We start from the raw sequence: 230,686 nt of genomic DNA on the forward strand, positions 1-230,686 counted from the left end.
CAGGCCGAGAACAGTTCTTCGCAGATCTTCACGTGCGCATCCATCGATCCGCCGATGTCGAACAGCAGCAACAGCTTCACCGTGTTGCGCCGTTCCGGGCGCATCTGGATATTCAGCAGGCCGGCGTCCTTGGCGGTGTGGTCGATAGTGCCATCGATATCGAGTTCTTCCGCCGCACCCTGGCGGGCGAACTTGCGCAATCGACGCAGCGCGACCTTGATGTTGCGCGTGCCCAGCTCCACCGAGTCGTCGAGGTTCTTGTACTCGCGTTGATCCCAGACCTTGACCGCTTTGCCCTGACGCTTGCCGGCGTCGCCAACCCGGATGCCTTCAGGGTTGGAAACCGCCGGAGCCAAACGGGCTGGTGCCGCCGGTGCCGATCCATTTGTTGCCGCCGGCGTGGCGTTCCTTCTGTTCTTCCAGACGCTTCTTGAATTCCTCGATGAGCTTGTCCAGCCCGCCAAGGGACTGGATCTGCGCGCGTTCTTCGTCGCTCAGCGAGCGCTCGAATTCCTTGCGCAGCCAGTCTTCGGGAATCAGCGCCTGCAAGTGATCGTCGAGTTTCTCCAGGCCATTGAAGTAGGCGCCGAACGCCCGGTCGAATTTGTCGAAATGGCGTTCGTCCTTCACCAGGATCGCCCGCGACAAGTAATAAAACTCGTCCATGTCGGCGAAGGTCACACGCTGTTTCAGCGCGTTGATCAGGTCGAGCAGCTCGCGCACCGACACTGGCACCTTGGCAGCACGCATTTCGTTGAACAGGTTGAGCAACATGGCAGCAGCCTCTTAGCGGGTGCCGCGCCGGCTCATGAACGCCAGGCGCTCAAGCAGTTGCACGTCTTGTTCGTTTTTCACCAGTGCGCCAGCCAGTGGCGGAATGGCTTTGGTCGGATCGCGCTCGCGCAGCACCGCTTCGCCGATATTGTCGGCCATCAGCAGTTTCAGCCAGTCGACCAGCTCGGACGTCGAAGGCTTTTTCTTCAGGCCCGGTACCTTGCGCACGTCGAAAAACACGTCGAGCGCTTCGCTGACCAGATCTTTCTTGATATCCGGGTAGTGCACGTCGACGATTTTCTGCAGGGTAGTGCGATCAGGGAAGGCGATGTAGTGAAAGAAGCAACGGCGCAGAAAGGCGTCCGGCAGCTCCTTTTCGTTGTTGGAGGTAATGATGATGATCGGGCGTTTCTTGGCCTTGATGGTCTCGTCGATTTCGTAAACGTAGAACTCCATCTTGTCGAGTTCTTGCAACAGGTCGTTGGGGAACTCGATGTCGGCCTTGTCGATTTCGTCGATCAGCAGAATCACCCGCTCCTCGGCCTCGAAGGCTTCCCAGAGCTTGCCTTTCTTCAGGTAGTTGCGCACGTCGTGGACTTTTTCATTGCCCAGCTGCGAGTCGCGCAAACGGCTGACCGCGTCGTACTCGTACAAGCCCTGATGGGCCTTGGTGGTGGATTTGATGTGCCAGGTGATCAGCTTGGCACCGAACGACTCGGCCAGTTGCTCGGCGAGCATGGTCTTGCCGGTGCCCGGCTCACCCTTGACCAGCAGCGGCCGCTCCAGGGTGATGGCGGCGTTGACCGCCAGCTTCAGGTCATCGGTGGCGACGTAAGCCTGGGTGCCTTCGAACTTCATCTGCAAATCCTCGAACGGTAACGCCGACCTGACGGGCAGGGCGGGGGCGAAAAATCGGATGCCCGACTATAACGCGCACGCCGGTCGACTGTGAACGCAGACGGCTTATTCAGTCTCTGAATGGAGCGTCACATGTTGACTCAGTCTCGGCGGATGGCCAGTATTCCGGTATCGCCGATTTGGCGATAGCTTGTAATCCATGTCTACTAAATACCGGTTTCGCGATAAATACCGCATCCAGCTGCGTGAGAAAGATCACCCACCGCCCCATGTCCACCTGACCGGTGGCGGCGTCGACGTGATGCTCAGCCTGGAAACGATTGAAGTCATGATGGGCAAGGCCCCGCCGCTGATCGTCAAAGAAGCGTTGGCTTGGGTGGGCGCACATCAGGCGCAACTACTGAAGGAGTGGAAACGATGTTACCCATGAAACGGCCGCGTCTGCGATCTGCGCACGTCCTGTCGGATTTCAGGTTGGCGCTGACATTTATCAATGGTCAGGAACTGACAGTTGATTTGGGGACGGATATTCATACTTATCCAGGTCTGCGGCCACTGCTTGATCGCGAAGTCTTTGCGACTGCCGCAGTCGGGGACGAGGGTTGGATCGTTGAATGGATTGAACCCGACGTACAGATGGGTGCAGACACCTTGTATATGGATGCGCTAGCGCAAAATGCCCAGGATGAGAACACGCGCATTTTTATCGATTGGCGCGCCCGTACCGGACTTTCTCTCAATGATGCGGCCGAAGCGCTCGGTGTGAGCGCTCGCAGCATCAGCCGTTACAGCAATGGGCGTGAAGCAGTGCCACGTTCTTTGGCGTTGGCCTGTCTGGGCTGGGATTCGCTGCAACAGCGTTCATCGATAGCGGCCGAAGACACAGGTCGATATGTCGTCAACCGCAAAACTTAATCCTCATCTGGCTTCGGCCGTTCGTACCGCGCATTGAATGCCTGGATGAAGCCATTGCGCAAAATCTGCAGAAACGCTTCAAAGGCGTTGACGTTCTGCTGGTGAACATTGCCGCTGAGTTCAACGCGGGTGGCGAACTGGTTTTTGTTCTGGTTCTTCAGCACGGTCTCGGTGCCGCCGACCAGCGCTTCCCAGATTGAGCGGAACAGGCCTTTGTTCTTGTTTTCGACGTCTTGCTGCCAGTTGAATACATCGACGTCGCGCAGCAGGGGTTTGATGTAGCCGGTGAGTCGGGCTTTCTCTGCCTTGGCTTCGATAACCACGTCGCCGTGGCCGGCGTTGAAGTCGAATTTGCCGTAGGCGGCGGCGAAGTCGTTCATGCGTTTGAGCTCGATGTCACGGGCGCGCAGGCGGAATTCGAAGTCTTCGAAGTTGCTCAGTGGATCGAAGGTGGCGGTGGTTTCCAATGGCGCGTGGCCCAGCAGCAACGCCTTGCCTTCAAAGCGCGCGTCGCGTTTGCCTTCCTTGTCGACCACATTGGTCAGGTTGTAGATACTGGCGTTGACGTTGCTGGCGTTCATGTTCACCGGCGGCTTGGAATTGAAGTTGCGGAAGGTGATACGGCCGTCGTTGATCTGCACTTCATCGAGGGTGATTGGCAGCAGCTTGCCCAACTGCTCACGCCAGTCGGTGCCCTGACCGGTCTGCGAGTTCTGTTTGTTGGGGCCGCCGTCGACAAAGTTGATTTCGGGGTTGAGAAATTGCACCTGCGCGACCACGGCATGGTCGTACCACAGTGAATGCCAGCTTACCGACAGGTCGATCATCGGCGCATCGACGAACGGCACCGGTACTTTGCCGTCGACCTTGACGATCTTCAGGCCGTTGATTTTGTAGGCGCCGCGCCACAGCGCGAGGTCGACATCGGTGATCTGGCCACGGTAATCGCCCATGTCCGCAAGTTTGTCATTGAGGTAGTCGCGTACCAGATAGGGCAGGGCGAAATGCAGGGCGACCAGCAGCACCACGACACCCGTCAGGGTCCAGAGCGGCCAGCTGTAACGACGTTTCATGCCATTGTTCCTTCAAGAGTGTGGCTTGACGATTCAAAGCGATTGACTCCGCGCGTTTGCAGACGTTCGACCCGACTGGACTGTGATCGGCAACGGGCTTACCTTGGAAGGCTGAATTCAACGCTGCATAAGGACCCAGCCATGAGCCGTATTTACGCTGACAATGCCCATTCCATCGGTAATACGCCGCTGGTCCAGATCAACCGCATCGCGCCGCGCGGCGTCACGATCCTGGCCAAGATCGAGGGGCGCAACCCCGGTTATTCGGTCAAATGCCGGATTGGCGCCAACATGATCTGGGACGCCGAAAGCAGCGGCAAACTCAAGCCGGGCATGACCATTGTCGAGCCGACTTCGGGTAATACCGGTATTGGCCTGGCCTTCGTCGCTGCCGCGCGCGGCTACAAACTGATGCTGACCATGCCGGCGTCGATGAGCATCGAGCGCCGCAAGGTCCTCAAAGCCCTGGGTGCGGAGCTGGTATTGACCGAGCCGGCCAAGGGCATGAAGGGCGCCATCGAGAAAGCCGCGGAAATCGTCTCCAGTGATGCCGAGAAATATTTCATGCCGGCGCAATTCGATAACCCGGCCAACCCGGCGATTCACGAAAAGACCACCGGTCCTGAGATCTGGAACGACACCGACGGCGCCGTGGATGTGCTGGTGGCTGGGGTCGGCACCGGCGGAACCATTACCGGCGTGTCGCGGTATATCAAGAACACCGCCGGCAAACCGATTCTGTCGGTTGCCGTCGAGCCGGCGTCTTCGCCCGTCATCACGCAAGCATTGGCCGGTGACGAGATCAAGCCCAGCCTGCACAAGATTCAGGGTATCGGTGCCGGTTTTGTGCCGAAAAACCTTGATCTGTCGATGGTCGATCGCGTCGAGCAGGTGACGGACGAAGAGTCCAAGGCCATGGCTTTGCGCCTGATGCAAGAAGAAGGAATTTTGTGCGGCATCTCCTGCGGTGCCGCCATGGCGGTGGCGGTGCGTCTGGCGGAGAAACCAGAGATGCAAGGCAAAACCATCGTCGTGGTGCTGCCGGATTCGGGTGAGCGTTATCTGTCGAGCATGTTGTTCAGTGACTTGTTCACCGAGCAGGAGAACCAGCAGTAATCCTGTTGATTCAGGTCAGCCGAGGTTCAGGCGCTGTATGTTAATAAAGGCTTTGTTGCGCAATGCTTAACACTGAATCTTGTGTCAGGCGGGTTTTTCCCGGAGCCGGTAGTGTTTATCATGGCCGGCTGCCATGCCGGGAAAAGGGCATTGCGCAGCGTTGTCTTTATCCAAGGAGTCGTTGATGACCGTTTCATTTGCCGCCAAGGCGTTTGTGCTGTTGCTGTTCCTGGGCAGCACGCTCTATGTGCATTTGCGCGGCAAGGCGCGTTTGCCGGTATTGCGCCAGTTCGTCAACCACTCGGCGCTGTTCGCCCCGTACAACGCTTTGATGTACCTGTTCTCCGCAGTGCCGTCCAGACCGTATCTGGATCGCAGCAAGTTTCCGGAACTGGATGTGCTGCGCGATAACTGGGAAACCATCCGCGACGAAGCCATGCATCTGTTTGACGAGGGCTATATTCGCGCCGCCGAAAAGAACAACGACGCCGGTTTTGGCTCGTTCTTCAAGAAGGGCTGGAAGCGCTTCTATCTGAAGTGGTACGACAAACCGCTGCCATCAGCCGAAGCCCTGTGCCCGAAAACCGTGGCACTGGTCAGCGCCATACCGAACGTCAAGGGCGCAATGTTCGCGCTGCTGCCGGGCGGCAGCCACCTCAACCCGCACCGCGACCCGTTCGCCGGCTCCCTGCGTTATCACCTCGGTCTGTCGACACCCAACTCTGACGATTGCCGGATCTTCGTCGACGGTCAGGTTTACGCCTGGCGCGACGGCGATGACGTGATGTTCGACGAGACTTACGTGCACTGGGTCAAGAATGAAACCGATCAGACTCGCGTCATTCTGTTCTGTGACATCGAACGCCCGCTGAGCAACCGCTTGATGACCCGGATCAACCGCTTCATCAGCGGCTGGCTGGAGCGCGCCACCGCGCCGCAGAACCTTGATGATGAGCGCGTCGGCGGGATCAACCAGGCCTATGCCTGGAGCAAGAACTTCAGCGACCGTTTCAGCGGCGTGGTCAAACAGTGGAAACGCCGCCATCCGAAGGCCTACAGGGTAATGCGCCCGGTGCTGGCGGTGCTGGTGCTGACATTGCTGGGGTATTGGTTGTTCGGTTAACGTTTGGCCAGAATTAAAAAAACCGCTCCGTAGGAGCGGTTTTCACAATCGGCCAGCGGCAAGCACTGAGGGCTCATCTTCGATGCCGGTGATCAGCAGTTGTAAGAGACGCCGTTGATTAGCGGTCAATTCATGATCAGCCAATCTTCTGGTTTTCAGCGATCTGACCAATGCTTCGGGAGGTCTCTGTTTCGCTTTTTCATGTCGCCTCCCGGTTTGATCAGTAATTGATTGGCTTTCACAGTACTGGATTCTCCAAGGTTTTGACAAGGCGGCCTTCGATGTCGAAGCTGAACCCCAGCTTCTGATAAACGGGTATCGCCCCGTCCAGCGGCTCTTGTATTTCGATAACATCGCAGCCAACGAAATGCGCGTATTGCTCAATTACCATCATCGCTAGTAGTCCTATCCGATTTTTCAAAGGATGTGTTCCGCCAGGGCGTCCTTCCAATCTCACAACTCGTAATCTTCGTCGACTATTGTTCGGGTTCGCAAAACACAGGCCGCAGAGCTGCCCGTCGAACCAGATAGAGATGTCCAATGCGCGTGGTTCACGTGATTTCCACGCGATGACTTCTTGCCAGAAAAAGCAGGGTTCTTCCCATGTTTCAAAAGCATTCAGCGCATGCCTGTTTATCGGTTCGAACCGAATCAGAGATAAATCCATAATCGAAGCGTCGGCCGCCTTGAGTTGGCCCTGTAAGCCGCCAATCTGCGAAGCAGCCCGCTTCCTCGCCTCCGACCGATAAACCTGATACCGCAAATACGTCCGTTCCCTTGGCATATGATCTCTTGCATTCCGTGTCTCCTGACAATCCATTGCCACCGCCATTTACCCTAATCACCCGACGCCAGACTGTCGCTACCGGCCCTTTGCCCAAGTCATTGCAATCTGTGTCGCGAGCTGGTTATAGTCAGCTCGCCCGAGCCGCCCGGCTCGCGCTTTCATTTCTTCAATGTGGATCTGTATCCATGCCTGCATCCCTCATCAGCGCGGTAGTCGATTCAGCGGTCAACGCTGCCGTCGTGCCGTGCGGGAATCAGCAGCCTGTGCAGATCAGTCATTACCCTCCACCTGTCAGTAGCACGCCGGTGTGCGCAGTCGTATCGCCGCCGGGCATTGGTGTTCGGGGCTGATCGGCAGTTTCTGCTGACCCCTGCGCCCGCCAGAAAAAGCTACTGGATTTCAGCTTCGGCTGAGTTGGCTTCTTGCCTGACTACAGGTGGTATTCATGTTTGTCCTTTCGAAACAGTCCGCGCTCGCGGCGACGTCCACGAGCCTGTTCGTTCTGCTGTGGAGCAGCGGGGCGATTTTCTCCAAATGGGGGCTGGCCCATGCTTCGCCCTTTGCCTTTCTGCTGATTCGCTTCGCCATCGCCCTGTGCGGGCTGGTCTTGCTGGCGCCGCTGCTGAGATTGAGGCTCCCCAAGGGTAGCAAGGCGATGCTGTTTGCAATTGCCACGGGACTGGTGTTGCTCGGGGCCTATCAGATCTTTTATCTGCTGGCGCTCGATTGCAAAGTCACGCCGGGGGTGATGGCGACGATCATGGGCGTTCAACCGATCCTCACCGTGGTACTGATGGAGCGCCAGCGTTCGGCGAGCCGCCTGTTCGGCCTGGCGCTGGGCCTGGCCGGGCTGATCATGGTGGTCTATCAGGGTATCGGTCTGGCCGGGATGTCCTGGGCTGGGATGCTGTTCGGTTTGCTGGCGCTGGCGAGCATGACGCTCGGTTCGATCATGCAAAAACGCATCACCGACAACCCGCTCGGTACGCTGCCAGTGCAGTACTTGGCCGGCCTGTTGCTCTGCGCGATCTTCGTACCGTTCCAGCCGTTTCACTTCGAGCACAGCGCAGGCTTCATCGTCCCGGTGTTATGGATGGGCCTGGTGGTGTCGGTGCTGGCGACGCTGTTGCTGTATCGACTGATCGCGCGGGGCAATCTGGTGAACGTCACCAGCCTGTTCTATCTGGTGCCGGCGGTGACGGCGGTGATGGATTACCTGATTTTCGGCAATCGGCTGGCGGCGTTGAGCGTGTTGGGAATGCTGCTGATTATTGTTGGATTGGTATTTGTGTTCCGTAAAACCGGATAGCCGATAGGCAGGTGGCGCTTGTTGCGCCGCCTTTCGCGAGCAGGCTCGCTCCCACATTGGAATGTATTTTTCTGTGGGAGCGAGCCTGCTCGCGAATATCTGCGGCAGAAAATCTAACGGACTGACATCTTTGCAGGCTTCACCACCGCCGGCTTCAACACCAGCCACAACGCCGCCGCAATCAGCACGCCGCCATAAATGTGCGCCATCGACAACGGCTCATCCAGCAACAACGCCCCCACAGCACGCCGAACGGCGGGATCATGAAGGTCACGGTCATCGACTTCACCGGGCCGATTGAGCTGAGCAGGCGGAAATAGATGATGTAGGCGAACGCCGTGCAACCCAGGCCCAGGCCGAGCAGCGACAGCCAGACCTGCCAGCCGCCCCAGCTGACCGGCGGCGCAGTGATGGTGCTATAGGCGAACAGCGGCAGCAAAAACAACGTCGCCCCGAGCATGCTGCCCAGTGCCGACAAACGGCTGTCCAGCCCACCGGCCTGATCCAGCCAGCGCCGTGCGAGGAATCCGGCAAAGCCGTAACAAGTGGTTGCCAGCAGGCATGCAACTGCGCCCATCAGCAGTTGCAGATCGAAGGCTACGGGACCGGCGCGCGTCAGCACGCCGACGCCGAACAGGCCGAGGAACACACCGCTGAGCTTGGCCGCCGTGAGCTTTTCGCTGAAGAACAAACCGCCAATCAACACGCCCATCAATGGCGTGGTGGCGTTGAAGATCGCCGAATAGCCGGCAGGCAATACCTGGGCGGCAACCGAATACAGCGTCGCCGGAATCCCCGAGTTGATCACGCCGAGCAGCATCACGGTCTTCAGCTTGCCCTTGAAATCCCAGCTGATGCGCATCAGCCCAAGGATCACCAGCAGCCCGGCAGCCGCGATCGACACGCGAAAGAAACCGGTCGGGATCGTGCCGATCACCGGGGCAATGATGCGCATGAACAGAAAACTCGCGCCCCAGATAGCGGCCAGCGACAACATGCGGAAAATATCGACAGGGCTCACGGCGGGCTCCTTCCTTGATCGGGACGAGAGTGTTGCCGAGCGTCCGGATCATGGCAACCGCTATTCGGGCTTTTAATTCTGCTTGCCGATGCATCGGCACGAGAAACCCCGTCAACGGTCAACCCCGTATCGGTTTTGGCAGAAATTGCGCTTTTCCTGCGAGCGCTTCCGTGACTAAGCTCAGACCAACCGAATTCCCGCCGAGGTTTCATTTATGTCGCAGCAATGGCCAGCCACCGAGATCGCGCGGATGATCCTCGCCGGCTTCGACGATTACCGCGAACATTTCCGCCGCATCACCGATGGCGCTCGCGAGCGCTTCGAACAGGCGCGCTGGCAGGAGGCGCAGGCCGCGTCGGCGGCGCGGATCAGTCTGTATGAGGAAAAGGTTGGCGAAACCGTCGCTCGCCTGCGCGAGTATTTCGACGAAGAAACCCTGATGAACGTCAGCTGCTGGCCGCTGGTGAAAAGCGCCTACATCAGTGTGATCGACCTGCGCTTTGACGATGAGCTGTCCGAAACCTGGTACAACTCGATTTTCTGCGGGCTGTTCAGCCACGACTTGATCAGCGACGGCTGCATGTTCATCCACACCACGCGCCCGAGCCTGCGCCGGGCCCGCGCTGCGCAAACCCGCACCTATAAGCCGCAGGGCCAGTTGTCCGCCATGCTCGCCAGTATCTTCGCCGACTACCGCTTCAGCGAAGATTACGCCGATTTGCCTGGCGACCTGCTGCGGCTCGAAGCGCAATTACGCGAGAACCTGCCGGACTGGGTGTGCAAGGACCCGGAGCTAAGCGTCGAGCTGTTTTCTTCGGTGCTCTATCGCAACAAAGGCGCGTATCTGGTCGGGCGCATCTACACCCGCGACGAGCAATGGCCGCTGGTGATTCCGCTGTTGCACCGCGAAGGGCGGGGCATTCAGATCGACGCGTTGATTACCGACGAAGCCGATGTGTCGATCATCTTCTCTTTCACCCGTTCGTATTTCATGGTCGATGTACCGGTGCCGGCGGAGTTCATCGGTTTTCTGCGACGCATTCTGCCGGGCAAGCACATCGCCGAGCTGTACACCTCGATCGGCTTCTACAAGCACGGCAAGTCGGAGTTCTACCGCGCGCTGATCAATCACCTGGCCAACACTGACGATCAGTTCATCATGGCCCCGGGCGTGCGCGGCATGGTCATGAGCGTGTTCACCCTGCCGGGTTTCAACACCGTATTCAAAATCATCAAGGACCGTTTCTCACCGTCGAAGAACGTCGATCGCGCCACGGTGATCGAAAAGTATCGTCTGGTGAAAAGCGTCGATCGGGTCGGACGTATGGCCGATACCCAGGAATTTGCCGATTTTCGTTTTCCGCTGAGCAAATTCGATCCGGCGTGTCTGGAGGAATTGCTTGAGGTGGCGCCGTCTACGGTTTCGGTTGAGGGCGAAACCGTGCTGATCCGCCACTGCTGGACCGAACGCCGGATGACCCCGCTCAACCTTTATCTGGAAAATGCCAACGACGCCCAGGTGCGTGAAGCGCTGGAGGATTATGGTCTGGCGATCAAGCAATTGGCGGCGGCAAATATCTTTCCCGGCGACATGCTGCTGAAAAACTTCGGCGTCACCCGCCACGGGCGAGTGGTCTTCTACGACTACGACGAAATCTGCTTCCTGACCGAAGCCAACTTCCGCCACATCCCGGCACCACGCACACCGGAGGACGAAATGGCCTCTGAGCCGTGGTACTCGATCGGACCGCTGGACGTGTTCCCCGAAGAGTTTCCGCCGTTCCTGTTTGCCGATGCCGGACAGCGCAAGTTGTTCGATCAGTTGCACGGCGAGTTGTATAACGCCGATTACTGGAAGGGCTTGCAGGCGGCGATTCGGGCGGGGAAGGTGATTGACGTCTTCCCATATCGGCGCAAAGGGCGGGATAACGAATAACAGCAGCTGCAAGCGGCAAGCTACAAGCTGCAAGTTCCCCGATCGTTCCCATGCTCCGCGTGGGAATGCCTCACCGGACGCTCCGCGTCCGCTTCTGGGACGCGGAGCGTCCCGGCTGCGTTCCCACGCTGAGCGTGGGAACGATCACAACAAGGAGCAGCTGCAAGCGGCAAGCTACAAGCTGCAAGTTAAAAGCCTCAGTGACTTGCGGCTTGTAGCTTGGCGCTTGCAGCTGCTTTTCTGCGACAATCCGCCCCCTGCATAAACAGACGACCGAATTGCCTACCCGATGACCGACGAATCGCCCTCCATCGACAAACTGCTGAAAAACCTCGATCACGCCATGCTCGCTGACCGTCACCGGCTGCGGCGGCAGTTGCTTGAGCTGCGCAAGAAACCCGACGAGGCCAAATTGGCCCAATGGATAGCGCGGATGCAGGCGTCCTGTGATCAGGTGCTGGCGCGCCGTGCCAGCCTGCCGGTGATTCGTTACGACGACAGTTTGCCGATCGCGGCCAAGCGCGACGAGATCAAAAAGGCCCTGGAGCAACATCAGGTGCTGATCATCGCCGGCGAAACCGGCTCGGGTAAAACCACCCAGTTGCCGAAGATCTGTCTGGAAATCGGTCGTGGGCAGCACGGTCTGATCGGCCATACCCAGCCGCGCCGGATTGCCGCGCGCAGCGTTGCCAGCCGTGTCGCCGAAGAACTCGGCACGCCGCTCGGAGCGCTGGTCGGCTATCAGGTGCGTTTCGAAGATCAAAGCGATTCCAACACCCTGATCAAACTGATGACCGACGGCATTCTGCTGGCGGAAACCCAGAACGACCGTTATCTGGAACGCTACGACACGATCATCGTCGACGAAGCCCACGAACGCAGCCTAAACATCGATTTCCTCCTCGGCTACCTGAAAACCCTGCTGCCACGCCGTCCCGACCTCAAGGTCATCATTACTTCGGCGACCATCGATCTGGAGCGATTCTCCAAGCACTTCGATGACGCGCCGATCGTCGAAGTGTCGGGCCGTACTTTTCCTGTGGAAACCTGGTACCGGCCGCTGACCCTGGAGCAGGACGAAGAGGGCAACCGGGTCGAGGATGACCTGACCGTCGATCAGGCGATTCTCGCCACTCTCGACGAAATCGCCGCCTACGAGCGCAGCGAACGACGCAGCCCCGGCGATGTGCTGGTGTTCCTGCCCGGCGAGCGCGAGATTCGCGACGCCGCCGACATGTTGCGCAAGGCCCAGCTCAAACACACCGAAATCCTGCCGCTGTACGCGCGCCTGTCGCCGGCTGAACAGCAGCGGATTTTCCAATCGCACCCGGGCCGCCGCGTGGTGCTGGCGACCAACGTCGCCGAAACCTCGCTGACCGTACCGGGCATTCGCTATGTGATCGACAGCGGCACCGCGCGCATCAGCCGCTACAGCTACCGCGCCAAGGTGCAGCGCTTGCCGATCGAAGCGATTTCCCAGGCCAGCGCCAATCAGCGTAAAGGTCGTTGCGGCCGGGTCGAGCCGGGTATCTGCGTGCGTTTGTACAGCGAAGAGGACTTCCTTGGGCGGCCGGAATTTACCGATCCGGAAATTCTGCGCACCAACCTCGCCGCCGTGATCCTGCAGATGCTCCATCTGCGCCTCGGCGAAATCACCGCGTTCCCGTTTATCGAGCCGCCGGACGGCAAGGCGATCAGCGACGGTTTCAACCTGCTGCAAGAGCTATCGGCGGTGGATCGCAACAGTCAGCTGACACCACTCGGTCGCCAGTTGGCGCGCTTGCCGGTCGACCCGCGCATGGGCCGCATGCTGCTGGAAGCGGCCAAGCTCGGCAGCTTGCAGGAAGTGCTGATTGTCGCCAGCGCCATGTCGATTCAGGACCCGCGCGAGCGTCCGCCGGAGCGTCAGCAAGCGGCGGATCAGGCCCATGCGCAATGGAAGGATCCGGATTCCGACTTCGCCGGGCTGGTCAACTTGTGGCGTGGTTTTGAAGAACAGCGCCAGGCGCTGACCGCCAATCCGCTGCGTAACTGGTGCCGGAAGAACTTCCTCAATTACCTGCGTTTGCGCGAGTGGCGTGATTCTCATCGTCAGTTGAGCCTGATCTGCCGCGACATGCAGTTGAGCCTGAACAAGGAGCCGGCGGATTATCCGAAGCTGCACAAAGCGGTGCTGGTCGGCTTGCTCAGCCAGATCGGTCAGAAAACCGAAGACGGCGATTACCTCGGGGCGCGGCAGCGGCGCTTCTGGATTCATCCGTCGTCGGGCATCGGCAAGAAGCGTCCGCAGTGGCTGATGACTGCTGAGCTGGTCGAAACCACCAAACTCTACGCGCGCATGGTCGCCAAGATCGATGCCGACTGGATCGAGCCGCTGGCCGGGCACCTGATCAAGAAAAACCATTTCGAGCCGCATTGGGAGAAGAAGCGCGGCCAGGTCGTAGCCTATGAGCAGATCACCCTGTTCGGCCTGATCGTGGTCGGTCGCCGCCCGGTGCATTACGGCCCGGTCGATCCGGTGGTGTCGCGTGAGCTGTTTATCCGCGAAGGTCTGGTGCGTGGCGAGATTCAGTCGCGGGCCAAATGCCTGAGCGCCAATCAGAAACTGCTCGAGCAGCTCGACGAACTGGAGGCCAAGGCGCGCCGGCGCGACATTCTCGCCGACGAAGAAACCTTGTACGCCTTCTACGATGCGCGTCTGCCGGCGGAGATCCACCAGACCGCGACCTTCGACAGTTGGTACAAGGTCAACAGCCAGAAAGACCCGCAACTACTGATCATGCGCGAAGAAGACGTGTTGGCCCGCGAGGCCAGTGAAGTCACCGCCCGTGATTACCCGGACACGTTGCACATTGGCGATCTGGAACTGGCGCTGACCTACCATTTCGAACCCAATCACCCGCGCGACGGCGTGACCTTGCGCGTGCCGGCGCCGCTGCTGCCGATGCTGCCGCCGGAGCGTCTGGAATGGCTGGTGCCGGGCTTGATTGAGGCCAAATGCATAGCCCTGGTGCGCAACCTTCCGAAAGCCCTGCGCAAGAACTTCGTGCCAGTGCCGGACTTCATCAAGGCCGCGTTGCAGCGCATGACTTTCGCCGAAGGTTCGCTGCCGCAAGCGCTCGGTCGCGAGCTGCTGCGCATGACCGGCGCGCGGGTCAGCGATGAAGCGTGGGCGGAAGCGGCGCAGCAGGTTGAGAGCCATCTGCGCATGAACCTGGAAATCGTCGATGGCCAGGGCAAGTTCCTTGGCGAAGGCCGCGATTTGGCTGAGTTGACCGCACGCTTCGCCGAAGCCAGCCAGGCCGCGCTGGCGGTGCCGCAGAGTGCGAAAAGTCAGCAGCCGGTCGAGGCAAAAGTCTTCGCGCCGGTAGCAGAAAAGACCCAGCAGAAGATCGCCGGGCTGTCGATGACGGTGTACCCGGCGCTGGTGGAAGAGGGCGGCACGGTCAAGGAGGGGCGTTTCTCCACCCCGGCCGAAGCCGAGTTCCAGCACCGTCGCGCCTTGCAGCGCTTGCTGATGCAGCAACTGGCCGAGCCGGCGAAATTCCTCCGGGGCAAGTTGCCTGGACAGACTGAACTGGGCCTGCTGTACCGCGAACTGGGCCGCGTCGATGCGCTGGTCGAAGACATTCTGTTGGCCAGCCTCGACAGCTGCATTCTCGAAGGCGAAGACCCGTTGCCCCGGGATGGCGCCGGATTGGCGGCATTGGCCGAGCGCAAACGCGGCGACTGGACCGAGCACGCGGAGCGCGTCGCGCGGCTGACGCTGGAAATCCTCAAGATCTGGCACGGTCTGCAAAAACGCTTCAAGGGCAAGATCGATCTGGCGCAAGCGGTGGCACTCAACGACATCAAGCAGCAGATCGGCAATCTGGTCTATCCGGGTTTCGTTCGCGAAACGCCGATGCAGTGGCTCAAGGAGTTGCCGCGATATCTGAAAGCGGTCGAGCAGCGTTTCGAGAAACTTGGCGCACAGGTGCAGAAAGATCGGGTCTGGAGCGGCGAACTTGCTGGCCTGTGGGCGCAATATCAGGCCCGCGCGGCCAAGCATGCGCAGGAAGGCAAGCGTGATCCACAGCTGGAGTTGTACCGCTGGTGGCTGGAGGAATACCGCGTGTCGCTGTTCGCCCAGCAGTTGGGCACCAAAGTGCCGATTTCGGACAAGCGCCTGAGCAAACAGTGGAGCCAGGTCGAGCCTTGACCTGCAGCCATACACAATCCCCCTGTGGAAGTGGTCTTTGTGGCGAGGGGATTTATCCCCGTTGGGTGGCGAAGCCGCCCCAAAATCTACGCCTCGGTTCATCAGATACCGAGCGTGGTGGGTTAGCGACTGCTTCGCAGTCGAACGGGGATAAATCCCTCGCCACAGAGTTGAGTTCATAGAGTGAATGGCAGTTGTGCTTGAGAACGGCGCCAAAACCTCGGGTTTATGGCAAACTTCGCCACCATAACCCGCCGTTTCGCGACCCAGAGCCTTCGCCGTGTCGCGCTGCGCAATAAAACGATGCCAGGTTTGCGTCCCCCGGATGGGAATAGACCCTTTGCGTGTTGGTACGACGGTTCCAGCACTTTCTGCCTGAACAGATTAGAGAAACGACCATGCATAACGTCGTCATCAGCGGCACCGGCCTGTACACACCGGCCAACAGCATCTCCAACGAAGAGCTGGTGCAGTCTTTCAATACCTATGTCGCCCAGTTCAACGCCGATAACGCCGAGGCCATTGCCAGCGGCGAAGTCCAGGCCCTGACCGAATCCAGCGCTGCGTTCATCGAAAAAGCCTCGGGCATCAAGAGTCGCTTTGTCATGGACAAGGACGGCATTCTCGATCCGCTGCGCATGGCCCCGCGCCTGCCCGAGCGTTCCAATGATGAATGGTCGGTGCTGTGCCAAATGGCTGTCGGCGCTGCCGAACAAGCCCTGCAACGTGCCGGCAAAACCGCCGCCGATATCGACGGTGTGATCGTTGCTTGCTCCAACCTGCAACGTGCCTACCCGGCCATCGCCATCGAAGTCCAGGAAGCACTGGGCATTCAGGGTTTCGGCTTCGACATGAACGTGGCGTGTTCTTCGGCCACTTTCGGCATCCAGGCCGCCGCCAACAGCGTGCAACTGGGCCAGGCGCGGGCGATCCTGATGGTCAATCCGGAAGTCTGCACCGGGCACCTGAACTTCCGTGATCGCGACAGCCATTTCATCTTCGGCGATGCCGCGACTGCGGTGATCATCGAGCGCGCGGATCTGGCGACCTCCGAGTTTCAGTTCGACGTGGTCAGCACCAAACTGCTGACCAAGTTCTCCAACAACATCCGCAACAACTTCGGCTTCCTCAACCGCGCGGCAGAAGAGGGCATCGGTGCCCGCGACAAGCTGTTCGTACAGGAAGGCCGCAAGGTGTTCAAGGATGTCTGCCCGATGGTCGCCGAGCTGATTGGCGAGCACCTGGAAGAGAACCAGCTCAACGTTGGCGACGTGAAGCGTTTCTGGCTGCACCAGGCCAACCTGAGCATGAACCACCTGATCGTGCGCAAGCTGCTCGGCCGCGAAGCCACTGAAGAAGAAGCGCCGGTGATTCTCGACAGCTACGCCAACACCAGCTCGGCCGGTTCGGTCATCGCCTTTCACAAATATCAGGATGATCTGGCCTCAGGATCGCTGGCGGTACTCAGTTCGTTCGGCGCCGGTTACTCGATTGGTAGCGTGTTGCTGCGCAAACGCTGAAACAGGTTAATTTCCCCTTAATCGCGTCGATCTTTCCTACATTCGAAGCGGCTGAAACGCTGTAATTTTCGGACATCGCGGCAGGTGCACACCTGCCGCGTTCATTTTCGAAGTCCGGACAAGGGGATTGATGGATGGCGGCTGACGACAACCAACTGCTCACGCGCCTGCTGGCGGGGAGCAAAAGGCTTTCAAGGAACTGGTCACCACGTATCAGAGCGCGATGCGCGCCGTGGCTTACGCGATTGTCGGCCAGCGTCATGTCGAAGAAGTGGTGCAAGATGCCTGGCTGTCGGTGGTGCGCCATCTGGCCAGTTTCGAAGGCCGCTCCAGCCTCAAGACCTGGTTGCTGACCATCACCGCCAATTCGGCCAAGAGCCGCTACAAACTCAATCGCCGGGAAGTCCTGCTCGACGACCTGCCATCGCCCCACGGCACCATCGGTGACGATCGCTTCTCATCCAGCGATGGTCACTGGCTGGTCGCGCCGTTCGCCTGGCACCAGGACACCCCCGAAGCGCTGCTCACCGAAAACGAACTGCGCGAATGCCTCGAACACACGTTGCTGAGTCTGTCCGAGTTGCAGAGCAGTGTCCTGCTGTTGCGCGAACGCCAGGGGCTGGAGCTGGAAGATATCTGTAATCTTCTGGAGATCTCGCTCTCCAATGTCCGCGTGCTGCTGCACCGGGCACGCTTGAAGGTTTTTGCGACCGTGGAACATTTTGAGGAGACAGGAGAATGCTGACCTGCAAGGAGCAAGTGGCACGATCCAGCGATTATCTCGATGGCCGACTGAGCTTTCGCGAGACGCTGATGGTGCGTCATCACCTGTTGTTCTGCCCCAACTGCCGGCGCTTCATGCGGCAGATGCGCGTGATGCAGGCAACCCTGAAGGCGATGCCGGACAAACCGGAAGAGGGAGTGGATGCTTTGGCTGAACGCCTGGCGGCGCAGAGGCGCGACGACAGTCCTTGAAAGAGTCAGCCCGGGGCAGCGTCAGCGAACGGATGATGGGGATCGCTGGCATTGCACCGGGCTGCAGGACATCAGCTTCGAACGACAAGTCGCAAGGGGAGCGGTGACTTGCAGCTTGTCGCTCGAAGCTTGTAGCTGTTTTCTTAGAACTTCGCTTCAGCGTCCAGCTGCAGGGTGTTGGCGTCGGCATCGCGCTGGCCACGGCTGGCGAAGTCGGCCTTGGTCAGGAAGTACGTGGCGCCGACGGCGAAGTTCTTGTCGATGTCGTAACCGACCTTGAACTTGTGCCCGCGCGAGCCAGTGGTGCCGTTGGCAAAGTCGGAGTCGGTGAAGGCGCCGACCACGGCGTTGCGCTGCACGTCGCGATAGTTGTAGTCGAGGTTGAAACCGAACACTTTCGACTTGGCACCGAGCAACCATGCAGTGTCCTGATCGGTCACGGCATCGTTGTTCTTCACGTACTGGCCGTAGAACGACAGTGGCATTGGCAGGCCGCCGATGTCGATCTGGCTGAACCCTTCATACAGACGGAATTCGTTGTTCGCCGAGTTGCCGTTGACCGCCAGGGCGCACGGCGTTGAGGTGCCGGTGCAGCGGCTGTCTTCGTCGTTCTGGTAGGCGTAGACGCTGCCGCCCAAGGTCATTTTTAGGTTGTCGGTGATGTTGAAGCGGCTGCCCAACTGGCCAGCGGTCAGGCGCAGGTCGTGGCGGAATTGCACGCCGTCGCCGTCAACGTTGTCCTTGAGGTTGTAGTTACCCAGGCTGCCGAACAGTTCGGCGCTACCGCCCAGTGGATACTTGTAGGTAACGGCCAGACCTTCCGGGTTGATGTCGCTGTCCCAGATCACGTCGCCCATGCTGACCCACGGTTGCAGCATCTTGCCGCCGATCACGTGCAGGTTCTTGATCTGATCCGGGTGGTAGTCGATGTAGCCGAGGTCGAGCCAGATCTGCTTCTTGTCGAAGTAGTTGTCCTGATCCTGGTTGGTCGAGCGCGCGTCGTCGCCACCGCCAGTGGCGATACGGATGCCGGTGTCTACTTGCGGGTTGATCTCGGTGTAGGCGCCCAGACGCGCACGGATGCGCTGGCGATCCTTGTCGCGGCCGCCGTTGTTCGGCTCGCCGTCGATCTTGATGGTTTCCTGACGGATACGTACGTCGCCCTTGAACTGGGTCTTGGCCGCCCAGGCCAGTTTCTGGTCGAACAGGCTCTGTTCGTTGGTCTTCTTCGCGACCGCAGCCACTTGTTCGTTGGTTTCCTGCTGCGCCTGTTGGGCGATTTGCTGAGCCTTCTGATCCTTGGCCAGTTCTGTTTGCAGCTCGATGTACTGCGCCTGGGAAATCGACCCGTTGGCCTTGAGCATGTCGAGCAGTTTGGCGTCGACTGCAGCACTGGCCGGAACGCTCATGGCCAGCAACAAGCCGCCGCACAGGGCCGCTGCAGTTTTCGTGGAAGCAAGACGCATAGCAATCTCCGAAGATGAAGGGGATGGCTGAACCATCCTGGGCACAACCGGCCTGAAGGCCGGAAAACTGTGTCCGGGTTAGAACCCGGCGCTCTAAAAACAGGCGCCAGTATCGCGATGGTTTATGACAGAGCGGTGGCACAGTGATGGCAGGTTGATGACGATGCGTATCGAGCGTGAACTATCGACCTAGAGCGCTGTCGGCCGATTGAGCGTGTGCAACCGGGTCGCGATCAGCGATACTCGCCGGGCTTTGTCGCCAAGCTGTGGAGTGCCAGTGAATGCCGTTGCAACGCCTGCAAGACCTGTCAGAAATCGCCCCGGCAAGCTGGGATGCGCTGGTGCCGGACAACCAGCCGTTCCTGCGTCACGCCTTCCTCAGCGCGCTGGAGGACAGCGGCAGTGTCGGCCCGCATTCAGGCTGGCAGCCCGAACATTTACTGCATATCGAAGATGATCGACTGATCGCCGCGCTGCCCAGTTACCGCAAATGGCACTCCTACGGCGAGTACGTCTTCGATCACGGCTGGGCCGACGCTTGCGCCCGTGCCGGCATCGATTACTACCCCAAACTGTTGACCGCCGTGCCGTTCAGTCCGGTCAGCGGGCCGCGCTTGCTGGCGGCAAAAGTGGAGGACGGTTTCGAGTTGCTGAAAAGCCTGCCGGGCTATTTGCAGATCGAAGAGCTCTCCAGCGCGCACATCAACTTCACCGATCCGTTTACCGACGCGGCGATGGCGGAACAGCCGGGCTGGCTGCAGCGCATCGGCTGTCAGTATCACTGGCAGAGCCGTGGTTACCGCGACTTTCAGGATTTCCTCGACGCCCTCAGCTCACGCAAGCGCAAACAGATGCGCAAGGAACGCGAGCAAGTGGCGGGGCAGGGCTTTGAGTTCGAGTGGTTGCAGGGGCGTGAGCTGGACGAGGCACAGTGGGACTTTGTTTACGCCTGCTATGCCAACACCTACGCGGTGCGGCGGCAGGCGCCGTATCTGACGCGGGAGTTCTTCAGTCTACTGGCTGAACGCATGCCCGAAGCGATTCGCGTGGTCCTGGCCAAACAGGGCCTCACGGCCGGTGGCGATGGCGTTCAGTCTGGTCGGTGGCGACAGTTTCTACGGACGGTATTGGGGCTGCCTGGCCGAGTTTGATCGGCTGCATTTCGAAACGTGTTTCTATCAGGGCATGGATTACGCGATTGCCCATGGCATCCAGCGTTTCGATGCCGGGGCGCAGGGCGAGCACAAGTTGATTCGCGGCTTTGAACCGGTGATCACCCATTCCTGGCACTACCTGCGCCATCCGGGGTTGAAAGCGGAGGTAAAGGATTTCCTTCAGCAAGAGCGCGCCGGCGTGCTGGCGTATGCCGAAGAGGCCCGGACAGCGTTGCCTTATCGCCAAACCTAGTTCCAGATCCCCTGTGGGAGCGAGCCTGCTCGCGAAGGCGGTGTGTCAGTTAACGCTGATCGTTCCCACGCAGAGCGTGGGAACGATCGTGGAAAGCGGGTAACTCAATCGATGCCGACAAACCCGCCGGTCTGGTGCGCCCACAACCGCGCATACAAGCCGCGATGGGCGAGCAGTTCGGCGTGGGTGCCGCTTTCGGCGATCTTGCCGTCTCTCCAGCACCACCAGGCGGTCCATGCGCGCGATGGTCGAGAGACGGTGGGCGATGGCGATCACGGTTTTGCCCTGCATCAAGGTCTCGAGGCTTTCCTGAATCGCCGCTTCGACTTCCGAATCCAGCGCCGAGGTGGCTTCGTCCATGATCAGGATCGGCGCGTCCTTGAGCAGCACCCGCGCAATCGCGATGCGCTGGCGCTGACCGCCGGACAGTTTCACCCCGCGCTCGCCGACATGCGCATCGAAACCGGTACGGCCTTCAGCGTCGGACAGCAGCGGGATGAACTCATCGGCGCGAGCCTTGTGCACCGCCTCCCACAGTTCGGCGTCGGTGGCGTCGGGTTTGCCGTAGAGCAAGTTGTCGCGGATCGAGCGATGCAGCAGCGAGGTGTCCTGAGTGATCATGCCGATCCGTGCGCGCAGGCTTTCCTGGCCGACTTCGGCGATGTTCTGCCCATCGATCAGGATGCGTCCGCCCTCGACGTCGTACAGGCGCAGGAGAAGGTTGACCAGGGTTGATTTGCCGGCGCCGGACGGGCCGATCAAACCGATTTTTTCCCCGGTTTGATGTTCAGGTTGAGGTCGCCGATGATCCCGCGCTTCTTCCCGTAGTGAAAATCCACGTGCTCGAAACGCACTTCGCCCGAGGCGACAGCCAGCGGTTGGGCCTGCTCGCGGTCGGTGACGCTGACCGGTTGCGAAATCGTCCGCAGACCGTCCTGCACCATGCCGATGTTTTCGAAGATTCCGGTGACCACCCACATGATCCAGCCGGACATGTTGACGATGCGAATCACCAGGCCGGTGGCCAGGGCAATCGCGCCGACGGTGATCAGCGACTGCGTCCACAGCCACAAGGCCAGGGCGGTGGTGCCGACAATCAGCAGGCCGTTCATGGTGGTGATCGCCACGTCCATGCTGGTCACCACGCGACCGGCCATTTGCGCTTTGACGGTCTGTTCTTCGATCGCTTCCTTGGCGTAGTGCTGTTCGAAGTTGGTGTGGGCGAACAGTTTCAGCGTGGCGATATTGGTGTAGCCGTCGACGATACGGCCCATCAGTTTCGAGCGTGCGTCAGAAGCCTCTACCGAGCGCTCTTTCACGCGCGGCACGAAGTAATACAGCGCGCCGATGTAAGCGACGATCCAGGTCAGCAACGGGATCATCAGGCGCCAGTCGGCTTCGGCGAACAGCACCAGCGAGCTGATCGCGTAGATCACCACGTGCCACAGCGCATCGACTGCCTGCACGGCGGAGTCGCGCAGCGAGTTGCCGGTCTGCATGATGCGCTGGGCGATGCGCCCGGCGAAGTCGTTCTGGAAGAAGTTCAGGCTCTGCTTGAGCACGTAACTGTGGTTCTGCCAGCGGATCATGCTGGTCATGCCGGGGCTCAGGGTCTGATGCACCAGCAGGTCGTGCAGGGCAAAGAAGATCGGTCGCAGCACCAGAGCGACCACCAGCATCCAGGTCAATTCGAGGGCGTGGTCGCTGAAGAAATTCGGGTTGGGCGTGCCTTGGGCCAGATCGATGATGCGGCTCAGGTAGCTGAACAGCGCTACTTCGATCAACGAGGCAAACAGGCCGATGACGAGCAGGGCAGCGAAACTCGGCCAGACCTGCTTCAGGTAATAGACGTAGAAGGGCCAGACGCGGTCCGGCGGGGACGCCGTCGGGGCGTCGCGGAAGATATCGATCAGTTGTTCGAAACGGCGATAGAGCATCAGATAACCGCCCGGAATCCGGGCTCTCCTTTATCAGTGCGAGCGGCGCAGGCTCAGCCCCACGCCGCTCGATATGCCCGGTGAAACTCAGTCGATGCGCTTGGCCGACTTGATGATCACAGGGTCGACAGGCACGTCTCTGCATGCCTTGTTTGGTGGTGGTCGGCGAGTTGACGATGATGTCCACGACATCCATGCCCTTGACCACTTTGGCGAACACCGCGTAACCGGCGTCACGACCCGGATCGAGGAAGGCGTTGTCGGCAACGTTGATGAAGAACTGGCTGGTCGCCGAATCAGGGTTGGAAGTACGCGCCATCGACAGGGTACCGCGAACGTTGTGCAGGCCATTGCTGGCTTCGTTCTTGATCGGCGCCTTGGTCTCTTTCTGTTGCATTTGCTGGGTGAAGCCGCCGCCCTGAGCCATGAAGCCCGGGATCACGCGGTGGAAAATGGTGTTGTTGTAGAAGCCGCTGTCGACGTATTCAAGGAAGTTCTTCGTGCTGATCGGTGCCTTGACCGGGTCCAGTTCGATTTCGATCTGGCCGTTGGTGGTGTCCAGCAGCACGTGGGGCGCCTTGGCCGGGGTAGCAGCCATCAGGTTGGCGGCAAACAGTACGGAGCCGGCGGCGAGGGCGAGTTTTTTCAGCATGGGTCAGTGATCCTGAGAGTGAAGGTCGGCTGTGGCGAGAAAATCCAGCAGCGTGTGATTGAAGCGTTCGGGTTGATCGAGCGGGGTGGCATGGCGCGAATCGGCGATGACCACCAGCCGCGCATCCGGCAGCAGTTTTACATAGGTTTCCTTTAACGCCACCGGTGTGTAGTCACGGTCGGCGCTGATGACGAGCGTTGGACAGGACACCCGGGAAAGTCGTTCCTGGACGCCCCAGCCCACGATCGCATCGAAGCTGGCGAGATAAGCACGTTTGTCGTTTTTTGCCCAGCGTTCGGCCATTTTCCGCCGCAGATCGGCCTGTTCCGACTTGGGAAAAAGTTTGCTGCCGAGGGCTTTGCCGATGGTTTCCAGGCTGAGCAGGCGCATCAGGCTCCAGCGTTTGAACCACTGCCAGTAGTCATCGCGCGTGCGCAATTTGACCTGAGGTGCGCTGTTGACGATGGTCAGGCTCTTGAGTGCCTGCGGCTGATCGACGGCGAGTTGAAAGCCGATCATCCCGCCCATCGACAGCCCGACGTAATGTACCGGGCCGAGGCGCAGGTGCTCGATCAACGCCAGCAGGTCGGCGCTGAACCCGGCGATGCTGTAGCGCTCGCGGGGTTTGTCCGAGCGCCCGTGGCCGCGAATGTCCGGGACGATCACCCGGTAGTGCGCAGCTAGCGCCGGGATCTGCATTTCCCAGTCCAGGGTGCTCGAGCCGAGCCCGTGAACCAGCAGCAACGGCGCACCGTGGCCATATTCCTCGTAGTGCAGGTTGCAACCTTCGTGCTCGAAATACGCCATCGGTGAACTCCGTGTCAGGCTTGTTCTGGTGCGGCAAACGGTGCGTCCAGCGGCAAGGTGTCGAAGGTGCGCAACAATTCGATTAGGATTTGTGTGGCCGGGCCCAGGGGCTTGTCCTTGTTCGAATACAGATAGAAGCTCGAATTGCGGCTGCCGCCCCGATCCAACGGTAGCAGCTTGAGCGAGCCATCCTTGAGTTCGCGGTCGATCATGTGTCGCGGCAGCCAGGCAAAGCCCAGGCCGCTGCTGACGAAGGTCGCGGCGGTGGCGAGGCTGCCGACGGTCCAGCGCTGCTCGGCGCCGAGCCAGCCGACATCGCGCGGCTGCTGGCGGCCGGAGTCGCGGATCACCACTTGCATCTGGGTTTCCAGATCCTGAAAGCTCAGCTCGCGGTTGAGCCGGTGCAGCGGGTGGTCAGGATGGGCAACGGCGACGAACTCGACATCGCTCAACTCCGCACCCAGGTAGCCCGGAATGCTCAGGCCGGTGATGGCCAGATCCGCCACGCCTTCGAGCAGCACTTCCTCGACGCCCGACAACACTTCCTCACGCAGACGCACGCGGCAGCCGCGACTCTGCGGCATGAACGCGGTCAGGGCGCGGACGATCCGCGCGCTTGGGTAGGCCGCATCCACCACCAGCCGCACTTCCGCTTCCCAGCCTTGCTCCATGTGATGCGCGAGGTCTTCGAGTTGGCTGGCCTGTTTCACCAGTTGCCGGGAACGGCGCAGCAATACGCCGCCGGCTTCGGTGAGCACAGCTTTGCGCCCATCGATGCGCAGCAACGGCACGCCGAGCTGATCCTGCATGCGGGCGACGGTGTAGCTCACCGATGATTGCGAACGGTGCAGGGCCTCGGCGGCCTGGGCGAATCCGCCGTGGTCGACCACGGCCTGCAACGTTCGCCATTGATCAAGGGTCACGCGGGGCGCTTTCATCAATAGCTCCTCTTGTCCTAAGCTGGCCGTCCCTCATGGAGACTGCCGAATGAAAAAATTCTGTTGTGTGGTGCTGGCGCTGCTGCCGCTGACCGCGTTTGCCTATCCGATTGATGTGCAGAAAGATCTCAACGGCATGAAGATCGACTTCGAGACGTTCGATACCGACAACGACATCGGCTCGATCCGCGTGGCCAACTACGGTGATGTCGACGCGACCTGCCGTGCGGTGTTCAGCAACGGCCCGGAAGCACCACGCACGCGCAGCATCGATGTGCCGGCCGGCAAGCATAAAAACGCCACGGCCAAGTTCACCCGCGAAATCATCAAGCTGCGCATCAAACTGACCTGCACCCCGAAATAAGCTCGGTCTTGTGAACACCGTGGATCCATTGTGGGAGCGAGCCTGCTCGCGAAGACGGAGTGTCATCCAGAGATGATGTGACTGACATTCCGCTTTCGCGAGCAGGCTCGCTCCCGCATGGGTATTTGGGTTTAGCTTATAAACGAATTTATCGATGGGTTACAGCGGATATTTGCGCTTTTTCATCGATTCGACTCTGTTTAACCTTCACTCCATCGACTTACAACATATTCGGATGGAGGCTACACACCATGTCCCGCGTTCTGATCATCGAAAGCAGTGCCCGCCAGCAAGACTCGGTTTCCCGTCAATTGACCCAGACCTTCATCGCTCAGTGGAAAGCCGCGCACCCTGCCGATCAGATCACCGTGCGTGACCTCGCCGCGAACCCGGTGCCGCATCTGGACGCCAACTTGCTGGGTGGCTGGATGAAGCCTGCCGAACAGCGCAATGCCAGCGAACAGGCGTCCCTGGACCGCTCCAACCAATTGACTGATGAGCTGCTTGCCGCCGACGTGCTGGTGATGGCTGCACCGATGTACAACTTTGCGATCCCGAGCACGCTCAAGGCCTGGCTCGATCATGTGCTGCGCGCCGGGGTGACCTTCAAATATACCGAGACTGGCCCGCAAGGTCTGCTCAGCGGCAAGCGTGCCTTTGTCCTGACCGCTCGCGGCGGTGTGTATGCCGGTGGTCCGGCGGATCATCAGGAACCGTACCTGCGGCAGGTGATGGGTTTCATCGGCATCAACGACGTGACCTTTATCCATGCCGAGGGCATGAACCTGGGCGGTGACTTCCAGGAGAAGGGCCTGAATCAGGCCAACGCCAAATTGTCTCAGGTCGCTTGATCGGTTAATCGCCAGATAATCGCTGGATGGTCTAGTGACCTGGCGCAACCCCTTCAAGGTTCCACGCGCATCGAACCTCCCTTTGCACTTTTGCTCCTGAGTGCTGTAGCCCGATTGAACGCTTTAGCGAGATCGGGCTTTTTTTGTCTGCGATTTTTCTGAACACTGCACATCCGAATTTCACATAAGTCCCTGTGGGAGCGGGCTTGCCCGCGATGGCGGAGTGTCAGTCGACAAATACTTGCCTGACACTCCTCATCGCGGGCAAGCCCGCTCCCACAGGGATTTGTGTTGTTCGAGGGTTCGCGGTCTGGCGCAAAACCCGCTATCGTCGCCGCCATTCGATTTTCGAGGCGAGCATGGGCTATCTACTTTTTGTGACGCTGATCCAGGCGTTTTCCTTCAGTCTGATCGGCGAATACCTGGCCGGGCATGTCGACAGTTACTTTGCGGTGCTGGTGCGTGTGGTGCTGGCGGGGCTGGTGTTTATTCCGTTGACGCGCTGGCGCTCGGTAGAGCCGGCGTTCATGCGTGGCATGTTGCTGATCGGTGCGCTGCAGTTTGGTGTGACTTACGTCTGCCTGTACCTGAGCTTCCGTGTGCTGACGGTGCCGGAGGTGTTGCTATTCACCATCCTCACGCCGCTGCATGTGACGTTGATCGAAGACGCGCTGAACCGCCGCTTCAATCCGTGGGCATTGGTTGCCGCGCTGGTCGCTGTGGGCGGTGCAGCGGTGATTCGCTTCGACAGCATCAGTCCGGACTTCTTCATGGGCTTCCTGCTGCTACAACTGGCCAACTTCACCTACGCCGCCGGGCAAGTTTTGTACAAGCATCTGGTGGCGAAGCATCCGAGCGATCTGCCACATTACCGGCGCTTCGGTTACTTCTACCTCGGCGCGTTAATGGTGGTGCTGCCTGCGTTCCTGTTGTTCGGCAAGTCGAACTTCCTGCCGGAAGCGCCGCTGCAATGGGCGGTGTTGCTGTTCCTCGGTTTGGTGTCGACGGCGTTGGGCCTGTATTGGTGGAACAAAGGCGCGTGCATGGTCAACGGCGGCACGCTGGCGGTGATGAACAACCTGCATGTGCCGGTGGGGCTGCTGTTGAATCTGCTGATCTGGAATCAGCATGAGGAACTGGGGCGGTTGTTCCTCGGCGGGGGTGTGATTCTGGCAGCGGTGTGGATCAGCAGACTGGGCGTACGAAAAAACCGGTCACTGCATAACCCCTGTGGGAGCGAGCCTGCTCGCGAAGGCGTTGGGTCAGATAAGTATGGATCGACTGACACATTGCATTCGCGAGCAGGCTCGCTCCCACATTGGATCTTTGGGTTACATCAGGTGTTTTTCCGGCTGCGGAATACTCGCCGAGCCCAACACCGCTGGCAGCAAGCCTGCGCGCAAATCCCCGCCGCTCGGCTGCTGATACAGGCTCAGCCCAAACTCCGGCAACACCGCCAGCAGGTAGTCAAAAATATCCCCCTGAATCCGCTCGTAATCGGCCCACACCGTGGTGCGGGTGAAGCAGTAGATTTCCAGCGGAATGCCCTGCGCGGTGGTCTGCATCTGCCGGACCATGCAGGTCATGTTCGGCTGAATCTCCGGATGACTCTTCAGATACGCCAGCGCATAGGCGCGGAAGGTGCCGATGTTGGTCATGCGGCGGCGGTTGGCCGACATGGCTGCGACATTGCCCTGGGCTTCGTTCCAGGCCTTGAGCTCGGCTTTCTTTCGGCCCATGTAGTCGGTCAGCAGGTGCACCTGCGAGAGCTTTTCTTCCTCGTCGTCGCGGATGAAGCGCACGCCGCTGGCATCGATGAACAGGCTGCGTTTGATCCGCCGACCGCCCGATTGCTGCATGCCACGCCAGTTCTTGAACGACTCGGACATCAGCCGCCAGGTCGGGATCGAGACGATCGTCTTGTCGAAATTCTGCACCTTGACCGTGTGCAGCGTGATGTCGACCACGTCGCCATCGGCGCCGACTTGCGGCATCTCGATCCAGTCGCCGACCCGCAGCATGTCGTTGCTGGTCAGCTGCACGCTGGCGACGAACGACAGCAGCGTGTCCTTGTAGACCAACAGAATCACCGCCGACATCGCACCCAGACCGGACAATAGCAACAGCGGCGAGCGGTCGATCAGGGTGGCGACGATAATGATCGCGCCGAACACGTACAAGACCATTTTCGTCAACTGCACATAGCCTTTGATCGAGCGGGTGCGAGCGTGTTCGGTGCGTGCGTAGATGTCGAGCAGGGCGTTGAGCAGGGCGCTGACCGCCAGCAGCAGGAAGAGGATGGTGAAGGCCAGGGCGACGTTGCCGAGAAAATTCATCGCGTTTTTGCTCAGCTCCGGCACCAGGTGCAGGCCGAACTGGATCACCAGCGACGGCGTCATCTGCGCCAGCCGTTGAAACACCTTGTTGTGGCGAAAATCGTTGATCCAGTGCAGCGCCGGTTGGCGGCCGAGCATGCGGCTGGCGTGCAGGATCAGATAACGGGCCACTCGTCCGAGCACCAGCGCGATGACCAGCAGCACCAACAGCGCCAGTCCCGATTGCAGAAGTGGGTGCTCTTCGAGCGTGCCCCAGAGGCCTTGGGCTTTGAGCCAGAGCTGTTTGATATCCATGAGCGAAACGTTTCTTCTGTAAGACGCGAGGGCCGATTAGAGCATTTAAAACGCTGTGTATTGCAGCGAGTGACAAATCGGGCAACAAAAAAACCACTGATTGTCGCCGTTTGCACAAAGAAACTCGGCCTGAGCGCTCGAAACCGGTAACCTATGCAGCTGTTTTTTTGCATATCTTCGAGGTAGCACCCGTGTTTTCCCAATTCGCCCTGCACGAACGCCTGCTCAAAGCCGTGGCCGAGCTGAAATTTGTCGAGCCAACGCCAGTGCAAGCCGCGGCCATCCCGCTGGCGCTCCAAGGGCGTGATCTGCGGGTGACGGCGCAAACCGGTAGCGGCAAAACCGCCGCTTTCGTCCTGCCGATTCTCAATCGCCTGATCGGCCCGGCGAAGATCCGCGTCAGCATCAAGACGCTGATCCTGCTGCCAACCCGTGAACTGGCCCAGCAGACTTTGAAGGAAGTCGAACGCTTCTCGCAGTTCACCTTCATCAAGTCCGGCCTGATCACTGGCGGCGAAGACTTTAAAGTCCAGGCCGCAATGCTGCGCAAAGTGCCGGACATCCTCATCGGCACTCCGGGGCGGATGATCGAGCAGCTCAACGCTGGCAACCTCGACCTGAAAGAAGTCGAAGTGCTGGTGCTCGACGAGGCCGACCGCATGCTCGACATGGGATTCGCCGAGGACGTGCAGCGTCTGGTCGATGAGTGCCCGAACCGTCAGCAGACCATGCTGTTCTCCGCCACCACCGGCGGTTCCGGCCTGCGCGAGATGATCGCCAAGGTCCTGAACAACCCGGAGCACCTGCAGCTCAACGCGGTCAGCCAGCTCAACTCGACGACTCGTCAGCAAATCATCACCGCCGACCACAATCAGCACAAAGAGCAGATTGTGAACTGGCTGCTGGCCAACGAGACCTACCAGAAGGCCATCGTCTTCACCAACACCCGCGCCATGGCCGACCGCATCTACGGCCGTCTGGTGGCTCAGGAATACAAAGCGTTCGTGCTGCACGGCGAGAAAGACCAGAAGGATCGCAAACTGGCGATCGATCGTTTGAAGCAGGGCGGCGTGAAGATCCTCGTCGCCACTGACGTTGCGGCCCGTGGTCTGGACGTCGACGGTCTGGATCTGGTGATCAACTTCGACATGCCACGCAGCGGCGACGAATACGTGCACCGCATCGGTCGTACCGGCCGTGCCGGCAACGATGGCCTGGCGATCTCGCTGATCTGCCACGGCGACTGGAACCTGATGTCGAGCATCGAGCGCTACCTGAAGCAGAGCTTCGAGCGCCGCACCATCAAGGAAGTCAAAGGCACCTACGGCGGGCCGAAAAAGGTCAAGGCTTCGGGCAAAGCCGTCGGCGTGAAGAAGAAAAAGACCGACGCCAAGGGCGACAAGAAGAAAACCGCCGCCAAGACGCCGACCAAGCGCAAGAGCGTCAACCGTCCAAAGCCGGATTCTCTGGTCAGCAGCGACGGCATGGCCCCGCTCAAGCGTCGTAAGCCAGCCGAGCCTGCGGCTGAGTAAGCTTTAGCAGCGCATATAAAAAACCGGACATTGTCCGGTTTTTTCGCCTCAACTGTCGGCTTTTTCTCTGCCGACCCCAGTTCCTTCAGACGCTGATCGATCAACTGGCATTTGTCTGGGAGATCCGCACTGGCCGTGCCCAGATCCATTTTCTGCAGCTCGGCGTTAATCTCCTTGGCTTTTTCCGGATTCTGCTCGGTGAGCTTGGAGACTTCCTTGGCCAGTTGTTCGCGTTTGATCGTCGCCTCTTCCGGCGTGCAGGCCCAGACGGGCAGGGCGCAGGCAAGGGTGGCGGCGAGAGACAGCTTGATCAGGGTTTTCATGGGCAGGCCTCAGTTCCGGTTAAGGCGGGTTAACCGGTTGAGGGCTGAAGCCTGTTAAAAGTTCAGAAACTGTGGAGGCAGCGTTGCGCTCAATCGGCATGACAGCAGCCCGACTTCGTCGCACCGTTATACCGATCATGATGCCGCACCCATTCCATGATCTCGCCTTCATTCCTGCCCTTGGGCGTCAGATCCAGATAGTGGTAAGCGCCAACCAGCATGTCCAGTCCTCGGGCATAAGTGGAATAGGTGTGGAATACGTCGCCATCCGCGTTGCGATAAAACACGCTCAGCCCCGGCATTTCTTCCTCGGCGCTGTCGGTCTTTTCGTAGTTGTAGGTAGCCTTGCCCTCGGCGACGTCTTCAGCCCGGGCGCAGACGCCGAAGTCGTAATTGAAATCGCAACCTTCTGACGAGACCCAGTCGAACTTCCAGCCCATCCGCTTTTTGAAGTCCTGAAACTCGTTGAATGGCGCATGGGAAACTGCAACCACCGCGACGTCGTGATGGGCCAGGTGCTGGTTGGCGCCATCAATGTGGTCACTGAGGAACGAGCAGCCCTGGCAGCCCTGCTCCCAGCCTTTGGCAAACATGAAATGGTAGATGATCAACTGGCTGTTGTTGCCAAACAGGTCGTTGAGCTTGAGCTCGCCGTTCGGCCCTTGAAAATGATAGTCCTTGTCGACTTTCACCCACGGCAGGGCGCGGCGCTCGGCGCTGAGGCGATCGCGTTCCCGGGTGAAGGCTTTTTCGTGGGCCAGATGCTGCTGGCGGGCGGCGAGCCATTCTTCGCGTGATACCACCGGATGGTTTGTAACGTTCATGACGATGTCTCCTGCGGGTTGAACCGGCTGTTTCAGCCTAGTCGTTCATCGTGCGAGGGAATCGACAGCCGCCGGTCGGTCGGGTCCGGAAATACTGCTGAACGGCTGCGCAGCGCTTCGGTCACAACCTTGAAAGCGGCACAAAATCACCCGCACCGGAGGTTGGATCAGGATGACGACTTATAACTGGGATTTGATTGAACGTTTGCTGCATGAAGTGCAGAACAGCGCTGGCCACAGCTTCGCTCCCCGCGCTTATGCCGAAGACCATGCGGCCGAGAAAGCCAGCGCCGGCGAGCCGATCGACAATCTCGATCACTTGAAATCCCTGGCCTGTGATTATGAAAAGCTCTTGCTGGAGCGCGGATTCATCGAGCCGCGGCCGGATCACGAGGGTAGTACTGGCAACAACTTCATTCTGACCCCGCGCGGCTCCAGCCTGCTGAGCCTGATCGACAGCAGCATCCCCGGCAACGACCATCCGCGTCAGGTGCTGGATGAGCAGGAGGATGCGCTGAATGAGGTGACGTTTGATGAAGTCGCCTCAAAGGCTCAAATCGCCTGAGCCAGTGAAATCCGCCCTGTGGGAGCGAGCCTGCTCGCGAAAACGGTCTGTCAGTGACATTTGAACTGTCTGACACTCCGCCTTCGCGAGCAGGCTCGCTCCCACAATGGGCCATTGGTTTATTCAAAGTTTCTGCGCGGCCTTCAGGCACTTCAGGTCATTGAAGTCCTTGCGCACGCCCTCGATTTTCTTCAACAAGCGCTCACGCTGTTGCGGCGTGCTCTCGGCCATCAAGTCGACAAACAGCGAGCGCGCCTGGGCTTCGGTGTTGGCGTAGGCCTTGCGGTAATCCGCTGTCCACAACCGCTCGCGATTGACCAGAAGTGTCTCGATGCGTTGTGGGAATTCCGCGCTTTGGCGTTGCGCAACGGCGGCGCTGAACTGTTGCTGCCAGTGCGCGCGGTTGGCGATCCATTGAGTGTTCTGGTCGCCCAAGGCGTTGGTCCAGGCCGCGACGCGTTGTTTCTGCGTGTCACTGAGCGGGCCTAGCCAATCGTTCAGGCGTTTTTCCATGCGCTCGCCGCGTTCCTTGATCTGCTGGGCCAGCGGCGGTTTCACGTATTCCTGCTGGCGTTTGCGCAAATCCTTGGCAAACGCGTCGTTCATTTCTGCCACCTGTTTATCGTCCAGGCCTTGCAGCAGCACGATGGCCGAAGGGGTGATTTCCCGGGCGGTGTCGGCGATGGCCTGCTTGGCTTCGGCGGTGCGTTCCTGCAAGGCGGCGTCGGTGACCTGATTGCTTTCGACCATGGCCTGTAAACGGTCCAGCCAGTCGAGGTAGCCCGGTAATTGCGTGGTGCAGTGCCAGCTCAGGTGTTCCTTGAGGCGTTCGTTGAACCAGTCTTTCTGCTCGCCGTTCATGTCCACGTAATCGCTCAGCGACCACGGGATAATCACGTCGAGGTTGCGGTAGGCCAGGCCAACGCGGCTGCAAGCGCCGAGGGCGAGGGTGAAGATCAGCAGGGCGGCAATCTGTTTGAACCAGCGAGACATGGGCAAATCCTTGCGAGAGCCTGGCGTCGGAAATCTGATTCTTATGTGATGCAGGATGCGCGCGGCAGTTCAGCCGATCAATAGAACGTGCGTACAGCCTTGAGGGTGACGAGGCCGTCGCACTCGCTGTTGTGCCCGGAATAGGCCGAGCAATCACTGCCGCTGAGGCTGGAGTCGCTGTAGATCAGATCAAGATCGACGCCCATGAACGGCCGCGACAGTTTCACCGACCAATCAGTGAAACTGCTGATATAGCCACCGTCCACCGCCGCCGGTGTATTCAACTGGTGCGTGGTGTATTTCATGCTCACGCCGATGCCGAACGGCTGATTGCCAGTGAGGTCGGCAAACAAGGTGTTGTTCTGTTTATCCGGGTCGTTGCTCAGGGCAATGCCGAAGCGACTGCCGAGCAGAGTCAGGCCACCAAACAGCTCCTGGCTGTCGAGGGTGTCCACGCGGGGATAGCTGTAATGGATCATCCCGACTTCATAGCCGAGCACCTGATCGAACGGCTGCTTGAAGCCGACGTAGGAATCGATCTCGAGGTTCTTGCCCGGGCTGATGCCCATGCTCGGCGCGTATTGGCCGAAATACACGCCGCTGTCGTGGCTCAGATCAAGGCCACCGTGGAACGAGCCGACCGCCGCCGGTTTGACCAGACCCTGGGCCATGCTGCGGCTGGGCGTGGTGCCAAGCTTGAGATCGAAGTCGCCCAGTTCACCCTGAAAAACCTGCGCGTGCGCGGTCGTGCCTGACAGCAGGCTGACGAACAATAAACAGGGAAATGGGCGCATGCGTCACTCCATGAACCGCGAGCGCAGGGCGAAGGCCTGCTGAAACGCTTGATCTAGACGCGTGCAAGGATACCGGCGAATGCCCGGCATTGATGGCCGTTCGTCGATTTTCGGGAATTTTAGTTTAAGGCGAAGGGGTGTTGCGCGGTGCCAGTCCAGGCGCTTCGAAGCTCAAAGCGCCTCTGGACGGGGTGAAACTGGTATTACTTCTTGCCCAGGCTGATCTGCTTGGACGGGCCGAATGTCTGGCCACTGACGCCTTTGGCAATTTGCTGAATCTCGCCGCCGGACTTGAGGAATGCTGCGATCTGATCGTTGATCGATTCGCTGGTTTCAACGGCTGGAGCTGGCTTTGCTTTGCTGGTGGATGCTTTTACACGCATGGCGGCCATTAACCTTTAGAAAAGTAACTCGGCCAGGCATCGTACAGGAATAACTTGACAATAGCTTGGTAAATATCCCCGGAATAACCAACCCCAGCGCTGCATTATTGCCGGTTCGATACTTTAAATATGCCGCTAAGCTGCTGTTTTAAATAAGAACATGTGCGCGCGACGAGGCGATCGGGCGCAGCCGCAAGCCGCTTGGGCGGACTGACGAGCGGCACCTCGTCGGGCAGTGCTCAAGCAAATCAACAGGTTGACGCAGATTTTCCGCTGCGAGGATCTGTCGCCCGACGTTGGCGGCAAAAACGGGTAGAATGCCGCCCACGTATTGAGGGTTTCGGAAATGGCTTTAGTCGGGCGTTACAACAGTTTGCAAGTGGTCAAACACACTAACTTCGGTTTATATCTGGACGGCGGTGCCGATGGCGAAATTCTTTTGCCCAACCGTTATATCCCTAAAGATATTCCCAGCGAAGATGAAGACTGGCTCAACGTATTCATCTATCTGGACAGTGAAGACAAACTTCTCGCCACCACGGAAAAACCGAAAGTTCAGGTCGGCGAATTTGCCAGCCTGAAAGTGGTTGAAGTCAACAGCATCGGCGTGTTCCTCGACTGGGGCCTGCCCAAAGATCTGTTGCTGCCCTACTCGGAAGAAAAGCGCCAGATGACCGCTGGCGAATATTGCGTGGTGCACGTCTACCTCGACAAACACACGCGCCGCATCACCGCCACAGCACGCCTCGATCGTTATCTGGACAAAACCCCGGCTACTTACAGCCCGGGCCAGGAAGTTGATCTGCTGGTAGCCGAAGCCACCGACATGGGCTTCAAGGCGATCATCAACAACAAGCACTGGGGCCTGATTCACAAGAATGAAATCTTCAAGTTCATGCGTTCGGGCATGCGCGAGAAAGGCTTCATCAAGGAAGTGCGCGCCGACGGCAAGATCAGCCTGAGCCTGCAACCGGTTGGCCAGGAAGCGGCCAGCAGCCTGAGTTCGAAGATTCTCGGCAAGTTGCGCGAAAACGACGGCACCCTGGCGGTCAGTGACAAGAGCGATCCGGCATTGATCAGCAGCCTGTTCGGCGTCAGCAAGGGCAACTTCAAGAAAGCCATCGGCTCGCTGTACAAGGAAGGCAAGATCGTCATTCACGCCGATCGCATTGAACTAACCTGAGCCTTGAGTGGCCCATGTTGCAGGCCACACAAGAGGTTGGATCGATGAAAAAGGCGCTGATCGCTTACGTCGCAACGCTACTGACGTTTCTGCTGCTCGATGGCATCTGGCTCGGGCTGCTGATGGCGCCGACCTATCGCGAACTGCTCGGTTCGCTGATGCTGGAAAAACCGCTGCTGTTGCCCGCAGCGGTTTTTTATTGCCTGTACGTTATTGGCTGCGTGGTGTTCGTGGTGTTGCCGGCGCTGAGCTGGCAGAGGGCGGCGAAGCTGGGTGCGCTGTTGGGGCTGGTGGCCTACGGCACTTATGACTTGACCAATTGGGCGACCTTGCGCGACTGGTCGGTGCAGGTGAGTTTGATGGATTGGGCGTGGGGGATAGTGGCGACTGCAGTTGCTTGCACGGTAGGTTATTTGGTGGCGAAGCGGTTTGCGTGAGCTGATCTTTCAGTTGCGTTGGCAATGCTGGCCTCTTCGCGAGCAGGCTCGCTCCCACAATGAATTCCCGTCGTTCACAAATTCCACTTCCACCACAAATCCCCTGTGGGAGCGGGCTTGCCCGCGAATGACGGCGCAGCCGTCAACCATTCAGCGCTGACGCCACTGACCAAATAAAGGTCTTTTTCAGACGCCTTTCTCTGCGCATCTGATTGATAATCCCCGACACTGTTTTCTGACCAATGGATGGCCTGCCATGTTGTGTGTGTTCGAGGTGATGCGGTGAGTGCCGAACGGCGCAATGCCGACGGTTTTGCCCTGCAAGTGATGATCGGCCTGTGCCTGATCTGGGGTGTGCAGCAAGTCCTGATCAAGTGGGCGGCAACGGACATCGCGCCGGTGATGCAAGCGGCGGGGCGCTCGGGGATTTCTGCGTTGCTGGTCGGTTTGCTGATCTGCTGGAAGGGCGGTTGGGATCAGGTCGGCAGCACCTGGCGCGGCGGCTTGCTGGCCGGTGCGCTGTTTGGTCTGGAGTTCCTGTTCATCGCCGAAGGCCTGCAACTGACCACCGCCGCGCATATGTCGGTGTTCCTCTATACCGCACCGATCTTCACTGCACTCGGCGTGCATTTCCTGCTGGCCAGCGAGCGTTTGCGCCCGTTGCAATGGCTGGGGATTCTGCTGGCGTTCATCGGCATCGCGATTGCCTTCGCCGGCGGTGTGTCGTGGGACAACCTTGATCGGCGCATGCTGCTGGGCGATGCCTTCGGCGTATTGGCCGGCGCCTGTTGGGGCGCGACCACCGTGGTGGTGCGCGCCTCGCGACTGTCGGAAGCGCCGGTGACATTGACCCTGTTTTATCAGCTGATGGTCGGTTTCATCGGTCTGCTGTTGATAGCGTTGTTCAGCGGCCAGATCACCCACGTCAGCCTGACCAGCGTGGCGGTGGCCAGTGTGCTGTTCCAAGGGCTGGTGGTGTCGTTCTTCAGTTACCTGGTGTGGTTCTGGCTGCTGCGCCGTTATCTGGCGGCGAACCTTGCGGTGTTCTCGTTCATGACGCCGTTGTTCGGCGTGACCTTCGGCGTACTCCTGCTGGGTGAAGCGTTGAGCGTGAACTTCGTCATCGGCGCCGTACTGGTGCTGCTCGGCATCACTTTCGTCAGCGCCGAACAGTGGCTGCGTCGGCGTTTGCGCAAGGCGCTGGGCCAGTAGCCTTAGCCTGCCTCGCCAGCGCGCCGGCCAGCAACAGGCCGGCGCCGGCGATCAGCAGCGCCGGTTGCAAACCGCCGCTGAAATGGCTGCTCAGCGCCGCCAGCAACGGGCCACTCAGCTGGCCGACGGCGAAGCATGCCGTGAGCATCCCGGCGTTGCGCTGGGTGGCGTGGGGCGCCAGCTCTCGCGAACGCTGTATGACCAGTTGCATGCAGGCCAGAAACGGCGTGCCGCAGAGGATTACTCCCAACGCCAGGCCGAGGCCGCTGCCCAGCAGACAGGCGAATACTCCGGCCGCTTGCAGCCACAGCGTCGCCATCAGCCAATGCCGAGTGGTTTCGGGATCATGCCGACGCAGACTCACCAGACACACGCCGATCGCCGCGCCGAGGCCAAAGCACGGCCAGAACAGATCCGCCTGCCACTGGCCATCAAATTGCGCATTGGCCATCTGCGACAGGAACGTTGCCGGAATGATGTAGCCGATGCCGTACAGCGCGTACACCAGCGCCAGCCGGCCAATGCCTCGGTTCGCTGAAGTCGCCGGGGCGATCGTCGTCTTCATTACCGTTGCGGGCTGCGGCAACAACCGCCAGACGCCGAGCATCATCAGCAACGCGGCGGCCGCATAAATCAGCCACAGGGTTGCCGATGTCTGCTGCAAACGGTGTGAGATCAGCGCCAGCAGCCCTGTGAGAAAAATCCCCAGACCCGGCCCGGCAAAAACCAGAGCACCCCAGCGCGGACGACCCGTGGCCGCCGCCAGCGGCTGACTGAGTGAAGTGATCATCACCAGCACCCAGGCACTTGCCACGCCGGTGCCAAAACGCAACAGCAAGTGCGACCAGAAACCGTTGGCCCAGAACGAAGCCAGGGTCAGCAGCACGCACAGCCACAGCCCGCCATGCAATCGTCGCTGCACCTGCTGCGACCGCTGGGCGAACATCGCATCCACCGCACCCAGCAGATAGCCGAGGTAGTTGGCCGCCGCGATCAGACCGGCAGCGGTGAGGTCGATCTGCCCTTCGCTGAGCAGATGCGGCATTTGCGGCGTCAGGGCGAATCGGCCGATGCCCATGGCCAACATCAGGGCAACAAAGCAAGCAGACAAGCGAATCAGCGGCGACATGGTCGGGCTTCCTTCAAGGATCAATGACCGTCAGGCTAAGATCGATTGACTTTCTTTAAAATTGAATAATAGTGAGTAACTTGTTCTGTTCAGGAGAAAGCAGGTGGAATTCAGCCAACTGCGGATATTTCAGGCGGTCGCCGAGGAAGGTTCGATCACCCGCGCCGCCGAGCGTCTGCATCGCGTGCCATCGAATCTGTCGACGCGCCTGAAACAGCTCGAGGAGCAACTGGGCGTTGAGCTGTTCGTCCGCGAACGGCAGCGCTTGCAGTTGTCGCCGGCGGGCAAGGTCCTGCTCGACTACACCGGCAAGCTCTTCGCTCTGCGCGATCAGGCCAGTGCGGCGGTGATGGGCGGGCAACCGGCCGGCGACTTCGTGCTGGGCACCATGTACAGCACGGCGGCGATCCATCTGCCGGCGTTGCTGGCGCGCTATCACAAGCAGTACCCGATGGTGAATTTGCAGGTGCAATCGGCGCCGACCGGGGAATTGCTCGAAGGGTTGCTCACCGGCCGCCTCGACGCGGCATTGGTCGACGGACCGCTGGAACTGGCCGGGCTCGATGGCGTGCCGCTGTGCGAGGAGCGGCTGGTGCTGATCACTGAAATCGATCATCCACCGGTACGCAGCGCGCGGGACGTGGAAGGGCGTGCGGTGTTCACCTTTCGCCAAGGCTGTTCCTATCGCATGCGCCTGGAAGCGTGGTTCTCTCATTACCATGCGGCGATGGGCCGGCCGATGGAGATCGAGTCGTATCAGGGCATGCTCGCCTGTGTGATCGCCGGCAGCGGTGTGGCGTTGATGGCCGAGTCGATGCTCGCCAGTTTGCCGGGTCGAGAGAGCGTCGGGGTGCATCCGTTGGCCGAGCCGTTCGCGGCTGCGACAACATGGCTCATGTGGCGCAAGGGTATGGCCGGGGCCAACCTGAATGCCTGGATCGACGTGCAGCAAGCGGTCTATCCCGTGGCTTTGCATGAAGTGCGTGAAACAGCGTGAACCAATCGCAACAGTTTCTGTTCAATTCAGTAACAGATCATTGCGGATTTGGCCGAGCATTGCGTAGGACTTCGGACTATTATCAGTGCGAAGCGGCCTCAGAATTCCGGCCGCTCAGCACCACCCTGAAGGGGCATGACGATGAAAGAGAAAATCCAGAACTGGCTGCACGATTTGGGAGTTGCCCTCGGTTTGATCGAACCGCCTCTGCAACCGGTACCGATTCGCACGGACGACGAACAGCGTCGGCGCCAGCCACGTCGGCGTTAATAGCTCCGATCAGAGAATTCAAGATCGCAGCCGTCGACAGTTTCTACAGTTTGTAGAAGCTGCCGGAGGCTGCGATCTTTGCTTTCGCCAAGCGAAAAAACGGGTGTGGCCTCCGACGCCACACCCGCTGAAGAAAACATCAAGTCGTTACAGCCGATTCACACCGCCGTTGCCACGGTCGCCGGGCGTGGCGAGAACAGGCTGACCAGTACAAAGCTCACCAGACTGACACCCAGGCTGTAATAGATCGGCGTGTTCGCGTCCATGCCGTCCTTGACCATGAACACCAGCGCCGTGATAAAGCCCAGCGTCATCGCGCTGATCGCCCCGGCGGTAGTCGCACGCTTCCAGAAAATCGCGCCCATCAGCGGAATCAGCATGCCGCCGACTAAGAGGTTGTAAGCCAGGGTCAGGGCGCTGATCACGTCGTTGACGACCAGAGCAATCCCCAACACCGCGATCCCTGTCAGCAGCGTAAACAGACGGCTGACCGCGACGTTGGACTGTTTGCCGCCGCGCAGTTTCGGCAGCAGGTCTTCGGTCAGGGTGGTGGACGCGGCGAGCAGGCCGGCGCTGGCGGTGGACATCATCGCCGCCAGTGCGGCAGCGATCACCAGGCCACGGATGCCGTCAGGCAGCGAGACTTTGACGATGGCGGCAAAGGCGTTGTTGACGTTGTCCAGATCCGGAATCAGCACATGCGCAGCCATGCCGATCAAGGCGCAGACCAGACCGTAGATAATGCAGTAGATCCCCGCTGAAGTGCCGGCGTACTTGGCGACTTTTTCGCTTTTGGCGGTGAACACCCGCTGCCAGATGTCCTGGCCGATCAGGATGCCGAAGAAGTAGATCATGAAGTAGGTGATGATCGTGTCCCAGCCGATGCTGGTGAAGTTGAAGCTGGCCGCCGGCAGCTGCGCGACCAGTTGATCCCAGCCACCGACGCGGTACAGGCAGATCGGCAACAGCAGGAACATCAGGCCGACGGTCTGGATACCGAACTGGACGATGTCAGTCAGGGTCAGCGACCACATGCCGCCGATCGTTGAATAAATCACCACGATACCGCCGCCCAGCAATACGGAGATCCAGAAGGGCAAACCGAACAACACTTGCAGCACAGTGCCGATCGCCAGAATCGAGGTCACGCCGATCATCAGCGCGTAAGCGAGCATGATCGTCGCACTGGCGGTGCGTGCCATTGGGTTGTAGCGCTTCTCCAGAACCTGAGTAACGGTGAATACCTTGAGCTTCAGCAGCGGCTTGGCGAGGAACAGGTTCAGCGCGACGATGCCGCAGCCCAGTGCCGCACACAGCCAGAAACCGGAAATGCCATGAACATAGCCCAGACGCACCGTACCGACGGTGGACGCGCCACCGAGGACGGTTGCTGCCATGGTGCCCATGTACAGCGACGGCCCCAGGTTACGCCCGGCCACCAGATAGTCTTCGTGGGTCTTGGCCTTGCGCATGCCGTAGTAGCCGAGAATCAGCATCGCAGCGGCATAAATGAGTACGACGAATAAATCCAAAGCCATGATGGCGTGTCTCCGATTGTCTTTTTTATGGTGAGGCAAATGGGTTCTGCAGGGCTTTCCTGTGGGAGCGAGCCTGCTCGCGAAGACGCACGCACATTCAACAAAGATGTGACTGACAGATCGCTTTCGCGAGCAGGCTCACTCCTACAGGGTCTTGTGTTTAATCAGGCGGCCTGACGCAGTTGAGGTTTTATGGCGGCTTCACTGCGCACATCGCTCGGCCCAAACACTTCCCGAGGCTCGGGAAACAAGCGCAGCAGCGTCAGATACACCACCGACGCCAGGCCCAATGTCACCGGCAAGCTGATGTCGATGCCACCGGCCAGTTCGCCCAGCGGGCCGACGAACTGCCCCGGCAGGTTGACGAAGCACAGGCCGACCAGCGCACTCGGAATCCACGCCCCCAGACCGCGCCAGTTCCAGCCGTGGCTGAACCAGTAGCGTCCGCCCTGTTCGCCGCGGGTGAACACTTGCAGGTCATCCGGGCAGTAGAAGCCGCGCCGCACCAGCAGGCCAATGATCATGATCACCATCCACGGGGTGGTGCAGGTGATGATCAGCACGGCGAAGGTCGCCACGCTTTGAACCAGGTTCGCCGCAAAACGGCCGATGAAGATGAAGGCGATCGACAGCACGCCGATCAGCAAGGTCGCCTTGACCCGGGACAGCACGCGCGGGAACACGCTGGACATGTCCAGGCCGGTGCCATACAGCGACGTGGTGCCGGTGGACATGCCACCAATCACCGCAATCAGGCACACCGGCAGGAAGAACCAGCTCGGCGACACGGCCAGCAAGCCGCCGACATAGTTGTTCGCGGCGATGTAGTCCGGCGCCTTGATCGCGACGATGGTGGCGGTGGCGAGGCCGAACAGGAATGGAATCAACGTTGCCAGTTGCGCGGCGATCACCGCCAGCATGATTCGGCCTTTCGGCGTTTCACGCGGGATGTAGCGCGACCAGTCGCCGAGGAACGCACCGAAGGAAATCGGGTTGCTCATCGCCACCAGTGCCGCGCCGATGAATGCCGCCCAGAACCCGGCCTGACCCAGCGCCACGCTGCCGGCGTACTGGCTGTCAAATGCAGGGGCGAAGGCGAAGATGCCGAGCAGGAACAACAGGCTTGCGGCCCACACGGCGATGCGGTTGACCCACAGCATGATGCGGAAACCGTAGATGCACACGGTCAGCACCAGCAGCGCGAACAGACCGTAGGCCAGGCCCAGGGTCAGGTCGGTTTCCGGCAAATCGACCAGGCGTTTGGCGCCGCCGACCAGCGCATCACCCGAGCTCCACACTGACAGTGAGAAGAACGCGATCGCGGTCAACAACGACAGGAACGAACCGACGATCCGCCCGTGCACGCCGAAGTGCGCACCGGAAGACACGGCGTTGTTGGTGCCGTTGAGCGGACCGAACAGGCCCATCGGCGCGAGGATCAGCGCACCGACCACCACGCCCAGAACGATTGCCCAGACACCGGCCTGAAACGACAGGCCGAACAGCACCGGGAAACTACCGAGCACAGCGGTGGCAAACGTATTGGCGCCGCCGAAGATCAAGCGAAACAAGTCGCTGGGTCGGGCGTCGCGCTCATGATCCGGGATCTGTTCGACCCCGTTTGTTTCGATGCTGCTAAGGCTTTTTTCGTTGTTGTTGTTATTCATGATCTGCTCCGATCATCAGGCGCGCTCATCGTGCGTGAGCGTCACCATTGGCTAAGGGGTGGCAGCCCTTCCGGCATTGCGGACAAATGTTCGTGACAGGCCAGCCATAGGCCTTGTTGTTCTAGGCTCGACGCTTGTCTTCGGAAAACAATCGTCTCGCGCTCCTGGCTGAAGTGTTGCTCCCCTTGCATGCGCAGCTCGGTGGCCACGTCATGGATGAAAACCGCCACGTCACCCTGCAGGCTGACAAAGGCGTTGCTCGAGGTGCACGACAGCACCTCGAAACCCTCCTCGGCACGCCAGCGGTCCCACAATGCCTGATAGGCATCGCGCGACAGCAACGGCTGGTCGAGGGTGTAGAAAACGAAGCTGGCATCGGCGCTGAAAGCCCCGAAATAAGCTTCGCGATCGTTACGCGCAAACGCGGCGACCAACTCGGCGGCCGCGTGCAAAACCTGATCATGTGCGTGCATGACCCGACCCTCAGCGATGAACCACGCCAGGCAGTACGCAGAGCATTTCGTACAGCAGGTTGGCGGCCAGCAGCGAGGTGTTGCCGGTGGTGTCGTAAGCGGGCGAGACTTCTACCAGATCGCAGCCGATCAGGTCGAGGCCCTGACAGCCACGGACGATTTCGATCGCCTGAATGGTGGTCAGGCCGCCGATTTCCGGGGTGCCGGTGCCGGGCGCCCAGGCCGGGTCGATGCCGTCGATGTCGAAACTCAGATACACCGGACCGCCGCCGACTTTCTCGCGTACTTCAGCCATCAGCGGCGCCAGCGATTTATGCCAGCACTCTTCGGCCTGGACCACGCGGAAGCCCTGATCGCGGCTCCAGTTGAAATCGTCGGCGGTGTAACCCTGGGCACGCAAACCGATCTGCACCACGCGATCGCAATCGAGCAGACCTTCTTCGACGGCACGACGGAACGTGGTGCCGTGGGCGATCTTCTCGCCGAACATGTGATCGTTGACGTCAGCGTGGGCATCGATGTGCACCAGGCCTACCTTGCCGTGCTTCTTATGAATCGCGCGCAGGATCGGCAGGGTGATGGTGTGGTCGCCACCCAGGGTCATCGGGATGACGTTGTGCTCGAGAATATTGTCGTAGGCCTCTTCGATGATGCGCACGGCGTCGAGCAGGTTGAAGGTGTTGATCGCCACGTCACCAATGTCGGCAACCGACAGCGAGTCGAACGGCGCGGCGCCGGTGGCCATGTTGTACGGGCGGATCATCACCGATTCGGTGCGGATGTCGCGCGGCCCGAAGCGGGTGCCGGGGCGCAGCGAAGTGCCGATGTCCAGCGGCACGCCAACGAAGGCAGCGTCCAGACCGGCAGCGGTCGGTACATGGGGAAGTCGGAGCATGGTGGCGATGCCGCCGAAGCGCGGCATTTCGTTGCCGCCCAGTGGTTGGTGAAGAATCTTGTCCACGGGTAGGGCCTCATCGTCTTTGTTTTATTTATGCCGGCGCGCCGTTGAGCACAGGTTCGGACGCCGCTGTGGGGCCGATGATGCGAAATGTAGTGGCGGGGAAGAATCGCTACGGGCAAAAACTTAGTTCAGATTTTTCTAAACTAATGCCAAGCCCCGGGATAGACTCCGCCTCAGGTGTTGACCCCCTGTGGCGAGGGATTTATCCCCGAAGGGTGGCGAAGCCGCCCCAATTCCTGCGGCTCGGTTCATCAGGCACCCCGCGTGCATCGAATTACGACTGCTTCGCAGCCGGTCGGGGATGAATCCCCTCACCACAAAGTCATCAGTGTTCGACAGATGTTTGGAGAGCCGCATGGCCAACGCTTTACCCGACCTGAAACTCTTGCGCATCTTCGTCAGCGTCGTGCGTCATCAGGGTTTTGCCAATGCGCAGCAGGAACTCAACCTGTCGACCTCGGCGATCAGCACCTACATGAGCCAGCTCGAAGCCGCGCTCGGTCTGGTGCTGTGCCATCGCGGGCGCGGCGGGTTCAGCCTGACCAGCAAGGGCGAGCTGTTCCATCAGGAAACCCTGCGCCTGCTCGCCGAGCTTGAAGGCTTCGAGCAATACGCCGCCGCGCTCAAGGGCGAACTGCGCGGCACGCTCAACCTCGGGGTGATCGATTCCACGGTCAGCGACAAGGCTCTGCCGTTTGCCGAAGCCATCGGCGCCTACAGTCAGGAACACCCGGCGGTGCATTTGCACCTGTCGGTGATGAGCCCTTATGAGTTGCAACTCGGCGTGCAGGACAATCGCCTCGATCTGGCGATCGGTGCGTTTTCCACGCGCATGAGCGGTCTGGTCTACATGCCGCTGTACCGCGAGCAGCACTGGCTGTATTGCAGCAGTCGCCATCCACTGTTCAACGAGCGGCGCATTCCCGAGCAGGTCATCACTCAGCAACGGATGGTCGGGCGCGGTTACTGGAGTCAGGCGGAACTGGCCCGGCACGGTTTCAAACACAGCGCCGCCACCGTGGAAAGCATGGAGGCGCAGCTGATTCTGGTGCTCTCCGGCGCCTACATCGGTTATCTGCCGGAACACTACGCGCAGGCCTGGGCCGACAAGGGTGATTTGCGTGTTCTGCTGCCGGCGACCTTCGGTTATCAGGCACCGTTTTCGATGATCATGCGCAGGGCCGCAGTCGCGAACCATTGATCCAGACCTTCCGCGATTTGCTCAAAGCGCAACTCAATCAGGCTTGAGAAAAAATGTCCCGACCACAATGCCCGCGCTGCCTGCGCCCCCAATCCCATTGCCTGTGCCCGCTGATCCCTCGCCTCGACAGCCGCACGCGGGTATTGCTGCTGCAGCATCCGAGCGAGGTCAATCATGCGCTTAACACCGCGCGGCTGGCGGCTCTGGGTTTGACCAATGCCGAGCTGATTGTCGGCGAGGTGTTCGAGGATATGCCGACGCTGTTGAACCGGCCGGGTTATCAGGCGCGCTTGTTGTTCCCGGCTGAGGATGCGCAGCCGTTGCAGGTTTACGCGCCAAATGATCAGCCAATGTTGCTGGTCGTCCCGGACGGCACCTGGCGCAAAGCGCGCAAGATGCTGCACCTCAATCCGCTGCTGGCAGCACTGCCACGGGTGACCCTGGCCGAGGGTGGCGTGTCGCGTTATCGCTTGCGCAAGGCACCGGGGCCTGGGGCGTTGTCGACTATCGAGGCCATTGTGCAGGCGCTGGAAATCCTCGAAGCACCGACGACGTTTGCGCCGTTGCTCAAGCCGTTTGAAGCGCTGATCGAAGGGCAGATTGCGGCGATGGGGAGGAGACTTTCCAGCGTAATCATGCTGAAAAATAGTCGTTGTTGTTGCTGACCCCATCGCTGGCAAGCCAGCTCCCACAGGTTCTGAGGTGTCCACAGGTTTTGTGGTCGACACGGACTCTGTGGGAGCTGGCTTGCCAGCGATAGGGCCAGTCAAATCACCACAAAATCCGGAGGTGACTAGCGCTCGCGCATCGCCTCAGTCCGCGCTTTCAACACCGGTTTGAGCAGGTAATCCAAGACGCTTTTCTCACCGGTAATAATGTCCACCGTCGCCACCATCCCCGGGATGATCAGCAGCGGTTTCACGTCGCCGCCCAGGTGATTCTTGTCGGTGCGCACCTGAATCAGATAGAAGCTGTTGCCCTTGTCGTCGGTAATCGTATCGGCGCCGATCAGCTCCAGTTTGGCGCTCAGCCCGCCGTAAATCGTGTAGTCGTAGGCGCTGAACTTGACCATGGCTTTCTGGCCCGGATGCAGGAACGCGACGTCTTGCGGGCGGACCTTGGCTTCGATCAGCAGGTTGTCTTCCAGCGGCACGATTTCGACCATGTCGCTGCCCGGCTGGACCACGCCGCCGATGGTGTTGACCTTCATCTGCTTGATCACGCCACGCACCGGCGACGTCACTGTAGTGCGACTGACGCGGTCGTCGATGGCGATGCTCGAAGCGGTGATTTTTGACAGGTCGGTGCGTTTCTCATTCAGCTCTTTGGCCGCTTCCGAACGGAAGGTCTGCTCGGATTCGTCGATCTTGCTGCGGATCTCGGCAATGGCCGATTCGGCGCGGGGAATCGCCAGCGTGGTGGCGTTGAGCGAACCACGAATTTCCACGGCACTGCGTCTGAGGCGGAGGATTTCCACCGGTGACACAGCGCCGGTTTTCACCAGCGGTTCGGACATGTTCATCTCTTGTTGCAGCAACGCGAGGCTGGAGCTGAACTGGCCTTGCTTGGAACGAAACTCCGCCAGTTCCTGGGTTTTCTGCCGCAGTTGTTCACTGAGGGTGCGCTGTTCGCTGGCCAGGCGCCGTTGACGTTGCTCGTACAACGAGCGCTCGTCCTCGGCGACTTGCGGGGCCTTGGCAATCACTTCAGCGGAGAGCTTGAAGGGACGTCCCTCGGCCTCCGCTGACAGCCGTTCGACCTGCGCGGTCAGCGCGTAACGGTCGGCCTCGCTTTCGCCCTTGTTCGAGCGAAAGCGCGTGTCATCCAGACGCAGCAGGGTGTCACCCTTGCCGACCATCTGGCCTTCGCGAACGAAAATCTCGGTGACGATGCCGCCCTCGAGGTTCTGGATCACCTGAACCTTGCTTGACGGAATCGCCTTGCCTTCGCCCATGGTGACTTCTTCGAGCACGGCAAATTTCGCCCAGACCAGGGCGGCGATCAGCAGCGCTGCCGCCAGCCACACGGTGATCCGCGATTTGCGCGGCGAATCCTGCAATGCTGCGCCGGCGGTTTCCGGCATGAACTCGGCTTCGGCGCTTTTGCCGAAACTGTCGAAGTAACCGCGCTTGTTGCTATCGGAGGAAGCAGGCATGGCGTAACTCCTAGACCGCCGCCGAGCCGACACGGCCCTTGCGCAGTGCATCGATGACCGCTTCTTTCGGGCCGTCAGCGACGACCCGGCCGTTGTCCAGCACCAGCAACCGGTCCACCAGGCTCAGCATCGAGGTGCGGTGGGTGACCAGCAGCAGGGTTTTGCCTTGCACCCAGCCATGCAGTTTCTGCCGCAGCGCATCTTCACTGCTGTTGTCCATGGCGCTGGTGGGTTCGTCGAGCAGCATGATCGGCGGATCAAGCAGTAGCGCGCGCGCCAGCAACACCGCCTGGCGTTGGCCGCCGGATAGCAGTTGTCCGCGTTCGCCCACCGGTCGGTCGAAGCCTTGCGGGTGTTGCCGCGCCAGTTCGGTGACGCCAGTCAGTTCGGCGACTTCGAGCATGCGTGAATCGCTGATGTAGCGCGCGCCAAGGGTCAGGTTGTCGCGCAGACTGCCGGCCAGCAGCGGCAGATCGTGGGCGACATAACCGATCTGCTGGCGCAGGTCGGCCACGTCCAGTTGGCGCAGATCGAGGCCGTCGAGCAGCAACTGGCCTTCCTCCGCTTCGTAGAAGCCCATCACCAATCGCGCCAAAGTACTTTTGCCGGAACCGCTGCGGCCGATGATGCCGACCCGCTCGCCGGGTTTCAGGCTGAAGCTGACCTCGCTCAGCGCCGGTGCGTTCTGGCCGTTGTAGTGGAAGGTCACGCCGCTGACGTCCAGTGCGCCTTGCAGCTGCGTGCGTTCCAGTGGCCGTTGTTTGCCGTCGCGTTCCTGCGGCAGCGCCATGAGCGCGTCGGTGCTTTTCATGGTCAGTTGCGCTTGCTGGTAGCGGGTGATCAGCCCGGCGATCTGGCCGAGCGGGGCGAGCACGCGGCTGCCGAGCATGTAAGTGGCGACCAGCGCGCCGACACTGAGGTTGCCAGCGATGATGCTGTAGACCCCGGCAACAATCGTCGCCATCCCGGAAAACTGCTGGATGAACAACGTGCCGTTGGTGGCCAGCGCCGACAGGTTGCGCGCATGGCTGTCGAGGCGGGTGAGGGCGCCGTGGGTGCTTTCCCATTTGTGCTGGCGCTCGCTTTCGGCGCCGCAGGCCTCGAGGGTTTCCAGACCGCCGAGGGTTTCGATCAGCACCGCCTGACGCTCGGCGCCGAGGCTCAGGCTTTTCTGCACGGTGTCACGCAGGCGCACCTGAATCGCCATGGCGAAGACGATCGTGATCGGAAACGCCAGCAGCGGAATCACCACCAGCCAGCCGCCGAGCAGGCCGATCACTACCAGCATCAACACCACGAAGGGCAAGTCGATCAGACTGGTCAGGGTCACGGCAGTGAGAAATTCACGCAGGCCCTGGAAATCGTGAATGCTCTGGGCAAAGCCGCCAATGGTTGCTGGCCGCGCTTTCATCGACATGCCGGTGATGCGCTCGAACAACGTTGCCGAGAGGATCACATCGGTTTTCTTGCCGGCGGTGTCGAGCAGGTGCGCACGCACCACGCGCAGCACCAATTCAAAACCGGTGCCGATCAGCAAACCGATCGACAGCACCCACAGCGTCGAGGTCGCCTGATTGGGCACCACGCGATCGTAGGTCTGCATGACGAACAGCGGCACCATCAGGCCCAGCAGGTTGATCAGGAAACTGGCGAGGATCGCATCGCTGTACAGCCATTTCGACAGCTTCAGTGTGTCGCGAAACCATGCGTTTACTCGTGGCACCAGCGGCGCGCGCAGGTCTTCGAGTTCGTGGCGCGGACGGGCGAACAAGGCCTGGCCGTTGTAGTGCTCGTTGAGTTCTTCGCGGCTGACCCATTGCTCGCCGCCGTCGGCTTCGCTGGGCAGCAGCAGGGCTTTGCCATCCTCGCCAAAACGCCGCAGCACCGCTGTTCGGCCGTCGTTGAGCAGCAGCAGGATCGGCAGGTTCAGCGGCGAAATGTCTTTCAGGTCACGGCGCAACAACCGCGCCTGTAATCCGGCCCGCGCTGCTGCACGGGGCAGCAGATCAAGGCTCAGACGTTGTTTGTTCAGGGGCAGCCCGGCACTCAGGCTGGCACGACTGACCGTGGCGCCATGCAGTTTGCAGAGGATCAGCAGACCGTCGAGTAACGGATCGTCGAAGCTCAGGCGCGGATCGACCCCGGTGGCGCCGGGTTCCATGCTGGTCATAGTGATTGCCTCTGTTGAACGGGCTCGGTTATCGGATCGTTCCCACGCTCTGCGGGGAATGCCTCCAGGGACGCTCTGCGTCCAGTGACGCGGAGCGTCACGGGCTGCATTCCTTTGCTGCGCGTGGGAACGATCAGAGATCGCAGCCTTCGGCAGGTCCCGGAGGGGCTATTTCAACTCGGGCAGGCGCGCCTGGTTTTTCACTTCGGTCGTGGCAATCGCATCGGCCGGCAGCACCACGCGTTGTTTGCTCAGCAACTGGCCCATGTTCGCCAGCACGCGGTACATCGAGTATTCCTCGGTGTAGCGGATTTCGGTGTAGCGACGGTTGGCGTTGTACAGCTCGTTTTCGCTGTCGAGCAGGTCGAGCAGGGTGCGTTGGCCGAGGCCGAACTGGTCCTGATAAGCGGCGCGTACGCGTTTGGTGGTTTCGGCATATTCGCGAGCGGTAGGCGTCTGCTTCTTGGCGTTTTCCATGGCGTTCCAGGCCAGACGAATGTTCTCGTTGAGCTGACGCAGCGCGTTGTTGCGAATGTCCATCGCCTGGTTGATGTCGTGGGCATTGGCCGCCAGGCGTGCCTTGTCGCTGCCGCCACGGAACAGGTTGTAGTTCATCACTACACCGACACGCCATTCGTTGTCGTGGCCTTCATCGCCCTGCACGTTGTTGTTGGCGCCGACTGCCGCTTCCGCGTCAAAGCGTGGATAGAACGGCGACTTGGCCACTTCGTACTGGCTCTCGGCGGACTGCACGTCAGCCTGGGCGGATTTCAGGTACGGGTTGTTGTCGACCATGCTCTGCTGCGCTTCACGCAGGTCCGGCGGCAGTTCGCCACGGGTGGAGGCCGGGGTTTCCAGCTCATCGGGCATGCGTCCGACCACGCTATAGAAATTCGATTCGGCGTCGGCCAGATCGACTTCGGCGGTGTCGAGGTTGTTCTGCGCCAGCGCACGACGGGCGACCGATTGATCGGAGTCGGCGGTACTGCCGATGCCGCGCTCGGTGCGCAGGCCGATCTGATCGTTGACGCGCAAGTGCGCCTGCAAATTGTTCTTCGCCAGCGTCACCAGTTCACGCCGCTTGAGCACTTCGAGGTAGACCTCGATGGTGCGCAGGGCCAGATCCTGCGCGGTGCCTTGCGCGTAGTAGGCACGCGAGTTGGACACGCCCTTGGTGCGCTCGACCTCGTTGGCGGTGTTGAAGCCGTCGAAGATCATCTGCCGCAAGCGCAGCTCCGACTGGGTGTAATTGAGGATTTCGGTGTTGTGATTACCGAAGGCGCGGGTGTTGGTGTTGTCGCTGTAGCCGCGCCCGTAAGCAGCGTTCAAATCGACCGACGGATAGAACCCGCCCTTGGCCACTTTTACCTGTTCGTCCGCAGACAGGCGGGCGTCCACGCGCGAAGCGAGTTCCGGGTGAGTGGCGATGGTGCTTTGAATCGCCTCGGTGAGGTTCATCGCCTGGGCTTGGGAAGTGCAAGCCATGGCCAGCAAAACCGCGCTGCAGAGGGGGTTAAAACGCGCATGGGTGCATCTCCCTGGATCTCAATGTTGTGTTACCGTCGCCAATTATTTGACGTAATTTTAGGGTGTAAGCGTTTCACTCTTGTAACAACAGAGCTAAGAACATCCTAGAGAGTAGCTAAGAAAAAATTTTCATAAGGCTTATGCCAAAAAAACTTATGCGGTTTTTCAAAAGCAGCACATTGTTCAGCTCGAAAGCCTTTGTTTTATGCGCTTTAGGGAGCTCGAAAAGGCTTGAGGAAAGTTCCATTCACTTTGCGAGACACTGCGAAGTACTGCTGAAGGGAGGGACGCGTAACGGCGAATGAGCGACAGATTTTTGTCACTCGGGTGATTCACCACTGTTACGTAGCGCTAGTGGGTCGATGGATTGAACAGGGTTGGCAAGTGCTTGATAGCGCTGACAATTCGTTTCAAACCAAGCCTGCGAAACGAACTGTCGAGGGTGCGAGCGTCGCCCCCGGCAACCCGATTGAGCCATGGGCTGCTTCGCGAACTTGTGCCGACGGTGGTCGGCAGCGGAGGATTTCACATGGCAGCGCTCATCGGTACGGTCACAAAAGTCATTGGTCAGGTGTTCGCCCAGACGGGCGACGGCATCAAACGCCCGCTGTTCGAAGGCGATCGTTTGTACGCCGGCGATCAACTGATCACTGGCGCGGAGGGCGCGGTGGCGGTGAAACTGCAAAACGGCGAGGAATTGACCCTCGGCCGCGGCAGCAGCATCACCATGACCGGCCAACTGCTGGCCGACCAGGCGGTGCCGGTGAACGTCGACGAAGCGCAGACCCCGAGCCAGGCACAACTGACCGATGTCGAGCAGATCCAGAAAGCCATCGCCGCCGGTGAAGACCCGAGCAAAACCGCCGAAGCCACCGCTGCCGGCCCCAACGCACCCACCGGCAATACCGGTGAACTGGGCGGCGGACACAGCTTCGTTCTGTTGACCGAAGTCGGCGGCCGAGTTGATCCGATCATCGGTTTCCCCACCGCCGGCTTCAACGGCATTCCCGAATTTCCCGAGTATCGTCGTGACGCGGACATCGACAATGGCGACGACACCCCGGCGCCAATCGTGGTGCCACCGCCACCGGTGAACAATCCGGTTATCCTCAACGGCCTGGACGCAGCGGGCGGCGAGCTGAATCTCAATGAAGCCAATCTGCCTGACGGTACAGCGGCCAATCCGGGCGCTCTGACCCAGAGCGGCAGCTTCACCGTCTCGGCAGCGGACGGCTTGAGCAGTCTGAGCATCGGCGGCATCAACGTGATTGTTGGCGGCGTGCCGATCGGCTTTCCCCAGTCGATCACCACGCAACTGGGCAACACCCTGACCATCACTGGCTACAACGCAGCAACCGGCACGGTCAGCTACAGCTACACCCTCAACGGCAACGAAACCCACGCGGCCGGCGACGGCGTGAACAATCTCAGCGAACAATTCACCGTGATCGCCACCGACAGCAATGGCGACAGCGCCACTGGCACGCTGGACGTGAATATCACCGACGACGTGCCCAAAGCGTTTGACGACGCCAACGGCATTGCCTCGGAAACCTTGCTGACCCTGACCGGAAACGTCCTCACCAACGACATCCAAGGCGCTGACCGTGTACCCACCGGACCGGTCACGCCGGGTACTTTCACCGGTACTTACGGCACGTTGGTGCTGAACGCCGACGGCACCTACACCTACACGCTCAATACCAGCGATGCCGATTTCAAAGCCTTGACCGGCGGAGGCAACGGAACCGAAACCTTCGCCTACACGATCACCGATGCCGACGGCGATAGCAGCAGCGCCAATCTGGTTCTGCAGATCCACAACAACGACGATCCAGTCACCATCGATGGCCTGAACGTCGCCGGTGGCGAGCTCACGGTTTACGAAAAAACCTCAGCGACGGCAGCGCCCCGGACACTGGCGCACTGACGCAAAACGGCACGTTCACCATCACCGCGCTGGACGGCGTCACAACGCTGACAGTCGGCGGCATCGCCGTGGTGACCAATGGCGTCGCCGCAGGTTTCCCGCAATCGATCACCACGCCGCTGGGCAGCACGCTGACGATTACTGGTTTTAACGCTGCAACCGGTGTGGTCAGTTACAGCTACACCCTGGCCGACAACGAAGCACATCCGAACGCCAATGGCGCGAACAATCTGCCTGAGCAGTTCGCGGTCACGGTTGTGGATGACAACGGCACCACCGCCACTGGCACGCTGGACGTCAACATCGTCGACGACCTGCCGAAAGCCAACGATGACAGCAACGGCACTGCGTCCGAATCCCAACTGACTCTGACCGGCAATGTCCTGACGAACGACGTGCAAGGCGCCGACCGTGTGCCAACAGGTCCAGTCACGCCGGGCACTTTCACTGGTACTTTCGGTACGTTGGTCCTCAATGCCGACGGCACCTACACCTATACGCTGAACACCAGCGATGCGGATTTCAAAGCCTTGACTGGTGGCGGCAACGGCACAGAGATCTTCGCCTACACCATCACTGATGCCGACGGCGATTCCAGCACTGCCAATCTGGTTTTGCAGATTCACAACAACGATGATCCAGTAATCATCGACGGCCTGAACGTCGCCGGTGGCGAGCTGACGGTTTATGAGAAAAATCTCAGCGACGGCAGCGCACCGGATGCTGGCGCGCTGACGCAAAACGGCACCTTCACCATCACCGCTCTCGACGGCGTGACCACGCTGACCGTCGGTGGAATTGCCGTGGTGACCAATGGCGTGGCCGCAGGCTTCCCGCAATCGATCACCACGCCGCTGGGCAGCACGCTGACCATCACCGGTTTCAACGCTGCAACCGGCGTGGTCAGTTACAGCTACACCCTGGCCGACAACGAGGCGCATGCGAACGCCAATGGCGCGAACAATCTGCCTGAGCAGTTCGCGGTCACGGTTGTGGATGACAACGGCACCACCGCCACTGGCACGCTGGACGTCAACATCGTCGACGACCTGCCGAAAGCCAACGATGACAGCAACGGCACTGCGTCCGAATCCCAACTGACCCTGGCCGGCAATGTCCTGACCAACGACGTGCAAGGCGCCGACCGTGTGCCAACAGGTCCAGTCACGCCGGGCACTTTCACTGGTACTTTCGGTACGTTGGTCCTCAATGCCGACGGCACCTACACCTATACGCTGAACACCAGCGATGCGGATTTCAAAGCCTTGACTGGTGGCGGCAACGGCACAGAGACCTTCGCCTACACCATCACTGACGCCGACGGCGATACCAGCACCGCGAACCTCGTTCTGCAGATTCACAACAACGACGATCCAGTAATCATCGACGGCTTGAACGTCGCCGGCGGCGAGCTCACGGTTTACGAAAAAACCTCAGCGACGGCAGCGCACCGGATGCTGGCGCGCTGACGCAAAACGGCACCTTCACCATCACCGCTCTCGACGGCGTGACCACGCTGACCGTCGGTGGAATTGCCGTGGTGACCAATGGCGTGGCCGCAGGCTTCCCGCAATCGATCACCACGCCGCTCGGCAGCACGCTGACCATCACCGGTTTCAACGCTGCAACCGGCGTGGTCAGTTACAGCTACACCCTGGCCGACAACGAGGCGCATGCGAACGCCAATGGCGCGAACAATCTGCCTGAGCAGTTCGCGGTCACGGTTGTGGATGACAACGGCACCACCGCCACTGGCACGCTGGACGTCAACATCGTCGACGACCTGCCGAAAGCCAACGATGACAGCAACGGCACTGCGTCCGAATCCCAACTGACTCTGACCGGCAATGTCCTGACCAACGACGTGCAAGGCGCCGACCGTGTGCCAACAGGTCCAGTCACGCCGGGCACTTTCACTGGTACTTTCGGTACGTTGGTCCTCAATGCCGACGGCACCTACACCTATACGCTGAACACCAGCGATGCGGATTTCAAAAACCTGCACGGCGGTGGCAACGGCACCGAAACCTTCGCCTACACGATCACCGATGCCGACGGCGATACCAGCACTGCCAATCTGGTTTTGCAGATTCACAACAACGATGATCCGGTGCTGCTCAATGGTCTCGACGTCAACGGTGGCGAACTCACGGTCTACGAAAAAATCTCAGCGACGGCACCAGCCCCAACACGCCCGCGCTGACCCAGAACGGCACTTTCACCGTCAGCGCTCTCGATGGTCTGCAGACCCTCACAGTCGGCGGCATCGCCGTGATCACCAATGGCGTGGCCGCAGGTTTCCCGCAATCAATCGTCACCCCGCTGGGCAGCACCTTGACCATCAGCGGTTATGACCCTGCAACCGGCGTGGTCAGCTACAGCTACACCCTGGCCGACAACGAAGCCCACCCGACTGCCAACGGCGCCAACAGCCTCACCGAGAACTTCGATGTGGTCGCGACCGACACAGATGGCAGCACCGCCAGCGGCCAGATCAACGTCAATATCGTCGATGATTTGCCGACTGCGCATGCGGACGCGGCTTCGGTGGCGGAGGGCGGCACCGTCAGTGGCAATGTGCTGGATAACGATATCGGCGGTGCGGATGGCCCGGCGGTCACCGGTGCCGTGGTCGGCGTGCGCGCTGGTGCCGACACTTCGACCTCGGCCATCGGCGGGCTCAATTCGCAGATCAACGGCACCTACGGTTACCTCACGCTCGATGCCAACGGCAACGCCGTTTATCACAGTAACCCCAACGTGGTGAACGGCCCAGGCGCGGTCGACGTGTTCACCTACACCGTGCGCGATTCCGACGGTGATGAAAGCACCACGACGGTCACCATTGACGTCTACAACAGCTGCCTGAAAGCGGTCAGCGACAGCGATGTCACCGTTTACGAAAAAGCCCTCGACCTGAACAAGGACGGCCAGGATCTGGCAGCGGGCAGTGTGGTCGGCAGCGATCCGAACAGCACTGGCGAAACCGCGTCCGGCACGCTGGTCGGTTCGGTCACCGGCGCGGTTGGTGCGATCAGTTATGCGCTGGTCGGCAGCGCGACCGGCAATTACGGGCAGATCGTCCTCAACGCCAATGGCACTTACACCTACACGCTCACTTCGCCAGCGACCACCACGCCGCACGCTGACGACGGCGCCAACAGCCTGAGCGAAACCTTCACCTATCAGGCGACCGACTCTCTCGGCAACGTCGTCACCAGCACAATCGTTGTGAACATCGTCGATGACGTGCCGAAAGCGCTGAATGACAGCAACGCGACCAACGCAACGGAAGAGCAGTTGACCCTGACCGGCAACGTTCTCGATAACGATGTGCAAGGCGCCGACCGCGTCGCCGTTGGGCCGGTCACCGCCGGTACGTTCACCGGCACTTACGGCACGCTGGTGCTCAATGCCAACGGCACTTACACCTACACGCTGGACGCCAATGACGCCGACTTCAAAAACCTTCACGGTGGCGGCAACGGCACTGAAACCTTTGCCTACACCATTACCGATGCCGACGGCGACACCAGCACCGCCAACCTGGTGCTGAACGTCCATAACAACGACGATCCGGTGTGCCTCGACGGCCTCGATGTGAAGGGCGGCGAACTGACGGTTTACGAGAAAAACCTCAGCGACGGCAGCAACCCCAATACTGCAGCCCTGACCCAGAGCGGCAGCTTCACCGTGACCGCCCTCGATGGCCTGCAAACCCTGACCGTCGGCGGCATTGCCGTGATCAGCAATGGCGCCGCCGCCGGTTTGCCGCAATCGGTGGTCTCGCCGCTGGGCAGCACCTTTACCATCACCGGTTACGACCCGGCCACCGGCATGGTCAGTTACAGCTACACCTTGGTCGACAACGAAGCCCATCCGAACGCCAACGGTGCCAACAGCCTCAGCGAGAGCTTCGACGTGGTTGCCACTGATACCGATGGCAGTACCGCCAGCGGTCAGATCAACGTCACCATCGTCGACGATCTGCCGACTGCCAACGCCGATACCGGCTCGGTAGCGGAGGGCGGTACGGTCAATGTCAGTGTGCTCGGCAATGACAGCAGCGGCGCCGATGGTGCCGCAACGGTGGTCGGCGTGCGTGCGGGCAGTAACACCGCGACGTCGGCCAGCGGCGGCCTGAACAGCAACATCAACGGCAACTACGGCTACCTGACCCTCGACGCGGCGGGCAACGCGGTTTACCACAGCAACCCGAACTCGGTGAGCCCGCCGGGCGCGACCGACACGTTCACCTACACCATCCGTGACAGCGATGGCGACGAAAGCACCACAACGCTGACCATCAACGTCGCCGACAGCAAACTGGTCGCCTCGGTGGATCAGGATGTCACGGTCTACGAAAAAGCCCTCGACCTGAACAAGGATGGCCAGGATCTCGCGGCCGGCACAGTCACCGGCAGCGAGCCGGGCAATACCGGCGAAACCGCCAGCGGCACGCTGGTCGGTTCGGTCAGTGGCGGCAGCGGCGCGATCACGTACACCCTGGTCGGCAACGCCACCGGCAGCTACGGGCAACTGCAGCTCAACGCTGACGGCACCTACACCTACACGCTGACTTCAGCGCCGAAAACCGCACCGAATGCCAACGACGGGCCGAACACCCTCAGCGAAACGTTCACCTACCAAGCCACCGATGCGCTGGGCAACAGCACCACCAGCACCCTCGTGGTCAACATCGTCGACGACGTGCCGAAAGCCGTTGCCTCGGATCGTTCGGTCACTGCGGTGGAGATCGATTCCAACGTGCTCATCGTCCTCGACATCTCGGGCAGCATGGCCGATGCCTCTGGCGTGCCCGGCCTGTCGCGGCTGGCACTGGCCAAACAAGCCATCGGTGCGTTGCTCGACAAGTACGATGATCTGGGCGATGTGAAAGTGCAGTTGGTGACGTTCAGCAGCAATGCCGCCGATCGCACCACCGTGTGGGTCGATGTCGCCACCGCCAAGACCCTGCTCGCCGGCCTCAACGCCGGCGGCGGCACCAACTACGACGCCGCCGTGGCGGTGATGCAGACCGCGTTCAACACCTCGGGCAAACTCACCGGGGCGCAAAACGTCGGCTACTTCTTCTCTGACGGCAAGCCCAACGAGGGCGACATCGGCACGGCTGACGAAGCCGCGCTGAAAAACTTCCTCGACGCCAACAACATCAAGAACTACGCCATTGGTCTGGGCAGTGGTGTGAGCAACGCCAACCTCGATCCCCTGGCCTACGACGGCATCAACCACACCAATACCAATGCGGTGGTGGTCACCGATCTCAATCAGCTCAACTCGGTGCTGTCCGGCACCGTGCAGGGCGCGCCGGTTACCGGTTCGCTGCTGGGCGAGGGCGGTTCGTTCGGCGCCGATGGCGGTTTCATCAAGTCGATCGTGGTCGACGGCACCACCTACACCTACGACCCGAAAGCCCTCAGCGGCCAGGGCTCGTTGACCGCGAGCGGCGGCGCCAACCACGGCACCTTCAACACGGCCAACAACAGTGTCAGCATCGCCACCAACAACAGCGGCACGCTGGTGGTCAACCTCGATACCGGCGAATACAGCTACACCTCGCAGAAAACCACCGCCGTGGTCATCACCGAAAACATCGGCTTCACCGTCAGCGACAACGACGGCGATCTGGCCAGCTCAACGTTGACCGTGAAAGTGATTCCCAACGCGCCACCGGTGGCGATGGACGATCACGTCATCACCAACGTGCTCTCGGGCAACATCGTGGTGCCGGGTGAGCTGCTGTTGGCCAATGACAGCGATCCGAACGGCGATGCGCTCAACGCCACACCCACCAGTTTCAACACCGGTTGGGCGTCGAAAGCGGCAGACTTCACCGGCACCGGTCTGATCGGCTTCACCGGGCAGAGCAACAGCGCCGCCAACCAGAACCTGGCCAACGTGCGCAGCGCCTTCAGCGCCAATGCCGCGACCATGACCGCCGTGCTGGTAGTCAGCGGTTACCTCGGCGCTGTCAGCAACAGCAATGCCAATGACGAGGACCGCATCACCGTCAATCTGCGCCAGGGCGAAACTCTCAATCTGGATCACAACCTCGCTGCCGGGCAGATCGGCATGGAGTACTCGCTCAACGGAGGGAGCTGGATCGCGCTGGCGGACGGGCAAACGCTTACCGCATCAGCCGATGGCGTCTATCAGATCCACATCACCAACATCGCCAACGCTACGGGTAACGGCAACCCGAACGCGGCGGAAAACTACCAACTGACCATGACCCTCAACTACGCCGGGGCGCACGACATCACGCCGGATTACCACGGCACTTACACTGCCAACGACAACCACGGCGGCAGTGACACGGCCAACGTCAGCATCAGCTATCAGGACGGCCACACCCTGACCGGCACCGCTGGCGACGATGTGCTGGTGGCGGGTAGCGGCAACAACGTGATCAACGCCGGCGACGGCAATGACGTGCTCACTGCAGGCTCCGGCAACAACGAAATGCACGGCGGCGCCGGCAACGATTTGCTCTACAGCGGCGCGGGCAATGACTTGCTCGACGGCGGCACTGGCAGCGATACCGCCAGCTATGCCCACGCCACAGCCGGCGTCACCGTCAACCTCGGCCTGCTCGGTGCGCAGAACACCTTGGGCGCCGGTACTGACACGCTGACTGGCATCGAAAATCTGCTCGGCTCGAACTTCAACGACAGCCTCACCGGCGACGGCAACAACAACGTGATCAACGGTGGCCTCGGCAACGACTTCCTCAATGGCGGCGCTGGCGATGACTTGCTGATCGGTGGCATGGGCAACAACACGCTGACGGGCGGGGCAGGGGCTGACACCTTCCAGTGGCTCAAGGGCAACAGCGGCCACGACCTGATCACCGACTTCACCCCCGGCACCGACAAGCTCGACCTGTCGCAACTGCTGCAAGGCGAAAACGCCAGCACCGCGTCGCTGGACGACTATCTGCACTTCACCGTCAGCGGCAGCGGCGCCTCGGTGATGACCAGCATCGACGTCAGCGCCATGGCCGGCGCCCCGCCGAACCAGACCATCGACCTCGCCGGCGTCAACCTCGCCAGCCACTACGGCGTAACCCCGGGCGCAGGCGGCATGATTGCCAGCGGCCACGACACGGCGACGATCATCAGCGGCATGCTCAATGATCATTCGTTGAAGGTGGATACGGTTTGACCTGAGGTCTGAAAAGACAAAACCCGCCGCCCCGGTTGATTCGGGACGGCGGGTTTTGTCTGTCTGTACAGATGTGTTGGCTGTGAGTCCGCCTTCGCGGGCAAGCCCGCTCCCACAGGGTTCTTCAGTGGATGCAGAATATGTGTCCGACCAGGATCAATTTTGGGAGCGAGCTTGCTCGCGAAGAGGCCGGGTTGATCACCAAGTAACTCAGCAGACCAACATCACCCCGGCAACTCCAGATTATCCAGCACCCGACTCACTGCCAGTTCGCCAAGCATGATCAACTGGGAGGTATCAAGTTTTACGCAACGTCTTCTGCCGCAAAATATAGACCGTCACCAGCACCGCACTGGTCAGCATGAACCCACGCGCCCAAACCAGCGGCACCAGATAGCAGGAGAACAGAATGCTCACCCACATCAGGCCGATCGCGTAGACCTTGCCTTTGAGCGGGATGCCGTTGCCGTCGAGATAATCGCGGATCCATGGCCCGAGTCGTGGGTGCTCGACCAGCCAGCGATAGAAGCGCGGAGAGCTGCGCGCGAAGCAGGCCGCGGCGAGCAGGAGGAAGGGGGTGGTGGGCAGAACCGGCAGGAAGATGCCGATCACCCCCAATGCGACGCTGAGCCAGCCGATGGCCAGCAGCACGTAGCGCAACATCAGGGGCGGTTGCCTATGGGGTTGTCCATAGGCCGGGTCTTAGTGGTGGCGTGGCTTGAGGATCGCCGGTTTTTCGTCGGGCGCCTGGCATAGCAGGTACAGCGCGGTCAGGGCTTCCGGGATCTGCACGATCATGTCGTCCATCAGATTGGCGTCCTTGGCGATGTCTTCGAACTCCGGTTGTTCGTCGAACAGGCCGGAACCGACCATGATCGGCAGGAGCATTTCGCTGACTTCTTCTTCGGCGGTTTCGAACCATGCCGCTTCGCGCAGGAACACACCTTCCATGAAGCCGATGCACCAGCCGCGCAGTTCGGAATCGTCCGGCTCTTCGCCCAGATCCAGTTCGCACGGCAGTTCGAATTCTTCATCCGAGGCCAGTTGGCGAGCGATGTGCGCTTTGAGGCCGATCAGCGTGGCTTCGATTTCGGCACGCTGGGCTTCGTCGCTGTAGTGCGGCTCTTCGGCAAACAGCGCGTCGATCCACTCGCGCTCCGGAACGTCTTCCGAGCAGATCGACAGCGCGGTCAGGTAACCGTGGGCGGCGACGTAATCCAGCGCCTCGTCGTGCAGCTCGTCGGCGTCGAGGAAGACTTGCAGGCGGGTCAGTTGCTCAGCGAAGGACATTACGGGGCTACCTTGGGGAATAAACAATGCGGGAATTCTAGGCCTTCTTGCGCGCTCTAGCCAGCCGCTTGGCAGATTTGCCCGCACGGACGCACGCAAATGCCGGGTCGGACGCAAAACCTGTGGGAGCGGGCTTGCCCGCGATGGCGGTGTGTCAGTCGATGAAGAAGTTGTCAGTGCCGGCCTCTTCGCGGGCAAGCCCGCTCCCACAGGGTTCGGTGTGATGTCAATTGCAGAGTGAGTCTTCTCAGCGGCACCCTCTGCGGCGAAGGCCTCGGGTATACTGCCGCGTTTTGCGATCCCTGCCGGCGCTGCGCTGGTCATGCAATGTGTTCTTACGTTTTGTTTAAGCAGCTGAGGCTGCTCTGAACCAGCCTGAGCAGGGATGTATCGGTAGATTTTTGGAGTTTTTATGCTCGAACAGGCTCAACGCGTCCTCAAGGACATCTTCGGCTACGACAGTTTCCGTGGCCGTCAGGGTTCGATCATTGAGCGCGTGGCCAGCGGCGGTGATGCGCTGGTGCTGATGCCTACCGGTGGCGGCAAGTCGTTGTGCTTTCAGGTGCCGGCGCTATTGCGCGAAGGCCTGGCCGTGGTGGTGTCGCCGTTGATCGCGCTGATGGACGATCAGGTCGCCACCCTTGAAGAACTCGGCGTGGCCGCGGCTGCGCTGAACTCCACGCTGAGCGCCGAGCAACAACGCGACCTCGCCGTGCGGATCAAGCGCGGCGAAGTGAAGATGCTCTATCTGGCGCCCGAGCGCTTGGTGCAGCCGCGCATGCTGGCGTTTCTGCAAAGCCTGGAAATCGCTTTGTTCGCCATCGACGAAGCGCATTGCGTGTCGCAATGGGGCCACGACTTCCGCCGCGAATACCTGCAACTCGGCCAACTGGCAGAGCTGTTCCCGAACGTTCCGCGCATTGCCCTCACCGCGACCGCCGACAAGCGCACCCGTGAAGAAATCGTCGATCGCCTGCACCTGCAGAACGCTGAGCGCTTCCTGTCGAGCTTCGACCGTCCGAATATTTTCTACCGCATCGTCCCGAAAGAGCAGCCGCGCAAGCAGTTACTGGCATTCCTCGCCGAGCGGCGCAGCGACGCCGGCATCGTTTATTGCCTGTCGCGCAAGAAAGTTGAAGAAGTCGCGGCGTTCCTCAGTGAGCAAGGCTTCCCGGCGCTGCCGTATCACGCCGGTCTGCCCAACGATCTGCGCGCCTATCACCAGAAGCGCTTCCTCAACGAGGAAGGCCTGATCATGGTTGCCACGGTGGCGTTCGGCATGGGCATCGACAAGCCCAACGTGCGCTTTGTCGCGCACTTGGATCTGCCGAAATCCCTTGAGGCGTATTACCAGGAAACCGGGCGCGGCGGTCGTGACGGTCTGCCGGCAGATGCGTGGATGGCCTACGGTCTGCAAGACGTGGTGATGCTCAAGCAGATGCTGCAGAACTCCGAAGGCGACGAACGGCACAAACGTCTGGAGCAGCACAAGCTCGATGCCATGCTCTCGCTTTGCGAAGAAACCCGCTGCCGCCGGCAGGCGTTGCTGGCCTATTTCGATGAAGACATGCCTGAGCCTTGCGGGCACTGCGACAACTGTGTCGATGGCGTGCAGACCTGGGACGCCACCGAGCCTGCACGTCAGGCCTTGTCGGCGATTTTCCGCACCGGTCAGCGTTACGGCGTTGGTCATCTGGTCGACGTATTGCTGGGCAAGGACAACGAAAAGGTGCGCAGCTTCGGCCATCAGCATTTGTCGGTGTTTGGCGTTGGCAAGGCGCTGAGCGAGAGCGAGTGGCGCTCGCTGTTCCGTCAGTTGGTGGCGCGTGGGTTGGCCGACGTCGATCACGAGGGGTATGGCGGTCTGCGCTTGAATGACAGTTGCCGGCCTTTGCTCAAAGGCGAAGTGAAGCTGGAGCTGCGCCGCGACCTGAAACCGCAAGTCACCGCCAAAACCGGCAGCAAGAGCCAGGCCAGCCAACTGGTGCGCGGCGAAGAACGCGAACAGTGGGAAGCCTTGCGCGCATTACGACGCAAGCTCGCCGAAGAACATGGCGTGCCGCCGTACGTCATCTTCCCCGACTCGACGTTGTTGGAAATGCTCCGCAGCCAACCGACCTCGCTGGCGGAAATGGCCCGGGTCAGCGGCGTCGGTGCGCGCAAACTGGAGCGCTATGGTGAAGCCTTCCTGGAAGTGCTCGGCGGCGAGGCGGAGGCGCCGAAGGTGGTCGCCGATGTCCGTCACGAGCTGATCACCCTGGCCCGCGCCGGCATGACCCCGCTGCAGATCGCCGGGCAGTTGCAATGCTCGGAGAAGAACGTCTACGCCATGCTCGCCGAAGCCATCGGCAAGCAGCAATTGTCGCTGGAGCAGGCGCTGGATTTGCCTGAGGAATTGATGGGCGAAGTGCAGGACGCGTTCCTCGATGGTGAGGGCGAGCTGCCGTCGGTCGCTGAAGTGGCTGAGCTGTTTGCCGGGCGTGTGCCGGAAGGCGTGCTGTATTGCGTGCGGGCGGCTTTGCAGTCTGAATTCGAGATGTGAAACGACGTATGCGCCAAGCCCCGTGCAGTTGTAACGATTCAGTACAGAGCGACTCTTGCCTATAACTGCCGCCCATGCTTAGCTGACTAATAATTAGATTTTCCGTATTTTCAGTCTAACCGTGAGTGTTTTATGCCGTTAACCGATCAACATCGCTTTGGTATGCAACTGGCCCAGATGTCTCGTGGCTGGCGTGCCGAACTGGATCGTCGTCTCGCCGGGCTGGGCCTGTCGCAGGCGCGCTGGCTGGTGCTGCTGCATCTGGCGCGTTTTGAAGAGGCGCCGACCCAACGCGAACTGGCGCAGAGTGTCGGCGTCGAAGGCCCGACCCTGGCGCGCTTGCTCGATAGTCTGGAGAACCAGGGACTGGTGCAACGCCAGTCCGTAATGGAAGACCGCCGGGCGAAAAAATCGTGCTCTGCGCACCTGCCTTGCCGTTGATCGAACAGATCGAAACCATTGCCACGCAACTGCGCCACGAATTGTTCGAAGGCGTCGACGAGGCGGATTTGAAGGTGTGCATGCGCGTACACGGTCACATTCTGGCCAACCTGGAAAAATCTTGAGGCACATCCCGCCATTGATTTTTGAGAGATCGCGCTGAGCCGACTATAAGAACTACTGGGCAATATCGTGTTCGTACCGGATGTGCGAACGCATAGAAACCGGTTTTGCTTATTTAAGGGATGCTCATGCTCGCAAGTCGGCACGTGCTGCGCGGGGGCGCCAAATGGCTGCTGTTCGCTGGCGTATTCAGCTATTCGACCTGGTCGATGGCGTTGGGGTTGGGCGAAATCACTGTTCACTCAGCCCTCAATCAGCCGTTCAAGGCCGACATCGCGTTGGTCGATGTCGGCACGTTGACGCAAAACGATCTCTCGGCCAGCCTGGCTTCGGCGGATGAATTCGGCCGGGCGGGCGTCGAGCGGGTGTTCTTTCTCAATGACCTCAAGTTCACCCCGATCCTGCGCGGCAACCGCCAGATGCTCCGGGTGACGTCCGGCAAACCGGTCAACGAACCTTTCCTGAATTTCCTCGTGCAGCTCGATCAGCCCAATGGCCGTCTGCTGCGCGAGTACACGGTGCTGATCGACCCGCCGGGTTCGCCGGGCATCGTACCCGCCACCGACGAGCCGGATCCGCGTCCACAATCCTCTGAATTTCCAACCGTCGAACCGGTTTCCGCACCGCCCCAGGCGGCCCAAGGCAAACGCACGGCGGCGCCTGTGCCGCCAACACCGGCGGTACCTGCCAACGATGCGCAGGCCGAGCAATTGGCGGCCAGTGTGCTGCTCACCCAGCAACTGCAAAAGACCCTCGACGAACAGAACCTCAGGCTGCAAGAGCAGCAAGTGCAGATAGCCGACGGCAAGAAGCAGATCGAAGACTTGCAAACACGTCTGGCCGAAATGCAGAAAGCACCACCACCGCCCGTGGTCGCGCCGGCTCCGGCCGCTATTTCGCCCCCAGTCGAGACGACAGAAGATGGTTTGAACTGGCCTCTGCTTGGCGGACTGATAGTGCTGCTGGGCGTTTTGGCAGCGTTGTTCATACGCCGCCGACAGCAACGTTCGACAGCTGACGGCAAGCCGCTGCCGCTATTGCCGGTTGGCGCCGAAGACGATGTCGATGAGCCCGAGCTTCAACAATCTGTCGGTGCGCACGCGGCTGCCGATCATCGCGACGAACCCGGTGCCGGCGACGTGCTGGAGGCTGTAGGCATCTATCTCGCCTACGGCCGACTCAGCGAAGCCGCCGGGCTGCTGCGCGATGCCTTGCACAAGGAGCCCGAGCGCACCGATCTCGGTTTGCAGCTTTTGGAAGTCCTGGGGCGCCAGGGTGACAGCGGCGCTTTTGACCAGCAGGAAACCCGCCTGCGTGCGCTTGGCGTTGATGAGCGCGAACTGATTGAAACCCGCGCTCGCCATCCAAAACTGGCAGGCGCCGCACCGGCGGCATTTGCAGCAACGCCAATCGCCCCCGAACTGCCAGTGGCCACGGCAGCGGCAGTGGCCGCGCCGCTCGCATCGTCGCCCAGCGCTCTCGAAGATGATTTCGAATTGAATCTGGGCGAGCTGTCGATGGATTCAAATTGGGATCTGAACGACAGCCGCAGCGATCACGCCGCAGCGCCGATCGATGATCCGGCACTGGGAACCAGTTTGTCAGTGGACGCCGATTTCGAATTGCCACAGGCTGAATCTGCCGAAGAAGCCGAACTTGAATGGATCCCTGAACCCGACGCCCAGCCCCTCGACGATGACTTTCTCAATGAGTTCGGCGATCCCGAGCCGTCGCTGGTGCTCGAACCTCTGGATCTGCCATTACCCGAGTCCACTGAGGTCGACACCGAGGCCGCCGGCAAGCTCGAGCAGGCACAAACCTGCATCGACGACGGTGACATCGACAGTGCGATCGCACTGCTCAACGAATTGCTCAGGGAAGGGGATGAGCCGTTGAAGCAGACGGCAAGGACGTTGTTGGCGGGGATTCGCTGAGCGCCAACGGATTTCGGGTTCACCCGAGACCGCCTTCGCGAGCAGGCTCGCTCCCACAATGGAATGCGCTCTACCCTGTGGGAGCGAGCCTGCTCGCGAGGGCGTCAGAACGTCTGCCCCAGATTCAGATAAACCGCCTGTTCGTCCGCATCATTCAACCCATACGTGAAGTTCAACGGCCCCAGCGGCGTGTCGAAGCCGATAAACACGCTCGCGGCGTTGATGTAGCCGCTGTCGAATTCGTTGTCGTTGTTCCACGCTCGACCACGTTCCAGTGAGGCGCCGGCGTACAGCGGAAAGTCCAGCGGTAAATATGAGCGCGGCGTCAGGCGCCGGTAATACACAGCGCGCATCAGGCTGACGTTCTGCCCGGACAGCGCATCCTCACGGAACCCCGACAACTGCCGCGCGCCGCCGAGCAGGAAGCTCGAAGTCACCACATTGGCATCGTCCAGCGTGCGGCCGTAGCGTCCGCCCAGAATCAGGGTGTCGGGCCCGTGGCTCATCGCCTTGTCGAATTTCGCTTCCCATTGGCGATAGCGATTGTCTGAACCCAGGCCCGGCTCGAACTGGGCAAACGTCAGGCTGACGTCTTTGCCCTCGTGCGGAAAATAGACGTTGTCCAGCGAGTCGTAGGAATACTTCACGGTATAGAAGCCTTCGTTGAAGCTCTCGCTCGGCAGATCCTGATCGCCAATGCGCACGTCCGCCTTGCCCCAGGCCTGGCCGACGCCGAGCCGGACTTCACCGTTGTTGCCGATCTGCCGGCCAAGGTTGAGGCCGAAGCCGTACCGCTCGACGCGATACTGGGCGATCGGATCGTTATCCAGCACCGAGTCAACGTTCTGCGCCTCGAACGACGCATAGGGCGCGACGAAGTAACGCGAGCCGACGTCCAGCGGCTGATAAAACTCGCTGTACAGTTCCTGCTTGTCGCCGATCTGCGCGCGGGTCAGCCATTCCGCGCCGAGGCGGTTGATGCCGTTGACGCGATAACTGGCGCCGAGGTTGAAAGCACTGTCGCCGCGCATGTCGTCCGACAGATTCAAGCCGACGCGCAAATAATCGGTGCCGCTGCGCTTGCCGCTGGCACTGATGACCAAGGTGTGATCGTGGCCTTTGTGCACCACGCGGTAGCGCACTTGATCGAAGTAATCGAGGCCGTACAGCGTGCCCATGTCCGAATGCAGGCGGCCCAGGTCGAGCGGCGCGCCGATCGGCTGGCGGATGTAATAGCGAATCACGTCATCGTCGACTTTCGAATCGTTTTCGACGCGGATGGCGGTAATGATCGGCGTTCGCTGTCCCGGTTGGCGGGCGGCGTTGAGCTCGGCGTCCTGGGTTTCGGTCGGCTTGAGTTGCGCCAGACGCGCATCGAGGATCCGCGTGGCGCGATAACCGGCATCGATCATCTCCTGCGCCTTGCCGAAATCAGTCACGCCGAACGCAGCCAGCGCAGGCTGAATCAGCACGTCATCGGCATGCAGACTCGCCAGTTGTTCTTCGGAGTTGCGCCGGGTCATCAGGGTGATCGACTGATTGAGCACATCCACCACGGTGGTCAACTGCTTGCGATTGCGCAGCGGCGTGCCGATGTCGACGACGATGGCGATGTCGACGCCCATTTCCCGCGCGACATCCAGTGGAATGTTGTCGGTCATGCCGCCGTCCACCAACAACCGGCCATCAAGCTCGACCGGGGCGAACACTGCGGGGATCGACATGCTCGCGCGAATCACTTGAGGCAGGTGGCCTTTGCGAAACACCACTTTTTCGCCATTGGCGATGTCGGTGGTCACCGCGCGGAACGGGATTGGCAGCTTGTCGAAGTCGCGGGTGTCGCTGGTGTGGGCCAACAGGCTTTCCAGCAGCAGCGCGAGATTCTGGCCCTGGATCACCCCCAGCGGCAGGCCGAGACTGCCGTCGTCGCGAAAGCTCAGTTTCTGTTTGACCAGAAAATCGCGGTCGTCCTGCTTGCGTCGAAATGGCACGTCCTCACGCGGCGGGGCGTCGGACAGTGCAGCCTGCCAGTCGATGCTCAGGGCGAGTTTTTCCAGTTCATCGATCTTGTAGCCCGAGGCATACAGGCCGCCGACCACCGCGCCCATGCTGGTGCCGGCAATCGCATCGATCTTGATGCCTTGTTCTTCCAGCGCCTTGAGCACGCCGATGTGTGCCAGCCCGCGCGCGGCACCACCGGACAGCACCAGGCCGACTTTCGGTCGTGGCGCTTCGCTGGCGTGAACCAGCAGGGGAAGGAAACCAAGTAACAGGCAAAACAGCAAACGGCGCATGGTGAGTCTCGGGGCAAGCGGTAAAGCCGGCTATTATAGCGGCGCCCTCTGTCTCAGGAGTTTCAGCGATCATGACCGTCGCCAAAGCCGAAGTTGTCATCACTTACTGCACCCAATGCCAGTGGCTGCTGCGCGCCGCATGGCTGGCCCAGGAGCTGCTCAGCACCTTCGCTGATGACCTGGGCAAAGTGTCATTGGTGCCGGGCACCGGCGGGGTGTTTCACATCACCTGTGCAGGCGTGCAGATCTGGGAGCGCAAGGCTGACGGTGGTTTCCCGAGGCCAAGGTATTGAAGCAGCGAGTGCGCGATCAGATCGATCCGGACCGCGACCTCGGTCACAACGACCGCACTCAGTGAGAGGCGGCCTCGGCGGCGACGGTTTTCTTGTCGCCGCCGCCTGACATCCGCGCCGACACCACGATCGCGATGATGATCAGCGCGCCACCGATGAGCATGCGCAGGGTCGGGGTTTCGCTGAACAGCAGCCAGGCGAGGGTGATGCCGTAAACCGGCTCCATGGCGAACACCACCGCCGCCGTGCGCGCCTTGATCACCGCCAGACTGGCGACGAACAGGCTGTGCGCCACGCCCGTGCAGAACACCCCCAGCAGGGCGATCCACAACCAGTCCAGCGCTCGCACCTGACTCAACTGCGGCGCCGCCACCGGCAACAGACACAACGCCACGACGACGTTCTGGCACAAAGCCGCCTGCACCGCCGGGATGCGTCCGGAACTGGCGCGGTTGGTCAGCGACAGCAAAGAAAACAGCAGGCCGGACAACACTGCCCAAAGCAAGCCGACGGTCGCGCCGCTGCCCAGATCGAATGCTGGCGTCACCAGCACCAGACCGATGCTGACCAATACCACCAGGACGATTTCATTGGCGCGGATGCGTTCGCGGAAGATCAGTCCTTCGAGAATCACCGTGAACGCCGGGAAACTGGCAAAGCCCAACGTGGCGATGGCCACCCCGGCGATCTTCACCGATACGAAAAAACTCACCCAGTGCCCGGCCAGCAACACGCCGCTCAGCGCCAGACGCCGCCAGTCCACTGCTTGCAGCTTTTGCCAGCCGCTCTGACTGGCGAATCGCGCAAAGAAGGCCAGGGCAAGCACGGCGAAGGCCGCGCGGCCGAAAACGATGACCGCTGGTGATGCGGCAGCAAGTTTGCCGAACACCCCCGTCAGGCCGAACATCAAAGCGCCGATATGCAGGGCGCCGAGGGCGGTACGCGGAGTCATTGCATTCCTTGAAAGACAGAACAATTGCGCGCCAGTCTAAAGCGCTGTCGCCGCCGCGTCTGTCATCCGAATCCTCAATTTGTCTGCGATGTGCGCAGTCACACAACTGACTCGCGCCTGTCATGGGCAATTAACCCGGCGCGCGCAAGCTGGCGAAAACATCGCAGAGGGTTGCCCATGACCAGCGCCGAGCTCGCCAGACCCAGTCGCAAACAACGGGTGCGAACCCTGTGGATCTCCGATGTGCACCTGGGCACCCGGGATTGCCAGGCCGAGCACTTGTCGCAATTTCTCAAGGGCTACCACGCCGACAAGGTCTATCTGGTCGGTGACATCATCGACGGCTGGAAACTGCGCAGCGGCATGTACTGGCCGCAAGCGCACACCAACGTCATCCGCCGATTGCTGACCATGAGCAAGCGCGGCACCGAGGTGATCTACGTCACCGGCAACCATGACGAATTCCTGCGGCGCTATTCGAAGCTGATTCTGGGCAATATCCAGTTGGTCGATGAGGCGGTGCACGTTACCGCGGATGGCCGGCATTTGCTGGTGATCCACGGCGATCAGTTCGATGTGATCACCCGCTATCACCGCTGGCTGGCGTTTCTCGGCGACTCCGCCTACGAATTCACCCTGACCCTCAACCGCTGGCTCAATCACTGGCGCGCCCGGTATGGCTACGGTTACTGGTCGCTGTCGGCCTACCTGAAACACAAGGTCAAGACCGCGGTAAGTTTCATCAGCGACTTTGAAGAAGCCATCGCCCACGAATGCGTGAAGCGCGAACTGCATGGCGTGGTTTGCGGGCATATTCACCATGCCGAGATTCGCAAGGTGGGGAGGTGGACTACCTCAATTGCGGCGATTGGGTCGAATCGTGCACGGCGCTGATAGAGCATTGGGACGGCACGATCGAGTTGTATCGATTGGCGGATGCCCAGGCGCGAGAGGCGCAATTGAAAGCTGCCAAAGTTGCCGAGCTCGCCTGAGCGAAAAAGCACCCTGTGGGAGCGAGCCTGCTCGCGAAGGCGTAGCGTCAGACGAAACTTCTGTGCCTGATACAGCGCTTTCGCGAGCAGGCTCGCTCCCACATGTGGTCTTAGGCCGGGCTGTGTTCTTGCATCGCAGCCTTGTAAATCGAGTTCTTCGGCTGCGCAAACAGCCGCTCCATCATTGGCTCGAAGAAACTCAGCGGCAGCGTGTCATACGCCGGATCAAACGCCGCCGCATCGTATTTGGCACAGAACTCGGCAGTGGCGTGGAACTGCGGATGGTCCTTGAATTGCTCGCGCAAATGCCGATCCATGCCCAGGTGATGAAAGAAGTAATAGCCCTGAAAGATGCCGTGCTTCTCCACCATCCACAGATTTTCCGCACTCACGAACGGCTTGAGAATCGCTGCGGCGATGTCCGGATGGTTGTAGGAACCGAGGGTGTCGCCAATATCGTGCAACAGTGCGCAGACCACGTATTCCTCGTCACGCCCGTCGCGAAAGGCGCGGGTCGCGGTTTGCAACGAGTGGGTCAGGCGATCCACGGGGAAACCGCCGAAGTCGCCTTCAAGCAGCTTCAAATGCGCGAGGACCCGCGATGGCAGCTGTCTGGCATAGGCACTGAAGTCGGCGGCGATAATCGCCCAGTCTTCCTCGGTGCCGTCCTTCATATGGGTGAAGCGAGCATGGGCATTCATTGGTAGACCCTCATTCAGAACGCCACGCGACCGAGAATCATGTCGCGGTACATGACGAAATCGCCGAGCAGGCTGTACAGCGGATGCTGAAACGTCGCCGGGCGGTTTTTCTCGAAAAAGAAATGGCCGATCCAGGCAAAGCTGTAACCGGCCAGAGGTAGCGCGAGCAACAGCAGCCAGGCGCCTTTGGCGATGCTCAGGGCGAGAATGAAGATGACCAGAGAAGTGCCGATGAAATGCAAACGACGGCAGGTGCTGTTGCTGTGTTCGGCGAGGTAATACGGATAGAACTCGGCGAAGCTGTTGAACTGCTTGATGTTTTCCACGAGCGCGCTCTCTGTGGTGATTGTTCTGGCGACAAGTTGTTCGGCGGGGAGCTTATTTGAGTCTAGAGTGATCATTGGCGTGGGCCAGTGACAATCGGCGCCACTTTAGTATCCTTCGCAAATAGGGCGGTTATCTGCAGCCCGTCATGTAAAAGAATAACAACCATGAGCGAACGAACGACTTCTGCAAGCTGGGCGATGGGGATTGTCAAAGCACTGGAGATGGACGGCCTGGATTGCCGGGTTCTGTTCAGGCAGCTGGGGCTGGATTTCAGCGCCCTTGAAGATCCGGATGCGCGTTTCCCGCAGGACTCCATGACCCGGCTCTGGCAGCGCGCGGTCGAGGTGTCCGGCAACCCGGCGATCGGCCTGAACATGGGCAAAGTGGTGCGCCCGGCCTCGTTTCATGTCGCCGGCTACGCGCTGATGTCGAGCAATACCCTGGCTGAAGGCTTCCAGCGTCTGGTGCGCTATCAACGCATCATTGCCGAAAGCGCTGACTTGAGCTTTCGCCTGCTCGAGGAAGGTTATGCGCTGATTCTCACCGTGCATGGCGATCATCTACCGCCGACCCGGCAGAGCGCCGAAGCGTCACTGGCCTGTGCACTGGCGCTGTGCGGCTGGCTGACCGGGCGCCCGCTGCACCCGGTCAAAGTGTTGGTTCAGGGCGATCAGCCGACAAACCTGCAACCTTATAAAGAAGCCTTTCACGCACCGCTGGTGTTCAACGCGCCTTACGATGCGTTGATCTTCGAACGGGCCGACATGGAGGCGCCGCTGCCGACCGCCAATGAAGCCATGGCGCTGTTGCATGATCGCTTTGCCGGGGAATATCTGGCGCGGTTTTCCGAGAGTCGCGTGACGCACCGGGCACGCCAGGTGCTGTGTCGTTTGCTGCCCCAAGGCGAGCCCAAGCGCGACACCGTGGCGCAGACGCTGCACCTGTCGCAACGCACTTTGCAGCGGCGCTTGCAGGAGGAGGGCACCAGTTTCCAGCAATTGCTCGACGACACCCGGCGTGAACTGGCCGAACAATATCTGGCGCAACCGAGCATGACCTTGCTGGAAATCGCCTACCTGCTGGGCTTTGCCGATCCGAGCAACTTCTTCCGCGCGTTCCGCCGCTGGTTCGACACCACGCCCGGCGAGTACCGCTTGCGCCTGACGCAGGTGCCGGATGCGGTCAATGACGCCAGAACGCCGGAATACACAGCACAAACACCGTAATGATCTCCAGTCGGCCGAGCAGCATGCCGAACGACAGAATCCACTTCGCCGCATCCGGCAGCGTTGCGAAGTTGCCGGCCGGACCGATGGTTTCGCCCAGACCCGGGCCGACGCCGGACACGGTGCTGGCGGCGCCGGTCAGCGCGGTCATCCAGTCGACCCCGAGCAGCGACAGCAGCAGCGCGATCACGCAGATGGTGATGGCGAAGAAGAACGAGAAGGTCAGGATCGAACGGACAATTTCTTCGTCGAGGCGGTGACCGTTGTACTTCTGCTTGATCACCGCGCGCGGGTGGATCAGCTGATTAAGGTTGGCCTTGAGCAGGATATAGGCGACCTGGAAACGGAAAATCTTGATCCCGCCCGCCGTCGATCCTGAGCAGCCGCCGACAAAGCCCAGATAGAAAAACAGCATCAGCGAGAAGTTGCCCCACAGGCTGTAGTCACCGAGGGCGAAGCCGGTGGTGGTGACCACCGAGGTCACGTTCAGCGCCACATGCCGCAGCGCTTCCAGCCAATGCAGCTTGGTGGTCCACCAGTACCAGGTGCCGAGCACCAGCCAGGTCACCAGCAGCATTGCCAGCAAACCCTGCACCTGTTGATCCCTGATCAACGCACGGCGGTCGCCGCGCAGCGTCGCCACGTACAGGGTGAACGGCAGGCTGCCGAGGATCATGATGACGATCGCCACCCAGTGCACCGCCGGTTGCGTCCACTTGGCCAGCGACTGGTCGGAGGTCGAGAAACCACCGGTGGAAATCGCCGACATCGCGTGGTTGATCGCATCGAACGGGCTCATTCCGGCCCACCAGAACGCCAGGCTGCCGAGAATGGTGATACCGACGTAGGCCGCCACAATCAACCGCGCCACCATGTGCGAACGCGGCATGACCTTCTCCGAGCGGTCCGAGGATTCGGTCTGGAACAGACGCATGCCACCGATGCGCAGCAGCGGCAGAATCGCCACCGCCATGCCGATGAAGCCGATGCCGCCGATCCAGTGCAGCAGCGACCGCCACATCAGAATCCCCGGCGACATGTTGTCCAGGCCGTTGAGCACGGTGGAGCCGGTGGCGGTGATGCCGGACATGCTTTCGAAGAACGAGTCGGTGTAGCTGATGTGCTGGGTCAGCAGAAACGGCAGCGCGGCGAAAATGCACACCACCAGCCAGCTGCTGACCGTCAGCAGATACATATCGCGCGGGCGCAGGTGAATGTGTTCCGGTCTGCCGGGTATCACCAGAGCGAGGCCGGCGACGAAGGTGATCATGCTCGCCCAGAGGAACGACGGCAGGTCGCTGGTGCGCTCGAAAATCACCAGCGTGGCCATCGGCACGACCATGGCCACAGCCAGGGTTATCAGGAAGATGCCGATGATAAAACCAATGATCCGTAAGGTCGGCAACGCCATGAAATCCGCTCGGGCTGGTGGAAGAAGGGCGCCATTCTACCTGCGGGGCAAGGCATGTAAACCGGCAGGCGCTGCACAGTTGCAGCTAGAATAGCCGCACATTTTTCAAAGGAGGTGGCCGATGCAGGCTCTCGACGCTTTGCTCAACCGTGTTTCCGTTCCCCGACTGGTCGAACCGGCCCCCACTGCCGAGCAGCGCGAAGCCCTGTTCGCCGCGGCCTTGCGTGCCCCGGATCACGGGCACTTGCAGCCGTACCGCTTTTTGACCGTCGAAGGCGCAGCGCGTGAGCAAATGGGCGAGTTGCTGGCCGAGGCAGCCCGCCAGCAGAGCGGCGAAGTCACCGAAGCGATGATCGACAAGGCCCGCAACGGCCCACTGCGCGCGCCGCTGGTGGTTGTGGTCATCGCGAAATTGCAGGAACACGTGAAATATCCGAAGGCCGAGCAACTGCTCACGGCCGGCTGTGCGGCTCACGGGATTCTGCTGGCGGCGTATGCGCAGGGGATTGGCGCAGTGTGGCGCACCGGGGATCTGGCGTACTCAAAGCATGTGGCCGAAGGCTTGGGGCTGGTGGAAGGCGAGGAGGTGATCGCGTTTCTCTATCTCGGCACGCCGCAGAAAGAGCCGCGCGTGGCGGAGAAGGTTGATCTGGCTGAGTTCGTCAGCGCCTGGCCCGCTAAAGCCTGACCCCGATTTCAAACTGTGGGAGCGAGCCTGCTCGCGAAGACGCAGTGTCAGTAGTCATATTGGTTGACTGACACACCGCTCTCGCGAGCAGGCTCGCTCCCACATTTCTTGCTTCAGGGCTGGACCACGACTCCCGGCACCAGCGGCAATTCCAGACTCGCCACAAAGCCGCCCTGCGGATGATTGGCCAGCGTCAGCGTGCCGCCATGCCGTTCCGCCGCGCGTTTGGCGATCGCCAGTCCTAATCCATGCCCGGCAGCCGTTTGTCCCGGCGCCCGGTAAAACGGTTCGCCCAACTGACTCAGATGTTCGGTCTGCACCCCGGGCCCATGGTCGCGCACGCTGATGACAATCCGCTCTCCCTGCCGCGTAGCGTGCAATTCGATCGGCTGATCGCTCGGGTTGAAGCGCTGGGCGTTGCGCAGCAGATTATCCACGGCGCGCTCGATCATCGTCGGCCAGCCTTTGAGATTCAGTTGTGGCTCAGCTTGCAGGCGCACGGTCTGCTCGGGGAGCCGAGCTGCGCATCCTTTTGCAGCGTGGCGAGCAACGCATTCAGGTCCACTTCTTCAGCGCTGGCGTTGTCGGCGTCGACTCGCGCCAGCACCAGAATTTCACTGATCAACGCCTCCAGCCGGTCGCATTCGCGGGTCAGGCGTGGCCACAGTTTTTCGCGCTCTTGCGGGTTGGCACGCTCGGCCAAAGCCAACGCAATGCGCAGGCGCGCCAGTGGTGAGCGCAGTTCGTGGGAGACATCGCGCAGTAGCTGGCGCTGACTGCCGATCAGACTTTGCAGGCGCGCGCCCATGCGGTTGAAATCGGTGGCCAGCACGCCGAATTCGTCACGGCGGTTGGCCAGTTTCGCCAGACTGTTCTGCTGATAAGTCGTCTGCCCCAGATCATGCACCGCGCCGCGCAAGCGACTCAGTGGGCGGGTGATAGAGAAAGTCACGAGCAAACTGAACAGGGTCAGCACCACCAGCGCGATGCCCAGCGCACTCAGCGGCCAGAGCAGGCTTTCGCGGTGCCAGGCGTCGAGTTCCGGGTGCGGGATGCGGTAGATGAACAGGTAGGTATCACCGGTTTTTTCACTGGTGATCTCGTCGGTCAGACGCCGCCACGGCAGACGACGGTCATCGTTGTTCTGCCGCGCTTCGAATGCTGCGGCGCGGCGCGGAAAGGTGCCACGCACCACCGGATCGCCGGTTTCGTTGAGTACTTGAACGTCGATGTGATACTGGCGTTTGCGTTGTTCGAGAATGTCCTGCGCGGCTTCTTCGCCCTGGGTTTCGTAGGTCTGCGTCCATTCTGCCGCCAGCGTGTTGAGGCCGGGATGGCGGCTGAGAATCCACGCGTCCTGATTGAGCATGTGCCCGAGCAGGATCGACAGCCCGGCTACCAGAGCGATGGCCAGCCAGAAGCTCGCAAGAATCCGCCAGAACAGTGAACGCACAGAAACTCCTCAAAAAACACAAAACCCTGTGGGAGCGAGCTTGCTCGCGAATGCGGTATGTCAGTCAACATTTCTGCGTCTGATACACCGCTTTCGCGAGCAAGCTCGCTCCCACAGTAAATGATGAAAACAGGCCGACGGAGTGAACCGTCGAGCCTGACGTCAGAACATTATTGCGCCTTTTGTGCCTGCTGCGCTTTCCAGGCCTTGAACTCGGCCCATTCGGCGCGGCGTTCGGCGCGTTTCTTCTGGATCTCGTCGAACTGCTTCTGTTGCTCGGGCTTAAGCAGTGCGCGGACATCGGACTCGGCTTTCTTGTGGTTGGCCGCGATCTCGTCCTTCATGGCTTTCTGGTCGGCCGGCGAGAGTTTTTCCAGGTACTTGTCGACCACCTGCTTACGCTCGTGCATCTGCTCGCCCATGATCTTGCGAATCTGCTCGCGCTGTTCGCGGGTCAGATCGAGCTGGCTGTACGGGCCTTTGCCGTGCATGCCGCCGTGCATCTGACCGCCGTGGCGCGGGCCATCCAGCGGACCACCCAGCGGACCGCCATCCTGCGGCATGGCCATGGCCACGGTTGGCAGAGCGGCAGCGAACATCAGAGCGATAAGAGTCTTGCGCATGGTGTATCTCCTTGTCTCGTTCCCGGTACGTTCCGGATGAGTGCAGATTACGCAGATCAAGGTCAGCGGCGGTCAGCGCAGCGTAAAGCTTCGGTAAAGACGCTTCGTGCCCGGCCTTACACAAATTCTGTGTAAAAGCTGCCGAAGGCTGCGATCTTCAGGCTGTGGGACGCGGAGCGTCCCGGCTGCATTCCCACGTAGAGCGTGGGAACGATCAGTACAGGGAGGGCTCTTCAGAGGCTGTAGTAGTAACCCCGGCTACGCAGCGCGACGATGCGCGGGCGGCCGTCGGGGTGGGGGCCGATTTTTTTGCGCAGGTTGCTGACGTGCATGTCGAGGCTGCGGTCGTACAGGGTCAGCTTGCGGCCGAGGGCCAGTTGCGCCAGTTCTTGTTTGTCCAGCGGCTCGCCGGGTTGCTTGAGCAGGGCTTCGAGCAGGCGGCTTTCAGAGACGGTCAGCGTCAGTTCTTTTTCGTCGATGCTGACCACGCCGCGCACCGGGCTGAAACTTAGATCACCCAGCTCAAGTTGCGTCGATACGGCGGCCGGGTGGCTGCGGCGCAACACGGCGCGCAGGCGCGCGGTCAGTTCGCGGGGATCGCAGGGTTTGGCCAGGTAATCGTCGGCGCCCAGTTCGAGGCCGAGGATGCGGTCCAGCGGTTCGCCACGCGCTGACAGCATCAGCACCGGCAGGTCGGCGTGGTCGTTGCGCAGTTGCTTGAGCAGTTCCAGACCGCTGCCGTCGGGCAGCATCACGTCCAGCACTACCGCCGCCGGGGCGGTTTCGGCCAACGCCTTGCGCGCGCTCTGGCCGTCGTGGCAGGCGCGTACCTGGAAGCCTTCCTGGCTCAACCAGCTACTCAGGAGTTCGCACAACTCCTGGTCATCATCAATCAGTAACAGCTCGCTCATGACTCACTCAATTTAGCCATTGCCGACGTTTTCGGCTTGCACCACTGGCAAAGATACCGCAGAGCAGCGCCAATAGCGCTACCCCGGCGCCAGTGACGAACCACTGCTGTTGATCGGTCAGCAAACGCGGCAACGGGCTGGCCTGGGCTTCCTTGAGTTGCAGCTTCAGACGCTGGTTCTCCTGGCGCAGCCGGGCGAGCTGGGCGCTTTCGCGGGTGTTGTCGGCATTCTGCAGTTGTTTGTTCAGTTCTTCGCGCTGCTGTTCACTGGCCTTGAGCCGCTGTTGCAGCTCGGTGATCTGGCTGCCGGCGCTCAATGACAATGGCGTGGAGCTGCCGCCTTCGGTGGTTTCCTCACCATGGGCGGGCGCCATGATCGACAACGTGAGCAACATCAGACACAACGGACCCTTGCGCATCGCGACACCTGTTTCCAAATGGATATTGGGCAGGTTGTCGGCAGGCACACGAGAATAATGAGCGATTGAGATGGGTGAGAAGCGAGAAGGTTCAGTGCGCAGGACGTGATGTTGGTGGCTGACAAATAATTCGTGGCTGATGAATATTCTGTGGCGAGGGGATTTAGCGAAACGTCGCACTGCCCCGTTGGGCTGCGTAGCAGTCCTGAAATGGGAGCATGCGGTGTGTCAGACACACCGCGTTGGATGGGTATTGGGGCGGCTTCGCCACCCAGCGGGGATGAATCCCTCGCCACATAAAACCCGTCGGCATTTCAATAGCGGGATTACGGCAGGACTTGCTTGAACGGCTTGACGATCACATTGGCGTAAACGCCAGCGGCGATGTACGGATCGGCATCGGCCCAGGCCTGTGCGGCGCTGAGGGAGTCGAACTCGGCGACGATCAGGCTGCCGGTGAAACCCGCTGCGCCCGGATCATTGCTGTCGACGGCCGGGTGCGGGCCGGCCAGCACGATGCGGCCTTCGCCCTTGAGCGCTTGCAGGCGTTCCAGATGTGCCGGACGCACGGACAGGCGGGCTTCGAGCGAGTTGGCAACGTCGGTGGCAATGATGGCGTAGAGCATGTCAGTCCTCGGTTTTTGGCGTTGTGGTATCGGTGTCATGCAGGTGGCGCGACAGGTAGATGCCCTGTACAACCAGGAACAGCACGGTCATGCCCAGGCTGCCGAACACCTTGAAGTCGACCCAGATGCTCTGGAAAGTGAAGGCGACGAACAGGTTGGCCGCGCCGCAAAACAGGAAGAAGCCGATCCAGGCGATGTTCAGGCGCGTCCAGACCGGGTCCGGCAGGGTCAGCGCGTGGCCCATTATGCGTTTGATCAGCAGGCGATCGCCGATGAAATGGCTGCCGATGAACGCCGCAGCGAACAGCCAGTTGACCACCGGCGCTTTCCATTTCAGGAAGGTTTCGCTGTGGAAGGCTAGCGTCAGGCTGCCGAATACCAGGCAGGCGATCAGCGTCAGCCATTGGCTCTTTTCCAGCTTGCGCTGCTTGATGAACAGCGCGCCGTACACCACCAGGGAACTGATGATCAGCATCGCCGTGGCGCTGTAGATACCGCCTACGGTCACTTGCTGGCCGGCAATGTCTACGACCCGTGGATCAAGTTTGTAAACGATGAAAAACAGCAGAAGCGGGATGAAATCGATGAATTGTTTCACAGTGAGAGCCAGAAGCTGGATGTGGCGGCATAATAACAAACATATGGGCGCGCGATAGCGCCAGCTGATTTGAGGTTACAACTCCCCGTGAATGTTGATTTGCACTGCCACAGCACGGCCTCCGACGGCGCCCTGGCGCCTGCGGTTCTGGTTGCGCGAGCGTTCGAAAACGGCGTGCGAGTCCTGGCGTTGACCGACCACGACACTCTTGAGGGGCTCGCCGAGGCGCGTACTGCCGCCACCGAGTTGGGCATGCAACTGGTCAATGGCGTCGAATTGTCCTGCACCTGGGGCGGGGCGACCATTCACGTATTGGGCTACGGTTTCGACGTCAACGCTGCGCCGCTGGTTGAAGCGATCGCCAAATTGCACGATGGCCGCTGGCTGCGGTCGGAAGAAATAAGCCGCAAGCTCGCCCTCAAGGGCATGCCCGGTGCCCTCGACGGCGCCCGGCAGATCCAGCAGGAGCTGGGCGACAGCGGCAACGCGCCGGCCCGGCCGCATTTCGCCGACTGGATGGTGCGTGAAGGTTATGTAAAGGATCGCGCCGAGGCGTTTCGCAAATGGCTCGGCGCCGGCAAGCTCGGCGACGTCAAGCTGCACTGGCCGACCCTGGAAGACACCGTCGCCACCCTGCGCGCCGCCGGTGCCTGGGTCAGCCTGGCACATCCCTGGCACTACGATTTCACCCGTAGCAAGCGCCGAAAGCTGATTGCCGACTATATTCAAGCAGGCGGGCATGCTATCGAGGTGGTCAATGGCCATCAGCCCGCAGAGCAGGTGGGCAGCCTGGCGATCCTTGCCCGTGAGTTCGGTCTGCTGGTCAGCGCCGGCAGTGACTTCCATGGCCCTGGCGGCTGGTCCGAGATCGGCCAGTACCGGCCGGTTCCCGAGGACCTTCCACCCCTGTGGTGTCGGTTCAAACATGACACAGATATTGCCGCCGTCTGAACAGGTAGAGAACGTGAGTCAATTTTTCCAGATACATCCGGAAAACCCGCAAGCGCGCCTGATCAAACAGGCGGTCGAGATCATCCGCAAGGGCGGGGTGGTGATTTATCCCACGGACTCGTCCTACGCCATCGGTTGCCAGATCGGCGACAAGACCGCCATCGAGCGCGTGCGACGTCTGCGTCAGCTCGATGAAAAACACAACTTCGCGCTGATCTGCAGCGACCTGTCGCAGCTGGGCAATTACGCCAAGATCGACACCGGCACCTTCCGCATTCTCAAGGCGCACCTGCCAGGGCCGTACACCTTTATTCTCAATGCCACCCGCGAAGTGCCGCGCCTGTTGCTGCATCCGAAGAAGCGCACCATCGGCCTGCGCGTGCCCAGCCATCCGATCGCCTTGGCCCTGCTGGCCGAACTCGGCGAGCCGCTGATGAGCGTGACGCTGATCATGCCCGGCGACGAAGACCCACTCAGCGATCCCTACGAAATGCGCCAGTTGCTTGAGCATCAGGTCGATCTGATCATCGACGGCGGCTTTGGCGGTATCAAGGCCTCGACGGTGATTGACCTGACCGGCGACGACCCGGAAGTGGTCCGCGTCGGTTGCGGCGATCCGACGCCGTTCATGGTCGAGGCCTGAATGTCCGCAGTGGAAACCGTGGTCGATCCTCAGGCCGGCGCCCAGCAGGAGCTGCCGTTCGCGATGGTCTATGGCCAAGCGGTCATGGAAATGCCGCTGGACTTGTATATTCCGCCGGATGCGCTGGAAGTCTTCCTTGAAGCCTTTGAAGGCCCGCTCGACCTGCTGCTGTACCTGATCCGCAAACAGAACATCAACATCCTCGACATCCCGGTGGCGGAAATCACTCGCCAGTACATGGGCTACGTCGAGTTGATGCAGTCGGTGCGTCTGGAGCTGGCCGCCGAATACCTGGTGATGGCGGCGATGCTCGCCGAGATCAAATCGCGCATGCTTCTGCCGCGCGCCGAAACCGTCGAAGATGAAGAAGACGATCCACGCGCCGAACTGATCCGCCGCTTGCAGGAATACGAGCGTTTCAAGGCTGCTGCCGAAGGTATCGATGGGCTGAGTCGGGTCGGCCGGGATGTGATCGTGCCCAAGCTCGACGCCCCGGAAGCGCGGGCGCGCAAGCTGTTGCCCGACGTCGCGCTGGAAGAGATTCTGATGTGCATGGCCGAAGTCCTGCGCCGTGGCGACATGTTCGAAAGCCACCAGGTCAGCCGTGAAGCGCTGTCCACCCGCGAGCGCATGAGTGATGTGCTGGAAAGGCTCAAGGGCGGCGGCTTCGTGCCGTTTGTCGAGCTGTTCACCGCCGAAGAAGGCCGCCTCGGTGTGGTGGTGACCTTTATGGCGATCCTTGAACTGGTCAAGGAATCCTTGGTCGAGCTGGTGCAGAATGAGCCGTTCGCTGCGATCCACGTGCGAGCCCGAGCCGAATAACGAGTCCCTGTATGAACCTGACTGAACCCCGCGAGCTGGCGCCCCTGCTTGAAGCCTTTCTGTTGGCCTCGGGAAAGCCGCAATCCCTTGAGCGCCTGTTTGAACTGTTCGAAGAAGGCGAGCGGCCGGAGCCGGCGGTCTTCAAGAAAGCCCTGACCCTGCTCGGCAAGTCCTGCGAGGGCCGCGCCTTTGAGCTCAAGGAAGTCTCGTCGGGCTATCGCTTGCAGATCCGCGAGAAGTTCTCGCCGTGGGTCGGCCGTCTCTGGGAAGAGCGCCCGCAGCGCTATTCCCGCGCCTTGCTGGAAACCATCGCGTTGATCGCCTATCGCCAGCCGATCACCCGCGGCGAAATCGAAGATGTGCGGGGCGTGGCGGTCAACAGCAACATCGTCAAGACCTTGCTCGAGCGTGAGTGGATTCGCGTCGTCGGCTATCGCGACGTGCCGGGCAAACCGGCGATGTTCGCCACGACCAAGGCGTTTCTCGACCACTTCAACCTGAAAAACCTCGAAGACCTGCCGCCGCTGGCCGAACTGCGCGAGATGGAAGCCGAACCGGTGCTCGACTTCGACGACGCGCCGGTGCCGCAGAGTCTGCAAGAGCTGGCCGACGCCAGCGCCGAGCCGGAGGAGGAGAAGGAAGAAACCAGTTTCCATTCCCTGCTGCTGGAGCTGGACAGCATGGAGGAGGGGATCAAGACCGACTTCGACGACTTGCTGCGTGATGCGGTGGATGGCGAAGCGCCGGTCTCTGAGTCCGAGATTATCGAACCGGTTGTTGAGCTTGCAGTTGAACTTGAAGCCACGCCTGACGCCGAACCGGAAGAGGACGTCCTGGGTGTCGCCGAGGCCCGCGAGAAACTCTTGGCCGCTGTCGCCGCCCTCGAACAGCCGGAACCGGAACTCAGCGAAGAAGAAGCCGAAGCCCGTGCACTGGCTGAGGCAATCGAAGCCGAACGGCGCGAGTTCCACGATTGATCCGGATCCTTGTGGGAGCGGGCTTGCCCGCGATTGCGGTGGGTCAGATCCAATGATGTTGACTGACACACCGCTATCGCGGGCAAGCCCGCTCCCACAGGGTTTGATGTGTTTCTGGAGAGGATGATGAGTTCCACCAAAGACCCCTGCATCAGCCTCTGCAAATTTTCCGACGACATCTGCCTCGGTTGCGGTCGCAGCAAGCGCGAGATCAAGGCCTGGAAGAAGCTCGACAAGGACGATAAACGCACGGTGCTGGCCGAAGCCGCGCTGCGCCTGATCAAACTCGGCGGTGCCGGTCGGCGGAAAAGAAATAACCGGCCATCGATCAGCTAGTCTCTGATGCGCGATGGCGCACATCCGCGTATGATTCGCGACCCTTCGCCGATCCCTTCGGCCGAACACCAGTTTCCAATGCTTCAGGCGCCGCCTGAACAGACCACACCGGGAGGTGCCCAGATGAGTGACATCAATCAGAAAGACGACCAGGAAATCGGCCCAGCAGGCGAAAAGTTGCAGAAGGTCCTCGCCCGTATCGGCGTCGGCTCGCGCCGTGACGTCGAAGCCTGGATCAGCCAGGGCCGGATCAAGGTCAATGGCAAAGACGCCACCCTCGGCCTGCGCGTCGACATGCACGACGCCATTACCATCGATGGCAAGGTGATCAAACGCGAAGAGGCCGCCGAATCGGTGCGCCGCGTGATCATGTACAACAAGCCTGACGGCGAGATCTGCACCCGTGACGACCCGGAAGGCCGTCCAACCGTGTTCGACAAGCTGCCGCGTCCGAAAGAAGGCCGCTGGATCAACATCGGCCGTCTCGACATCAACACCACCGGTCTGCTGATGTTCACCACTGACGGTGAACTGGCCAACCGTTTGATGCACCCGTCCTACGAGATGGACCGCGAGTACGCCGTGCGTGTACGCGGTGAAGTCGATGACGAGATGATCGAACGCCTGAAGGCCGGCGTGGTGCTGGAAGATGGTCCGGCGCGTTTTACCGATATTCAACAGGCGCCGGGCGGTGAAGGCTTCAACCACTGGTACCACTGCGTGGTCATGGAAGGGCGCAACCGTGAAGTGCGTCGTCTGTGGGAATCGCAGGGTCTGGTGGTCAGCCGTCTGAAGCGTGTGCGTTTCGGTCCGGTGTTCCTCAACTCCGATCTGCCGATGGGCCGCTGGCGCGAAATGAGCCAGTACGAAGTCGACGTGCTCAGCGCCGAAGTCGGCCTGACCCCGGTGGCAATGCCGCAGCTGAACGCCAAGAGCAAGGACAAGCTCGAACGCATGCAGCGTAAATCGTCGCGGCCGATGGCCAAGACCGAGCGCGTACGCACCCTGCGTCCAGCCGCTGGCGCACCGACCGGGCCACGCCCGGGCCGCGAGCCGCAGATTGAAGGCGAGCGTCCTGGCCGCAAACCGGTTGCCCGTGATGGCGAGCGTGCACCGCGTCCGGCCAATGGTCGTACCGAGCGTGGCGAACGCGGCGCGCCTGCCGGTCGCGGTACGCCGGTCGCGGATCGTCCAGCCGACACCACCAACAAGCGCCCGGCCAAACCGGCGCCGAAGCGTCCAGGGATCAAACTGGTCGACGGCGACAAGCCCTCGGGCAAACGCCGCGGCGCACCGGCCGGTTCCGGTCAGCGCCCGGGTTTCGGTCGCAAGAAGCCTGAGTGAGGCAGCTGTGAGTTTCTAGCTGCAAGCTGCAAGTTGAAGCGGAAACGCCAACCGTAGGGTTGGCGTTTTTTTCGTCTGGCGAAACTCATCTGGCGTCTGACAAGGCGCTTTCGCGAGCAGGCTCGCTCCCACAGAGGATTTGTACGCCGCAGATCCAATGTGGGAGCGAGCCTGCTCACGAAGGAGCCAGTCGCTTAGAACATGAATCGTCCGTCGCAAACCGGCTTGTCATCCAGCGCCAACACCCCGCCGGAAAAGATCAGGTCCAGGTGATGGTTGCCCTTGGGTGGCCGGTGAGACGTGAAAAACCTGGTTGAGGGTTTTTTAATAGACTTCTTGTTCTGTTTTTCAGGGTGGGTTTTCTTATTTGAAAACAAAAAACAGGCCGGCGAAATGTATAGCAAGCTAGCGACCGTCAATTTGTAGACGTCCTACGGAAATTTCTGATTCGGAAAATATTCGTTACGCCTTGTAAAGAAAACCTGACGATGTTGGCCCGCCAACGCGGTGATTTCCGGTCTCGCCCTCCGTTGTAAGGAAAAGCTTCCGTAACCCGACGGAGCGTGCGCCACGCAGGGCTCTGGCGCGCTTGTTTCCAGCCTCCAGGCAGGGTGTGATGCGCCCCATGCCTGTCGTGCAGGCGAATAACAAGAAGGAGGCGCAATGAACGCCGCGACTGATTTCCACTTCTCCCCGTGGGACGGTTTTCTCCTCGTCCCCGCCGATGGCCTGCAAAGGCCTGACTCACATTTTGCAGCCGCTCAAGACTGTCGAGGCGGACACACGCAATCCCGGCAACCGACACGCTGATCAGGCGGGTCTGGCAGCAGGGGTTAGCGGTGTACAATGCGCCGCGTTTTAACTGTGACCCTCTGCGTAATCGCAAAAATCTCGAGGCTATCCGCCTTGTTCACTCCGCCGCGCCACAAGCGTGCCGGGTTCGATTTCGTCACAGATAAAAACAAACAGGTGACGCATGACCGTTGTAAATGAGCTGAACTCCTGGTGCCTGCGCTGGGGTTTGATCGGGGCTGCCTGAAATCGCAACCTTGCAGCAACGTCTACTGAACATCATCAAACCTTGCGTGAGACCTTTTTCATGAGTGGACAACCCTCGCAATCAGGCGAGCTTAAACGCGGCCTGAAAAATCGCCATATTCAACTGATCGCCCTCGGTGGCGCGATCGGTACCGGATTGTTCCTCGGTTCTGCCGGGGTACTGAAATCCGCCGGCCCGTCGATGATCCTCGGCTACGCCATCTGCGGCTTCATCGCCTTCATGATCATGCGCCAGCTCGGCGAAATGATCGTCGAAGAGCCGGTGGCCGGTTCCTTCAGCCACTTTGCCCACAAATACTGGGGCGGTTTCGCCGGTTTTCTCTCGGGCTGGAACTGCTGGATTCTGTACATTCTGGTGGGCATGTCCGAGCTGACAGCGGTCGGCAAGTACATCCATTACTGGGCGCCGGACATCCCGACCTGGGTCTCCGCTGCCGCATTCTTTGTGCTGATCAACGCGATTAACCTGGCCAACGTCAAAGTCTTCGGTGAAGCCGAATTCTGGTTCGCGATCATCAAGGTTGTGGCCATCGTCGGCATGATCGCGCTGGGCAGCTACCTGCTGGTCAGCGGCCACGGCGGCCCGCAAGCGTCGGTGAGTAACCTGTGGTCCCACGGCGGTTTCTTCCCCAACGGAGTGAGCGGTCTGGTGATGGCCATGGCGATCATCATGTTCTCCTTCGGCGGTCTGGAAATGCTCGGTTTCACCGCAGCCGAAGCCGACAAGCCGAAAACCGTGATCCCGAAAGCGATCAATCAGGTGATCTACCGCATCCTGATTTTCTACATCGGCGCGCTGGTGATCCTGTTGTCGCTGACCCCGTGGGACAGCCTGCTGGAAACCCTCAACGCGTCCGGCGATTCCTATAGCGGCAGCCCGTTCGTCCAGGTGTTTTCGATGCTCGGTAGCAACACCGCCGCGCACATCCTCAACTTCGTCGTGCTGACCGCTGCGCTGTCGGTGTACAACAGTGGCACCTACTGCAATAGCCGCATGCTGCTGGGCATGGCCGAGCAGGGTGATGCACCGAAAGGCCTGGCGAAGATCGACAAGCGCGGCGTGCCGGTGCGTTCGATTCTGGCGTCGGCGGCAGTGACGCTGGTTGCCGTGTTGCTCAACTATCTGATCCCGCAACACGCGCTGGAACTGCTGATGTCGCTGGTGGTTGCGACGCTGGTGATCAACTGGGCGATGATCAGCTACTCGCACTTCAAGTTCCGCCAGCACATGAACCAGACCAAGCAGACGCCGCTGTTCAAGGCGCTGTGGTATCCGTACGGCAACTTCGTCTGCCTGGCGTTCGTGGTGTTCATCCTCGGCGTGATGCTGCTGATCCCGGGGATCCAGATCTCGGTGTATGCGATTCCGGTGTGGGTGGTGTTCATGTGGGTCTGCTACCTGATCAAGAACAAGCGCAGTGTGCAGCCGGTGGTGGCTGCAACGGCGAAATAACCGCGCAAGCAGAAACGACAAACCCGGCCAGAGTGCCGGGTTTGTTGTTTTGAAATGGAAAAATCTGGCATCACACCGAACCCTGTGGGAGCGAGCCTGCTCGCGAAAGCGGTCCATCAGAAACATCTGCATCGACTGACACACCGCCTTCGCGAGCAGGCTCGCTCCCACAGAGGTTGAGTGAATCAGGTTATCCTGCACCCTCTGATTACGGACGTTTTTCCATGCTGGTGATTTCCAACAACGTGCATCTGCCGGATGCCGAGATCGAGTTGACCGCCATCCGCGCGCAAGGCGCCGGTGGGCAGAACGTCAACAAGGTTTCCAGCGCCATGCATTTGCGCTTCGACATTCCCAACTCGTCATTGCCGGAGTTCTACAAGGAACGCCTGCTGGCGCTGCGTGACAGTCGTATCACCAGCGACGGCGTGCTGATCATCAAGGCGCAGCAATATCGCACCCAGGAAGCCAATCGCGCCGATGCGCTGGAGCGGCTGGTCGAGCTGATTCTCAGCGCCACCAAAGTCGAAAAGAAACGCCGCCCCACCAAACCGACCCTCGGCTCGAAGAAGCGTCGGCTGGAGTCGAAAACCAAGCGCGGTAGCATCAAGGCCGGGCGCGGCAAGGTGGACTTTAAGCCTCGCGGTATCTCGCCGTGTGCTTGTACAGATAGACACTCAGACCGAGTCCACTCAACGCCGCGAAGGCTGCGAACAGAAAGATCGACGCAAAGCCGAACCCCGCCGCAATCGCCCCGGCCAGCGGTCCGGTGATCCCCAGCGACAAATCAATGAACAACGAATAGGCACCGACCGCCGCGCCACGGCTGGAGGCCGGGACCAGATTCACTGCCTCCACGCCCAGCGCCGGGAACACCAGCGAGAAACCGAAGCCGCTCAGCGCCGCGCCGGCCAATGCCCAGTGTGCATCCGGTGCGATCCACAGCAACAACAAACCCAAGGTTTCCACCGACAGGCAGGCAATCGCCACGCGGAAGCCGCCGAGGCGGTTGATCAGGTTGCCGAACAGCAGCCGCGCGCCGATGAAGCTGGCGCCGAACAGGCTCAGGCACAGCACGGCGTTGTCCCAGTGCTGAGTCGCGTAATACAGGGTAATGAAAGTGGCGATGGTGCCAAAACCGATCGAACCCAGCGCGAGCCCGCAACCATGCGGGAAGACTTTGCCGAGCACGTGCATGAACGGCAGGCGTTCACCGGCAACAATCGGTGCCGCAGTTTTCGGCCATGCCAGCGCCAGACCGAGCAAAGCGAGGAGGATGATGCTCACGCCCATGCTCCACAAACCCAGCCGGCTCACCAGCCACACACCGAACGGCGCGCCGATCGCCAGGGCGCCGTAACTGGCGATGCCGTTCCAGGAAATCACTTTCGCCGTATTTGCCGCGCCGACGCGACCGATGCCCCAGCCAATCGAGCCGGAACCGACCAGGCTTTCCGCGCTACCCAGCACCAGGCGGCCAATCAACAGGCTGATCAGGCTCAGCAGCGGCAGGTTCGGTGTCCACGCCGAGATCAGCATGAACACGCCGCTCAAGCCACAACCCGCGAGGCCGATCATCACCGCGCGTTTGCTGCCCTGGTTGTCGATGATCTTGCCGGCGTACGGGCGGCTGAGCAGGGTGGCGAGGTATTGCACGCTGATCACCAGCCCGGCGATCACTGCGCCGAAACCGAGGTCGCTGTGGACATAGCCCGGCAACACGGCGAGCGGGATGCCGATGTTCAGGTAACCGATGAAGGTGAAGAGGACGATGGAAACTACTTGCAGCGTAACCGCCAGCGGACGCTGGGGCTCGGATATAGACGACATGGGTAACGATCCACGGGAGCAGCCGATTAGATAGGCTGCTCATGATACCGGCGTGAACCGCTCAAGGGCGGGGAAAAGTAAAACTATTTGCCGGGCGGCGCGTTCAGGATTTCGCCGGAGCGACCAGTTGCGTGGTGACGAGGGCGGCGAGGGCATTTTCTTCGCTGCCGAAACGCTCGAGCAGGGCGGCCTGTTTCTCGGGTGAGAGGCGATTCCAGATCTCGATCATTTTCTCGGTGGCGCCGATCAGCACGGCAGCTTGGCTTTCGGAGAATTCGTCGGTCATGGCGGGCTCGGGTTTCAGGCAGTGTGGAAAGCGCATGTTAGCGCTTTCCACACGGTCTGTACGGCGGGTCTTACTCTTCGCTGTCGGCTTTGCGGCTGTCAGCGGCTTCTTGCGGCTCGGGCTTTTCGGCGCCGGCGTGTTGCGGGGTCGTCTGCTCAGGTACGTGCAGGCTTGGGAAGGGAGATTGGGAATCTCGTGCATGGTTGCGCTCCTCGCTAAGTCTGTTGATAGATCAGGTGCTCCGCGCTTTACAAAGCCTGCGCAGGATACAGCAGGAAAAATGACAATCAGACTTTTAATTCAAATTAATGCGACAGATGGCCGCAGGGAGGGAGGCGACCACAAAAACCAAATGTGGGAGTGGACTTTTGTGGCGAGGGATTTATCCCCGATGGGCTGCGAAGCGGCCCCAACCCTGCGTTCGCGGAATGTCTGACACTCCGCGATCAACGGTTTACGACTGCTGCGCAGCCGGTCGGGGATAAATCCCCTCACCACAGGGCTCGCTCCCACAGGGTTTTGTGTTGCAGTAACTATTTGCAAGCGCTGGCGATGGCGTCAGCCAGCAAGGCGAGGCGGGTGGCGTCGATGCCGGCGACGTTGGCCCGGCCCGAGCTGACCATGTACACGCTGTGCCGCTCGCGCAGGGTTTTCACCTGTTCCGGCGACAGGCCGGTGTAGGAGAACATCCCGCGTTGCACGCCAATGTGCGCAAAACGCTCGCGCAAACCGTGGGGCTCCAGCGCTTCGACCAGACCGCTGCGCAGCTGCGCGATCCGCAAGCGCATGGCTTCCACTTCATCGGCCCAGCGCGCTTTCAGCTCTGGATCGGCAAGGATGGTCGCGACCACCGCAGCACCGTGATCCGGCGGCGTCGACCACAGGTTGCGGGCGATATTGGCCAGTTGACTGCGGATGTCGATGAGCTTGTCGGCGCTGGTCGCGCAGACGATCAGCGCACCGGTGCGGTCGCGGTACAGGCCGAAGTTCTTCGAGCAGGAACTGGTGATCAGCAGTTCCGGCACTTGCGCCGCGAACAACCGGGTCGACCACGCGTCCTGCTCCAGACCATCACCAAAACCCTGATAAGCGAAGTCGATCAGCGGCAGCAGGTCGCGGTTGCGCACCACTTCCAGCACACGCTTCCAGTCGTCATGGCTGAGGTCGAAACCGGTCGGGTTGTGGCAGCACGCGTGCAACAGCACTACGTCGCCCTTCGGCACTTCCCTGAGCACAGCGAGCATGGCTTCGACATCGAGGCGGTTGTCGCTGCCGACGTACGGGTAGTGGCTGACCTTGACCTTGGCGGCGGCGAAGATGGTTTCGTGGATCGGCCAGGTCGGGTTGCTCAACCACACGCCTTTGCCCGGCAGGCATTGCGCAATGAAGTCGGCCGCCAGCCGCAGGGCACCGGTGCCGCCCGGGGTCTGGGTGGCGCCGGCGCGTTGTTCGGTGAGCAGTTGTGAGTCGGCGCCGAGCACCAGCTCATTGATGACCTTGCCGAACAGCGGGTTGCCATGGCCACCGATGTAGGTCTTGGTGTCCTGGCTTTCGACCAGTCGCGCTTCGGCGATTTTCACCGCCTCCGGGATCGGCGTCAGGCCCTGGGCATCCTTGTAGACGCCAACGCCGAGGTCGAATTTGCGCGGATTGGCATCCTGCGCATAGGCCTCCATCAAACCGAGAATCGGGTCGCCGGGAACCCGGCCGATGGCGTCGAAGTGCATTACTTGCGTCCTTCTGCGGTCTTGGCCACTTCGTCAGTGCGCGCGGCCATGATGAAGTCGTTGCGGTGCAGGCCTTTGATCGAGTGGCTCCACCAGGTCACGGTGACTTTGCCCCATTCGGTCAGCAGACCCGGGTGGTGACCTTCGGCCTCGGAAATCTCGCCCACTGCGTTGGTGAATGCCAGCGCATGTTTGAAGTTCTTGAACAGGAAAACTTTCTCCAGCTGCATGATGCCGTCGCGTACTTCGATGTTCCAGTCAGGGATCTGCTTGATCAGGATCGGCAGTTCTTCATCGCTGACTTGTGGCGCATCGGCGCGGCAGGCTTCGCAGTGGGCTTGGTTCAAAGTCGACATGGTGTATTCCTGAAAACGAGTGTGTTTTTTATTAAAGCGCGTGTGCCGTCAATGCCGTCACGCTAAAGCAAAGTGACAGCGACGGACAGACGCAATTGTCAGCAAAAGTCGCGGTTCAGGCGGCTTTGGGTTTCGGCGGAAATTTCGGCGCGTGCAAGCCCAGCTGCATGCCCTGACGAACCATGGCCATGATGTCTTCATGGGCCACGTCGAACAGGCGCTTGAGGTTCGGCAGGACAAAATACAGCGGTTGCAGGATGTCGATGCGATACGGCGTGCGCATGGCTTCCAGCGGATCGAAGCGCTGGTGCTCGGGCTCGTCCGACAGGCAGTAAACGGTTTCTTTGGGCGAGGACAGAATCCCGCCGCCGTAGATGCGCTTGCCCTGCGGGGTGTCGACCAGACCGAATTCGATGGTCATCCAGTACAGCCGCGCCAGGTACACACGCTCTTCCTTGGTCGCTTGCAGGCCGAGCTTGCCGTAGGTGTGGGTGAATTCGGCGAAATACGGGTTGGTCAGCAGCGGGCAGTGGCCGAAGATCTCGTGGAAGATGTCCGGCTCTTGCAGATAGTCGAGCTCTTCGCGGGTACGAATGAAGGTGGCGACGGGGAATTGCTTGCTGGCAAGCAATTCGAAAAAGGTCTGGAAGGGGATTAGCGCTGGCACCCGGGCAACTTGCCAACCGGTGGTCTCGCCGAGGACTTTATTGATCTCGGCCAGTTGCGGGATGCGGTCGTGGGGCAGGCCGAGTTTTTCGATACCGTCCAGGTATTCCTGGCACGCGCGACCTTCAATCACCTTCAACTGGCGAGTGATCAGCGTGTTCCACACCGCATGTTCTTCAGCGGGGTAGTCGATAAAACCTTGCGCATCGGGCTCGCGAGCCACGTATTGCGTCTGCTTCATGCTGCTCTCCTGCTAGGAAATTCGTTTTTGTTATGTCCAGCGATGGCTAAAGGAATACCCCAGAGTGCGAAGGCGCGCAGCATGTTGAGCCGTGAGTGCGTAGGAAAATTCAACTGATTTCGTAAAGTTATCGTTACGCTTGGTCGGGTAATGCGCGTTTGCGGTGATTGGCGGGTTTGAAATGGGTCGGGACTGTCACATAATCTTGACAACTATCTGCGTGCCTCGACAGAAAACAATTTGGCGCGCAACGCGATTCCTTGTGGGAGCGAGCTTGCTCGCGAAAGCGGTGGGCCTGACACATCAATGCAGGATGTGCCGCCGCCTTCGCGAGCAAGCTCGCTCCCACAGGGATGTGTCAATTTTCCAGTCTTGTCGGGCCTTTTTCTATGCGCATCAAAGTCCACTGCCAGAACCGCATCGGCATCCTGCGCGATATTCTCAATCTGCTGGTGGCATACGGGATCAACGTTGCCCGCGGTGAGGTTGGCGGTGAGCATGGCAACGCGATCTACCTGCACTGCCCGAACCTGATCAACATCCAGTTCCAGGCATTGCGGCCGAAATTCGAGGCAATCGGCGGGGTGTTCGGCGTCAAGCGCGTCGGGCTGATGCCCAGCGAGCGCCGGCATATGGAATTGAATGCGCTGCTCGGCGCGCTGGAATTTCCGGTGCTGTCGATTGACATGGGCGGCTCGATCGTCGCGGCCAACCGCGCTGCAGCGCAATTGCTCGGCGTGCGTGTCGATGAGGTGCCGGGGATTCCATTGTCGCGCTACGCTGAGGATTTCGATTTGCCGGAACTGGTGCGCGCCAACAAATCGCGAATCAACGGCATGCGCGTCAAGGTCAAGGGCGACATCTTTCTCGCCGACATCGCGCCGCTGCAATCGGAGCACGATGACAGCGAGGCCATGGCCGGCGCCGTATTGACTCTGCACCGCGCCGACCGCGTCGGCGAGCGTATCTACAATGTGCGCAAGCAAGAGCTGCGCGGCTTCGACAGTATTTTCCAAAGCTCGAAAGTCATGGCCGCTGTGGTCCGCGAAGCGCGACGCATGGCACCGCTGGATGCGCCGCTATTAATAGAAGGCGAAACCGGCACCGGCAAGGAACTGCTCGCGCGCGCCTGTCACCTTGCCAGTCCGCGCGGACAGTCACCGTTGATGGCGCTCAACTGCGCCGGGTTGCCGGAGTCGATGGCCGAGACCGAACTGTTCGGCTACGGCCCCGGCGCCTTCGAAGGCGCACGGGCCGAAGGCAAGCTCGGCCTGCTGGAGTTGACCGCTGGCGGCACGCTGTTTCTCGATGGCGTCGGCGAGATGAGTCCGCGCTTGCAAGTCAAATTGCTGCGCTTTCTTCAGGACGGCTGCTTCCGTCGCGTCGGCAGTGATGAAGAGGTGTATCTGGACGTGCGGGTGATCTGCGCGACCCAGGTGGACTTGTCCGAACTGTGCGCGAGGGTGAGTTTCGTCAGGATCTCTATCACCGCTTGAACGTGCTGTCGCTGCACATCCCGCCGCTGCGCGAATGCCTCGACGGTCTGACGCCGCTGGTTGAACACTTTCTCGATCAGGCCAGTCGGCAGATCGGCTGTCCGCTGGCGAAACTGGCCCCGGCGGCGATGGATCGTCTCAGCCATTACCACTGGCCGGGCAACGTGCGGCAATTGGAGAACGTGCTGTTCCAGGCGGTTTCGTTGTGCGACGGCGGTAAGGTCAAGGCCGAACATATCCGCCTGCCGGATTATGGCGTGCGTCAGCCGCTTGGCGATTTTTCCCTGGATGGACATCTGGATGAGATTGTCGGGCGCTTCGAGAAAGCGGTGCTGGAGCGCTTGTATTCCGAGCACCCGAGCAGCCGGCAACTGGGCAAGCGGCTGGGGTTTCGCACACCACCATTGCCAACAAGCTGCGTGAGTATGAGGTGGGCAAGTCTGAGTCATAGCCGCAAGTGATCGTTCCCATGCTCTGCGTGGGAATGCAGCCCGGGACGCTCCGCGTCCCAAAGCGGACGCAGAGCGTCCAGTGAGGCATTCCCACGCAGAGCATGGGAACGATCAGTGTCCAGGCCGATCCTTGCCACTCACCGGCATGACACCGCCGGTTTTTCGTCTTCGATACATTTCAAATTCCCTCCGACTCCCTCAAGTCCCTTGTTTACCGGGCCTTTGCCCGCCAATAAAAAGTTGGTCTGCAAATTGCTTATGGCTGAGCAGTACAGCGGTGGGCGGCAAACGTCCGGCATGCAGAGGAAACACTGTGGACAAGTACCTTTATGTGGCAATGACCGGCGCCAGCCAGAACGCACTGGCGCAACGGGCGCATGCCAACAACCTGGCGAACATTTCCACCAACGGCTTCCAGCGCGACCTCGAGCAGGCGCGTTCGATGCCGGTATTCGGTGACAGCTTTCCGGCGCGTGCGTTTGCCATGAGCGAACGGCCCGCCACCGACTTCACCCCGGGCTCGCTGGTGCAGACTGGCCGCGACCTCGACGTCGCAGTGTCCGGCAACGGTTTTATCGCCGTGCAGAATCCCAACGGTGGCGAAAGCTACGTGCGCACCGGCAGCCTCAACATCGACGCCCTCGGCGTATTGCGCGCCGGCAACGGCATGCCGGTGATCGGTAATGGCGGCCCGATCGCCGTGCCGCCCGAGCAGCAGGTCGAAGTCGGCGAAGACGGCACCATCAGCATTCGCGCGATGGGCGAAGGCCCGCGCGTCATGGCCGAAGTCGACCGGATCAAACTGGTCAACCCGGACATCAAGAACATGAACAAAGGCCTCGACGGTTCGATTTACACCAAGGACGGCCAGCCGGCGCAAGCCGACGCCAACGTCAAACTGGTCTCGGGTTTCCTCGAGTCGAGCAACGTCAATGCCGTGGAAGAAATGACTTCGGTGCTGGCCCTGGCCAAGCAGTTCGAGTTGCACGTCAAGATGATGAACACCGCCAAAGACGACGACCAGGCCATGGCTCGGGTCTTGCAGATCAGCTAATTATCAGAACGTCGCGCCGTAAAACAGGCGCACGAGGAGAATCGAATGCTTCCGGCTCTATGGGTTGCCAAAACCGGTCTGTCCGCCCAGGACACCAACCTGACCACCATTTCCAACAACCTGGCGAACGTTTCGACCACGGGTTTCAAACGTGACCGTGCAGAGTTCCAGGACCTGCTCTATCAGATCAAGCGTCAGCCAGGCGCCCAGTCGACCCAAGACAGCGAACTGCCGTCGGGTCTGCAAGTGGGTACCGGTGTGCGCATCGTCGGCACGCAGAAAAACTTCACCGCCGGCAGCCTGCAAACCACCGAGCAGCCGCTTGACATGGCCATCGACGGTCGCGGTTTCTTCCAGATCCTGCAGCCGGACGGCACCACGTCCTACACCCGTGACGGTACTTTCCACCTCGACTCCAATGGCCAGATCGTCAATGCCAGCGGTTTCGCTCTGGAACCGGCGATCATCATCCCGAACGATGCGCAGACCTTCACTGTCGGCCGCGACGGTACCGTGTCGATCACCATCGCCGGCAACCCGGCCTCGCAAGTGATCGGCAACCTGCAGACCGCCGACTTCATCAACCCGGCCGGCCTGCAAGCCGTGGGCAACAACCTGTTCCTGGAAACCGCGGCTTCCGGCGCGCCTCAGATCGGCACCCCGGGCCTGAACGGTTTCGGTACCACGCTGCAGAACACCCTGGAAACGTCCAACGTCAGCACCGTTGAAGAGATGGTCAACATGATCACCACTCAACGCGCCTACGAGATGAACTCCAAGGTGATCTCCACCGCCGACCAGATGCTCTCGTTCGTAACGCAGAATCTGTAATCCAGTCTTTGGGGCGGCCTGAGGTCGCCAGCAACACCGTGAGGTAGGGTCATGAAGCGCTTTGTATCTGTTCTGGCATTGAGTGGGGTCGTCTCGCTCGCGGGCTGCGTCGCCCCGACGCCCAGGCCCAACGACCCTTACTACGCCCCGGTGTTGCCGCGCACACCGTTGCCGGCGGCCGCCAACAACGGCTCGATCTATCAGGCCGGCTTCGAGCAGAACCTGTACAGCGACCGCAAGGCGTTCCGGGTCGGTGACATCATCACCATCACCCTGAACGAGCGCACCCAGGCGAGCAAGAATGCCAACTCGCAGATGGACAAGAACAGCGACAACAAGATCGGGCTGACTTCGCTGTTCGGCTCCAGCCTGACCACCAACAACCCGATCGGTAGCAACGACCTGAGCCTCAACGCCGGCTACAGCGCCGACCGTTCGACCAAGGGCGACGCCAAGTCGGGGCAGAGCAACAGCCTGACCGGCTCGATCACCGTGACCGTGGCCGACGTGCTGCCCAACGGCATCATTGCCGTGCGTGGCGAGAAGTGGCTGACGCTCAATACCGGTGACGAGCTGGTGCGCATCGCCGGCATGGTCCGCGCCGATGACATCGCGACCGACAACACTGTGTCGTCGACCCGTGTCGCCGATGCGCGCATCACCTATTCGGGTACCGGCGCGTTTGCCGACACGAGTCAGCCAGGCTGGTTCGACCGCTTCTTCCTCAGCCCGCTGTTCCCTTTCTAGGTGGCTACGTTGAATCTGAAAAGCCTCATGCTGGCCGCGTTGTTGTTGCCGGTTGCCTTCACTGCACATGCCGAGCGGCTGAAAGACATCGCCAGCATTTCCGGCGTGCGCTCCAACCAGTTGATCGGTTACGGCCTGGTGGTCGGGCTTAACGGTACCGGCGACCAGACGACGCAGACCCCGTTCACCCTGCAGACTTTCAACAACATGCTCTCGCAGTTCGGCATCAAGGTGCCGCCGGGATCGGGCAACGTGCAGTTGAAGAACGTCGCGGCGGTGTCGGTGAGTGCTGATCTGCCAGCGTTTGCCAAACCGGGTCAGCAGGTCGACATCACCGTTTCGTCGATCGGTAACTCCAAGAGCCTGCGCGGCGGCACTTTGTTGCTGACGCCACTCAAGGGTATCGACGGCAATGTCTACGCCATCGCTCAAGGCAACCTCGTGGTTGGCGGTTTCGACGCTGAAGGCCGTGACGGTTCGAAGATTACCGTCAACGTTCCGTCGGCCGGGCGCATCCCTGGCGGTGCCTCGGTTGAGCGTTCGGTGCCGAGCGGTTTCAACCAGGGCAACAGTCTGACGCTGAACCTCAACCGCTCCGACTTCACCACCGCCAAGCGCATCGTCGACAAGATCAACGACATGCTCGGCCCTGGCGTCGCACAAGCCATTGATGGCGGTTCGATCCGTGTGACTGCACCGCTCGATCCGAGCCAGCGTGTCGACTACCTGTCGATCCTGGAAAACCTTGAAGTCGATCCGGGCCAGGCCGTCGCCAAAGTCATCATCAACTCGCGCACCGGCACCATCGTCATCGGCCAGAACGTGAAAGTGTCGCCGGCCGCTGTCACCCACGGCAGCCTGACCGTGACCATCACCGAAGACCCGATCGTCAGCCAGCCGGGCCCGCTGTCCAACGGCCAGACTGCCGTCGTGCCGCGCTCGCGAGTGAATGCCGAACAGGAAGCCAAACCGATGTTCAAGTTCGGCCCGGGCACCACCCTCGACGAGATCGTCCGTGCGGTGAACCAGGTCGGCGCGGCACCGGGTGACCTGATGGCAATTCTTGAAGCTCTGAAGCAGGCCGGCGCTTTGCAAGCCGACCTGATCGTGATCTGAGGCCGGCCCCCATGGATATGCGCAAAAGCGGTCTGGTCAGCAGCAGCGATTCGGGGTCCTACTCGGACCTCAATCGTCTGAATCAGCTCAAGGTCGGCGACAAGAACAGCGATGAAAACATGCGCAAGGTGGCGCAGGAATTCGAGTCGCTGTTCCTCGGCGAAATGCTCAAGTCGATGCGTTCGGCCACCGAAGCGCTCGGCCAGGACAACCCGCTGAACACACCGGCGGCCAAGCAGTATCAGGAAATGTACGACCAGCAACTGGCGGTTTCCATGTCGCGGGAGGGCGGTGGTATCGGCCTGGCCGACGTGCTGATCCGGCAGATGTCGAAGAACAAACCGATGGCTCCGGGTGAGGCTGCCGCCGCGTCCGCCGCCAAGCAGCAGGAAGCGCTGGCCAAGGCCGCCGCCGTGCCGACGCCGATTGCCGCCGGCACCGTCGCCACCGGTCCGCTGTCCCGCGTCAACGGCGAGCGTCCGTTGTGGGCATCGCGCTCGGTGCATGCGCCGAACAACACCGATATTTCCCATCGCAACGACATGGCGCTGATCAATCAGCGGCGTCTGGCGCTGCCGCCGAAACTGGCCGATCGCTTGCTCGCCGGCCTGGTGCCGTCGGCGCCGAGCGTGGCCACTGCGACCACTGCAGCAGCGGCGACCAACGCCTTGCCGCAACGGGCTGCGACAACCGCCGTCAGCGGTTCCGGCGCGTTGTACAACGGCGACTGGCTGGCCCGTGCCGAAGAGCAGAAAGCTGCCGGCGGGCAGATGCAGGTCTACGGCCGCGCCATGGCGCAGATTCCGCTGGCACCGGCGAAAAAGCCTTCAGTTCGGCCGACGAATTCGTCAACACCATGCTGCCGATGGCCAAGGAAGCTGCCGACCGCATCGGCGTCGATCCGCGTTATCTGGTGGCGCAAGCGGCACTGGAAACCGGTTGGGGCAAATCGGTCATGCGCGCTCAGGATGGCAGCAGCAGCCACAACCTGTTCGGCATCAAGGCGAGCAGCAACTGGAAGGGCGATTCGGCCCGGGCAATCACCAGCGAATTCCGCAACGGTGCGATGGTCAAGGAGACGGCCGAGTTCCGTTCCTACGCCTCGTACAAGGACAGCTTCCACGATCTGGTGACGTTGCTGCAGAGCAACAATCGCTATCAAGAAGTGCTGAAGTCGGCCGATAACCCAGAACAGTTTGTACGCGAGTTGCAGAAGGCCGGTTACGCCACCGACCCGAACTACGCCAACAAGATTTCGCAAATTGCCAAGCAGATGAACAGTTTCGAAAACTACGCTGCGGCGGGTGTCTCCACCACGCCTTTATAAGGCACCAGGTAATAAGGTCTGAACCATGAGTTTGCTCAATATCGGGATGTCGGGACTGTCGGCCAGCCAGTCCTCTCTGGCTACGACAGGCAACAACATTGCCAACGTCGATACCGCCGGTTATTCGCGTCAGCAAACCGTACAGGGCACCAAGTCGTCGCAGCAGTACGGCACCGTGTTCATCGGTACCGGCACGACCCTGGCCGACGTGCGCCGGGTGTACAACTCGTACCTGGAAAGCCAGTTGCATACCGCGACTTCGCTGGACAGCGAAGCCGCGTCGTTCCTGGCCCAGGCCACGCCATTGGACGCGATGCTCTCGGACACCAACACCGGCCTGACCGGCGTGCTGCAGAAGTTCTTCACTTCGCTGCAGGGCGTGTCGACCTCGGCCACCGATGACACCTCGCGCCAATCGGTGCTGACCGGTGCGCAGGCGCTGAGCAGTCGTTTCAATACCATCGCCAAGCAACTCAACGACCAGAACACCACGATCAACGGCAGCCTGGGCGACATGACCGCCCAGGTGAACAAGCTGGCGACCTCGATCGCCAACCTGAACCAGAAGATCGGCGAGATCTCCACCAGCGGCGGTGCGCCGAACGACCTGCTCGACAGCCGTAACGAAGCGGTTCGCCAACTGTCGGTGCTGACCGGCGCCCAAGTGGTTGAGCGCGGCACCAGTTTCGATATCTACGTCGGCAGCGGCCAGCCGTTGGTGATCGGCAACACCACCAACACCCTGAACATGGTTGCCAGCAAAGACGATCCGTCGCGCATGGCCATTCAGATGGACCGCGGTTCGAGCACCATCGACATCACCTCGGTGATCAGCGGTGGCGAAATCGGTGGTCTGCTGACCTATCGCAAGGAAGTCCTCGACCCGTCGCTCAACGAGCTGGGCCGAGTCGCCCTGGTGGTCGCCGATCAGATCAACCGCCAGCAAGCCCAGGGCATCGACAAGAACGGTGACTTCGGCGCGGCGATTTTCAACAACATCAACAGTGCCGCACTGATCAGCCAGCGCAGCATTGCCAAAGATGGCAACAGCGCCGGTTCCGGCAACCTCGATGTGACCATCAAGGACACCGGCAAGCTGACCACCAGCGATTACCAGGTCACGTTCACCAGCGCTACCGACTACACCGTCAAGCGTTCCGACGGCACCGACATGGGTGCATTCAGCACCACGACCAACCCGCCACCCGTGATCGACGGTTTCACCCTCGCTCTGAACGGCGGTGCGTTGAGCGCCGGTGACTCGTTCAAGGTCACGCCGACCCGCAACGCGGCCGCGAGCATCCAGACGGTGCTCACCGATCCGAAGAAAATCGCCGCCGCAGGTCCGCTGACCGGCGTGGCCAGCGCGAACGGTCTGGGCACTTACACCCAGCCGACGCTCAGCGACAAGATCGACATCTACAACCCGACCGCCCAGGCTGACATGCAGGCGGCGCTGAAGAATTCGACGCCGGTCAAACTGGTGTTCGGCGCAGCCAGCGGCGGCAGCCAATCGTACAATCTGGTCGACGCCAAGGGCGCGACCATCGGCACCGGCACCATCGTGCCCGGCCAGTCGAACACGCTGAACCTGAAAGTCGGCATCGTCGACGCCAGCGGCAACCCGGTGATGGACACTACGGTCACGCCGAACGTGCAGAAGACCTTCACCGTGCAGACCACCGTGGGCGGCACGCCGAAATCCGGCGAGACCTTCACCATGAACCTGACCGGCGCGGCGTCTTCGGACAACCGCAACGCCCAGGCACTGGTCGCATTGCAAACCAAACAGACCGTGGACACCGGTTCGGCTAGCAAGGGCATCAGCCTGACCGACGCCTATAACACCCTGGTGACCAACGTCGGTACCAAGACCGCCCAAGGCAAGTCCGACAGCGCCGCGACCACGGCGATTCTGGAGAACGCCAAGGGTGCCCGCGATTCGCTTTCCGGGGTCAACCTGGACGAAGAAACCGGCAACCTGGTCAAGTACCAGCAGTACTACACAGCGTCTTCGCAGATCATCAAAGCTGCGCAGGAAACTTTCGCCACGCTGATCAACAGCCTTTAAGGAGTCGTAATTCATGCGCATTTCCACCGCCCAGTATTACGGAACGCAAGCTTCGGATTATCAGCGTAACTTCAACAAGGCTGTCGCCACCGCGAGCGAGGCGAGCAGCCTGCAACGCATCAACACTGCCGCCGATGATCCGATCGGTGCCGGGCGTCTGCTGCAGCTGGGCCAGCAGGCAGCGATGCTCGATCAGTACAAGACCAACGTCAACACCACCAAAAGTGCGTTGAACGTGCAGGAGTCGACCCTGGAGTCGATTACTACGGCGCTGGCGCGTGCTAAAGAACTGGCGCTGGCCGCCAACAACGGCACGATTACCGACAGGGATCGCCAGGCGTACGCCTCGGAACTGGGCGAAATCCAGCAACAAGTGCTGGGTCTGATGAATTCAAGGATGCCGACGGCAACTACCTGTTCTCTGGTTCGAAAACCGACACCGCGCCGTACTCGAAGAACGCCGACGGCACTTTCAGTTACAACGGCGACCAGACCACCATCAATCTGGGTATTGGCGACGGCATGACTGTCGGCACCAATACCACCGGGTGGGACGCTTTCCAGCAGACCATCAACACCGGTCGCACCACCACAAAAATGACCGCCCCAGCGGTGGATGACGGGCGTGTCGTGCTGTCCAAAGGCACTGTCGGTACTGTCGCGACTTATGACGCCAAGTTCAGCGCCGGTCAGCCGTATACCGTTGATTTCGTCAGCAGCACGCAATTGAAAATCACCGATGCGCTGGGCAACGACGTGACCGCCGAAGCCAGCCAGAACGGCCTGATCAGCAACAGCAGCGGCGCCAACCAGACGGTCAGCTTCCGTGGCGTTGACCTCAAGTTGAACATCAACCTCAAGGCCGGTGACACCAACCCGGATGCAGTCATTGCCGGGCACAGCTTCCAGCTGTCGAGCACGCCTGATTCGTTCACCACCACGCGCAGCCCGGGCAATACCTCGACGTCGGTGATCACCGGTTCGACCATCACCGACCAGGCCGCGTATAACGCGGCATTCCCGCAGGGTGGGGCAGTCCTCAAGTTCACCAGCGCGACCGATTTCGACCTGTACGCCGCACCGGTGACGGCTGACAGCAAGCCGGTATCCTCTGGCACCGTCGTCGGAGGCAATGCGACCGCTGCCGGTGTCACCTTCGCTTTGGGCGGTACGCCGGCCACTGGCGATCAGTTCTCGATCCAGCCGAACAATCACCAGACCCAGAACGTGCTCGACACCCTGGGCCAGATGATCACGGCGCTGAACACCCCGGTCGATGGCGATCCGGTCGCCAAGCAGAAACTGCAGGGCGCGATGGAGGCTGGCCTCGGCAACATCGACGCTGCCTCCAATCAGATCGGCACGGCGGTCACCACCATCGGCGCTCGTGGCCAGGCGCTCGATATGCAGGCCATCACCAACGACAGCCTGAGCACAGCGAATACCACGACCCAAGGTTCGATCCGCGATTCCGATCCGGCCGAAGTCATGACCCGCCTGACCTTGCAGCAGACCATGCTGCAGGCCTCGCAACTGGCGTTCAGCAAGATCAGTCAGTTGGGTCTGTTCAACAAGATCTGACGGTGGAGCGGGCGCACACGCGCCCGGCTGTTCCTGTTCAATTAACAGTTAATGTTTTTGCGGTTTCAAGGGCTCGCTTTTCTGAGCGGGCTCGCGCCGCCTGCGAGCCCTCTGTGAAGTCACTTCCCCTCGTCAGTCTAGTTATTCCAGCACTCAATGCGCGCTTTTTCGAAAGGGCGTTGAGCAGCGCTTTGAGCCAGAGTTATGGCAATCTCGAAATCGTTGTTTGCGACGACAGTCGTGGCGTTGAGATCGAAGCGATCGTTTGCTCTTTGACCGAGCGCACAGGAGCGGTGGTGCGCTATGTGCGCAATCCTCAAACGCTTGGGCTGGTGGGCAATCTGCAAGCGTGTCTGGAGCAGGCTCGGGGAGAGTTCATCAAGTTTCTTTGTGATGACGATCAGTTGTTTTCCATCTGTATCGAGCATCAGGTCCAGGCGTACATCGATCTGCCGGACGTCAATCTGGTATTGGCGCAGCGACTGTTCTGGGACGCAGACGACCTGGCACTGCCATCGCGCCTGGAAAACACGCCTTTGGCACCCGTCAGCGGGTTATTCAAAGGTGAAGACCTGTTGGCAATTTTTGAAAACTTTCCGGTCAATATTCTCGGCGGATTCAGCAATGCGCTGTTTCGCCGGGCCGATGTGCTGGAATGGCTGCCGGCGTTGACTCAGCCTGGACATTGTTTCGTTGCCACCCTCGATTTTGCTCTGTATGTCTGCTTGCTGCGGCGTGGCAATGTCGTGGTATCCAACCATGTACTGAGTGTCGAGCGTTTATACCCCGAGCGATTGAGCGGTCAGCAAGCGATGCGCGATGCTGCACAGGTCGAGCGGCAATGGTTGACGCAAATGCTCAAGGCCCGTGGCGGTGAATCAGCGCCGGCCTCTGGCTGGGTGCGTTATGTGCCGATGAGCAGGGCTGCCGAATCGCCGCGTGTGTGGGAGGAGTTGCCGCTCAGCCGAACGCTGGGGACCAAGCAGACCACTCAGGATTGGCATGTCGGCATTTCCAGTATCAGCTTTGCCGAGTTGTATGCGCAGTGGCTGGCCTGTCGAAAACTGACAGACGGGCAGCGTGCGTTGTTGCCGGATACCCTGGCAGCTTGGCCGCACAAGCCCGCAATCGTTCCGGTGATCATCGACGAGCAGGGTAGTCGCTCGGCGCTGGATCTGACGTTGCAGTCACTGGCGGAGCAGGAGTATCCGCCGCAACTGACGCTGGTGTTTTGCGCCTCTTGCACCGAGCCGCACGTTGACGAACGCGTTGTGCGCATGCCGCTGCAAGACGACTGGCAACAGCAGATCAACGACGTGTTGTCGCAACTCGATGGTGCCGACTGGTTCTATCTCTTGCGCGCCGGTGATCGACTGGTGGTGCCGGCGTTGCTGGTGATGGCCGAGCGCATTGCCCTCTCGCAGACGTTGACCTGCCTTTACAGTGACGAGGGCGGGTTGAGTAGCGGTGAGTCAACCGAGCCAGTGTTCAAACCGGACTTCAATCTGGACTTGATGCGCAGTTATCCTTACGTCGGCAGAGCGCTCGCATTCGAGCGCAAGCGCTTCCTCGCACTTGGCGGTTTCGATTCCGGATTTGGTGAGCTGGCCCCGCACGATGTGTTGTGGCGCATGGTCGAGGAAGGCGGCAGTCAGGCGATCGGGCACATCGCGGAGGTATTGCTCGAGTCCCCATTCGACCTGGCCAAATGGCTGTCGGAACCGCAGATGGCCGAACGCAATGCGCAATTGACCAGTGCCCATCTGGCGCGCCTGGGCATTGCCCACGAGATTCGCCAGGGTGCCTCAGCCATTCTCAACCGGATCGATTATCAGCATGTGCACCAGCCGCTGGTGTCGATCGTGATCGTCAGCAAGGATCAGACGGCGGCCGTGCAGCGCTGTGTCGAAACGCTACTGCAAAACACCACCGCTGCCGAGTACGAACTGCTGTTGGTCAATAACGCAAGCGAGACGATCGAGGCACAGATCTGGTTTGACGGCATGGCGCAGTTGGGCAGTGATCGTATTCGTGTGCTCGATTACCCGAAGCAGGACAACATGGCCGCTGTCAGAAACGGCGCCATCAGCCATGCCCGCGGCGAATATGTGCTGTTGCTCAACCCTTATGCGGTGATTACCCAAGGTGACTGGTTGGCGGAAATGCTCCAGCACGCGCAGCGTCCTGAGGTCGGCGTGGTGGGAGCCAAGTTGTTCAATCCCGACGGTCGGGTGGTGCACGCTGGTCTGATTCTCGGTCTGCATGGTCCGGTGGGGGTGCCTTTTATGGCGAGTCCCTGCAGGCGACCGGGTACATGTACCGATTGCTGGCTACCCATGATCTGAGTGCCGTGGGCAGTGATTGCCTGCTCGTACGCAAATCCGTGTTCGATGACGTCGGTGGTCTGGATGAGCAGGATCTGGGGCTATCGCTCAATGAAGTCGACTTGTGCCTGCGCATTGGCCAGCAAGGCTATCTGGTGGTCTGGACGCCCTATGCGCAACTGGCATTGGGCGCGCAACCCGGTATGACCTCCAAAGAAGGTGAAGAGGCTTTGCATGACGCTGAGCGGGAGGTGTTCTACAAGCGCTGGCTGCCAATCATCGCCCGCGATCCGGCCTACAACGCCAACCTGTCGCTGAACGGTTTGGGCGGTTCGAGCTTCAGCCTCGACCCTGGTCTGCGCACCGGTTGGAGTCCGTTTTCCCAGCCACAGTTACCGAGAATCCTCGCCTTGCCGGTCAATGCCTCGGCGATCGGGCACTACCGCGTGACCCAGCCTTTGATCGAACTGGAAGCAGCAGGGCGGGCGCTGGGACGTATTCACTATAATTTGCCGAGCATCATCGAGGTGGAGCGTCAGTCCCCTGACGTGATCATTTTGCAGGGGCGCTACGCCGAAGCGCCGATCAATGAGATCCCCGGCCTGCAAAAGTACTCGAGTGCGCGGCGGATCTATGAACTCGATGACTATGTCATCGATGTGCCTCACCGCAACGCGCACATCCGCAATATGCCGAACAAGGACGAAATGGAGAGGCTGGTTCGTCGGGCGATCGCCATGTGTGACCGGGTTGTTGTGTCTACTGCACCGCTGGGCAACGCGTTGTCGAGCATGCACAACGATATCCGGGTTGTGCCGAACATGCTGTCCCGGCACATGTGGTGCGACTTGCACAGCCAGCGCCGTACTTCGAAAAAGCCGCGGGTCGGCTGGGGGGGCACCAGCCACCACGGCGACTTGGCCGTGATCGCCGACGTAGTCCGTGAATTGGCCGATGAAGTCGACTGGGTGTTTTTGGCATGTGCCCGGATGATCTGCGCCCGTACATGCACGAATTTCACGGTGTAATCGGACTGGACGTATATCCCGCGAAGCTGGCCAGCCTCAACCTGGATCTGGCCCTCGCGCCGCTGGAGTTCCATATTTTCAACGACTGCAAAAGTAACCTGCGGCTGCTGGAGTACGGTGCCTGTGGCTACCCGGTTATCTGTACGGATACCGAGGCCTATCGCGGATATCTGCCGTGTACGCGGATCAAGACCAACAGTACCGATGAGTGGCTGCAGGCGATCCGCATGCATCTGGCCGACCCTGATGCCAGCTACCGCCTGGGCGACGAGTTGCGTGAGGTGGTGCTGCGTGATTACGTGCTGCGTGGCGATAATCTGCGGTATTGGGAATATGGCTGGTTGGCCGATTGATTTGAATGCAGTCGTGACCATTTGAACAGGCGCCTTTGACAAAAGCCGCCTGTTTTTTTGTAGCTTGTTCTGTGCGCTCCTCTCGAACGAGTTTTTGGCCACGGCTAAAGCTGTAATCATTTGCTGTCGATATTACCTGATTGTCTGTTTTCAACGTTCGCTGCGATGACCTGTGATCACCACGCGAACCTGTACCGATTCACAACAAGGCAAGGAAGAAACAATGGCGGTCATAAACGGAACAAACGGCGCGGATACGCTGGTGGGTACGAGTGGTGATGATGAGATCAATGGCTTGGGCGGCAATGACATCCTGGTCGGAAGTGCGGGAGCGGACAAGCTGAACGGGGGAGGGTGTCGATACGGTGGATTACTCTGCTTCTACATCGGGTGTCAACGTCGATATTCGACCGGGTACTGGTTTGGCAGGGGTTGGCGGTGATGCGCAGGGCGATACGCTTACCGGCATTGAAAAAGTCATCGGCACAGCATTCAACGATACCTTCACCACCGAAGCTTCTCTTTTGCTACCTACGATGGCGGCGCTGGCGACGATATCTATTACGTCAACGGTGGCGGTGTAACAGTCATTGAGCAGGCCGGCGGCGGCAACGACGAAGTGCGCGTAACCTGGAAAGACCACAAGCTGGCAGCCAACATCGAAAACTTGACCTACACCGGCACCGGTCCATTTACCGGCTGGGGCAATGCCAGCGACAACATCATCACCGGCGGCAGTGGGAACGACCTATTCTATGGCGGCGGCGGTGCTGACCAGTTCATCGGCGGCGCTGGCCGCGACACCTCGTCGTATCTCGACAGCACGGTCGCGATGAATATAAACCTGAAAACCGGGGTCATCTCGGGGATCGGTGCAGGGGACACGTTCGACGGCATTGAAGTAATCGCCGGCTCCAAATATAACGACACTTTCGTGGTCGACAGCCGGATCTCGGGAGTGGACGGCGGAGAAGGCATCGACACGGTCGACTACTCGTCGTCTGCTGCCGGCGTGAATGTTGATATCCGTCCGGGCACCGGTCTGGCGGGAGTTGGTGGCGATTCACAAGGCGTGACCCTGACCGGTATCGAAAAAGTCATCGGCACGGCATTCAACGATACCTTCACCACCGAAGCTTCTCTTTTGCTACCTACGATGGCGGCGCTGGCGACGATATCTATTACATCAACGGTAGTGGTGTAACAGTCATTGAGCAGGCCGGCGGCGGCAACGACGAAGTGCGCGTAACCTGGAAAGACCACAAGCTGGCTGCCAACATCGAAAATTTGACCTACACCGGCACTGGTTCATTTACCGGCTGGGGCAATGCCAGCGACAACATCATCACCGGCGGCAATGGCAATGACATGTTCTATGGCGGCGGCGGTGCTGACCAGTTCATCGGCGGAGCCGGCCGCGACACCGCGTCGTATCTCGACAGCACAGTCGCGATGAACATAAACCTGAAAACCGGGGTCATCTCGGGGATCGGTGCAGGGGACACGTTCAACGGCATTGAAGTGATCGCCGGCTCCAAATATAACGACACTTTTGTGGTCGACAGCCGGGTCTCAGGAGTGGACGGCGGGGAAGGCATCGACACGGTCGACTACTCGTCGTCTGCTGCCGGCGTGAATGTTGACATCCGTCCAGGCACCGGTCTGGCGGGCGTTGGCGGTGATTCACAAGGCGTGACCCTGACCGGTATCGAAAAAGTCATCGGCACGGCGTTCAACGATACCTTCACCACCGAAGCCTCTCTTTTGCTACCTACGATGGCGGCGCTGGCGACGATATCTATTACATCAACGGTAGTGGTGTAACAGTCATTGAGCAGGCCGGCGGCGGCAACGACGAAGTGCGCGTAACCTGGAAAGACCACAAGCTGGCTGCCAACATCGAAAATTTGACCTACACCGGCACTGGTTCATTTACCGGCTGGGGCAATGCCAGCGACAACATCATCACCGGCGGCAATGGCAATGACATGTTCTATGGCGGCGGCGGTGCTGACCAGTTCATCGGCGGAGCCGGCCGCGACACTGCGTCGTATCTCGACAGCACAGTCGCGATGAACATAAACCTGAAAACCGGGGTCATCTCGGGGATCGGTGCAGGGGACACGTTCAACGGCATTGAAGTGATCGCCGGCTCCAAATATAACGACACTTTTGTGGTCGACAGCCGGGTCTCAGGAGTGGACGGCGGGGAAGGCATCGACACGGTCGACTACTCGTCGTCTGCTGCCGGCGTGAATGTTGACATCCGTCCAGGCACCGGTCTGGCGGGCGTTGGCGGTGATTCACAAGGCGTGACCCTGACCGGTATCGAAAAAGTCATCGGCACGGCGTTCAACGATACCTTCACCACCGAAGCCTCTCTTTTGCTACCTACGATGGCGGCGCTGGCGACGATATCTATTACATCAACGGTAGTGGTGTAACAGTCATTGAGCAGGCCGGCGGCGGCAACGACGAAGTGCGCGTGACCTGGAAAGACCATGTTTTGGCTGCCAACGTCGAACGTCTGACCTACACCGGCACCGGTTCGTTTACCGGCATCGGCAATGCTATCGATAACATCATCACTGGCGGCAATGGCAACGACCTATTCTATGGTGGTGGCGGTGCCGATCAATTCATCGGTGGCGGCGGCATGGACACGGTTTCGTACGCCGATAGCACACTGGGCGTTCGCATCAACCTGAAAACTGGGATCAGTACCGGGATCGCGTTGGGTGATACCTATAATGGAATTGAGGCGATGCGTGGTTCGAATTTCAACGACGTGTTTGTCGGTGGTGCTACCGCTCTGGCGCTGGATGGAGGTACCGGCCTCGATGTAGTTAGCTACGAGTCGTCCGAGAGCGGTGTCACTATCGACTTGAAAACCAACGTCAACGCCGGTGATGCTGCCGGCGACACCTTCGTAGGGGTCGAAATCTTTCAGGGCAGCAATTTTGCTGACACCTTGTCTGGTACTGCGCTCAACGACAACTTCGTCGGCGGCAGTGGGGCCGACGTTATTGATGGTCGCGAGGCAATTGATACCGTCTGGTATCTCAATAGCAATGCGGCGGTGAACATAAACTTGCAAACTGGTGTTCATCAGGGCGGCGATGCGCAAGGAGATGTTCTGATCAATGTCGAGAGTATTATCGGTACCAACTTCAATGACACACTGACAGGCGACGGCTTGGCCAATGGGCTTGAAGGCGGACTTGGCAACGACGTGATTGATGGCGGTGATGGCAACGATGTCATTTACGGCAGTATCTATACTCAACTGGGGCCGTTCACGGTCGATGTTGCAGCCGGCGGGCCGCAGGCTGACATGCTGTACGGCGGCAACGGCAACGACAGGATTATCACCGCTCCGGATGACCGTGGCACCATTGCCTTTGGTGAAGCAGGACATGACACGATTTTTGTAGCAAGCGGCACCGCCGTTGGTGGTGAGGGCAATGACGACCTGCTCGGTACGGGAGCGGGGTTTGTCTTGCTCGGTGGTTCGGGCAATGATGCTATGAGCTTCGGCGCCTTAGGTACAGTCGGGCCAATGCTCGCCAGTGGTTTTGCCAACGGCGGTGAGGGTGATGACTTGTACTACGTCAATACTCGCCTGCTAGTGACGATTCGTGATGACGGAGTGAGCACCAACGACAAGCTGATTCTGAACAACGTCCAATCTGCCATGACACTGCAGATGGCGAGAGTGGGCGATGACTTGATCCTTAATGAATCGGGGAGGACAGATCAAGGGGTCAGGCTGCAGGACTGGTTCGCAGGCCAGAACACCATCGAACACTTCCAGGCGGCTAACGGTGACGTGCTCCCAATCAATGACGGGTTCAGTATGTTTGGCTGATCTCGAGACTCGTCTGACTTGATAAAAAAGGGATGAATTCATAAAAGAATTCATTCCTTTTTTCTCAGAAGTCCAGCCAACACGCGAGCCATCGAGCTGGCGCGTTTCCTGCAAGTCCCCCTCAAATCGCCATAAAACGAGCGCTTGCGGTCATTTCGCCTGCGCCTGAAGTGGCAGAAGGTTTAGCCAGAAGGCCCGCAACGCTCAACAAAGCCATGCGCAGCCCGGTGAAGAACAAGAGGGGAGACGATGAAGGCAGTAATTTTGGCGGGTGGCCTCGGCACACGCATCAGTGAAGAGTCGCACCTCAAGCCCAAGCCGATGATCGAGATCGGCGGCAAGCCAATTCTCTGGCACATCATGAAGCAGTATTCCGCTCACGGGATCCATGACTTCGTCATTTGCCTGGGCTACAAGGGCTATGCGATCAAAGACTTCTTCGCCAACTACTTCCTGCACACCTCTGACGTCACGTTCGACATGCGCGAAAACCGCATGGACGTTCACCAGAACTACAGTGAGCCATGGCGCGTAACATTGATCGATACCGGTGAAGAAACCATGACCGGTGGCCGGCTACGCCGCGCCGGACGTTATCTGGAAGATGAAAAAGCGTTCTGTTTTACCTACGGTGATGGCGTTTCCGATCTGAATATCAGCGCACTGGTCGACTTTCACCTGACCCACGGCAAAATGGCCACGGTGACTGCCGTGCAGCCGCCGGGGCGCTATGGTGCGCTGAATCGCGAGGGCGACCAGGTGCTCGGGTTCACTGAAAAACCCCGCGGTGACGGTGGCTGGATCAACGGCGGTTTTTTGTTCTTTCGCCCAAGGTTCTGCCACTGATCGAGGGTGATGAGACCTCGTGGGAGTCCGGTCCGCTGGATGGTCTTGCTGAGCGCGGCGAGTTGATGGCGTACCAGCACGAGGGCTTCTGGCAGCCCATGGACACCCTGCGTGACAAGAATCATCTCGAAGCGCTGTGGCAGAGCGGGGAGGCCCCATGGAAGCAATGGGCCTGAGTGCGGATTTCTGGCGCGGCAAGCGCGTTCTCGTCACCGGACACACCGGTTTCAAAGGCAGCTGGCTGACCCTGTGGCTGCAAAGCCTTGGCGCACAAGTCAGCGGTTTTTCGCTGGACCCGTCGACCGAACCAAGCCTGTTCGAACTGGCGCGGGTCAGCGAGGGCATCAACGATCAGCGCGGTGACCTGCGCGACCTCGGCGCCTTGCTGGAAATCATCGCCGACACCGAGCCGGAAATCGTCCTGCATCTTGCCGCGCAGCCATTGGTGCGTGAAGGCTATCGCGATCCACTCGGCACTTATTCCAGCAATGTCATGGGCACGCTGAACCTGCTCGAAGCGATTCGTCAGGTTGGCGGCGTGCGCGCCTGCGTGCTGGTCACCACCGACAAGGTCTACGCCAACAAGGAATGGCTGTGGCCGTACCGCGAAGACGAAGCCCTCGGTGGCCACGACCCGTACAGCAGCAGCAAGGCCTGCTGCGAATTGCTTGCGCAGTCTTATGCCGCGTCGTTCTTCCCGGCGGACAAGCACGCCGAACACGGTCTGGCCCTGGCCACCGCGCGTGCCGGCAACGTGCTGGGCGGCGGTGATTTTGCCCCGGAGCGACTGATTCCCGACGTGCTCAAAGCCTGGAGTGCGGACGAGCCGGTGACCCTGCGCTACCCGCAAGCCGTGCGCCCGTGGCAGCACGCGCTGGAGCCGCTGGCGGGTTACCTGCAATTGGCCGCTGGCCTTTATGAGCAAGGCCCGGAATACGCCGGCGCGTGGAATTTCGGCCCCGGTGAAGCGGACATGTGCAGCGTCGGCGAGGTCGTCGAATTGCTCGCCAGCCGCTGGCCGCAGGCGCCCGGTTTGCGTATCGAAAAAAGTGAATTGCATGAAGCCGGCCTGCTGCGCCTGGACAGCAGCCGTGCGCGGCAATTGCTGGGTTGGCAAGCGCGCTGGACCTTGCAGCAATGCCTGGCCCAGACCCTGGACTGGCATCTGGCGTGGCAGAACGGCGATGACATGCGCGCCGTCACCCTGGGGCAACTGAACCTGTACCGAGGCGCGCTGTGAGCGAGTTCTTTCTGAAGGCGTTGCCACTGGCCGGGCTGTTCAGCGTCCAGCACAAACGTTTTGAAGACCAGCGCGGACATTTCGCCCGGTTGTTCTGCGAGGGCAGTCTGAGCGCGTTCGGCAGCGAATTTCATATCCGCCAGATCAACCATTCCTGTACTCGCGAGAAGGGCAGTGTACGTGGGCTGCATTATCAGAATGCCAACGCCCCGGAAGCCAAACTGATCACTTGCCTGCGCGGTGAAGTCTGGGACGTGGCGGTGGATCTGCGACCTGACTCGGAAACCTTTTTGCACTGGCACGCCGAGCACTTGAAGGCGGGCGATGGCCGCAGTCTGTTGATACCGGCGGGGTTCGCCCACGGTTTCCAGACCCTCAGCGAAGACGCCGAACTGCTTTATCTGCACAGCGCCGATTACGCGCCGGAGCATGAAGGCGGGCTGTCGGTGAATGATCCGCGGCTGGCGATCGCCTGGCCGCTGCCTGTCAATAATTTGTCAGCGCGAGATTCCAGCCATCCCGCGCTCGATCAACACTTTGCTGGAGTGCGTCTATGAACTGCCGTGGGTGCGCTGCACCGCTGAGCCTGCCGCTGATCGACCTCGGCACCTCGCCACCGTCCAACGCCTATGTACATGCCGATCGCCTGGAACAGGCCGAGCAATGGGTGCCGCTGAAGGTCGCCGTGTGTCAGCAATGCTGGCTGGTACAGACCGAGGATTACACCCGCGCCGACAGCCTGTTCGACGCCGAGTACGCCTATTTCAGTTCGTTCTCCAGCACCTGGCTGGCCCACGCCGAACGCTATGTCGCCGAGATGGTCGAGCGCTTCGGCCTCAACGCTGACAGCCGCGTAGTCGAAGTCGCCGCCAACGACGGCTATTTGTTGCAATACGTCGCCGCGCGCGGCATTGCCTGCCTGGGCGTCGAGCCAACCCGCAGCACCGCGCAGGCGGCACGCGAGAAGGGCCTGGAGATTCGTGAACTGTTCTTCGGTCGTGACACCGCCGCGCAGCTGCAAAGCGAAGGCTGGGGTGCCGACCTGATGGCGGCCAACAATGTGCTCGCCCATGTGCCGGACATCAACGACTTCCTCGGCGGTTTCGCCACGCTGCTCAAGCCGAGCGGCGTCGCCACGTTCGAATTTCCGCAACTGCTGACGCTGATGGCCGGTGCACAGTTCGACACGCTCTATCACGAACACTATTCCTACCTGTCGCTGACCGCCGTGCAGACGTTGTGCGAGCGCAATGGCCTGGAAGTTTTCGACGTCAGCCAGTTGAGCACCCACGGCGGCTCGCTGCGGGTGTTCGTGCAGCGCAAGGATGGCGAACGCCGGGCGGTACAACCGGCCGTTCAGCAACAATTGCAAGCCGAACTCGATGCCGGGGTGAAAACCGCTGAGTACTACGCGACGCTCGCGCCCGCCGCTGAACGCACCAAACATGAACTGCTGCGCTTTCTGTTACAGGCCAAGGCCGATGGCAAACGGGTGGTCGGTTACGGCGCGGCGGCCAAGGGCAATACCTTGCTCAACTACGCCGGGGTCAAGCCGGACCTGCTCGCCTGGGTCGCGGATGCCAACCCGCACAAGCAGGGCAAGTTTTTGCCCGGCAGCCGAATTCCGATCGTGGCGCCGACGCAGATCGATATCGAGAAGCCGGATTACGTATTGGTGCTGCCCTGGAATTTGCTGGACGAGATCATGACTGCGTTTGTTGGCATCCGTGCCTGGGACGGTCGTTTTGTCATTGCCATTCCTGAGTTGATCATTCGATGAGCCGAATTCACTATACGAAACCAAGTGTGGGCGAGCTCGAGGCCAAGTATGTGCTCGACGCCGTGCAGAACGGCTGGGGCGAGCGCTGCTACGAATACATCACCCGTTTCGAGAAGTCCTTTGCCGAACATATGGGCGTACCGTACGCAATTGCTACGTCCAGTTGCACCGGTGCCCTGCACATGGGTATGGCGGCGCTGAATGTCGGCGTCGGCGATGAAGTCATTCTCGCCAATACCAACTGGATCGCCTCGGCAGCGCCGATCACTTATCTGGGCGCAACCCCTGTGTTCGTCGATGTGTTGCCGGACAGTTGGTGCCTCGATCCAGAACAGGTACGTCGGGCGATCACCTCGCGCACCAAAGCGATTCTGGCGGTGCATATTTACGGCAACCTTTGTGACATGGACGCGTTGCTGCAGATTGGCCGGGAGTTCAACCTGCCAGTCATCGAAGACGCCGCCGAAGCCATCGGCTCGCAATGGCGCGGTGCTCCGGCCGGATCGCTGGGCGCTTTCGGTGCCTTTTCCTTTCATGGCACCAAGACCATGACCACCGGCGAGGGCGGGATTTTCGTCTGCTCCGACAAAGCCTTGTACGAGCGCGTACTGACCCTGTCCAATCACGGTCGGGTGGCGGGTAGCACGCGGCAATTCTGGCCGGATTTCGTCGGTTACAAATACAAGATGAGCAACTTGCAAGCCGCCATCGGTTGCGCCCAGCTTGAGCGGGTAGATGAGTTGATCCAGCGCAAACGCGCGATCTTCAACAACTACGCGCAATCGCTCAAGTCGCTGCCGGGTGTGTCGATGAACCCGCAACCGGCCCACTCGCAAAACGGTTACTGGATGCCAACGGTAGTTTTTGATGAGTCTACCGGCATTACCCGCGAGACGCTGATCTCGGCGTTCCAGGCCGCCAATATCGATGCACGGGTGTTCTTTTGGCCGCTGTCGCAATTGCCGATGTTCTGCGATGTGTCGGTGAAAACCCCGGTGGCTTTTTCGCTGCCGGGCCGCGCGATCAACTTGCCGAGCTACCACGACATGACAGACGCCGACCAGCGTCGGGTGATTGACGTGGTGCGCAATGTTCTTGAGGAAAAATCGTGAAAATCTATCTACTCGGCGCAGCCAATCCCGAAACCCTGCGCATGATTCAGGCGGTACAGCGCACGCTACCGAATCAGGAGTTTTTCTTTCTCGACAACGATCCTGCCAAGCAGGGCACGTTGTTTTACGGCCTGCCGGTAGTGGGCGGGATTGACTGTGTTGCGCAATTGAAAGGTGATGACGTGCGCTTCATCAACCTGATCACCGGCAGCACCGCCACGCGCTATCTGACCACCTGCAGCATCGTTGAGGCCGGCGGCCGGTTGGGTAATTTCATTCATCCTTCGATCGATCTGACGATGACGCGCATGGGGGTCGGCAACTACTTGCAGGAAGGTGTGCAACTGCAGGCTGAAGTCAGCATCGGCGACAACAGCAGCATCCATATGGGGGCGCTGATCGCCCACGAAAGCCATGTCGGCAACTCGGTGTTCATTGCCCACGGTGTGAGCGTGTCCGGTTGCTGCGAAATCGGCGACGGCACCTTCATAGGCACGAACGCGAGCATCCTGCCGCGCATTCGCATCGGCCGCTGGGCAACGATTGGTGCCGGCGCGGTGGTGACCAAAGACGTTCCGGACTACGCGGTCGTGGTTGGCAACCCGGGCAAAATCATCAAGACCAACCCTGATTCCTTTCAAGATGGCCGGGTTTTCAAATAATCCGCCGCTCAAAAAATCTGGAGTGTGCAATGAATCCTCATGAGCAGTTTCGTGAAGAAGTAAAAGACAACATCGACGGCCTGCAGCAGGACAAGGCGCTGCAAGCAACCTCGCAGGCCTGGATCAACGACACCGCCAGGCACAAGTACACCTACAACTTCAGCTGGATGGGCCGGCCGATCATCCAGTTCCCGCAGGACATGATCGCCATGCAGGAGATCATCTGGGCGGTGCAGCCCGACATCATCGTGGAAACCGGTATCGCCCACGGCGGCTCGCTGGTGTTTTACGCCTCGATGCTGGAACTGATCGGCAAAGGGCACGTGCTCGGCGTCGACATCGACATCCGTCAGCACAACCGTGAGGCGATCGAGACCCATCCGATGAGCAAGCGCATCCAGATGATCCAGGGTTCGAGTATTGACCCGGCCATCGTCGAGCAGGTGCGTCAACGTGTCGAAGGCAAGAAAGTGCTGGTGGTGCTCGATTCCAACCACACCCACGAACACGTGCTGCAAGAGCTGCGTGCCTACGCACCGATGGCATCGGTCGGTAGCTACTGCGTGGTCATGGACACCGTGGTCGAAGACATGCCGGTGGATGCCTTCCCTGATCGTCCATGGGGCAAGGGTGACAATCCGAAAACCGCGGTTTGGGCCTACCTGGAAGAAAACCGTGATTTTAAAATCGATCAGGCCGTTCACGGCAAGTTATTGATTACCGTCGCACCGGACGGCTACTTGCGTCGCGTACGTTAACCGACAAGACATCGTTGAGTTTTTGGCGACTCGCCAGTTGAGGATTTTTATGCAAGGCAACAACACCTCTGAACATGGATTGGCACTCAACGAACAGTTGACTGTCGTGTTGATGACCCACGAACGCCCGGCGTTTTTGCGGCGCGCGGTGAGGTTCTACAGCAGCTTGCCTTGCAGGATTCTTGTGCTGGACTCCTCGGCCGAAGCGCTGCCGGGTATCGCCGACGTTTATCCGAATGTCGACTACGAACACTTGCCACAGTACGGCTACTGGGGCATTCGAGCGAAGCTGGCTTATGGCGTTGACCAGGTGACGACGCCACTGATGGTATTTGCCGCGGACGATGACTTTCATGTACACGATGCGCTGCATGAAGCCGTCGCGTTCATGCACGCCAATCCTGACTACAGCTTCTGTCATGGCTACAGCATGATGTACCTGTCACTGGCCAACAGCGTGAGCTACTACCGCCGGGATAAAAAAGTCTGTGAAGACTATGCGTCGGAGACGGCGCAGGACCGTGTACTCGATTATCTGTATCAGTATCTACCACCGTTTTACGCAGTTCAGCGCACTGCCAATTTGCAAGAGTGGTATCGCCTGCTGCCTCACGAAACCTCCTTCCAGTGGCAGGAAATCGGCCATACCTGGTACCTGCTCGCGGTCGGCAAGGCGCGGATTTTGCCGATCCCGTATGTGGTGCGTGAGCTCAACTACGAGCACTCCGATCACAACACCGAGATTTACCACTCCCTGGCATATACGGATGCGAAAAACGTCGCCGATCGAGAGGCGTTCGCCGGGTTTCTCTCCGGATTGCCTACGCAAATCAAGCACCAGGATCCGCAACAAGCCAGGCAGTTCGTGCTGGAAAGTTTCGAAGCACTGGCTGACAGCTTGCGCAATCGCCGGTCATTGACCGCCGAGTTGATCATCGAGTCCGCCTGGACTGATATCGAAACCGGCCCACAGCGCCGTTTTGGCCCGAAACAGTATGTCGAGATGCCGTTCTACAATCAGCCGTTCTTCGATCAACTGCAGTGGTTCGAATTTCTCATGCATGCGATGCCGGCGGGGCGTACTCAGCTGCAGAATCTGGAAGGCATCTGGGCGCGTCAGCGCAATCTGATGGAGGCACGCAACAACGACACGCCTGAAAGTGTGCTGGATCGCTTGTGGCAGGCACATGACAGTAATGTGTTCAATCGCCAGGTCATTGCGCGCTTGATTGCGCAGCTGCAATTGGTCGGCGAGGAAGACGACGCGGAGAAATTGCGTGACTGGCTCGCTCGTCTGGAAGAAGTGTCGCGGCAAGGCAACGATCAGGCGTTCGCCAGGATGCTGACGGGCCGGCTGGTTGACTGGTTGGCGGTGCGTCAGCCCGACGCCGAACAGGCCCGGGCCATTGCCGAGCACCTGGCCGAGAACCGCGGGGGCCACAGTTTGGTATTTTCCTGCTCGACCTGGATAACGACATCGATAAATTGCAGGTCACGCTGGACAGCTTGCTCGAAGGTCACAGCAAGGCGTTCAAAGTCGTGGTGCTGACCACGGGTGAGCCCCGGCAGCGACCACTGCACAGAACACGCTACACTTTGTCCGGGTCACCAAAAGCAATTTTGTCGACAAGTTGAATCAAAGCGTCAGTCAATCGTCGTGCGACTGGGTATTGCTGGCCGAAGCAGGCGATGAGTTCACGCCGGGTGGTTTGCTGCGCGCAGGCCTGGAATTGCTCTCTGCCAACCAGGTACGAGCTGTGGCCACGGACGAGATTCAGCGCACGGCCAGCGGTGCGCTGGTCGATGTGTTCCGTCCGGGCATCAATCTTGATTTACTGCAAAGCGTGCCGGCACTGATGGCTCGACATTGGCTGATTCGTCGCGACGTGTTGATCGCGGCCAATGGTTACCAGGCCGACTTCAACAAGGCGCTGGAATTCGATCTGTTACTGCGTCTTGTCGAACAAAATGGCCTTGACGGTCTGGCGCACCTGGATGAGCCGCTGCTGATCGCTCGCGCTCCGGTGCTGGAAGAAAACCTCGATGAGCGTCAGGCCCTGTTGCGCCACTTGGGCAATCGTGGCTACAAGGCGAAAATCACCTCCGCGCAGCCCGGCACTTACCAGATCGATTATCGTCACACCGAACAGCCGTTGGTGTCGATTATCCTGCCGGCCGGCAATGATTTACCGGCGTTGCAACGCTGCGTGGAAGGGGTGCTGCTCAGGACCCGTTACACCCGCTACGAACTGTTGATCGCGGCAAGTAGTGACGTGTCAGCTGCGGTCAGCGACTGGCTGGGCAGCTTGAACCACAGCAAGGTGCGCGTGCTGCGTACCGAACATGCACTGAGTGCGGCCGCATTGTGTAATGCGGCCAGTCGCCAGGCTGCGGGCGAGTTGCTGGTGCTGCTGGCCGCTGACAGTGAAGTGGTCAATCCTAACTGGATCGAGTCGTTGCTCAATCATGCGCTGCGTCCGGAAGTCGGTATCGTCGGTGCCAAGCTGGTCGACCGCGACGGAATGGTCTCGCACGCCGGTTTGATCCTTGGTCTGAACGGGGTGTGGGCTCGCCCTTCGTCGGCGAAAAACACAAGGCTAACGGCTATATGCAGCGCCTGTTGGTCGAGCAGAATTACTCGGCCGTGTCGAAGGTATGCCTGATGGTGCGCAAGGATTTGTTCAACTCGCTCGGCGGGCTGGACGAAGAAACTTTCGCCGCAGGCTACAGCGACGTCGACCTGTGCCTCAAGGCCGGTCAGGCGGGTTACCTCACCGTGTGGACGCCATCCGTGCAGGTGTTGCATACCGGCGAACAGCCAACAGCCGCCGAAGCGCTGCAAGCGTTGCGTGAAAAATGGCCCGAGGCATTCGCGCAGGATCCGGCCTACAACGCCAACCTGGCCCTGACCGGCAAAGGTTTCACCCTGGGCGAAAGTGCCCCGATCAACTGGGCACAGTTGCTCGCTTAAGCTCGCCGGACAGGAATCAGAACATGTTCAACGGTAAATCGATCTTCATCTCCGGCGGCACCGGCTCGTTCGGGCGCAACTTCATCCGTCGCTTGCTGGAGCAATACCAGCCCAAGCGCGTGGTGGTGTTCTCCCGCGACGAGCTGAAACAGTACGAAATGCAGCAGACGTTCAACGCGCCGTGCATGCGCTATTTCATCGGTGACGTGCGTGACGCCGATCGCTTGCGGCAGGCCATGCGCGGTATCGACTACGTGGTGCATGCTGCTGCGCTCAAGCAAGTGCCGGCGGCGGAATACAACCCGACCGAATGCATTCGCACCAACGTCAATGGCGCGGAAAACATCATCGCCGCTGCCATCGACAATGGCGTGAAGAAAGTCGTGGCGTTGTCCACCGACAAAGCGGCCAGCCCGATCAATCTGTACGGCGCGACCAAGTTGCTTTCGGACAAACTGTTCGTCGCCGCCAACAACATTGCCGGCGAGCAGCAAACCCGCTTTGCCGTGGTGCGTTACGGCAATGTCGCCGGTTCGCGCGGCTCGGTGGTGCCGTTCTTCAGTAAACTGATCGCCGATGGCGCGCAGGAGCTGCCGATCACCGACGAGCGCATGACCCGGTTCTGGATCACCCTTGATCACGGTGTGCAATTCGTTCTCGACAGCTTCGCGCGGATGCACGGCGGCGAAGTGTTCGTGCCGAAGATTCCGTCGATCCGCGTTGTCGATCTGGCGCGCGGCATGGCCGAGCATCTACCGCACAAAAGCGTCGGCATCCGTCCGGGCGAAAAACTCCACGAGCTGATGGTGCCGCTGGACGATGCGCGCATGACTCTGGAATTTGAAGATCACTACACGATTCAGCCGTCGATTCGCTTCACCAGCGTCGATGTCGATTTTGCCGTCGACAAACTCGGCGAGCGCGGGCGCGCGGTGAGCGAAGATTTCGAGTACCGCTCCGATACCAATCCGCAGTTCCTTTCGGTCGGGCAGATCGCTGATCTGCACGCGAAACTCTCGGCATGATCCCCTACGGTCGGCAAAGCCTCGATCAGGCGGACATCGATGCGGTGGTCGCGGTGCTGCAATCAGACTGGCTGACCCAGGGGCCAACCATCGAACGCTTCGAGCAGGCGATGGCCGCCCGTTGCCAGGCCGATTTCGCGGTAGCGGTGTGCAACGCCACCGCGGCGCTGCACATCGCTTGTCTGGCGGCGGGGCTGGGGCCGGGCGATCGTTTGTGGACCACGCCGAACACCTTTCTCGCCTCGGCCAACTGCGGGCGCTATTGCGGCGCCGAGGTCGATTTTGTCGACATCGATCCGCTGACCTGGAACCTCGATGCGGTGGTTCTGGCCGCGAAGCTGGAACAGGCCGAGCGCGACGGCACGTTGCCGAAAGTGCTGGTCGCGGTGGCGTTCTCGGGACAGAGCTGTGACATGCGGCGCATCGCCGAACTGGCCGAGCGCTACAACTTCACCGTGATCGAGGATGCCTCTCACGCCGTCGGCGCCAGCTATGCCGGGCGCCCGGTCGGTTGCGGCGAATTTGCCGCGATGACCGTGTTCAGTTTCCATCCAGTGAAAATCATCACCAGCGCCGAGGGCGGCATGGTCCTGACCAATCACCCGCACCTGGTCGAGCGTTTGCAACGCTTGCGCAGCCACGGCATGACCCGTGATGCGCAGCAGATGACCGAGCCCAGTCACGGGCCGTGGTACTACCAGCAGATCGAACTGGGCTTCAATTATCGGGTCACCGATCTGCAAGCGGCGCTGGGCCTGTCACAGTTGGACAAACTGGACGGATTCATCGCCCGGCGCCGCGAATTGGCGGCGCGCTATCATCGCTTGCTGGCGTATTTGCCGGTGACGTTGCCGAGCCCGCAGGAAGAGGCGGAGTCTGCCTGGCACTTGTATGTGATTCGCTTGCAGACCGAGCGCATCAGCCTCAGTCATCGTCAGGTCTTCGAAGGTTTGCGCGTCGCCGGTATCGGCGTGAATCTGCACTACATTCCCGTGCACTTGCAGCCTTACTATCAGGACCTTGGTTTTGCCGAGGGTGATTTTCCCGAGGCTGAACGCTATTACGCTCAAGCCATCAGCTTGCCGCTGTATCCCTTGCTGACTGATGAGCAGCAGGATCATGTAGTCGAGCAACTGCGGCGACTGACCGAAGGATGACCGCTGCGGCGGTGGACGAGACTGTGCAATGCGCGATCTGAGCGAGCAGGAAAGGTTCTGGCAGGGTGAGTTCGGCAACCAGTACGTTGAGCGCAACGTCGGCCAGGCGCTGGTGGCGGGCAATCTCGGCTTTTTCGCCAAAGCGCTGAGCCGCGCGGGGCGTGTCGACAGTCTGCTGGAGCTGGGCACCAACGCCGGCAACAATTTGCAGGCACTGCGTCAGTTATTGCCGCGCTGCGAACTGTTCGGGGTCGAGATCAACGAAAGCGCCTATGCACAGGCGCAGGCGCTGGACATTGCGCAGATCTGGCACGGCTCGTTGTTCGATTTTCCTGGCGAGCGCCGCTACGATCTGACCCTGAGCAAAGGCGTGCTGATCCATCTGGCCCCTGAGCTGTTGCCGCGCGCCTATGCGCAGTTGTACGAGCTGAGCCAGCGCTACATCCTGATCGCCGAGTATTACAATCCGGCGCCGGTGGAAATTGCCTACCGCGGCAACAGCGGCAAGCTGTTCAAGCGTGATTTCGCCGGGGAAATGCTCGACCGCTATGCTGACCTGCAACTGGTCGACTATGGCTTCGTCTATCACCGCGATCCGCAGTTTCCGGCGGACGACATCACTTGGTTCCTGTTGGAAAAACGCCCTTGAGCAACGTCGCAATCATCCCTGCCCGTGGCGGCAGCAAGCGTATCCCGCGCAAGAATCTCTTGCCGTTCGATGGCGTGCCGATGATTGCCCGCTCGATCCGCACGGCGCTGGATTCAGGTTTGTTCGAGCAGGTTGTGGTCAGCACCGACGATGTCGAGATTGCCGAGGTCGCGAGGGCGCACGGTGCGCAGGTACCGTTCATGCGCCCGGCCGATCTGGCCGATGATTTCACCGGCACGGCGGCGGTCATCGCGCATGCGCTGGAGCAGTTGCCGACCTTCGATTTTGCCTGCTGCATTTACGCCACTGCGCCGCTGTTGCAGGCACGCTATCTGCGTCAGGGTTTCGAGCTGCTGGAGCAGCATCCTGATCGATCATTTGCGTTCTCGGTTTGTGATTTCGCGTTTCCGGTGCAGCGTGCGCTGACCGTGGACGGAAAGGGGCCTTGACGGCGTTGTATCCCGAGTTTCGCAATACCCGCTCGCAGGATCTGCCCGAGGCGTATCAGGATGCCGGTCAGTTCTATTGGGGCGCAGCGCGGCGTGGCTGCGCGGTGACGTGCTGTACTCGCCGGCCAGCCTGCCGGTGATTCTGCCGCGCTATCTGGTCCAGGACATCGACACGCCCGAGGACTTCAAACGCGCCGAATACCTGTACGCGGCGCTCAAGGCCGGCGGAGAGCTTTCATGAGAGTGCTGATTCGCGCTGACGCCTCGCCGACCATTGGCAGCGGTCACATCGCCCGTTGCCTGACTTTGGCGCGGGTAATGAAACAGCAGGGCAGCCATGTCGCGTTTGCCTGCCGGCGCTTGCCGGGGCATCGACTGGATGCCTTGAATGCCGAAGGCTTCGAAACCTTCGCGCTGCCCGAGCGCTATCGCGATGAGGACCCGTTGCAGGCCATCGAATCGATGCTGCCGTGGCAGTTCGACATTGATGCACTGGGCTTGCTGCTCGACGGGCAGGCGGAGTTCGACTGGATCATCGTCGACCATTACGGCCTCGACCATCACTGGCAAACTGCGGCGCGGCGCTGGGCGCATCGCATCGCGGCGGTGGACGATCTGGCCACCCGGCGTTACAGCGTCGATCTGCTGCTCAATCAGAATCTGTCCGGCCTCAGCGAAAACTATGCGCCGCTGCTGCCGGCGGGATGCCGCACCTTGCTCGGCCCGCGCTATGCGATGTTGCGCGAGGAATTCGCTTGCGCGGCAATCGAGATCAAACCGACGGCGCGCCGGGTATTGGTCAACTTCGGCGGCTTCGATGCGGCGATGCAGACCCATCACGCGATGCTCGCCCTGGCCGATTTCAACGAGCTGCAAGTGGACTTCGTTGCCGGCGCCGACAACCCGGCGTGGGCACAAATGCAGGCGTTGGCCGAGACGCGGCCGAACTGGCGCTTGCACAGTTTTGTCAGCGATTTTTATCAGCGCATGACCGAGGCCGATCTGTTCATCGGCGCGGGCGGCGGTACCAGTTGGGAGCGTGCGGCGCTGGGCCTGCCGACAATCTGCATCGCGGTGTCGAACAACCAGCAGGCCAACGGTGAAGTCATGGCCGCTGCGGGCGCGCATGTGTTTCTCGGCGCCCGTGAGCAAGTCAGCATTGAGCAATTGCGCGATGCGGTGGGGTTCGTCGCCAACAATTTCTATTTGCGCCAAAGCCTGGCCGAACGCTCGCGGCAACTGGTCGATGGCCGTGGCGCCGAGCGCGTTGCGGCAGCATTGGCCGGGGCGGTGCTGAAGCTGCGCCCGGCAACGCTCGACGACGCGCAGTTGCTGTTCGACGGGCGCAATGCCGAAGCGGTGCGGCGCGGGTCGCTGGACTCCAGCGTGATCGACTGGCCGCAGCATCTGGACTGGCTGACGGCGAGTCTGCGCAACCCGCAGCGGCTGTTGTTGATTGCCGAGGCCGACGACGGTGCCGTTGGTGTGGTGCGTTATGACCTGCGCGGGTTCGACGCGGAGGTTTCACTGTATCTGCTTGAGGGGCGCATCGGCCTGGGCTGGGGCAGGGCGCTGCTGGCGCGGGGCGAAGCGTTCGTCACGATGCACTGGGCGCAACTGCAAGCTATCAGCGCTCGGGTTTTGCCGGGCAACATCCCGTCGTTGAATCTGTTTCGTGACGCAGGCTTCAGCCAGGAGGCCTGCGCGTTCACTCGTGTTCTGAAGGAACCTTCGCATGACTAGCTTCAAGATTGGCCACCGCTCGATCGGTGCCGATGCGCCGCCGTTCATCATTGCCGAGATGAGCGGCAACCATAACCAGTCGCTGGAGGTCGCCCTGCAAATCGTCGAGGCTGCTGCCAGAGCCGGGGCGCATGCCTTGAAGCTGCAAACCTATACTGCCGAGACCATGACCCTGGATCTGTCTGAAGGCGAATTCTTCATCAAGGATCCGGGTAGTCTGTGGGCTGGCACCTCACTGTATGAGCTGTACGAAAAAGCCCATACGCCGTGGGAATGGCACGCGCCGATTTTTGCTCGGGCCAAAGAATTGGGAATGCTCGCGTTCTCGACGCCGTTTGATGACAGCGCGGTGGATTTTCTCGAAAGCCTCGATGTACCGGCCTACAAGATCGCCAGTTTCGAAAACACCGACCTGCCGCTGATTCGTCGTGTGGCGGCTACCGGTAAGCCGTTGATCATTTCCACCGGCATGGCCAGCATCGCCGAACTGGATGAAAGCGTGCGGGCCGCACGCGAGGCTGGCTGCAAGGATCTGGTGCTGCTCAAGTGCACCAGCACCTATCCGGCGACCCCGCTCAACAGCAACGTACGCACGATCCCGCATTTGCGGGAATTGTTCGGTTGTGAAGTGGGGTTGTCCGATCATTCGATGGGCGTTGGCGTTTCCGTTGCGGCGGTGGCGCTCGGGGCGACAGTGGTTGAAAAACATTTCACCCTTGACCGTTCAGCCGGTGGCGTCGACGCCAGTTTTTCCCTGGAACCTACAGAAATGGCCAGTCTGGTGGTAGAAACCGAGCGCGCCTGGCAGGCCATGGGCCAGGTGCATTACGGCGTCACCGAAGCCGAGCGCAAGTCGCTGGTGTATCGGCGCTCGCTGTATGTCACCGCCGACATGGTCGCCGGTGAGACCTTCAGTCGCGACAATCTGCGCGCGATTCGCCCGGGTCTCGGTCTGCCGCCCAAGCACACCGACGCCGTCCTCGGCCGCCGCGCCCGCGCACCGATCAAGCGTGGCACGCCGCTGGACTGGTCGTTGCTCGAATAAGCCGATCTGCACCGATTCGGCTAAATAGCGTGACCTGCGAGTCATAACGCGCATCTTCACTGTATTGTATTGATCGGGGAGATGGCGCCTGGCCCGTTTGCGGTTCCAGTGATAGCCCTTTGCGCTCCCCGTGGCTGCCCGTTGTGGCGGCCATTTGCTGTTTGTCGGCGCCCCTCGAATCCTTGCGAGCGGTGGTTTTGGGCTGTTTTTTATTGGGAAGCCGTAATGATTGGCATAAAAAGCATTGCGAGCTACGTTCCTGTAGCCGGCGTGGACAATTACGCACAAGGTGCAAAATTCGAGAAGGATGAAGAATTCATCCTTGGCAAGATCGGTTCGGCGTTCCTGCCGCGCAAAGACGCTGAGCAGGAAACCTCCGACCTGTGCGTGGAAGCGGCCAATGCGCTGTTTGCCAGCAACCCTGAACTGAAGCGTGAATCGATCGATGCGCTGATTGTCGTCACCCAGAATGGTGACGAAGAAGGTCTGCCGCACACCGCTGCCATCGTTCAGGACAAACTCGGCCTGCCGACCAACGTCGCGGCGTTCGACATTTCCCTGGGCTGCTCCGGTTACGTCTACGGCATCTACGCGATCAAAGGCTTCATGGAAGCCGCCGGCCTGAAGAACGGCCTGCTGATCACTGCTGACCCGTACTCGAAAATCGTTGACCCGGAAGACCGCAACACCACCATGCTGTTTGGCGATGCCGCCACGGCAACGTGGATGGGCGAACACCCGACCTGGGCACTGGGCAAGGCCAAGTTCGGCACCGACGGTTCCGGCGCACCGCACTTGAAAGTGAGCAACGGCGTGTTCTTCATGAACGGTCGTCAGGTGTTCAACTTCGCATTGCTGAAAGTGCCGGCACACTTGCACGAGTTGCTCGACGATTCCAATCTCAAGGCCGATGACATCGACGCATTCTGCATTCACCAGGGCAGCGCGGCGATTGTCGATGCCGTGGCGCGACGCTTCGAAGGCGAGCCGGAGAAGTTCATCAAGGACATGGTCGAGACCGGCAACACCGTGTCGTCGAGCATTCCGTTGCTGCTCGAAAAACACGTGCTCGACTCCGACTGGCAGCGCATTGCCCTGAGCGGTTTTGGCGTCGGTCTGTCGTGGGGCTCGGCGATCATCTATCGTCCGTAAGCTGCTGCAAAAACCACTGATACAAAAATAGCGTTCAAGGTTAACCTTGAACGCTATTTTTGCCCGAGAAGGAGCGCGAGGCGCCATGAGCGAGTTTTTCCAAGCCAATGCCGAGGTGTTGCAACGGCGCTGGCCGGCGCTGTTCGAGCGATTGATGGCTGAAGACAGCGCGTCCGTACAGGCCGAACTCGTGCAAGGGCTGGGCTCGACGCTGAGCGTTGACGGCATTCAGTTGACCAGTCGCCATGATCGTCTGCACGAGGCGCAGGTTCAGGCGGCAAGCCTGCCGGAAAAACCGCAACTCCATGTCTATGGCACCGGGCTGGGCGACTTGCCCGGCGTGCTTCTCGAACGTGCGGGGCTCGAGCGCCTCTACGTGCACATTCTCAATGGCGCGCTGTTCGCACTGGTGCTGCAACTGCTCGATCAGCGCCAGTGGCTGCAGGATCCCCGTGTCGAACTGTTTTACGCGGGTGATCACCCGGACTTCTTCACGCCGTTCTTTGCCTTGCCCGCCGAGATGCTGCTGGCCGATGACTTCAACGCGAAGATCCGCGACCGGCTGATCAATGAAGTGCACCTGACGTTCAACAATCGTGATTTCGATCCGCAGTCGCCAGAAATCCAGCAACGCTTGCAGGAATGTCTGCCGGTGTTGCTTGGCGATGACGATGTCGCGCAGCTGTTCGGCAGTTGCGCTGGACGTGAAATCTACGTAATCGCCACCGGACCGACGCTGGAGCAGCATTTCGAACGTCTGGCGGCGATTCGTCAGCTTGCTGAGCGGCCGTTGTTCATCTGTGTTGATACCGCTTATCGACCGTTGCGCGAACATGGCATCGTGCCGGATCTGGTGGTTAGCATCGATCAGCGCATCGGCTTTCGGCATCTGCCCTTTGAGACGTCTGACGGCATTACGCTGGTGTACCTGCCGATGAGCGACCCGCAGGTATTGAAGGCATGGAAGGGCAAGCGCTATGGCGGCTATTCGGCCAGCCCGATCTATGCCGAGCTGCAAAAACAGTATCCACGCGGCGAGCTGCACGTCGGCGGCAGCGTGATTCATCCGGCGGTGGATCTCGCGGTAAAAATGGGCGCGAGCCGAATCACTCTGTTTGGCGCTGACTTCGCTTTCCCGATGAGCAAGACCCACGCCGGTTGGGACGACGGTGATCTGGGCCCGCCGCTGGCCCAGGCGAGGCACTGGGTGCGCGATGGCCACGGTCAGCGCGTCAGTACTCAGCTGAATTTTCGCGGATATCTGTGTGTGCTTGAGCGTTATATCGCCGCGCATCCAAAGGTCGAATTTCTCAACAGCAGCCGCGCCGGTGCATTGATTGCCGGGACCGCTTTCAATCCGGAGTTCGTGCAATGAGTGCGCTGAGTCAATGTCAGGATCAGTGTCGTCAGTGTGCCGCGTTGTTTCGCCTTGGGCGTGACGTTGAGGCGGCACTGACGATGGTCGATGTATTCGAACAGGCCCAGCAATGTCTGGCGTCTGCCTCAGTGGGTATCCAGCAGGCGTGGGCACAGGTGCTCACGCAAATGCTCGACTGTCAGGAGCGCCAGGACTGGTTGGGCCTGGCTGACTATATGGAATACGAACTGGTCGAATTGCTGGAAAGTGCCAGGCGCTGAACCGCTGCGCAGCACTGGCCCGCGGCTTTGCGTTACAGGCGGTTTTATGACGTCATTTTTTCGCGCTGGATGTGCTGCTAAGTCTTTGTTTTCTCGGGGGTGGCGTGGTGATGGCAAAATTTTTTCAAAAAGCCCTCAAGCAACCTGCAATCCCGACGATAACTATTACGAAGGTTCTCTAGGCCATACCCGGCGGTTGCCAGGGCCGGAAGCCGCAGTACCCAACCAACGAGGAATTCGTCATGGCTTTAACAGTAAACACCAACACCACATCGTTGAACGTTCAGAAAAACCTGAACCGCGCTTCCGACGCTCTGTCCACTTCGATGCAACGCCTGTCTTCCGGCCTGAAAATCAACAGCGCTAAAGACGACGCTGCCGGCCTGCAGATCGCTACTCGCATGTCTTCCCAGATCCGTGGTAACACCCAGGCTATCCAGAACGCCAACGACGGTATCTCCGTTGCTCAGACCGCTGAAGGCGCTCTGCAAGCTTCGACCGACATCCTGCAGCGTATGCGTGAACTGGCTGTTAAAGCCCGTAACGGTACCAACGGCACTGCTGACCAGACTGCAACCAACGCTGAATTCGCTCAGATGTCTGACGAAATCACCCGTATCTCGGCTGCTACCAACCTGAACGGCAAAAACCTGCTGGACGGTTCGGCTGGTACTGTAACTCTGCAAGTTGGCGCCAACACTGGCTCCGCCAACCACATCGACCTGGTTCTGAGCGGCAAGTTTGACGCTGCAAGCCTGTCGGTAGGTAGCGGTACTGTTGTTCTGACCGGTGCTACTTCCGCAGCCGCTGCTTCGAACATCGACAACGCGATCACTGCAATCGACGCTGCAATTGCGAACATCAACGCCACCCGCGCTGCTCTGGGTGCTTCGCAAAACCGTCTGACCAGCACCATCTCCAACCTGCAGAACATCACTGAAAACACCACCGCTGCTCAGGGTCGTGTACAGGACACCGACTTCGCCGCTGAAACTGCTAACCTGACCAAGCAGCAGACTCTGCAGCAAGCTTCGACCTCCGTACTGGCTCAAGCCAACCAACTGCCTTCCGCTGTACTGAAGCTGCTTCAGTAATCCGGATCGAGTTTAAGCGGGGAGTGCGCTTGTCGTGCTCTCTCGCTTTTTTACGTTAAGAGGTGATGGGCATGGACATGAGCGTAAAGCTTAACGTGTCTTATCCGGCTCCCAAGCCAGTGCCACCGGTCGCTGACAAACCGTCAGAGCTGCCTAAAGTCCAAGAGACTGAAGCACCGGTCGCGGCCAAGGATCAGGATTCGGACAGCGCCAAGTTGAAGCTGGCGGTGCAGGAGATCGAGAAGTTCGTCCAGTCGATCAAGCGCAATCTGGAGTTTTCGATTGATGAACACTCCGGCAAAGTCATCGTCAAAGTGATTGCAAGCGAAACGGGTGAGGTCGTTCGACAGATTCCCTCCGCCGAAGCCCTCAAGCTGGCCGACAGCCTGGCCAATGCGAGCCACGTATTGTTCGACGCTAAAGTCTGATAGCTGGCATGAATAATGTTTGTCCGTTCTCAGGGCGCGTGTAACGGTCAAAAGAATGGCAACAATCTGAAGGGAGATGCACATGGCAAGTCCAATTCTACCGGGTTCCGGACTGGGTTCCGGCCTGGACATCGGCGCGATCGTGACCGCGCTGGTCAACGCCGACAAGTCTGCCAAGCAGACGCAGATCGATACTGCAACCAAAACCAACAGCCTGAAGATTTCCGGTGTCGGTTCGCTGAAAAGTGCACTGGCTGCGTATCAGAAAGCGATGGGCGATCTGAACAAAGCTTCGAGTCCGGCGTTTGCCGGTTTTACCGCAACGTCTGACACCCCATCGGTTGTCGGTGCTACCTCGGATAAAACCGCCGTACCGGGTACTTACAGCGTCGTCGTGAAAAACCTGGCCACCGGCTCGAAAGTTGCCAGTGCCGCCTTTGCCGGCGGGGCCGCCAGTGCCATTCCGAGTGGTACTCTGAAAATCAGTCAGAATGGCATTGATTACAATGTCGCGATTCCGGCCAATGCCACCTTGCAGTCCACGCGCGATGCGATCAACACCGCGCAGTCCAGCAATGGCATTTCCGCGAACATCGTGACTGACAGTACCGGCGCCTCGCGTCTGGTACTGAGCTCCAACAAGACGGGCGCCGGCATGGACCTGCAGGTCAGCGGTATCGCCGGTCTCGAGATCGATGGCACCCAGAAGATGGGTGACAATCCTGCGGCAGGGGCATCCGGTGCGGTCGGTGATGTGGCCAAGGACGCCAGCCTGACCATTGACGGACTGGCCGTTACCAGCAAGACCAATACCGTGACCGGTGCGATCAGCGGCATGACGCTTAACCTGACTGCTGCCAGTCCGTTGGTCAATGGCGTCGCAACGCCAGCGACCGTTTCGGTTGCGACCAATACCGCCGGCATCCAGACATCGCTGCAATCGTTCATCGATTCCTATAACACCCTGAAGAAAACCATCGACACCTTGTCCAAGGCAACGCCGGATGCCGATGGCAATCTGACCGTTTCGGCGGCGTTCACCGGTGACGCTCTGCCGCGTTCGTTGATGGCGGACGTGCGGGCTCAGTTGACAGATCCAGGGGCGGGCGGAGCAGGGCAATTGTCCGTGCTCTCGCAGATGGGTGTCTTGACTGACAGTAAAACCGGTTTGCTGACGCTCGATACCGCAGTATTCAACAAGCGTATGGAAATCCCTGGCATGGCTGGCCAGGTTCAACAGCTGTTCAGCGGCACCGATTCCAAGAATGGTCTGTTGGCGCGTATGACTGCGGCGGTTGATCCGTACGTCAAGACTGGTGGGCTGCTCGATCAGCGCAGTTCCAACCTGACTAATCTGACATCGAGCCTGCAAAAGCAGCAGGCGGCGCTGGATCTGCGCGTGGCCAACCTGACGACGACATTGACCGCCAAGTACAATGCCATGGACTTGCTGGTAGGGCAGATGAAGGCAACGGCGAGCAACATCACGTCGTTCTTCAGCTCGCTGAACGCTCAGCAGTCCGCGAAGTAACAGTCAGTAACGACAAAAACCCGGCTACGCTTTATCGGCGTGCGCCGGGTTTTTGTCTTTGATCTAAAGTTTTCGGACCGGTTGGCGATACACTGGTTATACGAGTCAACGTGGCAATGAGGTAGAACATGAACCCGATGTTAGCCCTTCGGCAGTACCAGAAAGTCGGCGCCCATGCGCAGACGTCCGAAGCGAGCCCGCACCGTCTGGTGCAAATGTTGATGGAAGGTGGCCTGGCCCGGATTGCGCAGGCCAAGGGCGCCATCGAACGCAAGGACATTCCCGGCAAGTGCACGGCGATCAGCAAGGCCATCGGCATTGTCAGTGGCCTGCGTGAAGGCCTCGATCTTGAAAACAACGCCGAGGCGCTGGCCGATCTGGATGGCCTGTACATCTACATGATGAAGCGTCTTGCCGAGGCGAACATCAGCAGCGACCCACGTGTGCTCGACGAAGTCGCCGGCCTGCTGACAACGGTCAAAGAAGGTTGGGACGCCATCGCGCCCGTGCCGGCTCCGCAGTTCTGAAGGAGATCACCATGAGTCTTGTATTGCAGCGAATAGCCGATACCCGTGAAGCGTTGGTCGGAGCATTGGCCGAACGAAACTGGGAAGCCATTGGTGAGTTGGATCTGGCTTGCCGTTCCTGCATGGAAGACGTCATGGCGGAAGCTTCGCTGGACGAAGTGGCACTGCGCGACAACCTTGAGGAGCTGCTATTCGTCTACAAAGAGCTTCTCGAGGTAGCAATGGGCGAGCGGCAGGCGATAGCCAACGAGATGTCGCAGATCACCCAAGCGCAAAAGGCTGCAAAGGTTTACCATCTGTTTGGTTGATTAACCGTCAGTTAAACCAGACATGTGCGCCATAAATTTGACTGTGCACGGTTTTTTGACTTAACTAGTGGCTATTATCAGGTTTAGGGCGTCTACAGGCACATGGTGTCCTGCAAGCGTCTCGCTTGCCTTATTTTTCGGGCATTGAGTTGACTAGGGAAGTTGCTATTGCATGTGGCGTGAAACCAAAATTCTGCTGATCGATGACGATAGCGTCCGCCGCCGCGACCTGGCGGTGATTCTGAATTTTCTTGGCGAAGAAAATTTACCCTGCGGCAGCCATGACTGGCAGCAGGCAGTCGGCTCTTTGTCGTCTAGTCGTGAGGTCATTTGCGTACTGATCGGGACGGTCAATGCTCCTGGCGCGCTTTTGGGCTTGCTAAAGACACTCGGAACCTGGGATGAGTTCCTTCCGGTTTTGTTAATGGGCGATAATTCTTCCGTTGATCTGCCTGAAGACCAGCGTCGCCGCGTGCTGTCGACCTTGGAAATGCCGCCCAGCTACAGCAAATTGCTCGATTCGCTGCACCGCGCCCAGGTCTATCGCGAAATGTACGACCAGGCCCGTGAACGCGGCCGTCATCGCGAACCCAATCTTTTCCGCAGCCTCGTCGGTACCAGCCGTGCGATTCAGCACGTGCGGCAGATGATGCAGCAGGTCGCCGACACTGACGCCAGCGTGCTGATCCTCGGCGAGTCCGGCACCGGCAAGGAAGTGGTCGCGCGCAACCTTCACTATCACTCCAAACGTCGCGACGCGCCGTTCGTTCCAGTCAACTGCGGGGCGATCCCGGCAGAGCTGCTCGAAAGCGAACTGTTCGGCCACGAGAAGGGCGCCTTCACCGGCGCGATCACCAGCCGTGCCGGGCGCTTTGAACTGGCCAACGGCGGCACGCTGTTCCTCGACGAAATCGGCGATATGCCGCTGCCGATGCAGGTCAAGCTGCTGCGCGTATTGCAAGAGCGTACCTTCGAGCGCGTGGGCAGCAACAAGACCCAAAGCGTCGACGTGCGCATCATTGCCGCAACGCACAAGAATCTCGAAAGCATGATCGAGATCGGCTCGTTCCGCGAAGACCTCTACTATCGCCTGAACGTGTTCCCGATCGAGATGGCGCCGCTGCGTGAGCGCGTCGAGGACATCCCGCTGCTGATGAACGAATTGATCTCGCGCATGGAACACGAGAAGCGCGGTTCGATCCGTTTCAACTCGGCGGCGATCATGTCGCTGTGCCGTCACGGCTGGCCGGGCAACGTCCGCGAGCTGGCCAACCTCGTCGAGCGCATGGCGATCATGCATCCGTACGGAGTGATCGGCGTGGTCGAGTTGCCGAAGAAGTTCCGCTACGTCGACGACGAAGACGAGCAAATGGTCGACAGCCTGCGCAGCGATCTTGAAGAGCGTGTGGCGATCAACGGCCACACGCCTGACTTCAGCGCCAACGCGTTGCTGCCGCCGGAAGGCCTCGATCTCAAGGACTACCTCGGTGGTCTGGAGCAAGGCCTGATTCAGCAAGCCCTGGACGACGCCAATGGCATCGTGGCACGGGCCGCTGAACGTCTGCGTATTCGCCGCACGACCCTGGTCGAGAAGATGCGCAAATACGGCATGAGCCGGGCTGGAGGAGACGAACAGGCGGATGATTGACGCCGGTTTTTCAAGCGCTTCATTTATAAGCGGTTTTTTTAGGCACGGGTATTGCTATAGCCCTCGTAACGTTCCGTTTCACTGACGGTCAGCCAAGCGAGAGAGCCCAATGCCCCAAGCCGCCCAGATCTCTTCTGCCTCCAATATCGTGGGGCAACCCTCGTCCGTAGAGCAGGCAAGTCGTCAGGGACTTGAGCAGGCATTTCAGCTGTTCAACCAGATGTCGAGTCAGCTGACCGACTCTTACAGCCTGCTCGAAGCGCGGGTCACCGAGCTCAAGGGTGAGCTGGCCGTGGTCAGCGCCCAGCGCATGCAGGAACTGGCGGAAAAAGAGCGCTTGGCCAATCGCTTGCAAAACCTCCTCGACCTGTTGCCCGGCGGCGTCATCGTCATCGACGGCCACGGTCTGGTGCGCGAAGCCAACCCGGCCGCCATCGATCTGCTCGGCTCGCCACTCGAAGGCGAACTCTGGCGCCATGTGATTGCACGCTGCTTCGCTCCCCGCGAAGACGACGGTCATGAAATTTCCCTGAAAAATGGTCGACGCCTGTCGATTGCCACCCGCTCGCTGGACGCCGAGCCGGGGCAGTTGGTGCTGCTCAACGACTTGACTGAAACCCGTCATCTGCAAGACCAACTGGCACGGCACGAGCGCTTGTCTTCGCTGGGCCGCATGGTTGCGTCTCTGGCTCATCAGATTCGTACGCCGCTGTCCGCCGCGTTGCTCTACGCCAGTCATTTGACTGAGCAGCAATTGCCGGTGGAAACCCAGCAGCGCTTCGCCGGCCGCCTGAAGGAGCGTCTGCACGAACTCGAACATCAAGTGCGCGACATGCTGGTGTTCGCTCGCGGTGAATTGCCGCTGACCGACCGCCTCACCCCTGATGCCTTGATGCAATCGCTGCAGGCTGCGGCGCTGACCCACGTGCAGGATCTGCCAATCCGCTGGCAGTGCGACAGCCATGCCGGTGAGCTGCTGTGCAACCGCGACACGCTGGTCGGCGCATTGCTGAATCTGATTGAAAACGCCATTCAGGCGAGCGCCGGCGAGGCGCGCCTGAAAGTGCATTGCTACACCAGAGGCAATACGCTGCGTCTGTGTGTCAGCGACAACGGCAGCGGTATTGAGCCGACAGTTTTGGCGCGCCTCGGCGAGCCTTTTTTACTACCAAAGTCACCGGGACCGGCCTTGGCCTGACCGTGGTCAAAGCGGTGGCCCGCGCGCATCAGGGAGAATTGACCCTGCGCTCGCGAGTCGGGCGCGGCACCTGCGCGCAGGTCAGCCTGCCACTGTTTTCCGCTGCACAAGGAGTTGAATAAACGTCATGGGCATCAAGGTGTTGCTGGTCGAGGATGACCGTTCGTTGCGCGAGGCGCTGGCCGATACGCTGCTGCTCGCCGGCCACGACTATCACGCCGTCGGCAGCGCCGAAGAAGCACTGACGGCTGTCGCGCAGCAAGCCTTCAGCCTGGTGGTCAGCGACGTCAACATGCCGGGCATGGACGGTCATCAATTGCTTGCCCTGCTGCGCGCGCGCCAACCGCAATTGCCGGTGCTGCTGATGACCGCCCACGGCGCGGTCGAACGTGCGGTCGATGCCATGCGCCAGGGTGCGGCGGATTATCTGGTCAAGCCGTTCGAACCCAAAGCGCTGCTCGATCTGGTGGCGCGCCATGCCTTGGGCAGCATTGACGCTGGCGAAGCGGACGGTCCGGTCGCCGTTGAACCGGCCAGTGCGCAGTTGCTTGAATTGGCGGCACGGGTCGCACGCAGTGATTCGACTGTGTTGATCTCTGGCGAGTCCGGCACCGGTAAAGAAGTGCTGGCGCGCTACATTCACCAGCAATCGCGGCGGGCCAGTCAGCCCTTTATTGCGATCAACTGCGCGGCGATTCCCGACAACATGCTCGAAGCGACGCTGTTCGGTCATGAGAAAGGTTCGTTCACCGGTGCTATCGCCTCGCAGGCCGGCAAGTTCGAGCAGGCGGACGGCGGCACCATTCTGCTCGACGAAATTTCCGAAATGCCGCTGGGCCTGCAAGCCAAGTTGTTACGTGTTCTGCAAGAGCGCGAAGTCGAGCGCGTGGGCGCCCGCAAGCCGATCAGTCTGGATATTCGCGTGGTCGCCACGACCAACCGCGATCTGGCCGGTGAAGTGGCGGCGGGGCGTTTTCGCGAAGACCTGTTTTACCGTTTGTCGGTTTTCCCCTGGCGTGGCGTCCACTTCGCGAGCGCACTGCCGATATCCTGCCGCTGGCGGAAAAGTTGTTGGCCAAACACGTCAATAAAATGAAGCACGCCGCAGCGAAGCTATCGCCCGAAGCGCAAGCCTGCCTGACCGCATATCCGTGGCCGGGCAATGTGCGTGAACTGGACAACGCCATTCAGCGTGCGTTGATTCTGCAGCAGGGCGGTTTGATTCAGCCGCAGGATTTTTGCCTGAGCGGTGCGGTGACATTTGCGCCGTCGCCGGTCGCGGCACCGGTGATCCGCGAGGTGGAAATCGAGGCGGATTCTTCCGGCGCCCTGGGCGATGACCTGCGCCGCCGGGAGTTTCAGATGATCATCGACACCCTGCGCGCCGAGCGTGGCCGGCGCAAGGAAGCTGCCGAAAAACTCGGCATCAGCCCGCGTACCCTGCGCTACAAACTGGCGCAAATGCGCGACGCCGGGATGGACGTCGAAGGCTATCTGTTCGCCACCTGATCGATGCTGCAAAACATCCAGATGCTTTTCTCAGAAGGGTGCCCATGAGCTGGCACCCTTGTTGCTAATACCTGTGTACCCGCCGAGTGAGTGTCAAAAATTGCGGGCCGCCCAAGAGAGTAGACCATGAGCCAAGGTATTGAATTTAATCGGTTGATGATGGACATGCAGGCCATGAAAGTGGATGCCATGTCTGCGCGTAAATCGACTGCCGCTGTCCCTGAAATCGCGGGCAGCAGCTTTTCCGACATGCTCGGTCAGGCGATCAATAAAGTCAGCGATACCCAACAGGCGTCGACTCAACTGGCCAATGCGTTCGAGATCGGCAAGAGCGGCGTCGACCTGACTGACGTCATGATTGCGTCGCAAAAAGCCAGCGTGTCGTTCCAGGCTCTGACCCAGGTGCGCAACAAACTGGTCCAGGCTTACCAAGACATCATGCAGATGCCGGTTTAAGGGCGAAATAAGTCATGGCAGAAGCAGTCGCTGATAACGTTCCGGCCAAGGCCACCCCGATCGACGGCAAACCGCCGCTGTTCGGCCTGTCCTTTCTGGAAAACCTTTCCCAGATGACCGTGCTGCGTCAGGTCGGCCTGTTGGTCGGTCTGGCTGCGAGCGTGGCGATTGGCTTTGCCGTGGTGCTGTGGTCGCAGCAGCCGGATTACCGTCCACTGTACGGCAGCCTTGCCGGCATGGACGCCAAACAGGTCATGGAAACTCTGGCCGCCGCTGACATTCCTTACAACGTGGAGCCCAATTCCGGCGCCTTGCTGGTCAAGGCCGACGACCTGTCCCGTGCACGGATGAAACTCGCTGCCGCTGGTGTCACTCCCAGCGACGGCAACATCGGTTTCGAAATCCTCGACAAGGAACAGGGTCTGGGCACCAGCCAGTTCATGGAAGCGACCCGTTATCGTCGCGGCCTCGAGGGCGAACTGGCGCGCACTATCTCCAGCCTGAACAACGTCAAGGGTGCGCGCGTGCACCTGGCGATTCCGAAGAGTTCGGTGTTCGTCCGTGACGAGCGCAAGCCGAGCGCCTCGGTATTGGTCGAGCTGTACAGCGGGCGTTCGCTGGAACCGGGTCAGGTGGTGGCGATCATCAACCTGGTGGCGACTTCCGTGCCTGAGTTGAGCAAATCGCAGATCACCGTCGTCGATCAGAAGGGCAACCTGCTCTCCGATCAGGCCGAAAATTCTGAAATGACCATGGCCGGTAAGCAGTTCGATTACAGCCGTCGCATGGAAAGCATGCTCACCCAGCGCGTGCACAACATTCTGCAACCGGTACTGGGCAACGATCGCTACAAGGCTGAAGTCTCCGCCGACATCGATTTCAGTGCCGTCGAATCGACCGCCGAGCAGTTCAACCCGGACCAACCGGCGTTGCGCAGCGAGCAGTCGGTCAACGAACAACGCACCGCGAGCAATGGCCCGCAAGGTGTGCCGGGTGCCCTGAGCAACCAGCCACCGGCGCCGGCCTCGGCGCCGCAGACCACCGGCGGCACCGCCGCACCGGCCGGTATGATCCAGCCGGGCCAGCCACTGGTTGACGCCAACGGCCAGCAGATCATGGACCCGGCCACTGGCCAGCCGATGCTCGCACCGTACCCGGCAGACAAGCGTCAACAATCGACGAAGAACTTCGAACTCGACCGTTCGATCAGCCACACCAAACAGCAGCAGGGCCGTCTCAATCGCCTGTCGGTGTCGGTGGTGGTCGACGATCAGGTCAAGGTCAATGCGGCCAACGGCGAAACCAGCCGTGCGCCGTGGAGCGCCGACGAATTGGCGCGCTTCACCCGTCTGGTGCAGGACGCCGTCGGTTTCGATGCCAGTCGTGGCGACAGCGTCAGCGTGATCAACATGCCGTTCTCCGCCGAACGCGGCGAAGTGATTGCCGATATTCCGTTCTACTCCCAGCCATGGTTCTGGGACATCGTCAAACAAGTGCTGGGTGTGCTGTTCATCCTCGTACTGGTGTTTGGTGTGCTGCGTCCGGTGCTCAACAACATCACCGGCGGTGGCAAAGGCAAGGAGCTGGCCGGTCTGGGCAGCGACGTGGAACTTGGTGGCATGGGCGGCCTGGACGGCGAACTGGCCAACGACCGCGTGAGCCTCGGTGGTCCGCAGAGCATTCTGTTGCCGAGCCCGAGCGAGGGTTATGACGCGCAGCTGAATGCAATCAAGAGTCTGGTAGCTGAAGACCCGGGTCGCGTGGCTCAGGTCGTAAAAGAGTGGATTAACGCAGATGAGTGATAACCGAGCCGCCGCCGTCAAACTGACCAAGGTCGACAAAGCCGCGATTCTGCTGCTGTCCCTGGGTTCGACCGATGCTGCGCAAGTGCTGCGCCACATGGGCCCCAAAGAGGTTCAGCGCGTCGGCGTGGCCATGGCGCAGATGGGCAACGTCCATCGCGAACAGGTCGAGCAGGTGATGAGCGAGTTCGTCGACATCGTCGGCGATCAGACCAGCCTCGGCGTCGGTTCCGACGACTACGTGCGCAAGATGCTCACCCAGGCCCTGGGCGAAGACAAGGCCAACGGCCTGATCGACCGCATCCTGCTCGGTGGTAACACCAGCGGCCTCGACAGCCTGAAATGGATGGAGCCGCGCGCCGTCGCCGACGTGATCCGCTACGAACACCCGCAGATCCAGGCAATCGTGGTCGCGTACCTCGACCCGGATCAGGCCGGTGAAGTGCTCGGCAACTTCGACCACAAAGTGCGTCTGGACATCATTCTGCGCGTCTCGTCGTTGAACACCGTGCAACCGGCCGCCTTGAAAGAACTCAACCAGATTCTCGAGAAGCAGTTCTCCGGCAACTCGAACGCCTCGCGCACCACCCTGGGTGGCATCAAGCGTGCGGCCGACATCATGAACTTCCTCGACAGCTCGATCGAAGGCCAGCTCATGGACTCGATCCGCGAAGTCGACGAAGACCTGTCCGGTCAGATCGAAGACCTCATGTTCGTGTTCAACAACCTTGCCGACGTCGACGACCGTGGCATCCAGGCGCTGTTGCGCGAAGTGTCTTCGGACGTGCTGGTACTGGCCCTCAAGGGTTCGGACGAAGGCGTCAAGGAAAAGATCTTCAAGAACATGTCCAAGCGTGCCGCCGAACTGTTGCGCGACGACCTCGAGGCCAAAGGCCCGGTGCGCGTCAGCGATGTCGAGACCGCGCAGAAGGAAATCCTCACCATTGCCCGTCGTATGGCCGAAGCCGGCGAGATCGTGCTCGGTGGCAAGGGCGGCGAGGAAATGATCTAAGCCCATGGATAAGCCTGACGAGTCTGTGACGGATCTGATCCGCGCCCGCGATGTTCGTGGTTTCGAATCCTGGGCGCTGCCCAGCTTCGATCCGCCGAAACCGGAACCCGAGCCGGAACCGGAACCCGAACCGCCGGAAATGGAAGAAGTGCCGCTGGAAGAAGTCCAGCCACTGACCCTGGAAGAACTCGAAAGCATCCGTCAGGAGGCTTACAACGAGGGCTTCGCCATCGGCGAAAAGGAAGGTTTTCACAGCACCACGCTGAAGGTTCGCCAGGAAGCAGAAGCCGCGCTGGCGGCGAAAATCGCCAGCCTTGAGCTGCTGATGGCCAACCTGTTCGAACCGATCGCCGAGCAAGACACCCAGATTGAAAAGTCGCTGGTCGATCTCGTGCAACACATCACCAAGCAGGTGATCAAGCGCGAACTGGCCATCGATTCAACGCAGATCGAACACGTCATGCGCGATGCCCTCAAGCTATTGCCGCTGGGCGTGGAAAACGTGCGTCTGTACGTCAATCCGCAGGATTTCGCCCAGGTCAAAGCCCTGCGCGAACGCCACGAAGAAACCTGGCGCATCGTCGAAGACGAGTCGCTGTTGCCGGGTGGCTGCCGGGTTGAAACCGAGCACAGCCGCATCGACGCCAGTGTCGAATCGCGGGTGACCCAGGTCATGGCCAAACTGTTCGACCAGTTGCACGAGCAGGCCCTGCACCCGGCAGCGCCTGACTTGAGTCTGGATATTCCCGAAGACACCCCAGCGGCTGTCGACTCTGACGAGCCGCGCGCGGACGCCAGCGATGCGCCTTGAACGCACCAGCTTCGCCAAGCGCCTGAGCACCTATGCCGAGGCCACCGAGATTGCCGGCGCGCCGATCCTTGAAGGTCGGCTGCTGCGCATGGTTGGCCTGACCCTCGAAGCCGAAGGCCTGCGCGCCGCCATGGGCACCCGCTGCATGGTGATCAATGACGACAGCTACCATCCGTCCCAGGTGGAAGCGGAAGTCATGGGTTTTTCTGGCAGCAAAGTCTTTCTGATGCCGGTCGGCAGCGTCGCTGGGATTGCCCCGGGCGCCCGCGTGGTGCCGCTGGCTGATACCGGTCGCCTGCCGATGGGCATGAGCATGCTTGGTCGTGTTCTCGACGGCGCCGGCCGCGCGCTGGACGGCAAGGGCGGCATGAAGGCCGAAGACTGGGTGCCGATGGACGGCCCGACGATCAACCCGCTCAACCGTGACCCGATCAGCGTGCCGCTGGACGTCGGCATCCGTTGCATCAACGGTTTGCTGACGGTCGGCCGTGGCCAGCGTCTGGGCCTGTTCGCCGGTACCGGTGTCGGTAAATCGGTGCTGTTGGGCATGATGACCCGCTTCACCGAAGCCGACATCATCGTCGTCGGCCTGATCGGTGAGCGTGGTCGCGAAGTTAAGGAATTCATCGAGCACATCCTCGGTGAAGAAGGCCTGAAGCGCTCGGTAGTGGTTGCCTCGCCGGCGGACGATGCGCCGCTGATGCGTATGCGCGCGGCGATGTATTGCACCCGCATCGCCGAATATTTCCGCGACAAGGGCAAGAACGTTCTGCTGCTGATGGACTCGCTGACCCGTTTTGCCCAGGCGCAGCGGAAATCGCCCTCGCCATCGGCGAACCGCCGGCGACCAAGGGTTATCCGCCATCGGTGTTCGCCAAACTGCCGAAACTGGTGGAGCGCGCCGGTAACGCGGAGAAGGGCGGTGGTTCGATCACGGCGTTCTACACCGTGCTGTCCGAAGGCGATGACCAGCAGGACCCGATTGCCGACTCGGCGCGGGGCGTGCTCGACGGCCACATCGTGCTGTCGCGGCGCCTGGCCGAGGAAGGCCATTATCCGGCGATCGACATCGAAGCCTCGATCAGCCGGGTCATGCCGGCAGTAGTTTCGCCGGATCACATGCAGAGCGCGCAGTACTTCAAGCAATTGTGGTCACGCTATCAGCAGAGCCGCGATCTGATCAGCGTCGGCGCCTACGTGGCCGGCGGCGATCGCGAGACCGATCTGGCGATTTCCCTGCAACCGCAGCTGGTCAGATATCAGCGCCAGGGCCTCAACGACAAAATCACCATGGGTGAAAGCCAGGCCTACCTGGAAACCCTGTTCGCCCCAGCGGCGGGCGGGTAACCGGCCATGGCCGTCAGCCGCGCCGCTCGCCTGGCACCGGTGGTGGACATGGCCGAAAAGGCCGAGAAAGCCGCCGTGCAGCGCCTCGCCTACTTTCAGGGCCAGGTCAAAGTTGCAGAAAGCAAACTGGCCGACCTCAATGCCTTTCGTCTGGATTACTCACAGCAATGGATCGTGCGCGGCAGCACCGGCGTGACCGGCCAATGGCTGCTGGGGTTTCAGGGCTTTCTGGCGCAACTCGACACCGCCGTTGATCAACAACGGCAGAGCCTGGTCTGGCACCAGAACAATCTCGACAAGGCCCGTGACGAGTGGCAACAGGCCTTTGCCCGGGTCGAGGGTTTGCGCAAACTGGTGCAGCGCTATCGTGACGAAGCGCAACGCCTGGAAGACAAGCGCGAGCAGAAGCTGCTCGATGAACTGTCGCAGCGGTTGCCACGGCGTGATGCCTTCTAAACCTGCGCCAAACCCCTGTGGGAGCGAGCCTGCTCGCGAAAGCGCCGTGTCAGTCAATCCTGTAGTCAACTGACAGAATGCCTTCGCGAGCAGGCTCGCTCCCACACTTGTTCCACCGTTGCGCCTTGCCCCAACCCTATCCAGCTGCTAAACCTTGTACAGGTTCGTCAATGACAAGGAAGCCAGTCAATGTCAGTTGTTACAGAAGTTTCTCCAGACAAGAAAAAGCTCACGATCGCGGTCAAAGGCCGGTTCGATTTCGGTCGCCATCAGGAATTTCGCGAGTCGTATGAGCGGCTCGACAAGAAACCCGAATCCATCGTGGTCGATCTCAAAGAGGCCACTTACCTCGACAGCTCCGCGCTGGGCATGCTGCTCCTGCTACGTGATCACGCCGGCGGCGACGAGTCGGATATCCGCGTCGTCAACAGCAGTTCCGATGTGAAGAAAATCCTCGCGATTTCCAACTTCGACAAACTCTTCGACATCAGTTGACGCCCATGCAGGCGCAAGAGCCGCTGACCATTCTCATCGCCGAAGACAGCGCCGCCGACCGGTTGCTGTTGTCGACCATCGTCCGCCGTCAGGGCCATCAGGTGCTGACGGCGGCCAATGGTGCCGAGGCGGTCGAAACGTTCAAAGAGCAGCAGCCCGATCTGGTGTTGATGGACGCGCTGATGCCGGTGATGGACGGCTTCGAAGCGGCGCGGCAGATCAAGGCGCTGGCGGGTGAAGCGCTGGTGCCGATCATCTTCCTCACCTCGCTGACCGAGAGTGAGGCGCTGGCCCGTTGTCTCGAGGCCGGCGGCGACGACTTTCTGGCGAAGCCATACAACCAGGTGATCCTTGCCGCCAAAATCAAGGCGATGGATCGCTTGCGTCGTCTGCAGGCGACCGTTCTGCAACAGCGCGATCTCATCGCCAGGCATCACGACTATCTGCTCAACGAACAGCGCGTAGCCAAAGCGGTGTTCGACAAGGTCGCCCATTCCGGCTGCCTGAGTGCGCCGAACATCCGCTACCTGCAATCGCCTTACGCGCTGTTCAATGGTGATTTGTTGCTCGCGGCGTACACGCCGGCCGGTGACATGCACGTCATGCTCGGCGATTTCACCGGCCATGGCCTGCCGGCAGCGGTGGGGGCGATGCCGCTGGCCGAAGTGTTCTACGGCATGACCGCCAAGGGCTACGGTCTGACCGAAACCCTGCGCGAGATGAACGCCAAGCTCAAGCGCATCCTGCCGGTGGACATGTTCTGCTGCGCCACGTTGCTCTGTCTGAGTTTCCAGAGCCGTTCGGTGGAGGTGTGGAACGGCGGCATGCCGGATGGTTACCTGCACCGCATGGCCAGCGGCGAGCGTGTGCCTTTGCCGGCGCGGCACTTGCCCCTGGGGATTCTCAGCGCGCAGGCCTTCGATGACCGTACGGATGTGTATCCGATGGCCGTGGATGACCGGGTGTTTCTGCTGTCGGACGGGGTGATCGATACCTGCGACGCCAATGACCAGTTGTTCGGCGTCGAACGCTTGCAGCAGGTCTTTGCTGCCAACCGTGAACCGGATCGGCTGTTCGAGGACATCGAACAGGCGCTGCGCGATTTTCGCGGACAGGCCCGTGATGACGTAAGCATGGTTGAGGTCAGCCTGCTCGAGTCAATGCAGGTCCACGGCGCGGCGCCGGTGTATTCCGACAGCGGCCAGTCGTGCCCGCTGGACTGGTCGGCGAGTTTCGAGTTTCGCGGCGCCACGCTCAGGCGCTTCAATCCGTTGCCGTTTCTTTTGCAACTGCTGCTCGAAGTACATGGCCTGCGTCCGCAAAGCGGAGCGTTGTACAGCGTGCTCGCCGAGTTGTATTCCAATGCGCTGGAGCATGGCGTGCTGGGGCTCGACTCCAGTCTCAAGCGCGATGCGACAGGGTTTGCCCAGTACTATGAAATGCGCGCGGCGCGGCTGGAAGCGCTGCAAGACGGTTTCGTGCGGGTGCATCTGCAGGTCCAGCCGCAGGGCGAGGGCGGGCGGCTGGTCATTCGCGTCGAGGACAGCGGCAAAGGTTTTGATGTGGCGCGGATCATGGAGCGGCCGCTGGATAACGTCCGCTTGTCGGGACGCGGCATCAGCCTCATCCGGCAACTGGGGCGCAACGCCAGCTGGTCGGACCAAGGTCGTAGTGCCAGCGTGGAGTTTTTCTGGGAGATTGAGGCATAATCCGCCCATTCTTGATCAAGGAGTGAGCAAGTGACAAACCCACATGTAAATCGCGAAGTCCTCGCTACTTTGCGCGAAGTGATGGAGGACGGCTATACGGAATTGCTGGAGACTTTTCTGGCAGATTCGCAAAGCCGCCTGCACGAGTTGCAGGACAGCACCAGCGTCAAAGTGCTTTCCGATGTAGCGCATAGCTTCAAGGGCAGCGCCAGCAACATGGGCGCGGTTCGACTGGCCGAGTTGTGCCAGGACCTGGAGTCGAACGCCAAGGACAAAAGTCCGGAAGCGCTCGCTCAACTGGTGGCCGATATCCATTCCGAATTCGCCGAAGTACGCCCGTTGTACGAAAGCGAAAAGCACCACGCCCACATCCACTGAAGCTGCCGTCCGGCGCTTTTCGCAAGTGTCTGGCCAAGCTGGCCCGGCACTTGCAGTCATCTTGCTCAACTGTACCTACGATCCCAGTGCAGCGGAGACCGTGTCATGCCTGCGACCCCCAACATTCTTCTTCAGACCGCCGCTCAGGCCAAGGCGCAAGCCGCCTCTGCCAAATCGTCGGCAATGGCCGCAGACGCCGGGGACAAGGCTTCCAGCTTCGCCAAAGTGTTTGCCGATCAAGCGCCGGCCAAGCCTGCCGTCAGCGCTGACAATTCAGTCAAACCGGCACGCGATAAGGTCGCTGATGGCAGCGCCAAAAAGGATATCGGCAAAGACCAGTCTGCCGCGCCCGAGCCAGCGGTTGCCGATAGCGGCAAAGCGTTGCCTGCCGACAAAGCGGCGGCGAGCGACGACGCGACTGCCACCGTCGATGACACCGCTGAAACCGTACAGACTCCTGTGTCCGATGCCGCGCCTGTAGACCCGGCGCTTGATCCGGCCTTGGCGCAAGTCGTCCAGCCATTGGTGGCAACGCCTGTGGTGCAGGCCCCGGTAGTCGCAACGCCAGCCCAGCCGGAAGCTGAAAGGCCTGCCTTGGTCGCCTTGCCGGGCATGGTCAAAGATCCGGCGGCCACCGACAGCGATTTCGATCCTTCTGCTGATCCGCTCGATTCGCTGCCGGCCGTGCGCATGGCGATGGAGCAGGGCGGGCATATTTCTGCCGCCAGCCAGGCGCAACCGAAAGCCACGCCTGCTCAAGCTCAGGCTGACGGCGAATTGACCGCCGCGCAGAACTTCGCTGCCGGTATGGCCAGCATGCTTGACGTGCAGGCCGACAAGGACAGCACCAGTCAGGGCGGCGAAAAAGCCTTCAGCGGGTTGATCGATGATGGTCTGAAGGATTTGAAATCCGCCACCAGCGACACCCGTGTCGATGACTTCGCCAACCGTCTGGCGGCACTGACCCAGGCCGCTACGCCAAAAACCGCGAACGCGCTGCCGGTGAATCAGCCGATCGCCATGCACCAGAGCGGCTGGACCGAAGAAGTGGTCAACCGCGTCATGTACCTGTCCAGCGTCAACCTGAAGGCCGCCGACATTCAGTTGCAGCCGGCGGAGCTGGGGCGTCTGGATATCCGCGTGAACATGGTTCCCGATCAGCAGACCCAGGTCACCTTCATGAGCGCGCACCCGAGCGTGCGTGAAGCGCTCGACAGCCAGATGCATCGCCTGCGCGACATGTTCAACCAGCAGGGCATGGGCCAGGTCGACGTCAATGTCGCCGACCAGAACCGTGGCTGGCAGGGCCAGCAAGGGCAGGAGCAGGCGCAGCAGGGCCAGAGTGGGCGGACCAGCGCTGCGGGTGGTCGCCTTGATTCGGTGGATGAAGAATTGGCACCGGTTACTGCCGCTGAAGTGGCGGCGCAGACCACCAGCGTCATCGGCACCAGCGCGGTCGATTATTACGCCTGACGCAACGCAATACCCAATGTGGGAGCGAGCCTGCTCGCGAATACGGTGTGACATTCAACCTATATGTTGACTGACACATTGCTTTCGCGATCAAGCTCGCTCCCACATTTGTTTGTGGCACCGTTCAGATGACGCGCCGACACTTCTGGCATAACACTTGCTCTTGCCTTGCCGTGCGACTGTGAAACCCCCGATTAGTGACGGATTATTGGCATGGCGAAGAGCGAAGCTGCAGCAGTAAAAGACCCCGCAACCAAAGGCAAACTCAAGCTGATCATCGTGATCGTGCTGGCGTTGCTGGTGGCCATTGGTGCATCCGTCGGGGCGACCTGGTTCTTCATGCACGGCGCGCAGAGCAAGCCTGCCGAGGCCGCTGAGGCAGCGCCGGTCGGCAAGCAGGCGGCGATTTTCGAGCCGATGGCGCCGGCCTTCGTTGCCAACTACAACCAGAACGGCCGCCAGCGCTACATGCAGGTGAGCATCACCATGCTGGCGCGTAATCAGGCCGATCTGGACGCGCTCAAAGTGCACATGCCGGTTATCCGCAACAACCTGGTAATGCTCTTCTCCGGTCAGGATTTCGCCACGCTGGCGACCCCGGTCGGGCAGGAGATGTTGCGCCAGAAGGCCACCGCCAGCGTCCAGGAAGTGGCGCAGAAAGAACTGGGCAAAGTGGTCATCGAACAGTTGCTTTTCACTAATTTCGTACTGCAGTAGGAACACGACATGGCCGTGCAGGATCTGCTGTCCCAGGATGAAATCGATGCGCTGTTGCATGGCGTCGATGATGGTCTGGTACAGACCGATAATGCTGCCGAACCCGGCAGTGTCAAAAGCTACGACCTGACCAGCCAGGATCGCATCGTCCGTGGACGCATGCCGACGCTGGAAATGATCAACGAGCGTTTCGCCCGCTACACCCGCATCAGCATGTTCAACATGCTGCGCCGCTCGGCGGACGTGGCTGTCGGTGGCGTGCAGGTGATGAAGTTCGGCGAATACGTGCACTCGCTGTACGTGCCGACCAGCCTCAACCTGGTCAAGATCAAACCGCTGCGCGGCACCGCGCTGTTCATCCTCGACGCCAAGCTGGTGTTCAAGCTGGTGGACAACTTCTTCGGCGGCGACGGCCGTCACGCCAAGATCGAAGGGCGGGAATTCACCCCGACCGAACTGCGCGTAGTGCGCATGGTGCTCGAGCAGGCTTTCGTCGATCTGAAAGAAGCCTGGCAGGCGATCATGGAAGTCAATTTCGAGTACATCAACTCGGAAGTGAACCCGGCCATGGCCAACATCGTCGGCCCGAGCGAAGCGATTGTGGTCTCCACCTTCCACATCGAACTCGATGGCGGTGGCGGCGATCTGCACGTGACCATGCCGTACTCGATGATCGAGCCGGTGCGCGAGATGCTCGACGCCGGTTTCCAGTCCGACCTCGACGATCAGGACGAGCGCTGGGTCAACGCCCTGCGCCAGGACGTGCTCGATGTCGACGTGCCGATCGGTGCCACCGTAGCCCGCCGCCAGTTGAAGCTGCGCGACATCCTGCACATGCAACCGGGCGATGTGATCCCGGTCGAGATGCCGGAAGACATGATCATGCGCGCCAACGGCGTGCCGGCCTTCAAGGTCAAGATGGGCTCGCACAAAGGCAACCTCGCGTTGCAGGTGATCGAGCCGATCGAGCGTCGCTGAGGCGGCGCTTTTCACCCCGTATTTAACCGAATTGTTGCCCGCCGAGGACACATGATGAACGACGATATGAACGCGCAGGACGATCAGGCACTGGCCGATGAATGGGCTGCGGCCCTGGAAGAAACCGGTGATGCCGGCCAGGCTGACATCGATGCACTGCTGGCCGCCGACGCCGGTACTTCCAGCTCCAACCGTCTGCCGATGGAAGAGTTTGGCAGCGTGCCGAAGAACAATGATCCGGTGACCCTCGACGGTCCGAATCTGGACGTGATCCTCGACATCCCGGTGTCGATCTCGATGGAAGTCGGCAGCACCGACATCAATATCCGCAACCTGCTGCAACTCAACCAGGGTTCGGTGATCGAGCTTGATCGGCTGGCCGGTGAGCCGCTCGACGTGCTGGTCAACGGCACCCTGATCGCTCACGGCGAAGTAGTGGTGGTCAACGAGAAGTTCGGCATACGCCTGACTGACGTGATCAGCCCAAGCGAACGCATCAAGAAGCTGCGCTGAGTGAAGAGGTTTCTCTGGGTGCTGCTGGCATGGCCGTTGAGCGTGCTGGCTGCCGAGCCGAGCGCAACCACGGCTGCGCCGGCCGCCACCGCGCCGATGGTCAACAGCGGCGTGGCCGGTCAGTTGACGCAACTGGTGTTCGGCTTGCTGCTGGTGCTGGGCCTGATCTTCTTCCTCGCCTGGCTTTTGCGCCGCGTGCAACAGGCGGGGCCGGCGGGCAAGGGCCAGGTGATCGAGTTGATCGGTTCGCGCGCCCTCGGCCCGCGTGACCGCTTGATGCTGGTGCAGGTCGGCAACGAGCAGATTCTGCTCGGCCTCAGCCCCGGTACCATCACCGCGCTGCATGTGCTCAAAGAGCCGGTCGAAGTCCCCACCGCCAGCGAAAAAGCGACGCCGGAATTTGCTCAGCATCTGCTGAAGATTCTCGGCAAGGACCAAAAGGATACGAAGTAATGGGTGCGCTCCGCATCGTCTTGACGCTGGTCCTCTTGCTGGCCGCGCCGCTGGCGTTGGCCGCCGATCCGTTGTCGATCCCGGCGATCACGCTGGGCACCAACGCCGACGGCGCGCAGGAATATTCGGTCAGTCTGCAGATCCTGCTGATCATGACCGCGCTGAGCTTTATTCCGGCGGCGGTCATCCTGATGACCAGCTTCACGCGAATCATCATCGTCTTCTCGATCCTGCGTCAGGCCCTCGGCCTGCAACAGACGCCGTCGAACCAGATCCTCACCGGCATGGCCCTGTTCCTGACGCTGTTCATCATGGCGCCGGTCTTCGACCGGGTGAACAAGGACGCGCTGCAACCGTATCTGGCTGAAACCCTGACCGCCCAGCAAGCGGTGGAAAAGGCCCAGGTGCCGATCAAGGACTTCATGCTTGCGCAGACGCGCAGCAGTGATCTGGAGCTGTTCATGCGCCTGTCCAAGCGCACCGACATCGCCACCCCGGATCAGGCGCCGCTGACCATTCTGGTACCGGCGTTCGTCACCTCCGAACTCAAAACCGCCTTCCAGATCGGCTTCATGATCTTCATCCCGTTCCTGATCATCGACCTCGTTGTGGCGAGCGTGCTGATGGCCATGGGTATGATGATGCTCTCGCCGCTGATCATTTCGCTGCCGTTCAAGATCATGCTGTTCGTGCTGGTCGATGGCTGGGCGCTGATCATCGGTACTCTGGCCAGCAGTTTTGGAGGTGTGTCGCCATGACGCCGGAAGTCGCGGTCGATATCTTTCGTGAAGCGCTGTGGCTGACCACCATGATGGTCGCCATCCTAGTGGTGCCGAGCCTTCTGGTCGGCCTGCTGGTGTCGATGTTCCAGGCCGCCACGCAGATCAACGAACAGACCCTGAGCTTCCTGCCGCGTCTGCTGGTGATGCTGGTGACCTTGATCATCGGCGGTCCGTGGATCGTGCAGACGTTCATGGAATACATCATCCAGCTGTACAAAAACATTCCGATGGTCATCGGCTAAGCCATGCAATCGCTGCTTCAGCTGACCGACACCCAGATCAGCACCTGGGTGGCGTCGTTCATGTTGCCGCTGTTTCGCGTCGCCTCGATGCTGATGGTCATGCCGGTGTTCGGCACCACCCTGATCCCGCGTCGCGTGCGCCTGTATTTCGCCGTGGCGATCACCGTGGTCATCACCCCGGCGCTGCCGCCGATGCCGGCCGTCAGCCCGCTGGATCTCAGCGGCCTGCTGCTGATCGGCGAGCAGATTCTGGTCGGTGCCGTGCTCGGCTTTTCCCTGCAACTGTTCTTCCAGGCCTTCGCCGTCGCCGGGCAGATTGTCGCGGTGCAGATGGGCATGGGCTTCGCTTCGATGATCGACCCTACCAACGGCGTTTCGGTGGCGGTGATCGGGCAGTTTTTCACCATGCTGGTGACGCTGCTGTTCCTGTCGATGAACGGCCACTTGGTGGTATTCGAAGTCCTGACTGAAAGCTTCACCACGCTGCCGGTCGGCGGTGGTTTGATGGTCGAGCATTACTGGGAACTGGCCGGCAAACTCGGCTGGGTGCTGGGCGCCGCGTTGTTGCTGGTATTGCCCGCCGTCACCGCATTGCTGGTGGTCAATATTGCGTTCGGCGTGATGACCCGCGCCGCGCCGCAACTGAACATCTTCTCGATCGGTTTTCCGCTGACCCTGGTGCTCGGCCTGTTCATCGTCTGGGTTGGCCTTGCGGACATTCTCAACCAGTATCAACCGCTGGCCAGCGAGGCCTTGCAGTTGCTACGCGAACTGGCACGGGCGCGCTGAGTCATGGCAGAGAGCGAGAGCGGTCAGGACAAAACGGAAGACCCCACGGAGAAACGCAAAAAGGACTCCCGTGAGAAGGGTGAGATTGCCCGCTCCAAAGAGCTCAACACTCTGGCCGTGATGATGGCCGGTGCCTCTGCGCTGCTGATCTTCGGCGGCATGCTCGCGCAAGAAATGATGGACGTGATGCGCCTGAACTTCACCCTGTCCCGCGAAGTGGTCATGGACCAAGGCGCGATGGGCCGGTTCTTGCTGGAGTCGGGCCTGATCGCCTTGCTGGCGATTCAGCCGGTGATGATCACCCTGTTGCTCGCCGCCATCATCGGGCCGATCTCCCTCGGTGGCTGGCTGTTCGCCGCAAAGTCGCTGGCGCCCAAATTCAGCCGGATGAACCCGGCCGCCGGCCTCAAACGGATGTTCTCGTTCAAGGCTGTGGTCGAACTGCTCAAGGCCCTGGCGAAGTTTTTGATTACTCTGGGTGTGGCACTGTTGGTGCTGTCCGCCGACGTCGATGATCTTCTGCGCATCGCCCACGAACCACTGGACATGGCGATCATCCACAGCGTTTTGCTGGTGGGCTGGAGCACGCTGTGGCTGGCCTGCGGCCTGATCATCATCGCCGCCGTCGACGTGCCGGTGCAGCTCTGGGAAGCGCACAAGAAACTGCTGATGACCAAGCAGGAAGTGCGCGACGAACACAAGGACCAGGAAGGTCGCCCAGAGGTCAAGCAACGCATCCGCCAGACCCAGCGCGAAATGTCCCAGCGGCGCATGATGGCAGCGATTCCCGAAGCCGACGTGGTCATCACCAACCCGACCCATTACGCCGTCGCACTCAAATACGACTCGGAAAAGGGCGGCGCACCGGTGCTGCTGGCCAAGGGCAGCGACTTCATCGCCCTGAAAATCCGCGAAATCGCAGTGGCCAACAACGTCATGCTGCTTGAATCGCCCGCGCTGGCGCGCTCGATCTATTACTCAACTGAGCTCGAGCAGGAAATTCCTGGCGGGCTGTATCTGGCAGTGGCGCAGGTGTTGGCTTACGTCTACCAGATCCGCCAGCACCAGGCGGGCAAGGGCAAACGGCCGGATCCGTTGAAGGATGATTTGCCGATTCCGCCGGATTTGCGTCGGGATTCCTGATGGTTACCGCTTGTCTGGAAAATCTCGGAACCTGTCATCTCTGACAGTAGACGTCGCTCCCCAGCCGCGTTGCTATGCACTCGGGAATAATCCCTGAGCGCAGAGATGAAGATCATGGCAGAGCGAATCTATAAAAAACTTGAAGGAATGACGCTGGACTACGTTTCAGGGCAGTTGGAGGAAAACCCCAAGGAGCGATCCATACGTTACACGGTGAGCTTTGACCTCGATCTGGATTTCACTCACTTCGTGCAGATGGCTAACGTTTATATCCCTGATTACCTGAACAACCCGGTTAACGCCATCAGGCCTGAACTGGACGGCTTGGCGTACCACTATTCTTATAACTACCTGTTCGATAGCGCAGGAAATATTCGCGATAAAATGGACTTGTTCGAACTGTTCACCTCGCCACGTTATTACATGGATCAATGGGCCACGGGTGTGGAGTTGGCGGTGCGCTACAGCAAGCCTGCGTTTGAGGTGTTCGGGCAAAAGTTGCGTATCACTGCAAGCAGGGATTTGCGACTGGTGGATGAAAGTCGAACGATCAGGATCGCAGATTTACCCCTCTTGCAGTTTCATTGGGCGTTGAACCTGTTGCAAAGTGACCTCGCCGCTCCTGATGTCACTGCACCTTTGACCAAAGTCGTGCTCATGTACATGAACGAGGATTTCGTCGAGGTTGAAGGCCAATCGGTGCTTCGAGGTGTGAAGTATGTTGATCGCAATCAATTGGGTTTCGGCACTATTACGGCCAAACAGATGCTGACTGCGCAGTAGCCGAATACTGCGCTTATCGTTCCCACACGGAGCGTGGGAACGATCATCGCGTGTCGCTACTGTGGCAACTCCAGATTATCCAGCACCCGATTCACCGCCAATTCCCCGAGCATGATCAGCTGCGCAATCCCCATCAGCGTCCGGCGCTGAGATGGTTTGACTAGTCCGGCGAATTCCTGGGCGATGGTTTTCGCTGAGGCGAGGGTTTCGCAGGCGTTGGCCAGCAGGTCTTCGTTTTTGGTGTCGGCGGTGACGGCGTACATGGCGCGGGGGCTGAACGGTGGTGGGGTGGAGCCGGGTGGGCAGAGGTAGTGGTCGAGGGCGCGGTCGGCGGCTTGGTGAAGTTTTTTGAGTCGAGGGATTCGTAGGGGAGGTGGGGTCGGATTCGGGCGGGTTGGGTGTTGGTTTGATCATGGTGAAGCTCCTTTGAAGTGGAGCCGCTACAACCTGTCGCTAAACAGGAAGGGTGGCGGCTGTACGCGGGTTAGCGAACCGGTCAAAGGCACCCGGCAGACCCGAAGGTCTCCCGCATACAGCCACCATGACGAAATCGCGAACATACAGATCCGCAACGAAGCCTGGAACGCTGATGCACCTTTGACATGAGTTCGGGTCGCTAAACCCGATCGCTGATTCGTCAGCGACCGGACCACGATAGAACCCGACCCCAAAGCGCACAAGCCGGCGGATTCTGGCTTGGCTGTAGGCAATGGCGCAAGGATTTGTAGCCTTGAGACCATGTCTGAAGGTGTCTTTTAAACAGCTTCGTTTAAATCGAAAAAATGCGCCGCATTCGATGGCCTCTTCCCGAGCAGGCTCGCTCCCACAGCGGCCGTATTCCAAATGTCCGATTGGGAATGCATTTCAAACGGTGGGAGCGAGCCTGCTCGCGAAGGGGCCAGCCCAATCAGCCGACAATCACAAGCAAAACCGCTCTATTTCATTCCCCGGCAAAAGTTGGAAAGCTTCTTGCAATAGCCGCCCTGCGCCCGTTCGGGGCGTCAAAAGTTTGCTTTAAAGGAACGGGGAAAACCGGTGGATCGCACTCAGTTATTCAATACAGCACGCACCAACGTTGCCGACCTCAGTCGAGGCAATCTGGGCGTGCCGTTGTTGCTGCTGGTCATGCTGGCGATGATGATGTTGCCGGTACCGCCGTTCCTGCTCGACGTCTTCTTTACATTCAACATCGCTCTGTCGATCGTGGTCCTGCTGGTCTGCGTGTATGCGCTGCGGCCGCTGGATTTCGCCGTGTTCCCTACCATTCTGCTGGTGGCGACGCTGTTGCGGCTGGCCTTGAACGTGGCCTCGACGCGAGTGGTCATGCTCCACGGTCAGGACGGCCACGCCGCCGCCGGTAAGGTGATTCAGGCCTTCGGTGAGGTGGTGATCGGCGGTAACTACGTGGTCGGTATCGTGGTCTTCGCGATCCTCATGATCATCAACTTCGTCGTGGTGACCAAGGGTGCCGGGCGGATTTCCGAGGTGAGCGCGCGTTTCACCCTCGATGCGATGCCCGGCAAACAAATGGCGATCGACGCCGACCTCAACGCCGGCTTGATCGACCAGAATCAAGCCAAGTCGCGCCGTCAGGAAGTTGCTCAGGAGGCGGAGTTCTACGGTTCGATGGACGGTGCGAGCAAGTTCGTCCGCGGTGACGCCATCGCCGGCCTGCTGATTCTGTTCATCAACCTCATCGGCGGTATGGCGGTCGGTATCTTCCAGCACGGCATGAGCTTCGGCGATGCCGGCAAGGTTTACGCTTTGTTGACTATCGGTGACGGTTTGGTGGCGCAATTGCCATCACTGTTGTTATCGACAGCGGCGGCGATCATGGTGACCCGTGCCTCCGGCTCGGAAGACATGGGAAAGCAGATCAACCGTCAGATGTTCGCCTCGCCGAAAGCGCTGGCCGTGGCGGCTGGTTTGATGGCGGTGATGGGCCTGGTGCCGGGCATGCCGCACTTCTCCTTCCTGAGCATGGCGGCGCTGGCTGCGGGCGGCGCGTACCTGTTCTGGAAGAAGCAGAACGTCGCCAAGGTCGTGGCGCTGGAAGAGGTCAAGCGTCAGCAGGAACTGCTGCCGTCGCCGGCACGGGCCATGGAAACCAAAGAGCTGGGCTGGGACGACGTCACGCCGATCGACATGATCGGCCTGGAAGTCGGCTATCGCCTGATTCCGTTGGTGGATCGCAATCAGGGCGGGCAGTTGCTGGCGCGGATCAAGGGCGTGCGCAAGAAGCTCTCGCAGGATCTGGGCTTCCTGATGCCGACCGTGCACATCCGCGACAACCTCGATCTGGCGCCGAGCGCGTATCGCCTGACCCTGATGGGGGTGATTCTGGCCGAGGCCGAAATCTACCCGGATCGCGAACTGGCGATCAACCCGGGCCAGGTCTACGGCTCGCTCAACGGAATCAACGCCAAAGATCCGGCTTTTGGCCTGGAGGCGGTGTGGATCGAAATCAGCCAGCGCGCCCAGGCGCAATCGCTCGGCTATACCGTGGTCGACGCCAGCACCGTGGTTGCCACGCACTTGAACCAGATTCTCTACAAGCACTCCAGTGAGCTGATCGGCCACGAGGAAGTGCAGCAACTCATGCAATTGCTGGCCAAGAGCTCGCCGAAACTGGCGGAAGAGCTGGTGCCGGGTGTGGTTTCGTTGTCGCAGTTGCTCAAGGTCCTGCAAGCGCTGCTCGCCGAGCACGTGCCGGTGCGTGACATTCGCAGCATCGCCGAAGCGATCGCGAACAACGCCGCCAAGAGTCAAGATACCGCCGCTCTGGTCGCGGCTGTGCGGGTCGGCGTATCCCGCGCAATCGTCCAAAGCATTGTAGGCACTGAGTCCGAGCTGCCTGTGATCACATTGGAACCAAGGTTGGAACAGATATTGCTCAATAGTCTGCAGAAGGCAGGACAAGGCTCGGAAGAGGGCGTTCTGCTGGAGCCGAGCATGGCCGAGAAGCTGCAACGTTCGTTGATCGAAGCGGCCCAGCGGCAGGAAATGCAAGGCCAACCGGTGATCCTGCTGGTAGCAGGCCCGATTCGCGCGATGCTCTCGCGCTTTGGCCGCCTCGCAGTCCCAGGGCTGCACGTGCTGGCCTACCAGGAAGTACCGGACAACAAGCAAGTGACCATCGTTGCGACAGTAGGGCCCAACGGCTGAGGTAGTGGTTTATGCAAGTTAAGCGTTTTTCGCCGCCGATATGCGTCAGGCCATGAAGCTGGTTCGCGATGAGCTGGGCGCTGATGCCGCCATCATCGGCAATCGCCGCATTGCCGGCGGCGTCGAGTTGACGGCGGCTCTGGATTACAAATTGTCGGCGCTGGCGCCACGGGTTCCGAATATGGAGCTCGAAGACGAGCTGCGCAAGACCCAGTCGCGCATCGTCACCGCCCAGGCCGAACTGAGCCTGCGTGGCGAAGCCGACGGCAACACCAATCAGCAGTTGTTCGCCGGGCTGCCATTGACCGCAGGCCTGCCGCTGACCGCTGCCGAGCCGCTGAGCGAGCCGACCTATGCTGCACCGACGCGTCCGGCCGCAGCACCTGCGCAAGCTTCGGCGGGTGTCGATCCGCGTGCGCTGGAGTCGATGCGTTTTGAATTGAACAGCCTGCGCGAGCTGATGGAAGTGCAGCTCGGCACCCTGGCCTGGAATCAGCTGCAAGGCAGCCGTCCGGCCCAGGCCAATCTGTATCGCCGTCTGCAGCGCATTGGCCTGTCCGGCCCGCTGTCGCGCGATCTGCTGGCACTGATCACCGATATCGAAGAACCCCGTCAGGCCTGGCGCATGCTGCTGGCGCACCTGGCGCGGATGATCGCCGTACCGGAAGTCGAGCCGCTGGAAGAGGGCGGTGTGATTGCCATGGTCGGCCCCGCCGGCATGGGCAAGACCACCACGCTGGCCAAGCTCGCTGCGCGTTATGTGCTCAAGTACGGCGCGCAGAATGTTGCGCTGGTCAGTATGGACAGCTTCCGCATCGGCGCGCAGGAACAATTGAAAACCCTCGGGCGCATCCTCAACGTGCCGGTAACGCACGTCGATCCGGGCCAGTCGCTGGTGCAGGCATTGGATCCACTGCTACGCAAACGCGTGATTTTGATCGATACTGCCGGCCTGCAAGCCAGTGATCCGGCGTTGCGCATGCAGCTCGAGAGCCTGGCCGGGCGTGGCATTCGCTCGAAAAATTATCTGGTCCTGGCAACCACCAGCCAGAAACAGGTTCTAACCGCCGCTTATCACAGTTACAAGCGTTGCGGGCTGGCCGGCTGCATCCTGACTAAACTGGATGAAACGGCCAGTCTCGGCGAAGTGTTGAGCCTGGCGATCAGTCATGAATTGCCGGTCGCGTATCTGACCGATGGCCCACGGATTCCGGATGATTTGCATCTGCCGCGTCGTCATCAACTGGTCAGCCGCGCCGTCAGCGTGCAAATGCAGGAAGAACCCAGCGAAGAAGCCATGGCTGACATGTTCGCTGATATCTATCACAGCCCGACCAAGCAGGTTGGCTGAGGTAATCATGAACAGTTTTTGTACCTACATCGATGGTCTGCCACGCATTGTTCCGATCGTGAACGCGCAGCCAGTAATGTGGCCTCCGTCTATGCAAGACAAGGTAAAGAAATAACATGGGCAGCATGCATCCCGTACAGGTGATCGCGGTGACCGGCGGCAAAGGTGGCGTCGGCAAGACTAACGTGTCAGTGAACTTGTCCCTGGCGCTGGCAGAGCTTGGCCGTCGGGTCATGCTGCTGGACGCCGATCTGGGCCTGGCGAACGTCGACGTTCTGCTGGGGCTGACACCCAAACGCACACTGGCCGACGTCATCGAAGGCCGTTGCGAACTGCGCGACGTGCTGTTGCAGGGCCCGGGCGGGATTCGCATCGTGCCGGCGGCCTCCGGCACGCAGAGCATGGTGCACCTGAGTCCTGCGCAGCACGCCGGCCTGATCCAGGCGTTCAGCGACATCGGCGACAATCTCGACGTGCTGGTGATCGACACCGCTGCGGGCATTGGTGACTCGGTAGTCAGTTTCGTGCGCGCCGCCCAGGAAGTCTTGCTGGTGGTCTGCGACGAGCCGACTTCGATCACCGACGCTTACGCGCTGATCAAGTTGCTCAATCGCGACTACGGCATGAACCGCTTCCGCGTGCTGGCCAACATGGCGCAGAGCCCGCAGGAAGGGCGCAACCTGTTCGCCAAGTTGACCAAGGTCACGGATCGCTTTCTCGACGTCGCCCTACAATACGTCGGCGCCGTGCCGTATGACGAAAGCGTGCGCAAAGCGGTGCAGAAGCAGCGCGCCGTCTACGAAGCCTTTCCCCGTTCCAAGTGCGCGCTGGCCTTCAAGGCCATCGCCCAGAAGGTCGACACCTGGCCGCTGCCGGCCAACCCGCGCGGGCATCTGGAATTTTTCGTCGAGCGTCTCGTGCAGCAAACCGCAGGGCCTGTGATATGACCGCCAGTGGCATGAATCTTTACAAAAAGTCGGCGCGTGACGCGCAATACGAATTGATCGAGCGCTACGCGCCACTGGTCAAGCGCATTGCCTATCACTTGCTGGCACGCCTGCCGGCCAGCGTGCAGGTCGAAGACCTGATCCAGGCCGGGATGATCGGTTTGCTCGAAGTCTCGACCAAATACGACGCCAGCAAAGGCGCCAGTTTCGAAACGTACGCGGGCATTCGAATCCGCGGCGCGATGCTCGATGAAGTGCGCAAAGGGGACTGGGCGCCACGCTCGGTTCACCGTAATACCAGGATGGTCAGCGACGCGATTCGCTCGATTGAAGCTAAAACCGGCCGTGACGCTAAAGATCACGAGGTTGCGGCCGAACTCCAATTGAGTCTCGACGATTACTACGGGATTCTGAATGACACCTTGGGCAGCCGCCTGTTCAGTTTCGACGACCTGTTGCAGGACGGCGAACACGAAGGGCTGCACGAGGATGGCGCGAGTGCTCATATGGAGCCGTCACGCGATCTGGAAGATGAACGCTTCCAGTCGGCGCTGGCGGACGCGATTGCCAATTTGCCGGAGCGTGAGCGACTGGTGTTGGCGCTGTACTACGACGAAGAGCTGAACCTCAAGGAAATCGGTGAAGTCCTTGGCGTCAGTGAATCGCGGGTCAGCCAGTTACACAGCCAGTGCGCGGCCCGTCTGCGGGGGCGTTTGGGGAGTGGCGAGCGCGCTGAAGGCAGTGTGGGGACACTGCGAAACGAGGCTGGTGCGGTGATGAACGGCGCCGGTCTCGATCCGTTGTGCTCCAGACAAACTTCGAGTGCTATGCCGATTGATTGAAGTGGCGCGTCCAGGTGCTGGGCGCGTTTAAGACTGCTTGGAGGTCGAATTGAACAAAGACATGAAAATCCTCATCGTTGATGACTTCTCAACGATGCGGCGGATCATCAAGAACCTGCTGCGCGATCTTGGGTTCACCAACACCGTCGAGGCCGACGATGGCGTCACCGCCATTCCGGTGCTCAACAGCGGCAGCATCGACTTTCTGGTAACGGACTGGAACATGCCGGGCATGACCGGTATCGACCTGCTGCGTCACGTGCGCGCCGATGAAAAACTCAAGCACCTCCCGGTGTTGATGGTGACTGCTGAAGCCAAGCGCGAGCAGATCATCGAGGCCGCTCAGGCCGGTGTGAACGGTTACGTAGTCAAACCTTTCACGGCTCAAGCGTTGAAAGACAAAATCGAGAAGATTTTCGAACGCATCGGCTGATGAATGCGCGGGGAGCTATGGAGCATAACGAATCATCACAGGGCGATTTCGAATCGACCCTGAAAAAACACGCAGTCGAACTGGTCGAGAGCCTTGAAAAAGGCAAGTTCGGCGACGCGGTGCAACTGATCCATGAGCTCAATCAGACCCGTGACCGCGGCCTGTATCAGGAAGTGGGCAAGCTCACACGTGAACTGCACAGTGCGATCGTCAATTTCCAGATCGATCCGCACATGCCGCAGGCTGAGGAAGTGTCGCAAATCACCGACGCCACCGAACGCCTGGGCTATGTGGTCAAGCTGACGGAAGCCGCGGCCAACCGCACCATGGATCTGGTGGAAAGCGCCACGCCGGTGGTCAACAGTCTCGCTGATGAAGCGCAGACCTTGAGCGCCGATTGGGGCCGCTTCATGCGTCGCGAGGTCGGGGCTGAAGAGTTCCGCGAACTGGCGCGCCGGGTCGACGGTTTTCTGTCACGCAGCAGCACGGACAACCGTGCGGTGTCGAGCAACCTCAACGACATTCTGCTGGCTCAGGATTACCAGGACCTCACCGGTCAGGTGATCAAGCGCGTGACCCAACTGGTCACCGAAGTCGAAAGCAATCTGCTCAAACTCGTGCTCATGGCCAGTCAGGTCGACCGCTTTGCGGGCATCGAACATGACCGCGCCGCAATGCTTGCTGAAAAAGATCCACAAAAACATCTCTCGCAGGGTGAAGGTCCGCAGATTCATGCCGATAAACGAGAAGACGTTGTGTCCGGTCAGGACGATGTGGACGATTTGTTATCCAGCCTTGGATTCTAGAGTTTCGGAATTCGGGTTTTTGGGTTTTTAGACCTGTAGGAGCACCCCATTAATGAGCTTCGGCGCCGATGAAGAGATCCTTCAGGATTTCCTGGTTGAGGCCGGCGAGATTCTTGAGCAACTGTCCGAACAACTGGTCGAGCTGGAAAGCCGCCCGGATGATGCAGATCTGCTCAATGCAATTTTTCGCGGTTTCCACACTGTAAAAGGGGCGCCGGCTTCCTTCAGCTCAATGAGCTGGTGGAGTGCTGTCACATCGCCGAAAACGTGTTCGACATCCTGCGCAAGGGTGAGCGTCGCGTTGATGCAGAACTGATGGACGTGGTGCTCGAAGCACTGGACGCGGTGAACAGCATGTTCAGCGAAGTCCGTGAACGTGCACCGATCACCGCCGCGACGCCGGAACTGCTGGCCGCGCTGGCGCGTCTGGCCGAGCCGCAATCGGCGGATGAAGCCGTGGCCGCACCGGTAGAAGTGGTGGAAGAGCCGGTCGCCGAAAGCGCATCGGACGACATTACCGATAACGAATTCGAACAACTGCTGGACTCGCTGAATGCCGTCAAGGCTCAGGCCGAGGCCCCGGCCGCTGTTGTTGCTCCGGCGCAGGTTGCCGACACGGCCGCCAGCGATGAAATCACCGACGCCGAATTTGAATCGCTGCTCGATCAACTGCACGGCAAAGGCCAGTTCGCTGTCGATGCGGTCGCTCCGGCGCCAGCAGCAGCGGCTCCGGCCGCACCTGCTGCGGGCGACAGCTCGGACATCACCGACGACGAATTCGAAGCCTTGCTCGATCAGTTGCACGGCAAGGGCAACTTCGCCGTTGACGCGCTGGAATCGGCCATCGCTTCGGCGCCGGCAGCCCCTGCTGCACCGGCAGCCGCTGCGGCCGGCAGCGACCTGATCAGCGATCACGAATTCGAATCGCTGCTCGACGAATTGCACGGCAAAGGCAAGTTTGACGCCAGCGCTGCGACTGCCGGCTCTGCCTCGAGCGTCGCCACGCCAGCGGCGAAAGCTCCGGCTGCCGCTGCTGCGCCGAAACCTGCGGCCAAGCCTGAGCCGAAAGCCGAGGCGTCGAAACCGGCCGCCGCTGCTGCACCGGCTGCGGCTCGCGCTCCTGCGACACCGCCCGCGGAAAAACCGGCCAGCGAAGCGGAAACCACCGTACGCGTCGACACCGCGCGGCTCGACGAGATCATGAACATGGTCGGCGAGCTGGTGCTGGTGCGTAACCGTCTGGTGCGCCTGGGCCTCAACAGCGGCGACGAAGCCATGTCCAAGGCCGTGTCGAACCTCGACGTGGTCACCGCTGACCTGCAGACCGCCGTGATGAAGACGCGGATGCAGCCGATCAAGAAGGTCTTCGGGCGCTTCCCGCGTCTGGTTCGCGACCTTGCACGTCAGCTCAAGAAAGAGATCAACCTGGAACTGGTGGGTGAAGAAACCGACCTCGACAAAAACCTTGTCGAGGCTCTGGCCGACCCGCTGGTCCACTTGGTGCGCAACGCCGTCGACCACGGCATCGAGTCGCCGGAAGAACGCGAAGCGTCGGGCAAGGCCCGTGGCGGTCGCGTGGTGCTGGCGGCCGAGCAGGAAGGCGACCATATCCTGCTGTCGATCTCCGACGACGGCAAAGGCATGGACCCGAACGTGCTGCGCGCCATTGCGGTAAAACGCGGCGTGATGGACAAGGACGCGGCCGATCGCCTGAGCGATACCGAGTGCTACAACCTGATTTTCGCCCCGGGTTTCTCGACCAAGACCGAGATCTCCGACGTGTCCGGCCGTGGTGTCGGCATGGACGTGGTGAAGACCAAGATTTCCCAGCTCAACGGTTCGATCAACATCTATTCGACCAAGGGCCAGGGTTCGAAGATCGTCATCAAGGTGCCGTTGACCCTCGCGATCATGCCGACGCTGATGGTCATGCTCGGCAATCAGGCGTTCGCGTTCCCGCTGGTCAACGTCAACGAAATCTTCCACCTCGACCTGTCGACCACCAACGTCGTCGACGGTCAGGAAGTGGTGATCGTGCGCGACAAGGCGCTGCCATTGTTCTACCTCAAGCGCTGGCTGGTCAGCTCCGCCGCTCACGAAGAGCAGCGCGAAGGCCATGTAGTGATTCTTTCGGTGGGCACTCAGCGGATCGGCTTCGTCGTCGATCAACTGGTCGGCCAGGAAGAAGTGGTCATCAAGCCATTGGGCAAAATGCTTCAGGGAACTCCAGGCATGTCTGGCGCCACCATCACCGGTGACGGCCGCATTGCGCTGATTCTCGATGTTCCAAGCATGCTCAAGCGTTACGCCACGAAGCGTATTTGAATCCGGGGCGGCGGCGCGATGACGCGCTGCTGCACCTAATGGAGTGTTTATGGCAGTCAAAGTCCTGGTGGTGGACGATTCGGGGTTTTTCCGCCGCCGCGTCTCGGAAATTCTTTCGTCGGATCCGAGCATCCAGGTGGTCGGCACGGCCACCAACGGTAAAGAGGCGATCGATCAGGCCATGGCCCTCAAGCCTGACGTGATCACCATGGACTACGAGATGCCGATGATGGACGGCATCACGGCGGTGCGGCACATCATGCAGCGCTGCCCGACCCCGGTGTTGATGTTCTCCTCGCTGACTCACGAAGGCGCACGGGTAACCCTCGATGCGCTGGACGCCGGTGCGGTGGATTTCCTGCCGAAGAATTTCGAAGACATCTCGCGCAACCCCGAGAAGGTCAAGCAACTGCTGTGCGAGAAAGTCCATAGCATCTCGCGCAGTAACCGTCGTTTCAGTGCCTACAGCGCGCCGGCTCCCGCCGCTGCGCCAGCGCCGACGCCTGCTCCGGCAGCGTCGAGCTACGGCAGCCACACGAGCCACAGCAGCGCTGTCCCGGCACGTCCGGCGCCAGCGCCTGCCCGTGCCTCCGCTGCCAGCGCTTCGTCGCCAGCACCGAAACGCAAAGCCTACAAACTGGTGGCCATCGGCACATCGACTGGCGGCCCGGTTGCGCTGCAACGTGTACTGACGCAATTGCCGGCGAACTTCCCGGCGCCGATTGTGCTGATCCAGCACATGCCGGCGGCGTTCACCAAAGCGTTTGCCGAACGTCTCGACAAGCTCTGCCGCATCAGCGTCAAGGAAGCCGAGGATGGCGACATCCTGCGTCCGGGCCTGGCGCTGCTGGCACCGGGTGGCAAGCAGATGATGATCGACGGCCGTGGCGCGGTGAAGATCCTGCCGGGCGACGAACGTCTGAATTACAAGCCGTGCGTGGACATCACGTTCGGTTCGGCGGCGAAATCCTACGGCGACAAAGTTCTGGCAGTCGTGCTGACCGGCATGGGCGCCGACGGCCGCGAGGGCGCGCGTCTGCTCAAGCAGGGCGGCAGTTCGGTGTGGGCGCAGGACGAAGCAAGCTGCGTGATCTACGGCATGCCGATGGCCATCGTCAAAGCCGATCTGGCTGACGCTGTGTACGGTCTGGACGACATCGGCAAGCACATCGTCGAGGCGTGTATCTGATGGATGTTCTCAGCCTTATCGGCCTCATCATGGCGTTCGTCGCCATCATCGGCGGCAACTACCTTGAAGGCGGTCACCTCGGCGCACTGGCCAACGGCCCGGCGGCGCTGATCGTGCTGGGCGGCACGGTCGGTGCCGCGCTGCTGCAATCGCCGATGAGCGCGTTCAAGCGCGCCATGCAGATTCTCGCGTGGATCTTCTTTCCGCCGCGTGTCGACCTCGCCGGTGGCATCGACCGCGTGGTCAATTGGAGCCTGACGGCGCGCAAGGAAGGCCTGCTCGGCCTCGAAGGCGTGGCCGACGCCGAACCCGACAGCTATTCGCGCAAGGGCCTGCAACTGCTGGTCGACGGCGCCGAGCCGGAAGCCATTCGCAGCATTCTCGAAGTGGATTTCTACACTCAGGAATCCCGCGATATCGAAGCGGCCAAGGTCTTTGAAAGCATGGGCGGCTACGCGCCGACCATTGGCATCATCGGTGCGGTGATGGGCCTGATTCACGTCATGGGCAACCTCGCCGATCCGTCGCAACTGGGTAACGGCATTGCCGTGGCGTTCGTCGCGACCATCTATGGCGTGGCCAGTGCCAACCTGATCCTTTTACCGGTCGCGGCCAAGCTCAAGTCCATCGCGTTGCGGCAGTCGCGTTATCGCGAAATGTTGCTGGAAGGAATTCTGTCGATCGCCGAAGGTGAAAACCCTCGTTCCATTGAGTTGAAGCTGCAAGGCTTCATGGACTAAGGGAATAACCTCATGGCTCGTCGTCGCCACCAGGAAGAACACGTCAATCACGAGCGCTGGCTCGTGTCCTACGCGGATTTCATCACTTTGCTGTTCGCGTTTTTCGTGGTGATGTACTCGATCTCGTCGATCAACGAAGGCAAATACAAAGTCATTTCCGAAGCGCTGATCGGCGTGTTTACCGACTCCGATCGCTCGCTAAAACCGATTCCGATCGGCGACGAACGACCGAAAACCGTGACCCCGGCCAAGCCGCTGGTCAAGGATGCCGAGCAGGTCGACGCCGGTATATCCGGGGCCAGCGATCCGCTGAAAAGCATCGCCGATGACATCAGCGCCGCGTTCGGTGACTTGATCAGCTCCAACCAGATGACCGTGCGCGGCAACGAGTTGTGGGTCGAGATCGAGCTCAATTCCAGCCTGTTGTTTGGCAGCGGCGACGCCATGCCGAGCGACATCGCGTTCAACATCATCGACAAGGTCGCGGCGATCCTCAAACCGTTCGACAACCCGATCCACGTCGAAGGCTTCACCGACGATCAACCGATCCGCACCGCGCAGTACCCGACCAACTGGGAACTGTCCTCGGCGCGTTCGGCGAGCATCGTGCGCATGCTCGCCATGCAGGGTGTGAACCCTGGGCGACTGGCATCGGTAGGCTACGGCGAATTCCAGCCAGTGGCCAACAATGCCACGGTCGAAGGCCGGGCGAAGAACCGTCGTGTGGTGCTGGTGGTGTCGCGCAATCTCGATGTGCGCCGCAGCCTCACCGGCACCGGAACCGCCAATGCGCAACCGGATGCGGCGTTGAAGCGCGCTGGCACACAAACTGCACCGACCCCGGTCAAGACGCCGGGACGCGAGAGTGCCGTCAATTCTCCGTCGCCCGCATTAACACGCTGAAGCATGTCTCGGCCATTCAACCTGGCCGGGAGGAACGAACTGAATGAGAGTCTGGGCAGTCGCCAATCAAAAGGGTGGTGTCGGTAAAACCACATCTTCCATCGCTCTAGCCGGGTTGCTGGCCGAGGCGGGCAAGCGCGTGGTTGTGGTCGATCTCGATCCGCACGGCTCGATGACCAGCTATTTCGGTTACGACCCCGACAGCCTGGAACACAGCAACTACGACCTGTTTCTGCACAAGGGCAGCGTGCCGCAAGGCCTGCCGGGGCAGTTGCTGTTGTCGACCAGCGACGAACGCATTTCCCTGCTGCCATCGAGCACTGCACTGGCCACCCTTGAGCGCCAGTCGCCGGGGCAGAGTGGCCTGGGTCTGGTGATCGCCAAGAGTCTGGCGCAACTGTGGCAGGACTTCGATTACGCGATCATCGACAGCCCGCCGTTGCTCGGTGTGCTGATGGTCAACGCCCTTGCGGCGAGCCAGCAATTGGTGATCCCGGTGCAGACCGAGCACTTGGCCGTGAAAGGTCTGGAGCGCATGGTTAACACCCTGGCGATGATCAATCGTTCGCGCAAACAGCCGTTGCCGTTCAGCATCGTGCCGACTTTGTTTGACCGCCGCACGCAGGCGTCGATGGGCACCTTGCGCGTGCTGCGTGACAAATTTCCCGACGACATCTGGCACGGCTACATCCCGGTCGATACTCGTCTGCGCGACGCCAGCCGGGCGGGCGTCACGCCTTCGCAATTCGACGGCAAGAGCCGTGGCGTGCTGGCCTACCGCGCGCTGCTCAAGCACCTGCTCGCGCAGCAACTTGTTCCGCAGGTGGCCTGAGATGATTTCGATCTGCTTGCCCGAACCCTGTGGGAGCGAGCCTGCTTGCGAAGCAGACAACGCGGTTTCCCTGTCAGGCGCTGATCACCGATGAACCGCCCAGTGAAACTCACGTCACGTCCGCAACAGGCCTTGCAGTCCTATCTGGAAGACCTGCTGCTCGACTTGCCCGAGGACTTGCCTGCGCCGGTCGAAGCGCTACCGCCAGTCGTCGAACAGGCGCAGCCTGAAGTGGTGGAAAGCACCGAGGCCATGGACGAGTTCCAGGCCGCGGTGCTGGAAGAGCAGGCCCGTGACGCGCAGAAATCCGTCGCTCCGATTGCCGCGCCTGCTGCTGCCCCCGTGGCCAAAGCACCGGTGGCGCTGATCGACGAACCGCGCGCGCCACTGTCGACACTGGCGCCGCTGCTGCAAACACAATTATTGACCGTGCCGGAACCCGAACCGGAGCCAGAACCCGCGCCGCAGATTGCTGAGCCGCAGGTGCTGGTCCCGCCGCTGGTGGAAGTGCACCTGCCGCCGAACAACCCGCCGCCACCGGTCGAACCCGATGGCCGTCCGGCCTGGGCTGCCGAAGCCTTCGAATGCTTGCTGTTCGATGTCGCCGGGCTGACCCTGGCGGTGCCGCTGGTGTGCCTCGGCTCGATCTATTCGCTGGCCGGCCACGAGCTGACGCCGCTGTTTGGCCAGCCGGAGTGGTTCCTCGGCATTCTGCCGAGCCAGGCCGGCAATCTGAAAGTCTTGGACACCGCGCGTTGGGTCATGCCGGATCGTTACCGCGATGACTTCCGGCAGGGCCTGCAATATGTGATTTCGGTACAAGGTTACGAGTGGGGGCTGGCGGTGCATCAGGTCAGCCGCTCGTTGCGCCTGGACCCGAATGAAATCAAATGGAGAAGTCACCGGGGTCAGCGGCCATGGCTCGCCGGCACCGTGATCGAGCACATGTGTGCATTGCTTGACGTATCCGCACTGGCCGAGTTGATCGCCAGCGGCGGGGCAAAGCACTTGAGCGGCAACAAGCCGCTACATAAACCGACATAGCAGCCGACATAACAATCAGGCGATGGCATTTTTCAACGCCACCACACAGAACACACACCGCCCAGGGCGGTTTTTTCGAGGGTCAGGGTATGAGTAGTCAGGCGTCGAATGCAAAAGGTTCTGAAGATCCGATCCTGCAATGGGTGACCTTCAAACTGGATAACGAAACCTACGGCATCAACGTGATGCGCGTGCAGGAAGTGCTGCGCTACACCGAGATCGCCCCGGTACCGGGTGCACCGAGCTACGTGCTGGGCATCATCAACCTGCGCGGTAACGTGGTCACCGTGATCGACACCCGTCAGCGCTTCGGCCTGCACAGCGGCGAGATCAGCGACAACACCCGTATCGTCATCATCGAAGCCGACAAGCAAGTCGTCGGCATCATGGTCGACAGCGTTGCCGAAGTGGTTTACCTGCGTCAGTCGGAAATCGAAACCGCACCGAACGTCGGTAACGAAGAATCGGCCAAGTTCATTCAGGGCGTGTGCAACAAGAACAACGAGCTGCTGATTCTGGTCGAGCTGGACAAGATGATGAGCGAAGAAGAATGGTCGGAACTGGAGAGCATCTGATTTGATTCTCGAGGTTGCGGTAATTGTTCTGTTCCTGTTCTGGGCCGGCACGCTGGCGATGTTCGTCTCGTACATCAAGGCGCAGCGAGTAATCGCTGCACAGCAGGCCCAGGGTGATGCGCTGCGTGATCAGCGCATCAAGGAGCTGGCCAAACGCGTCGACGACTACCAGAACGGCAACGTGCGCATGGGCGAAGCCCTGCACGAGTTGCGCGCGGTGGTGAGCCCGTTGCCGGACAAGATCGTTGCACTGGAACAACGCGACCCGTCTAGCCTGTCATTCGCCCAGGCGGCGAAACTTGTAGGCATGGGCGCCAGCGTCGATGAACTGACTCAGTCGTGCGGCTTGACCCAGGCTGAGGCGGAGTTGATGCGCAAGTTGCACAAGGGCAGCTAGAAGCTTCAAGCTTTCAGCGGCAAGCAAGATCAAAAGCGCTATTCGCGAGCAGGCTCGCTCCCACATTTGATCACGGTCGAATGTGGGAGCGAGCCTGCTCGCGAAGGCGTCTTTGAAACCTCAATAGTCATCCCCGCGTGCGGTGATGTCCTTCTCGACCATCGGCGCGTTCGGGTCCTGTCCCTCGGGGAATTTGCCCTTCAGATTCCACGCAAACGCGATGATCTCGGCGATGGTGCGATAGAGCTCTTCGGGGATGCTGTCGCCCAGTTCCATCCGCGCGAGCAGGCGCACCAGTTCGGCGTTTTCGTAGATCGGCACTTCGTAATCGCGTGCGATGCGCAGGATTTCTTCGGCCAGTTCATCGTCGCCCTTGGCGGTGAGGGTCGGGGCGTGGTTGCCGTCGTATTTGAGGGCAATAGCCTGGCGAGGGGCAGTGGAATCGTTCATGCGGTTTCGTCGACCCAGCGGTGTTCGAGGCGGGTTTGGTTGCCTTGCGGCGGCGTGCCGTGGTGGCAGTCGAGGTCGCCGACGTTGAGCCCGGAATCGAGCAAACGCTGACGTAATGCGATCAGATTGTTTTCAATCAGATCAGCCGTGTACGGCCGCTCGGCCCACAGCTGGCTGGACAAGCTGCCGGCGATCAGTTGCGCCTGAATTTGCATGGGCCCGAGCGGTTCCAGATCGAAGGCCAGATCGACGCGCCACAGTTGCTGTTTGGCTTCGCGCTCATCGCGGCGTTCGTGCGGCTGCGGTTCGCGCTCCGGCGCTTCTTCACGCTGGAATTTGACCTGCAACGGCACGATGTCCTGCAGGTTGCGCATGGGGATTTCCAGCTGCCAGGTGCTGAGCAGGCGGCCATCGTCGGTGACGCCGGTCTGTTCCAGACTCGATAATTGATGGCTCTGCAGACGCGACACTGCGGCGGCGGCAAGACGCAGCAGCTGTTCGAGATCGCCTTCGCCTTCAAGATTCGCCAGCAGCCGTTCAGGTAGCGGGAAGCTGCTCGGCACCGGTTTGGCACTGACCTGGCCGAGGGTGCCGAGGGCGTTCCGGACGAAACTCGGCAAGGCTTGTGCCAGCGTGTTGGCGGCGATGATCGCGTTGAAATTGGTGTTGCTCGGCAGTCCCGGCGTCAGTTGTGCGATCAGCTTGAGCAGGTCTGCCTTCATGTCCGGGGCGAGGCTCGGGTTTTGTCCGCCGAGCAATTTTGCCTCGAGGAACGCGCCGCTATTCGCCAAGGCCAGCGCCACGCCTTTGGCTGTGCTCATTTGCTGCACGTCCGGCAGGCTCGCGAGTAGCTTGTCGACCACTGCGCGCAGATCGGCCGAGGTCTGATCGGTGGCGGGCGGCAGGTTTTGCAGCACTTTCAGCAAACCATCCAGCGAGCCTTGGCGACTTTGCTGGCCAAGCAATTGCTGACTGACCGCCAGTTGCTCCTGACGGCTGCTCAACGGCACGAACTTGAGGGTTTGCGCATCCTGCACCTGCGCCGACAACAAGGTGCCGATGCGCAGCGGTTGCGGGCTGTCGACGGTCAACGTGCTGCCGCTCAATGCGGTGTTGAGCAGGGTGACCATCGAGCGAAATACCGCCGCTTGCCCCGGCGTCTGCGGCAGGGCTTGCGAGGTCACGACTTTGCCTTGCAGCAGGGTGCCGGCGGGCAATTGCGCGGTATCGATGCGGGTCAGGGTAGCGACGCTGCTGGCGATTGCTTGCTGTACGGTGATCGCCAGATTGCCGGCCGACGGCTGAGTGATCGCCAGATTGGTGCCCTGTGCCAACGGTAGATTGCTGCTGGCCTGCACGGTGGTCTGACGGCCGCTGTCGAGGGTGACTTTCAACAGCAATTCAAAGGTCTGATCGGCCTGCTTGAGCGACAACACCTCGGCCTTGGCGCTTTGCCCGGCACCGATCAAACCCTCGACCGGCGTCAGCAGCTTGAGCAGCTCACCCATTTGCGGGCGAGCGCTCGCCGGCACGGTCGGAGGAAGCGGGAGGATGTTCATTTCGCCTGTCATACGCGGACACAACCTGAGGAAATTGCACTCTTGAGAGTAAGGCACGGCATGTATAATGCCGCGCGTCGTGCGCTTCGTTCAAAAAACCTGGCAATTGTTTGATCCAGCTCGTCAGATCGAGCGATCAAAGCATCTATGCTGCCTCTCTTTAACGGCCGTTCCAGAGCCGACTTGAACCGTATAAGGCCCGTGATCCCTTGACCAGTCCTGTCCTGCAAACCATTGCCCTGGCGTGTGAACGCGATCTGCGGCTGCTTTTCGAAAACCTCGAATTGCGCCTGGCCAGTGGCGACATGGTGCAGATCAGCGGCCCCAACGGCAGCGGCAAGACCAGTCTTTTACGTCTGCTCGCCGGTTTGATGCAACCCACCGATGGCCAGGTACTGCTCAATGGTCAACCACTGACCGAGCAACGCGGCGAACTGGCGCGCAATCTGTTGTGGATCGGCCACGCCCCGGGATCAAGGATCTGCTCACGCCCGAAGAAAACCTGTCGTGGCTCTGCGCCCTGCATCATCCCGCCGAACGCGAGGCGATCTGGCAGGCGCTGGCAGCAGTAGGATTGCGCGGTTTCGAAGACGTTCCCTGCCATAGTCTTTCCGCCGGCCAGCAGCGCCGTGTGGCGCTGGCGCGGTTGTATCTGGACAGCCCGCCGTTGTGGATTCTCGACGAACCTTTCACCGCGCTGGACAAGCAGGGCGTTGCGCAACTGGAAGAGCATCTGGCCGGCCACTGCGAACGCGGCGGTCTGGTGGTGCTGACCACGCACCACACGCTGAGCCGCATGCCGGCCGGTTACCGCGATATCGACCTGGGGAAGTGGGCAGCATGAGTGTCTTCGGCCTGCTGCTTGCCCGTGAATCCCGACTGCTGTTTCGCCGCCCGGCGGAGCTGGCCAATCCGCTGATTTTCTTCGCCATCGTCATTGCCCTTTTCCCGCTGGCCGTCGGCCCGGAAACTCAAGTCTTGCAAAACCTGTCCCCGGGGTTAGTCTGGGTGGCGGCGTTGTTGTCGGTCCTGCTGTCGCTGGACGGATTGTTTCGCAGTGACTTTGAAGACGGCTCGCTGGAACAGTGGGTCCTTTCGTCGCATCCGCTGCCGCTTCTGGTCCTGGCCAAGGTGCTGGCACACTGGCTGTTCTCCGGTCTGGCACTGGTGTTGCTGTCGCCGTTGCTGGCGTTGATGCTCGGTTTGCCGGCTGCGTGTCTGCCGGTGCTGCTGCTGTCGTTGCTGCTCGGCACGCCAGTGTTGAGCCTGCTCGGTGCAGTCGGCGCGGCGCTGACGGTCGGTCTGAAGCGCGGCGGCCTGTTGCTGGCGCTGCTGATTCTGCCGTTGTACATCCCGGTGTTGATCCTTGGCAGTGGCGCGTTGCAAGCGGCGTTGCAGGGCATGCCGGCGACCGGATACCTGTTGTGGATGGCCAGCCTCACAGCACTGGCGATCACCCTGACACCCTTTGCAACAGCCGCTGGCCTGAAGATCAGCGTCGGCGAATAATAATGAGGCCTGGTCAAAAATTGACCACTTCTATCAGAAGAAAGGCATGACCCTCTGCCAGCTCGCGATGATGAGCGGCAACCGTGATGGAAACAGTATGAACTGGACCTGGTTTCACAAGCTCGGCTCGCCCAAGTGGTTCTATGGCATCAGCGGCAAGTTCCTGCCGTGGTTGAGCATCGCAGCGTTGCTGCTGATCGGCATTGGTGTGGTCTGGGGCCTGGCGTTCGCGCCGCCCGATTACCAGCAAGGCAACAGCTTCCGCATCATCTACATTCATGTGCCGGCGGCGATGCTCGCCCAGTCAATCTACGTGATGCTCGCGGTGTGCGGCGTGGTCGGGCTGGTGTGGAAGATGAAACTCGCCGACGTGGCTCTGCAATGCGCCGCACCGATCGGTGCGTGGATGACCGCCGTGGCGCTGGTCACCGGGGCCATCTGGGGCAAACCGACCTGGGGCTCGTGGTGGGTTTGGGATGCACGCCTGACTTCGATGCTGATTCTGCTGTTTCTGTATTTCGGCGTGATCGCGCTGGGCAATGCCATCAGCAATCGTGACAGTGCCGCCAAGGCCTGCGCGGTGCTGGCCATTGTTGGCGTGATCAACATTCCGATCATCAAATACTCGGTGGAGTGGTGGAACACCCTGCACCAGGGCGCGACGTTCACACTTACGGAAAAACCGGCAATGCCGGCGGAGATGTGGCTGCCGCTGCTGCTGACAGTGCTGGGTTTCTACTGCTTTTTCGGCGCTGTGCTGTTGCTGCGCATGCGCCTTGAAGTGCTCAAGCGTGAAGCCCGCGCCAGTTGGGTGAAAGCCGAAGTGCAGCAGAATCTGGAGGCGGCGCGATGAGTTTTGCTTCATTCGGCGATTTTCTCGCCATGGGCCATCACGGCCTGTATGTCTGGTCGGCCTATGGCATCTGCCTGGCGGTGCTGGCCCTCAACGTAGTGGCGCCGATTGCGGCGCGCAAGCGTTATCTGCAACAAGAGGCGCGTCGTCTGCGCCGGGAGAACGGCCAGTGAATGCGCTGCGCAAAAACGTCTGATCATCATTCTGGCGATTTTGGTCGGAGTGGGCGCTGCTGTTGGCCTGGCCCTGAGCGCGTTGCAGGAAAACATCAATTTGTTTTACACGCCGACGCAGATCGCCAACGGCGAAGCGCCGCAGGACACACGCATCCGCGCCGGCGGCATGGTCGAGGCGGGTTCGCTGCAGCGCTCCAAGGACTCGCTGGACGTCAAATTCGTCGTCACCGATTTCAACAAATCCGTGACCATCGCCTATCGCGGCATCCTCCCGGATCTGTTCCGCGAAGGGCAGGGCATCGTCGCCCTCGGCAAGCTCAATGCCGATGGCGTGGTGGTCGCTGATGAAGTGCTGGCCAAGCACGACGAGAAGTACATGCCGCCGGAAGTGACCAAAGCGCTGAAAGACAGCGGTCAATCCGCGCCGACGCCTGTGAAGGAGGGTTGATCGATGGCTGCCGCACTGTTTATTCCTGAGCTGGGCCATCTGGCGATGATCCTTGCGCTGTGTTTTGCACTGGTTCAAGCGGTGGTGCCGATGCTCGGCGCATGGCGCGGCGACCGCTTGTGGATGAGCCTGGCGCAGCCGGCGGCGTGGGGCCAGTTTGCCTTTCTGCTGTTTGCTTTTGGCTGCCTGACCTACGCGTTCATGACTGATGATTTCTCGGTCGGCTACGTGGCGATGAACTCCAACAGCGCGCTGCCGTGGTACTACAAATTCAGCGCGGTGTGGGGTGCTCACGAAGGTTCGCTGCTGCTGTGGGCGTTGATCCTCGGCGGCTGGACTTTCGCTGTGTCGGTGTTCTCCCGGCAGTTGCCGCAAGTCATGCTCGCTCGGGTCCTGGCGGTGATGGGCATGATCAGCACCGGTTTCCTGCTGTTCCTGATTCTTACCTCGAACCCGTTCTCGCGGATCCTGCCGCAGATTCCCGCTGATGGTCGCGACCTCAACCCGTTGCTGCAGGACATCGGCCTGATCGTGCATCCGCCGATGCTGTACATGGGTTATGTGGGTTTCTCCGTGGCGTTCGCATTTGCCATCGCTGCGCTGCTCGGCGGTCGTCTCGATGCGGCGTGGGCGCGCTGGTCGCGGCCGTGGACCATCGTCGCCTGGGCGTTTCTCGGCATCGGCATCACCCTCGGTTCGTGGTGGGCGTATTACGAACTCGGCTGGGGCGGCTGGTGGTTCTGGGACCCGGTGGAAAACGCCTCGTTCATGCCGTGGCTGGTCGGCACCGCGCTGATTCACTCGCTGGCGGTCACCGAGAAACGTGGCGTGTTCAAGAGCTGGACGGTGTTGCTGGCGATCGCCGCGTTCTCGTTGAGCCTGCTCGGCACCTTCCTCGTACGCTCGGGCGTGCTGACGTCGGTGCACGCGTTTGCCTCGGACCCCGAGCGCGGAGTGTTCATTCTGATTTTCCTGCTGTTTGTGGTGGGCGGTTCGCTGACGCTGTTCGCACTGCGCGCGCCGGTGGTGAAAAGTCAGGTCGGTTTCAATCTGTGGTCGCGTGAAACCTTGCTGCTGGGCAACAACCTGGTGCTGGTCGTCGCTGCATCGATGATCCTGCTTGGCACCTTGTATCCGCTGATTCTTGATGCCATCAGCGGCGCCAAACTGTCGGTCGGCCCGCCATACTTCAATGCGTTGTTCATTCCATTGATGGCGTTGCTGATGCTGGTCATGGCGGTCGGCGTGATCGTGCGCTGGAAGGACACGCCAGTGAAATGGCTGGCGAGCATGCTCACTCCGGTGCTGCTTGGCAGCGTCGCATTGGCCGTGGTGGCCGGCGTGGCTTACGGCGATTTCAACTGGGCGGTGATCGCGACGTTCCTGCTGGCGGCATGGGTGTTGCTCGCTGGCGTGCGCGATCTGTTCGACAAGACCCGGCACAAAGGCCTGATCAAAGGTTTGCCGACGCTGACCCGCAGTTATTGGGGCATGCAGATCGCCCACCTCGGCATCGCCGTGTGCGCGCTGGGCGTGGTGTTGTCGAGCCAGAACAGTGCCGAACGCGACCTGCGTCTGGCACCGGGCGAGTCGATGGATCTGGCCGGTTATCAGTTCGTCTTCGAAGGCGCCAAGCATTTCGAGGGACCGAACTTTACCTCGGACAAAGGCACCATCCGCGTCATTCGTGACGGCAAGGAAATCAGCGTGCTGCACCCGGAAAAACGTCTGTACACCGTGCAGAACTCGGTGATGACTGAAGCCGGCATCGATGCCGGTTTCACCCGCGATCTCTACGTCGCCCTCGGCGAGCCGCTGGATAACGGCGCCTGGGCCGTGCGCGTACACGTCAAACCGTTTGTGCGCTGGATCTGGTTCGGCGGCTTGCTCACCGGATTGGGTGGTTTGCTGGCGGCGCTGGATCGGCGTTATCGGGTCAAGGTGAAAAGCAAAGTGCGCGAAGCGCTGGGCATGACGGGAGCGGCGGCATGAGGCGTTGGTTGATGTCGTTGCCGCTGGCGATATTTCTGCTGGTGGCGGTGTTTCTTTATCGAGGGCTGTATCTGGATCCGGCGGAGCTGCCGTCGGCGATGATCGACAAGCCGTTCCCGGAGTTTTCCCTGCCGAGTGTGCAGGGTGACAAGACGCTGACCAAGGCCGACATTCTCGGCAAACCGGCGCTGGTCAATGTCTGGGGAACCTGGTGCATCTCCTGCCGGGTCGAGCACCCGGTGCTGAACAAACTCGCCGAGCGCGGCGTGGTGATCTACGGCATCAACTACAAGGACACCAATGCCGATGCCTTGAAATGGCTGGCCGAGTTCCACAATCCGTACGCGCTGGATATCCGTGATGACGAAGGGTCGCTGGGCCTCAATCTCGGGGTCTACGGCGCGCCGGAAACCTTCTTCATCGACGCCAAAGGCATCATCCGCGACAAGTTCGTCGGGGTGATCGACGAGCAGGTCTGGCGCGAAAAACTCGCGGCCAAGTATCAGGCGCTGGTCGATGAGGCCAAGCCATGAAGCGTTTTCTCGCAGCGGTGGTGCTGGGTTTGAGCCTGGCCGGTGTCGCCCATGCGGCCATCGACACCTACGAATTTGCCAACGAGGGCGACCGCGAGCGTTTCCGCGAACTGACCAAGGAACTGCGCTGCCCCAAATGCCAGAACCAGGACATTGCCGACTCCAATGCACCCATCGCCGCCGACCTGCGCAAGGAGATTTTCCGCATGCTCGGCGAGGGCAAGGACAATCAGCAGATCATCGACTTCATGGTCGATCGCTACGGTGATTTCGTCCGCTACAAACCGGCGCTCAATGCCAAAACCGCGCTGCTGTGGTTCGGCCCGGCCGGGCTGCTGCTCGGTGGTTTCGTGGTGATCGCGCTGATCGTGCGCAGGCGTCGCGGGCAACGCGCCGAAACGCCGTCATCGCTGTCTGCCGAAGAACGTCAGCGCCTCGACCAACTGTTGGATAAAAACCAAGAATGATTGATTTCTGGCTCGCCGCAGGGCTGTTGCTTCTGGTCGCCCTGAGTTTTCTGCTGATCCCGGTGCTGCGCGAACGCCGTGCCCAGCGGGAAGAAGATCGTACCGCGTTGAACGTCGCGCTGTATCAGGAACGGGTGGCCGAGCTGCAAGCGCAGCAGGCCGAGGGCGTGCTCGACGCCGCGCAACTGGACAGCGGCCGCGCGGAAGCTGCGCGTGAACTGCTCGCCGACACCGAAGGCGCCGCCGCGCCGCGTGTCTCGCGCCTGGGCAAGCCGTTGCCGCTGCTGGCCGCCGTGCTGGTACCGGTGCTGGGTCTCGGTCTGTACCTGCATTTCGGCGCCGCCGACAAGGTCGAACTGACCCGCGAATTCGCTCAGGCACCGCAGTCGATGGATGAGATGACCCAGCGTCTGGAGCGTGCGGTCGCCGCACAGCCGGATTCCGCTGAAGGTCTGTATTTCCTCGGCCGTACCTACATGGCTCAGGACCGCCCGGCAGACGCGGCTAAGATGTTCGAACGCGCCGCCAACCTCGCTGGTCGCCAGCCGGAGCTGCTCGGCCAATGGGCGCAGGCGCAGTATTTTGCTGACGGTAAAAAGTGGTCGGAGAAGATTCAGAAACTGACCGACGAAGCGCTGAAGGCTGATCCGAAAGAAGTCACCAGCCTCGGTCTGCTCGGCATCGCCGCGTTCGAAGGCGAGCGTTATCAGGAGGCCATCGACTACTGGAATCGCCTGCTCGCGCAACTGCCGCCGGATGACAACTCTCGCGTTGCGCTGCAAGGCGGCATCGAGCGTGCCGCCGAACGCCTGAAAGCCGGCGGCGGCAAAGTTGCCCAGGCAGCGGCGCCGAAAGCTGCGTTGCTGACAGTCAGCGTAGATCTGGCCAGCGAACTCAAAGGCAAGGTGCAGCCGGGCGACAGCGTGTTCATCTTCGCCCGCGCCACTTCAGGCCCACCCGCGCCGCTGGCGGCCAAACGCCTGACCGTCGCCGACCTGCCGGTGACCGTCGAACTGGGCGACGCCGACGCGATGATGCCGCAGTTGAAACTGTCCAACTTCCCTGAAGTCCAACTGGTTGCGCGCATCTCACGGGCCGGTCAACCGACTGCCGGTGAGTGGATCGGTCGCAGCGGCCCATTGGCCAGCAGCACCACCGCGCCACAAAAACTGACCATCGACAGCCCGGATAAATAACCGGACCCAACAGGAAAGCACCGCCATGCACACCATCGCCCGAATTACAGTCCTCACACTGGCCCTGGGCTTGAGTGCATGTGCGGTACAACGCCCGGAACCGACCACCAGCCTGCCGCCGATCCCGCCGTCTCAGCCAAGCCCGACCCCATCGACCTCGCCAAGCCCCGGCAAGAGCATCCCGGCAAAACCCGCCAAGCCCGTGCCACGCACCTCGGCCAGCTTCGCCCCGCCACCGGGCGGCAACAGCCACTGGGACCAGAAACTCGGCGTCTACGTCCTCGACGACCAGACCAACACCTTTTACCGCCAGCGCACCTACTACCGCTGGAACAACGGCTGGAGCCGCTCGGTCAGCCCCAACGGCCCGTGGGAAGACACCAACATCCACGGCGTCCCGCCGGGGTTGGGGAAAAAGTTCGGGCAGTGATGAGAAACGGCGATCTTGGGATCGCCGTTTTTTTTGCGTCTGATTTTCAGAGAATCGCACGATAGTTACCTAACGCCTTTACCGACTCGACCAATCCTTGCCGTTGGAGAAAGCCAAGATATTTGTCCACCTCCACATTGGGCGTTTTCAATTGCCGTCGCTGGCTTTGAGCCGCAGCGACGACGGCAGCCGAATCAAGATGGAAAAGGTTTTCCACAAACTCATCCGGGTGCTGAGCTTCAATGCCGTATGGCGCGAGGTGACGGGTGGGGAAATCTTTCAGGTTGAACGTCACTATTACATCGGCACCGCATCGGATTGCGGCCGCCAGAACATGGCGGTCGTTCTCATCAGGCAGTGTCAGGCCTGACACCAAGTCTTCATAGCCATCAATACACGCGTCTGGAATAGCCAGGTCCATCAATTGCGATGTGCGATCGAGTTGTTCGAGGGTCAGGTCGGACCTGTTCTTCAATAAGTTACGCTTCCATTCGTGGTGTATTTCCTGAGTCCAGCGAGCCCGATACAGCCCTGACAACGCGAGCCACATCAGGAAATCTCTTAAAGGGGCCGGATATAAAACGCATGCATCGTATACAGCAGTGAAAGAGGAATGCCTCACTCGTACCCTGTCCTTAGCGCCTGTGCCTGCTCCGCGAGAAGCATCATTGCCTGCTCGCTGGCGGTGTCTCGCCGGGTTTTATATTCCATCAGATCTGCAAAGCGCACACGTCGGTGCTTGCCTGTTTTGTGGTAGGAAATCTCACCGCTCTCCAGCAGTTTGATCATGTGCGGACGTGAGACGTTGAGCAGATCGGCAGCTTCCTGCGTGGTCAGCTCCGCGTGGATGGGTACCACCTTCACAGCGTTGCCCTGCGCCAGCGCCGCGAGGATATCGCTCAGCAAGCGTAATGCCGATGTTGGCAGCTCCACGCTGTGGGCTTCGTTCTGTTCATCAAAAATCTGGATTCGCTGAGTTTCAAAAGCGGTTGTGAGGAAGGCGCTCAGGGCACGCTGGCCTTCAATCGCGGCTTTGACCTCACGTTCGACAGGCAGATTGATGGCAGATGGAGTAGCGGTGGTCATAAGACTGTTCCGGCATTGTAAGGAAGATCTGCGGACGTTATTCGAATCAAACGAAATTCGCAATAAACGAAACTGGTGCAGGAATACTCTGTAAAACAACCACCCATCACTCCGCCCCACTCTGCGCTTGAGTAAAGATAACTCTAGAGTTACTTTTAATGGGCCAAGCCAAGGAGGCGGTTGGTGCAGAGCAGGCTATTGATGAAGGAGCTGGAGGAGGCGGGCTGGACGCTGGATCGGGTTGCGGGCAGTCATCACATCTTCACTCATCGTTACAACCCGAACACGATTGCCGTCCCGCATCCGAAAAAGGATTTACCGCTGGGGACAGTCAAAAGCATTCGGCGGCGCGCGGGGTTATTCAGCCCGCCAACCCGTCATGAAGGAGATCCGTAATGCAATATCCCATCTGCATCGAGTGGGGTGACGAGAACACTGCCATCGGCATTCAGATCCCCGATATTCCCGGCGCAGTCACTGCCGGGGACAGCTTTGAGGAGGCCTACAACGCGGCCGTGGAAGTGGCTCACCTTATGCTGCAGGAAATCGCGGCGGCCGGTCAGGCGATTCCGATGCCGACCTCGGCAGCGGCGCATCGCAATCATCCGGATTTTGCCGAGATGGGCTGGGGCATGCTGGAGCTGGATATCTCGCCGTACCTGGGCAAGACCGAAAAGGTCAACGTTACGCTGCCCGGCTATGTCATTCAGCGTATTGATCGCTATGTACGCGAGCACAACGTCAAAAGCCGCTCCTCGTTTCTGGCGGATGCGGCGATGGAGAAACTGGTTCGGTATTGAAGGTACGTCCAATTGCGGGAGCGAGCCTGCTCGCGAAGCTTTTGACGCCCTTAAGCCGTGGCCAATGAAGCGCGTCGTGAAACACTCAAAAACCGCACCAACGCCAACAACGGAAAGATGCTGCCGACAATCACGATCCACAACCAGCCGCCATGCTCGTAAACCGCGCTGGCCACGGAGGAGCCGAAGGCGCCGCCGATGAAGATGCTGGTCATGTACAGCGCGTTCAAACGACCACGACTTTTCGCGTCCAGCGAGTACACCGCGCGTTGGCCCAGGACCATGTTCATCTGTACGCAGAAGTCCAGCACCACGCCGGTCACGGCCAGGCCGATAACGCTGTAGGCCGGGTGGATGAAGGCGGGCAGGAAGCTCAGGCTGGCAAACAGCATGGCCAGCAGCGAGGCGATGCGTGTGTGACCGGCATCGGCGAGGCGGCCGCTGATTGGCGCGGCGATGGCACCGATGGCGCCGACCAGGGCGAAGATCGCGATTTCGCTTTGCGACAGGCCATGGTTACGTGCCAGTTCCAGTGGCACGGCGGTCCAGAACAGGCTGAACGTGGCGAACATGCAGCCCTGATAAAACGCTCGCTGACGCAGCACCGCTTGCCGGCGCAACAGCGTCCACAGCGAGCCGATCAGTTGGCCGTATGTAGCGCTGTGATCCGGCTGGCGCTTGGGCACGGTCAGCGCCAGCACTACGCTGATCGCTGCCATCAACGCTGCGGCGATCATGAACATGGCGCGCCAGCCGAGGTGGTCGGCGACCACACTCGACACCGGTCGCGCCAACAGAATACCCAGCAGCAAACCGCCCATGATCCCACCCACCACGCGACCACGGGACTCTTCCGGCGCCAGATGCGCGGCCAGCGGAATCAGGATCTGCACCGACACCGAGCTGAAGCCGACCAGCAACGAGATCAGCAAAAACACGTTGGGTTGCTCGGTAAACGCTGCGCCCAGGAGACTGGCAATCGCGACCAGCGTGGTGATGATCATCAGCCGCCGGTTTTCCAGCAGATCCCCCAGCGGCACCAGAAAGAACAGGCCCAACGCATAGCCGATCTGCGTCAGCGAAACGATGAAACTGGCCATGGTGTCGGAGAGGCCGATGTCCGGCGCGATGAGACCGATGATCGGTTGTGCGTAGTAGATGTTGGCAACGATGGCGCCGCAGCAGAACGCGAACAGCAAGACCATGCCTCGGGTCATTGCGTGAGGAGTGGTGGTCATAGGGAATCTCGGGTCGGGCACAGGAAAGGGCTGAGGCTAATGGACAACGTGGACTGGCAGAAGACGTTTTCGGATGATAACTGTTATTACGCCGTGTAATGACCAGTATTCCCACGCAACAAAAAGGCGACCCGGTGGGTCGCCTTTTGATTTTTCAGATCAAGCCTTACTGCCCGCTGTAAATCTGATCGAACACGCCACCATCATTGAAGTGGGTTTTCTGCACCGTGCGCCAGTCACCAAACGTCTTCTCCACCGAAAGGAAATCGACTCTCGGGAAACGGTCGGTGTACTTCGCCAGCACCGCCGGGTCACGCGGACGCAGGTAGTTGGCCGCCGCAATTTCCTGACCTTCCGGCGACCACAGGTACTTCAGATACTCATCAGCCGCAGCGCGCGAGCCCTTCTTGTCGACCACTTTGTCGACCACCGAAACCGGTGGCTCGGCTTCTGCGGAGACGCTTGGGTAGACAACTTCGAACTGATCGCGACCGAACTCGCGGGCGATCATTTCCGCTTCGTTTTCGAAGGTCACCAGTACGTCGCCGATCTGGTTGGTCATGAACGTGGTGGTGGCCGCGCGGCCACCGGTGTCGAGCACCGGCGCCTGCTTGAACAGCTTGCCGACGAAATCCTTGGCCTTGTTCTCGTCACCACCGTTTTTCAGTACATAGCCCCAGGCCGACAGGTAGGTGTAGCGGCCATTACCGGAAGTTTTCGGGTTCGGCACGATCACCTGTACGCCGTCCTTGAGCAGATCAGGCCAGTCTTTCAAAGCTTTCGGGTTGCCCTTGCGGACGATGAACACCGTAGCCGAGGTAAACGGCGCGCTGTTGTTCGGCAGGCGCGTGACCCAGTTGTCCGGGACCAGTTTGCCGTTGTCGGCGAGGGCGTTGATGTCGGTGGCCATGTTCATGGTGATGACGTCAGCCGGCAGGCCGTCGATCACCGAACGCGCCTGCTTGCTCGAGCCGCCGAAGGACATCTGCACGGTGATGTTTTCGTTGTGCTCGGCTTGCCAGTGCTTCTGGAACGCAGTGTTGTAGTCCTTGTAGAAATCGCGCATCACGTCGTAGGAAACGTTGAGCAGCGTCGGTGCTGCCTGGGCGATGTTGGCCAAGGCCAGGCCGGCGGCGAGAAGTGAGGCGCCAAAGAGTTTTTTCACTGCGCATTCCTTGTTCTGTGGGGTGTCGTGTCAAAAATGAGGCGATTTGCCAGCGACTATAGCGGGCCTCGCATAGTCGCTTAAAGATTAAAAAGCTCTGTACTTATTCCACTTTCTTGAACAGCTGACTGCCGCAGCGCGAACAGAACGCTGCGCTCTGTTCATGGCTCTTTTTCTGGCAGCCCGGGCAGTCATGTTGCAGCTGTTCGCCGCGCATGGCGTTGGCCAGCTCAGCGGTGAAAATCCCCGTGGGCACGGCGATGATCGAATAACCGGTGATCATCACCAGCGAGGAAATCACCTGGCCCAGCGGCGTCTTCGGCACGATGTCGCCGAAGCCCACAGTGGTCAAGGTCACGATCGCCCAATAGATGCCCTTGGGAATACTGGTGAAGCCATGCTCCGGGCCTTCGATCACGTACATCAGCGTGCCGAACACTGTCACCAGCGTGCACACGCTGACCAGAAACACGACGATTTTCTGCTTGCTGCCGCGCAGCGCCGACATCAGATAGTTGGCTTGCTTGAGATACGGGCTGAGCTTGAGCACGCGGAAAATCCGCAGCATCCGAATGATGCGGATGATCAGCAGATACTGCGCATCGCTGTAATACAGCGCGAGGATGCCCGGCACGATCGCCAGCAGATCCACCAGGCCATAAAAGCTGAAGGCATAGCGCAGTGGCTTGGGCGAGCAGTACAGACGCAGGATGTACTCGCCGAGGAAAATCGCCGTGAAGCCCCACTCGATATAGGCCAGAACGTCGGCGTAATTACGGTGAATGCTGTCGATACTGTCGAGCATCACGATCACCAGGCTGGCGAGGATGATCACCAGCAGGATGCCGTCGAAGCGACGCCCGGCCGGGGTGTCGCTCTGGAAAATCATGACGTAGAGCCGTTCGCGCCAATTGTTGCTGCTGTCCATGGATAACGCCTGAATCGAAGATCAGCGCAGCCTAGGGTGATTCTCCTCGTGAGCGCAAGACTCATGCGCAAGCGACGCTTTGCCAAGCATTTGAATGCCGGCACGAATCAACCAGCAGGCGAGGATGAACGGCGCGGTCAGCGTCGCCAATCCAAGGGCGGCAAACAGCGGCGTCACCAGCAGCGCCAGGACAATGGCGAGCAGCGGCAGCCACGGATTTTGTCGCTGAGCGCTGAAGGCGAGGGCGGCGAGTACGGCGTTATAGCCACCGAGCCCGAGCAGTGCGGCGGACGTTTCGTGGTGCAGTAGACTCGAGCCGAGGCCGATCGCCGACGCCAGCAGCGCCCAGCAGAACGCGCGGCGATCAGCAATGAGCAAACCGCTGGCAATCAACGCCCCGGCCAAAGGATGGTCGAGGAACATTACCTGGCCGAATCCGCGCAGTTCAGCGGCCAGCAGATTTGTCGTGTTCAGGTCGACCGATGCCATCGGCGTGGACGGTTCGGCGAACACCAGCAGCACCCAGCTGAGCGCCACGAACGGCGAGGTATACGCCGGTAAGGCGCGACTGCGGTGAACGTGTTTGAGCCATTGCTGAGTGAGCATCGCGCTCAAGCCGCCTGCTGCAAGAATCAACGGCGGCAGCAGTGGCGACCATGGGAAATACAGGCTCAGCAGCAGGCCGAGCAGCACGCCGTTGTAGCTGAACAACCCGGCCTGGCGATCAGCCTTGGCGTAGTTGCGCCGCTGCGCGGTGAGCAGACCGGCGACGCCACCGAGCAGCGCCCCGGCGAACAGCACCGGCGCCGTCAGCAGAATCGCCAACAGACACAGCAGACCGCACAGCGGATGGCGCTGGAAGAAAATCTGACTGAAACCGTTGAGCAAAGCCTCGGCCCAGTCGGGGCAGTGGGTGTTGAAGTGATTGGCAGGCATGTTGAGAAAATCTGGGCAGTTGGAACATCAAAAGGTCTTGCAAGTCCCTGTGGCGAGGGCATTTATCCCCGTTCGGCTGCGCAGCAGTCGTCGCTTTTGAGGTGTGACGGTTTCCACAGAGAAACCGCATTCTCCGATGGGGGCCGCTTCGCAGCCCAACGGGGATAAATCCCTCGCCACAAGGTTATGCACCCACTTTTAGGGTGGGTCAGATCAACGTCTCGATGCGCAGCGAATTGGTCGACCCCGGCTGCCCGAACGGCACGCCAGCGGTGATCAGCAGCGTGTCGCCACGCTCGGCCATGCCTTGCGCCTGAGCAATCTCCAGTGCCGTCGAGCAGACTTCGTCGACCTGACGCAGGCGATCGTTGACCACCGAATGAATGCCCCACGCCACGCTCAAGCGCCGCGCGGTTTGCAGGTTCGGCGTCAGATTGAGGATCGGCGCTTTTGGCCGTTCCCGCGATGCGCGCAACGTCGAGGCGCCGGACTCGCTGTAATTGACCAGCACCGCCACCGGCAACACGTTGCTGATCCGGCGGATCGCACAGCTGATCGCATCGGAAACCGTCGCCTCGGCTTTCGGACGGCTGACGTCGAGCTGGGTCTGATAATCCGGGCCGTTTTCAACCTGACGGATGATCTTGCTCATCATCTGCACGGCTTCCAGCGGGTATTCGCCGGACGCGGTTTCCGCCGAGAGCATCACCGCATCGGCGCCTTCGGCCACGGCGTTGGCGACGTCGGTGACTTCGGCGCGGGTCGGGGCAGGGAGAAGCGCATCGACTCGAGCATCTGCGTCGCCACCACCACCGGTTTGCCCAGCGCACGGCAGGTGGTGATGATGTTTTTCTGAATCTGCGGCACGCTTTCCGCCGGCACTTCAACACCCAGATCCCCGCGAGCGACCATGATTGCGTCGCTCAACTCAGCAATCTCTCGCAGTTGCTCGACCGCTGAAGGCTTCTCGATTTTCGCCATCAAAAACGCCTTGTCGCCGATCAATGCGCGGGCTTCGACAATGTCCTGCGGGCGCTGCACGAACGACAGCGCGACCCAGTCCACACCCAATTCCAGGCCGAAGCTCAGATCGCGGCGATCCTTGGCGGTCAGCGGGCTCAGGTCCAGCACCGCTTGCGGCACATTCACACCTTTGCGATCAGACAGTTCGCCGCCGTTGAGCACGGTGGTGTCGATCGCATCGGCGTACTTGGTGACCACGCGCAGACGCAGCTTGCCGTCGTCGAGCAGCAGATCCATGCCGGCTTCCAGCGCGGCAATGATCTCCGGATGCGGCAGGTTGACCCGGCGCTCATCGCCCGCTGTCGCATCGAGATCGAGGCGGAACGCCTGACCGCGATGCAATTGCACCTTGCCGTCAGCGAACTTGCCAACGCGCAGTTTCGGCCCCTGCAGATCCATCAGAATGCCCAGCGGGTAGTTGAGCTGGCGTTCGACTTCGCGGATCCACTGATATCGCTTGGCGTGGTCGGCGTGATCGCCGTGGCTGAAGTTCAGCCGGAAGATGTTGACCCCGGCCTCGACCAGCTCGCGGATGTCGTCGATACCGTCGACCGCAGGGCCGAGGGTGGCGAGGATTTTGACCTTTTTATCAGGCGTCATGATTTGCAGTTCTCAAGGATCAGAATGGCGCGGAAGTCGTTGACGTTGGTGCGGGTCGGCTCGGTGACGATCAGTGCATCGAGCGCCTGGAAGTAGCCGTAGCCGTTGTTGTTATCCAGCTCGTCGCTGGCGCTCAGACCCAGTGCGGCGGCGCGGGCGTAGCTGTCCGGGGTCATGATTGCGCCGGCGTTGTCTTCCGAGCCGTCGATGCCATCGGTGTCGCCGGCCAGCGCGTAGACGCCGGGCTGGCCCTTGAGGCTATCGGTCAGGCTGAGGAGGAATTCAGCGTTACGCCCACCACGGCCATTGCCGCGCACGGTGACCGTGGTTTCACCGCCGGAGAGAATCACGCACGGCGCCGCCAATGGCTGGCCGTGATTGATGATCTGTCGGGCGATGCCGGCGTGGACTTTCGCCACTTCACGGGATTCGCCTTCGAGGTCGCCGAGAATCAAGGTGCTGAAACCGGCTTGGCGGCATTTCACCGCAGCCGCGTCCAGCGATTGCTGCGGGCGGGCGATCAATTGGAAGTGGCTGCGTGCCAGACTCGGGTCACCGGGTTTGACGGTTTCCGATTCGGGACTTTGCAGCCAGGTGCGCACGGAGGCGGGAATGTCGATGCCGTAGCGCTTGATGATCGCCAGGGCTTCGGCCGAAGTGCTCGGGTCGGCCACGGTCGGGCCGGAGGCAATGACGGTGGCGAGGTCGCCCGGTACATCGGAAATCGCGTAGGTGTAGACCGTCGCCGGCCAGCAGGCCTTGCCGAGGCGGCCGCCCTTGATCGCCGAGAGGTGCTTGCGCACGCAGTTCATCTCGCCGATGGTCGCGCCGGATTTGAGCAGGGCTTTGTTGATCGACTGCTTGTCGGCGAGGGTGATGCCTTCAGCCGGCAGGGCGAGCAGGGCAGAGCCGCCGCCGGAGAGCAGGAAGATCACGCGGTCGTTTTCAGTCAGATTGCTGACCAACTCCAGTACGCGTTTGGCCACGGCCAGACCGGCCGCATCCGGCACCGGGTGTGCGGCTTCGACCACTTCGATTTTTTCGCACGGAGCGCCGTGGCCGTAGCGGGTCACCACCAGGCCGGTGACTTCACCCTCCCAGCAGCGCTCGACCACTTGCGCCATGGCAGCAGCGGCTTTGCCGGCGCCGATGACGATAACCCGACCCGTGCGATCGGCAGGCAAATGGGCTTCGAGGACTTGGTTCGGGTGGGCCGCGTCTATGGCTGTGGCAAACAGCTCGCGCAGCAGTTGTTGCGGATCGACCGACATGGCGGGCTCCCGGAATTCTTGTTATTCGAAAGGGCAGTACAGACCCCTGTGGAGCGAGCTTGCTCGCGAAAGCGGTGGATCAGTCAATACCTATGTCGACTGCTACTCCTCTTCGCGAGCAAGCTCGCTCCCACAGGTTTTACGCGGTGGTTCTGGGCTTATTTATTGTCGCGAATCGAGAAATTGGCCATGTGCTCAAGGCCCTTGATCAGCGCCGAGTGGTCCCAGTTGCTGCCACCGATGGCCGCGCAGGTGCTGAATACCTGCTGGGCATTGGCGGTGTTGGGCAGGTTGATGTTCAACTCCTTGGCGCCTTGCAGGGCCAGGTTCAGGTCCTTCTGGTGCAGGCTGATGCGGAAGCCCGGGTCGAAGGTGCCTTTGATCATGCGCTCGCCGTGCACTTCGAGGATCTTCGAAGAAGCGAAACCGCCCATGAGCGCTTCACGCACCTTGGCCGGGTCGGCACCGTTTTTCGAGGCGAACAGCAGAGCTTCGGCTACGGCCTGGATGTTCAGCGCGACGATGATCTGGTTCGCCACTTTGGCGGTCTGGCCGTCGCCATTGCCGCCGACCAGGGTGATGTTCTTGCCCATGGCCTGGAACAGCGGCAGGGCGCGTTCGAAGGCATCGGCGTCGCCACCGACCATGATGCTCAGGGTCGCGGCCTTGGCGCCGACTTCACCGCCGGACACTGGCGCGTCGAGGTACTGCGCGCCTTTCTCGTTGATCTTGGCGGCGAAGGCTTTGGTCGCGGTCGGCGAGATCGAGCTCATGTCGATGACCACTTTGCCTTTGCCGATACCGGCGGCAACCCCGTCGGCGCGGAACAGCACGTCATCGACCTGCGGGGTATCCGGAACCATGACGATGATGAATTCGGCTTCCTGCGCCACTTCACGTGGATTGGCCAGAGCGACGGCGCCAGCGGCGACCAGATCGGCCGGCGCGGCGTCGTGGTGTTGCGACAGGAACAGGCTGTGACCGGCTTTCTGCAGGTTCGCCGCCATTGGGTGGCCCATGATGCCGGTGCCGATGAATCCGATTTTAGCCATGAGAAAATCCTCTTGTTTTTGTCGTGCCCCCAACCCATGGCTGGTGAGCTTTTGTGGCGAGGGATTTATCCCCGTTGGGCAGCGCAGCTGCCCCAGATTTTTGCAATGCGTGGTCAATCAGATTGCGTTGTGTGATTTCAACCAACCCAGGCCCGCTTCGGTGGTGGTCAGCGGCTTGTACTCGCAACCGACCCAACCCTGATAACCGATGCGGTCGAGGTGTTCGAACAGGAAGCGGTAGTTGATCTCGCCAGTGCCCGGCTCGTTGCGCCCCGGGTTGTCCGCGAGCTGCACATGGTTGATCTCGCCCAGGTGCGATTGCAGGGTGCGGGCCAGATCGCCTTCCATGATTTGCATGTGATAGATGTCGTATTGCAGGAACAGATTGGCGCTCCCGACCTGTTCGCGAATCGACAGGGCTTGCGCCGTGTTGTTCAGGTAGAAACCGGGAATGTCGCGGGTGTTGATCGCTTCCATCACCAGTTTGATGCCCACTGCTTGCAGCTTGTCGGCGGCGTATTTGAGATTGGCAACAAAGGTCTTTTCCACGGTGGCATCGTCGACGCCTTGCGGGCGGATGCCGGCCAGGCAGTTGACCTGAGTGTTGCCCAGCACTTGTGCGTAAGCGATCGCCAGATCGACCCCGGCGCGGAACTCTTCGACCCGCTCCGGCAGGCAGGCAATACCGCGCTCGCCCTTGGCCCAGTCACCGGCCGGCAGGTTGAACAGCACTTGGGTCAGCCCGTTGGCCTCGAGCTTTGCCTTGATTTCAGCCGAGCTGAAGTCGTACGGGAACAGGTATTCCACGCCAGTGAAACCGGCCTTGGCGGCGGCGTCGAAACGGGCAAGGAAATCCTGTTCGGTGAACAGCATGGACAGGTTGGCTGCGAAACGCGGCATGGTGGTCTCCCGTAAATCTTGTGAGGTCCCCTGTGGGAGCGAGCTGTGGCGAGGGATTTATCCCCGTTCGGCTGCGAAGCAGTCGTAAACCATTGTATGCGGTGTACCTGATACGCCGCGGTTTCAGGTTTTGAGGCCGCTTCGCGCCCTAACGGGGATAAATCCCTCACCACACAAGCTCGCTCCCACAGGGAGAGCAGTCAGCAGTTAATCGAGCATCGAAATCGCCGTCGGCGCGTCATTGCCGACCAGTGCCAGGTCTTCGAACTCGTTGACCGCGTTGATCTCGGTACCCATGGAGATGTTGGTCACACGCTCCAGGATGATCTCGACGATCACCGGCACCTTGAACTCTTCGATCATCTGTTCGGCCTTGCGCAGGGCAGGGGCGATTTCCGACGGTTCGAACACACGCAGTGCCTTGCAGCCGAGGCCTTCGGCGACTGCGATGTGGTCAACCCCGTAACCGTTGAGTTCCGGCGCATTCAGGTTATCGAAGGACAGCTGCACGCAGTAGTCCATTTCGAACCCGCGCTGGGCCTGACGGATCAGGCCCAGGTACGAGTTGTTCACCACGACGTGGATGTACGGCAGTTTGAACTGAGCGCCGACCGCCAGTTCTTCGATCATGAACTGGAAATCATAGTCCCCCGACAGGGCCACGACTTTGCGGTTCGGATCGGCCTTCACCACGCCCAGCGCTGCCGGAATGGTCCAGCCCAACGGGCCGGCCTGGCCACAGTTGATCCAGTGACGCGGCTTGTAGACGTGCAGGAACTGCGCGCCGGCAATCTGCGACAGCCCAATGGTGCTGACGTAGCAGGTGTCCTTGCCGAACACTTGGTTCATTTCTTCGTAAACGCGCTGCGGCTTGACCGGCACGTTGTCGAAGTGGGTCTTGCGATGCAGGCTGGCCTTGCGCTGCTGACAATCCTGCAGCCAGGCGCTGCGGTTCTTCAGCTTGCCGGCGGCTTGCCATTCACGCGCCACTTCGATGAACACGGTCAGCGCAGCAGCGGCGTCGGAAACGATGCCCAGATCCGGGGTGAACACGCGGCCGATCTGCGTGCCTTCGATGTCGACGTGGATGAACTTGCGGCCTTCGGTGTAGACATCCACCGAACCGGTGTGGCGGTTGGCCCAACGGTTACCGATGCCCAGCACCACGTCGGATTTGAGCATCGTCGCGTTGCCGTAACGGTGCGAAGTCTGCAGGCCGACCATGCCGACCATCAGCGGGTGATCGTCAGGGATGGTGCCCCAGCCCATCAGGGTCGGGATGACCGGGATGCCGGTCAGCTCGGCGAACTCCACCAGCAGATCACTGGCATCGGCGTTGATGATGCCACCACCGGCGACCAGCAATGGACGCTCGGCCTGATCCAGCAGGGCCAGAGCCTTCTCGACCTGCACGCGGGTCGCGGTCGGTTTGGCCAGTGGCAGCGGTTGGTAAGCGTCGATGTCGAATTCGATCTCGGCCATCTGCACGTCGAACGGCAGGTCGATCAGCACCGGGCCTGGGCGACCGGAGCGCATTTCATAAAAGGCTTTCTGGAACGCGTAAGGCACCTGGCCCGGCTCCAGAACGGTGGTCGCCCACTTGGTCACTGGCTTGACGATGCTGGTGATGTCGACAGCCTGGAAGTCTTCCTTGTGCATACGGGCGCGGGGTGCCTGGCCGGTGATGCAGAGGATTGGAATCGAGTCGGCCGAGGCGCTGTAGAGCCCGGTGACCATGTCGGTACCGGCCGGGCCGGACGTGCCGATGCACACGCCGATGTTGCCGGCCTTGGTGCGGGTGTAGCCCTCGGCCATGTGCGAGGCGCCTTCAACGTGGCGAGCAAGGACGTGATCGATGCCACCGACCTTCTGCAAGGCGGAGTACAGCGGGTTGATCGCTGCGCCCGGGATGCCAAAAGCGGTATCAACCCCTTCGCGGCGCATCACCAGAACGGCGGCTTCGATTGCTCTCATTTTGCTCATGGTTTTGTGCCTCTTTACGTTTTGTAATTGTATACAAGTGGCTTTGCGCAGAGTGTATTCACGGCGGACGGCGCACGTCAATCCATTTTCTCAAGCGCCTGTTTCATTCGTAGGAAGCCCGCTGTGCTGTGGCTTTTCGTCGCATGTGGCGCTTTTCAAGAATTATTGTATACAAAAAAATAACTCATTGTGTTCTATTTGTGTCACCGGACTGCGGCACAAACGCGCAGTCCCACGACTTTCCCTATAACAAAATGAGGACGGCACCATGAGCGCTTTAACCTTGAAAGTCGCAGTCAACCTGGTCAGCGAAGCCATCAACGCAGGACGCGGCATCAACGCCGCACCGCTGACCATCGCGGTACTCGATACCGGCGGCCACCTGATCGCCCTGCAACGTGAAGACGGCGCCAGCCTGTTGCGCCCCGACATCGCCATTGGCAAAGCCTGGGGCGCCATCGCCCTGGGTAAGGGTTCGCGCCTGCTCGCCCAGGACGCCCAACAACGCCCGGCGTTTTTTCTTCGTTGAACAGCATGGGGCAGGGCAGCGTTGTGCCGGCACCGGGTGGTGTGCTGATTCGCAATCAGGCGGGCGAAGTGCTCGGCGCGATCGGGATCAGCGGGGATTTGTCGGACGTGGATGAGCAGGTGGCGATAAGAGCGGTGGAGGCGCTGGATTTGCGGGCGGATGGTGGGGTGGTTTCCTGATCTCTGGTGCTTGATCGATAGTCATCGCTGGCAAGCCAGCTCCCACAAGTTTTTGCGTTGAGCAATTATGAACGCACGACACAAATCCCTGTGGGAGCTGGCTTGCCAGCGATGGCGGTCTGGCTGACACATCAAGAAAAAAGACTGCCGCGATGTAGTTGGCTTTGAGGTCTAGCCTTCCATCTGAACACATCATGAAAGGGGCAATGGATTGCCTGATTTTCCTGCTTCACATCGCTTGCGTATCGGCCGCTATGCAGAGCCGAATCGAATTTATCTTCTCACCACCAACACACTTGATCGCGAGCCGGTATTTGCTGATTTCGCTTTGGGCAGACTGGTCGTTGCGCAATTTCGTCGTGCACATGACCTGGGGTTGGCGAAATCATTGGCATGGGTTGTCATGCCTGACCATTTTCATTGGCTCGTTGAGCTTGAAAATTGCTCACTTAGCAAGTTGATGCGAGAGACCAAATCACTGAGTACGCGGGAGGTTAACCGTTCGACAGGTCGAACCGGGCCGCTCTGGCAGTACGGTTTTCATGATCGGGCGCTGAGGAGGGAAGAAAATCTGGAGAAAATGGCGCGTTATGTTGTGGCCAACCCATTGCGGGCGGGCCTGGTAGATACAATTGCCGACTATCCGTTGTGGGACACCATTTGGATTAGAAATGAAACCGAGTTGCCGCCATCGCTGGCAAGCCAGCTCCCACAGGATTCCATGTTGTTTATTGATTCCGAATCCAACCCATAAATCTGTGGGAGCTGGCTTGCCAGCGATAGTCGCGCCTCGGTGTATCAATCCGGCTCACACCCCTTCAACACCAACCGAATGATCGTCTGCGCCGCCGCTTCATAATCGGCTTCATCGAGTTTGTCTTTCCCGGTGACTGCAGAAATCTGCCAGTCGAAGTCGGCGTAGGTCTGGGTCGCGGCCCAGATGCTGAACATCAGGTGGTTGGGGTCGATCGGGGCGATCTGGCCGCGGTCGATCCAGCTCTGGATGCAGGCGATGTTGTGTTTGGCCTGGGCGTTGAGCTGTTCGACCAGATCAGCGCTCAGGTGCGGGGCGCCGTGCATGATTTCGCTGGCGAACACCTTGGAGGCGTAGGGCAGGTCGCGGGAGATGCGGATCTTCGAGCGGATGTAGCCGCTCAGCACTTCGCTCGGCACACCGTCCGGGTTGAACGGGGTCGAGGCCTGCAGAATTGGCTCGATGATGCTTTCCAGCACCTCGCGGTAGAGGTTTTCCTTGGATTTGAAGTAGTAGTAGACGTTGGGCTTGGGCAATCCCGCCTTGGCGGCGATGTCGCTGGTTTTGGTCGCCGCGAAGCCCTTGTCGGCAAACTCTTCGCTGGCGGCGCGCAGGATCAGTTCTTTGTTACGCTCGCGGATTGTGCTCATAAACCCGGTGGTTCCTTGCCTGTTCTGGCGGTGGCGCATGGTAGCACCGGCCTTGAGCGGCGCTCAACAATGCAGCCTGTGGCCGGCGGTCGCGTTATGCTTGGCAACATTCATACACAGAAGGAAACAGGATTCATGGCAGGAAGCAGTTTGCTGGTGCTGGTCGACGACATTGCCACCGTGCTGGATGACGTGGCGTTGATGAGCAAAATGGCCGCGAAGAAGACCGCCGGGGTACTCGGTGACGATCTGGCGCTCAATGCCCAGCAGGTTTCGGGCGTGCGCGCCGAGCGCGAAATTCCCGTGGTCTGGGCGGTGGCCAAGGGCTCGTTCGTCAACAAACTGATCCTCGTGCCGTCGGCGCTGGCGATCAGCGCCTTCGTGCCATGGCTGGTGACGCCGCTGTTGATGGTCGGTGGTGCGTACCTGTGTTTCGAGGGTTTCGAGAAGCTCGCGCACAAGTTTTTGCACAGCAAAGAGGAAGATGAGGCCGGGCATGCGCAGCTGACCGAAGCCGTCGCCGACCCGGCCACCGATCTGGTGGCTTACGAAAAGGACAAGATCAAAGGCGCGATCCGTACCGACTTCATTCTCTCGGCAGAAATCATCGCCATCACCCTCGGCACCGTGGCAGATGCCTCGCTGACTCAGCAAGTGGTGGTCATGTCTGGTATCGCCATCGTCATGACCGTCGGCGTTTACGGTTTGGTGGCGGGTATCGTCAAGCTCGACGATCTGGGCTTGTGGCTGACGCAGAAACCAGGGCAAATGGCGAAAAAGATCGGCAATGGTATTCTCAGCGCCGCGCCGTACATGATGAAAACCCTGTCGGTGGTTGGTACGGCGGCAATGTTCCTGGTCGGTGGCGGCATCCTGACCCATGGCGTGCCGGTGTTGCATCACTGGATCGAAGGTGTCGGTGCGGCAGCAGGGAGCGCCGGGTTCGCCGTGCCGATGTTGCTCAATGGTGTTGCGGGGATTATTGCCGGGGCTGTGGTGTTGGCCGTGGTGACTGCCGTGGGCAAGCTCTGGCACGCAATCAAAGGCTGAACATGAAACCCACATTCTGATTTGTGTTGAGCCACAAAAAAGGGCCATTCGACTTGCATCGAATGGCCCTTTTTGTACCCGCCGAGATTACTCGGCAATCTGCAACTTGCGCGCTTCGGTGTAGACGTACCGCACTTTCTCGTACTCGAACGGCGAGTTCATCTGACCGTAGCGGAAGCTGGTCTGGTAGCGCTTGTCGATCGCACGCAAAGCCCAGACTTCCGGGTGGTTGGAGCTGACTTCGGCGACGTTGAGGAAGTTGATCGCAGTGTCGGCGGTGTAATCCACGGCCAGACCTGCGGTGTCGCGGATGTTCGACGGACCGAAGATCGGCAGTACGAAGTAGGCGCCGCCCGGTACGCCGTAGAAGCCCAGAGTCTGACCGAAGTCTTCGTTCTGGCGTGGCAGGCCCATGGCGGTGGCCGGGTCCCACAGGCCGGCGATGCCGATGGTGGTGTTGAGCAGCAGGCGCGCGGTGGTTTCCATCGAGCGCTGGCCCTTGAACTGCAACAGGCTGTTAACCAGGTTCGGCACGTCACCAATGTTGTTGAAGAAGTTGCTCACCCCGGTACGCACGAAGCTTGGGGTGATGTAGCGATAGCCATCGACTACCGGCAGGAACACCCACTGGTCGAAGCGATAGTTGAAGTGGTAGACCCGGCGGTTCCACGATTCCAGCGGGTCATAAACGTTCAGCGCGTTGAGCGTCGAACGTTCGAACTCGCGCTGGTCCAGGCCCGGGTTGAACTTGAGTTTGGTCAGCGGTTCCTTGAAGCCGTCGCTGTCGACCACCACCGGTGCGTCGGCTTTACTGTTGTCGGCCTGGGCCACGCCTGCACAGAGGAACGCTGCAATCAGCAGGAGATATTTAGCCACGGAAGAACTCCAGCATGGCGTCGCTGTTGACGCGGTAGTTAAGGTTGCCGCAGTGGCCGCCCAGTGGGTAAACGGTCAGGCGATCACCGAAGGTTTTACGCAGGAAGCCCAGGTCGCCAGGGCCGAGGATGACGTCGTCGGCGTTGTGCATGACGGCGATTTTCGGGCTGTCGTGCAGGTAATCCTTGAGCGCATACAGGCTGACCTGATCGATCAGTTGCAGCAGGCTGCCGCCGTCGGTGCGCGCGCGCCACATCGGAATCACCTGCTCGGTGATGTAGCAGTCGAAATCGCATTGCAGCGCACGCTTGAGGAACGGCGTGAGGCTGGTGCCTTCGGTGATCGGGAATTTCGGCGGGGTAATCAGACCGCGACGGTTGACCAGGTCCGAGGTGTAGGCAATGTCGGCTGCCGAGAAGCGGAACGACGTGCCAATCAGCATGGCCATCTGTTCGTTGGTCAGGTGCTGTTTTGACTGCTGGAAGTCATACAACAGCGCATCGTTGAGGTCGATGTAGCCTTTCTGCTGGAAGTAGCGGGTCAGCTTGGTCAGTACCAGTTCATAGAAGGTGGTGCTGTTGTTGATGCCTTTCACCTCGGTCTGTACCAGCTTGTCGAGGTTGGTCACCGAGGTATAGAGATTGACCGGCGGGTTCAGCAACAGGACTTTCTTGAAATTGAAGCTGCGGCGTGTCTCGTCCAGATGCGCGACGAACGCCGCATCGAGGGCGCCGAGGCTGTAACCGGTGAGATAGTACTCGGTGACCGGCAGTTTCGGGTTCTGCGCCCGCACGGCCTGCATCACCCGATACATGTCTTCGGCATCTTCCTTGGTCACGCCCGGGGTGGCGAAACGCGAGGCGGCGCTGATGAAGTCGAAGCTGGTCGGCGACGACAACTGCACGACATGGTAGCCGGCCTTGTAATACAGCTTTTTCAGGTATTCGTTGAGCGTGCTGTCAAAGCGCGCACCGGTGCCGGCGATCAGGAAGATCAGCGGCGCCGGCTTGTCCTGCGTGGCGATGCGGTAAGTGAGCTTCTTCACTGCCCAGAAATTGTCCGGCAGCTGGAATTCACGCTCCGGGCGCAGGGTGAGGCTGCGGTCCGTTTGATTGATGTCGTCGTCCAGCGGCAACTCCGGACGCAGATCCGGCGGTGTCGTGGCGATCGTCGCCTCGAACGGGTTGGTCAGCGGGTAGCCATAGCTGGCGGCGTCGATATCCACCGCCAGCGCGGACGCACTCAAGATAAGGCCGCTGAACAGCGCGGCGAAGCGCAAGGAACGGAGCATGACTAGATCCCTTAGAGGAAGGTGCCGATTGAAGTTCGCAGGCTATGACCACCGGCCGTGCGCCAAAGTGCCATGCTGCGGCACCAAACAGGCGGAATTCGGGGTAATAGTAGCTGGACGATACACGTTGCGAGGGCTTGCTGAACAGTTAACAGTTGTTAGTGCTTGCGAATGCCGGTCGGCAGATTAAGCTGGCCGCCGATTTCCGCAGATTGGAGTGCCCCATGTCCCGCCGCTTGCCCGTGATTGTGCTGCTTGTTTTGTTGCCGCTGTGGCTGGCCGCCAGTTATGCCGCGCGCTATGGCTTCATGGAAGACGGGCAGTGGGTTGGCATCTGCGTCGACGAGGCCAGTCGTTGGCAATGCCTGGTGCGTGCGAATCTGGGGCTGATGATTCATTTCAAGGTGTTGGGCTGGGCGGCGGTGGGCGCAGCGGTATTGGCGTTTGTCGTGCCGGGACGGGCAGGGTGGTGGCTGGCGGTGCTGGCGCTGGTGTTCGGCCTGCCGGCGTTGGCGTTGTACAACACGACGTTGGCGGTGTTTGCGGTGGTGATAACCGGGTTGCGCCTGGTCCGCGAGTCCCGCAGCGCCTGACAGTCAGTCATCGCGGGCAAGCCCGCTCCCACAGGAATTGAGGTGAACACAACATTTGTGTGCAGCAGAAATCCTGTGGGAGCTGGCTTGCCAGCGATGGCGATTTCGAAGGCGCTGAAATCAGGCCTTGCGAACCCGCAGGCAGCGCCACAACGCCACCACCATCAAGCCACTCACCAGCGCCCAACCCCAAGCCTGCTGATTCAGCATCCCTTCCTGATACAACTGCGGTGCAATCCCGGCGCCGATGATAAAGGTCAGCAGCGCAATCTCCCGACGCGGCACGCTCACCGGGCGGCACAGGTAGGCCAGCGCCGGCAGCACGAACGCCATGCTGGCGAAACTGCGATAGCGCGGATCGAAGACCATCTCCAGCATCATCACCGCCGCGGCAAAACCGGCCGCCACGACCAGCCAGCCGGCGCGCCGTTCGAGGAAATCGAAGGCTCGCGCGCGCCAACCTGTGCGTGCGCTTAGCGTCAGCGCGGCATGCGCAAGGACCAATAGATTCAACCCGGTCAGCAAGCCGACCCACAGCCTTTCACCGGCAAATCGTGTGGTCAATCGAGCCAGATCGCCCCAGGCGCCAATCGAGCAAGCTGCGACGGCGCCTAGCAGTGGCAGCAGCAGCGCCGAACGTGTAGTGCGGACAGCACCGCCAAGAATCAGCGTGCCAAGGAAAATCAATCCGCCTACCGCCAGCCATTCTTTCCAGTACGGCACGTTGCTCACCGGCCCGGCGAGTACGCCCTTGTCCTGCCGATCGGCATCGAACAGCCCCCAATAGCCGCCGACCGCGCCTTCACTGCCGCGCTTCCACGGTTGGTCGAAGGCTTCGATCAGGTTGTAACGCCAGCCTTCCTGCTCGGCCATCGCCACAAAGCCACGAATGAATTTTGCCTCGTTGACCCGGCTCGGTACGGCTGTTTCACGCTGACGGCCTTCGCTCGGCCAGCCGGTTTCGCCAATCATCACGTCTTTGGGCGCGAACTTGTTGCCGAACACCTGACGCACATCCGCCACATGCTGCAGCGCCACGTCGATGTTCGACGGATCGTCTTCCCAGTACGGCAGCAGGTGAATAGTCAGAAAGTCCACGGCCGGGGCGATTTCCGGATGCTTGAGCCAGAATTCCCAGACGTCGGCGTAGGTCACCGGTTGCTTGACCTGGCTTTTGACCTTGTTGATCAGCCGGGCCAGTTGCGCGCCGGTGACCTCTTTGCGCAGCAGCGCTTCGTTGCCGACGATTACGGCTGTGACCACGTCGGGGTTGGCATTGGCCGATTTGATCAGCAGCTCGACTTCCTGCTCGGTGTCGACCGGGTTGCTGTTGACCCAGGCGCCGATCATCAACTTCAGACCGTGTTTGCGCGCCAGATCGGGCAGGGCGTCGAGGCCGGTCATCGAGTAGGTGCGGATACACTCGAAGCGCGTCGCCAGCAGTGCGAGGTCGGCGTCCATGCGCTCGGGGCGCAATTTGAACGGCACGTCGAACGGCGATTGGTCTTTGTCGAACGGTGTGTAGGAGGCGCATTGCAACTTGTGCGTCGGCGTCGCGGCGTCCGGCAGGATCACCGGTTGGCCGAGGCCATACCAGAAACCGCCAAGGGCCAGGAGCCCGAGCAGGCAGGCGAACAGATAAGGCAGAAAAGGAAATCGGGACGTTGCGGACATGGTCAGGCCGAGTGGCTGCAAAGCGACGCATGTTACCTGCATTTATACAAGGGCAGGTGGCTCGCAGGCGTTGTACATGCAAAGTTCGGGCGGATTGTCTGGCGTCAATTAATCGCGCTTGATTAATGGCTTTCTGATGTCGTTTCTCGCTGCCTTGAGGTCGCTGACAGAGCAGGTCGCCGGCCGCTTGAGGTTGATGATCAAACCATCAGTACCCTTTTTGAAAAATCGGCTGATGTTCGGTGTGTGAGGTCCGGCGTGATGGGGGCGCTGTGCACCATAACAATACGTTGACGATGCCCGGCATCCGTCGGGCGCAGCATTTCGGGGAAGTAAACGATGAAGATGCGACGACTTTTAGGCGCAGGTGCCGTTCTGGCGCTTGCGATGAGTTCCACTTTCGCCAACGCTGAAAAACAGACCCTGAATATCGGTTACGTTGACGGCTGGTCCGACAGCGTCGCGACCACTCACGTGGCGGCCGAAGTGATCAAACAGAAACTCGGATATGACGTGAAACTGCAAGCCGTCGCCACCGGGATCATGTGGCAGGGCGTGGCCACCGGCAAACTCGACGCGATGCTCTCGGCCTGGCTGCCGGTGACCCACGGCGATTACTGGACGAAAAACAAGGATCAGGTCGTCGATTACGGCCCGAACTTCAAGGACGCGAAAATCGGCCTGATCGTGCCGGAGTACGTCAAAGCCAAGTCGATCGAAGACCTGAAAACCGACGACAGCTTCAAAAACCGCATCGTCGGTATCGATGCCGGTTCAGGCGTAATGCTCAAGACCGATCAGGCGATCAAGGATTATGGTCTGGACAAGTACAGCCTCAAGGCCAGTTCCGGCGCCGGCATGATTGCCGAGCTGACCCGCGCCGAGAAGAAAAACGAATCCATCGCCGTCACCGGTTGGGTGCCGCACTGGATGTTCGCCAAGTGGAAACTGCGCTTCCTCGACGACCCGAAAGGCGTGTACGGCGAGGCTGAAACCGTCAACAGCATCGGCAGCAAAGGCCTCGAAGCCAAGGCACCGGAAGTGGCCAAGTTCCTGAAAAACTTCCAGTGGGCGTCGAAAGACGAAATCGGCGAGGTCATGCTGGCGATTCAGGACGGTGCCAAGCCTGATGCAGCGGCCAAGGACTGGGTGGCGAAACACCCGGATCGTGTAGCTGACTGGACCAAATAACCGCAAATAGCTTCGGATCACCGCAAACCCTGTGGGAGCGGGCTTGCCCGCGATAGCGGTCTGTCAGTTGACTGATCAGTTGACTGAAACGACGCCATCGCTGGCAAGCCAGCTCCCACAGGTTTTTGTGTTTGCTTGAAAATGGCGAATACATCATGGCCATCTACTACTAAGGTCGTCTGGAACCTCTCTCGCAGCCGCATACATTAGCTACGTTCCAACAATAATCTGTGCTGCGAGGATAAAAACAATGAACGACAGCATTTACCTCTCGATTCAAAACAGTCCCCGATTCAAGGAGCTGGTTCAGAAAAGGGAACGATTCGCCTGGATTCTCTCGGCAATCATGCTTGGGCTGTACTCCGCATTCATTCTGCTGATCGCATACGGGCCGCATGTGCTCGGGGCGAAGCTCAGTCCTGAATCGTCAATCACCTGGGGCATCCCGATCGGTGTCGGCCTGATCATTTCGGCCTTCGTCCTGACCGGCATCTATGTGCGCCGCGCCAATGGCGAGTTCGACGACCTGAACAATGCGATTCTCAAGGAGGCTCAGCAATGATCCGGCGTCTACTGGCTCTTCTGAGCATTGCGGCATTCGCACCTGGCGCCTGGGCGGCTGACGCCCTGACCGGTGCGGTGGCCAAGCAACCGCTGAACATCCCGGCGATCCTGATGTTCGTGGCCTTCGTTGGCGCGACGCTGTACATCACCTACTGGGCCTCGAAGAAAAACAACTCGGCCGCCGACTATTACGCGGCGGGCGGCAAGATCACCGGTTTCCAGAACGGTCTGGCGATTGCCGGTGACTACATGTCGGCGGCGTCTTTCCTGGGGATCTCCGCGCTGGTGTTCACCTCCGGCTATGACGGCCTGATCTACTCGATCGGCTTCCTCGTGGGCTGGCCGATCATTCTGTTCCTGATCGCCGAACGCCTGCGCAACCTGGGCAAATACACCTTTGCCGACGTGGCGTCCTACCGCCTCGGGCAAACCCAGATTCGCACGCTGTCGGCCTGCGGTTCGCTGGTGGTGGTGGCGTTCTACCTGATCGCGCAAATGGTCGGTGCCGGCAAGCTGATCCAGCTGTTGTTCGGCCTCGATTACCACGTGGCGGTGATTCTGGTCGGTGTGCTGATGTGCATGTACGTGCTGTTCGGTGGCATGCTCGCGACCACTTGGGTGCAGATCATCAAGGCAGTGCTGCTGCTGTCCGGTGCCTCGTTCATGGCGCTGATGGTAATGAAGCACGTGGGCTTTGACTTCAACACGCTGTTCTCCGAAGCGATCAAGGTGCACGCCAAGGGCGAAGCGATCATGAGCCCTGGCGGTCTGGTCAAGGACCCGATCTCGGCGTTCTCGCTGGGTCTGGCACTGATGTTCGGTACCGCTGGCCTGCCACACATTCTGATGCGCTTCTTCACCGTGAGTGACGCAAAAGAAGCGCGCAAGAGCGTGCTGTACGCTACCGGTTTCATTGGCTACTTCTACATCCTGACCTTCATCATCGGCTTCGGCGCGATCCTGCTGGTCAGCACCAACCCGGCCTTCAAGGATGCAGCGGGCGCCTTGCTCGGCGGCAACAACATGGCGGCGGTGCACCTGGCCAACGCGGTCGGCGGCAGCATCTTCCTCGGCTTCATCTCGGCGGTGGCGTTCGCGACCATTCTGGCAGTGGTGGCCGGTCTGACCTTGGCCGGTGCTTCGGCGGTCTCGCACGACCTGTACGCCAGTGTGATCAAGAAGGGCAAGGCCAACGAGAAGGATGAGATACGCGTGTCGAAGATCACCACCATCGCCCTGGCGGTGCTGGCGATTGGTCTGGGCATTCTGTTCGAAAGCCAGAACATTGCGTTCATGGTCGGCCTGGCGTTCTCCATCGCGGCGAGCTGCAACTTCCCTGTGCTGCTGCTTTCGATGTACTGGAAGAAGCTGACCACTCGTGGCGCGATGATTGGCGGCTGGCTGGGTCTAATCAGTGCCGTGGGCCTGATGATCCTCGGCCCGACCATCTGGGTGCAGATTCTGCATCACGAGAAGGCGATCTTCCCTTACGAGTATCCGGCGCTGTTCTCGATGATCATTGCCTTTATCGGGATCTGGTTCTTCTCGATCACTGACAAGTCGGCGGCTGCGGATAACGAGCGGGCGCTGTTCTTCCCGCAGTTTGTGCGTTCGCAGACCGGGTTGGGGGCGAGTGGGGCGGTTTCGCACTAAGAGATGAGATGTGAGCTGCAAGCTTCAAGCTTCAAGCTGCAAGCTTCAAGCTGCAAGCTTCAAGAAACGCCCTGGTTGAGAGATTGGGGCGTTTTTTTGTGGGCGGTTATCGGTGGATCTGGTGTGAATATCCGTTGCTGCGGTAACGGCTTCTTACGGTTTCGCCCTTACGGCGACTCACTTTTTTACAAACGCCTAAAAAAGTAAGCAAAAAAACGCTTGCTCCTGCGTTCGGCCCTCGCAGGCTCGGGTTCCTTCGCTGCGGGATCGATCCGGGCGCAGCGGCTACGGTTTGCTTCGCTGCACCTCCTTCCGCTGTGTCTGGCTGCGCCAGACGGTCGCTGCGCTCCCACGCCCGGATCAATCCCTCCACTCAGCCTTCCGACGTCGCCGGTGGATCAAGATCAAGAGCACTCGAGCTTGCGCTCATTGTTGAGTGGTGCGGCTTCGCCGCGGGCGACTGCGCTGCTTTGCTTTTCTGTGGGAGCGAGCTTGCTCGCGAAGGCGGCCTGTCAGCCGACCTGTTTTTTGAGGGTGTACCCAATCCAATTGTAGGAGCTGTCGAAGGCCGCGATCTTTTGATCTGGCTTTTGCTTTTGCTTTTGCTCTTGCTCTGGCTCTTGATCTTTTGCCCCTTCGGCAGGCTTCGTTACGGCATCGATCCGGGGTGGGAGCGCAGCGACCGTACGACGCAGTCGTACACAGCGAGTGTAGGTGCAGCGAAGCCAACCGTAGCCGCTGCGCCCGGATCGGTCCCGTAACGAAGGAACCCTGAGCTTTAGCGAGCGGGCCGCACGCCGGGGCAAAGCCTTTTGCTTACTTTTCGCTGGGCCGGCATTCCGGCGTCTGGAAAAGTGAGTCGCTGTAAGAGCGAAACCATAAGAAGCCGTTACCGCAGCAACGGATATGCCCCCAACCCTGAAAAAGTCGGCCCGAAGGCCGCTGCGACCACAAACAAAAACGGCCTCTATATAAGAGGCCGTTCCTGACACACCACTAAACCATCACAAAAAAGAAAAACCCTTATTTGCGATCTTCCAGCTTGGTGATGTCACGCGACTCGTAACCGGTGTACAGCTGGCGCGGACGGCCAATCTTGTAAGGGCTCGAGAGCATTTCCTTCCAGTGCGAGATCCAGCCCACAGTACGTGCCAGGGCGAAAATCACCGTGAACATGCTGGTCGGAATGCCGATCGCCTTGAGGATGATCCCCGAGTAGAAGTCGACGTTCGGGTACAGCGAGCGTTCGATGAAGTACGGGTCGGTCAGGGCGATCTCTTCCAGGCGCATGGCCAGTTCGAGTTGCGGATCGTTGTTGATGCCCAGTTCCTTCAGCACTTCGTCGCAGGTCTGCTTCATGACAGTCGCGCGAGGGTCGCGGTTCTTGTAGACGCGGTGACCGAAGCCCATCAGCTTGAACGAATCGTTCTTGTCCTTGGCCTTGGCGATGAACTTGTCGATGTTCGACACATCGCCAATTTCATCGAGCATGGTCAACACGGCTTCGTTCGCACCGCCGTGGGCAGGGCCCCACAGTGCGGCGATACCAGCGGCGATACAGGCGAACGGGTTGGCACCCGAAGAACCGGCCAGGCGCACGGTGGAGGTCGAAGCGTTCTGCTCGTGGTCGGCATGGAGGATGAAGATCCGGTCCATGGCCTTGGCGAGTACCGGGCTGATCGGTTTGATCTCGCACGGGGTGTTGAACATCATGTGCAGGAAGTTTTCCGCGTACGTCAGGTCGTTGCGCGGGTACATCATGGGTTGGCCCATGGAGTACTTGTAAACCATCGCTGCCAGGGTCGGCATCTTCGCAACCAGACGGATCGCGGAGATTTCGCGATGCTGCGGGTTATTGATGTCCAGGGAGTCGTGGTAGAAGGCCGAGAGGGCGCCGACTACACCGCACATGACGGCCATCGGGTGGGCGTCGCGACGGAAACCGTTGAAGAAGGTTTTAAGCTGCTCGTGAACCATGGTGTGGTTTTTCACGGTGCTGACGAACTGGGCCTTCTGTTCTGCGGTCGGCAATTCGCCGTTGAGCAGCAGGTAGCAGGTTTCCAGGTAGTCCGACTTTTCAGCCAGCTGTTCGATCGGGTAGCCGCGGTGCAACAGAATGCCGTTGTCGCCGTCGATATAGGTGATTTTCGATTCGCACGAAGCGGTCGACATGAAACCCGGGTCGAAAGTGAAGCGGCCCGTGGCCGTCAGGCCCCGAACATCGATTACATCGGGACCAACGGTGCCGGTTAAAATGGGCAGCTCGACGGGGCTGCGCCCTCGATGATCAACTGCGCTTTTTTGTCAGCCATGTGGCCTCCTATTTATGCTTGAACCATCAGACAGACCCCCACGCAGGGCCCGCACCACTATAGTGAGATAAATTCGAATGTCAATTTGCCTAAAGTCTTGCTCCAGAAGGCTTTAAGCCGACTTTTTCCTCGAAATTGCCTGCCATTTACGCCTTTTATGCAACTTGTGCAATCCGCTATTGGGGGTAGGTGAACGCGTTGTCATTAGTAGCCTAACTGTCTATACTCGGCCACCGACCGCCAAGGGCTTTTGGGCTTGCTTTCATTGGGGGTCGCATCCCTGGGTGGTGGTTACCTGACCAGTGCACTCCCCAACAACTTTGCCCTGATTGTTAGGGGCTCTTCAGTGTGAAAAAAGCCGTGAAAAGCCAACGACCTGTAAACCTAGACCTAAGGACCATCAAACTCCCAGTCACTGCTTACACGTCCATTCTTCACCGTATCTCCGGTGTCATCCTCTTCGTGTGCCTTGCCATCATGCTTTACGCATTGGACAAGTCGCTGAGCTCCGAGGAAGGCTTCGGTCAGGTGAAAGCGTGTCTGACCAGTCCGCTAGCCAAGCTAGTGATTTGGGGCATCCTGTCCGCTCTGCTGTATCACCTGGTAGCCGGTGTGCGCCACTTGATCATGGACATGGGCATCGGTGAGACGCTGGAAGGCGGCAAACTGGGCTCGAAAATCGTTATCGCCGTTTCCGTGGTGGTAATCGTTCTGGCAGGAGTCTGGATATGGTAACTAACGTCACTAACCTGTCGCGTTCGGGCCTCTATGACTGGATGGCACAGCGTGTGTCTGCGGTCGTTCTCGCGGCTTACTTCATCTTTCTGATCGGATACATCGTCGCCAATCCTGGCCTCGAGTATGCCCAGTGGCATGAACTGTTCGCTCACAACGGAATGCGTATTTTCAGCCTGCTGGCCCTTGTTGCTCTGGGCGCTCACGCCTGGGTCGGCATGTGGACCATCGCGACCGACTACCTGACGCCAATGGCGTTCGGCAAGTCCGCAACGGCGATACGTTTCCTTTTCCAGGCAGTATGCGGCGTTGCGATGTTCGCTTACTTCGTCTGGGGTGTGCAGATTCTCTGGGGTATCTGATTCATGGCTAACATTCCAACGATTTCTTTCGACGCCATCATTATTGGTGGTGGCGGTGCCGGCATGCGCGCTGCGCTGCAGCTGGCACAGGGCGGCCACAAAACTGCGGTGATCACCAAGGTTTTCCCGACCCGTTCGCACACTGTGTCCGCGCAGGGCGGCATCACGTGCGCCATCGCTTCCGCCGACCCGAACGATGACTGGCGCTGGCACATGTACGATACCGTCAAGGGTTCCGACTACATCGGTGACCAGGACGCTATCGAATACATGTGTCAGGAAGGCCCGGCCGCTGTTTTCGAGCTGGACCACATGGGTCTGCCGTTCTCGCGTACCGAGCAAGGCCGCATCTACCAGCGTCCGTTCGGTGGCCAGTCCAAGGACTACGGCAAGGGCGGTCAGGCTGCACGTACTTGCGCTGCGTCCGACCGTACCGGTCACGCGCTGCTGCACACGCTTTATCAGGGCAACCTGAAAGCCGGCACCACGTTCCTCAACGAGTACTACGCTGTTGATCTGGTGAAAAACCAGGAAGGCGAATTCGTCGGTGTGATCGCGATTTGCATCGAAACCGGTGAAACCTCCTACATCCGTGCCAAGGCCACCGTTCTGGCCACTGGCGGTGCAGGCCGTATCTACGCGTCCACCACCAACGCCCTGATCAACACCGGTGACGGCGTCGGCATGGCTCTGCGTGCTGGCGTGCCGGTACAAGACATCGAAATGTGGCAGTTCCACCCGACCGGCATCGCCGGCGCCGGTGTACTGGTTACCGAAGGTTGCCGTGGTGAAGGTGGTTACCTGATCAACAAGCACGGCGAGCGTTTCATGGAGCGTTATGCTCCGAACGCGAAAGACCTTGCTGGTCGTGACGTGGTTGCCCGTTCGATGGTCAAGGAAATCATCGCCGGTAACGGTTGCGGTCCGAATGGCGACCACGTGATGCTCAAACTCGACCACCTGGGCGAGGAAGTGCTGCACAGCCGTCTGCCAGGCATCTGCGAACTGTCGAAGACTTTCGCTCACGTTGACCCGGTGGTTGCTCCGGTTCCGGTTGTTCCGACCTGCCACTACATGATGGGCGGCGTTGCCACCAACATTCATGGCCAGGCGATCACCCAGAACGCCGAAGGCGTCGATCAGATTATTCCTGGTCTGTTCGCCGTAGGTGAAGTGGCTTGCGTATCGGTGCACGGTGCCAACCGTCTGGGTGGCAACTCGCTGCTCGACCTGGTGGTGTTCGGTCGCGCTGCCGGCCTGCACCTGGAAAAGGCGTTGACCGATGGCATCGAATACGACGACGCTACCGAGTCAGACATCGAAGCTGCACTGTCGCGTCTGAACGCGCTGAACAACCGTACCGACGGTGAAGACGTTGCAACCCTGCGTCGCGAGCTGCAAAGCTGCATGCAGAACTACTTCGGTGTATTCCGTACCGGCGAATACATGCAGAAGGGCATCGCTCAACTGGCCGATCTGCGTAAGCGTATCGCCAACGTGAAGATCAACGATAAGTCGCAGGCGTTCAACACTGCACGTATCGAAGCGCTGGAACTGCAAAACCTGCTGGAAGTGGCTGAAGCTACCGCCATCGCGGCCGAAGTACGTAAAGAGTCCCGCGGCGCTCACGCCCGTGAAGACTTCGAAGACCGTGATGACGAAAACTGGCTGTGCCACACCCTGTACTTCCCGGGTGACAAGCGCGTCACCAAGCGTGCCGTGAACTTCTCGCCGAAGACTGTTCCGACTTTCGAACCTAAAGTCCGGACTTATTAAGGGTGACCGCCATGTTGCAAGTCAGTGTTTATCGCTACAACCCTGATCAGGACGCTGCGCCGTTCATGCAGGATTTCCAGGTCGATACCGGTGGTAAAGACCTGATGGTGCTGGACGTGCTGGCCCTGGTCAAAGAGCAGGACGAAGGTTTCTCCTATCGTCGCTCCTGCCGTGAAGGCGTCTGCGGCTCCGACGGCATGAACATCAACGGCAAGAACGGTCTTGCCTGCATCACGCCGCTGTCTGCCGTTGTAAAAGGCAACAAGCTGATCGTTCGTCCGCTGCCAGGTTTGCCGGTTATCCGTGACCTGGTCGTCGATATGAGCATCTTCTACAAGCAATACGAGAAGGTGAAGCCTTACCTGCAGAACGACACGCCGGCTCCGGCCATCGAGCGTCTGCAGTCGCCAGAAGAGCGTGAAAAGCTCGACGGTCTGTACGAGTGCATCCTGTGCGCCTGCTGCTCGACCTCTTGCCCGTCCTTCTGGTGGAACCCGGACAAGTTCCTGGGTCCAGCTGCACTGCTGCAAGCCTACCGCTTCCTGGCAGACAGCCGCGACACCAAGACCAGCGAACGTCTGGCTTCGCTTGACGACCCGTTCAGCGTTTTCCGCTGCCGGGGCATCATGAACTGCGTCAACGTATGTCCGAAAGGCCTGAACCCGACTAAGGCCATCGGTCACATCCGTAACATGCTGCTTTCGAGCGGCGTGTGATTCAGCTGCTGTAACCGTTGCACCGTAGAGGCTGTGGCGCGGGCTTCAACCCGCGTCATGGCTATAACCAGAGCAGTAGCCATAAGCTGCAGCTCTTCTTTTGAAGAAATGAGACAAGCAGGGGCATCCGGGCTGGTACCCGGACTATCAGTGTGATCCTAGGTGGCTTGTTTTAGTCGCTGCATTCGGACTTCTGCAAGTTTGCTCGGTGTCGACACCGATGGTGTTCCCCAACCGAGGGTGACCAAGCATGCAAGAAAGCGTGATGCAGCGCATGTGGAACAGCGCCTACCTTTCAGGTGGAAACGCTGCCTATGTGGAAGAGCTTTATGAGCTCTACCTGCACGACCCTAACGCTGTGCCAGAAGAGTGGCGCACCTACTTTCAGAAGTTGCCAGCCGACGGCAACTCTGCCACTGATGTTTCGCACTCGACGATTCGCGATCATTTCGTGCTGCTGGCAAAGAACCAGCGCCGCGCCCAACCGGTTTCCGCCGGCAGCGTGAGCAGTGAGCACGAGAAGAAGCAAGTTGAAGTGCTGCGATTGATCCAGGCCTACCGTATGCGTGGCCACCAGGCAGCCCAGCTTGACCCGCTGGGGCTGTGGCAGCGTCCTGCACCTGCAGACCTGTCGATCAATCATTACGGCTTGACCAATGCCGATCTTGATACGACCTTCCGTGCCGGCGACCTGTTCATCGGCAAAGAGGAAGCGAGCCTACGCGAAATTCACGAAGCGTTGCAGCAGACATATTGCCGCACCATCGGCGCTGAATTCACGCACATCACCGATTCCGAGCAGCGCCAGTGGTTCCAGCAGCGTCTGGAAAGCGTGCGTGGCCGTCCGACGTACTCCGCCGACATCAAGAGCCACCTGCTTGAGCGCGTGACTGCCGGTGAAGGCCTGGAAAAATACCTGGGCACCAAATACCCGGGCACCAAGCGTTTCGGTCTGGAAGGCGGCGAAAGCCTGATTCCGATGCTCGACGAACTGATCCAGCGTTCCGGCTCGTACGGCACCAAGGAAGTCGTCATCGGCATGGCCCACCGTGGCCGTCTGAACGTACTGGTCAACACCTTCGGCAAGAACCCGCGCGAGCTGTTCGACGAGTTCGAAGGCAAGAAGAAGGTCGAGCTCGGTTCCGGTGACGTCAAATATCACCAGGGCTTCTCGTCCAACGTGATGACCACCGGCGGTGAAGTTCACCTGGCCATGGCGTTCAACCCATCCCACCTGGAAATCGTTTCCCCGGTGGTCGAGGGTTCGGTGCGCGCCCGTCAGGACCGTCGCAACGACCTGACCGGTGAGAAGGTACTGCCGATCTCCATCCACGGTGACGCGGCATTCGCCGGTCAGGGCGTGGTCATGGAAACCTTCCAGATGTCGCAGACCCGCGGTTTCAAGACCGGCGGTACCGTGCACATCGTGATCAACAACCAGGTTGGTTTCACCATCAGCAACCCGCTGGACTCGCGTTCCACCGAGTACGCCACCGACGTTGCGAAGATGATCCAGGCGCCGATCCTCCATGTGAATGGTGATGATCCGGAAGCCGTGCTGTTCGTGACCCAGCTGGCCATCGACTACCGCATGCAGTTCAAGCGTGACGTGGTGATCGATCTGGTCTGCTACCGTCGTCGCGGCCACAACGAGGCCGACGAGCCAAGCGGCACCCAGCCTCTGATGTATCAGCAGATCACCAAGCAGCGCACCACCCGCGAGCTGTACGCTGAACGCCTGACCCAGGCCGGTGTGCTCGACGCTGAACGTGTTCAGGCCAAGGTCGACGAATACCGCAACGCGCTGGACAACGGTCTGCACGTGGTGAAATCGCTGGTCAAAGAGCCGAACAAAGAGCTGTTCGTCGACTGGCGTCCGTATCTGGGCCACGCCTGGACCGCGCGTCACGACACGCGCTTCGATCTGAAGACCTTGCAAGAGCTGTCCGCCAAGCTGCTGGAAATTCCGGAAGGCTTCGTGGTCCAGCGTCAGGTCGCGAAGATCTACGAAGACCGTCAGAAGATGCAAGCCGGCGGCCTGCCGATCAACTGGGGTTACGCCGAAACCATGGCGTACGCGACCCTGGCGTTCGAAGGTCACCCGATTCGCATGACTGGTCAGGACATCGGCCGCGGTACGTTCTCGCACCGTCACGCTGTGTTGCACAACCAGAAAGACGCGGGCACCTACATTCCGCTGCAGAACCTGTACGACGGTCAGCCTCGCTTCGACCTGTACGACTCGTTCCTCTCGGAAGAAGCGGTACTGGCATTCGAATACGGTTACTCGACCACCACGCCAAATGCGCTGGTGATCTGGGAAGCCCAGTTCGGCGACTTCGCCAACGGTGCACAGGTCGTGATCGACCAGTTCATCACCAGCGGTGAGCACAAGTGGGGCCGTCTCTGCGGTCTGACCATGCTGCTGCCACACGGTTACGAAGGCCAGGGCCCTGAGCACAGCTCGGCACGTCTTGAGCGCTACCTGCAGCTGTGCGCCGAGCACAACATTCAGGTGTGCATGCCGACCACGCCGGCACAGATCTACCACTTGCTGCGTCGTCAGGTGATCCGTCCGCTGCGCAAGCCGCTGGTCGTGCTGACGCCGAAGTCGCTGCTGCGCCACAAGCTGGCCATCTCGACGCTGGAAGATCTGGCCGAAGGTTCGTTCCAGACCGTGATCCCGGAAATCGACGCTCTGGACCCGAAAAAGGTCGAGCGCGTGGTTCTGTGCAGCGGCAAGGTCTACTACGACCTGCTGGAAAAACGCCGTGCCGAAGGCCGCGAAGATATCGCCATCGTGCGTATCGAGCAGCTGTATCCGTTCCCTGAGGACGACTTGAAAGAAGTCCTGGCTCCGTACACCAACGTCAAACATGCCGTCTGGTGTCAGGAAGAGCCGATGAACCAGGGTGCCTGGTACTGCAGCCAGCATCACTTGCGTCGCAGCATCGCCAACCTCGACAAGACTCTCGTACTTGAGTACGCGGGCCGTGAGGCTTCGGCTGCACCAGCTTGTGGTTATGCATCGATGCACGCCGAGCAGCAGGAAAAACTGCTGCAAGACGCTTTCACTGTTTAACGCCTTCGCGCTGACTGAAACCGAATTTTAAGGACCCACAGATAATGGCTATCGAAATCAAAGCCCCGTCATTCCCGGAATCGGTTGCCGATGGCACCGTTGCCACCTGGCACAAGAAACCAGGTGAGGCCGTCAAGCGTGACGACCTGATCGTCGACATCGAAACCGACAAAGTCGTGCTCGAAGTGTTGGCTGAAGCAGACGGCGTGCTGGGCGCAATCGTTGCCGAAGAGGGCGCTACCGTTCTGTCGAACCAGGTCCTGGGCTCGATCGAAGAGGGCGGCGCTGCTGCTGCCGCTCCTGCCGCCGCTGCTGCTGCTCCGGCCGCTACTGCCGCTGCCGCACCGGCTGCTGCCGATGGCGAAGATGACCCGATCGCCGCTCCTGCCGCTCGCAAGCTGGCTGAAGAAAACGGCATCAACATCGCTTCCGTTGCCGGTACCGGCAAAGGTGGTCGTGTGACCAAGGAAGACGTGGTTGCTGCTGTTGCTGCGAAGAAAGCCGCTCCGGCTGCCGCACCTGCCAAGGCTGCTGCTCCTTCGGCTGCTGCGCCTGTGTTCGCTGCCGGCGACCGCATCGAGAAGCGCGTACCGATGACTCGCGTACGTGCCACTGTGGCCAAGCGTCTGGTTGAAGCCCAGTCGAACATGGCGATGCTGACCACGTTCAACGAAGTCGACATGACCGAAGTTATGGCCCTGCGTTCGAAGTACAAGGACCTGTTCGAGAAGTCCCACAACGGCGTACGCCTGGGCTTCATGTCGTTCTTCGTGAAAGCGGCCACCGAAGCGCTGAAACGCTTCCCGGCTGTCAACGCGTCGATCGACGGCGGCGACATCGTTTACCACGGCTATGCGGACATCGGCGTTGCCGTTTCCAGCGACCGTGGCCTGGTGGTACCGGTTCTGCGTAACGCCGAGCTGATGAGCCTGGCTGAAATCGAAGGCGGCATCGCAACATTTGGCAAGAAAGCCCGTGACGGCAAACTGTCGATGGACGAGATGACCGGTGGTACCTTCACCATCACCAACGGTGGTACCTTCGGTTCGATGATGTCGACGCCGATCGTCAACCCGCCGCAGGCAGCGATCCTGGGCATGCACAACATCATCCAGCGTCCGATGGCCATCAACGGTCAGGTCGTGATCCGTCCGATGATGTACCTGGCTCTGTCCTACGATCACCGCCTGATCGATGGCAAAGAAGCTGTGACCTTCCTGGTGACCATCAAGAACCTGCTGGAAGATCCGGCTCGTCTGTTGCTGGATATCTAAAAAGCAGCTGCAAGCTTTCAGCTACAAGCCTCAAGCTCAAGGCGAGCGGGTGGGCTTGCAGCTTGAAGCTTGCGGCTTGTAGCTTTATTGCTAAAGAGGATTTTTGAATGTCGCAGAAATTTGACGTAGTAGTGATCGGTGCCGGCCCTGGTGGCTATGTAGCGGCCATCAAGGCTGCTCAGTTGGGCCTGACCACTGCCTGCATCGAGAAGTACACCGACGCAGAGGGCAAGCAAGCCCTGGGCGGTACCTGCCTGAACGTGGGTTGCATTCCTTCCAAGGCGCTGCTCGACAGCTCGTGGAAATACAAGGAAGCCAAAGAGAGCTTCAACGTTCACGGTATCTCGACCGGCGAAGTCAAAATGGACGTCGCTGCGATGGTTGGCCGCAAGGCTGGCATCGTCAAGAACCTGACCGGCGGCGTTGCCACCCTGTTCAAGGCCAACGGCGTTACTTCGATCCAGGGCCACGGCAAGCTGCTGGCCGGCAAGAAAGTCGAAGTCACCAAGCCGGACGGTTCGGTTGAAGTCATCGAAGCGGAAAACGTCATCCTCGCGCCAGGTTCGCGTCCGATCGACATTCCACCGGCTCCGGTTGACCAGAAAGTCATCGTCGATTCGACTGGCGCGCTGGAATTCCAGTCCGTACCTAAACGTCTGGGCGTGATCGGCGCTGGCGTGATCGGTCTGGAGCTGGGTTCGGTATGGTCGCGTCTGGGTGCAGAAGTGACTGTTCTCGAAGCGCTGGACACTTTCCTGATGGCAGCGGACACCGCTGTTTCCAAGGAAGCGCTGAAAACCCTGACCAAACAGGGTCTGGATATCAAGCTGGGCGCTCGCGTTACCGGTTCGAAAGTCAACGGCGAAGAAGTCGTCGTCAACTACACCGATGCCAACGGCGAACAGACCATCACTTTCGACAAGCTGATCGTAGCCGTTGGTCGCCGTCCGGTGACCACTGATCTGCTGTCTGCCGACTGCGGCGTGGAAATCGACGAGCGCGGTTTCATCGCGGTCGATGACCATTGCGTCACAGCTGTACCGGGCGTCTTCGCCATCGGTGACGTGGTTCGCGGCATGATGCTGGCCCACAAGGCTTCGGAAGAAGGCATCATGGTTGTCGAGCGCATCAAGGGCCACAAGGCTCAGATGAACTATGATTTGATCCCTTCGGTTATTTATACTCACCCGGAAATCGCGTGGGTTGGCAAAACCGAGCAGGCGCTGAAGGCCGAAGGCGTTGAAGTCAACGTCGGCACCTTCCCGTTCGCCGCTTCCGGCCGTGCCATGGCTGCCAACGATACCGGTGGTTTCGTCAAGGTCATCGCCGATGCCAAGACCGACCGCGTATTGGGCGTGCACGTGATTGGCCCGAGCGCTGCAGAACTGGTTCAGCAGGGCGCGATCGGTATGGAATTCGGCACCAGCGCTGAAGACCTGGGCATGATGGTCTTCTCCCATCCGACCCTGTCCGAAGCCTTGCACGAAGCTGCTCTGGCAGTGAATGGCGGCGCCATTCACATTGCCAACCGCAAGAAGCGTTAAGACATAATAAGAAACCACGGCGGCAACGGCCCGTCGTGAGCCTTGCGAGCAAGACTCACCGCGGAATGTCCGCCGGACGCAGTCTTGCGTAGCCCAGCTACGCAAGCAGCAGTCACAGGTGGCGCGGCACTCAAACGAGCGCAGCGCCGAATGCGCAGTACCTAACGAAGACGGTAAAAAGCATGAATCTTCACGAGTATCAGGGTAAGCAGCTGTTCGCTGAATACGGCCTGCCAGTTTCCACTGGTTACGCAGTAGACACCCCGGAAGCAGCAGCAGAAGCTTGCGACAAGATCGGCGGCAACGAGTGGGTCGTCAAAGCCCAGGTTCACGCCGGTGGTCGCGGTAAAGCGGGCGGCGTAAAGCTGGTTCGCAGCAAAGAAGACGCCAAAGCCTTCGCACAGCAGTGGCTGGGCAAGCGTCTGGTGACTTACCAGACTGACGCCAATGGCCAGCCAGTCACCAAGATCCTGGTTGAATCGTGCACTGATATCGCTAAAGAGCTGTACCTGGGCGCTGTCGTTGACCGTTCGAGCCGTCGCATCGTGTTCATGGCGTCCACCGAAGGTGGCGTGGACATCGAGAAAATCGCTCACGACACTCCAGAAAAAATTCTCAAGGCCACTATCGATCCACTGGTTGGCGCTCAGCCATCCCAGGGTCGCGAGCTGGCATTCCAGCTGGGTCTGGAAGGCAAGCAGGTCACTCAGTTCGCCAAGATCTTCGTAGGTCTGGCCAAGCTGTTCAAAGACCACGACCTGGCTCTGCTGGAAGTGAACCCGCTGGTGATCAAGGCTGACGGCGATCTGCACTGCCTGGACGCGAAGATCAACATCGACGCCAACGCCATGTACCGTCAGCCTAAGCTGAAGGCTTTCCACGATCCGTCGCAGGACGATCCGCGCGAAGCGCACGCTGCCAAGTTCGAACTGAACTACGTAGCCCTGGAAGGCAACATCGGCTGCATGGTCAACGGTGCCGGTCTGGCCATGGGTACCATGGACATCGTCAACCTGCATGGCGGCAAGCCAGCCAACTTCCTCGACGTAGGTGGTGGCGCTACCAAGGAACGCGTTACTGAAGCGTTCAAGATCATCCTGTCCGACCAGAACGTCGCGGCAGTACTGGTCAACATCTTCGGCGGCATCGTTCGCTGCGACATGATTGCCGAAGGCATCATCGGCGCCGTGAAAGAAGTCGGCGTGAAAATCCCGGTTGTTGTTCGCCTTGAAGGCAACAACGCTGAGCTGGGCGCTAAAGTACTGGCAGAAAGCGGTTTGAACATCATCGCTGCTACCAGCCTGACCGACGCTGCTCAACAAGTTGTCAAAGCTGCGGAGGGCAAATAATGAGCGTCCTGATCAATAAAGACACCAAAGTTATCTGCCAGGGTATTACCGGTTCGCAAGGTAGTTTCCACACCCAGCAAGCCATCGAATACGGCACCAAGATGGTTGGTGGCGTAACTCCAGGCAAGGGCGGCACCGAGCACCTGGGTCTGCCAGTGTTCAACACCGTCAAAGACGCAGTAGCTGCCACTGGCGCTACTGCCAGCGTGATCTACGTTCCGGCTCCGTTCTGCAAGGACTCGATCCTGGAAGCGGCATTCGGCGGCATCAAGCTGATCGTCTGCATCACCGAAGGCATTCCTACCCTGGACATGCTGGACGCCAAAGTTAAGTGCGACGAGCTGGGCGTAGTCCTGATCGGCCCTAACTGCCCAGGCGTGATCACCCCAGGCGAATGCAAGATCGGCATCATGCCAGGTCACATTCACTTGCCAGGCAAGGTCGGTATCGTTTCGCGTTCCGGCACCCTGACCTATGAAGCTGTGAAGCAGACCACTGACGCCGGTTTCGGTCAGTCGACTTGCGTCGGCATCGGCGGTGACCCGATCCCGGGTTCGAACTTCATCGACATCCTGAAGCTGTTCCAGGAAGACCCGAAGACCGAAGCGATCGTGATGATCGGCGAGATCGGCGGTTCGGCTGAAGAAGAAGCGGCTGCCTACATCAAGGCTAACGTGACCAAGCCGGTTGTTTCCTACATCGCTGGTGTGACTGCTCCTCCGGGCAAGCGCATGGGCCATGCTGGCGCAATCATCTCTGGCGGCAAAGGCACTGCAGACGAGAAATTCGCTGCGCTGCAAGACGCAGGCGTAAAAACCGTGCGTTCGCTGGCAGACATCGGCAAGGCCCTGGCCGAGCTGACTGGCTGGGAAGTGAAGAAGTAAGCTTCGGCTGACTTTTTGTTCCAGCAACAAAGGCCACCTTCGGGTGGCCTTTGTCGTTTAAGGGCAGCTTCAAGCTTCAAGCGGCTAGCTGCAAGATAAAAGCTTGCAGCTTGAAACTTGTAGCTTGCAGCTGCTTTTCTTATGTAAACGCGACACGGAAACGTCGCGTATCGGATAGTTCGCCCTCCAACAGTGCGTTTGTCAGGCAAATTCGTTAGGCTGGCAGCCATTTTTGCGTCCGCCGCCCACAAGGCAGCCACGCGCTTTAAGGGTCAGTCCCATACGGATCGACAGCATTTCCCTAATCCAACAGGGCAATCCCCCTCTAAATTCCGATTTCAGTAGTGTGGTATTACCTTAATGAAAGTTTTGAAAGGTCAGGACATCCTGGCACTTGGTTTTATGACGTTTGCCCTGTTTGTCGGGGCCGGTAACATCATTTTCCCGCCGATCGTCGGCTTGCAGGCCGGACCTCACGTCTGGATGGCCGCGCTGGGCTTTCTGATCACTGCCGTAGGTTTGCCGGTAGTGACCGTGGTGGCGTTGGCCAAGGTCGGCGGCGCGATGGATGCGTTGAGCAGCCCGATCGGCAAGATCGCTGGCGGTATCCTCGCGGCGGCGTGCTATCTGGCCGTGGGGCCGCTGTTCGCCACGCCGCGCACCGCGACCGTATCCTTCGAAGTGGGTCTGGCGCCGTTGACCGGCGAAAGCCCGCTGGCGCTGTTCCTCTACAGCTCGGTGTACTTCCTGCTGGTGTTCTTCATTTCGCTCTACCCTGGGCGTTTGCTGGATACCGTTGGCCGCTTCCTCGCGCCGCTGAAAATCATCGCGCTGGCAGTGTTGGGTATCGCTGCATTTGCCTTGCCGGCAGGTGACATCGGTCACGGCACGCCGGAATACGTCGCCGCGCCATTTTCGCAAGGGTTCATTAATGGTTATCTGACCATGGATACCCTCGGGGCACTGGTGTTCGGCATTGTTATCGTTAACGCGATCCGCTCCCGTGGCGTCGAGTCGCCGGCGCTGATCACCCGTTACGCGATCATCGCCGGGCTGATTGCCGGCGTGGGTCTGGCACTGGTCTACGTCAGCCTGTTCCGCCTCGGATCCGGCAGCCATGAAGTCGCGGTCGGCGCCACCAACGGCGCGGCGGTGTTGCATGCCTACGTGCAGCACACCTTCGGTTCGCTGGGCAGCGGTTTCCTTGCGGTGCTGATCTCGCTGGCGTGTCTGGTCACGGCGGTCGGTCTGACCTGTGCCTGTGCTGAGTACTTCAGCCGTGTACTGCCACTGTCCTACAAGACGCTGGTGATTATCCTCGCAGCGTTCTCGCTGCTGGTCTCCAACCTTGGTCTGACCAAGCTGATTGCTTTCTCGATTCCAGTACTCACCGCTATCTACCCGCCGTGCATCGTTCTGGTCGCGCTGAGCTTCTGCAAGGATTTCTGGCATGAGCACGGGCGCATTCTTGGCCCGGTGATGCTGGTGTCGTTCCTGTTCGGCACCATCGACGCCTTGAAAGGCGCTGGTCTGGCCGACTGGATGCCAACTCAGCTGACCCATCTGCCGCTGAGCGAGCAGGGTCTGGCGTGGCTGGTCCCGTGCGTGATGACCCTGGTGGTCGCCGTGGTCTGTGATCGCCTGCTGGGCAAGCGCAGCGAAGTCACTGCCTGACGTAGTTTGGCCCCGCCACAAGCGGGTCGAGCACGGTTAAACAGAAATGCCCCGTATCAATCGATACGGGGCATTTTTTATGCGCGTGAGGCAGTGTCTTTTTGCTGAGCTAACGTCGAAGGGTTGCTTAGCTTTTATGTAGGAGTGAGCCTGCTCGCGATAGCGGTTTGTCGGTCACGTCACTATTGAATGAAAAACCGCTATCGCGAGCAGGCTCACTCCTACAGGTGTACAGCGTCTACATCTCACGAGGAATTGCATGTCGTTCATCCAAGCCAATCTGATCCACTTGCTCGCCGCCGTCTGGTTTGTCGTCTGCTGGGGCGGTTACACCCGTTATGCCACCTGGAAGGCCCGTGATACGGCGTGTCTGGCCAGCGTGTTGCACCTTTACCGCGAAGACTGGATGCGCCGCATGCTGCTGCGTGACAACCGCATCGCCGATGCCAGCGTGATCGGCAATCTGGAGCGCAACGCCTCGTTCTTCGCATCCAGCACGCTGATCATCCTCGCCGGTATTCTCACCGTGCTCGGTGCGTCCGACCGAGCCGTGTCGTTGTTGGCGGATATTCCGATGGTGCAGCAGGCGTCGCAAGGCATGTCGGAGATCAAGTTGCTGTGCCTGGCACTGGTGTTCGTCTATGCGTTCTTCACTTTCAGCTGGTGCATGCGCCAATACAACTTCGCGGCGATTCTGGTCGGTTCAGCGCCGATGATCGGCGAGCGCCAAGTGACCGAGCAGGAACGCAAGGCCTTCGCTTCACGGGCGGCGCGGGTGATTTCGATGGCGGCCAACCAGTTCAACTTCGGCCTGCGTTCTTATTACTTCGGCATGAGCATGTTGGCGTGGTTCGTCAGCCCGTGGCTGTTCATGATCATGAGCGCCGGTGTCGTGGTGGTTTTGTACCGCCGCGAGTTTCATTCCGACGTTCTCGATGTCATGGTCTATACCCCTACAGAGGCGCCCGTCCCTGAGGCAAACAAAGAGGCTGTTTGATGAGTATTCCGTTCTGGTGTGTGTTTATCAGTGCTTTATTGATCTACGTGGCGCGCATGCCGGTGGCGAGGGCCATGAAAGAGCAGGGCGGTTATGACAATCACTTGCCCCGGCAGCAGCAGGCGCAGTTGACCGGCTTCGGTGCGAGGGCGCTGGCGGCCCATCAGAACAGCATCGAAGCCTTCATTCTGTTCGCGGTCGGTGTGCTGATGGCGCACACCACGCAAACCGCGGGTTGGCTGATCGATGCGCTGGCGATCATCTTCGTGATCTCGCGAGTGTTCTATCTGTGGTTCTATCTGGCGGATCTGGCGAAGTTGCGCAGCCTGATGTGGCTAGTTGGCTTCATCTGTTCGTTGTTGCTGATGATTAGTCCGACTTTTAGAACCGTGTTGCTCTAACCGGTAAATCGCAGGCAAAAGAAAACCCGCACTTGGCGGGTTTTCTTTCACACCAGAAAGCTTATTGCTTTTTGGCGGCTTCTTCTTGAGCAGCGGCGTTCGATTCAGCCTGAGCTTTGGCAGCTTCGGCGTTTTCTTTTGCTGCGTCGTTCACTTTATCCTGAGCTTTGTTCATGTCTTGCTGAGCTTGCTCAGCATGTTGGTTGGCATCTTGAGCTTTGTCCTCGGATTTTTTATCGCAGGCAGCGAGACCGAGGGAAGCGGTCAACATCAAGGCAATAGCTAAAGTCTTACGCATGGGGTGTATCTCCTTATGGAAAATAACTACTGGCCTTAAGAACTCGGCGCTACGGGTTAAGTTCCTCAATTGTTTCAGATATATAAGTTTGTTTTATCACGGAACTTTTGCCGCTTTTCTCACTACTGGCACAAGGCCCAAACGCGAGTAATTATCACATGGCCGAAAACCCTGTTTTTGAGCGCGCGACGCGCTTTTTATCGGCATTGCGCCACTGTCAGGTCTTGGGCCTGCACGTGCACAGTGCCTCCAGCGAAGGGCTGACGGTGATCCTGCCGTATAGCGAAAAAATCGTCGGCAATCCCGAAACCGGCGTCATCCATGGCGGCGCCATCACTTCGCTGATGGACACCGCTTGCGGTATGTCGACCCTGTGCGTGCTGCCAGAGTTCGAAGTCTGCCCGACTCTTGATCTGCGCATCGACTACATGCACGCCGCCGAACCGCATAAAGCGGTGTATGGCTTCGCCCAGTGCTACCGCGTTACCACCGACGTGATTTTTGCCCGGGGTTTTGCCTACCAGGACGATCCCGAGCAACCGATTGCCCACGTCGTCGGCACATTCATGCGCATGGGCATCGGTCTGAAGGGCAGCAAGGGTTTCGCGGGCGCGATCAAGGGAGCGAGCCAATGAGCAACGACCTCAGGGAGCAGCTGCAACAGGCCCACGCGCAGGGCGATTACGCGCCGCTGCTGGCATTGATCCCTTACGCCGGGCTGATCGGTATCGAGTGCTCGCGAGTCGGCGATGAGTTGCTGTTCAAGCTGCCGGCGAACAAGGACAACATTGGTAACCCTTTATTGCCGGCGATCCACGGCGGGGTGATTGCCGGCTTCATGGAGCTGGCCGCAGCCCTGCATTTGCTGATATTTATCGGCACGCCGGGTGTGCCGAAGATCATCGATTTTTCCCTCGATTACCTGCGCGCCGGGCAGTTTCGCGACACCTGGGCCAGGTGCCAGGTCTGCCGTCAGGGCCGGCGCGTGGCCAACGTTGCGGTCACGGCGTGGCAGAGTACCGAGGCCGAACCGATCGCCACCGCCCGTGCGCACTTCAAAATTGATGAGCCCTTGAAATCCTGAACAGCGCCCCCAACTCAGATGACAACCCGCCGCAGACCATTTCGGGTCGCGGCCACTGCCATCTGATTGGAGTTTGATGACCATGAGTGTGGAAACTCAAAAGGAAACCCTGGGCTTCCAGACCGAGGTAAAGCAGCTGCTGCACCTCATGATCCATTCGCTGTATTCGAATAAGGAAATTTTCCTTCGCGAATTGATCTCGAACGCCTCTGACGCTGTCGACAAGCTGCGCTTCGAAGCCCTGGCCAAGCCTGAGTTGCTCGAAGGTGGCGCTGACCTGAAAATCCGTGTGAGCTTCGACAAGGACGCCAAGACCGTCACCCTCGAAGACAACGGTATCGGCATGAACCGTGACGATGTGATCACCCACCTGGGGACCATCGCCAAATCCGGCACCGCCGATTTCATGAAAAACCTGTCCGGCGATCAGAAGAAAGATTCGCACCTGATCGGTCAGTTCGGTGTCGGCTTCTACTCGGCCTTCATCGTTGCCGACAAGGTTGATGTCTACAGCCGTCGCGCCGGCACTGCCGCCAGCGAAGGCGTGCACTGGTCGTCGAAAGGCGAGGGCGAGTTCGAAGTCGCCACCATCGACAAGCCAGAGCGCGGCACCCGCATCGTCCTGCACCTGAAATCCGGCGAAGACGAATTCGCGGATGGCTGGCGTCTGCGCAACATCATCAAGAAGTACTCCGACCACATCGCTTTGCCGATCGAACTGCCGAAGGAAGTCACTCCGGCCGAAGGCGAAGAGGCTCCAGCCGTTGAATGGGAAACCGTCAACCGTGCCAGCGCCCTGTGGACCCGTCCGCGCACTGAAGTCAAAGACGAGGAATACCAGGAGTTCTACAAACACATCGCTCACGACTTCGAGAATCCGCTGTCGTGGAGCCACAACAAGGTTGAAGGCAAGCTCGAATACAGCTCGCTGCTGTACGTGCCGGCCCGCGCGCCGTTCGACCTGTACCAGCGTGAAGCGCCGAAAGGCCTGAAGCTGTACGTGCAGCGTGTGTTTGTCATGGATCAGGCCGAGTCGTTCCTGCCGCTGTACCTGCGCTTCATCAAAGGCGTGGTCGATTCCAACGACCTGTCGCTGAACGTGTCGCGTGAGATCCTGCAAAAGACCCGATCATCGATTCGATGAAAACCGCGCTGACCAAGCGCGTTCTGGACATGCTGGAAAAACTGGCGAAGAACGAGCCTGAGCAATACAAAGGCTTCTGGAAAAACTTCGGTCAGGTCATGAAAGAAGGCCCGGCAGAAGACTTCGCCAACAAGGAGAAAATCGCTGGTCTGCTGCGTTTCGCATCGACCCAGGGCGACGACGGTGAGCAGGTTGTTGGTCTGGCTGACTACCTGGCCCGCGCCAAGGAAGGTCAGGACAAGATCTACTACCTCACCGGCGAAGCCTACGCGCAGGTCAAGAACAGCCCGCACCTGGAAGTCTTCCGCAAGAAAGGCATCGAAGTGCTGCTGCTGACCGATCGTATCGACGAGTGGCTGATGAGCTACCTCAGCGAATTCGACGGCAAGACTTTTGTCGACGTGGCGCGCGGTGACCTCGATCTGGGCAACCTGGACTCGGAAGAGGACAAGAAAGCTGCGGAAGAAGTCGCCAAGTCCAAAGAAGGCTTGGTCGAGCGTCTGAAAACTGCGCTGGGCGATTCCGTCGCTGAAGTTCGCGTGTCGCATCGTCTGACCGATTCGCCGGCCATTCTGGCCATCGGCGAACAGGATCTGGGCCTGCAAATGCGCCAGATCCTCGAGGCCAGCGGGCAGAAAGTCCCGGATTCGAAGCCGATCTTCGAATTCAACCCGAGCCACCCGCTGATCGAGAAACTCGATGGCGAGCAGAGCGAAGAGCGGTTTGGCGACCTGTCGCACATTCTCTTCGATCAGGCCGCTCTGGCGGCAGGCGACAGCTTGAAGGATCCGGCCGCATATGTGCGCCGTCTGAACAAGCTGCTGGTTGAACTGTCGGTTTGATCACGTTGTAGGAGAAACCCGCTTCGGCGGGTTTTTTCGTTCTGGTGTTTACTCAATCAGGAGTCAGAAATGAGCCAAGTCACTGTACGTTCCGTGGTCTATCAGATTGACGGCCAAGCCTATGAAGGTCGCCTTGCCTTCGACGCTGAGCATAAGGGCGCGCGCCCGGGTTTGCTGATGGCGCCGAACTGGATGGGCGTCAGCGCCGGTGCCGAAGACATCGCCAAAGCGGTGGCGGCCGAGGGTTACGTAGTGTTGATCGCGGATGTCTACGGCCAGACCGAACGTCCGCAGAATGCAGACGAGGCGCTGGCAGCAATGATGCCGCTCAAGGACGATCGCGCGCTGCTGCGCAAGCGTCTGAAGGTGGCTTTCGAGCAATTGCAGAGCCAGGGCGAAGCGGCGGTTGATACGTCGAAACTGGCGGTGTTCGGTTTCTGCTTCGGTGGTTGCTGTGCGCTGGATCTGGCCCGCACTGGCGCGCCGGTAAAAGCGGCGGTGTCGTTCCACGGCACGCTGGATTCGCCGAATCCGGCGGATGCGCAGAACATCAAGGGCTCGGTGCTGGTGCTGCACGGCGCGTCCGATCCATTGGTGCCGAAAGAGCAACTGCCGGCGTTCGAAGATGAAATGAACGCGGCGAAGGTCGACTGGCAGTTGCTCAGCTACGGCGGTGCGGTGCATTCGTTTACCGATCCGCACGCCAACGTACCGGGCAAGATGATGTACGACGAAAAGACCGCCAAGCGCGCGTTCAAGTCGATGCATGATTTGCTGGATGAAGTGTTCAAGGGCTGATTGCCCTCAGATCAAAGATCGCAGCCTTCGGCAGCTCCTACGTAAGTCCGGTGTAGGAGCTGCCGAAGGCTGCGATCTTTGTTTTTAACGGCCTGGCGGTAATTCGATCCGCTCGACTTCCCCGGCACCGTCGGCCAATCCCCGGCTGCCCATTTGCGCCGTGCCTCATCAATCGCCGCCGGATCGCTCGCAACGAAATTCCAATTGATCCGTCTGGGCCCGTCCAGCGGTGCGCCGCCGAACACCACCGCGTGCACATCGCTTTCGGCAAACAGGCTCATCTCTTCGCCGGCTGGCAATACCACCAGCGCATGCGGCTCGATCGCCTCGCCATTCAACTGCGCATCACCGCTCAACACGTACACCGCGCGTTCTTCATGCTCGGTGGGAATCAGCAGGGTGGTAGCAGTCTGCATCTTCACTTCGGCATACAGCGTCGGAGAAAGCACCGGTACCGGCGATTCCAGGCAAAAACCTGACCCGGCAATCATGCGAATCTGCACGCCGAGGTTATCGCTGACTGGCAACGTCGCTGCCGGATGATGGCTGTAATGCCCCGGGCCCTGTTCGTGTTCTTTGGGGAGGCCAGCCAGACTTGCAGGCCGTGCAGGGTGAAGGTCTCGGCGAGCAGCGGCGCAGGCGTACGCTCGACGTGGGCGATGGCGCTGCCAGCGGTCATCCAGCTGACATCTCCGGCAGCGACCACTTGATCAGAACCCAGACTGTCCTTGTGCTGCAATTGCCCTTCGAACAGATAGGTAAGCGTCGACAGACCAATGTGCGGATGCTGTCGGATATCCATGCCTTTGCCCGTCGGATAAATCGTTTCGAGCATGTGGTCGAAAAACACGAAAGGCCCGACGTTGCGGCATTTGGCTGACGGCAGCGGGCGCAGAATCGGCTGGCCTTCGACGTCTTCGGCGCGGGGGCGGATGATCAGGAGTGGCGTGTCCATGGTGCATTCCAGGCTGAGCGGGTGATGCCAGAAGCATAACCCGCCGCTGGCATCGGGAGGATTATTGGCTATCGAAGCCTTGTGGCGCGTGAGTTTCGATGCTGACTTCGCTGGTGGTCATCAACTTGTGAATCGGGCAGCGATCGGCGACTCGCAACAGTTCTTCACGCTGGGCGTCGGTGAGTACGCCTTTGAGCGTCAGGCTGACATGCAGGGCGTATTTGCCTTTCTGTTCCTGGCTGTTGTCGCGCTTCACTTCGACGCCCACGCCGGTCAGCGGGATGTCTTTTTCTTCGCGTACATCTTCAGGGTCAGCGCTTTGCAGGCGCCGAGGGCGGCGTCGAAGTAGTCGTGTGGTTCTGGCGCGGTGCCTTCACCTCCGGCGGTTTTCGGTACATCGGCAAACAATTCGTGGTCGTCGATCTGGACGGTGTGACGAAAACCTTCGGCAGAGACGGTATTGACGGTGACAGTCATGGAAACCTCACAGGCGGCAGGAAAAATCGTTCGATCAAAACAGACCTTGCAGTTATAGAGCATTCCCGGCAGTTGGCGTTGCGCTTTTCGGCAGGGATGAACCCTTGTGGTTCGGACGCGGTCTAGGCTATGCCCATCTGCCGGAGATTACTTGTGTCCTTGTCTCGTCTGAGTCTTGCCTGCCTGCTGCTGTTCGCTGGCAGCGCCGGCGCCCGCGAATACACCTACAGCGACGCGCACCTGCATTACGTGGATTTTTTCCAGGAAAGCGCCGGCATGCAGAAATTGCTCACGGCCATGAAAGAAAATTCCATTGAGCACGTGATGATTTCCGGCATTCCCGTGGCGAAGAAATGGCATGAAGACGAACCCAAGCGTCCGCGCTACTACGCCGGCGATGACGCCGATGCCTATTGGTACAGCGCCACCGATGTGATCATTGCCGACGCGGTGCAAAAACTCGCCCCAGAGCAGCGCCAGTACTTTCATCCGTTCCTGTCCGGCTTCAATCCCAATGACAAGAATTCCGCCGCGCATATACAGCGCATGCTCGAGCTGTATCCGGGTTTGTGGCAGGGCATCGGCGAGGTGTTCACCCGGCACGATGACCTGACCGCGCTGACCTCCGGCGACACACCCCGGGCCAACAATGAGGCAATGACCAAGATCTATCACCTCGCCGCGGAAAATGATCTGCCGGTGATGCTGCATTCCAACATCACTTCAAAGCGTGAGAAAAATCCGCTGTACCTGAAGGAAGTCGAAGAGCCGCTGCGCAATCATCCGCACACGCGGTTCATCTGGGCGCACGCTGGCACCAGCGCCGAGATTCATCGGCATCAAACGCAATTACCGTTTTTGTTGCCAACCCTGACGCGCATGCTTGAGGCTTATCCGAATCTGTTTATCGACCTGTCGTGGAGCACGCTCACGCCGTACTTGCTGGACGAGCAGGGCAGGCCGCGCGCGCAATGGCTGGCGCTGGTGGAAAAATATCCCGAGCGCTTCATGCTTGGCTCTGACGTGGTAGGACGATTCAACAAGCTCGGGGAGGAAATGCACAGCTACAAACCATTTCTCGATGCGCTGCCAGAGGCGATTGCGCGAAAGGTAGCAAGGGACAACTTCCTGGCAATATTGCCGCGCAATACAAGCAAACCCGCCGACTCGCGCTGAAACGACAAAGCCATGGGTTCGAACTAGCCGCTCGTCTGCCTATCGCCTTTTCGTCTTACGCAAATTCAGGGCAATGCCGATACCTTCTAAAGCAACCCGCTGCAGGCTGATGCAGCGCTTTTGGAAGGAGCCAGAGTGATGAATATCCGTAGTCTCAATATTGCCCCGCGCGCCGGTTTCGGTTTCGGCCTGCTGGCCTTGATGGTGTTTGCTCTTGGCGCGTTCGCCTTGCTGCAAATGTCGAACATGCGCGCACAGTCCGATGAAGTCGACAACAACTGGCTGCCAAGCGTGATGGCCGTCGGTGAGATGAGTCAGGACATGCTGCGTCTGCGCGCACTGACCATGCGCCTGTTGCTCAATCGTGACCCCAAGGCACTGGAGCAGAACGTCGCCAAGCTCAGCGAACTGCGCAGTGGCTTGAGCGAGGCGCAGCAGCGCTATGACGTGTTGATCGCCTTGCCGGAGGAGCGTGCGCTGTTCGATCGCTTCAAGGTTGCCGAGCACAAGTACCTGGAGTTGCAGGCGCAAGTCCTACAGCTATCGGCACAAAATCGGGTCGCTGAGGCCTCGGCAATTCTTAATGATCAGATGAGCCCGCTGGCCGATGAGATCGCTGTCACTCTGCGCGATCTGGTCGAGATGAATAAACACAATGCCAACCTGGCCACCGAGGCGGCACGCTTGGTGTTCAACCAATCGCGGGTATGGGTTGGGGTGATGATCGCCATGGCCGCGCTGATCACCATTGGCCTGGCATTGCTGCTGACGCGCAGCATCGTCGTGCCGTTGTCGCAATCGCTCAGCGTGGCCGAGGTGGTGGCCGGCGGGGATTTGACCGGTGACATTCATATCGCTGGCAAAGACGAGCCGGCGCGCCTGCTGCAAGCGCTGAAAAGCATGCAGCACAACTTGCGCGACACGATCCGGCGCATTTCCGAGTCGTCGACTCAGTTGGCCTCGGCCGCCGAAGAGCTCAGCAGCGTCACCGAAGACGCCACTCGCGGCCTGCATCAGCAGAGCCAGGAAATCGAACAGGCCGCCACCGCAGTCAACCAGATGACAGCAGCGGTGGAAGAGGTGGCGAACAATGCCGTGGCTACGTCCGAAGCCTCCCGTGAGTCCGACCGCATCGCCCGCCAGGGGCGTGAGCAGGTGCAGCAGACGGTGACATCGATCGAGTTTCTCGCTGGTGACGTCACCAACAACGCAGCGCAGGTCGAGGCGCTGGCACAAAAGGTTCATGGCATCAGCAAAGTGCTGGACGTGATTCGCTCGATTGCCGAGCAGACCAATCTGCTCGCCCTCAACGCCGCGATCGAAGCGGCACGGGCCGGTGATGCCGGGCGTGGCTTTGCAGTAGTGGCAGATGAAGTGCGGGCGCTGGCGCATCGCACCCAGCAGTCGACCCAGGAAATCGAGCAGATGATCGGCGGGATTCAGCAGGGCACCGATTCAGCGGTCAGTTCGATGCAGCAGAGCAACTCACGGGCGCGCTCGACCCTCGAGCTGGCGAAGAGCGCAGGCTCGGCCCTGGAGGAAATCGCCTCGGCGTTTACCTTGATCAACGAGCGCAACCTGGTGATCGCCAGTGCCTCGGAAGAGCAGGCGGCGGTGGCACGGGAGGTGGATCGCAATCTGATGAACATTCGCGATCTGGCGATGCAGACATCGGCGGGGGCCAATCAGACCAGTGCGGCGAGTCAGGAGTTGTCGAAGTTGGCGGTGGATCTGAATGGGATGGTGGCGCGGTTTTCGGTCTGAATCAGCAGGCGACGAAATCCCTGAGCTGCGGCGCGCTGCGATCTTTTGATGTTTTGCTTCTGGATCAAGATCAAAAGATCGCAGCCTCGTTTTACTCGTCAGCTCCTACAGGGAGGTGTTGTCTGGAAGACTGTCGACAAAAAAGCCCCGCATTCGCGGGGCTCTTTCGTTGCAGCAGCGCGATCAGCTGCCTTTGACAGTCTTGCCGTTGACCGTGCCGTCCTGGAGCATGATGTTGTACTCCTTGCCGTCGGTCTCGACCTGTTGCAGGCGCACCAGCAGGTAATCCCAGTCCTTGGCGAACCACAGCACGGTGATGCGCTTGCTTTGTGTCGGGTCGCGCACGCGTTCGACCTTGATCGCGTCGATCTGGCCGGCCTTGGTGTCGACCTTTTCCGAACCCAGCACGCGGAAGTCGTAGGTATCGACTTCGCCATCATCAACCACCTGATAGCTCATGCTTTTCTTGCCGGCGGCAACGTCATGCTGCAGCGCCAGTTGGTAGGTCGACTTGTCGACCATGCCACGGTTCAGCGGGATCTTCACCGCGTCGCCACGGTCGGTACCGGTGACCAGCTTGTTGGCCCAGTCGAAGTCCAGATCAGCTTTTTTGCTTTGCCCAGACCACCGCGTTCGAAGTGGTAGGACTGCGGCAGTAGCGTGTCCTTGTCCAGCTTCAGGGTGCTTTCTTCGGTCAGGCTGGCGATCATCATCGAGGCCTTGAAGCTGAGTTTCCAGACGCCGTTGGCTTCTTTGGTCAGGCTGCGTTCGGCAGTGCCGCTCATGGGCAGCTGCTTCCAGTCGGCGGTGTAGCTGGCGGAGAACGGTTGAAGGTCCGCTGCCTGCGCGAAGGGCAGGGCGAGCAGAGCGCAAGCGAAGAGCAGGGCGCGACGCATAATATCTCCTAGTTTCGAATCAAGTGGCCGCTGGCGGCGAGTAGCTGGCCGTCGAGTAAAGCACCTTGGTCACCGAGTGTCAGCCTGCCTTCGGCAAACCAGCGTACTGCCATCGGGTAGATCAGGTGTTCCTGAGCGTGGACTCGTTGCGCCAGACTGTGCGGCGTGTCGTGCAACTCTACCGGTAATACTGCCTGTACGACCAGTGGTCCGCCATCGAGTTCCTCGGTGACGAAGTGCACGGAGCAGCCATGTTCCGTATCGCCGGCCTCCAGCGCACGCTGATGAGTGTGTAACCCTTTGTATTTGGGCAGCAGCGACGGGTGGATGTTGAGCAGGCGACCCTTGTAGTGGCGCACGAAATCAGCGCTGAGAATGCGCATGAAGCCGGCCAGTACCACGAGTTGGGGGTTGAATTGGTCGATCAGTTCGATCAGCGCGGCATCGAAGGCCTCGCGGCCCTCGAATGTCTTGTGATCCAGCGAGCGGGTGGCGATACCCGCGTCGCGGGCGCGTTGCAGGCCGTAGGCGTCGGCGCGGTTGGAAATCACCGCAGCGATGCGGACCGGGCTGTCGCCGGTCCGCGTGCTGTCGATCAGAGCCTGCAAGTTACTGCCGGTGCCGGACAACAGCACCACGACATCACAGGGCTTTGGCATCAGTGGGCCTTGAGGTTCTTCAGCTCGACCTGCGCAGCGCCTTCGGCGGCCACGGCGATCTGACCGATGACCCAAGGCTGCTCGCCAGCGTCACGCAGGGTGTTCAGGGTCACTTCAACGTGCTCCTGAGCTACACAGATGACCATGCCGACGCCGCAGTTCAACACGCGGTGCATCTCGGTTTCGTCAACGTTGCCTTTCTCTTGCAGCCAGTCGAACACGGCCGGGCGAGTCCAGCTGGCCACATCAACCACAGCCTGAGCGCCTTTTGGCAGTACGCGCGGAATGTTGTCGAGCAGGCCGCCACCGGTGATGTGGGCCATGGCTTTGACCGCGCCAGTGTCCTTGATCAGCTTGAGCAGCGGCTTGACGTAGATGCGGGTCGGGGCCATCAGCAGGTCGGTCAGCGGTTTGCCGTCGAGCTGGGTGTTCTCGATGTCGGCACCGGAGACTTCGATGATCTTGCGGATCAGCGAGTAACCGTTGGAGTGCGGGCCGGACGATGGCAGGGCGATCAGGGCGTCACCGGTGGCGACTTTCGAGCCGTCGATGATTTCCGACTTTTCCACCACGCCGACGCAGAAGCCGGCCAGGTCGTAGTCTTCGCCTTCGTACATGCCCGGCATTTCAGCGGTTTCG

General features: G+C 60.1%; 177 protein-coding genes and 38 pseudogenes (2 of these 215 only partly in view). 148 read left to right on the forward strand and 67 right to left on the reverse strand.

The genetic code is table 11. From position 1 onward, the window contains the following. Both LJU32_11630 and LJU32_11635 read right to left on the reverse strand, forming a co-directional pair. A pseudogene (locus tag LJU32_11630) lies at window positions 1–774 on the reverse strand (VWA domain-containing protein) (it extends 406 nt beyond the left edge of the window). Between the two features lie 12 nt (window positions 775–786). Continuing rightward, on the reverse strand, window positions 787–1,632 hold the full coding sequence (locus LJU32_11635; protein WKV90708.1) for a MoxR family ATPase: 846 nt from the start codon (window positions 1,630–1,632) through the stop codon (window positions 787–789). 199 nt (window positions 1,633–1,831) lie between these two features. Here LJU32_11635 and LJU32_11640 point away from each other — a divergent pair, with 199 nt between their 5' ends. Both LJU32_11640 and LJU32_11645 read left to right on the forward strand, forming a co-directional pair. Beyond that, window positions 1,832–2,062, forward strand: coding sequence for a DUF4160 domain-containing protein (locus LJU32_11640; protein WKV90709.1), 231 nt, complete (start codon window positions 1,832–1,834; stop codon window positions 2,060–2,062). Further along, window positions 2,050–2,547 (forward strand): DUF2442 domain-containing protein, encoded by a 498-nt coding sequence (locus LJU32_11645; protein ID WKV90710.1) that lies wholly within the window; start codon window positions 2,050–2,052, stop codon window positions 2,545–2,547. The genes LJU32_11640 and LJU32_11645 overlap by 13 nt, the downstream gene beginning before the upstream one ends. Here the strand turns inward: LJU32_11645 and LJU32_11650 are convergent. Continuing rightward, complete coding sequence (locus LJU32_11650) at window positions 2,544–3,620, reverse strand: DUF748 domain-containing protein (GenBank protein WKV90711.1); 1,077 nt, start codon at window positions 3,618–3,620, stop codon at window positions 2,544–2,546. The genes LJU32_11645 and LJU32_11650 overlap by 4 nt on opposite strands. A gap of 141 nt (window positions 3,621–3,761) precedes the next feature. On the opposite strand from LJU32_11650, the gene cysK reads away from it, so the two are divergent. Together cysK and LJU32_11660 are read left to right on the forward strand one after the other, a co-directional pair. Beyond that, entirely contained in the window at window positions 3,762–4,736 is a 975-nt protein-coding gene (gene cysK / locus LJU32_11655) for a cysteine synthase A (protein WKV90712.1), read from the forward strand. A gap of 184 nt (window positions 4,737–4,920) precedes the next feature. Then, complete coding sequence (locus LJU32_11660) at window positions 4,921–5,859, forward strand: aspartyl/asparaginyl beta-hydroxylase domain-containing protein (protein WKV90713.1); 939 nt, start codon at window positions 4,921–4,923, stop codon at window positions 5,857–5,859. Between the two features lie 238 nt (window positions 5,860–6,097). Here the strand turns inward: LJU32_11660 and LJU32_11665 are convergent, their stop codons facing one another. Continuing rightward, on the reverse strand, window positions 6,098–6,691 hold the full coding sequence (locus tag LJU32_11665) for a hypothetical protein (protein ID WKV90714.1): 594 nt from the start codon (window positions 6,689–6,691) through the stop codon (window positions 6,098–6,100). A 400-nt stretch (window positions 6,692–7,091) separates the two neighbouring features. Here LJU32_11665 and LJU32_11670 point away from each other — a divergent pair, with 400 nt between their 5' ends. After that, window positions 7,092–7,955 (forward strand): DMT family transporter, encoded by an 864-nt coding sequence (locus LJU32_11670; protein ID WKV90715.1) that lies wholly within the window; start codon window positions 7,092–7,094, stop codon window positions 7,953–7,955. 113 nt (window positions 7,956–8,068) lie between these two features. On the opposite strand, the pseudogene LJU32_11675 reads toward LJU32_11670, so the two are convergent. After that, window positions 8,069–8,976: pseudogene (locus LJU32_11675) on the reverse strand (DMT family transporter). A 214-nt stretch (window positions 8,977–9,190) separates the two neighbouring features. Here LJU32_11675 and aceK point away from each other — a divergent pair. From aceK to LJU32_11700, 5 genes and pseudogenes are all read left to right on the forward strand, one after another. Next, the gene (gene aceK / locus LJU32_11680) at window positions 9,191–10,912 is read left to right on the forward strand and encodes a bifunctional isocitrate dehydrogenase kinase/phosphatase (GenBank protein WKV90716.1); all 1,722 of its coding nucleotides are present in this window, start codon (window positions 9,191–9,193) and stop codon (window positions 10,910–10,912) included. Between the two features lie 289 nt (window positions 10,913–11,201). Then, complete coding sequence (hrpA, locus tag LJU32_11685) at window positions 11,202–15,113, forward strand: ATP-dependent RNA helicase HrpA (protein ID WKV90717.1); 3,912 nt, start codon at window positions 11,202–11,204, stop codon at window positions 15,111–15,113. 398 nt (window positions 15,114–15,511) lie between these two features. Further along, a complete protein-coding gene (locus LJU32_11690; protein ID WKV90718.1) occupies window positions 15,512–16,633 on the forward strand; it encodes a beta-ketoacyl-ACP synthase III in 1,122 nt (373 codons plus the stop codon). A 134-nt stretch (window positions 16,634–16,767) separates the two neighbouring features. Next, window positions 16,768–17,378 (forward strand): annotated as a pseudogene (locus tag LJU32_11695) (sigma-70 family RNA polymerase sigma factor). Then, window positions 17,372–17,608, forward strand: coding sequence for a zf-HC2 domain-containing protein (locus tag LJU32_11700; protein ID WKV90719.1), 237 nt, complete (start codon window positions 17,372–17,374; stop codon window positions 17,606–17,608). The pseudogene LJU32_11695 and the gene LJU32_11700 overlap by 7 nt, the downstream one beginning before the upstream one ends. Window positions 17,609–17,751: 143 nt before the next feature. Here the strand turns inward: LJU32_11700 and LJU32_11705 are convergent, their stop codons facing one another. Next, window positions 17,752–19,074, reverse strand: coding sequence for a putative porin (locus tag LJU32_11705; protein WKV90720.1), 1,323 nt, complete (start codon window positions 19,072–19,074; stop codon window positions 17,752–17,754). 281 nt (window positions 19,075–19,355) lie between these two features. Between LJU32_11705 and LJU32_11710 the strand changes: the two are divergent. After that, window positions 19,356–20,481 (forward strand): annotated as a pseudogene (locus LJU32_11710) (GNAT family N-acetyltransferase). 104 nt (window positions 20,482–20,585) lie between these two features. On the opposite strand, the pseudogene LJU32_11715 reads toward LJU32_11710, so the two are convergent. The 4 genes and pseudogenes from LJU32_11715 to LJU32_11730 all read right to left on the reverse strand — a co-directional run bounded on the left by LJU32_11715 (window position 20,586) and on the right by LJU32_11730 (window position 24,815). Beyond that, window positions 20,586–22,418: pseudogene (locus tag LJU32_11715) on the reverse strand (ABC transporter ATP-binding protein/permease). A gap of 87 nt (window positions 22,419–22,505) precedes the next feature. Then, window positions 22,506–23,070 (reverse strand): annotated as a pseudogene (locus tag LJU32_11720) (peptidylprolyl isomerase). 3 nt (window positions 23,071–23,073) lie between these two features. Beyond that, window positions 23,074–23,877 carry an alpha/beta hydrolase gene (locus LJU32_11725; GenBank protein WKV90721.1) on the reverse strand — a complete coding sequence of 268 codons (804 nt, stop codon included), beginning with the start codon at window positions 23,875–23,877 and terminating at the stop codon, window positions 23,074–23,076. Window positions 23,878–23,891: 14 nt separating this feature from the next. Beyond that, window positions 23,892–24,815, reverse strand: coding sequence for a LysR family transcriptional regulator (locus LJU32_11730; protein ID WKV90722.1), 924 nt, complete (start codon window positions 24,813–24,815; stop codon window positions 23,892–23,894). Window positions 24,816–24,864: 49 nt separating this feature from the next. Here LJU32_11730 and LJU32_11735 point away from each other — a divergent pair, with 49 nt between their 5' ends. From LJU32_11735 to LJU32_11745, 3 genes and pseudogenes are all read left to right on the forward strand, one after another. Further along, entirely contained in the window at window positions 24,865–25,179 is a 315-nt protein-coding gene (locus LJU32_11735; GenBank protein ID WKV90723.1) for a 3-phosphoglycerate kinase, read from the forward strand. Between the two features lie 251 nt (window positions 25,180–25,430). Further along, window positions 25,431–26,030: an FMN-dependent NADH-azoreductase gene (locus LJU32_11740; GenBank protein ID WKV90724.1), complete on the forward strand. Its 600-nt coding sequence runs from the start codon at window positions 25,431–25,433 to the stop codon at window positions 26,028–26,030. Window positions 26,031–26,389: 359 nt separating this feature from the next. Then, window positions 26,390–27,238, forward strand: a pseudogene (locus LJU32_11745) (carboxylate/amino acid/amine transporter). Window positions 27,239–27,361: 123 nt separating this feature from the next. On the opposite strand, the gene LJU32_11750 reads toward LJU32_11745, so the two are convergent. Continuing rightward, window positions 27,362–28,660 (reverse strand): mechanosensitive ion channel family protein, encoded by a 1,299-nt coding sequence (locus LJU32_11750; protein WKV90725.1) that lies wholly within the window; start codon window positions 28,658–28,660, stop codon window positions 27,362–27,364. Window positions 28,661–28,851: 191 nt separating this feature from the next. On the opposite strand from LJU32_11750, the gene LJU32_11755 reads away from it, so the two are divergent. After that, window positions 28,852–30,192: a DEAD/DEAH box helicase gene (locus LJU32_11755; protein WKV90726.1), complete on the forward strand. Its 1,341-nt coding sequence runs from the start codon at window positions 28,852–28,854 to the stop codon at window positions 30,190–30,192. A 59-nt stretch (window positions 30,193–30,251) separates the two neighbouring features. Here LJU32_11755 and LJU32_11760 read toward each other — a convergent pair. Continuing rightward, window positions 30,252–30,515, reverse strand: a pseudogene (locus tag LJU32_11760) (hypothetical protein). 89 nt (window positions 30,516–30,604) lie between these two features. Further along, window positions 30,605–31,339, reverse strand: coding sequence for a thioredoxin family protein (locus LJU32_11765; protein ID WKV90727.1), 735 nt, complete (start codon window positions 31,337–31,339; stop codon window positions 30,605–30,607). A 172-nt stretch (window positions 31,340–31,511) separates the two neighbouring features. On the opposite strand from LJU32_11765, the gene LJU32_11770 reads away from it, so the two are divergent. Then, on the forward strand, window positions 31,512–31,904 hold the full coding sequence (locus LJU32_11770; GenBank protein ID WKV90728.1) for a transcriptional regulator: 393 nt from the start codon (window positions 31,512–31,514) through the stop codon (window positions 31,902–31,904). A gap of 123 nt (window positions 31,905–32,027) precedes the next feature. On the opposite strand, the gene LJU32_11775 is transcribed toward LJU32_11770, so the two are convergent. From LJU32_11775 to LJU32_11785, 3 genes are all read right to left on the reverse strand, one after another. Further along, on the reverse strand, window positions 32,028–32,897 hold the full coding sequence (locus LJU32_11775) for a DUF6279 family lipoprotein (GenBank protein WKV90729.1): 870 nt from the start codon (window positions 32,895–32,897) through the stop codon (window positions 32,028–32,030). A gap of 77 nt (window positions 32,898–32,974) precedes the next feature. Continuing rightward, complete coding sequence (locus LJU32_11780; protein ID WKV90730.1) at window positions 32,975–33,691, reverse strand: TorF family putative porin; 717 nt, start codon at window positions 33,689–33,691, stop codon at window positions 32,975–32,977. 203 nt (window positions 33,692–33,894) lie between these two features. Further along, complete coding sequence (locus LJU32_11785; GenBank protein WKV90731.1) at window positions 33,895–34,083, reverse strand: hypothetical protein; 189 nt, start codon at window positions 34,081–34,083, stop codon at window positions 33,895–33,897. Between the two features lie 337 nt (window positions 34,084–34,420). On the opposite strand from LJU32_11785, the gene LJU32_11790 reads away from it, so the two are divergent. The 3 genes from LJU32_11790 (at window position 34,421) to LJU32_11800 (ending at window position 36,906) form a co-directional block, all read left to right on the forward strand. Then, complete coding sequence (locus LJU32_11790) at window positions 34,421–35,257, forward strand: S1-like domain-containing RNA-binding protein (protein WKV90732.1); 837 nt, start codon at window positions 34,421–34,423, stop codon at window positions 35,255–35,257. A 44-nt stretch (window positions 35,258–35,301) separates the two neighbouring features. Then, window positions 35,302–35,694: a DUF2177 family protein gene (locus tag LJU32_11795; GenBank protein ID WKV90733.1), complete on the forward strand. Its 393-nt coding sequence runs from the start codon at window positions 35,302–35,304 to the stop codon at window positions 35,692–35,694. A gap of 282 nt (window positions 35,695–35,976) precedes the next feature. Continuing rightward, the gene (locus LJU32_11800) at window positions 35,977–36,906 is read left to right on the forward strand and encodes a DMT family transporter (protein ID WKV90734.1); all 930 of its coding nucleotides are present in this window, start codon (window positions 35,977–35,979) and stop codon (window positions 36,904–36,906) included. On the opposite strand, the gene LJU32_11805 is transcribed toward LJU32_11800, so the two are convergent. Beyond that, window positions 36,854–38,035: an MFS transporter gene (locus tag LJU32_11805; GenBank protein WKV90735.1), complete on the reverse strand. Its 1,182-nt coding sequence runs from the start codon at window positions 38,033–38,035 to the stop codon at window positions 36,854–36,856. The genes LJU32_11800 and LJU32_11805 overlap by 53 nt on opposite strands. Before the next feature lie 103 nt (window positions 38,036–38,138). Here LJU32_11805 and LJU32_11810 point away from each other — a divergent pair, with 103 nt between their 5' ends. Then, a complete protein-coding gene (locus LJU32_11810) occupies window positions 38,139–39,032 on the forward strand; it encodes a LysR family transcriptional regulator (protein ID WKV90736.1) in 894 nt (297 codons plus the stop codon). A gap of 428 nt (window positions 39,033–39,460) precedes the next feature. Here LJU32_11810 and LJU32_11815 read toward each other — a convergent pair whose 3' ends face one another. From LJU32_11815 to speB, 4 genes are all read right to left on the reverse strand, one after another. Further along, window positions 39,461–40,840 carry a sodium:solute symporter gene (locus LJU32_11815; GenBank protein WKV90737.1) on the reverse strand — a complete coding sequence of 460 codons (1,380 nt, stop codon included), beginning with the start codon at window positions 40,838–40,840 and terminating at the stop codon, window positions 39,461–39,463. Between the two features lie 164 nt (window positions 40,841–41,004). After that, a complete protein-coding gene (locus tag LJU32_11820; GenBank protein WKV90738.1) occupies window positions 41,005–42,507 on the reverse strand; it encodes a cytosine permease in 1,503 nt (500 codons plus the stop codon). A gap of 41 nt (window positions 42,508–42,548) precedes the next feature. Then, window positions 42,549–42,980 carry a nuclear transport factor 2 family protein gene (locus LJU32_11825; GenBank protein WKV90739.1) on the reverse strand — a complete coding sequence of 144 codons (432 nt, stop codon included), beginning with the start codon at window positions 42,978–42,980 and terminating at the stop codon, window positions 42,549–42,551. Window positions 42,981–42,990: 10 nt separating this feature from the next. Continuing rightward, window positions 42,991–43,941, reverse strand: coding sequence for an agmatinase (speB, locus tag LJU32_11830; protein ID WKV90740.1), 951 nt, complete (start codon window positions 43,939–43,941; stop codon window positions 42,991–42,993). Window positions 43,942–44,296: 355 nt separating this feature from the next. On the opposite strand from speB, the pseudogene LJU32_11835 reads away from it, so the two are divergent. Together LJU32_11835 and LJU32_11840 are read left to right on the forward strand one after the other, a co-directional pair. After that, window positions 44,297–45,189, forward strand: a pseudogene (locus LJU32_11835) (LysR family transcriptional regulator). A gap of 6 nt (window positions 45,190–45,195) precedes the next feature. After that, window positions 45,196–45,791 (forward strand): annotated as a pseudogene (locus tag LJU32_11840) (DTW domain-containing protein). A 144-nt stretch (window positions 45,792–45,935) separates the two neighbouring features. On the opposite strand, the gene LJU32_11845 reads toward LJU32_11840, so the two are convergent. The 3 genes from LJU32_11845 to LJU32_11855 all read right to left on the reverse strand — a co-directional run bounded on the left by LJU32_11845 (window position 45,936) and on the right by LJU32_11855 (window position 50,952). Further along, entirely contained in the window at window positions 45,936–47,297 is a 1,362-nt protein-coding gene (locus LJU32_11845; protein ID WKV90741.1) for an HlyD family type I secretion periplasmic adaptor subunit, read from the reverse strand. Between the two features lie 10 nt (window positions 47,298–47,307). After that, a complete protein-coding gene (locus tag LJU32_11850; protein ID WKV90742.1) occupies window positions 47,308–49,467 on the reverse strand; it encodes a type I secretion system permease/ATPase in 2,160 nt (719 codons plus the stop codon). A gap of 168 nt (window positions 49,468–49,635) precedes the next feature. Then, a complete protein-coding gene (locus LJU32_11855) occupies window positions 49,636–50,952 on the reverse strand; it encodes a TolC family outer membrane protein (GenBank protein ID WKV90743.1) in 1,317 nt (438 codons plus the stop codon). A 571-nt stretch (window positions 50,953–51,523) separates the two neighbouring features. On the opposite strand from LJU32_11855, the pseudogene LJU32_11860 reads away from it, so the two are divergent. Then, window positions 51,524–60,109 (forward strand): annotated as a pseudogene (locus LJU32_11860) (retention module-containing protein). Window positions 60,110–60,406: 297 nt separating this feature from the next. On the opposite strand, the gene LJU32_11865 reads toward LJU32_11860, so the two are convergent. Both LJU32_11865 and LJU32_11870 read right to left on the reverse strand, forming a co-directional pair. After that, the gene (locus LJU32_11865) at window positions 60,407–60,772 is read right to left on the reverse strand and encodes a YbaN family protein (GenBank protein WKV90744.1); all 366 of its coding nucleotides are present in this window, start codon (window positions 60,770–60,772) and stop codon (window positions 60,407–60,409) included. Between the two features lie 39 nt (window positions 60,773–60,811). Continuing rightward, window positions 60,812–61,399 (reverse strand): YecA family protein, encoded by a 588-nt coding sequence (locus LJU32_11870; GenBank protein ID WKV90745.1) that lies wholly within the window; start codon window positions 61,397–61,399, stop codon window positions 60,812–60,814. Window positions 61,400–61,811: 412 nt separating this feature from the next. On the opposite strand from LJU32_11870, the gene recQ reads away from it, so the two are divergent. The 3 genes and pseudogenes from recQ to LJU32_11885 all read left to right on the forward strand — a co-directional run bounded on the left by recQ (window position 61,812) and on the right by LJU32_11885 (window position 66,439). Continuing rightward, window positions 61,812–63,941, forward strand: a complete 2,130-nt coding sequence (recQ, locus tag LJU32_11875) for a DNA helicase RecQ (protein ID WKV90746.1) — start codon at window positions 61,812–61,814, stop codon at window positions 63,939–63,941. A gap of 132 nt (window positions 63,942–64,073) precedes the next feature. Further along, window positions 64,074–64,507, forward strand: a pseudogene (locus tag LJU32_11880) (MarR family transcriptional regulator). Window positions 64,508–64,633: 126 nt separating this feature from the next. After that, complete coding sequence (locus tag LJU32_11885) at window positions 64,634–66,439, forward strand: peptidoglycan-binding protein LysM (protein ID WKV90747.1); 1,806 nt, start codon at window positions 64,634–64,636, stop codon at window positions 66,437–66,439. Between the two features lie 104 nt (window positions 66,440–66,543). Here LJU32_11885 and LJU32_11890 read toward each other — a convergent pair whose 3' ends face one another. Beyond that, on the reverse strand, window positions 66,544–68,733 hold the full coding sequence (locus LJU32_11890; GenBank protein WKV90748.1) for a patatin-like phospholipase family protein: 2,190 nt from the start codon (window positions 68,731–68,733) through the stop codon (window positions 66,544–66,546). Between the two features lie 71 nt (window positions 68,734–68,804). Between LJU32_11890 and LJU32_11895 the strand changes: the two are divergent. Continuing rightward, window positions 68,805–69,091, forward strand: a pseudogene (locus LJU32_11895) (SelT/SelW/SelH family protein). Here LJU32_11895 and LJU32_11900 read toward each other — a convergent pair. Continuing rightward, entirely contained in the window at window positions 69,085–69,978 is an 894-nt protein-coding gene (locus LJU32_11900) for a DMT family transporter (protein WKV90749.1), read from the reverse strand. The pseudogene LJU32_11895 and the gene LJU32_11900 sit on opposite strands and share 7 nt — an antisense overlap. A 177-nt stretch (window positions 69,979–70,155) precedes the next feature. On the opposite strand from LJU32_11900, the pseudogene LJU32_11905 reads away from it, so the two are divergent. Beyond that, a pseudogene (locus LJU32_11905) lies at window positions 70,156–70,970 on the forward strand (UDP-2,3-diacylglucosamine diphosphatase). A 110-nt stretch (window positions 70,971–71,080) separates the two neighbouring features. Here LJU32_11905 and LJU32_11910 read toward each other — a convergent pair. Beyond that, complete coding sequence (locus LJU32_11910) at window positions 71,081–71,671, reverse strand: phosphohydrolase (protein ID WKV90750.1); 591 nt, start codon at window positions 71,669–71,671, stop codon at window positions 71,081–71,083. A 14-nt stretch (window positions 71,672–71,685) separates the two neighbouring features. After that, window positions 71,686–71,997: a DUF962 domain-containing protein gene (locus LJU32_11915; GenBank protein WKV90751.1), complete on the reverse strand. Its 312-nt coding sequence runs from the start codon at window positions 71,995–71,997 to the stop codon at window positions 71,686–71,688. Between the two features lie 165 nt (window positions 71,998–72,162). Between LJU32_11915 and LJU32_11920 the strand changes: the two genes are divergently transcribed. After that, complete coding sequence (locus LJU32_11920) at window positions 72,163–73,224, forward strand: AraC family transcriptional regulator (GenBank protein ID WKV90752.1); 1,062 nt, start codon at window positions 72,163–72,165, stop codon at window positions 73,222–73,224. Here the strand turns inward: LJU32_11920 and LJU32_11925 are convergent. Beyond that, complete coding sequence (locus tag LJU32_11925) at window positions 73,181–74,635, reverse strand: TrkH family potassium uptake protein (protein WKV90753.1); 1,455 nt, start codon at window positions 74,633–74,635, stop codon at window positions 73,181–73,183. The two genes, LJU32_11920 and LJU32_11925, sit on opposite strands and share 44 nt — an antisense overlap. Before the next feature lie 121 nt (window positions 74,636–74,756). Between LJU32_11925 and LJU32_11930 the strand changes: the two genes are divergently transcribed. Continuing rightward, window positions 74,757–75,323, forward strand: coding sequence for a nitroreductase family protein (locus LJU32_11930; protein WKV90754.1), 567 nt, complete (start codon window positions 74,757–74,759; stop codon window positions 75,321–75,323). 113 nt (window positions 75,324–75,436) lie between these two features. Here LJU32_11930 and LJU32_11935 read toward each other — a convergent pair. The 6 genes and pseudogenes from LJU32_11935 to LJU32_11960 all read right to left on the reverse strand — a co-directional run bounded on the left by LJU32_11935 (window position 75,437) and on the right by LJU32_11960 (window position 79,952). Beyond that, window positions 75,437–76,776, reverse strand: a pseudogene (locus tag LJU32_11935) (HAMP domain-containing histidine kinase). A gap of 170 nt (window positions 76,777–76,946) precedes the next feature. Further along, a complete protein-coding gene (locus tag LJU32_11940; protein ID WKV90755.1) occupies window positions 76,947–77,399 on the reverse strand; it encodes a Spy/CpxP family protein refolding chaperone in 453 nt (150 codons plus the stop codon). Window positions 77,400–77,632: 233 nt separating this feature from the next. Next, on the reverse strand, window positions 77,633–78,310 hold the full coding sequence (locus LJU32_11945) for a response regulator transcription factor (GenBank protein WKV90756.1): 678 nt from the start codon (window positions 78,308–78,310) through the stop codon (window positions 77,633–77,635). 7 nt (window positions 78,311–78,317) lie between these two features. Beyond that, on the reverse strand, window positions 78,318–78,728 hold the full coding sequence (locus tag LJU32_11950; GenBank protein ID WKV90757.1) for a translation initiation factor 2: 411 nt from the start codon (window positions 78,726–78,728) through the stop codon (window positions 78,318–78,320). Between the two features lie 326 nt (window positions 78,729–79,054). After that, window positions 79,055–79,354, reverse strand: a complete 300-nt coding sequence (locus LJU32_11955; protein WKV90758.1) for a YciI family protein — start codon at window positions 79,352–79,354, stop codon at window positions 79,055–79,057. Window position 79,355: 1 nt separating this feature from the next. Next, window positions 79,356–79,952: a septation protein A gene (locus LJU32_11960; protein ID WKV90759.1), complete on the reverse strand. Its 597-nt coding sequence runs from the start codon at window positions 79,950–79,952 to the stop codon at window positions 79,356–79,358. An 87-nt stretch (window positions 79,953–80,039) separates the two neighbouring features. On the opposite strand from LJU32_11960, the gene LJU32_11965 reads away from it, so the two are divergent. The 8 genes and pseudogenes from LJU32_11965 to arfB all read left to right on the forward strand — a co-directional run bounded on the left by LJU32_11965 (window position 80,040) and on the right by arfB (window position 88,172). Beyond that, a complete protein-coding gene (locus LJU32_11965) occupies window positions 80,040–80,903 on the forward strand; it encodes a PHP domain-containing protein (protein ID WKV90760.1) in 864 nt (287 codons plus the stop codon). A 13-nt stretch (window positions 80,904–80,916) separates the two neighbouring features. Further along, window positions 80,917–81,546: a threonylcarbamoyl-AMP synthase gene (locus LJU32_11970; GenBank protein ID WKV90761.1), complete on the forward strand. Its 630-nt coding sequence runs from the start codon at window positions 80,917–80,919 to the stop codon at window positions 81,544–81,546. A gap of 123 nt (window positions 81,547–81,669) precedes the next feature. Then, a complete protein-coding gene (locus LJU32_11975; GenBank protein ID WKV91082.1) occupies window positions 81,670–82,368 on the forward strand; it encodes a segregation/condensation protein A in 699 nt (232 codons plus the stop codon). An 11-nt stretch (window positions 82,369–82,379) separates the two neighbouring features. Further along, complete coding sequence (scpB, locus tag LJU32_11980; GenBank protein WKV90762.1) at window positions 82,380–83,345, forward strand: SMC-Scp complex subunit ScpB; 966 nt, start codon at window positions 82,380–82,382, stop codon at window positions 83,343–83,345. A 126-nt stretch (window positions 83,346–83,471) separates the two neighbouring features. Next, entirely contained in the window at window positions 83,472–83,681 is a 210-nt protein-coding gene (locus LJU32_11985; GenBank protein WKV90763.1) for a DUF1289 domain-containing protein, read from the forward strand. Between the two features lie 123 nt (window positions 83,682–83,804). Then, entirely contained in the window at window positions 83,805–85,025 is a 1,221-nt protein-coding gene (rluB, locus tag LJU32_11990; protein ID WKV90764.1) for a 23S rRNA pseudouridine(2605) synthase RluB, read from the forward strand. Window positions 85,026–86,124: 1,099 nt separating this feature from the next. Next, window positions 86,125–87,537: an amino acid permease gene (locus LJU32_11995; protein WKV90765.1), complete on the forward strand. Its 1,413-nt coding sequence runs from the start codon at window positions 86,125–86,127 to the stop codon at window positions 87,535–87,537. A gap of 224 nt (window positions 87,538–87,761) precedes the next feature. Next, window positions 87,762–88,172 (forward strand): annotated as a pseudogene (gene arfB, locus LJU32_12000) (aminoacyl-tRNA hydrolase). Here arfB and LJU32_12005 read toward each other — a convergent pair. The 5 genes from LJU32_12005 to phhA all read right to left on the reverse strand — a co-directional run bounded on the left by LJU32_12005 (window position 88,171) and on the right by phhA (window position 92,643). Further along, a complete protein-coding gene (locus LJU32_12005; GenBank protein WKV91083.1) occupies window positions 88,171–89,358 on the reverse strand; it encodes an MFS transporter in 1,188 nt (395 codons plus the stop codon). The pseudogene arfB and the gene LJU32_12005 sit on opposite strands and share 2 nt — an antisense overlap. A 112-nt stretch (window positions 89,359–89,470) precedes the next feature. After that, window positions 89,471–89,653, reverse strand: a complete 183-nt coding sequence (locus tag LJU32_12010; GenBank protein ID WKV91084.1) for a hypothetical protein — start codon at window positions 89,651–89,653, stop codon at window positions 89,471–89,473. Window positions 89,654–90,186: 533 nt separating this feature from the next. Then, complete coding sequence (locus tag LJU32_12015) at window positions 90,187–91,380, reverse strand: aspartate/tyrosine/aromatic aminotransferase (GenBank protein ID WKV90766.1); 1,194 nt, start codon at window positions 91,378–91,380, stop codon at window positions 90,187–90,189. Further along, entirely contained in the window at window positions 91,380–91,736 is a 357-nt protein-coding gene (locus tag LJU32_12020; GenBank protein WKV90767.1) for a 4a-hydroxytetrahydrobiopterin dehydratase, read from the reverse strand. Before LJU32_12020 ends, LJU32_12015 begins: the two co-directional genes overlap by 1 nt. Window positions 91,737–91,851: 115 nt before the next feature. Then, window positions 91,852–92,643: a phenylalanine 4-monooxygenase gene (gene phhA / locus LJU32_12025; GenBank protein ID WKV90768.1), complete on the reverse strand. Its 792-nt coding sequence runs from the start codon at window positions 92,641–92,643 to the stop codon at window positions 91,852–91,854. Between the two features lie 389 nt (window positions 92,644–93,032). Here phhA and LJU32_12030 point away from each other — a divergent pair. The 59 genes and pseudogenes from LJU32_12030 to LJU32_12320 all read left to right on the forward strand — a co-directional run bounded on the left by LJU32_12030 (window position 93,033) and on the right by LJU32_12320 (window position 153,700). After that, window positions 93,033–94,590, forward strand: a pseudogene (locus LJU32_12030) (sigma-54-dependent transcriptional regulator). 314 nt (window positions 94,591–94,904) lie between these two features. Further along, entirely contained in the window at window positions 94,905–95,645 is a 741-nt protein-coding gene (locus LJU32_12035) for a flagellar basal body rod protein FlgF (GenBank protein WKV90769.1), read from the forward strand. Between the two features lie 45 nt (window positions 95,646–95,690). Continuing rightward, complete coding sequence (gene flgG / locus LJU32_12040; GenBank protein WKV90770.1) at window positions 95,691–96,476, forward strand: flagellar basal-body rod protein FlgG; 786 nt, start codon at window positions 95,691–95,693, stop codon at window positions 96,474–96,476. 51 nt (window positions 96,477–96,527) lie between these two features. Continuing rightward, window positions 96,528–97,223, forward strand: coding sequence for a flagellar basal body L-ring protein FlgH (gene flgH / locus LJU32_12045; GenBank protein WKV90771.1), 696 nt, complete (start codon window positions 96,528–96,530; stop codon window positions 97,221–97,223). A 27-nt stretch (window positions 97,224–97,250) separates the two neighbouring features. After that, window positions 97,251–98,339 (forward strand): flagellar basal body P-ring protein FlgI, encoded by a 1,089-nt coding sequence (locus LJU32_12050; protein ID WKV91085.1) that lies wholly within the window; start codon window positions 97,251–97,253, stop codon window positions 98,337–98,339. Between the two features lie 11 nt (window positions 98,340–98,350). After that, window positions 98,351–99,666 (forward strand): annotated as a pseudogene (gene flgJ, locus LJU32_12055) (flagellar assembly peptidoglycan hydrolase FlgJ). Window positions 99,667–99,691: 25 nt separating this feature from the next. Next, window positions 99,692–101,737, forward strand: coding sequence for a flagellar hook-associated protein FlgK (flgK, locus tag LJU32_12060; protein ID WKV90772.1), 2,046 nt, complete (start codon window positions 99,692–99,694; stop codon window positions 101,735–101,737). 13 nt (window positions 101,738–101,750) lie between these two features. Further along, window positions 101,751–103,318: pseudogene (locus tag LJU32_12065) on the forward strand (flagellar hook-associated protein 3). Between the two features lie 113 nt (window positions 103,319–103,431). Continuing rightward, window positions 103,432–107,023: pseudogene (locus tag LJU32_12070) on the forward strand (glycosyltransferase). A gap of 223 nt (window positions 107,024–107,246) precedes the next feature. Further along, the gene (locus tag LJU32_12075) at window positions 107,247–107,465 is read left to right on the forward strand and encodes a hypothetical protein (GenBank protein ID WKV90773.1); all 219 of its coding nucleotides are present in this window, start codon (window positions 107,247–107,249) and stop codon (window positions 107,463–107,465) included. Then, window positions 107,389–107,607: a hypothetical protein gene (locus LJU32_12080; GenBank protein ID WKV91231.1), complete on the forward strand. Its 219-nt coding sequence runs from the start codon at window positions 107,389–107,391 to the stop codon at window positions 107,605–107,607. The genes LJU32_12075 and LJU32_12080 overlap by 77 nt, the downstream gene beginning before the upstream one ends. 35 nt (window positions 107,608–107,642) lie before the next feature. Further along, a complete protein-coding gene (locus LJU32_12085; protein ID WKV90774.1) occupies window positions 107,643–108,227 on the forward strand; it encodes a hypothetical protein in 585 nt (194 codons plus the stop codon). Window positions 108,228–108,262: 35 nt separating this feature from the next. Further along, complete coding sequence (locus LJU32_12090) at window positions 108,263–108,847, forward strand: hypothetical protein (GenBank protein ID WKV90775.1); 585 nt, start codon at window positions 108,263–108,265, stop codon at window positions 108,845–108,847. Window positions 108,848–108,882: 35 nt separating this feature from the next. Next, window positions 108,883–109,467 carry a hypothetical protein gene (locus LJU32_12095; protein ID WKV90776.1) on the forward strand — a complete coding sequence of 195 codons (585 nt, stop codon included), beginning with the start codon at window positions 108,883–108,885 and terminating at the stop codon, window positions 109,465–109,467. Between the two features lie 41 nt (window positions 109,468–109,508). Next, on the forward strand, window positions 109,509–110,891 hold the full coding sequence (locus tag LJU32_12100) for a hypothetical protein (GenBank protein ID WKV90777.1): 1,383 nt from the start codon (window positions 109,509–109,511) through the stop codon (window positions 110,889–110,891). A 249-nt stretch (window positions 110,892–111,140) separates the two neighbouring features. Further along, a pseudogene (rfbF, locus tag LJU32_12105) lies at window positions 111,141–111,913 on the forward strand (glucose-1-phosphate cytidylyltransferase). Then, window positions 111,895–112,977 (forward strand): CDP-glucose 4,6-dehydratase, encoded by a 1,083-nt coding sequence (rfbG, locus tag LJU32_12110; GenBank protein ID WKV90778.1) that lies wholly within the window; start codon window positions 111,895–111,897, stop codon window positions 112,975–112,977. The pseudogene rfbF and the gene rfbG overlap by 19 nt, the downstream one beginning before the upstream one ends. Beyond that, a complete protein-coding gene (gene rfbC, locus LJU32_12115; protein ID WKV90779.1) occupies window positions 112,974–113,534 on the forward strand; it encodes a dTDP-4-dehydrorhamnose 3,5-epimerase in 561 nt (186 codons plus the stop codon). The genes rfbG and rfbC overlap by 4 nt, the downstream gene beginning before the upstream one ends. Beyond that, complete coding sequence (locus LJU32_12120; protein WKV90780.1) at window positions 113,531–114,757, forward strand: class I SAM-dependent methyltransferase; 1,227 nt, start codon at window positions 113,531–113,533, stop codon at window positions 114,755–114,757. Before rfbC ends, LJU32_12120 begins: the two co-directional genes overlap by 4 nt. Continuing rightward, on the forward strand, window positions 114,754–115,869 hold the full coding sequence (locus LJU32_12125; protein ID WKV90781.1) for a DegT/DnrJ/EryC1/StrS family aminotransferase: 1,116 nt from the start codon (window positions 114,754–114,756) through the stop codon (window positions 115,867–115,869). The genes LJU32_12120 and LJU32_12125 overlap by 4 nt, the downstream gene beginning before the upstream one ends. After that, window positions 115,866–116,531, forward strand: a complete 666-nt coding sequence (locus tag LJU32_12130; protein ID WKV90782.1) for a transferase — start codon at window positions 115,866–115,868, stop codon at window positions 116,529–116,531. The genes LJU32_12125 and LJU32_12130 overlap by 4 nt, the downstream gene beginning before the upstream one ends. A 29-nt stretch (window positions 116,532–116,560) precedes the next feature. Beyond that, entirely contained in the window at window positions 116,561–117,289 is a 729-nt protein-coding gene (locus LJU32_12135) for a cephalosporin hydroxylase family protein (protein WKV90783.1), read from the forward strand. A 49-nt stretch (window positions 117,290–117,338) separates the two neighbouring features. Continuing rightward, a pseudogene (locus LJU32_12140) lies at window positions 117,339–120,260 on the forward strand (TIGR00180 family glycosyltransferase). Between the two features lie 23 nt (window positions 120,261–120,283). After that, entirely contained in the window at window positions 120,284–121,285 is a 1,002-nt protein-coding gene (gene pseB / locus LJU32_12145; protein ID WKV90784.1) for a UDP-N-acetylglucosamine 4,6-dehydratase (inverting), read from the forward strand. Continuing rightward, window positions 121,282–122,442, forward strand: coding sequence for a UDP-4-amino-4,6-dideoxy-N-acetyl-beta-L-altrosamine transaminase (gene pseC, locus LJU32_12150; GenBank protein WKV90785.1), 1,161 nt, complete (start codon window positions 121,282–121,284; stop codon window positions 122,440–122,442). Before pseB ends, pseC begins: the two co-directional genes overlap by 4 nt. 28 nt (window positions 122,443–122,470) lie before the next feature. Beyond that, the gene (locus tag LJU32_12155) at window positions 122,471–123,091 is read left to right on the forward strand and encodes a pseudaminic acid biosynthesis-associated methylase (protein ID WKV90786.1); all 621 of its coding nucleotides are present in this window, start codon (window positions 122,471–122,473) and stop codon (window positions 123,089–123,091) included. Next, window positions 123,088–123,781 (forward strand): annotated as a pseudogene (pseF, locus tag LJU32_12160) (pseudaminic acid cytidylyltransferase). The gene LJU32_12155 and the pseudogene pseF overlap by 4 nt, the downstream one beginning before the upstream one ends. Further along, complete coding sequence (pseG, locus tag LJU32_12165) at window positions 123,778–125,283, forward strand: UDP-2,4-diacetamido-2,4,6-trideoxy-beta-L-altropyranose hydrolase (protein WKV90787.1); 1,506 nt, start codon at window positions 123,778–123,780, stop codon at window positions 125,281–125,283. Before pseF ends, pseG begins: the two are co-directional and overlap by 4 nt. After that, on the forward strand, window positions 125,276–126,328 hold the full coding sequence (gene pseI, locus LJU32_12170; protein WKV90788.1) for a pseudaminic acid synthase: 1,053 nt from the start codon (window positions 125,276–125,278) through the stop codon (window positions 126,326–126,328). The genes pseG and pseI overlap by 8 nt, the downstream gene beginning before the upstream one ends. A gap of 225 nt (window positions 126,329–126,553) precedes the next feature. Then, entirely contained in the window at window positions 126,554–127,480 is a 927-nt protein-coding gene (locus tag LJU32_12175) for a ketoacyl-ACP synthase III (GenBank protein ID WKV90789.1), read from the forward strand. 85 nt (window positions 127,481–127,565) lie between these two features. Then, the gene (locus LJU32_12180) at window positions 127,566–128,855 is read left to right on the forward strand and encodes a DUF115 domain-containing protein (protein WKV90790.1); all 1,290 of its coding nucleotides are present in this window, start codon (window positions 127,566–127,568) and stop codon (window positions 128,853–128,855) included. After that, a complete protein-coding gene (locus LJU32_12185) occupies window positions 128,852–129,118 on the forward strand; it encodes a hypothetical protein (GenBank protein WKV90791.1) in 267 nt (88 codons plus the stop codon). Before LJU32_12180 ends, LJU32_12185 begins: the two co-directional genes overlap by 4 nt. A 242-nt stretch (window positions 129,119–129,360) precedes the next feature. Beyond that, window positions 129,361–130,212: a flagellin FliC gene (locus tag LJU32_12190; protein ID WKV90792.1), complete on the forward strand. Its 852-nt coding sequence runs from the start codon at window positions 129,361–129,363 to the stop codon at window positions 130,210–130,212. A gap of 71 nt (window positions 130,213–130,283) precedes the next feature. Further along, entirely contained in the window at window positions 130,284–130,640 is a 357-nt protein-coding gene (locus LJU32_12195; protein WKV90793.1) for a flagellar protein FlaG, read from the forward strand. A gap of 82 nt (window positions 130,641–130,722) precedes the next feature. Continuing rightward, window positions 130,723–132,171: a flagellar filament capping protein FliD gene (fliD, locus tag LJU32_12200; protein WKV90794.1), complete on the forward strand. Its 1,449-nt coding sequence runs from the start codon at window positions 130,723–130,725 to the stop codon at window positions 132,169–132,171. Between the two features lie 128 nt (window positions 132,172–132,299). Beyond that, window positions 132,300–132,698 (forward strand): flagellar export chaperone FliS, encoded by a 399-nt coding sequence (fliS, locus tag LJU32_12205; GenBank protein ID WKV90795.1) that lies wholly within the window; start codon window positions 132,300–132,302, stop codon window positions 132,696–132,698. Between the two features lie 11 nt (window positions 132,699–132,709). Next, on the forward strand, window positions 132,710–133,006 hold the full coding sequence (locus LJU32_12210) for a flagellar protein FliT (GenBank protein ID WKV90796.1): 297 nt from the start codon (window positions 132,710–132,712) through the stop codon (window positions 133,004–133,006). Window positions 133,007–133,178: 172 nt separating this feature from the next. Continuing rightward, the gene (locus LJU32_12215) at window positions 133,179–134,654 is read left to right on the forward strand and encodes a sigma-54 dependent transcriptional regulator (protein WKV90797.1); all 1,476 of its coding nucleotides are present in this window, start codon (window positions 133,179–133,181) and stop codon (window positions 134,652–134,654) included. Between the two features lie 109 nt (window positions 134,655–134,763). Continuing rightward, window positions 134,764–135,974 (forward strand): annotated as a pseudogene (locus LJU32_12220) (PAS domain-containing protein). Between the two features lie 5 nt (window positions 135,975–135,979). Next, window positions 135,980–137,361, forward strand: a pseudogene (locus LJU32_12225) (sigma-54 dependent transcriptional regulator). Window positions 137,362–137,487: 126 nt separating this feature from the next. After that, window positions 137,488–137,817: a flagellar hook-basal body complex protein FliE gene (gene fliE / locus LJU32_12230; protein WKV90798.1), complete on the forward strand. Its 330-nt coding sequence runs from the start codon at window positions 137,488–137,490 to the stop codon at window positions 137,815–137,817. Window positions 137,818–137,831: 14 nt separating this feature from the next. Beyond that, entirely contained in the window at window positions 137,832–139,619 is a 1,788-nt protein-coding gene (fliF, locus tag LJU32_12235) for a flagellar M-ring protein FliF (GenBank protein ID WKV90799.1), read from the forward strand. Beyond that, entirely contained in the window at window positions 139,612–140,631 is a 1,020-nt protein-coding gene (gene fliG / locus LJU32_12240) for a flagellar motor switch protein FliG (GenBank protein WKV90800.1), read from the forward strand. Before fliF ends, fliG begins: the two co-directional genes overlap by 8 nt. A gap of 4 nt (window positions 140,632–140,635) precedes the next feature. After that, entirely contained in the window at window positions 140,636–141,442 is an 807-nt protein-coding gene (fliH, locus tag LJU32_12245) for a flagellar assembly protein FliH (protein ID WKV90801.1), read from the forward strand. Continuing rightward, window positions 141,432–142,789, forward strand: a pseudogene (gene fliI, locus LJU32_12250) (flagellar protein export ATPase FliI). The gene fliH and the pseudogene fliI overlap by 11 nt, the downstream one beginning before the upstream one ends. Before the next feature lie 6 nt (window positions 142,790–142,795). Continuing rightward, window positions 142,796–143,245: a flagella biosynthesis chaperone FliJ gene (fliJ, locus tag LJU32_12255; protein WKV90802.1), complete on the forward strand. Its 450-nt coding sequence runs from the start codon at window positions 142,796–142,798 to the stop codon at window positions 143,243–143,245. A 189-nt stretch (window positions 143,246–143,434) separates the two neighbouring features. After that, on the forward strand, window positions 143,435–143,740 hold the full coding sequence (locus LJU32_12260; GenBank protein WKV90803.1) for an STAS domain-containing protein: 306 nt from the start codon (window positions 143,435–143,437) through the stop codon (window positions 143,738–143,740). Then, on the forward strand, window positions 143,737–145,449 hold the full coding sequence (locus LJU32_12265; protein ID WKV90804.1) for a fused response regulator/phosphatase: 1,713 nt from the start codon (window positions 143,737–143,739) through the stop codon (window positions 145,447–145,449). The genes LJU32_12260 and LJU32_12265 overlap by 4 nt, the downstream gene beginning before the upstream one ends. A 30-nt stretch (window positions 145,450–145,479) precedes the next feature. Next, on the forward strand, window positions 145,480–145,827 hold the full coding sequence (locus LJU32_12270) for an Hpt domain-containing protein (protein WKV90805.1): 348 nt from the start codon (window positions 145,480–145,482) through the stop codon (window positions 145,825–145,827). Between the two features lie 105 nt (window positions 145,828–145,932). Next, window positions 145,933–147,300: a flagellar hook-length control protein FliK gene (locus LJU32_12275; GenBank protein WKV90806.1), complete on the forward strand. Its 1,368-nt coding sequence runs from the start codon at window positions 145,933–145,935 to the stop codon at window positions 147,298–147,300. Between the two features lie 213 nt (window positions 147,301–147,513). Then, the gene (gene fliL, locus LJU32_12280) at window positions 147,514–148,017 is read left to right on the forward strand and encodes a flagellar basal body-associated protein FliL (protein WKV90807.1); all 504 of its coding nucleotides are present in this window, start codon (window positions 147,514–147,516) and stop codon (window positions 148,015–148,017) included. A gap of 9 nt (window positions 148,018–148,026) precedes the next feature. Then, window positions 148,027–148,995, forward strand: coding sequence for a flagellar motor switch protein FliM (gene fliM, locus LJU32_12285; protein WKV90808.1), 969 nt, complete (start codon window positions 148,027–148,029; stop codon window positions 148,993–148,995). Window positions 148,996–149,046: 51 nt separating this feature from the next. Then, window positions 149,047–149,508 carry a flagellar motor switch protein FliN gene (gene fliN, locus LJU32_12290; protein ID WKV90809.1) on the forward strand — a complete coding sequence of 154 codons (462 nt, stop codon included), beginning with the start codon at window positions 149,047–149,049 and terminating at the stop codon, window positions 149,506–149,508. Beyond that, the gene (gene fliO, locus LJU32_12295; protein WKV90810.1) at window positions 149,509–149,961 is read left to right on the forward strand and encodes a flagellar biosynthetic protein FliO; all 453 of its coding nucleotides are present in this window, start codon (window positions 149,509–149,511) and stop codon (window positions 149,959–149,961) included. Further along, on the forward strand, window positions 149,961–150,719 hold the full coding sequence (fliP, locus tag LJU32_12300; protein WKV90811.1) for a flagellar type III secretion system pore protein FliP: 759 nt from the start codon (window positions 149,961–149,963) through the stop codon (window positions 150,717–150,719). The genes fliO and fliP overlap by 1 nt, the downstream gene beginning before the upstream one ends. Then, on the forward strand, window positions 150,716–150,985 hold the full coding sequence (gene fliQ / locus LJU32_12305) for a flagellar biosynthesis protein FliQ (GenBank protein ID WKV90812.1): 270 nt from the start codon (window positions 150,716–150,718) through the stop codon (window positions 150,983–150,985). The genes fliP and fliQ overlap by 4 nt, the downstream gene beginning before the upstream one ends. 3 nt (window positions 150,986–150,988) lie before the next feature. Further along, window positions 150,989–151,774 carry a flagellar type III secretion system protein FliR gene (gene fliR, locus LJU32_12310; GenBank protein WKV90813.1) on the forward strand — a complete coding sequence of 262 codons (786 nt, stop codon included), beginning with the start codon at window positions 150,989–150,991 and terminating at the stop codon, window positions 151,772–151,774. 3 nt (window positions 151,775–151,777) lie between these two features. Further along, window positions 151,778–152,917, forward strand: a complete 1,140-nt coding sequence (gene flhB, locus LJU32_12315) for a flagellar biosynthesis protein FlhB (protein WKV90814.1) — start codon at window positions 151,778–151,780, stop codon at window positions 152,915–152,917. Window positions 152,918–153,022: 105 nt separating this feature from the next. After that, on the forward strand, window positions 153,023–153,700 hold the full coding sequence (locus LJU32_12320) for a hypothetical protein (protein ID WKV90815.1): 678 nt from the start codon (window positions 153,023–153,025) through the stop codon (window positions 153,698–153,700). A 56-nt stretch (window positions 153,701–153,756) separates the two neighbouring features. Here the strand turns inward: LJU32_12320 and LJU32_12325 are convergent. Beyond that, a pseudogene (locus tag LJU32_12325) lies at window positions 153,757–154,114 on the reverse strand (DUF6124 family protein). A gap of 621 nt (window positions 154,115–154,735) precedes the next feature. On the opposite strand from LJU32_12325, the gene flhA reads away from it, so the two are divergent. The 14 genes and pseudogenes from flhA to LJU32_12395 all read left to right on the forward strand — a co-directional run bounded on the left by flhA (window position 154,736) and on the right by LJU32_12395 (window position 169,249). Further along, window positions 154,736–156,865, forward strand: coding sequence for a flagellar biosynthesis protein FlhA (gene flhA / locus LJU32_12330; protein WKV90816.1), 2,130 nt, complete (start codon window positions 154,736–154,738; stop codon window positions 156,863–156,865). Window positions 156,866–156,905: 40 nt separating this feature from the next. Next, on the forward strand, window positions 156,906–158,216 hold the full coding sequence (gene flhF / locus LJU32_12335; protein ID WKV90817.1) for a flagellar biosynthesis protein FlhF: 1,311 nt from the start codon (window positions 156,906–156,908) through the stop codon (window positions 158,214–158,216). Between the two features lie 116 nt (window positions 158,217–158,332). After that, on the forward strand, window positions 158,333–159,163 hold the full coding sequence (gene fleN, locus LJU32_12340) for a flagellar synthesis regulator FleN (GenBank protein WKV90818.1): 831 nt from the start codon (window positions 158,333–158,335) through the stop codon (window positions 159,161–159,163). Further along, window positions 159,160–159,879, forward strand: a pseudogene (locus tag LJU32_12345) (RNA polymerase sigma factor FliA). Before fleN ends, LJU32_12345 begins: the two are co-directional and overlap by 4 nt. Before the next feature lie 187 nt (window positions 159,880–160,066). Continuing rightward, window positions 160,067–160,438, forward strand: a complete 372-nt coding sequence (locus LJU32_12350) for a chemotaxis response regulator CheY (protein WKV90819.1) — start codon at window positions 160,067–160,069, stop codon at window positions 160,436–160,438. 17 nt (window positions 160,439–160,455) lie between these two features. Beyond that, on the forward strand, window positions 160,456–161,244 hold the full coding sequence (locus tag LJU32_12355; protein WKV90820.1) for a protein phosphatase CheZ: 789 nt from the start codon (window positions 160,456–160,458) through the stop codon (window positions 161,242–161,244). A 52-nt stretch (window positions 161,245–161,296) separates the two neighbouring features. After that, a pseudogene (locus LJU32_12360) lies at window positions 161,297–163,569 on the forward strand (chemotaxis protein CheA). 49 nt (window positions 163,570–163,618) lie between these two features. Further along, window positions 163,619–164,758, forward strand: coding sequence for a chemotaxis response regulator protein-glutamate methylesterase (locus LJU32_12365; GenBank protein ID WKV90821.1), 1,140 nt, complete (start codon window positions 163,619–163,621; stop codon window positions 164,756–164,758). Next, complete coding sequence (locus tag LJU32_12370; protein WKV90822.1) at window positions 164,758–165,498, forward strand: flagellar motor protein; 741 nt, start codon at window positions 164,758–164,760, stop codon at window positions 165,496–165,498. Before LJU32_12365 ends, LJU32_12370 begins: the two co-directional genes overlap by 1 nt. A 12-nt stretch (window positions 165,499–165,510) precedes the next feature. Next, window positions 165,511–166,401 carry a flagellar motor protein MotD gene (motD, locus tag LJU32_12375; protein ID WKV90823.1) on the forward strand — a complete coding sequence of 297 codons (891 nt, stop codon included), beginning with the start codon at window positions 165,511–165,513 and terminating at the stop codon, window positions 166,399–166,401. Window positions 166,402–166,444: 43 nt separating this feature from the next. Beyond that, a complete protein-coding gene (locus LJU32_12380; protein WKV90824.1) occupies window positions 166,445–167,233 on the forward strand; it encodes a ParA family protein in 789 nt (262 codons plus the stop codon). Window positions 167,234–167,323: 90 nt separating this feature from the next. After that, entirely contained in the window at window positions 167,324–168,277 is a 954-nt protein-coding gene (locus LJU32_12385) for a chemotaxis protein CheW (protein WKV90825.1), read from the forward strand. Window positions 168,278–168,366: 89 nt separating this feature from the next. After that, window positions 168,367–168,852 carry a chemotaxis protein CheW gene (locus tag LJU32_12390; protein ID WKV90826.1) on the forward strand — a complete coding sequence of 162 codons (486 nt, stop codon included), beginning with the start codon at window positions 168,367–168,369 and terminating at the stop codon, window positions 168,850–168,852. Between the two features lies 1 nt (window position 168,853). Further along, entirely contained in the window at window positions 168,854–169,249 is a 396-nt protein-coding gene (locus tag LJU32_12395; protein WKV90827.1) for a DUF2802 domain-containing protein, read from the forward strand. A gap of 120 nt (window positions 169,250–169,369) precedes the next feature. Here LJU32_12395 and LJU32_12400 read toward each other — a convergent pair whose 3' ends face one another. Together LJU32_12400 and LJU32_12405 are read right to left on the reverse strand one after the other, a co-directional pair. Then, window positions 169,370–169,699 (reverse strand): EscU/YscU/HrcU family type III secretion system export apparatus switch protein, encoded by a 330-nt coding sequence (locus LJU32_12400; GenBank protein WKV90828.1) that lies wholly within the window; start codon window positions 169,697–169,699, stop codon window positions 169,370–169,372. Then, window positions 169,696–171,270: a flagellar hook-length control protein FliK gene (locus LJU32_12405; GenBank protein WKV90829.1), complete on the reverse strand. Its 1,575-nt coding sequence runs from the start codon at window positions 171,268–171,270 to the stop codon at window positions 169,696–169,698. Before LJU32_12405 ends, LJU32_12400 begins: the two co-directional genes overlap by 4 nt. Before the next feature lie 197 nt (window positions 171,271–171,467). On the opposite strand from LJU32_12405, the pseudogene ccmA reads away from it, so the two are divergent. The 10 genes and pseudogenes from ccmA to LJU32_12455 all read left to right on the forward strand — a co-directional run bounded on the left by ccmA (window position 171,468) and on the right by LJU32_12455 (window position 178,862). Continuing rightward, window positions 171,468–172,102, forward strand: a pseudogene (gene ccmA, locus LJU32_12410) (cytochrome c biogenesis heme-transporting ATPase CcmA). Continuing rightward, window positions 172,099–172,767, forward strand: a complete 669-nt coding sequence (gene ccmB, locus LJU32_12415; protein ID WKV90830.1) for a heme exporter protein CcmB — start codon at window positions 172,099–172,101, stop codon at window positions 172,765–172,767. The pseudogene ccmA and the gene ccmB overlap by 4 nt, the downstream one beginning before the upstream one ends. A 97-nt stretch (window positions 172,768–172,864) precedes the next feature. Then, a complete protein-coding gene (locus tag LJU32_12420) occupies window positions 172,865–173,620 on the forward strand; it encodes a heme ABC transporter permease (GenBank protein ID WKV90831.1) in 756 nt (251 codons plus the stop codon). After that, window positions 173,617–173,793 (forward strand): heme exporter protein CcmD, encoded by a 177-nt coding sequence (gene ccmD / locus LJU32_12425; GenBank protein ID WKV90832.1) that lies wholly within the window; start codon window positions 173,617–173,619, stop codon window positions 173,791–173,793. Before LJU32_12420 ends, ccmD begins: the two co-directional genes overlap by 4 nt. Further along, on the forward strand, window positions 173,747–174,244 hold the full coding sequence (gene ccmE, locus LJU32_12430; GenBank protein ID WKV91086.1) for a cytochrome c maturation protein CcmE: 498 nt from the start codon (window positions 173,747–173,749) through the stop codon (window positions 174,242–174,244). The genes ccmD and ccmE overlap by 47 nt, the downstream gene beginning before the upstream one ends. Before the next feature lie 3 nt (window positions 174,245–174,247). After that, window positions 174,248–176,236 (forward strand): heme lyase CcmF/NrfE family subunit, encoded by a 1,989-nt coding sequence (locus tag LJU32_12435; protein WKV90833.1) that lies wholly within the window; start codon window positions 174,248–174,250, stop codon window positions 176,234–176,236. Next, window positions 176,233–176,769, forward strand: a complete 537-nt coding sequence (locus LJU32_12440; GenBank protein ID WKV90834.1) for a DsbE family thiol:disulfide interchange protein — start codon at window positions 176,233–176,235, stop codon at window positions 176,767–176,769. Before LJU32_12435 ends, LJU32_12440 begins: the two co-directional genes overlap by 4 nt. Next, window positions 176,766–177,236, forward strand: a complete 471-nt coding sequence (locus LJU32_12445) for a cytochrome c-type biogenesis protein CcmH (protein ID WKV90835.1) — start codon at window positions 176,766–176,768, stop codon at window positions 177,234–177,236. Before LJU32_12440 ends, LJU32_12445 begins: the two co-directional genes overlap by 4 nt. After that, window positions 177,233–178,432 (forward strand): c-type cytochrome biogenesis protein CcmI, encoded by a 1,200-nt coding sequence (gene ccmI, locus LJU32_12450; GenBank protein ID WKV90836.1) that lies wholly within the window; start codon window positions 177,233–177,235, stop codon window positions 178,430–178,432. The genes LJU32_12445 and ccmI overlap by 4 nt, the downstream gene beginning before the upstream one ends. Before the next feature lie 25 nt (window positions 178,433–178,457). Next, window positions 178,458–178,862, forward strand: a complete 405-nt coding sequence (locus LJU32_12455) for a hypothetical protein (GenBank protein WKV90837.1) — start codon at window positions 178,458–178,460, stop codon at window positions 178,860–178,862. A gap of 46 nt (window positions 178,863–178,908) precedes the next feature. Here the strand turns inward: LJU32_12455 and LJU32_12460 are convergent, their stop codons facing one another. Together LJU32_12460 and LJU32_12465 are read right to left on the reverse strand one after the other, a co-directional pair. Beyond that, window positions 178,909–179,484, reverse strand: coding sequence for a PIN domain-containing protein (locus LJU32_12460; GenBank protein WKV90838.1), 576 nt, complete (start codon window positions 179,482–179,484; stop codon window positions 178,909–178,911). Further along, window positions 179,481–179,948, reverse strand: coding sequence for a helix-turn-helix domain-containing protein (locus LJU32_12465; GenBank protein ID WKV90839.1), 468 nt, complete (start codon window positions 179,946–179,948; stop codon window positions 179,481–179,483). The genes LJU32_12460 and LJU32_12465 overlap by 4 nt, the downstream gene beginning before the upstream one ends. Before the next feature lie 183 nt (window positions 179,949–180,131). On the opposite strand from LJU32_12465, the gene LJU32_12470 reads away from it, so the two are divergent. Next, complete coding sequence (locus LJU32_12470; GenBank protein ID WKV90840.1) at window positions 180,132–180,344, forward strand: type II toxin-antitoxin system HicA family toxin; 213 nt, start codon at window positions 180,132–180,134, stop codon at window positions 180,342–180,344. Beyond that, the gene (locus LJU32_12475) at window positions 180,344–180,748 is read left to right on the forward strand and encodes a type II toxin-antitoxin system HicB family antitoxin (GenBank protein ID WKV90841.1); all 405 of its coding nucleotides are present in this window, start codon (window positions 180,344–180,346) and stop codon (window positions 180,746–180,748) included. The genes LJU32_12470 and LJU32_12475 overlap by 1 nt, the downstream gene beginning before the upstream one ends. A 50-nt stretch (window positions 180,749–180,798) precedes the next feature. Here LJU32_12475 and LJU32_12480 read toward each other — a convergent pair whose 3' ends face one another. From LJU32_12480 to gcl, 9 genes and pseudogenes are all read right to left on the reverse strand, one after another. Further along, entirely contained in the window at window positions 180,799–181,986 is a 1,188-nt protein-coding gene (locus LJU32_12480; protein WKV90842.1) for an MFS transporter, read from the reverse strand. A gap of 166 nt (window positions 181,987–182,152) precedes the next feature. Next, the gene (locus LJU32_12485; GenBank protein WKV90843.1) at window positions 182,153–183,151 is read right to left on the reverse strand and encodes a sulfate ABC transporter substrate-binding protein; all 999 of its coding nucleotides are present in this window, start codon (window positions 183,149–183,151) and stop codon (window positions 182,153–182,155) included. A 103-nt stretch (window positions 183,152–183,254) separates the two neighbouring features. Beyond that, entirely contained in the window at window positions 183,255–184,079 is an 825-nt protein-coding gene (locus LJU32_12490) for an ion transporter (protein ID WKV90844.1), read from the reverse strand. 21 nt (window positions 184,080–184,100) lie between these two features. Beyond that, entirely contained in the window at window positions 184,101–185,015 is a 915-nt protein-coding gene (locus tag LJU32_12495) for an urea transporter (GenBank protein ID WKV90845.1), read from the reverse strand. Window positions 185,016–185,223: 208 nt separating this feature from the next. Beyond that, window positions 185,224–186,638: pseudogene (gene pyk / locus LJU32_12500) on the reverse strand (pyruvate kinase). After that, window positions 186,635–187,909, reverse strand: coding sequence for a glycerate kinase (locus LJU32_12505; GenBank protein ID WKV90846.1), 1,275 nt, complete (start codon window positions 187,907–187,909; stop codon window positions 186,635–186,637). The pseudogene pyk and the gene LJU32_12505 overlap by 4 nt, the downstream one beginning before the upstream one ends. Before the next feature lie 158 nt (window positions 187,910–188,067). Further along, entirely contained in the window at window positions 188,068–188,961 is an 894-nt protein-coding gene (locus tag LJU32_12510) for a 2-hydroxy-3-oxopropionate reductase (GenBank protein ID WKV90847.1), read from the reverse strand. A gap of 117 nt (window positions 188,962–189,078) precedes the next feature. After that, window positions 189,079–189,861, reverse strand: coding sequence for a hydroxypyruvate isomerase (gene hyi, locus LJU32_12515; protein WKV90848.1), 783 nt, complete (start codon window positions 189,859–189,861; stop codon window positions 189,079–189,081). A gap of 207 nt (window positions 189,862–190,068) precedes the next feature. After that, window positions 190,069–191,844 carry a glyoxylate carboligase gene (gene gcl, locus LJU32_12520; GenBank protein ID WKV90849.1) on the reverse strand — a complete coding sequence of 592 codons (1,776 nt, stop codon included), beginning with the start codon at window positions 191,842–191,844 and terminating at the stop codon, window positions 190,069–190,071. A gap of 268 nt (window positions 191,845–192,112) precedes the next feature. Between gcl and LJU32_12525 the strand changes: the two are divergent. Both LJU32_12525 and LJU32_12530 read left to right on the forward strand, forming a co-directional pair. After that, window positions 192,113–192,552 (forward strand): annotated as a pseudogene (locus LJU32_12525) (heme-binding protein). A 211-nt stretch (window positions 192,553–192,763) separates the two neighbouring features. Then, window positions 192,764–193,219, forward strand: a pseudogene (locus LJU32_12530) (transposase). Window positions 193,220–193,350: 131 nt separating this feature from the next. Here LJU32_12530 and LJU32_12535 read toward each other — a convergent pair. Beyond that, on the reverse strand, window positions 193,351–193,956 hold the full coding sequence (locus LJU32_12535; GenBank protein ID WKV90850.1) for a TetR/AcrR family transcriptional regulator: 606 nt from the start codon (window positions 193,954–193,956) through the stop codon (window positions 193,351–193,353). Window positions 193,957–194,091: 135 nt separating this feature from the next. Here LJU32_12535 and LJU32_12540 point away from each other — a divergent pair, with 135 nt between their 5' ends. After that, complete coding sequence (locus tag LJU32_12540) at window positions 194,092–195,006, forward strand: DUF808 domain-containing protein (GenBank protein ID WKV90851.1); 915 nt, start codon at window positions 194,092–194,094, stop codon at window positions 195,004–195,006. Window positions 195,007–195,093: 87 nt separating this feature from the next. On the opposite strand, the gene LJU32_12545 is transcribed toward LJU32_12540, so the two are convergent. After that, on the reverse strand, window positions 195,094–195,882 hold the full coding sequence (locus tag LJU32_12545; protein ID WKV90852.1) for a VacJ family lipoprotein: 789 nt from the start codon (window positions 195,880–195,882) through the stop codon (window positions 195,094–195,096). Then, complete coding sequence (locus LJU32_12550) at window positions 195,875–197,173, reverse strand: serine/threonine protein kinase (protein ID WKV90853.1); 1,299 nt, start codon at window positions 197,171–197,173, stop codon at window positions 195,875–195,877. The genes LJU32_12545 and LJU32_12550 overlap by 8 nt, the downstream gene beginning before the upstream one ends. A 224-nt stretch (window positions 197,174–197,397) precedes the next feature. Here LJU32_12550 and LJU32_12555 point away from each other — a divergent pair, with 224 nt between their 5' ends. Further along, on the forward strand, window positions 197,398–197,766 hold the full coding sequence (locus tag LJU32_12555; protein ID WKV90854.1) for a hypothetical protein: 369 nt from the start codon (window positions 197,398–197,400) through the stop codon (window positions 197,764–197,766). Between the two features lie 120 nt (window positions 197,767–197,886). Here the strand turns inward: LJU32_12555 and LJU32_12560 are convergent, their stop codons facing one another. Then, on the reverse strand, window positions 197,887–199,482 hold the full coding sequence (locus LJU32_12560) for a beta (1-6) glucans synthase (protein WKV90855.1): 1,596 nt from the start codon (window positions 199,480–199,482) through the stop codon (window positions 197,887–197,889). Window positions 199,483–199,779: 297 nt separating this feature from the next. On the opposite strand from LJU32_12560, the gene LJU32_12565 reads away from it, so the two are divergent. The 3 genes from LJU32_12565 to LJU32_12575 all read left to right on the forward strand — a co-directional run bounded on the left by LJU32_12565 (window position 199,780) and on the right by LJU32_12575 (window position 202,848). Further along, window positions 199,780–200,631, forward strand: a complete 852-nt coding sequence (locus LJU32_12565; protein WKV90856.1) for a glycine betaine ABC transporter substrate-binding protein — start codon at window positions 199,780–199,782, stop codon at window positions 200,629–200,631. Window positions 200,632–200,881: 250 nt separating this feature from the next. Beyond that, a complete protein-coding gene (locus LJU32_12570; GenBank protein WKV90857.1) occupies window positions 200,882–201,193 on the forward strand; it encodes a DUF485 domain-containing protein in 312 nt (103 codons plus the stop codon). Beyond that, window positions 201,190–202,848 (forward strand): cation acetate symporter, encoded by a 1,659-nt coding sequence (locus LJU32_12575; protein ID WKV90858.1) that lies wholly within the window; start codon window positions 201,190–201,192, stop codon window positions 202,846–202,848. Before LJU32_12570 ends, LJU32_12575 begins: the two co-directional genes overlap by 4 nt. A 1,023-nt stretch (window positions 202,849–203,871) precedes the next feature. Here the strand turns inward: LJU32_12575 and gltA are convergent. After that, a pseudogene (gene gltA / locus LJU32_12580) lies at window positions 203,872–205,160 on the reverse strand (citrate (Si)-synthase). Window positions 205,161–205,508: 348 nt separating this feature from the next. Between gltA and sdhC the strand changes: the two are divergent. The 12 genes from sdhC to LJU32_12640 all read left to right on the forward strand — a co-directional run bounded on the left by sdhC (window position 205,509) and on the right by LJU32_12640 (window position 219,954). Continuing rightward, window positions 205,509–205,895, forward strand: coding sequence for a succinate dehydrogenase, cytochrome b556 subunit (sdhC, locus tag LJU32_12585; protein WKV90859.1), 387 nt, complete (start codon window positions 205,509–205,511; stop codon window positions 205,893–205,895). Next, window positions 205,889–206,257 carry a succinate dehydrogenase, hydrophobic membrane anchor protein gene (sdhD, locus tag LJU32_12590; GenBank protein WKV90860.1) on the forward strand — a complete coding sequence of 123 codons (369 nt, stop codon included), beginning with the start codon at window positions 205,889–205,891 and terminating at the stop codon, window positions 206,255–206,257. Before sdhC ends, sdhD begins: the two co-directional genes overlap by 7 nt. Before the next feature lie 3 nt (window positions 206,258–206,260). Continuing rightward, window positions 206,261–208,033: a succinate dehydrogenase flavoprotein subunit gene (gene sdhA, locus LJU32_12595; GenBank protein WKV90861.1), complete on the forward strand. Its 1,773-nt coding sequence runs from the start codon at window positions 206,261–206,263 to the stop codon at window positions 208,031–208,033. An 11-nt stretch (window positions 208,034–208,044) separates the two neighbouring features. Beyond that, window positions 208,045–208,749 (forward strand): succinate dehydrogenase iron-sulfur subunit, encoded by a 705-nt coding sequence (locus LJU32_12600; protein ID WKV90862.1) that lies wholly within the window; start codon window positions 208,045–208,047, stop codon window positions 208,747–208,749. A gap of 250 nt (window positions 208,750–208,999) precedes the next feature. Further along, window positions 209,000–211,831 carry a 2-oxoglutarate dehydrogenase E1 component gene (locus tag LJU32_12605; GenBank protein ID WKV90863.1) on the forward strand — a complete coding sequence of 944 codons (2,832 nt, stop codon included), beginning with the start codon at window positions 209,000–209,002 and terminating at the stop codon, window positions 211,829–211,831. 44 nt (window positions 211,832–211,875) lie between these two features. Continuing rightward, entirely contained in the window at window positions 211,876–213,105 is a 1,230-nt protein-coding gene (gene odhB / locus LJU32_12610) for a 2-oxoglutarate dehydrogenase complex dihydrolipoyllysine-residue succinyltransferase (protein WKV90864.1), read from the forward strand. 107 nt (window positions 213,106–213,212) lie between these two features. Beyond that, complete coding sequence (lpdA, locus tag LJU32_12615) at window positions 213,213–214,649, forward strand: dihydrolipoyl dehydrogenase (GenBank protein ID WKV90865.1); 1,437 nt, start codon at window positions 213,213–213,215, stop codon at window positions 214,647–214,649. Window positions 214,650–214,831: 182 nt separating this feature from the next. Further along, window positions 214,832–215,998: an ADP-forming succinate--CoA ligase subunit beta gene (sucC, locus tag LJU32_12620; GenBank protein WKV90866.1), complete on the forward strand. Its 1,167-nt coding sequence runs from the start codon at window positions 214,832–214,834 to the stop codon at window positions 215,996–215,998. Continuing rightward, complete coding sequence (sucD, locus tag LJU32_12625) at window positions 215,998–216,882, forward strand: succinate--CoA ligase subunit alpha (GenBank protein ID WKV90867.1); 885 nt, start codon at window positions 215,998–216,000, stop codon at window positions 216,880–216,882. The genes sucC and sucD overlap by 1 nt, the downstream gene beginning before the upstream one ends. Before the next feature lie 360 nt (window positions 216,883–217,242). Next, entirely contained in the window at window positions 217,243–218,556 is a 1,314-nt protein-coding gene (gene brnQ / locus LJU32_12630; GenBank protein ID WKV90868.1) for a branched-chain amino acid transport system II carrier protein, read from the forward strand. Between the two features lie 259 nt (window positions 218,557–218,815). After that, window positions 218,816–219,553, forward strand: a complete 738-nt coding sequence (locus LJU32_12635; GenBank protein ID WKV90869.1) for a DUF599 family protein — start codon at window positions 218,816–218,818, stop codon at window positions 219,551–219,553. Next, complete coding sequence (locus LJU32_12640; GenBank protein ID WKV90870.1) at window positions 219,553–219,954, forward strand: MAPEG family protein; 402 nt, start codon at window positions 219,553–219,555, stop codon at window positions 219,952–219,954. The genes LJU32_12635 and LJU32_12640 overlap by 1 nt, the downstream gene beginning before the upstream one ends. A gap of 61 nt (window positions 219,955–220,015) precedes the next feature. Here the strand turns inward: LJU32_12640 and LJU32_12645 are convergent, their stop codons facing one another. Then, complete coding sequence (locus LJU32_12645) at window positions 220,016–220,252, reverse strand: hypothetical protein (protein WKV90871.1); 237 nt, start codon at window positions 220,250–220,252, stop codon at window positions 220,016–220,018. A 158-nt stretch (window positions 220,253–220,410) separates the two neighbouring features. Here LJU32_12645 and LJU32_12650 point away from each other — a divergent pair, with 158 nt between their 5' ends. From LJU32_12650 to LJU32_12665, 4 genes and pseudogenes are all read left to right on the forward strand, one after another. Continuing rightward, window positions 220,411–220,887: a PaaI family thioesterase gene (locus LJU32_12650; GenBank protein WKV90872.1), complete on the forward strand. Its 477-nt coding sequence runs from the start codon at window positions 220,411–220,413 to the stop codon at window positions 220,885–220,887. Beyond that, the gene (locus LJU32_12655; GenBank protein ID WKV90873.1) at window positions 220,884–221,336 is read left to right on the forward strand and encodes a PaaI family thioesterase; all 453 of its coding nucleotides are present in this window, start codon (window positions 220,884–220,886) and stop codon (window positions 221,334–221,336) included. The genes LJU32_12650 and LJU32_12655 overlap by 4 nt, the downstream gene beginning before the upstream one ends. 82 nt (window positions 221,337–221,418) lie before the next feature. Then, a pseudogene (gene htpG, locus LJU32_12660) lies at window positions 221,419–223,322 on the forward strand (molecular chaperone HtpG). Window positions 223,323–223,391: 69 nt separating this feature from the next. After that, complete coding sequence (locus tag LJU32_12665) at window positions 223,392–224,120, forward strand: dienelactone hydrolase family protein (protein WKV90874.1); 729 nt, start codon at window positions 223,392–223,394, stop codon at window positions 224,118–224,120. 84 nt (window positions 224,121–224,204) lie between these two features. On the opposite strand, the pseudogene LJU32_12670 reads toward LJU32_12665, so the two are convergent. Both LJU32_12670 and LJU32_12675 read right to left on the reverse strand, forming a co-directional pair. Beyond that, window positions 224,205–225,075 (reverse strand): annotated as a pseudogene (locus LJU32_12670) (pirin family protein). A 61-nt stretch (window positions 225,076–225,136) separates the two neighbouring features. Further along, window positions 225,137–225,552 (reverse strand): annotated as a pseudogene (locus LJU32_12675) (OsmC family protein). Between the two features lie 129 nt (window positions 225,553–225,681). On the opposite strand from LJU32_12675, the gene LJU32_12680 reads away from it, so the two are divergent. Continuing rightward, window positions 225,682–226,728 carry an amidohydrolase gene (locus tag LJU32_12680; GenBank protein WKV90875.1) on the forward strand — a complete coding sequence of 349 codons (1,047 nt, stop codon included), beginning with the start codon at window positions 225,682–225,684 and terminating at the stop codon, window positions 226,726–226,728. A 138-nt stretch (window positions 226,729–226,866) separates the two neighbouring features. Next, a complete protein-coding gene (locus LJU32_12685) occupies window positions 226,867–228,492 on the forward strand; it encodes a methyl-accepting chemotaxis protein (protein WKV90876.1) in 1,626 nt (541 codons plus the stop codon). Window positions 228,493–228,675: 183 nt separating this feature from the next. On the opposite strand, the pseudogene LJU32_12690 reads toward LJU32_12685, so the two are convergent. The 3 genes and pseudogenes from LJU32_12690 to purM form a co-directional block, all read right to left on the reverse strand. Beyond that, window positions 228,676–229,388 (reverse strand): annotated as a pseudogene (locus tag LJU32_12690) (DUF3108 domain-containing protein). A gap of 8 nt (window positions 229,389–229,396) precedes the next feature. Then, on the reverse strand, window positions 229,397–230,047 hold the full coding sequence (gene purN, locus LJU32_12695) for a phosphoribosylglycinamide formyltransferase (GenBank protein WKV90877.1): 651 nt from the start codon (window positions 230,045–230,047) through the stop codon (window positions 229,397–229,399). Then, on the reverse strand, window positions 230,047–230,686 hold the 3' portion of the coding sequence (gene purM / locus LJU32_12700) for a phosphoribosylformylglycinamidine cyclo-ligase (protein ID WKV90878.1). It continues 419 nt past the right edge of the window; the window shows 640 of its 1,059 coding nt (coding positions 420–1,059); the start codon falls outside the window, past its right edge — the gene reads right to left on this strand; the stop codon is at window positions 230,047–230,049. The genes purN and purM overlap by 1 nt, the downstream gene beginning before the upstream one ends.

The sequence above is a fragment of the Pseudomonas sp. B21_DOA genome (assembly GCA_030544685.1).
Taxonomy (GTDB): Bacteria; Pseudomonadota; Gammaproteobacteria; order Pseudomonadales; family Pseudomonadaceae; genus Aquipseudomonas; species Aquipseudomonas fluorescens_AO.

Excerpts from the sequence above, each read along its gene's own strand:
- LJU32_11705 (WKV90720.1), bottom strand. The coding sequence starts at position 19,074 with ATGCGTCTTGCTTCCACGAAAACTGCAGCGGCCCTGTGCGGCGGCTTG.
- LJU32_12350 (WKV90819.1), top strand. The coding sequence starts at position 160,067 with ATGAAAATCCTCATCGTTGATGACTTCTCAACGATGCGGCGGATCATC.
- LJU32_11955 (WKV90758.1), bottom strand. The coding sequence starts at position 79,354 with ATGCTCTACGCCATCATTGCCACCGACGTTGCCAACTCGCTCGAAGCC.
- LJU32_12050 (WKV91085.1), top strand. The coding sequence starts at position 97,251 with ATGCTGGCCGCGTTGTTGTTGCCGGTTGCCTTCACTGCACATGCCGAG.
- LJU32_12210 (WKV90796.1), top strand. The coding sequence starts at position 132,710 with ATGAGTCTTGTATTGCAGCGAATAGCCGATACCCGTGAAGCGTTGGTC.
- LJU32_12665 (WKV90874.1), top strand. The coding sequence starts at position 223,392 with ATGAGCCAAGTCACTGTACGTTCCGTGGTCTATCAGATTGACGGCCAA.
- LJU32_12015 (WKV90766.1), bottom strand. The coding sequence starts at position 91,380 with ATGCACTTCGACGCCATCGGCCGGGTTCCCGGCGACCCGATTCTCGGT.
- LJU32_12385 (WKV90825.1), top strand. The coding sequence starts at position 167,324 with ATGAACCGCCCAGTGAAACTCACGTCACGTCCGCAACAGGCCTTGCAG.
- LJU32_11750 (WKV90725.1), bottom strand. The coding sequence starts at position 28,660 with ATGGATATCAAACAGCTCTGGCTCAAAGCCCAAGGCCTCTGGGGCACG.
- LJU32_11865 (WKV90744.1), bottom strand. The coding sequence starts at position 60,772 with ATGTTGCGCTACGTGCTGCTGGCCATCGGCTGGCTCAGCGTCGCATTG.
- LJU32_12185 (WKV90791.1), top strand. The coding sequence starts at position 128,852 with ATGAGTGCGCTGAGTCAATGTCAGGATCAGTGTCGTCAGTGTGCCGCG.
- LJU32_11635 (WKV90708.1), bottom strand. The coding sequence starts at position 1,632 with ATGAAGTTCGAAGGCACCCAGGCTTACGTCGCCACCGATGACCTGAAG.
- LJU32_12635 (WKV90869.1), top strand. The coding sequence starts at position 218,816 with ATGTCGTTCATCCAAGCCAATCTGATCCACTTGCTCGCCGCCGTCTGG.
- LJU32_11805 (WKV90735.1), bottom strand. The coding sequence starts at position 38,035 with ATGTCGCCGCTGATTCGCTTGTCTGCTTGCTTTGTTGCCCTGATGTTG.
- LJU32_11795 (WKV90733.1), top strand. The coding sequence starts at position 35,302 with ATGAAAAAGGCGCTGATCGCTTACGTCGCAACGCTACTGACGTTTCTG.
- LJU32_11850 (WKV90742.1), bottom strand. The coding sequence starts at position 49,467 with ATGACCAGCATGGAACCCGGCGCCACCGGGGTCGATCCGCGCCTGAGC.
- fliG (WKV90800.1), top strand. The coding sequence starts at position 139,612 with ATGAGTGATAACCGAGCCGCCGCCGTCAAACTGACCAAGGTCGACAAA.
- LJU32_12195 (WKV90793.1), top strand. The coding sequence starts at position 130,284 with ATGGACATGAGCGTAAAGCTTAACGTGTCTTATCCGGCTCCCAAGCCA.
- lpdA (WKV90865.1), top strand. The coding sequence starts at position 213,213 with ATGTCGCAGAAATTTGACGTAGTAGTGATCGGTGCCGGCCCTGGTGGC.
- flhB (WKV90814.1), top strand. The coding sequence starts at position 151,778 with ATGGCAGAGAGCGAGAGCGGTCAGGACAAAACGGAAGACCCCACGGAG.
- LJU32_12655 (WKV90873.1), top strand. The coding sequence starts at position 220,884 with ATGAGCAACGACCTCAGGGAGCAGCTGCAACAGGCCCACGCGCAGGGC.
- LJU32_12480 (WKV90842.1), bottom strand. The coding sequence starts at position 181,986 with ATGACCACCACTCCTCACGCAATGACCCGAGGCATGGTCTTGCTGTTC.
- rfbG (WKV90778.1), top strand. The coding sequence starts at position 111,895 with ATGGAAGCAATGGGCCTGAGTGCGGATTTCTGGCGCGGCAAGCGCGTT.
- LJU32_12355 (WKV90820.1), top strand. The coding sequence starts at position 160,456 with ATGGAGCATAACGAATCATCACAGGGCGATTTCGAATCGACCCTGAAA.
- LJU32_11940 (WKV90755.1), bottom strand. The coding sequence starts at position 77,399 with ATGCGCAAGACTCTTATCGCTCTGATGTTCGCTGCCGCTCTGCCAACC.
- flhF (WKV90817.1), top strand. The coding sequence starts at position 156,906 with ATGCGTCAGGCCATGAAGCTGGTTCGCGATGAGCTGGGCGCTGATGCC.
- sucC (WKV90866.1), top strand. The coding sequence starts at position 214,832 with ATGAATCTTCACGAGTATCAGGGTAAGCAGCTGTTCGCTGAATACGGC.
- hrpA (WKV90717.1), top strand. The coding sequence starts at position 11,202 with ATGACCGACGAATCGCCCTCCATCGACAAACTGCTGAAAAACCTCGAT.
- odhB (WKV90864.1), top strand. The coding sequence starts at position 211,876 with ATGGCTATCGAAATCAAAGCCCCGTCATTCCCGGAATCGGTTGCCGAT.
- fliQ (WKV90812.1), top strand. The coding sequence starts at position 150,716 with ATGACGCCGGAAGTCGCGGTCGATATCTTTCGTGAAGCGCTGTGGCTG.
- ccmB (WKV90830.1), top strand. The coding sequence starts at position 172,099 with ATGAGTGTCTTCGGCCTGCTGCTTGCCCGTGAATCCCGACTGCTGTTT.
- LJU32_12420 (WKV90831.1), top strand. The coding sequence starts at position 172,865 with ATGAACTGGACCTGGTTTCACAAGCTCGGCTCGCCCAAGTGGTTCTAT.
- flgK (WKV90772.1), top strand. The coding sequence starts at position 99,692 with ATGAGTTTGCTCAATATCGGGATGTCGGGACTGTCGGCCAGCCAGTCC.
- LJU32_11670 (WKV90715.1), top strand. The coding sequence starts at position 7,092 with ATGTTTGTCCTTTCGAAACAGTCCGCGCTCGCGGCGACGTCCACGAGC.
- phhA (WKV90768.1), bottom strand. The coding sequence starts at position 92,643 with ATGAAGCAGACGCAATACGTGGCTCGCGAGCCCGATGCGCAAGGTTTT.
- fliH (WKV90801.1), top strand. The coding sequence starts at position 140,636 with ATGGATAAGCCTGACGAGTCTGTGACGGATCTGATCCGCGCCCGCGAT.
- sucD (WKV90867.1), top strand. The coding sequence starts at position 215,998 with ATGAGCGTCCTGATCAATAAAGACACCAAAGTTATCTGCCAGGGTATT.
- LJU32_12605 (WKV90863.1), top strand. The coding sequence starts at position 209,000 with ATGCAAGAAAGCGTGATGCAGCGCATGTGGAACAGCGCCTACCTTTCA.
- LJU32_12405 (WKV90829.1), bottom strand. The coding sequence starts at position 171,270 with ATGACAGGCGAAATGAACATCCTCCCGCTTCCTCCGACCGTGCCGGCG.
- LJU32_12600 (WKV90862.1), top strand. The coding sequence starts at position 208,045 with ATGTTGCAAGTCAGTGTTTATCGCTACAACCCTGATCAGGACGCTGCG.
- LJU32_11945 (WKV90756.1), bottom strand. The coding sequence starts at position 78,310 with ATGAGCGAGCTGTTACTGATTGATGATGACCAGGAGTTGTGCGAACTC.
- purN (WKV90877.1), bottom strand. The coding sequence starts at position 230,047 with ATGCCAAAGCCCTGTGATGTCGTGGTGCTGTTGTCCGGCACCGGCAGT.
- LJU32_12365 (WKV90821.1), top strand. The coding sequence starts at position 163,619 with ATGGCAGTCAAAGTCCTGGTGGTGGACGATTCGGGGTTTTTCCGCCGC.
- LJU32_12440 (WKV90834.1), top strand. The coding sequence starts at position 176,233 with ATGAGGCGTTGGTTGATGTCGTTGCCGCTGGCGATATTTCTGCTGGTG.
- LJU32_12560 (WKV90855.1), bottom strand. The coding sequence starts at position 199,482 with ATGCAGGTAACATGCGTCGCTTTGCAGCCACTCGGCCTGACCATGTCC.
- ccmI (WKV90836.1), top strand. The coding sequence starts at position 177,233 with ATGATTGATTTCTGGCTCGCCGCAGGGCTGTTGCTTCTGGTCGCCCTG.
- LJU32_12650 (WKV90872.1), top strand. The coding sequence starts at position 220,411 with ATGGCCGAAAACCCTGTTTTTGAGCGCGCGACGCGCTTTTTATCGGCA.
- LJU32_12075 (WKV90773.1), top strand. The coding sequence starts at position 107,247 with ATGGCGGTCATAAACGGAACAAACGGCGCGGATACGCTGGTGGGTACG.
- brnQ (WKV90868.1), top strand. The coding sequence starts at position 217,243 with ATGAAAGTTTTGAAAGGTCAGGACATCCTGGCACTTGGTTTTATGACG.
- LJU32_12320 (WKV90815.1), top strand. The coding sequence starts at position 153,023 with ATGAAGATCATGGCAGAGCGAATCTATAAAAAACTTGAAGGAATGACG.
- LJU32_11930 (WKV90754.1), top strand. The coding sequence starts at position 74,757 with ATGCAGGCTCTCGACGCTTTGCTCAACCGTGTTTCCGTTCCCCGACTG.
- LJU32_11660 (WKV90713.1), top strand. The coding sequence starts at position 4,921 with ATGACCGTTTCATTTGCCGCCAAGGCGTTTGTGCTGTTGCTGTTCCTG.
- LJU32_11845 (WKV90741.1), bottom strand. The coding sequence starts at position 47,297 with ATGCCTGCTTCCTCCGATAGCAACAAGCGCGGTTACTTCGACAGTTTC.
- fliD (WKV90794.1), top strand. The coding sequence starts at position 130,723 with ATGGCAAGTCCAATTCTACCGGGTTCCGGACTGGGTTCCGGCCTGGAC.
- LJU32_12180 (WKV90790.1), top strand. The coding sequence starts at position 127,566 with ATGAGCGAGTTTTTCCAAGCCAATGCCGAGGTGTTGCAACGGCGCTGG.
- motD (WKV90823.1), top strand. The coding sequence starts at position 165,511 with ATGGCTCGTCGTCGCCACCAGGAAGAACACGTCAATCACGAGCGCTGG.
- LJU32_11820 (WKV90738.1), bottom strand. The coding sequence starts at position 42,507 with ATGAATAACAACAACAACGAAAAAAGCCTTAGCAGCATCGAAACAAAC.
- LJU32_12370 (WKV90822.1), top strand. The coding sequence starts at position 164,758 with ATGGATGTTCTCAGCCTTATCGGCCTCATCATGGCGTTCGTCGCCATC.
- recQ (WKV90746.1), top strand. The coding sequence starts at position 61,812 with ATGCTCGAACAGGCTCAACGCGTCCTCAAGGACATCTTCGGCTACGAC.
- LJU32_12455 (WKV90837.1), top strand. The coding sequence starts at position 178,458 with ATGCACACCATCGCCCGAATTACAGTCCTCACACTGGCCCTGGGCTTG.
- LJU32_11730 (WKV90722.1), bottom strand. The coding sequence starts at position 24,815 with ATGAAAGCGCCCCGCGTGACCCTTGATCAATGGCGAACGTTGCAGGCC.
- LJU32_12135 (WKV90783.1), top strand. The coding sequence starts at position 116,561 with ATGAATCCTCATGAGCAGTTTCGTGAAGAAGTAAAAGACAACATCGAC.
- LJU32_11790 (WKV90732.1), top strand. The coding sequence starts at position 34,421 with ATGGCTTTAGTCGGGCGTTACAACAGTTTGCAAGTGGTCAAACACACT.
- LJU32_12565 (WKV90856.1), top strand. The coding sequence starts at position 199,780 with ATGAAGATGCGACGACTTTTAGGCGCAGGTGCCGTTCTGGCGCTTGCG.
- fliJ (WKV90802.1), top strand. The coding sequence starts at position 142,796 with ATGGCCGTCAGCCGCGCCGCTCGCCTGGCACCGGTGGTGGACATGGCC.
- LJU32_11890 (WKV90748.1), bottom strand. The coding sequence starts at position 68,733 with ATGCGCCGTTTGCTGTTTTGCCTGTTACTTGGTTTCCTTCCCCTGCTG.
- LJU32_12680 (WKV90875.1), top strand. The coding sequence starts at position 225,682 with ATGCCCATCTGCCGGAGATTACTTGTGTCCTTGTCTCGTCTGAGTCTT.
- sdhD (WKV90860.1), top strand. The coding sequence starts at position 205,889 with ATGGTAACTAACGTCACTAACCTGTCGCGTTCGGGCCTCTATGACTGG.
- LJU32_11910 (WKV90750.1), bottom strand. The coding sequence starts at position 71,671 with ATGAATGCCCATGCTCGCTTCACCCATATGAAGGACGGCACCGAGGAA.
- fleN (WKV90818.1), top strand. The coding sequence starts at position 158,333 with ATGGGCAGCATGCATCCCGTACAGGTGATCGCGGTGACCGGCGGCAAA.
- LJU32_12645 (WKV90871.1), bottom strand. The coding sequence starts at position 220,252 with ATGCGTAAGACTTTAGCTATTGCCTTGATGTTGACCGCTTCCCTCGGT.
- LJU32_11855 (WKV90743.1), bottom strand. The coding sequence starts at position 50,952 with ATGGCTTGCACTTCCCAAGCCCAGGCGATGAACCTCACCGAGGCGATT.
- LJU32_11985 (WKV90763.1), top strand. The coding sequence starts at position 83,472 with ATGAGTTCCACCAAAGACCCCTGCATCAGCCTCTGCAAATTTTCCGAC.
- LJU32_11775 (WKV90729.1), bottom strand. The coding sequence starts at position 32,897 with ATGTCTCGCTGGTTCAAACAGATTGCCGCCCTGCTGATCTTCACCCTC.
- LJU32_12120 (WKV90780.1), top strand. The coding sequence starts at position 113,531 with ATGAACTGCCGTGGGTGCGCTGCACCGCTGAGCCTGCCGCTGATCGAC.
- fliP (WKV90811.1), top strand. The coding sequence starts at position 149,961 with ATGGGTGCGCTCCGCATCGTCTTGACGCTGGTCCTCTTGCTGGCCGCG.
- LJU32_12555 (WKV90854.1), top strand. The coding sequence starts at position 197,398 with ATGTCCCGCCGCTTGCCCGTGATTGTGCTGCTTGTTTTGTTGCCGCTG.
- fliR (WKV90813.1), top strand. The coding sequence starts at position 150,989 with ATGCAATCGCTGCTTCAGCTGACCGACACCCAGATCAGCACCTGGGTG.
- pseC (WKV90785.1), top strand. The coding sequence starts at position 121,282 with ATGATCCCCTACGGTCGGCAAAGCCTCGATCAGGCGGACATCGATGCG.
- LJU32_11995 (WKV90765.1), top strand. The coding sequence starts at position 86,125 with ATGAGTGGACAACCCTCGCAATCAGGCGAGCTTAAACGCGGCCTGAAA.
- LJU32_11925 (WKV90753.1), bottom strand. The coding sequence starts at position 74,635 with ATGGCGTTGCCGACCTTACGGATCATTGGTTTTATCATCGGCATCTTC.
- LJU32_11700 (WKV90719.1), top strand. The coding sequence starts at position 17,372 with ATGCTGACCTGCAAGGAGCAAGTGGCACGATCCAGCGATTATCTCGAT.
- LJU32_12400 (WKV90828.1), bottom strand. The coding sequence starts at position 169,699 with ATGAACGATTCCACTGCCCCTCGCCAGGCTATTGCCCTCAAATACGAC.
- LJU32_12010 (WKV91084.1), bottom strand. The coding sequence starts at position 89,653 with ATGACCGACGAATTCTCCGAAAGCCAAGCTGCCGTGCTGATCGGCGCC.
- LJU32_11665 (WKV90714.1), bottom strand. The coding sequence starts at position 6,691 with ATGGCGGTGGCAATGGATTGTCAGGAGACACGGAATGCAAGAGATCAT.
- LJU32_12435 (WKV90833.1), top strand. The coding sequence starts at position 174,248 with ATGGCTGCCGCACTGTTTATTCCTGAGCTGGGCCATCTGGCGATGATC.
- LJU32_12505 (WKV90846.1), bottom strand. The coding sequence starts at position 187,909 with ATGTCGGTCGATCCGCAACAACTGCTGCGCGAGCTGTTTGCCACAGCC.
- LJU32_12685 (WKV90876.1), top strand. The coding sequence starts at position 226,867 with ATGAATATCCGTAGTCTCAATATTGCCCCGCGCGCCGGTTTCGGTTTC.
- LJU32_12190 (WKV90792.1), top strand. The coding sequence starts at position 129,361 with ATGGCTTTAACAGTAAACACCAACACCACATCGTTGAACGTTCAGAAA.
- fliN (WKV90809.1), top strand. The coding sequence starts at position 149,047 with ATGATGAACGACGATATGAACGCGCAGGACGATCAGGCACTGGCCGAT.
- LJU32_12535 (WKV90850.1), bottom strand. The coding sequence starts at position 193,956 with ATGAGCACAATCCGCGAGCGTAACAAAGAACTGATCCTGCGCGCCGCC.
- pseB (WKV90784.1), top strand. The coding sequence starts at position 120,284 with ATGTTCAACGGTAAATCGATCTTCATCTCCGGCGGCACCGGCTCGTTC.
- LJU32_11785 (WKV90731.1), bottom strand. The coding sequence starts at position 34,083 with ATGGCCGCCATGCGTGTAAAAGCATCCACCAGCAAAGCAAAGCCAGCT.
- hyi (WKV90848.1), bottom strand. The coding sequence starts at position 189,861 with ATGCCGCGTTTCGCAGCCAACCTGTCCATGCTGTTCACCGAACAGGAT.
- LJU32_12550 (WKV90853.1), bottom strand. The coding sequence starts at position 197,173 with ATGCTCCGTTCCTTGCGCTTCGCCGCGCTGTTCAGCGGCCTTATCTTG.
- rluB (WKV90764.1), top strand. The coding sequence starts at position 83,805 with ATGAGTGACATCAATCAGAAAGACGACCAGGAAATCGGCCCAGCAGGC.
- LJU32_11950 (WKV90757.1), bottom strand. The coding sequence starts at position 78,728 with ATGCGCAAGGGTCCGTTGTGTCTGATGTTGCTCACGTTGTCGATCATG.
- LJU32_11815 (WKV90737.1), bottom strand. The coding sequence starts at position 40,840 with ATGGCTTTGGATTTATTCGTCGTACTCATTTATGCCGCTGCGATGCTG.
- LJU32_12510 (WKV90847.1), bottom strand. The coding sequence starts at position 188,961 with ATGGCTAAAATCGGATTCATCGGCACCGGCATCATGGGCCACCCAATG.
- LJU32_11740 (WKV90724.1), top strand. The coding sequence starts at position 25,431 with ATGTCCCGCGTTCTGATCATCGAAAGCAGTGCCCGCCAGCAAGACTCG.
- LJU32_12390 (WKV90826.1), top strand. The coding sequence starts at position 168,367 with ATGAGTAGTCAGGCGTCGAATGCAAAAGGTTCTGAAGATCCGATCCTG.
- fliF (WKV90799.1), top strand. The coding sequence starts at position 137,832 with ATGGCAGAAGCAGTCGCTGATAACGTTCCGGCCAAGGCCACCCCGATC.
- LJU32_11885 (WKV90747.1), top strand. The coding sequence starts at position 64,634 with ATGCTCGCAAGTCGGCACGTGCTGCGCGGGGGCGCCAAATGGCTGCTG.
- LJU32_12125 (WKV90781.1), top strand. The coding sequence starts at position 114,754 with ATGAGCCGAATTCACTATACGAAACCAAGTGTGGGCGAGCTCGAGGCC.
- LJU32_12570 (WKV90857.1), top strand. The coding sequence starts at position 200,882 with ATGAACGACAGCATTTACCTCTCGATTCAAAACAGTCCCCGATTCAAG.
- pseG (WKV90787.1), top strand. The coding sequence starts at position 123,778 with ATGAGAGTGCTGATTCGCGCTGACGCCTCGCCGACCATTGGCAGCGGT.
- LJU32_12575 (WKV90858.1), top strand. The coding sequence starts at position 201,190 with ATGATCCGGCGTCTACTGGCTCTTCTGAGCATTGCGGCATTCGCACCT.
- sdhA (WKV90861.1), top strand. The coding sequence starts at position 206,261 with ATGGCTAACATTCCAACGATTTCTTTCGACGCCATCATTATTGGTGGT.
- LJU32_11650 (WKV90711.1), bottom strand. The coding sequence starts at position 3,620 with ATGAAACGTCGTTACAGCTGGCCGCTCTGGACCCTGACGGGTGTCGTG.
- LJU32_11765 (WKV90727.1), bottom strand. The coding sequence starts at position 31,339 with ATGAACGTTACAAACCATCCGGTGGTATCACGCGAAGAATGGCTCGCC.
- fliM (WKV90808.1), top strand. The coding sequence starts at position 148,027 with ATGGCCGTGCAGGATCTGCTGTCCCAGGATGAAATCGATGCGCTGTTG.
- LJU32_12445 (WKV90835.1), top strand. The coding sequence starts at position 176,766 with ATGAAGCGTTTTCTCGCAGCGGTGGTGCTGGGTTTGAGCCTGGCCGGT.
- scpB (WKV90762.1), top strand. The coding sequence starts at position 82,380 with ATGAACCTGACTGAACCCCGCGAGCTGGCGCCCCTGCTTGAAGCCTTT.
- aceK (WKV90716.1), top strand. The coding sequence starts at position 9,191 with ATGTCGCAGCAATGGCCAGCCACCGAGATCGCGCGGATGATCCTCGCC.
- LJU32_12465 (WKV90839.1), bottom strand. The coding sequence starts at position 179,948 with ATGACCACCGCTACTCCATCTGCCATCAATCTGCCTGTCGAACGTGAG.
- fliS (WKV90795.1), top strand. The coding sequence starts at position 132,300 with ATGAACCCGATGTTAGCCCTTCGGCAGTACCAGAAAGTCGGCGCCCAT.
- LJU32_11735 (WKV90723.1), top strand. The coding sequence starts at position 24,865 with ATGAAAAAATTCTGTTGTGTGGTGCTGGCGCTGCTGCCGCTGACCGCG.
- LJU32_12260 (WKV90803.1), top strand. The coding sequence starts at position 143,435 with ATGTCAGTTGTTACAGAAGTTTCTCCAGACAAGAAAAAGCTCACGATC.
- LJU32_11640 (WKV90709.1), top strand. The coding sequence starts at position 1,832 with ATGTCTACTAAATACCGGTTTCGCGATAAATACCGCATCCAGCTGCGT.
- LJU32_11725 (WKV90721.1), bottom strand. The coding sequence starts at position 23,877 with ATGGCGTATTTCGAGCACGAAGGTTGCAACCTGCACTACGAGGAATAT.
- LJU32_12540 (WKV90851.1), top strand. The coding sequence starts at position 194,092 with ATGGCAGGAAGCAGTTTGCTGGTGCTGGTCGACGACATTGCCACCGTG.
- LJU32_11645 (WKV90710.1), top strand. The coding sequence starts at position 2,050 with ATGTTACCCATGAAACGGCCGCGTCTGCGATCTGCGCACGTCCTGTCG.
- LJU32_12215 (WKV90797.1), top strand. The coding sequence starts at position 133,179 with ATGTGGCGTGAAACCAAAATTCTGCTGATCGATGACGATAGCGTCCGC.
- pseI (WKV90788.1), top strand. The coding sequence starts at position 125,276 with ATGACTAGCTTCAAGATTGGCCACCGCTCGATCGGTGCCGATGCGCCG.
- LJU32_11690 (WKV90718.1), top strand. The coding sequence starts at position 15,512 with ATGCATAACGTCGTCATCAGCGGCACCGGCCTGTACACACCGGCCAAC.
- fliE (WKV90798.1), top strand. The coding sequence starts at position 137,488 with ATGAGCCAAGGTATTGAATTTAATCGGTTGATGATGGACATGCAGGCC.
- LJU32_12020 (WKV90767.1), bottom strand. The coding sequence starts at position 91,736 with ATGTCGACTTTGAACCAAGCCCACTGCGAAGCCTGCCGCGCCGATGCG.
- LJU32_12155 (WKV90786.1), top strand. The coding sequence starts at position 122,471 with ATGCGCGATCTGAGCGAGCAGGAAAGGTTCTGGCAGGGTGAGTTCGGC.
- LJU32_11770 (WKV90728.1), top strand. The coding sequence starts at position 31,512 with ATGACGACTTATAACTGGGATTTGATTGAACGTTTGCTGCATGAAGTG.
- LJU32_11920 (WKV90752.1), top strand. The coding sequence starts at position 72,163 with ATGAGCGAACGAACGACTTCTGCAAGCTGGGCGATGGGGATTGTCAAA.
- LJU32_12275 (WKV90806.1), top strand. The coding sequence starts at position 145,933 with ATGCCTGCGACCCCCAACATTCTTCTTCAGACCGCCGCTCAGGCCAAG.
- LJU32_12475 (WKV90841.1), top strand. The coding sequence starts at position 180,344 with ATGCAATATCCCATCTGCATCGAGTGGGGTGACGAGAACACTGCCATC.
- fliL (WKV90807.1), top strand. The coding sequence starts at position 147,514 with ATGGCGAAGAGCGAAGCTGCAGCAGTAAAAGACCCCGCAACCAAAGGC.
- flgH (WKV90771.1), top strand. The coding sequence starts at position 96,528 with ATGAAGCGCTTTGTATCTGTTCTGGCATTGAGTGGGGTCGTCTCGCTC.
- LJU32_12380 (WKV90824.1), top strand. The coding sequence starts at position 166,445 with ATGAGAGTCTGGGCAGTCGCCAATCAAAAGGGTGGTGTCGGTAAAACC.
- cysK (WKV90712.1), top strand. The coding sequence starts at position 3,762 with ATGAGCCGTATTTACGCTGACAATGCCCATTCCATCGGTAATACGCCG.
- LJU32_11780 (WKV90730.1), bottom strand. The coding sequence starts at position 33,691 with ATGCGCCCATTTCCCTGTTTATTGTTCGTCAGCCTGCTGTCAGGCACG.
- LJU32_11825 (WKV90739.1), bottom strand. The coding sequence starts at position 42,980 with ATGCACGCACATGATCAGGTTTTGCACGCGGCCGCCGAGTTGGTCGCC.
- LJU32_12640 (WKV90870.1), top strand. The coding sequence starts at position 219,553 with ATGAGTATTCCGTTCTGGTGTGTGTTTATCAGTGCTTTATTGATCTAC.
- gcl (WKV90849.1), bottom strand. The coding sequence starts at position 191,844 with ATGAGCAAAATGAGAGCAATCGAAGCCGCCGTTCTGGTGATGCGCCGC.
- LJU32_12175 (WKV90789.1), top strand. The coding sequence starts at position 126,554 with ATGATTGGCATAAAAAGCATTGCGAGCTACGTTCCTGTAGCCGGCGTG.
- flgG (WKV90770.1), top strand. The coding sequence starts at position 95,691 with ATGCTTCCGGCTCTATGGGTTGCCAAAACCGGTCTGTCCGCCCAGGAC.
- LJU32_12495 (WKV90845.1), bottom strand. The coding sequence starts at position 185,015 with ATGCCTGCCAATCACTTCAACACCCACTGCCCCGACTGGGCCGAGGCT.
- LJU32_12490 (WKV90844.1), bottom strand. The coding sequence starts at position 184,079 with ATGGACAGCAGCAACAATTGGCGCGAACGGCTCTACGTCATGATTTTC.
- LJU32_11870 (WKV90745.1), bottom strand. The coding sequence starts at position 61,399 with ATGTCCTTCGCTGAGCAACTGACCCGCCTGCAAGTCTTCCTCGACGCC.
- ccmD (WKV90832.1), top strand. The coding sequence starts at position 173,617 with ATGAGTTTTGCTTCATTCGGCGATTTTCTCGCCATGGGCCATCACGGC.
- LJU32_11900 (WKV90749.1), bottom strand. The coding sequence starts at position 69,978 with ATGACTCCGCGTACCGCCCTCGGCGCCCTGCATATCGGCGCTTTGATG.